The sequence below is a fragment of the Natronorubrum texcoconense genome, from assembly GCF_900100335.1.
GTDB classification, from domain to species: domain Archaea; phylum Halobacteriota; class Halobacteria; order Halobacteriales; family Natrialbaceae; genus Natronorubrum; species Natronorubrum texcoconense.
This window is the reverse complement of sequence record NZ_FNFE01000006.1, coordinates 111490-301715: the sequence shown is the minus strand read 5'-3', so window position 1 is coordinate 301715 and position 190226 is coordinate 111490. Positions and strand designations below refer to the sequence as shown.

At 63.6% G+C, this 190226-nt stretch carries 201 protein-coding genes, 1 tRNA gene, 1 rRNA gene and 2 pseudogenes (1 of these 205 running past the window's edge); 94 read left to right on the top strand and 111 right to left on the bottom strand.

The genetic code is table 11. From position 1 onward, the window contains the following. The first annotated feature begins 148 nt into the window (after positions 1 to 148). Both rrf and BLT08_RS18100 read left to right on the top strand, forming a co-directional pair. Positions 149 to 270, top strand: a 5S ribosomal RNA gene (gene rrf / locus BLT08_RS18105). Positions 271 to 467: 197 nt separating this feature from the next. Next, entirely contained in the window at positions 468 to 878 is a 411-nt protein-coding gene (locus BLT08_RS18100) for a DUF7344 domain-containing protein (RefSeq protein WP_245724271.1), read from the top strand. Between the two features lie 384 nt (positions 879 to 1262). Here the strand turns inward: BLT08_RS18100 and coxB are convergent, their stop codons facing one another. Further along, on the bottom strand, positions 1263 to 2042 hold the full coding sequence (gene coxB / locus BLT08_RS18095) for a cytochrome c oxidase subunit II (protein ID WP_090310756.1): 780 nt from the start codon (positions 2040 to 2042) through the stop codon (positions 1263 to 1265). Positions 2043 to 2266: 224 nt separating this feature from the next. Here coxB and BLT08_RS18090 point away from each other — a divergent pair, with 224 nt between their 5' ends. The 3 genes from BLT08_RS18090 to BLT08_RS18080 all read left to right on the top strand — a co-directional run bounded on the left by BLT08_RS18090 (position 2267) and on the right by BLT08_RS18080 (position 5544). Then, positions 2267 to 4549 carry a DUF6789 family protein gene (locus BLT08_RS18090; RefSeq protein WP_090310754.1) on the top strand — a complete coding sequence of 761 codons (2283 nt, stop codon included), beginning with the start codon at positions 2267 to 2269 and terminating at the stop codon, positions 4547 to 4549. Then, positions 4546 to 5166, top strand: coding sequence for a DUF7979 domain-containing protein (locus BLT08_RS18085; protein ID WP_245724270.1), 621 nt, complete (start codon positions 4546 to 4548; stop codon positions 5164 to 5166). Before BLT08_RS18090 ends, BLT08_RS18085 begins: the two co-directional genes overlap by 4 nt. Positions 5167 to 5352: 186 nt before the next feature. Continuing rightward, complete coding sequence (locus tag BLT08_RS18080) at positions 5353 to 5544, top strand: hypothetical protein (protein WP_090310752.1); 192 nt, start codon at positions 5353 to 5355, stop codon at positions 5542 to 5544. Between the two features lie 30 nt (positions 5545 to 5574). Here the strand turns inward: BLT08_RS18080 and BLT08_RS18075 are convergent, their stop codons facing one another. Then, a complete protein-coding gene (locus tag BLT08_RS18075; RefSeq protein WP_090310750.1) occupies positions 5575 to 6537 on the bottom strand; it encodes a cytochrome c oxidase subunit 3 in 963 nt (320 codons plus the stop codon). A gap of 204 nt (positions 6538 to 6741) precedes the next feature. On the opposite strand from BLT08_RS18075, the gene BLT08_RS18070 reads away from it, so the two are divergent. After that, positions 6742 to 7011 (top strand): DUF7571 family protein, encoded by a 270-nt coding sequence (locus tag BLT08_RS18070; protein ID WP_090310748.1) that lies wholly within the window; start codon positions 6742 to 6744, stop codon positions 7009 to 7011. Between the two features lie 191 nt (positions 7012 to 7202). Here the strand turns inward: BLT08_RS18070 and BLT08_RS18065 are convergent, their stop codons facing one another. Beyond that, a complete protein-coding gene (locus BLT08_RS18065) occupies positions 7203 to 8594 on the bottom strand; it encodes an NAD(P)/FAD-dependent oxidoreductase (RefSeq protein ID WP_090310747.1) in 1392 nt (463 codons plus the stop codon). 195 nt (positions 8595 to 8789) lie between these two features. Between BLT08_RS18065 and BLT08_RS18060 the strand changes: the two genes are divergently transcribed. Both BLT08_RS18060 and BLT08_RS18055 read left to right on the top strand, forming a co-directional pair. Next, a complete protein-coding gene (locus BLT08_RS18060) occupies positions 8790 to 9761 on the top strand; it encodes a D-2-hydroxyacid dehydrogenase (RefSeq protein ID WP_175529374.1) in 972 nt (323 codons plus the stop codon). A 138-nt stretch (positions 9762 to 9899) separates the two neighbouring features. Next, on the top strand, positions 9900 to 10331 hold the full coding sequence (locus BLT08_RS18055; protein ID WP_090310743.1) for a universal stress protein: 432 nt from the start codon (positions 9900 to 9902) through the stop codon (positions 10329 to 10331). 37 nt (positions 10332 to 10368) lie between these two features. Here the strand turns inward: BLT08_RS18055 and BLT08_RS18050 are convergent, their stop codons facing one another. The 13 genes from BLT08_RS18050 to cofD form a co-directional block, all read right to left on the bottom strand. After that, entirely contained in the window at positions 10369 to 11166 is a 798-nt protein-coding gene (locus BLT08_RS18050) for a TrmB family transcriptional regulator (protein WP_090310742.1), read from the bottom strand. Between the two features lie 53 nt (positions 11167 to 11219). After that, positions 11220 to 11618, bottom strand: coding sequence for a DUF7344 domain-containing protein (locus tag BLT08_RS18045; RefSeq protein WP_090310740.1), 399 nt, complete (start codon positions 11616 to 11618; stop codon positions 11220 to 11222). Between the two features lie 91 nt (positions 11619 to 11709). Beyond that, on the bottom strand, positions 11710 to 12744 hold the full coding sequence (gene asd / locus BLT08_RS18040) for an aspartate-semialdehyde dehydrogenase (protein WP_090310737.1): 1035 nt from the start codon (positions 12742 to 12744) through the stop codon (positions 11710 to 11712). Positions 12745 to 13006: 262 nt separating this feature from the next. Then, the gene (locus BLT08_RS18035; RefSeq protein WP_090310733.1) at positions 13007 to 13201 is read right to left on the bottom strand and encodes a 30S ribosomal protein S17e; all 195 of its coding nucleotides are present in this window, start codon (positions 13199 to 13201) and stop codon (positions 13007 to 13009) included. A 166-nt stretch (positions 13202 to 13367) separates the two neighbouring features. Further along, positions 13368 to 14351, bottom strand: a complete 984-nt coding sequence (locus BLT08_RS18030; protein WP_090310731.1) for a hypothetical protein — start codon at positions 14349 to 14351, stop codon at positions 13368 to 13370. A 77-nt stretch (positions 14352 to 14428) separates the two neighbouring features. Next, on the bottom strand, positions 14429 to 15052 hold the full coding sequence (locus BLT08_RS18025; RefSeq protein WP_090310729.1) for a DUF447 domain-containing protein: 624 nt from the start codon (positions 15050 to 15052) through the stop codon (positions 14429 to 14431). Further along, a complete protein-coding gene (locus BLT08_RS18020; RefSeq protein WP_090310727.1) occupies positions 15049 to 15900 on the bottom strand; it encodes a triphosphoribosyl-dephospho-CoA synthase in 852 nt (283 codons plus the stop codon). The genes BLT08_RS18025 and BLT08_RS18020 overlap by 4 nt, the downstream gene beginning before the upstream one ends. Before the next feature lie 88 nt (positions 15901 to 15988). Continuing rightward, the gene (locus tag BLT08_RS18015; RefSeq protein ID WP_090310726.1) at positions 15989 to 16210 is read right to left on the bottom strand and encodes a hypothetical protein; all 222 of its coding nucleotides are present in this window, start codon (positions 16208 to 16210) and stop codon (positions 15989 to 15991) included. A gap of 179 nt (positions 16211 to 16389) precedes the next feature. Then, positions 16390 to 16815: a nitrile hydratase accessory protein gene (locus BLT08_RS18010; protein ID WP_090310724.1), complete on the bottom strand. Its 426-nt coding sequence runs from the start codon at positions 16813 to 16815 to the stop codon at positions 16390 to 16392. Next, positions 16808 to 17467, bottom strand: a complete 660-nt coding sequence (nthA, locus tag BLT08_RS18005; RefSeq protein ID WP_090310722.1) for a nitrile hydratase subunit alpha — start codon at positions 17465 to 17467, stop codon at positions 16808 to 16810. The genes BLT08_RS18010 and nthA overlap by 8 nt, the downstream gene beginning before the upstream one ends. Next, a complete protein-coding gene (nthB, locus tag BLT08_RS18000; protein WP_090310720.1) occupies positions 17460 to 18146 on the bottom strand; it encodes a nitrile hydratase subunit beta in 687 nt (228 codons plus the stop codon). Before nthB ends, nthA begins: the two co-directional genes overlap by 8 nt. Before the next feature lie 105 nt (positions 18147 to 18251). Then, complete coding sequence (locus BLT08_RS17995) at positions 18252 to 19013, bottom strand: beta/alpha barrel domain-containing protein (RefSeq protein ID WP_090310718.1); 762 nt, start codon at positions 19011 to 19013, stop codon at positions 18252 to 18254. Between the two features lie 2 nt (positions 19014 to 19015). Next, positions 19016 to 20008, bottom strand: a complete 993-nt coding sequence (gene cofD, locus BLT08_RS17990) for a 2-phospho-L-lactate transferase (RefSeq protein ID WP_090310716.1) — start codon at positions 20006 to 20008, stop codon at positions 19016 to 19018. A 313-nt stretch (positions 20009 to 20321) separates the two neighbouring features. On the opposite strand from cofD, the gene BLT08_RS17985 reads away from it, so the two are divergent. Together BLT08_RS17985 and BLT08_RS17980 are read left to right on the top strand one after the other, a co-directional pair. Further along, positions 20322 to 21089, top strand: a complete 768-nt coding sequence (locus tag BLT08_RS17985) for a methyltransferase domain-containing protein (RefSeq protein WP_090310714.1) — start codon at positions 20322 to 20324, stop codon at positions 21087 to 21089. A 14-nt stretch (positions 21090 to 21103) separates the two neighbouring features. Next, complete coding sequence (locus tag BLT08_RS17980; protein WP_090310712.1) at positions 21104 to 21778, top strand: cupin domain-containing protein; 675 nt, start codon at positions 21104 to 21106, stop codon at positions 21776 to 21778. A 156-nt stretch (positions 21779 to 21934) separates the two neighbouring features. Here BLT08_RS17980 and BLT08_RS17975 read toward each other — a convergent pair whose 3' ends face one another. Then, a complete protein-coding gene (locus BLT08_RS17975) occupies positions 21935 to 23488 on the bottom strand; it encodes a glutamate-cysteine ligase family protein (protein ID WP_090310710.1) in 1554 nt (517 codons plus the stop codon). 147 nt (positions 23489 to 23635) lie between these two features. Between BLT08_RS17975 and ligA the strand changes: the two genes are divergently transcribed. The 4 genes from ligA (at position 23636) to BLT08_RS17955 (ending at position 28225) form a co-directional block, all read left to right on the top strand. Next, complete coding sequence (gene ligA, locus BLT08_RS17970; protein ID WP_090310708.1) at positions 23636 to 25411, top strand: ATP-dependent DNA ligase LigA; 1776 nt, start codon at positions 23636 to 23638, stop codon at positions 25409 to 25411. Positions 25412 to 25461: 50 nt separating this feature from the next. Further along, on the top strand, positions 25462 to 25692 hold the full coding sequence (locus BLT08_RS17965) for a hypothetical protein (protein ID WP_090310706.1): 231 nt from the start codon (positions 25462 to 25464) through the stop codon (positions 25690 to 25692). A 543-nt stretch (positions 25693 to 26235) separates the two neighbouring features. Continuing rightward, positions 26236 to 27408, top strand: coding sequence for a hypothetical protein (locus BLT08_RS17960; RefSeq protein WP_090310704.1), 1173 nt, complete (start codon positions 26236 to 26238; stop codon positions 27406 to 27408). Between the two features lie 70 nt (positions 27409 to 27478). Then, positions 27479 to 28225 (top strand): competence/damage-inducible protein A, encoded by a 747-nt coding sequence (locus BLT08_RS17955; RefSeq protein ID WP_090310702.1) that lies wholly within the window; start codon positions 27479 to 27481, stop codon positions 28223 to 28225. Positions 28226 to 28243: 18 nt separating this feature from the next. Here BLT08_RS17955 and BLT08_RS17950 read toward each other — a convergent pair whose 3' ends face one another. After that, positions 28244 to 28516, bottom strand: coding sequence for a DUF7521 family protein (locus tag BLT08_RS17950; protein WP_090310700.1), 273 nt, complete (start codon positions 28514 to 28516; stop codon positions 28244 to 28246). A 73-nt stretch (positions 28517 to 28589) separates the two neighbouring features. Continuing rightward, positions 28590 to 28940: an ArsR/SmtB family transcription factor gene (locus BLT08_RS17945; protein ID WP_090310698.1), complete on the bottom strand. Its 351-nt coding sequence runs from the start codon at positions 28938 to 28940 to the stop codon at positions 28590 to 28592. Between the two features lie 294 nt (positions 28941 to 29234). Here BLT08_RS17945 and BLT08_RS17940 point away from each other — a divergent pair, with 294 nt between their 5' ends. The 3 genes from BLT08_RS17940 (at position 29235) to BLT08_RS17930 (ending at position 30564) form a co-directional block, all read left to right on the top strand. Further along, entirely contained in the window at positions 29235 to 29435 is a 201-nt protein-coding gene (locus BLT08_RS17940; RefSeq protein WP_090310696.1) for a DUF7835 family putative zinc beta-ribbon protein, read from the top strand. A gap of 215 nt (positions 29436 to 29650) precedes the next feature. Beyond that, positions 29651 to 30361 carry a helix-turn-helix domain-containing protein gene (locus tag BLT08_RS17935; protein WP_090310694.1) on the top strand — a complete coding sequence of 237 codons (711 nt, stop codon included), beginning with the start codon at positions 29651 to 29653 and terminating at the stop codon, positions 30359 to 30361. Between the two features lie 5 nt (positions 30362 to 30366). Continuing rightward, on the top strand, positions 30367 to 30564 hold the full coding sequence (locus tag BLT08_RS17930) for a hypothetical protein (protein WP_245724269.1): 198 nt from the start codon (positions 30367 to 30369) through the stop codon (positions 30562 to 30564). Positions 30565 to 30573: 9 nt separating this feature from the next. On the opposite strand, the gene BLT08_RS17925 is transcribed toward BLT08_RS17930, so the two are convergent. From BLT08_RS17925 to BLT08_RS17910, 4 genes are all read right to left on the bottom strand, one after another. Beyond that, positions 30574 to 31722 (bottom strand): GIDE domain-containing protein, encoded by a 1149-nt coding sequence (locus tag BLT08_RS17925; RefSeq protein WP_090310690.1) that lies wholly within the window; start codon positions 31720 to 31722, stop codon positions 30574 to 30576. Positions 31723 to 31812: 90 nt separating this feature from the next. Beyond that, positions 31813 to 32196: a glycine cleavage system protein GcvH gene (gene gcvH / locus BLT08_RS17920; protein WP_090310687.1), complete on the bottom strand. Its 384-nt coding sequence runs from the start codon at positions 32194 to 32196 to the stop codon at positions 31813 to 31815. Positions 32197 to 32198: 2 nt separating this feature from the next. Beyond that, on the bottom strand, positions 32199 to 33305 hold the full coding sequence (gene gcvT / locus BLT08_RS17915; RefSeq protein WP_090310685.1) for a glycine cleavage system aminomethyltransferase GcvT: 1107 nt from the start codon (positions 33303 to 33305) through the stop codon (positions 32199 to 32201). 397 nt (positions 33306 to 33702) lie between these two features. Then, positions 33703 to 35853 (bottom strand): S8 family peptidase, encoded by a 2151-nt coding sequence (locus tag BLT08_RS17910; protein WP_090310683.1) that lies wholly within the window; start codon positions 35851 to 35853, stop codon positions 33703 to 33705. Positions 35854 to 36171: 318 nt separating this feature from the next. Here BLT08_RS17910 and BLT08_RS17905 point away from each other — a divergent pair, with 318 nt between their 5' ends. The 5 genes from BLT08_RS17905 to BLT08_RS17885 all read left to right on the top strand — a co-directional run bounded on the left by BLT08_RS17905 (position 36172) and on the right by BLT08_RS17885 (position 42546). Further along, positions 36172 to 36648 (top strand): NYN domain-containing protein, encoded by a 477-nt coding sequence (locus BLT08_RS17905; protein ID WP_090310681.1) that lies wholly within the window; start codon positions 36172 to 36174, stop codon positions 36646 to 36648. A 122-nt stretch (positions 36649 to 36770) separates the two neighbouring features. Next, on the top strand, positions 36771 to 39503 hold the full coding sequence (locus BLT08_RS17900; protein ID WP_090310679.1) for a PAS domain-containing protein: 2733 nt from the start codon (positions 36771 to 36773) through the stop codon (positions 39501 to 39503). Between the two features lie 72 nt (positions 39504 to 39575). Beyond that, the gene (locus BLT08_RS17895; RefSeq protein WP_090310677.1) at positions 39576 to 40418 is read left to right on the top strand and encodes a TatD family hydrolase; all 843 of its coding nucleotides are present in this window, start codon (positions 39576 to 39578) and stop codon (positions 40416 to 40418) included. An 83-nt stretch (positions 40419 to 40501) separates the two neighbouring features. Beyond that, positions 40502 to 41080, top strand: a complete 579-nt coding sequence (locus BLT08_RS17890; RefSeq protein WP_090310675.1) for a DUF2150 family protein — start codon at positions 40502 to 40504, stop codon at positions 41078 to 41080. A gap of 494 nt (positions 41081 to 41574) precedes the next feature. Beyond that, positions 41575 to 42546, top strand: coding sequence for a phosphoadenosine phosphosulfate reductase family protein (locus tag BLT08_RS17885; RefSeq protein WP_090310673.1), 972 nt, complete (start codon positions 41575 to 41577; stop codon positions 42544 to 42546). 115 nt (positions 42547 to 42661) lie between these two features. Here the strand turns inward: BLT08_RS17885 and BLT08_RS17880 are convergent, their stop codons facing one another. The 3 genes from BLT08_RS17880 to BLT08_RS17870 all read right to left on the bottom strand — a co-directional run bounded on the left by BLT08_RS17880 (position 42662) and on the right by BLT08_RS17870 (position 44666). Then, positions 42662 to 42853, bottom strand: coding sequence for a DUF7333 family protein (locus BLT08_RS17880; protein WP_090310671.1), 192 nt, complete (start codon positions 42851 to 42853; stop codon positions 42662 to 42664). Positions 42854 to 42938: 85 nt separating this feature from the next. Continuing rightward, on the bottom strand, positions 42939 to 43709 hold the full coding sequence (locus BLT08_RS17875) for a hypothetical protein (protein WP_090310669.1): 771 nt from the start codon (positions 43707 to 43709) through the stop codon (positions 42939 to 42941). Positions 43710 to 43823: 114 nt separating this feature from the next. Further along, on the bottom strand, positions 43824 to 44666 hold the full coding sequence (locus tag BLT08_RS17870; RefSeq protein ID WP_090310667.1) for an aldo/keto reductase: 843 nt from the start codon (positions 44664 to 44666) through the stop codon (positions 43824 to 43826). A 207-nt stretch (positions 44667 to 44873) separates the two neighbouring features. Here BLT08_RS17870 and BLT08_RS17865 point away from each other — a divergent pair, with 207 nt between their 5' ends. Continuing rightward, a complete protein-coding gene (locus BLT08_RS17865; RefSeq protein ID WP_090310795.1) occupies positions 44874 to 45500 on the top strand; it encodes a trimeric intracellular cation channel family protein in 627 nt (208 codons plus the stop codon). A gap of 21 nt (positions 45501 to 45521) precedes the next feature. Here the strand turns inward: BLT08_RS17865 and BLT08_RS17860 are convergent, their stop codons facing one another. The 3 genes from BLT08_RS17860 to BLT08_RS17845 all read right to left on the bottom strand — a co-directional run bounded on the left by BLT08_RS17860 (position 45522) and on the right by BLT08_RS17845 (position 49183). Further along, positions 45522 to 46949, bottom strand: a complete 1428-nt coding sequence (locus BLT08_RS17860) for an amidase (RefSeq protein WP_090310664.1) — start codon at positions 46947 to 46949, stop codon at positions 45522 to 45524. 95 nt (positions 46950 to 47044) lie between these two features. Then, entirely contained in the window at positions 47045 to 48421 is a 1377-nt protein-coding gene (locus BLT08_RS17855; protein WP_090310662.1) for a geranylgeranyl reductase family protein, read from the bottom strand. 300 nt (positions 48422 to 48721) lie between these two features. Further along, positions 48722 to 49183: a DUF2267 domain-containing protein gene (locus BLT08_RS17845; RefSeq protein WP_090310658.1), complete on the bottom strand. Its 462-nt coding sequence runs from the start codon at positions 49181 to 49183 to the stop codon at positions 48722 to 48724. 236 nt (positions 49184 to 49419) lie between these two features. Between BLT08_RS17845 and BLT08_RS17835 the strand changes: the two genes are divergently transcribed. Then, positions 49420 to 49608, top strand: coding sequence for a hypothetical protein (locus tag BLT08_RS17835; protein WP_090310654.1), 189 nt, complete (start codon positions 49420 to 49422; stop codon positions 49606 to 49608). A 134-nt stretch (positions 49609 to 49742) separates the two neighbouring features. Next, positions 49743 to 50219 (top strand): cupredoxin domain-containing protein, encoded by a 477-nt coding sequence (locus BLT08_RS17830; RefSeq protein ID WP_090310652.1) that lies wholly within the window; start codon positions 49743 to 49745, stop codon positions 50217 to 50219. A 36-nt stretch (positions 50220 to 50255) separates the two neighbouring features. Here the strand turns inward: BLT08_RS17830 and BLT08_RS17825 are convergent, their stop codons facing one another. Further along, positions 50256 to 50699, bottom strand: a complete 444-nt coding sequence (locus tag BLT08_RS17825) for a pyridoxamine 5'-phosphate oxidase family protein (RefSeq protein WP_090310650.1) — start codon at positions 50697 to 50699, stop codon at positions 50256 to 50258. Between the two features lie 214 nt (positions 50700 to 50913). Between BLT08_RS17825 and BLT08_RS17820 the strand changes: the two genes are divergently transcribed. Then, positions 50914 to 51789, top strand: coding sequence for a universal stress protein (locus tag BLT08_RS17820; protein ID WP_175529372.1), 876 nt, complete (start codon positions 50914 to 50916; stop codon positions 51787 to 51789). Positions 51790 to 51806: 17 nt separating this feature from the next. Here the strand turns inward: BLT08_RS17820 and BLT08_RS17815 are convergent, their stop codons facing one another. Together BLT08_RS17815 and BLT08_RS17810 are read right to left on the bottom strand one after the other, a co-directional pair. Beyond that, positions 51807 to 52223 carry a universal stress protein gene (locus BLT08_RS17815; protein WP_090310648.1) on the bottom strand — a complete coding sequence of 139 codons (417 nt, stop codon included), beginning with the start codon at positions 52221 to 52223 and terminating at the stop codon, positions 51807 to 51809. Positions 52224 to 52391: 168 nt separating this feature from the next. Then, the gene (locus tag BLT08_RS17810) at positions 52392 to 53132 is read right to left on the bottom strand and encodes a proteasome assembly chaperone family protein (RefSeq protein WP_090310646.1); all 741 of its coding nucleotides are present in this window, start codon (positions 53130 to 53132) and stop codon (positions 52392 to 52394) included. Between the two features lie 104 nt (positions 53133 to 53236). Here BLT08_RS17810 and BLT08_RS17805 point away from each other — a divergent pair, with 104 nt between their 5' ends. The 3 genes from BLT08_RS17805 to BLT08_RS17795 all read left to right on the top strand — a co-directional run bounded on the left by BLT08_RS17805 (position 53237) and on the right by BLT08_RS17795 (position 55801). Further along, positions 53237 to 54148 carry an RsmB/NOP family class I SAM-dependent RNA methyltransferase gene (locus BLT08_RS17805; protein ID WP_090310645.1) on the top strand — a complete coding sequence of 304 codons (912 nt, stop codon included), beginning with the start codon at positions 53237 to 53239 and terminating at the stop codon, positions 54146 to 54148. Next, positions 54145 to 54654, top strand: coding sequence for a DUF7122 family protein (locus BLT08_RS17800; RefSeq protein ID WP_090310643.1), 510 nt, complete (start codon positions 54145 to 54147; stop codon positions 54652 to 54654). Before BLT08_RS17805 ends, BLT08_RS17800 begins: the two co-directional genes overlap by 4 nt. Before the next feature lie 88 nt (positions 54655 to 54742). Further along, positions 54743 to 55801, top strand: coding sequence for a DUF7972 family membrane protein (locus BLT08_RS17795; protein ID WP_090310641.1), 1059 nt, complete (start codon positions 54743 to 54745; stop codon positions 55799 to 55801). A 131-nt stretch (positions 55802 to 55932) separates the two neighbouring features. Here the strand turns inward: BLT08_RS17795 and BLT08_RS17790 are convergent, their stop codons facing one another. The 3 genes from BLT08_RS17790 to BLT08_RS17780 form a co-directional block, all read right to left on the bottom strand. Next, positions 55933 to 56859, bottom strand: coding sequence for a ring-cleaving dioxygenase (locus BLT08_RS17790; protein WP_090310640.1), 927 nt, complete (start codon positions 56857 to 56859; stop codon positions 55933 to 55935). A gap of 87 nt (positions 56860 to 56946) precedes the next feature. Beyond that, positions 56947 to 57372 (bottom strand): response regulator, encoded by a 426-nt coding sequence (locus tag BLT08_RS17785; RefSeq protein WP_090310638.1) that lies wholly within the window; start codon positions 57370 to 57372, stop codon positions 56947 to 56949. Between the two features lie 185 nt (positions 57373 to 57557). Further along, a complete protein-coding gene (locus BLT08_RS17780) occupies positions 57558 to 59102 on the bottom strand; it encodes a DUF790 family protein (protein WP_090310636.1) in 1545 nt (514 codons plus the stop codon). A gap of 140 nt (positions 59103 to 59242) precedes the next feature. Between BLT08_RS17780 and BLT08_RS17775 the strand changes: the two genes are divergently transcribed. The 3 genes from BLT08_RS17775 (at position 59243) to BLT08_RS17765 (ending at position 63270) form a co-directional block, all read left to right on the top strand. Next, positions 59243 to 59815 carry a diadenylate cyclase gene (locus tag BLT08_RS17775; RefSeq protein WP_090310635.1) on the top strand — a complete coding sequence of 191 codons (573 nt, stop codon included), beginning with the start codon at positions 59243 to 59245 and terminating at the stop codon, positions 59813 to 59815. 180 nt (positions 59816 to 59995) lie between these two features. After that, positions 59996 to 62014: a glycoside hydrolase family 15 protein gene (locus tag BLT08_RS17770; RefSeq protein WP_090310633.1), complete on the top strand. Its 2019-nt coding sequence runs from the start codon at positions 59996 to 59998 to the stop codon at positions 62012 to 62014. 296 nt (positions 62015 to 62310) lie between these two features. Beyond that, complete coding sequence (locus BLT08_RS17765) at positions 62311 to 63270, top strand: TIGR03885 family FMN-dependent LLM class oxidoreductase (protein ID WP_090310631.1); 960 nt, start codon at positions 62311 to 62313, stop codon at positions 63268 to 63270. Between the two features lie 32 nt (positions 63271 to 63302). Here the strand turns inward: BLT08_RS17765 and BLT08_RS17760 are convergent, their stop codons facing one another. Beyond that, entirely contained in the window at positions 63303 to 64226 is a 924-nt protein-coding gene (locus tag BLT08_RS17760) for a manganese-dependent inorganic pyrophosphatase (protein WP_090310629.1), read from the bottom strand. 178 nt (positions 64227 to 64404) lie between these two features. Then, positions 64405 to 65868 (bottom strand): DEAD/DEAH box helicase, encoded by a 1464-nt coding sequence (locus BLT08_RS17755; RefSeq protein ID WP_175529371.1) that lies wholly within the window; start codon positions 65866 to 65868, stop codon positions 64405 to 64407. A 181-nt stretch (positions 65869 to 66049) separates the two neighbouring features. Between BLT08_RS17755 and BLT08_RS17750 the strand changes: the two genes are divergently transcribed. The 11 genes from BLT08_RS17750 to BLT08_RS17700 all read left to right on the top strand — a co-directional run bounded on the left by BLT08_RS17750 (position 66050) and on the right by BLT08_RS17700 (position 77464). Continuing rightward, positions 66050 to 67186, top strand: coding sequence for a nucleotide exchange factor GrpE (locus BLT08_RS17750; protein ID WP_090310626.1), 1137 nt, complete (start codon positions 66050 to 66052; stop codon positions 67184 to 67186). 190 nt (positions 67187 to 67376) lie between these two features. Next, positions 67377 to 69296 (top strand): molecular chaperone DnaK, encoded by a 1920-nt coding sequence (dnaK, locus tag BLT08_RS17745; RefSeq protein ID WP_090310624.1) that lies wholly within the window; start codon positions 67377 to 67379, stop codon positions 69294 to 69296. Between the two features lie 94 nt (positions 69297 to 69390). Beyond that, positions 69391 to 69978 (top strand): hypothetical protein, encoded by a 588-nt coding sequence (locus BLT08_RS23145; RefSeq protein ID WP_090310623.1) that lies wholly within the window; start codon positions 69391 to 69393, stop codon positions 69976 to 69978. A gap of 192 nt (positions 69979 to 70170) precedes the next feature. Continuing rightward, positions 70171 to 71337, top strand: coding sequence for a molecular chaperone DnaJ (gene dnaJ, locus BLT08_RS17735; protein ID WP_090310620.1), 1167 nt, complete (start codon positions 70171 to 70173; stop codon positions 71335 to 71337). A gap of 123 nt (positions 71338 to 71460) precedes the next feature. Beyond that, entirely contained in the window at positions 71461 to 71841 is a 381-nt protein-coding gene (locus tag BLT08_RS17730; protein ID WP_090310618.1) for a hypothetical protein, read from the top strand. 140 nt (positions 71842 to 71981) lie between these two features. Then, on the top strand, positions 71982 to 72578 hold the full coding sequence (locus tag BLT08_RS17725; protein ID WP_090310616.1) for a DJ-1/PfpI family protein: 597 nt from the start codon (positions 71982 to 71984) through the stop codon (positions 72576 to 72578). 187 nt (positions 72579 to 72765) lie between these two features. After that, complete coding sequence (locus tag BLT08_RS17720) at positions 72766 to 73512, top strand: hypothetical protein (protein WP_090310613.1); 747 nt, start codon at positions 72766 to 72768, stop codon at positions 73510 to 73512. Between the two features lie 103 nt (positions 73513 to 73615). Beyond that, entirely contained in the window at positions 73616 to 74161 is a 546-nt protein-coding gene (hpt, locus tag BLT08_RS17715) for a hypoxanthine/guanine phosphoribosyltransferase (RefSeq protein ID WP_090310791.1), read from the top strand. A gap of 163 nt (positions 74162 to 74324) precedes the next feature. Continuing rightward, positions 74325 to 75704: a uracil-xanthine permease family protein gene (locus BLT08_RS17710; RefSeq protein ID WP_090310611.1), complete on the top strand. Its 1380-nt coding sequence runs from the start codon at positions 74325 to 74327 to the stop codon at positions 75702 to 75704. 108 nt (positions 75705 to 75812) lie between these two features. After that, positions 75813 to 76094 (top strand): MoaD family protein, encoded by a 282-nt coding sequence (locus tag BLT08_RS17705; protein ID WP_090310609.1) that lies wholly within the window; start codon positions 75813 to 75815, stop codon positions 76092 to 76094. Between the two features lie 149 nt (positions 76095 to 76243). Further along, complete coding sequence (locus tag BLT08_RS17700) at positions 76244 to 77464, top strand: MFS transporter (protein WP_090310607.1); 1221 nt, start codon at positions 76244 to 76246, stop codon at positions 77462 to 77464. A gap of 274 nt (positions 77465 to 77738) precedes the next feature. Here BLT08_RS17700 and BLT08_RS17695 read toward each other — a convergent pair whose 3' ends face one another. Both BLT08_RS17695 and BLT08_RS17690 read right to left on the bottom strand, forming a co-directional pair. Beyond that, positions 77739 to 79649, bottom strand: coding sequence for a S9 family peptidase (locus BLT08_RS17695; RefSeq protein ID WP_090310605.1), 1911 nt, complete (start codon positions 79647 to 79649; stop codon positions 77739 to 77741). A gap of 66 nt (positions 79650 to 79715) precedes the next feature. Beyond that, the gene (locus BLT08_RS17690) at positions 79716 to 81392 is read right to left on the bottom strand and encodes an aldehyde ferredoxin oxidoreductase C-terminal domain-containing protein (RefSeq protein WP_090310603.1); all 1677 of its coding nucleotides are present in this window, start codon (positions 81390 to 81392) and stop codon (positions 79716 to 79718) included. A gap of 114 nt (positions 81393 to 81506) precedes the next feature. Here BLT08_RS17690 and BLT08_RS17685 point away from each other — a divergent pair, with 114 nt between their 5' ends. The 4 genes from BLT08_RS17685 to BLT08_RS17670 all read left to right on the top strand — a co-directional run bounded on the left by BLT08_RS17685 (position 81507) and on the right by BLT08_RS17670 (position 85218). Continuing rightward, positions 81507 to 82172, top strand: a complete 666-nt coding sequence (locus BLT08_RS17685; RefSeq protein WP_090310601.1) for an HAD family hydrolase — start codon at positions 81507 to 81509, stop codon at positions 82170 to 82172. Positions 82173 to 82411: 239 nt separating this feature from the next. Next, positions 82412 to 83347: a DUF7983 family protein gene (locus BLT08_RS17680; protein ID WP_090310600.1), complete on the top strand. Its 936-nt coding sequence runs from the start codon at positions 82412 to 82414 to the stop codon at positions 83345 to 83347. A 156-nt stretch (positions 83348 to 83503) separates the two neighbouring features. Beyond that, positions 83504 to 84460, top strand: coding sequence for a phosphatase PAP2 family protein (locus BLT08_RS17675; protein WP_090310598.1), 957 nt, complete (start codon positions 83504 to 83506; stop codon positions 84458 to 84460). Positions 84461 to 84591: 131 nt separating this feature from the next. Beyond that, positions 84592 to 85218 carry a GNAT family N-acetyltransferase gene (locus tag BLT08_RS17670; protein WP_090310596.1) on the top strand — a complete coding sequence of 209 codons (627 nt, stop codon included), beginning with the start codon at positions 84592 to 84594 and terminating at the stop codon, positions 85216 to 85218. Between the two features lie 60 nt (positions 85219 to 85278). On the opposite strand, the gene BLT08_RS17665 is transcribed toward BLT08_RS17670, so the two are convergent. Next, on the bottom strand, positions 85279 to 85518 hold the full coding sequence (locus BLT08_RS17665) for a DUF8142 family protein (protein WP_090310594.1): 240 nt from the start codon (positions 85516 to 85518) through the stop codon (positions 85279 to 85281). A gap of 177 nt (positions 85519 to 85695) precedes the next feature. On the opposite strand from BLT08_RS17665, the gene BLT08_RS17660 reads away from it, so the two are divergent. Continuing rightward, complete coding sequence (locus tag BLT08_RS17660) at positions 85696 to 87378, top strand: acyl-CoA mutase large subunit family protein (RefSeq protein WP_090310592.1); 1683 nt, start codon at positions 85696 to 85698, stop codon at positions 87376 to 87378. A gap of 83 nt (positions 87379 to 87461) precedes the next feature. Here the strand turns inward: BLT08_RS17660 and BLT08_RS17655 are convergent, their stop codons facing one another. Next, complete coding sequence (locus tag BLT08_RS17655) at positions 87462 to 87809, bottom strand: hypothetical protein (protein ID WP_090310590.1); 348 nt, start codon at positions 87807 to 87809, stop codon at positions 87462 to 87464. A 226-nt stretch (positions 87810 to 88035) separates the two neighbouring features. Beyond that, positions 88036 to 88989, bottom strand: a complete 954-nt coding sequence (locus tag BLT08_RS17650; protein WP_090310588.1) for an NAD-dependent epimerase/dehydratase family protein — start codon at positions 88987 to 88989, stop codon at positions 88036 to 88038. Positions 88990 to 89250: 261 nt separating this feature from the next. On the opposite strand from BLT08_RS17650, the gene BLT08_RS17645 reads away from it, so the two are divergent. Next, positions 89251 to 90231, top strand: a complete 981-nt coding sequence (locus tag BLT08_RS17645; protein WP_090310586.1) for a DUF1616 domain-containing protein — start codon at positions 89251 to 89253, stop codon at positions 90229 to 90231. A gap of 42 nt (positions 90232 to 90273) precedes the next feature. Here the strand turns inward: BLT08_RS17645 and BLT08_RS17640 are convergent, their stop codons facing one another. Continuing rightward, positions 90274 to 91659 carry a glycosyl hydrolase family 28-related protein gene (locus tag BLT08_RS17640; protein WP_090310584.1) on the bottom strand — a complete coding sequence of 462 codons (1386 nt, stop codon included), beginning with the start codon at positions 91657 to 91659 and terminating at the stop codon, positions 90274 to 90276. Between the two features lie 14 nt (positions 91660 to 91673). Next, entirely contained in the window at positions 91674 to 91892 is a 219-nt protein-coding gene (locus BLT08_RS17635) for a hypothetical protein (RefSeq protein ID WP_090310583.1), read from the bottom strand. Positions 91893 to 92069: 177 nt separating this feature from the next. On the opposite strand from BLT08_RS17635, the gene BLT08_RS17630 reads away from it, so the two are divergent. Next, the gene (locus BLT08_RS17630; protein ID WP_090310580.1) at positions 92070 to 93503 is read left to right on the top strand and encodes an oligosaccharide flippase family protein; all 1434 of its coding nucleotides are present in this window, start codon (positions 92070 to 92072) and stop codon (positions 93501 to 93503) included. 69 nt (positions 93504 to 93572) lie between these two features. Here BLT08_RS17630 and BLT08_RS17625 read toward each other — a convergent pair whose 3' ends face one another. The 3 genes from BLT08_RS17625 to BLT08_RS17615 form a co-directional block, all read right to left on the bottom strand. After that, a complete protein-coding gene (locus BLT08_RS17625; protein ID WP_090310578.1) occupies positions 93573 to 95768 on the bottom strand; it encodes a DUF2206 domain-containing protein in 2196 nt (731 codons plus the stop codon). 156 nt (positions 95769 to 95924) lie between these two features. Further along, entirely contained in the window at positions 95925 to 96773 is an 849-nt protein-coding gene (locus BLT08_RS17620) for a glycosyltransferase family 2 protein (protein WP_090310576.1), read from the bottom strand. Between the two features lie 296 nt (positions 96774 to 97069). Beyond that, positions 97070 to 97894 carry a glycosyltransferase gene (locus BLT08_RS17615; RefSeq protein WP_090310573.1) on the bottom strand — a complete coding sequence of 275 codons (825 nt, stop codon included), beginning with the start codon at positions 97892 to 97894 and terminating at the stop codon, positions 97070 to 97072. Positions 97895 to 98358: 464 nt separating this feature from the next. Between BLT08_RS17615 and BLT08_RS23140 the strand changes: the two genes are divergently transcribed. Continuing rightward, positions 98359 to 99045, top strand: a complete 687-nt coding sequence (locus tag BLT08_RS23140) for a polysaccharide deacetylase family protein (RefSeq protein ID WP_175529370.1) — start codon at positions 98359 to 98361, stop codon at positions 99043 to 99045. 24 nt (positions 99046 to 99069) lie between these two features. Here BLT08_RS23140 and BLT08_RS17605 read toward each other — a convergent pair whose 3' ends face one another. Continuing rightward, on the bottom strand, positions 99070 to 100572 hold the full coding sequence (locus BLT08_RS17605; RefSeq protein ID WP_090310566.1) for a glycosyltransferase family 2 protein: 1503 nt from the start codon (positions 100570 to 100572) through the stop codon (positions 99070 to 99072). Positions 100573 to 100790: 218 nt separating this feature from the next. Beyond that, positions 100791 to 101105, bottom strand: a complete 315-nt coding sequence (locus BLT08_RS17600; RefSeq protein ID WP_090310563.1) for a YbjQ family protein — start codon at positions 101103 to 101105, stop codon at positions 100791 to 100793. Positions 101106 to 101265: 160 nt separating this feature from the next. Here BLT08_RS17600 and mce point away from each other — a divergent pair, with 160 nt between their 5' ends. Then, the gene (gene mce / locus BLT08_RS17595) at positions 101266 to 101649 is read left to right on the top strand and encodes a methylmalonyl-CoA epimerase (protein WP_090310789.1); all 384 of its coding nucleotides are present in this window, start codon (positions 101266 to 101268) and stop codon (positions 101647 to 101649) included. Between the two features lie 36 nt (positions 101650 to 101685). Here the strand turns inward: mce and BLT08_RS17590 are convergent, their stop codons facing one another. Both BLT08_RS17590 and BLT08_RS17585 read right to left on the bottom strand, forming a co-directional pair. Then, the gene (locus tag BLT08_RS17590) at positions 101686 to 102081 is read right to left on the bottom strand and encodes a hypothetical protein (RefSeq protein WP_090310560.1); all 396 of its coding nucleotides are present in this window, start codon (positions 102079 to 102081) and stop codon (positions 101686 to 101688) included. A gap of 215 nt (positions 102082 to 102296) precedes the next feature. Further along, positions 102297 to 102974: an FAD-dependent oxidoreductase gene (locus BLT08_RS17585; protein WP_090310558.1), complete on the bottom strand. Its 678-nt coding sequence runs from the start codon at positions 102972 to 102974 to the stop codon at positions 102297 to 102299. A gap of 318 nt (positions 102975 to 103292) precedes the next feature. On the opposite strand from BLT08_RS17585, the gene BLT08_RS17580 reads away from it, so the two are divergent. Together BLT08_RS17580 and BLT08_RS17575 are read left to right on the top strand one after the other, a co-directional pair. Then, entirely contained in the window at positions 103293 to 105050 is a 1758-nt protein-coding gene (locus tag BLT08_RS17580; protein ID WP_090310556.1) for a 2-oxoacid:acceptor oxidoreductase subunit alpha, read from the top strand. Next, positions 105047 to 105910 carry a 2-oxoacid:ferredoxin oxidoreductase subunit beta gene (locus BLT08_RS17575; protein WP_090310553.1) on the top strand — a complete coding sequence of 288 codons (864 nt, stop codon included), beginning with the start codon at positions 105047 to 105049 and terminating at the stop codon, positions 105908 to 105910. The genes BLT08_RS17580 and BLT08_RS17575 overlap by 4 nt, the downstream gene beginning before the upstream one ends. Before the next feature lie 239 nt (positions 105911 to 106149). On the opposite strand, the gene BLT08_RS17570 is transcribed toward BLT08_RS17575, so the two are convergent. Further along, the gene (locus BLT08_RS17570) at positions 106150 to 106806 is read right to left on the bottom strand and encodes a DUF6517 family protein (RefSeq protein WP_090310551.1); all 657 of its coding nucleotides are present in this window, start codon (positions 106804 to 106806) and stop codon (positions 106150 to 106152) included. Positions 106807 to 106956: 150 nt separating this feature from the next. On the opposite strand from BLT08_RS17570, the gene BLT08_RS17565 reads away from it, so the two are divergent. The 4 genes from BLT08_RS17565 (at position 106957) to BLT08_RS17550 (ending at position 110223) form a co-directional block, all read left to right on the top strand. After that, entirely contained in the window at positions 106957 to 108078 is a 1122-nt protein-coding gene (locus tag BLT08_RS17565; RefSeq protein WP_090310549.1) for a pyridoxal phosphate-dependent aminotransferase, read from the top strand. A gap of 137 nt (positions 108079 to 108215) precedes the next feature. Further along, the gene (locus BLT08_RS17560; RefSeq protein WP_090310547.1) at positions 108216 to 108701 is read left to right on the top strand and encodes a cupin domain-containing protein; all 486 of its coding nucleotides are present in this window, start codon (positions 108216 to 108218) and stop codon (positions 108699 to 108701) included. A gap of 140 nt (positions 108702 to 108841) precedes the next feature. Continuing rightward, positions 108842 to 109807 (top strand): NADPH:quinone reductase, encoded by a 966-nt coding sequence (locus BLT08_RS17555; protein ID WP_090310545.1) that lies wholly within the window; start codon positions 108842 to 108844, stop codon positions 109805 to 109807. A gap of 158 nt (positions 109808 to 109965) precedes the next feature. Continuing rightward, positions 109966 to 110223 (top strand): DUF5789 family protein, encoded by a 258-nt coding sequence (locus BLT08_RS17550; protein WP_175529369.1) that lies wholly within the window; start codon positions 109966 to 109968, stop codon positions 110221 to 110223. A 90-nt stretch (positions 110224 to 110313) separates the two neighbouring features. Here the strand turns inward: BLT08_RS17550 and BLT08_RS17545 are convergent, their stop codons facing one another. Then, on the bottom strand, positions 110314 to 111321 hold the full coding sequence (locus tag BLT08_RS17545) for a TIGR04024 family LLM class F420-dependent oxidoreductase (protein WP_090310541.1): 1008 nt from the start codon (positions 111319 to 111321) through the stop codon (positions 110314 to 110316). A gap of 97 nt (positions 111322 to 111418) precedes the next feature. Continuing rightward, positions 111419 to 111799, bottom strand: a complete 381-nt coding sequence (locus BLT08_RS17540; protein WP_245724268.1) for a DUF8152 family protein — start codon at positions 111797 to 111799, stop codon at positions 111419 to 111421. Between the two features lie 134 nt (positions 111800 to 111933). Between BLT08_RS17540 and BLT08_RS17535 the strand changes: the two genes are divergently transcribed. The 3 genes from BLT08_RS17535 (at position 111934) to BLT08_RS17525 (ending at position 114285) form a co-directional block, all read left to right on the top strand. Continuing rightward, positions 111934 to 113331 carry an FAD-binding oxidoreductase gene (locus tag BLT08_RS17535; RefSeq protein WP_090310539.1) on the top strand — a complete coding sequence of 466 codons (1398 nt, stop codon included), beginning with the start codon at positions 111934 to 111936 and terminating at the stop codon, positions 113329 to 113331. A gap of 79 nt (positions 113332 to 113410) precedes the next feature. Further along, the gene (locus BLT08_RS17530) at positions 113411 to 113764 is read left to right on the top strand and encodes a hypothetical protein (RefSeq protein ID WP_175529368.1); all 354 of its coding nucleotides are present in this window, start codon (positions 113411 to 113413) and stop codon (positions 113762 to 113764) included. 89 nt (positions 113765 to 113853) lie between these two features. Continuing rightward, the gene (locus tag BLT08_RS17525; RefSeq protein ID WP_245724267.1) at positions 113854 to 114285 is read left to right on the top strand and encodes a hypothetical protein; all 432 of its coding nucleotides are present in this window, start codon (positions 113854 to 113856) and stop codon (positions 114283 to 114285) included. Between the two features lie 48 nt (positions 114286 to 114333). Here BLT08_RS17525 and BLT08_RS17520 read toward each other — a convergent pair whose 3' ends face one another. Then, complete coding sequence (locus BLT08_RS17520) at positions 114334 to 116025, bottom strand: thiamine pyrophosphate-binding protein (protein WP_090310785.1); 1692 nt, start codon at positions 116023 to 116025, stop codon at positions 114334 to 114336. A gap of 142 nt (positions 116026 to 116167) precedes the next feature. On the opposite strand from BLT08_RS17520, the gene BLT08_RS17515 reads away from it, so the two are divergent. Then, positions 116168 to 117028 (top strand): UbiA family prenyltransferase, encoded by an 861-nt coding sequence (locus BLT08_RS17515; protein ID WP_175529367.1) that lies wholly within the window; start codon positions 116168 to 116170, stop codon positions 117026 to 117028. Positions 117029 to 117173: 145 nt separating this feature from the next. Continuing rightward, positions 117174 to 117476: a HalOD1 output domain-containing protein gene (locus tag BLT08_RS17510; protein ID WP_090310535.1), complete on the top strand. Its 303-nt coding sequence runs from the start codon at positions 117174 to 117176 to the stop codon at positions 117474 to 117476. 109 nt (positions 117477 to 117585) lie between these two features. Here the strand turns inward: BLT08_RS17510 and BLT08_RS17505 are convergent, their stop codons facing one another. Continuing rightward, positions 117586 to 117840 carry a hypothetical protein gene (locus BLT08_RS17505; RefSeq protein WP_245724266.1) on the bottom strand — a complete coding sequence of 85 codons (255 nt, stop codon included), beginning with the start codon at positions 117838 to 117840 and terminating at the stop codon, positions 117586 to 117588. Positions 117841 to 118143: 303 nt separating this feature from the next. Between BLT08_RS17505 and BLT08_RS17500 the strand changes: the two genes are divergently transcribed. After that, positions 118144 to 118788: a LysE family translocator gene (locus tag BLT08_RS17500; protein WP_090310533.1), complete on the top strand. Its 645-nt coding sequence runs from the start codon at positions 118144 to 118146 to the stop codon at positions 118786 to 118788. A gap of 129 nt (positions 118789 to 118917) precedes the next feature. Here the strand turns inward: BLT08_RS17500 and BLT08_RS17495 are convergent, their stop codons facing one another. Beyond that, positions 118918 to 119820: a hypothetical protein gene (locus BLT08_RS17495; protein ID WP_090310530.1), complete on the bottom strand. Its 903-nt coding sequence runs from the start codon at positions 119818 to 119820 to the stop codon at positions 118918 to 118920. Between the two features lie 395 nt (positions 119821 to 120215). After that, complete coding sequence (locus BLT08_RS17490) at positions 120216 to 120476, bottom strand: amphi-Trp domain-containing protein (protein ID WP_090310528.1); 261 nt, start codon at positions 120474 to 120476, stop codon at positions 120216 to 120218. 201 nt (positions 120477 to 120677) lie between these two features. On the opposite strand from BLT08_RS17490, the gene BLT08_RS17485 reads away from it, so the two are divergent. Both BLT08_RS17485 and BLT08_RS23500 read left to right on the top strand, forming a co-directional pair. Further along, positions 120678 to 121025 carry an avidin-fold protein gene (locus tag BLT08_RS17485; RefSeq protein WP_090310525.1) on the top strand — a complete coding sequence of 116 codons (348 nt, stop codon included), beginning with the start codon at positions 120678 to 120680 and terminating at the stop codon, positions 121023 to 121025. Positions 121026 to 121412: 387 nt separating this feature from the next. Next, positions 121413 to 121679 (top strand): hypothetical protein, encoded by a 267-nt coding sequence (locus tag BLT08_RS23500; RefSeq protein WP_245724265.1) that lies wholly within the window; start codon positions 121413 to 121415, stop codon positions 121677 to 121679. A gap of 191 nt (positions 121680 to 121870) precedes the next feature. On the opposite strand, the gene BLT08_RS17475 is transcribed toward BLT08_RS23500, so the two are convergent. Both BLT08_RS17475 and BLT08_RS17470 read right to left on the bottom strand, forming a co-directional pair. Further along, on the bottom strand, positions 121871 to 122650 hold the full coding sequence (locus BLT08_RS17475) for an alpha/beta hydrolase (RefSeq protein ID WP_090310521.1): 780 nt from the start codon (positions 122648 to 122650) through the stop codon (positions 121871 to 121873). Positions 122651 to 122809: 159 nt separating this feature from the next. Then, complete coding sequence (locus BLT08_RS17470; protein WP_090310519.1) at positions 122810 to 123988, bottom strand: redox-regulated ATPase YchF; 1179 nt, start codon at positions 123986 to 123988, stop codon at positions 122810 to 122812. 142 nt (positions 123989 to 124130) lie between these two features. On the opposite strand from BLT08_RS17470, the gene BLT08_RS17465 reads away from it, so the two are divergent. Continuing rightward, positions 124131 to 124541: a DUF2267 domain-containing protein gene (locus BLT08_RS17465; RefSeq protein ID WP_090310517.1), complete on the top strand. Its 411-nt coding sequence runs from the start codon at positions 124131 to 124133 to the stop codon at positions 124539 to 124541. A gap of 15 nt (positions 124542 to 124556) precedes the next feature. Here the strand turns inward: BLT08_RS17465 and BLT08_RS17460 are convergent, their stop codons facing one another. Both BLT08_RS17460 and BLT08_RS17455 read right to left on the bottom strand, forming a co-directional pair. Then, a complete protein-coding gene (locus tag BLT08_RS17460; protein ID WP_090310515.1) occupies positions 124557 to 125588 on the bottom strand; it encodes a DUF7344 domain-containing protein in 1032 nt (343 codons plus the stop codon). A gap of 265 nt (positions 125589 to 125853) precedes the next feature. Next, entirely contained in the window at positions 125854 to 126585 is a 732-nt protein-coding gene (locus BLT08_RS17455; protein ID WP_090310512.1) for a GNAT family N-acetyltransferase, read from the bottom strand. Positions 126586 to 126892: 307 nt separating this feature from the next. On the opposite strand from BLT08_RS17455, the gene BLT08_RS17450 reads away from it, so the two are divergent. After that, positions 126893 to 127345: a hypothetical protein gene (locus tag BLT08_RS17450; protein ID WP_090310509.1), complete on the top strand. Its 453-nt coding sequence runs from the start codon at positions 126893 to 126895 to the stop codon at positions 127343 to 127345. Positions 127346 to 127412: 67 nt separating this feature from the next. Here BLT08_RS17450 and BLT08_RS17445 read toward each other — a convergent pair whose 3' ends face one another. The 6 genes from BLT08_RS17445 to BLT08_RS17420 form a co-directional block, all read right to left on the bottom strand. After that, positions 127413 to 127982 (bottom strand): DUF7344 domain-containing protein, encoded by a 570-nt coding sequence (locus BLT08_RS17445; RefSeq protein WP_090310506.1) that lies wholly within the window; start codon positions 127980 to 127982, stop codon positions 127413 to 127415. A gap of 538 nt (positions 127983 to 128520) precedes the next feature. Beyond that, entirely contained in the window at positions 128521 to 129213 is a 693-nt protein-coding gene (locus BLT08_RS17440) for a helix-turn-helix domain-containing protein (RefSeq protein ID WP_090310504.1), read from the bottom strand. A gap of 345 nt (positions 129214 to 129558) precedes the next feature. After that, complete coding sequence (locus BLT08_RS17435; RefSeq protein ID WP_090310501.1) at positions 129559 to 131856, bottom strand: catalase; 2298 nt, start codon at positions 131854 to 131856, stop codon at positions 129559 to 129561. 245 nt (positions 131857 to 132101) lie between these two features. After that, positions 132102 to 135530, bottom strand: coding sequence for a PAS domain S-box protein (locus tag BLT08_RS17430; RefSeq protein ID WP_090310498.1), 3429 nt, complete (start codon positions 135528 to 135530; stop codon positions 132102 to 132104). 156 nt (positions 135531 to 135686) lie between these two features. Beyond that, positions 135687 to 135986, bottom strand: coding sequence for a hypothetical protein (locus tag BLT08_RS17425; protein WP_245724264.1), 300 nt, complete (start codon positions 135984 to 135986; stop codon positions 135687 to 135689). A 125-nt stretch (positions 135987 to 136111) separates the two neighbouring features. Continuing rightward, positions 136112 to 136507 carry an SPW repeat domain-containing protein gene (locus BLT08_RS17420; protein WP_090310491.1) on the bottom strand — a complete coding sequence of 132 codons (396 nt, stop codon included), beginning with the start codon at positions 136505 to 136507 and terminating at the stop codon, positions 136112 to 136114. A gap of 283 nt (positions 136508 to 136790) precedes the next feature. Here BLT08_RS17420 and BLT08_RS17415 point away from each other — a divergent pair, with 283 nt between their 5' ends. From BLT08_RS17415 to BLT08_RS17400, 4 genes are all read left to right on the top strand, one after another. Next, positions 136791 to 137249, top strand: a complete 459-nt coding sequence (locus BLT08_RS17415; RefSeq protein WP_175529366.1) for a response regulator — start codon at positions 136791 to 136793, stop codon at positions 137247 to 137249. Positions 137250 to 137343: 94 nt separating this feature from the next. Further along, a complete protein-coding gene (locus tag BLT08_RS17410; RefSeq protein WP_090310486.1) occupies positions 137344 to 137568 on the top strand; it encodes a DUF8106 domain-containing protein in 225 nt (74 codons plus the stop codon). A 200-nt stretch (positions 137569 to 137768) separates the two neighbouring features. Continuing rightward, the gene (locus BLT08_RS17405) at positions 137769 to 138236 is read left to right on the top strand and encodes a response regulator (RefSeq protein WP_090310484.1); all 468 of its coding nucleotides are present in this window, start codon (positions 137769 to 137771) and stop codon (positions 138234 to 138236) included. A gap of 277 nt (positions 138237 to 138513) precedes the next feature. After that, positions 138514 to 138720: a DUF8066 domain-containing protein gene (locus tag BLT08_RS17400; protein ID WP_090310481.1), complete on the top strand. Its 207-nt coding sequence runs from the start codon at positions 138514 to 138516 to the stop codon at positions 138718 to 138720. A gap of 373 nt (positions 138721 to 139093) precedes the next feature. Here BLT08_RS17400 and BLT08_RS22655 read toward each other — a convergent pair whose 3' ends face one another. From BLT08_RS22655 to BLT08_RS23135, 3 genes are all read right to left on the bottom strand, one after another. Further along, positions 139094 to 139528 (bottom strand): hypothetical protein, encoded by a 435-nt coding sequence (locus tag BLT08_RS22655; protein WP_139171327.1) that lies wholly within the window; start codon positions 139526 to 139528, stop codon positions 139094 to 139096. A 425-nt stretch (positions 139529 to 139953) separates the two neighbouring features. Continuing rightward, positions 139954 to 140976 carry a tyrosine-type recombinase/integrase gene (locus tag BLT08_RS17395; RefSeq protein ID WP_090310479.1) on the bottom strand — a complete coding sequence of 341 codons (1023 nt, stop codon included), beginning with the start codon at positions 140974 to 140976 and terminating at the stop codon, positions 139954 to 139956. Next, complete coding sequence (locus tag BLT08_RS23135) at positions 140973 to 141131, bottom strand: hypothetical protein (protein WP_175529365.1); 159 nt, start codon at positions 141129 to 141131, stop codon at positions 140973 to 140975. Before BLT08_RS23135 ends, BLT08_RS17395 begins: the two co-directional genes overlap by 4 nt. A gap of 606 nt (positions 141132 to 141737) precedes the next feature. Here BLT08_RS23135 and BLT08_RS23495 point away from each other — a divergent pair. Next, on the top strand, positions 141738 to 142022 hold the full coding sequence (locus BLT08_RS23495) for a phenylalanine--tRNA ligase subunit alpha (protein ID WP_394328202.1): 285 nt from the start codon (positions 141738 to 141740) through the stop codon (positions 142020 to 142022). Between the two features lies 1 nt (position 142023). Here BLT08_RS23495 and BLT08_RS17385 read toward each other — a convergent pair whose 3' ends face one another. Continuing rightward, positions 142024 to 142818, bottom strand: coding sequence for a hypothetical protein (locus BLT08_RS17385; protein ID WP_090310476.1), 795 nt, complete (start codon positions 142816 to 142818; stop codon positions 142024 to 142026). A gap of 330 nt (positions 142819 to 143148) precedes the next feature. On the opposite strand from BLT08_RS17385, the gene BLT08_RS17380 reads away from it, so the two are divergent. Beyond that, positions 143149 to 143700 carry a type IV pilin domain-containing protein gene (locus BLT08_RS17380; protein ID WP_090310474.1) on the top strand — a complete coding sequence of 184 codons (552 nt, stop codon included), beginning with the start codon at positions 143149 to 143151 and terminating at the stop codon, positions 143698 to 143700. Between the two features lie 45 nt (positions 143701 to 143745). Here the strand turns inward: BLT08_RS17380 and BLT08_RS17375 are convergent, their stop codons facing one another. After that, the gene (locus BLT08_RS17375) at positions 143746 to 143931 is read right to left on the bottom strand and encodes a DUF8053 family protein (RefSeq protein WP_090310472.1); all 186 of its coding nucleotides are present in this window, start codon (positions 143929 to 143931) and stop codon (positions 143746 to 143748) included. Between the two features lie 110 nt (positions 143932 to 144041). Between BLT08_RS17375 and BLT08_RS17370 the strand changes: the two genes are divergently transcribed. From BLT08_RS17370 to BLT08_RS17335, 9 genes are all read left to right on the top strand, one after another. Next, on the top strand, positions 144042 to 144473 hold the full coding sequence (locus tag BLT08_RS17370; protein WP_090310469.1) for a DUF8023 family protein: 432 nt from the start codon (positions 144042 to 144044) through the stop codon (positions 144471 to 144473). A gap of 16 nt (positions 144474 to 144489) precedes the next feature. Further along, positions 144490 to 144615 carry a hypothetical protein gene (locus BLT08_RS23655; protein ID WP_281245274.1) on the top strand — a complete coding sequence of 42 codons (126 nt, stop codon included), beginning with the start codon at positions 144490 to 144492 and terminating at the stop codon, positions 144613 to 144615. Next, complete coding sequence (locus BLT08_RS17365; RefSeq protein ID WP_090310467.1) at positions 144616 to 146271, top strand: Env/VP5 family phage fusion protein; 1656 nt, start codon at positions 144616 to 144618, stop codon at positions 146269 to 146271. 2 nt (positions 146272 to 146273) lie between these two features. Continuing rightward, the gene (locus tag BLT08_RS17360; protein WP_090310464.1) at positions 146274 to 146822 is read left to right on the top strand and encodes a DUF8063 family protein; all 549 of its coding nucleotides are present in this window, start codon (positions 146274 to 146276) and stop codon (positions 146820 to 146822) included. After that, a complete protein-coding gene (locus BLT08_RS17355) occupies positions 146819 to 147634 on the top strand; it encodes a hypothetical protein (protein WP_090310462.1) in 816 nt (271 codons plus the stop codon). Before BLT08_RS17360 ends, BLT08_RS17355 begins: the two co-directional genes overlap by 4 nt. Further along, positions 147631 to 147912, top strand: a complete 282-nt coding sequence (locus BLT08_RS17350) for a hypothetical protein (protein WP_090310460.1) — start codon at positions 147631 to 147633, stop codon at positions 147910 to 147912. Before BLT08_RS17355 ends, BLT08_RS17350 begins: the two co-directional genes overlap by 4 nt. Continuing rightward, entirely contained in the window at positions 147909 to 149084 is a 1176-nt protein-coding gene (locus BLT08_RS17345; RefSeq protein ID WP_090310458.1) for a hypothetical protein, read from the top strand. The genes BLT08_RS17350 and BLT08_RS17345 overlap by 4 nt, the downstream gene beginning before the upstream one ends. Positions 149085 to 149319: 235 nt before the next feature. Further along, positions 149320 to 149586, top strand: coding sequence for a hypothetical protein (locus BLT08_RS17340; protein WP_090310456.1), 267 nt, complete (start codon positions 149320 to 149322; stop codon positions 149584 to 149586). Beyond that, entirely contained in the window at positions 149583 to 149966 is a 384-nt protein-coding gene (locus BLT08_RS17335) for a PD-(D/E)XK family putative nuclease (RefSeq protein WP_090310453.1), read from the top strand. Before BLT08_RS17340 ends, BLT08_RS17335 begins: the two co-directional genes overlap by 4 nt. On the opposite strand, the gene BLT08_RS17330 is transcribed toward BLT08_RS17335, so the two are convergent. The 11 genes from BLT08_RS17330 to BLT08_RS17280 all read right to left on the bottom strand — a co-directional run bounded on the left by BLT08_RS17330 (position 149952) and on the right by BLT08_RS17280 (position 158857). Next, positions 149952 to 150263, bottom strand: coding sequence for a hypothetical protein (locus BLT08_RS17330; protein ID WP_090310450.1), 312 nt, complete (start codon positions 150261 to 150263; stop codon positions 149952 to 149954). The genes BLT08_RS17335 and BLT08_RS17330 overlap by 15 nt on opposite strands. A gap of 345 nt (positions 150264 to 150608) precedes the next feature. Next, a complete protein-coding gene (locus BLT08_RS17325) occupies positions 150609 to 150872 on the bottom strand; it encodes a hypothetical protein (RefSeq protein WP_090310447.1) in 264 nt (87 codons plus the stop codon). A 2-nt stretch (positions 150873 to 150874) separates the two neighbouring features. Continuing rightward, on the bottom strand, positions 150875 to 151165 hold the full coding sequence (locus BLT08_RS17320; RefSeq protein WP_090310444.1) for a DUF7692 domain-containing protein: 291 nt from the start codon (positions 151163 to 151165) through the stop codon (positions 150875 to 150877). A gap of 272 nt (positions 151166 to 151437) precedes the next feature. Next, positions 151438 to 152433 (bottom strand): hypothetical protein, encoded by a 996-nt coding sequence (locus BLT08_RS22645; RefSeq protein ID WP_139171325.1) that lies wholly within the window; start codon positions 152431 to 152433, stop codon positions 151438 to 151440. A gap of 462 nt (positions 152434 to 152895) precedes the next feature. Further along, a complete protein-coding gene (locus BLT08_RS17310) occupies positions 152896 to 153201 on the bottom strand; it encodes a DUF8156 family protein (protein ID WP_090310439.1) in 306 nt (101 codons plus the stop codon). A 182-nt stretch (positions 153202 to 153383) separates the two neighbouring features. After that, on the bottom strand, positions 153384 to 154682 hold the full coding sequence (locus BLT08_RS22640; RefSeq protein ID WP_139171324.1) for a hypothetical protein: 1299 nt from the start codon (positions 154680 to 154682) through the stop codon (positions 153384 to 153386). 393 nt (positions 154683 to 155075) lie between these two features. Then, complete coding sequence (locus tag BLT08_RS17305; RefSeq protein WP_090310438.1) at positions 155076 to 156695, bottom strand: DUF7845 domain-containing protein; 1620 nt, start codon at positions 156693 to 156695, stop codon at positions 155076 to 155078. 2 nt (positions 156696 to 156697) lie between these two features. Further along, on the bottom strand, positions 156698 to 156979 hold the full coding sequence (locus BLT08_RS17300; protein WP_090310435.1) for a hypothetical protein: 282 nt from the start codon (positions 156977 to 156979) through the stop codon (positions 156698 to 156700). 447 nt (positions 156980 to 157426) lie between these two features. Continuing rightward, positions 157427 to 157666, bottom strand: a complete 240-nt coding sequence (locus BLT08_RS23490; RefSeq protein WP_090310431.1) for a DUF7563 family protein — start codon at positions 157664 to 157666, stop codon at positions 157427 to 157429. Positions 157667 to 157725: 59 nt separating this feature from the next. Continuing rightward, positions 157726 to 157901: transfer RNA gene (locus BLT08_RS17285), tRNA-Trp, on the bottom strand. 53 nt (positions 157902 to 157954) lie between these two features. Continuing rightward, positions 157955 to 158857, bottom strand: coding sequence for a DUF5794 domain-containing protein (locus BLT08_RS17280; RefSeq protein ID WP_090310429.1), 903 nt, complete (start codon positions 158855 to 158857; stop codon positions 157955 to 157957). Between the two features lie 585 nt (positions 158858 to 159442). On the opposite strand from BLT08_RS17280, the gene guaB reads away from it, so the two are divergent. Then, positions 159443 to 160945: an IMP dehydrogenase gene (gene guaB / locus BLT08_RS17275; protein ID WP_090310427.1), complete on the top strand. Its 1503-nt coding sequence runs from the start codon at positions 159443 to 159445 to the stop codon at positions 160943 to 160945. Positions 160946 to 161061: 116 nt separating this feature from the next. Further along, positions 161062 to 161766, top strand: coding sequence for an SDR family oxidoreductase (locus BLT08_RS17270; protein WP_090310425.1), 705 nt, complete (start codon positions 161062 to 161064; stop codon positions 161764 to 161766). 30 nt (positions 161767 to 161796) lie between these two features. Here BLT08_RS17270 and BLT08_RS17265 read toward each other — a convergent pair whose 3' ends face one another. From BLT08_RS17265 to BLT08_RS17240, 6 genes are all read right to left on the bottom strand, one after another. Beyond that, a complete protein-coding gene (locus BLT08_RS17265; protein WP_090310421.1) occupies positions 161797 to 163461 on the bottom strand; it encodes an AMP-binding protein in 1665 nt (554 codons plus the stop codon). 99 nt (positions 163462 to 163560) lie between these two features. Further along, positions 163561 to 164172 (bottom strand): (d)CMP kinase, encoded by a 612-nt coding sequence (gene cmk, locus BLT08_RS17260; RefSeq protein ID WP_090310419.1) that lies wholly within the window; start codon positions 164170 to 164172, stop codon positions 163561 to 163563. A 47-nt stretch (positions 164173 to 164219) separates the two neighbouring features. Further along, a complete protein-coding gene (locus tag BLT08_RS17255; RefSeq protein ID WP_090310417.1) occupies positions 164220 to 164693 on the bottom strand; it encodes a hypothetical protein in 474 nt (157 codons plus the stop codon). Further along, positions 164690 to 166294: a sodium:solute symporter family transporter gene (locus BLT08_RS17250; protein WP_090310415.1), complete on the bottom strand. Its 1605-nt coding sequence runs from the start codon at positions 166292 to 166294 to the stop codon at positions 164690 to 164692. The genes BLT08_RS17255 and BLT08_RS17250 overlap by 4 nt, the downstream gene beginning before the upstream one ends. After that, positions 166287 to 166802, bottom strand: coding sequence for a hypothetical protein (locus BLT08_RS17245; RefSeq protein WP_090310413.1), 516 nt, complete (start codon positions 166800 to 166802; stop codon positions 166287 to 166289). The genes BLT08_RS17250 and BLT08_RS17245 overlap by 8 nt, the downstream gene beginning before the upstream one ends. Positions 166803 to 167110: 308 nt before the next feature. Continuing rightward, on the bottom strand, positions 167111 to 167590 hold the full coding sequence (locus BLT08_RS17240) for a cupin domain-containing protein (RefSeq protein ID WP_090310410.1): 480 nt from the start codon (positions 167588 to 167590) through the stop codon (positions 167111 to 167113). Positions 167591 to 167711: 121 nt separating this feature from the next. Here BLT08_RS17240 and BLT08_RS17235 point away from each other — a divergent pair, with 121 nt between their 5' ends. Further along, on the top strand, positions 167712 to 168209 hold the full coding sequence (locus tag BLT08_RS17235; RefSeq protein ID WP_245724263.1) for a hypothetical protein: 498 nt from the start codon (positions 167712 to 167714) through the stop codon (positions 168207 to 168209). Between the two features lie 83 nt (positions 168210 to 168292). On the opposite strand, the gene BLT08_RS17230 is transcribed toward BLT08_RS17235, so the two are convergent. Then, on the bottom strand, positions 168293 to 170056 hold the full coding sequence (locus BLT08_RS17230) for a YcaO-like family protein (protein ID WP_090310406.1): 1764 nt from the start codon (positions 170054 to 170056) through the stop codon (positions 168293 to 168295). A 169-nt stretch (positions 170057 to 170225) separates the two neighbouring features. On the opposite strand from BLT08_RS17230, the gene BLT08_RS17225 reads away from it, so the two are divergent. After that, positions 170226 to 170435: a hypothetical protein gene (locus BLT08_RS17225; protein ID WP_090310404.1), complete on the top strand. Its 210-nt coding sequence runs from the start codon at positions 170226 to 170228 to the stop codon at positions 170433 to 170435. Positions 170436 to 170490: 55 nt separating this feature from the next. Here BLT08_RS17225 and BLT08_RS17220 read toward each other — a convergent pair whose 3' ends face one another. From BLT08_RS17220 to BLT08_RS17200, 6 genes are all read right to left on the bottom strand, one after another. Further along, positions 170491 to 170928, bottom strand: coding sequence for an RNA-binding protein (locus BLT08_RS17220; protein WP_090310402.1), 438 nt, complete (start codon positions 170926 to 170928; stop codon positions 170491 to 170493). 58 nt (positions 170929 to 170986) lie between these two features. Then, positions 170987 to 171193 carry a DUF1918 domain-containing protein gene (locus BLT08_RS17215; RefSeq protein WP_090310400.1) on the bottom strand — a complete coding sequence of 69 codons (207 nt, stop codon included), beginning with the start codon at positions 171191 to 171193 and terminating at the stop codon, positions 170987 to 170989. A 76-nt stretch (positions 171194 to 171269) separates the two neighbouring features. Next, the gene (locus tag BLT08_RS17210) at positions 171270 to 171620 is read right to left on the bottom strand and encodes a hypothetical protein (protein WP_090310398.1); all 351 of its coding nucleotides are present in this window, start codon (positions 171618 to 171620) and stop codon (positions 171270 to 171272) included. Then, positions 171617 to 172429, bottom strand: coding sequence for a succinylglutamate desuccinylase/aspartoacylase family protein (locus BLT08_RS17205; protein WP_090310397.1), 813 nt, complete (start codon positions 172427 to 172429; stop codon positions 171617 to 171619). The genes BLT08_RS17210 and BLT08_RS17205 overlap by 4 nt, the downstream gene beginning before the upstream one ends. A gap of 134 nt (positions 172430 to 172563) precedes the next feature. Further along, complete coding sequence (locus tag BLT08_RS23130) at positions 172564 to 172740, bottom strand: hypothetical protein (protein WP_175529364.1); 177 nt, start codon at positions 172738 to 172740, stop codon at positions 172564 to 172566. A gap of 143 nt (positions 172741 to 172883) precedes the next feature. Further along, complete coding sequence (locus tag BLT08_RS17200) at positions 172884 to 173567, bottom strand: type 1 glutamine amidotransferase domain-containing protein (RefSeq protein ID WP_090310394.1); 684 nt, start codon at positions 173565 to 173567, stop codon at positions 172884 to 172886. A 148-nt stretch (positions 173568 to 173715) separates the two neighbouring features. Between BLT08_RS17200 and BLT08_RS17195 the strand changes: the two genes are divergently transcribed. Then, positions 173716 to 174228, top strand: coding sequence for an Hsp20/alpha crystallin family protein (locus tag BLT08_RS17195; RefSeq protein ID WP_090310392.1), 513 nt, complete (start codon positions 173716 to 173718; stop codon positions 174226 to 174228). A 79-nt stretch (positions 174229 to 174307) separates the two neighbouring features. Here the strand turns inward: BLT08_RS17195 and BLT08_RS17190 are convergent, their stop codons facing one another. Continuing rightward, positions 174308 to 175312, bottom strand: coding sequence for a DHH family phosphoesterase (locus BLT08_RS17190; RefSeq protein WP_090310390.1), 1005 nt, complete (start codon positions 175310 to 175312; stop codon positions 174308 to 174310). A gap of 198 nt (positions 175313 to 175510) precedes the next feature. On the opposite strand from BLT08_RS17190, the gene BLT08_RS17185 reads away from it, so the two are divergent. Together BLT08_RS17185 and BLT08_RS17180 are read left to right on the top strand one after the other, a co-directional pair. Next, the gene (locus BLT08_RS17185) at positions 175511 to 176689 is read left to right on the top strand and encodes a thiolase domain-containing protein (protein ID WP_090310777.1); all 1179 of its coding nucleotides are present in this window, start codon (positions 175511 to 175513) and stop codon (positions 176687 to 176689) included. Continuing rightward, on the top strand, positions 176689 to 178113 hold the full coding sequence (locus tag BLT08_RS17180) for a zinc ribbon domain-containing protein (RefSeq protein WP_090310388.1): 1425 nt from the start codon (positions 176689 to 176691) through the stop codon (positions 178111 to 178113). Before BLT08_RS17185 ends, BLT08_RS17180 begins: the two co-directional genes overlap by 1 nt. Before the next feature lie 233 nt (positions 178114 to 178346). Here the strand turns inward: BLT08_RS17180 and BLT08_RS23780 are convergent. The 3 genes and pseudogenes from BLT08_RS23780 to BLT08_RS17170 all read right to left on the bottom strand — a co-directional run. After that, positions 178347 to 178471: pseudogene (locus tag BLT08_RS23780) on the bottom strand (ornithine cyclodeaminase family protein); the annotation flags it as partial. A 197-nt stretch (positions 178472 to 178668) separates the two neighbouring features. Beyond that, on the bottom strand, positions 178669 to 178884 hold the full coding sequence (locus tag BLT08_RS17175; RefSeq protein ID WP_090310386.1) for a DUF8015 family protein: 216 nt from the start codon (positions 178882 to 178884) through the stop codon (positions 178669 to 178671). 414 nt (positions 178885 to 179298) lie between these two features. Continuing rightward, on the bottom strand, positions 179299 to 179721 hold the full coding sequence (locus BLT08_RS17170) for a DUF3054 domain-containing protein (protein ID WP_090310385.1): 423 nt from the start codon (positions 179719 to 179721) through the stop codon (positions 179299 to 179301). Positions 179722 to 179928: 207 nt separating this feature from the next. On the opposite strand from BLT08_RS17170, the gene BLT08_RS17165 reads away from it, so the two are divergent. Next, positions 179929 to 180630 carry a J domain-containing protein gene (locus BLT08_RS17165; RefSeq protein WP_090310383.1) on the top strand — a complete coding sequence of 234 codons (702 nt, stop codon included), beginning with the start codon at positions 179929 to 179931 and terminating at the stop codon, positions 180628 to 180630. Position 180631: 1 nt separating this feature from the next. Here BLT08_RS17165 and BLT08_RS17160 read toward each other — a convergent pair whose 3' ends face one another. The 7 genes from BLT08_RS17160 to hisC form a co-directional block, all read right to left on the bottom strand. After that, the gene (locus BLT08_RS17160; RefSeq protein ID WP_090310381.1) at positions 180632 to 181243 is read right to left on the bottom strand and encodes a toll/interleukin-1 receptor domain-containing protein; all 612 of its coding nucleotides are present in this window, start codon (positions 181241 to 181243) and stop codon (positions 180632 to 180634) included. 160 nt (positions 181244 to 181403) lie between these two features. Then, positions 181404 to 181823, bottom strand: coding sequence for a DUF8159 domain-containing protein (locus BLT08_RS17155; RefSeq protein ID WP_175529363.1), 420 nt, complete (start codon positions 181821 to 181823; stop codon positions 181404 to 181406). A gap of 77 nt (positions 181824 to 181900) precedes the next feature. Next, the gene (gene tpiA / locus BLT08_RS17150) at positions 181901 to 182545 is read right to left on the bottom strand and encodes a triose-phosphate isomerase (protein ID WP_090310379.1); all 645 of its coding nucleotides are present in this window, start codon (positions 182543 to 182545) and stop codon (positions 181901 to 181903) included. 197 nt (positions 182546 to 182742) lie between these two features. Then, entirely contained in the window at positions 182743 to 183291 is a 549-nt protein-coding gene (locus BLT08_RS17145; RefSeq protein WP_090310377.1) for a multiprotein bridging factor aMBF1, read from the bottom strand. A gap of 65 nt (positions 183292 to 183356) precedes the next feature. After that, positions 183357 to 183968 (bottom strand): CDP-alcohol phosphatidyltransferase family protein, encoded by a 612-nt coding sequence (locus BLT08_RS17140; protein WP_090310375.1) that lies wholly within the window; start codon positions 183966 to 183968, stop codon positions 183357 to 183359. Then, positions 183965 to 184507, bottom strand: coding sequence for an adenylate kinase family protein (locus BLT08_RS17135; RefSeq protein ID WP_090310372.1), 543 nt, complete (start codon positions 184505 to 184507; stop codon positions 183965 to 183967). Before BLT08_RS17135 ends, BLT08_RS17140 begins: the two co-directional genes overlap by 4 nt. Continuing rightward, on the bottom strand, positions 184504 to 185670 hold the full coding sequence (gene hisC / locus BLT08_RS17130) for a histidinol-phosphate transaminase (RefSeq protein WP_090310370.1): 1167 nt from the start codon (positions 185668 to 185670) through the stop codon (positions 184504 to 184506). Before hisC ends, BLT08_RS17135 begins: the two co-directional genes overlap by 4 nt. Positions 185671 to 185801: 131 nt before the next feature. Between hisC and BLT08_RS17125 the strand changes: the two are divergent. From BLT08_RS17125 to BLT08_RS17115, 3 genes and pseudogenes are all read left to right on the top strand, one after another. Next, a pseudogene (locus BLT08_RS17125) lies at positions 185802 to 186051 on the top strand (hypothetical protein); the annotation flags it as partial. A gap of 43 nt (positions 186052 to 186094) precedes the next feature. Further along, positions 186095 to 187624, top strand: coding sequence for a replication factor C large subunit (locus tag BLT08_RS17120; RefSeq protein WP_090310368.1), 1530 nt, complete (start codon positions 186095 to 186097; stop codon positions 187622 to 187624). A 104-nt stretch (positions 187625 to 187728) separates the two neighbouring features. Further along, complete coding sequence (locus tag BLT08_RS17115) at positions 187729 to 187917, top strand: hypothetical protein (protein WP_175529362.1); 189 nt, start codon at positions 187729 to 187731, stop codon at positions 187915 to 187917. A gap of 16 nt (positions 187918 to 187933) precedes the next feature. On the opposite strand, the gene bioD is transcribed toward BLT08_RS17115, so the two are convergent. From bioD to BLT08_RS17100, 3 genes are all read right to left on the bottom strand, one after another. After that, positions 187934 to 188626 carry a dethiobiotin synthase gene (bioD, locus tag BLT08_RS17110; RefSeq protein WP_090310364.1) on the bottom strand — a complete coding sequence of 231 codons (693 nt, stop codon included), beginning with the start codon at positions 188624 to 188626 and terminating at the stop codon, positions 187934 to 187936. A gap of 9 nt (positions 188627 to 188635) precedes the next feature. Next, on the bottom strand, positions 188636 to 189844 hold the full coding sequence (locus BLT08_RS17105; RefSeq protein ID WP_090310773.1) for an aminotransferase class I/II-fold pyridoxal phosphate-dependent enzyme: 1209 nt from the start codon (positions 189842 to 189844) through the stop codon (positions 188636 to 188638). Positions 189845 to 190045: 201 nt separating this feature from the next. Beyond that, a protein-coding gene (locus BLT08_RS17100) for a (S)-8-amino-7-oxononanoate synthase BioU (RefSeq protein WP_090310361.1) crosses the window boundary here: on the bottom strand, positions 190046 to 190226 show its end. 884 nt of this gene lie beyond the right edge of the window; the window shows 181 of its 1065 coding nt (coding positions 885–1065); its start codon lies off the right edge, out of view; its stop codon occupies positions 190046 to 190048.

Sequence of the window (190226 nt, the reverse complement as noted above, 5' to 3'; positions counted from 1 at the left end):
CCGTGACGCGGCGAACGGGTCCGGACGCAAACTGGACTACACATACATTACGGTCAGTAACCACCGATTACGGTAGCTCGGGCGGACGTCCGAGGGCCGGAAGACACTAGTCTTCCGGGTACAACGGTTCGAATCCGTTGGTCGGCGTTACGGCGGCCAGAGCGGTGAGGTTCCTCCCGTACCCATCCCGAACACGGAAGATAAGCTCATCTGCGTATCGCGGAGTACTGGAGTGCGCGAGCCTCTGGGAAATGTGATTCGCCGCCTTCACTCATACTCGGCGATCCCTCGGGATCGCCACGCACATTACCCACGGAGCCACAGCGCTGGCTCTGTGGGTTTTTTGCATGTTGAACACACGAGCGCACGAGCAGCATCGCAGCCATCATGGCTGCATAACGAGCGATTTAGTGGTACCAAATATTTTTGGAGCGGGACTTATTCAGGTATGGCAGAAAGCCCGTGGTATGACAGTATCAGCGCTCTCCCTGGATACGATATACGGGATGCTATCGGAGTCTCGCCGTCGTTACGTTCTGTACTACTTCCTGGAGAACGACCACGCGAATATCGAATCACTCTCTTTGCAAATCGCTGCCTGGAGTCAGGACGTAGCTGTCGATGCGATCACGGAGGAGCAGAAGCAATCAGTGACGACGTCGCTGATTCACAGTCATCTCCCGAAACTCGAGGACCACGGCCTCATCGAGTACGATGGACGAACTGGTGACGTGATCGTCGCCGATGGGTTCGACGAGATTCGGACGACGATCGGCCGTGCACGAGCAGCAGAAGAGGAAGTCGAAGTGACCGGCTCCTCTATCGAATCGTTCCTGTACAGTGAGCCGCTCACGCAGCCCTCGAACGCGGATAACTGACTGTATTCTCGCCAGGGATCGTTCCTAGGAGGGCTAGCGCTCACAGCGATCCGACCGGAGACGGGAAGCGCCGCCTCCTTGATCGGTAGTCCAACCGCTAGTGATGTTGCTCTCGTATCGAAACGGTGTCACCCGGAACACTAACGTCCAGCCTCATCCCGTGGCGGCATGCCGCGTCGGCTGGCTAACCCTCGTGCCGGGCGGAAGAGCTTCGCGCTCTTCGGTCGGGTGGGCGACGCCCACCGAATCACTGTCGCGTGCCCGGGTTCGCCGTGCTGTCATCGCACCCGAATGGGTTTGCTCGGACGGGGACTGAAGGCACGCACCCGAAGTAGGTGCGTCCGTGGTTTAACCCTTTCAGTGCTCGGCAGCGTCGACCGTCACTCACGAAGGATCGGGTGCCGTTGCTCGCTCGCCTTCGTTGTCTTCGAGCCACTCGTCGTACACTTCGGGGTCGACGACGACAATGTCGGCGTCCATTCGGGAGTGACCGGCCCCACAGAACTCCGTACAGACCGCATCGTAGAGACCGGTCTCGTAGGCGACAGTTCTAACACGCGTAAATTCGCTCGGGAACGCATCCTGTTTGATACCGAGCTCGGGGATGAACAGCGCGTGAATAACTTCGTCGGCGGTCAGCCACATCGTCACGTCCTCGTCGGCCGGTATCACGATCTCGTCTCGAGTCGTCACATTATTCTCGGAATACGTCGCTTCCCACCCCCACTGGTAGCCCCGGACGACAACCTCTTCGTCGTCGGTTTCGGGGAGGTCATCGAGTGATTCGATCTCCTCGTCGACGATGTCGCCGTCGCCGGTGAGATCACCGGGCTGTGAGGGTGAGACGTAGGGGCTGACGAGGACGCTGTAGCCGGCGATGCCGACGAACAGCAGGATGATCGCCGTCGCGGCGGTCCAGGTAATCTCGAGGGCGGGGTCCTCCGCGGTCGGTTTGGGATCGTCGTTGTCGTGGAACTTGACCGCCGCGTAGACGAGGATCATGAGGACGAACAGCGTCAGCGGCAGGGCGACGTAGAGGAGTTGGGCCTCGAGTCCGTCGATGAGCTCGCGGTTTTCGGACTGTGCGGCGACCGTTCCCGAGAGCGCCAACACTCCGGCGACTCCACCCGCCGCGAGCGCGAGACCGCTTCGTCGACGACCCATTGCAGTGGCGTTCTACGACGGCCGTGTTATACGGCCTGCATCGATGACTGGAGTGTCTCGAGTTCGTGACGTTCTTCGAGCCGGTACGCCGGCGGATCGCGACTGTTAGTCTCCGTGAGAGTCGTCGAATCGTGGAGTGGCCTTATTGGAGTCGATGATGAGAAGTCGGCTATGCAGGCCGGCGACCATGGCGGTCAGAGCGTTACTGGGGGAGGCGAGCGACGATGAGTCGCGCGCTCGTGCAGGTATCGCTGTTCGCGTTCGTGGCCGTCGGCTGTCTCCTCACGCTGTTGGCGGCGCGACGGCTCAGAGCCGATCCCTCGCCCGACGGAGGCTACGGTGTGATCACCGAGCGCGAGTTCACAGTGGGGGAAGCGAAAGCGGCGATCGTCCATTGGACGACGACGACGAATCATCGCGAGATCGGATTGCTCTACATCGCATTCGGGACCGTCGCAGCGGTGTGGGGTGGGATCGACGCGATGATGCTGCGAACGCATCTCTTGACCCCGGCGGCGGACATCTGGACGGAGCAGACGTACAACGAACTGTTCACGATGCACGGGCTGACGATGCTCATCTTCTTCGTCGCCCCCGTCTTCTTCGGGCTCGGAAACTACTTCCTGCCGCTGTTGCTCGGCGCCGACGATATGGCGTTCCCGCGGCTCAACGCCGTCGGCTTCTGGCTGTTGCCGCCGGCGCTCTTGCTGTCTCGACTGGGGATCATCGCGGAGGTAACGGGGAAGTCGCTCGCGCTGGTCGTGCCCGAGTCGTGGCTCTCGTTCCTGTTTGCGTTACGCGAACCGGCGATCGGGTGGACCATGTACGCGCCCCTGTCGTCCACGTCGCCCGATCCGCAGATCAACTTCCTCCTGTTAGGCCTCCATTTGAGTGGCATCGCTACCACGATTGCGGCGATCAACTTCATCACGACGGTCGTCTACGAGCGCGACGAGGCGATCGGCTGGGCGAACCTCGACATCTTTTCCTGGACCATGCTCGTCACGAGCGCGATCGCGCTCTTTGCGTTCCCGCTGCTGGGGACGGCCCTCCTGATGCTCCTGTTGGATCGGAACTTCGGAACGACGTTCTTCGCGACCGAAGGGGGCGGGCCGATCCTCTGGCAACATCTGTTTTGGTTCTGGGGCCATCCCGAGGTGTACATCATCTTCCTGCCCGCGACGGGGTTGATGAGCCTCATCCTGCCCAAATTCGTCGGCCGAAAGCTGTTCGGCTTCAAGTTCATCGTCTACTCGACGATCGCGATCGGGGTCCTCTCCTTCGGCGTCTGGGCCCACCACATGTTCACGACCGGGATCGATCCCCGCATTCGGGCGAGTTTTATGGCGACCTCCATCGCCATCGCCGTTCCGAGCGCGATCAAGGTGTTCAACTGGATCACGACGATGTGGAACGGGAACGTCAAACTCGCGGCCCCCACCATCCTCTGTGTCGGCTCGATCGGCCTCTTCATCGTCGGCGGCGTCACCGGTATCTTCCTCGCCGTGATCCCCGTCGACATCATCTACCACGGCACCTACTACGTCGTCGGTCACTTCCACCTCATCGTGATGGGGATCATTCCTCTCATGATGTTCGCCGCGAGCTACTACTGGTATCCGTTACTGACGGGACGACTCTACGACCGCAGGCTGGCGCTGTTCCAGTCCTCGCTGCTCGTCGCCGGCTCCGCGCTCACGTTCATGACGCTGATGGCGCTGGGTTTTCTCGAACTGCCGCGGCGGTACGCGACCTATCCGGCCGACTTCCAGTGGCTGCAGGTCGTCGCGACCGTCGGTTCGTATATCATCGGGCTGAGCGTCCTGCTCTGGTTCTACAACATGATCTGGTCGTACTTCCACGGCGAGCGCGTCGAGACCGCGGATCCGTGGGATCTGAAGTCGACCAACCAGTTTACCCCGGAGTGGCAGTGGTTCGAGCGAAAACTCGAGCGCGAGCGCGGAATCCCGCCGTCCGAACCCGAGGAGGTGCGCAGATCTTACGTCCCCGCCCAGGAGGGGAAGCCGCCGTCGCTGTACGGCCGGATCGAGCCGGTCGCGCGGACGGTGGCGAACGACGCGGGGACGGGTGCCGTCGGCGGGCTCGTCGGAACCCTCCTCATGTCGGCCGTGCTCGCGGTGGCGGTGGTCATCGGGGTGTTCGACCTCGAGTCCTTTGCGGGTCTCGCGGTGCTCGTCGGCCTCCCGGCGAGCGTCACGTTAGGCTACGGGGTGTTCCTCGCGGGCGGGATGCTCACCTGGCCGCTGCTCTTCCTCGCGCTCGGCGAGTATCTCCCGGGTGAGCTCTCGTTCGTCACGGGGCTGTGGTTCTCGACCGTCATCGCCTCGGGCTTCGCCATCGCGTTCCACACCGATCAGATCGGGCTCGAACTCGTCGGCTACCTCGTGTTCGTCCTGTTGGCCCACTGGATTTACGGGCTGGGGCTCGCGGGGACCGTCGAGTATCTGGGTGGTCGCCACCGGACGCCATCGGAGGGCCGACGATGAGCGGTGACGACGGCGGGCCGTCGGATCGACCGGAGGACGGCAGGCGGCGTGAGACGGAGACCGGCTCGGACACAGCGGAGGATCCGCCGGCGACCGGCGAGCCGACGGAGTCCGAGGAGTCGTACCTCCTAACGTACGCTGCTCCGTTCCTCGGCGTGCTCCTGATCGCCTCCGGTATCCCGATCGCGCTCGTCGGCGGCTACGTCGTCATGCAGGACACGCTCGGTCTCTGCGGCGATCCGGACATCGAGATTCGGACGCTCGAGGACGGCGAGCGACCCGCATCCACCGTCGGCGATCTCGAGTACGACGAACTGTCGGAGACCGAACAGCGAGCGCTTCGGGAGGCGATCGACAGCCCGCTCGAGGAGGCGACGGTCGACGGCGAGGGGCTGGAGAACGAAGCGGCGTTGCTCGAGGGCGTGGTCATCGAGGTCGACGGCCAGGAGTACTACGTGCGCATCGCGTCGTTGAACTCCTGTCTCGAGGCCGAGCCGTTGCTGTTCCCGATCGGCTCGGTAGCGATCTTGGTGGGGATCGCGGGCGTGTTGACGCCGCCGATCTACCGCAAGATGGCTGGTTTCGAGGAGCGAATCCAACGGGATCGGAGACGATAGCGGGTTCCGGACCGTTCGGGTGGTGCTATCCGGTTGACTCGCTGGCGTAGATGCAACCCCGAATGCGGCGAAGGACGCTACTCGCAGTGGAACTGATTGACACGCTTCCCAACCAATTCGTTCGCGTTCCCACCGGGGGTTTTACCCCCTGGCGCTGGTACGTCCCACTCGTCCGAGGTGAGTTCAGTGGGTGAATACGAGGACGGCGAGAAGCGACGGGCCGCGGCGAAGTGCGAGCGCTGCGGCGAGATCGGGATCGTTCAGATCTGGCCCGACGGCCAGCGTAAACCGCTCGGCCAGTCGGCGTTCTGTGACTGTTCGGACCCGCCGCTTCGCGTGCTCGAGGAGAATCTCGACGCCGGGGACGACCTGCCGTGAACCTGCGATAGTGCGCCGTTCAATGACTCATTAGAGCGTGCCCCCGACGTAGAGGACGATCACGAGGAACACCCAGACGAGGTCGACGAAGTGCCAGTACAGCGAGACGGTCGCGACGGAGGTGTCTCGCTCGGGCCCGTAGTGGCCTTGCAATCCGCGCCAGAACACCACGGCGATGCCGCCGACGCCGAGTGCGACGTGCAGGCCGTGGAGTCCCGTTAGTGCAAAGAAGCCGCTGCCGAAGACGCCGCTGCCGAGGGTAAAGCCCTCGTGAATAATGAACTCGTAGTACTCGAGGGCCTGACCGCCGAGGAAGATCACGCCGAGTGCGAGCGTCGCTCCGAGCAGCCCCAGAAACCGCCGTCGATTGTCGTCGTGCAAGGCCTCGTGGGCGTAGTGGATGGTGACGCTGCTGGCGATCAGGATCAGCGTGTTGACCAACACGAGCGACGTCAACAGCGGCGGGAGCGTCTCCGGCGGCCAGGCGCCTACCCGGATGAAAAAGTAGTAGACGAACAGCGCGCCGAACGTCGAGACGTCGGTCACGAGAAAGAGCACCGTCGTCGACACGTACGACTCTCGCGACTTCGTCTGCCCGGCGCGCTCTCGAGCGGGTGCCAGAAACGCCTCGTCGACCCAGCCCGCCACCCCGGCCAACAGGACGACGGTCCCTACGACGGCGAGTCCGATGCCGAGTCGCGGCGGGACGACGCCGGCCGCGGCTCCCAGCAGGTAGATTGCGACGCCGCCGTAGAGCCCCCCGGCACCAACTCCGGTGACGAGCGGCCAGCGACTGCGGTGTTCGTGCTCGTCGTGGTCGTCGTGATCGCTCGGCTCGTGTGGGCTGTCCGGGCCGATGGGACCGTCGGGACCGCCGGGATCGGTGAGTTCCCCCTGATCGTCTCGCGCGTGGCCGGCGCCGTCCGCTCGAGTCGCTGCCGTCTCGGACGGCTCGTCGTCCCGGCCGTCCGAGCCGTCGAACGGAGCGTTCATACGTTCGGTCTCTACCTCGAGCGGGAAAAAGGACCACCGCTTACACGACGGTAGGTCGTCAGTACAGCCTCGTATTGCTCGGATATACGGTCCGGTTCGGTTCCCTACAGCGTGTGTCTGTACGATTCACCCCACGGTGACGGCAGATTTGTATCGGGTCGTCAGACCTTTGTAGTACTGTGACATGGTACCGAGTGTACCGCTATGAAACCGTGCCAACACTGTCAGGCGGCCATCGACGAGTACATCTTGGATAAACAACTCGAACCCCTGCGCGGACTCACGGTCGACGACTTCAACATCTGTGCCGACTGCGCGACCATCGTTTCTGACGCGTGCGTGGGGTGTAGCGGCGCGGTCTACGTCCCTCGGGGCGACACTGCGACACCCGACTACTGTCCGGCCTGCCGAGCTGATCACATCGAGCGGACGGGGGAGGATCCCGGCTGGAACCTCGATACCGTGTCCTCCTAAGCGGCACGTATCCGTTCTCACCCGTCAACGGAATCGATTTTTTGTGATTGCGTCCGTCCACGAGTAGCCGTCGGACCACGAGAATCGTCGGCGTCGGACGGTTCGCACACAGTACCGACGGGTAGCTTAGAGAGAGCGTCGAATGGTACGTTCGTGTACGAACGGCGCGAACTCGAGTCGGAAACCGGAACTCAGTAGAAGTAGTCGTCTTCTTTCAACTGGACGTAGCCGCCGTTGCGGTAGGCGTACTTCCGTCGCTTGTAGGCGAGCATGATCTTCGAGGCACCGAGGCCGGCCGAGTAGCTCCGTCTGATCAGGTTGCCGCCGGAAGCCCCCTGTTGCATGTCGGTGATGGTATCGAACGCCCAATCCCAGTCGTCGGGCTCGTAGTCCTTCACGATGTCCGCGAAGGCGACGTTCCGGAGGATCTCGTCGCCGATCGCGCGCTTCCAGACCCCGTTGTAGCTCTCGAGCGAGTCCGTCGCGGCCAGTCGGCCGGCGATCTTCCCCGTTCGGACGGCGACGTGATAGCCGCCCTCGTGGAACGCCGAGGTCGTCCCCATCGCGCCGCCGGCGACGGCGATGTTCGCCCCGACGGGCGACTCGATCGGTCGGGTCGAGGAGATGGGGTACGTCTCGGTCCCCTTCGACTTCCCGCGGTCCTCGACGATCGGAATTTCCTCCTCGATATCGTACTCGTCGCCGTACTCCTGTTCGAGTAGCCGACGGATGTACTCCGAGCCGGACGGCAGTCGGTCGTCGTCCGGGCGCAGGAGTTTGTACGCGCCCGGGTTCGTCACGTCCTCGAGTTCCATCCCGATCGGCATCGTGAGACCGACGCGAGCCACCGTGCCGTCGTTGGGGAACACCCACGGGTAGGCGGTCTCGCCGGGCATGTAGCCCCACCAGAACTTGAGGGTGTCCTCGAACTCCTCGAACAGCTCGGGGGGAAACTCTCGATACTCCTGGTAGGCGATGTGGTTGGCTTTCGGCGGCGAGAGGTGGTCCGAGACGCTGCGGCCGGGGGCCGTGAACTGATCGAGCGCGTCGAGGGTGATCCGTCGCTGCGGGCCGTCGGCGAGGACGACGTACTGGGCCTCCAGCCGGTCGCCGTCGGCGAGGGTCAGCGTGTGGATTGGCCCCTTCGCGCTGTCGGCTCGCAGGTCCGTCTCGAGGTCTTTGACGCCCGTTCCGACCCGAAGGTCAGCACCGGCGTCTTCGGCGCGCTCGTAGAGCCAGTCGTCCATCCGTGCACGGTGGAAGGTGTAGCCGAACTTCGGGTAGCTGGCCTCCATCCCGGTCGTCCTCAATGTAACGTTGCTGTTCGGACCGACGAACTCGGTCGCCTCGAGCTCCCGGTGGATGACCTCGTCGGGAATCTCCCGGTAGTCGAAGTCCATGATGTCGATCCAGTAGTCGAGCATGCCGGCAGCGTCGGTCGAGTCGGGGCCGAGTCCGTCGCGGTCCTCCCGCGGGACGCCCTGTTCGAAGAGGACGGTCTCGGCACCGTGTGCCGCGGCCCGCTCGGCCGCGGATGCCCCAGCGGGGCCGCCACCGACGATCGCGACGTCTACGCGTTCCATACTCCGTTGGAACTCAGTGGCCCATTATTAAATTGCCTGAACGTCTCGGTGAGGGGAACCGATCTCGAGGGGCGACGATCGACTGTTCGGCGCGGGTCGGCGAACCGTGTGTACGGCCAGCGTCACTCGCGGTGGTCCCTCGAAACCCGTTCCGGGAGACGAACGCTTTTGCTCGCACCGGCCGACGCCACGGACATGAGCAACACCGACGAACCGGACGTCCTCGTCCTTCGGACCGGAACCCACGGTATGCCGGTCGAACAGTACGTCGCCGCGATCCGTGAGCGACTCCCGGAACAAACGGTCGAACTCGCGCGGACGCCCACCGAGGAGCGCGAGGCGATCGAAAATGCCCGGTTCGTCACCGGGATGACCCTCGACGAGGAGCTCCTCGAGGCCGCCGAGAACCTCGAGGTCTTCGCCTGTGCCTACGCGGGGACGGGCCACCTCCCGCTCGAGCAACTCGAAGAGCGCAACGTCGCGGTCACGAACGCCTCGGGCGTCCACGGTCCTAACATTGGCGAACACGTCCTCGGCGCGATCCTCCGATACACGCGCCGGTTCCACGTCGGCGCGCGCCGACAGGAGCGCCGGGAGTGGCGTCACTATCAGGCCTACGAGTTACGCGGATCGACGGTAACGATCGTGGGACTCGGCGCGATCGGGGAGGCCGTCGCGGAACGACTCGAGCCGTTCGGCGTCGAGACGATCGGCGTTCGCTACTCCCCCGAGAAGGGCGGGCCGACGGACGAAGTGATCGGCTTCGAGGACGACGGATTCGACGACGCGCTCGCGCGGACGGACTACCTCGTGCTCGCGTGTCCGCTCACCGATACCACTCGCGGGCTGATCGGCCGCGACGAGTTCGTGACGATGGACCCCGACGCGGTGCTCGTCAACGTCGCTCGCGGGCCGGTCGTCGACACCGACGCGCTCGTGGCGGCGCTGCGCTCGAGTTGGATCCGCGGCGCGTCGCTCGACGTCACTGACCCCGAACCGCTCCCCGAGGAACATCCGCTGTGGACGCTCGAGAACGTCCAGATCACGCCGCACAACGCGGGCCACACTCCCGAGTACTACGAGCGACTCGCCGATATCGTCGCGGAAAACGTCCGGAGATTCGGCGAGGATTCGGCAGCAGCGCTTCGGAATCAGGTGCGTCCCTGAGGCGGTTCCCGATCCGTTCCGCCGACTGCAGTTTTTTCAGTGGCCGGCCCGAATCTCGGGTATGGCGCTGTCACCGACTCCGACTGTCGATTCGACGATCGTTCGTAATCGAGCGACCCAAAGCGCGGAGGCGTCCCGATGACGCTCACCTTCGACGGCACGGTCGTCGTCCCGGCGGCGGATCCGGACGACGGCGAGCGGACGGCTGCGGCGCTCGCTCCGCATCTGACTCCGACCAGCACGGTCATCGCGGTCAACGTGATCGAAAAGTCGGGCGGCGGGATCGACAAGGCTCCCATGGAACAGCGAGAGGAGTACGCCGACGAAATCTTCGAGCGAATCCGACGGACGCTCGAGACGACCGATGCGACGGTCGAGACGGACGTGCTCTACGGGACCGATATCGTCGAACGGATCTTCGACGAAGCCCGGGACCGAGACGCCGACGCCGTCGTCTTCACGGCTCGAGAGGGGAACCGACTGGCGGAACTCCTTACCGGGGACGTTGCACGGCGGATGGTCAAGGAAGCGTCCGTCCCGGTCGTCGCGCTGCCACAGACGGACGCCTGAGTCCGCGGTGAGTGCTGTATCGGACCGAAAGATAGCTTCAGACGAAGACGTTCTGTGAGTCGATCCGCGCTCCGAGAACGTGTCGGAGACCCACGACCAGCCCGTGATCCGGTCCGCTGGCCCAGATCGCCGTCTCTTCGATCTGTCCCGGACGGGTTCGGTCTGCGACCGCAGCGAGCAGCACGGATCGACGATCGACCATGACGATCCGGCCGAGGCGCTTGACGTTCAGCGAGGCGGGGTCGTCCGCGAGATCCGTGACAACGACGGTAGTCTCCGGTGTCACATCCAGTACTCGTGCTTCGATCTCCTCGGAAGAGACTTCGACCCGCGTATCGACGCCGCGCTCGCTCGCCGCGGCGAGCTGCTCGAGAAACTGTCGATCGAGCGCGCTCTCGTCGGCGAGAAGCGCGTACACCTCCTCAGTCGCTTCCTCGAGAAAGCGCCCGACCCGATTGGTGACGTGGTCGTGGTCGGCTATCGCCCACGCTCCGCTCTCCTCCAAGTCGTCTCCACCCTTCGAACAACGGAGTTCCGAGAGGGCGTCGTCGGTCGCCTCGAGCGTCGTATCGTACCGTTCTTTCAGCGACTCGAGCGCGGCCGCCTTCGAAATCGCCCGGTACTCGCGCGGCTCGGACTGCTGGATGTCGACCAGTCCTCGCCGGTGAAGCCGGTCGACTGCGTCGTACACCCGCGAGCGCGGCACGTCCGAGAGGGTGGCGATCTCCGACGCCGTCGCCGTCGAGACGCGCGAAAGCGCGACGAAACAGCGAGCCTCGTATTCCGTGAGCCCCAGTTCGACTAGGAGCTGTACCGCCTGCTCCTCAGTAGGCATCGTTTCATGCATTTTTCGGCTGACTACTGGACGTGGTGCTTGCAGCCGCCACGCTACTCGGTAGCTGTCTCCAGTCGAGCGAGTAGATCGGTGCCCGTCTCCCGAACGGAGACGGTGTTCGCTTCGGGATCGAACTCGACGGCGTCGGCCGCCGCGAGCTTCGGCACGTGGTGGTGGCGAAGCGAGATCCGAACGCGTCGTCGCGTCCCGAGCAACGCGTCGCCACAGCCCGCGATCGTACCGCGGGTCTGACCCTGCTCCGCGAGGGTAACGTGGTCCGCCAGATCGCCCAGCGAGACCGGCTCGTCGCGGTCGGCGAGATACTCGAGGACGGCTCGGCGGCGCCGATCGGCGAGCAGGTCGAACGCTCGGCCCGTCTCGTCGGTGGATCCCGTCGACGCGTTCGCGGAAACCGGTGTCAGGGATTCTGGATCGGAGATCACGGGAAGCATACGCTCCGTTGGGTCCATCCCTACTTGTGGGCCCTGCCAAACCACGCAGGGTCTGTCGCGAAGAAATTACTAAAATCCGAGTGAAAACGACTTAGAGATAGCCGTTCTCGAGCAACAGTTCGCCGTTCAGTACGCTCGCCCCCGCCGCACCGCGGATGGTGTTGTGTGCGAGACAGTTGTACTGGAGTCCGAAGGCGGACTCGCGGAGCCCGCCCGCGGCGATGGCCATACCGTCGCCGAGCGTGCGGTCCATCCGTGGCTGTGGACGGTCGGGCTCCTCGAAGACGTGAATGAGCGGGTCGGGGGAGGAGCGAAGGTCGATCGACGGGTACTCCCGCATGGCCTCGGCGGCCGCGTCGGGGGTCAGCTCGTCTTCGGTCTCGACCCAGACGTTCTCGAGGTGGCCGTCGATCGTCGGGATGCGGTTACACGAGGCCGCGACTTCCACCTCGTTGTGGCTCAGCTCGGCGCCGTCGAAGCTGCCGAGGAGCTTTCGGGACTCGGTTTCGAGTTTGTCCTCCTCGCTGCCGATGTAGGGGATGGCGTTGTCGATGATCTCCATCGAGCTGACGCCGTCGTAGCCCGCGCCGGAGACGGCCTGGAGGGTCGCGACGTGGACCTTCTCGAGACCGAACTCGGCCAGCGCGGCGAGGGTGGGGACGAAGGTGATCGTCGAGCAGTTCGGGTTCTTGACCATCGCGCCGTCCCAGCCGCGGTCGTCGCGCTGGACCTCGAGTAGGTCGAGGTGGTCGGCGTTGACTTCGGGGATGACCAGCGGGATGTCGTCGTCCATCCGGCCGTTCGAGGAGTTCGACGAGACGACGTAGCCGGCCTCACAGAAGCCGGGCTCGACCTCCGCCCCGATGCTCGAGGGGAGCGACGAGAAGATGAGGTCGACGTCGTCCGGCACCTCGTTGGGGTCGGTTTCGACGACGGTCATCTCCGCGACGTCCGCTGGAATGGGGCTATCGACGCGCCACTTTGCGGCCTGCCGGTAGCTCTTTCCGGCGCTGGATTCGCTCGCGGTCAATGCGGCGATCTCGAACTCCGGGTGGGGGTCGAGAAGCTGAATCAGACGCTGTCCGACGGCACCGGTCGCACCGAGGAGGCCAACTCGTACTGCCATTTTCCCGGACTCGGAGTTGTGTGCGCAAAACCGTTTGGGTTTCCGTCGCACAGAGACCTGTCAGCGAACGACTAGTACTGTTCATCGAAGCAGTTTCAGTACCGACTGTATCGCGCTGAGAGCAATGTCAGACGGCCCGTGAGACTGGAGCTGCGAACCGCTACGGAAGTCGGCTACCAGGATTCGACGCTGCGGACAATCTCCCGGAACGGTGGCGAGTGCCGTCGCTCACGACGGTCGGAACTCGAGGACAAAAGCGGGCTTATGCGGTGGCTGTCTGGGCGCTTTTCTTGTGGGTAACGTAGCCGGCGATGCGGTTACGGACGCCCTTGGACTCGACGTTGGTGAGCTTCGTGACGCTGTCTTTGTTCTGTTCGAAGTCGGTCGTGAACGCCTCCGGATACCGCTCCAGGAGGAGGTTCCCGGTCTTCTTGACATAGGCCGGTTTGATTGCCATGGAGGAAGGTTCCGTCCAGAGGCTCTTAATCCCTTTCTCTTTGGCGCTACGGAAACCCCCACCCCCGTCGCCACTGACGAGCGGCGACGCGTCCGCTCGAGACCGTTCGAGTCGCGATCGATTACGAGACGAAGATTCGACGATGCGAAGGCAGATCGACCGAGCGTTAGGCCCCGCTGCCCGCGACGGGCCGCTCTTCGGACTGTGGCGGCCGTTCGGCCGGCGCGTCGTCGTCGGCCTTGCTCACGAGTTCCTGGAACCGGTCGGATCGTGCGGCGATCCGGTCCATCGTCTCGCTGTCCGGCGTCTCGTCTCGAGACTCGACGAGGAACGTGGTGATCACGACGGTCTTCACCCACGGTTTGAGGAAGCCGGTGTAGAGGGTCAGAAAGAGCCCACCGACGACGATCCAGCCGGCGACTTCGACCGTTGCCGAGAGCCCGCTCAGGACGCTCGCGATCGGCGTCAGGGCGAGCAAGAGCGCGAACGCGGCGGCGTACAGTCCGAGCACGATAAGCATGGTCGAGCCGAGCACCGGCTTCCAATTTTTCCCGTAGAGGACGACGCCGTCGCGGGCGGATCGCCACGGGTTCTCCTCGTCGCTGACGAACATGTGGGCGATGATCGCTTCGTCGATGTAGGAGGCCGCGATCGCGATCGCTTTGCCGACGAGTCGGATCAGTTTCTTCAGCGCCGGAACGAAACTGAACAGCTTCGAGAAGGAGACCACGCCGCTGTTGAACTGCTTGACGACGGCTTTGATCACCTGATCGACGGCGAACAGCGCGCTCGCTTCGGTGAACCGTTCGGTCACCTGTCCCTTGCCGTACTGGATCTGGTTGTCGGGCACCTCGCCGGTCTCGACGATGTGGGCGATGACGGCGATGTGGCCCGCTTTGATTAGGTAGAGCACGTACCTGCTGAACAGTCGCCAGAGCCAGGCGAACAACCCGATCGCTACGAGGAGGCCGGCTATCGCGATCCAGCCGGAGATCGTTCCCGCCCCGAGCAGCCTGTAGCCGACGTAAAGAATCACGCCGAAGTAGAGGATGCTGAGCACACCGAGTAACACGCCGATCCCCAGTCTGAGCAGCACGAACGGCATGGTTTTCGCGAAGATACTCGTCGCCTGTCTGAAGTGGAGCACCATGTGGCCGCGCTTGGCCTCGGCTTCCTATTTAAATTTAGCTTCGGTAATAGCGAATACACGGCCGCGATCGTCCCGATTCACCACGCGGAGTGCTCGCGCACGCGCTCGAGCGCCTCGCGCTCGCGCAAGCTCCCGGCGCGGTCGACGACGGTGGCAAAGTACGCGAGTCGCTGGCGCAGTTCGTCCTCGTCGTAGCCCGCGACGTCGAGGCGGGAGGCGGCGACGGTTGCCTCGACGACGGCCGCGAAGCCGCGGTCGATCGTCGGCACCGTCTCGGTCTCGACGGCGGATTCGGCGGGCCGAAGCGCCCACTCCTCCCAGTCGGTCCCGTCGTCAGTTCCCGAATCGATTCGCTCGACTGAGACGCGGGCCCACGCGTGCGCGGACTCGAGTACGGGCTCCTCGCGCTCGACGATCGAGAGCGCGGCGTCGGCGAAGACGACGGGGTCGTCGACGAACAGGACGTAGCCCTCGCCCTGACGGTGGAAGTTGCGCCGGGTCCGGGTGTTTCCCCACGTTCGCGCGGTAATCGAATCGTCTCCGGAATCCGCGGCGAAGAGACCGAGCGCGGCCAGGTTCCACAGGCCGTTCGGACCGAGCGTCGCGACGACGGATTCGGTGACGCCCGACAGGGAGACGGGCCACTCGGCGATCGGCTCGGCATCGAAATCATCGTTCCCCGACAACCCGTCGCCAGTCATACGGTGATCGCCCCGCGCTCGAGCGCGATGAACAACCCCGCCGCCGTGATATCAGCCGTCGTTCCCGGGTTGACGCCGCGCTCGACGAGTTCGTCGGCGAATCGCTCGACGATCTTCCGGTCGGTCTCGAGGGCGTTTCGTTCGACCAGTTCGGCCGCACGTTCGGTCACCTCCTGCGCGACGGCCTCACCGCTGCGGGTCGCGACGAGCGTGTCGGGGCGCTCGGCGAGCAAGGAGAGGAAGACGGCTGCGGCGCGCTCCGTCAGCGGGCCGTCGGCCTCGGCGAGCCGTTCGGCGGCGACAAAGGAGCGCTCGAAGCCCCGAACCCACTCGCGGGCGACGTCGTCCCCGGGAACGCTCTGCTCCATTATATCGAGCAGCGTCAGTCCGCGCTCCTCGAGGGCGGGCACCGCGTCGCTCCCCCGGCGGACGTCGAGCGGTTCCATCTCCGCGGGCGGCTCGCCGACGAAGACGTCGACGTGGTCGAACGCGCGGTAGAAGCCGGCGGCGTCCGCGACGGTGGTATCCTCACAAATCGCCTCGACGACGGGCTGGGAGAGGTCGTCGGCAGCGGCTCGAACGAGCGGAACGAGCAACAGGAGCGCCCCGAACTGGGTGTTGCCGCCGCCCTGTGCGGCCATCCCTTCGACGCTGCGCTCGAACGCGGGACCGACCGCGCCGCCGTTGGCCGCCTGCTCGAGTCCCCGCTGAGCCCCCACCGCGCCCGCGAGGAAGTGTTCGAACCGCAGGTCCTCGAGGTCGCGATGTCGGTCGACGTTGCCCGGTTTGGGCGTCCCCGCAACCTCGAGGAGGAGTGCCAGATGTGCGTTCTGCGCCGGCGTTCGCATGCCGATAGCTACGATTCGGGCGGGTTAATGACTGTGGATCCGAGTGTCCGTTCGGCGTGTGGTGCTCGAGGCGATCCGCCGAACGAGATCAGCGGTAGATGTTCCGATACGCCTCGCGGTACTCCCGGAGTGCGATCCGGGCCCGGCGCCGCGATTTGAACCCGAACCCGACCGACGGACAGTCGTCGGTCGGACACGCCCAGAGAAACGTCTCCGAACCGCCGTCTCTGTGTACTGGGACGTCCGCGTTACAGCGAGGACAGGTCCAGCCCCAGCGCATATCGCCTGCGTGTTCGTCCGAACTCGTCATACTTTACGTTCGGATTGTCCACACCACTGAAAGCCCTCCGCACACACATAGCGACGCTTTAGGATCGCTGGCAACGAGGGGCGTCACGACGTCGCCCTCGTTCACCGTTGGCTCCTGTGACAGCCCCTCCGACTCGGCGAGTACTCGATCGCCGAGCGCGCGCTCGATACTGGCGATCGTTACCGAGAGTGGTCGTGACCGTGGTCGTGCGCATCGGAACCCGCAGCACCGTGATCGTGGTCGTGTTCGCCCTCGACCCACTCGGACGCGTCTCGATCACCGACGGCGAACTCCCGCGTCCGTTCGGTTAGCGTTCCCGACTCGAGAACCCCGTCGGAAACGAGCAGTCGCTCGAGGGCGGCGAGCCACCGACGGTAGTAGTCCGCCTCGGAGGCCGTTCGGTCGGCCGGAACTGCAGAGTCGTCGGCCTGCTCGATCTCGGCGGCCAGTCGATCCTGAAACGCGTCCCACTCGTAGGCACCGTCGGCAGAGAGCGCGACCGCGATGGCGAACGCGCGGGCTTGCCACGGCGCGTCGAACGTGGGGGTCTCCTCGCCCTCGAGTGCCGCGAGTCCGGGGCTCGGGCGTTCGTCGCGGTCAGCCATTCTGTCCCCCGGCGAGTCGATCGATGCCGATCATGGCGTCTCTGGTCACGTGGTCGACCAGTTCGTCTTCGGTCATTCCTTCGGTTTCGGGTGGCTGTTGCGGGAGCACCATGTATCGGAGTTCGGACGTGCTGTCGTGGACGCGGATCTCGAGGTCGTCGGACAAGTCGGTCCCGAACTCCTCGCGGAGCAGCCCTCGCGGATCTTTCACGGCTCGGGAGCGGTACTCGGGGGTCTTGTACCACGTCGGCGGCAGCCCGAGCAGCGCCCACGGGTAACAGGAACAGAGGGTACAGACGACGAGGTGGTGCTCGTCAGGCGCGTTCGCGACGACTTCGATATCGACGACGTCCTCGTCGACGTCCGCGACCTCGGCTGCGGCCGACATCCCCTCCGCGAGCAATCGATCCCGGTAGTCGGGGTCGGTCCACGCGCGAGCGACGACTCGAGCCCCGTTCTTCGGGCCGATCTCGTGTTCGTAGGTCGCGATGATGTCGTCGACGGCGTCGCTCGAGAGCAGTTCCTGTTCGATCAACAACGACTGGAGCGCGCGAACCCGCGCTTCGGGGTCGTGTTCGCGGGCGTGTTCGTCGACGTCGAACTCGTCCGGCTCGGATTCCGTATCGGTCGTGGCCGGTGAGTCGTCAGTCATCGGTGGCCTCCTCGGCTGGATCGAGATACGATTCCCAGAGGTCGATCGTCACCTCGAGGTCGCCGTCGGCGTCCGAACCCCACAGCTCTCGGCCGTCGAACGCAACCTGGTAGAGCGGTTCGGCCGCGGACTCGCCGTGGGCGCGGGCGTCAGGAAGGACGTGCGCGCCGCGATCGGCGACGATTTCTCCCCGGGCGCGGCGAGCGTATCGCGGACAGCGGGTGTGGCCGTCGGGATGGTCGTTGCGGACGACGACGGCGTCGCCGACTGCGAACGTCGACGACTCGGCGGGCGCGTCGGATTCGTACGATGCTGCGACTCCCGCTGCGAGTTCCGAAAGCAAACCGGGAACCTCGCGCTCCGGCACGGTCGCCTCGCCGGCCTCGAGTGCCGCCGTCCGTTCGACGAACGTCTCGGGATCGATCACGTCGTTCTCGAGCAGGAGTCGCGTGATCGCCGTCGTCCAGCGATCGTAGTACGACGAGTCGAGGTACTGCGCCGGCGGCATGCGTTCGATACTGTGACGAAACTCGTCGATCGAGGCGATTTCGTTGCCGAGCGTCGCGACGAACGCGGCGTACGCCTCACCCTCCCACCGGTGATCGAAGGTGTCGGGGGTATCGGGGTAGGCCACCGAGCCGAACCCGTCCATCCCGCCGAGGTCGTGGATTCCGTTCATGGACGTGTTCTCCACGGGAACCCGAATAAGCGCTAGGGCCGCCAAAACCTGTTAGAACGCCGAGTATACGGCGATCGTGAACGGACCACCACGTGGGCAGCCCGCTCACTGTGACGATGCGCTAACCTCGCTCTCGACGCCGAGGTGTCTGTCGACGGCGCCACGCACTCGCTCGAGGACGACCGGGTTGTCGCTGGATCGCCCGACGCTGACCGCGTCGGCGCCGTAGTCGGCGTACTCGCGGACGGTCGCCTCGTCTCGGACGCCGTTGTTAGCGATCACGAACAGGTCGGTCGCCTCGACGACCTCGCGGACGACCGACTCGGTGTCCATCGCGTCGACGTGGACGAACGACGCGCCAGCGGTCTCGAGGACCCGCGAGAGCGCCGGCAGGTCGACGCCGGGAACCTCCGCCCGGACCTTTGCGCCGACGATTGCCCCGGTCTCGGCTGCTCGCTCGACGTACGTGCGGAGCCGTTCGCGATCCCGAAGGAGCGTCTCGCCGCAGCCGACCGCACACAGTTCGTCCTGCCGGCAGTGGGCGTTGATCTCGAGGAAGGCGTCGTGTCTCCGGCAGATCCGCGCCGCGTCCGGGATCGGACCCGGAGTCGCGCTCCGGACGTTGAACGCGGGCTGGATCGGGACGTCCTCGAGCGCGGCGAGTTGCTCGTCGACGAACGCGAGGGGGTCCTCCGGCAGGAACTCGTTGCGGTCCCGGGCGACGAGGTCGCGGGCCGCGGCTCTCGAGTCGTCGTCGAGGGCGATGCCGCCGAGAAACGCCGCGCCCGCGTAGTCGGCACCCGCACGGGCCCACTGGGCGTCCGCTTCACCGCTGAGACTCGCGAGTGCGAGCGGTGGGGCGAACATGATCAGTCGACGATATCGATCGCGCTCTCGACTGCGCGGGTGACCCGTGCGGCGTCCTCGGGCGAGTCGATTCGGATGTCGGTCTGGATCGTCGGCCGGTCGAACTCCGCGTCGTCGCTGTCGTCGACGACGAAGGCGTCGGCGAAGGGGTAGGCCGTCGCCAGCCCTTCGGTGTTGGGATCGGCGTTGACCGCCGCCATGAGATCACCCGCCGGCCCCGAGAACGCGTCGTCGCCGAGAAACGGCGAGACCGCGACGACCGTCGACTGAGCGAGGGTGTCGGCCACGCCCGGCAGCGTCAGCATCGGGCCGATGCTCGTGACGGGGTTCGAGGGGCCGATCACGACGGTATCCTCGAGGGCGTCGATGACGCCCGGCGCGGGATCGGCGTTCGAGGACCCACGAAACTCGACGGTTTCGACGGTCGGCTCGCCGCGATGGGCGACCCAGTACTCCTGGAAGTGCATCAGCCCCTCGTCGGTGTGGATGAGACTCGCGATAGGGTCGTCGCTCATCGGCAACAGATCGATCGTCAGGCCGAAGGCGCCGGCCAGCCGCTGGGTCGCCTCGCTCAGCGTCAGCCCCTCGTCCAGCAGACTCGTTCGCGTGATGTGGACGGCCCGATCGCGGTCGCCGATCGTCATGAACTCGCCGGTCCCCGAAAACCGGCGCCAGTTGGCGATCTCGCGTCCCGCGGTCTGTTTCTCGTCGGGCAGATACTGCGGGCCGTCGGGCAGCCCCGCGGCCGAGGCGATGTCCGACAGCGCCGCGTTGGTTCGATGCGTGTCGCCGTCGATTCCCCACCACGTCTCGCGGTCGAGCACCCCACCACCCTGAAACAACAGCGTATCGACGTCCGGCGAGACGAACAGTCCGCCGAGTTCGACGTCGTCGCCCGTGTTCGCGACGACGGTGGTTTCCTCCGGCGAGAACGCGGCGGCAGCACCGTCCAACAGCTTCGGCGTCCCGGTGCCCCCGGAGAGGAAGGTTACCATAGTCGACACTCTCGAGCGTGGGTACTTAATCACTTGCGGCCGCCTCTGCGGGATCGACGGCGCTCCTCGTCGCCCGACGGGATCGGCCGTTCCACCGGCTGCGCTTCGGTCACCGGCTGCCCGAACGCCAGCAGTTGCCTACAAATCCCGCTGTCTCGTCGGCCTCTAGTGGGATCTCAGGCCACGCCCGTAGCGCGGTATTCGCACGGAGAGTGACGCATATCGAAGCCGAACTCCGATTCGGACGGACCATCGACACGATCGCGAGCGCCTCCGGGACCGGCTCGGTCGAGAGATCCGGAGGGACGAACCCATGTCACAATCACTCGACGTCGACAAACTCGAGCAGGAGGTAAAAGCGGTCTATCGAAACGTCGCGACGGAACCGGACGGCGAGTTCCACTTCGAGATGGGACGTCCGCTGGCGGCGCGACTCGGCTACCCGCCGGCGGATCTCGACCGGATTCCGGACGAGGCCCTCGAGTCCTTCGCGGGCGTCGGCTACCACTTCGATCTCGCCGATCTACAACCGGGCGAACGCGTGCTCGACCTCGGCAGCGGCTCCGGAACGGACGTCTTCGTCGCGGCGCTGCACGTCGGCGAGGCGGGGAGCGTTACGGGACTGGATATGACGGACGAACAACTGGCAAAAGCGCGCGAGCTACGAGATGCGGCGGGGATGGAACGGGTGTCCTTCGAGAAGGGCTACATCGAGAACCTCCCGTTCGAGGACGAGTCGTTCGACGTCGTGATCTCCAACGGCGTCATCAACCTCTCCGCCGAAAAGGACCGGGTCTTCGAGGAGGTGCGCCGCGTGCTCGAACCCGACGGTCGGCTGGCGATCTCGGACATCATCAGCGAGCAGCGATTGGCCGAGAGCATCAAGACTGACGCGGATCTCTGGGCGGCGTGTATCGGCGGCGCCGAGCAGGTCGACGACTACACGTCGCTGATCGAGATGCCGGGATTCGACGTGACCGAGGTTCGCGAAAACACGCAGTACGAGTTTACCTCGGAGCAGGCCCAGGGGGCGTGCCAGAAGTACGGCGTGAAGAGCGTCTCGCTGACCGCACACAAATAGGATCACGAGAAAACATGACTAGCGACACGGAACGGATCGACGGCCTCCTGCGTCGAACGGTACTGAAAGCGAGCGCGGTCGCGGCGACTACGCTCGGCTTGAGCGCGTCCGCAACTGCCGATGAACACGAACCCGACGCACACGACGACGAACACGAGGACGACGAACACGAGACCGATGCCGACGGTGCCGCCGACGAGGAACCCGCGGTCGACGAACCCGACGGCTTCGAAGTCGACGTGATCGCAGAACACGCGCCGTTCCCCGACGAACTGGCGGCCACGTTCGAACTGACGTTCGCCGGCGACGACGCCGATGCCGAAACCGCCGACGCGACCGACGATCCTGTAGCGGATGGCGACACCGATGGCGCCGTGGACGACGCCGTCGTCGTCGACCTGGAGGACGCATCGACGGTCATCGTCGCCGAAGTGACCTGGACGGAAGGCGGGACGTCCGGCTGGCACCGACACCCGGGCGTCTCCATCGTCAACATGGTCGAAGGCGAGGTCGAGGTCACGTGGGAGCACGACTGCATCCCCCGCACGTACGCGGCGGGCGAATCGTTCTTCGACCCCGGCGAGGTCCACACCGCGGACAGCGACGGTGGTGCGGCCGCCTACGTGACGTTCCTGGGCATTCCGGACGGGGAACCCGCGACGGAGTGGGTCGAACCGGTCGAGTGCTGACACCCTCGCGGGCCGGGTGTACCCGCAGGACCGGTGGCACCAGCGGAGCCACGACATCGGATTCGGCCGAACGACACGATTCCGACGGCGCCGCGATCCGACGGCGGCCCGAGCCTCACCGATGCGCGGCGGCGTCGACGAGCGAATACGAACCGGTCAATCACCGATCCAGTCCGCAAAACTCCCCTCGAGCAGCGTCTCCTCCTGTCGGCGCACGTAGCCGCGTTGCATCGTCGCGATCGCCTCCTCGAGCGACGCGCCGTCCTCGAGCGCGTCGCTCACTTGCTCGTGTTTCCAGCGGGCGGGCGTCACCCGCTGGCGGACGCGCCGCCGGAGCGGATAGAGGTACTTCGCGGCCTGTTCTTCGGTCAGTCCGCGATTCGTGAGGCCGTCCTCGGCGTGGGCGAGCAGATCCTCGTAGAGTTCGAGGCTGTCGGTCGTCTCCTTCCCGTCGTTGGTGATCCACGTCAGGTCGGCGCCGAGCCCGTCGCGCATCGCGCCGTAGAAGTTCTCGCGGGCGATCTGCCAGTCGAGTTCGACGACGGGGTGCTCGAGCCGGGTCAGGCTCTCGAGGACGCCGGCGAAGGCGGCCAGGAACGCGACCGAGTCGCGAACGGTCGGCTGGGACGGAATAGGGCGGAACTCGATGCGAGCGTTGGCGGCCGAACGGGTCGGCCCGCCGAAGACCGGGCGGACCCACCGCCAGTAGGTGCCGTGTTTGCGACGAAAGTGGGGGAACTGGTCGTCGAACCGCTCGCCCGGTTCGACGGGCATCGGAACGATGGTGTCGTCGTCGACGATCCGGTCGACGGCCTCGTCGACGCTTCCCAGGTCGCGCGGGAATCGAACTTTCCCCTCGGCCGCGGCGGGGTCGTTGAGCGAGGTTTCGAAGACGCTGATCCGGTGTTCCATCCAAGCGTCCGCGAGGATCTCCTCGGGAGTCGCGTCGTCGTCGTACAGATCGGCGGGAAAGAACGGGGAGTTGACGCCGAGGGCGAGGAGGGGGCCCGCAGCGCGCAGCGCGTAGTTGAAGTACAGCGGGAGATCGGGAGCGTGGGCCACCTGGTAGTGGGGCTGGATCGAGGTGATGAGGCTCTCGGGCATGACCGTGTCGGCCTGCAGCGAGACGTTCGGGGCCTCGATGCGCATGCCGGCAGATTCTGCCTGATCGGTGTTCGCCATCGCGTGATAGCGCGCCGAGTCGCTCATGTTGGTCGCGACGCGGATCGATCGCTCGTCGCCGTTCGCGTCGGTCATCGTCCGTTCGACGCTGTCTGTGAGGTAGGTCGCGGCGTCCTCGCCTTCCGGGGGAATCGTCCAGAGCGCGTCGCTGACCAGACGCATGCGTTCGGACTGCGTGACGTCGAGTGCGGTCTGCAGACGGGCTTTGATCTCCGACTCCTGGGCGAGGAGTCCGTGGCCGTTCAGCGGCTGTGGACTGGTCGTCATCTCCGCGTTGTGGAGCCCGAGTTCCTTCTCGAAGCCGATGAGTTCGAGGAGGCGACGCGGCACCCGCCGCAGCGCACAGTCGTCGTTCTTGATCGCGTAGAACTCGTACTCGAAGCCGATGATCGCCTGTGGGTTGTCGAAGACGCCGTCGTGGATGGCGTCCGTGATCACCTCGGCATCGGCCTCGGCCCGAGCGCGAAACTCCTCGGCGTCGACCGCCAACACGTCCGCGACCCGCGCGGCGAGTTCCTCCTCTGGCATACCTCCGAGTGCGGCCCGGCTGTTTTTAAAGTCTGCCCCTCGAGACGACGTCGTCGTGGGGACACACGGTTCGTTGTCACAGACCCTCGACACGACGCTTCGTCGATCTCAGAACCGTTTTACTCTCGCCGCCGATACACACCGCCGATGGAGTTCGCCACGTTCGCCGACCGCGCCGCCGCGATCGAAGCCGAGCCCGCAGATCTCGAGATCGTCGACCTCGTTAGAGCGGTGCTCGAGGACGCGGACGCTGATCTCGAGATCGTCGCCCGGTTCGTCCAGGGGCGTGTCTTCCCAGCCTGGCGGTCGCGAACGCTCGATATCGGTCCGAACAGCTGTTACGAGGCGATCGCCCGCGCGGCCGGGACGAACGTGGGGAGCGACGACGTCGAGGACCGACTCGCCGAGGTGGGCGAGATCGGCGAGGTGGCCGCGAGCTACGAGTTCGGCGGGCAACAGGGGTTGGGTGCGTTTACGGCCGGAAACGACGACTCGGGAAGTGCCGGCGGAGCCGGCGACGAGTTGACCGTTCGCGAGGTGTTCGAGACGCTTTCGGAGCTGGCCGCCGCCGAGGGCTCGGGCAGCCAGGATCGCAAGACCGACCTCCTCTTCGGACTGTTCAATCGCTGCTCGAGCGAGGAAGCCCGATATCTCGCTCGGCTCGTCCTCTCGGAGATGCGCATCGGCGTCGGCGAGGGGGCGGTCCGGGACGCCATCAGCGAGGCGTTCGACGTGCCCGTCGAGGGCGTCGAGCGCGCGCTACAGGTATCGAACGACTACGGCGAGGTCGCTCGGGTCGCCCGCGACGAAGGTCTCGATGGACTCGACGCGATGGAACTCGAGGTCGGTCGCCCCGTCCAGGCGATGCTCGCCCAGGCCGGGACGGTGACGGACGCGCTCGAGGAGTGGGAGGAGGCGGCCGTGGAGTGGAAGTACGACGGGGCTCGGATCCAACTGCACCATCGCCCTGCGGAGTCCGACGAGACGGCCCCGGAAACCGGCGTCTTCTCGCGCAACATGGAGGACGTCACCGACGCCCTCCCGGAGGTCGTCGAGTACGCCGACGAAACGCTCGAGGAGCCGGTTATTCTCGACGGCGAGGTCGTGGCGATCGACGACGACGGCGCGCCGCTGCCGTTCCAGGAGGTCCTCAAACGATTCCGGCGGAAACACGACGTCGAGAAAGTCCGCGAGGACGTGACCGTCCGGCCGGTCTTCTTCGACTGCCTGCACGCTGGGGGCGACGACCTGCTCGAAGAGCCGTTGACGACCCGGCACGACCGACTGCGAGCGGTGCTTTCCGATTCGGACGGCCCCGAAGTGAACGCGGCGAATATCGAGGGCCTTTCGCTGCTGTGGCGCACCGACGACCCCGAGGAGATCGAGTCGATCGACGCCGAGGCCCTCGAGGGCGGCCACGAGGGGATCATGCTCAAGAACCCCGAGTCGACGTACTCGCCGGGTCGGCGCGGGAAACACTGGCGAAAACGCAAGCCGGACGTCGAGACGCTCGATTGCGTCGTCACGGGCGCGGAGTGGGGCGAGGGCCGTCGAGCGACGTTCCTGGGGACGTTCGAGCTCTCCGTGCGCGCTGGTGACGACAGCGAGGAACGACGTTCCTCGGGCTCTGCGGTGAACTCGCAGACCCTCGAGACCGTCGGGAAGGTCGCGACCGGGATCACCGACGAGAAACTCGAGGAGCTGACCGAGTTACTCGAACCGTACATCGCGAGCGAGGACGGACAGGAGGTCGACCTCGAGCCCGAAGTCGTCTTCGAGGTCGGCTACGAGGAGATTCAGACCTCGCCGACGTACTCTTCAGGCTACGCGCTGCGCTTTCCCCGGTTCCAGGCCGTACGTCACGACAAGGATCCGGAGGGTGCCGACTCGCTCGAGCGACTCGAGCGACTCCGAGAGGCCTGACCGACTACAACCACGAAGAACTATGAGGGCGGCTTTCCCGTCTACTACCGATGAATCTCGGACGACTTCTGGAGCTCGTCGTCGCGATGGTTGCAGTCGCGATTGCGGTTTCGGTCGTGACCGCCGACCTGCTGGCGGCCGCCTGTCTCCTGCAGTTCGCGATGCTGATCGTCTTGGAGCACGATTCGGAGACGTTCCGCACCCTGATCGACGGCTACGAGCGTGAGCTGACGTTCCTCAAGTGGGCGCTGTTGCTCGTCGCGTTCGTGAGCCTCTGGTGATCACAGTTTTCGGGTGAATCGGCCGTGACCTCGGAGACGAAGGCATAGTAGCAGGGATCGAAGACGTGTTCTTCGAACTGAGTTTGCAGTTCGAAGAGCTTCAGCGCAATCTTTCGATGGTCACTATGTCTCTTGGCCGACGAGAAAGGCCGTTACGGGTGCGGCCGAAGCCTCGAGATGTGACTCCTCGCCGCCAACGGTTGTAGACGGAGCGTACCTCGTGAGTAGCGGTTCTTGAACGACAGCTACCGGACGTTTCGGTGGGAGTTCGGTGCCAGTGCGGATCGATCGACCGCTCGAACACACATGAACGGAAACCGACAACCGATCACGGGGACCGGCGTCACACCCGATGAGTGAACCCCCGTAGAAGCGATCAGAGCGCCCTGGATATATTTGTGGGAGTTGATGTATTCTGTGTGCGTGAATGTTGAATAACCGCGTTATACGCCGCTGTAGATAGGTCAAATAGGAGTTGATGAAAATAACCAGATGTGACAAATTAGACATGGTTTGATGTGTGGTGACCACGATACGTCGGCTATGGAACGGCGCACGTTTATCGCGACCACGGGAACCGGGATCGGAATCGGGGTCGCTGGCTGTCTGGACGCCGGGGGTACCGCGGACGAAGGGGACGAGACGACGGCGATCAACGACGGCGAAGAGCCCCGGGGATCGACGGTCCCTGCGACGTTCGAAGTGGCGTCGATGGCCACGAACTCCCCCGTCGGGGGCGGGGAGGTACTCGTCGTGAACGCGACGATCGAGAACGTTGGCGACGAGGAGGGAACGACCGACGTCGATCTCGTCGTCGGTCACGATCCGACCGTCGAGGATAGCGAGATGCTGACGCTCGGAGCTGGCGAGACCGCCGACCTCACGCTCGAGTTCCAGGCCGGCCACCCGGCGGGCGACACGGAGGAGTTCCCCGTCTGTGTCGACACGGGCGCCCACGAGGCCTGTGAGACGGTCGTCGTCGGGGAGGCGGAGAACGGGAACGGCGAACCGGACCCTGGACGGGACGTCACGTTCGAATCCTGCGGGCGAGCGACCGTGAGTGGGTCGTTCGAGGAGGGCGATATCGCCTATGCGAGTACGGGGTTCTACACGGAGGCGGGCTTCGGTAACACGATCATCGAGGACGGGGTCACGATCGGCGAGGACGTCGCGCCGTTTACCGGAACGATCACCTTCGAAATTTCGGACGGCGGGGCCGTCTCCGAGGGCGTCGACGGGGTTACGGTCACCGTCCCCGACTATGGGGAGTACGGCACGGCAATCACCGGGCTGACGACCGATCCGGACGACTACGCCGTGGCCGGCATCACCCACTCGAACCCGCGCGCGGCGGACTGCCTCGCGGAGTTCGAATCCGAGTGGGAGGACGAGACCGGCCAAAACGGGGAGCCGACGCCCGCGACGTTCGAGGTGGCGTCGATGGCCACGAACTCTCCCGTCGGAGGCGGGGGGTTGCTCACGGTGAACGCGACGATCGAGAACGTCGGGGACGAGGAGGGAACGACCGACGTCGATCTCGTGGTCGGCCACGATCCCACCATCGAGGACAGCGAGATGCTGACGCTCGAGGCCGGCGAGACGGCCGACCTCACGCTCGAGTTCCAGGCCGGCCAGCCGTCGGGCGACAGCGAGTCGTTCCCGGTTTGCGTCGATACTGGGGCCCACGAGAGCTGCCGGACGGTGACGGTCGAGTGATCCGGCCGCAGAGACGATTCGAAGGAGGGGCTAGCGCAGGCGCTAACTGTCGTGGCGCCGAACGGCCCGTATGAACGTCGCGATCGTCACCGTCGGCGACGAGTTGCTCGCCGGGACGACGACGAACACGAACGCCGCCTGGCTGGCGACCCAGATCACCGAGCGCGGGAGCACCGTCGAACGGATCCTGACGATTCCCGACGACCGAGCGCTCATCGCCGACTACGTCGCTCGCTGGGCCGACGCGTTCGACGCGGTCATCGTCACCGGCGGGATCGGCGGCACGCCCGACGACGTCACCGTCGAAGCCGTCGCGGACGGACTGGGACGCGACCTCGTCGTTCACGAACGAATCAGGGATCGACTGCTCGAGAAGGCGGCCGCGTTTCGCGACGAGAACCCGGATCTGGTCGACGAGTACGATCTGAACCTCGATCTGGATGCCGCAGCGTCGATCCCCGAAGGTGCGACGCCGCTCGTCACCGACGCGGGGTGGGCCCCGGGCTGTGTCGTCGAGAACGTCTACGTCCTCGCGGGCATCCCCGACGAGATGAAGGCCACGTTCGCCGACGTCGCCGACGAGTTTCAGGGCGACGCCGTTGCCCGGACGATCTACACGCCCGCACCCGAAGGATCGCTGCACGACGCGCTCGAGGGCGTGACCGACGAGTTCGACGTCACCGTCGGCAGCTATCCCCGCGGCGAGGATCGACCCGGCCGACTGCGCGTGCGGGGGACTGACGAGCGCGCGGTCGAGGCGGCGATAGCGTGGCTCCGAGAGCGCGTCGAAACGATGGAATCGCCCGCGTCCGAGTGACGGAAAACTGAGTCGGGATCAGCGATAGAGCGAGAGGTAGAGCATGCCGAACCCGACGATAAAGGGGACCGTTTCGGCGATGTAAAACAGCGTCGGGGCCGACGAGAGTTGCGAGTTGATCGTCGTGAGCCCGACGCCCATACTGAGGAAGGCAAAGCCGATGAACGCCGATTCCAGCCGCTTCGATTTGGTTTGCGTGTACGACTGAAAGCTGATGAGCGTCAGTCCGAGCGAGAGGGCGAAGACGGCCATCTGCATCAGCATGAGTACCGCGTCGACGATTTCGTTCATTCGTACTCACCGATCCGCGACTGGTGCGTGTGTCCGCGACGGGCGTGAACTGTACCGTGCATCTGTACGGGCGTTATTTCACACCGAGTTCGTCCCAGAGCTTCGTGAACCGGTCCGGCAGGTTCTCCTCCCGGAAGATTCGGACGTCGTACTCGTCGTCTTCCAGTGAGATCACGGTGCTGTTGAAGTTGCACGTGTACTCCTTGTAGTGGTTCCCGTCGTCAGCGACGAGGGTTCGATCCTCGATCAGTTCGTTCTCTTCGAGAAGTTCGAGGCGTCGGTAGATCGTCGGCTGAGAGAGTTCGAGGCGCTCGGCGAGTTCTTTCGCAGAGCCGGGTTCGCGGCTGATCGAGGCGAGGACGGTTCGAGCGTGCTCGTCCCCGATCGTATTCAGAATTTCCTCGATGGAGGACTCTTCATCCATATGCTATTGCGTTGGGGGACTCATAGCAAAAGGTTTTCCGAGTGCGGAGGACCTTCACTGTCGCCAACACTTTCGGATGGAGGATTGGCGATATCGACAGTCGGAGAGCGCCTTCCACGAGCAACCGGAGGGTCGAATTCGGTACCCGAACTCGCTGCAACTCGAGTAACTAATTCTTGATATGTACTCGATCAGAAAGGGCGTTTTCAGATCGCGAGAACACCTATTTATACCCCTTCTCTCGCTCCGAAGTCAGTGTCGGTGATATATCGTGGACGGCTCTAATGGACAGGTATGGCAACGACAGGTGGCGTATCAAACGGGATGACCGAACCGTGTGACGTCTGTGAAACCAGCACCCTGCACGAAGTCAGCATCCAGCTCGTGACAGAAAGCACGAACGAAGACAACGCGCAGTACTCTCGGGAACCCTACCGGGTCCGAGAGTGTACACGGTGTGGCAACCGCGACAGTCAGCGAATGAATAACGCGTAACCCAGTTCGTATTCCCTACTACTGGTTTTTCTCGGCGTTTCGCGTCGTCTCGAGGAGACGGAACGCGACCGACACATAACTATCGTAGCCACTGAAAGTCAATGCACACCCCGTTCGCAGGACGGCGTTGCGATCGGGTGTGCATCGTTTCAGTTGGTACTATAGCGGCGACTCGTCTTCAGTAGGTACTTGAGTCGACCGTCCGACCCTCGCATATGAGCGGCCGTGGGCCAAAACGAGAACTCGCGGAGAAGATAGCCGGCGAGATCACGCTGAGCGACGACCCCGGCGCCACCCTGCGCAAGTGGCGGACCGACTTCGATATCTCCCAGACCGATCTGGCGTCGGAGCTGGACATCTCCTCGTCGGTCATCTCCGATTACGAGAGTGGCCGGCGCGAAAGTCCCGGCATCGGCGTCGTGCGCCGACTCGTCAGGGGGCTGCTGGCGATCGACGAACGACGGGGCGGCGACCGCATTCGACAGTACGGCCGCGTCCTGTCGGCCGGCTTCGACAGCGACGTCGTCTACGACCTCCAGGAGTACGCGACCTCGATCCCGCTCGCGCGACTCCACGACGATCTCGACGCGACCGTGGTCTCCCCGGGCAACACCGACCACATCAGCGGCCACACGGTGATCGACAGCATCGAGGCGATCACCCGCCTCTCGAGCGAGGAGTTCTTCCGACTCTACGGCCAGAGCACGAACCGCGTGCTGGTGTTCACCAACGTCACGCGCGGCGAAGGCGTCGGCATCGCCCTGCGCGTGCTCAATCCGACGCCGAACGCCGTGATCCTTCACGGCCTCGAGGAGGACGAACTGTGGGACCACGCGGCGGAACTCGCCCGTATCGACGGCTATTCGCTCGCCGTGACGAACGCCGGGTTAGACGAGATGCTCGAACGACTCGCCAGCCTCGAGTGATCGACATGCTCGAACGACTCGACCGGGCCGAACGGCTGACGGTCGCGTTGACGGTTGTTTTCACCATCACCCTGATGCTGACGGTGCAAACGGAGAGCGCGATCGTCTGGGTCGTCTGGGGAACCGCGATGGTACTGCTGTCGGGAACGGCGTTGGTCTTGATGAACCGAGCCGACTCGCCGACGGACGAAGCCGCCGACTGAGCCGACCGATCAGCCGTGGCCGGCCAGGAGCCACAGGAGACTGATTCCCGTTCCAGTCAACGCGACCGCCGCGAGCGTACAACCGGCGATCGTTCGCCGAAACTGGCGGTCGACGCTGCGTTCGCACCCGCTGGCGACGACGAACTCGCCGAACGAGTCGCTGGCCGTAATCGTCGGGAGCGACGTCAGACGCGAATTGGCCTTCGACGTTGGTCCGGATTCGGCGTCCCTCTCGCTGCTGTCCCTCGACTCCCCTCGTGAGATTAGTTCCGCAGTGTCGATCGACTCGGTGGACGAGTCGGGACGAGCGACGCCAATAACCGACAGTTCGTCACCCGGTTCGATCCTCGTTTCTCGGTAGCGCTCTCGGCGCTCGGTCGCCTCGTACTCGGTCTCACGGACGAGATATCGGAGCAGCGAACCGGACGGGCGGTCACCGTTGGGGACGACCGCCGTCGTCTCGGTTTCGAGTCGGAGCGCGGCGTCCGTCGGGTCGACGGCGATCCGGCCGGTTTCGTCCTCCAGGACGAACGTCGTTCGGACGTCGTCGACGGGGATCGTTTCCCGAAACGCCGACGAGAGCAGGCCGGTCGAACCACCGGTATCGACGCCGTCGCCGTCCGACGTCGACTCGTCTTCGACGAGGTCTCGAGCGACGGTCAGGTCGTAACAGACCGCGTCGCGACCGGAGAGGGGAGCTTCGCGCGAGTCCGTCGATGTTCGAACCGTTCCCGAAACCTGGACACGCCCCGTCTCGACGGCGGCGGCGTCGACGACGGGCGTTCGTCGGACGGCGGCGTACGATCGGAGGGAGGTCACCGCGCCGCCCGCGTAGTAGAATCCAGCCCAGACCGCGGCGAAACTCCCGATCAACAGGACGATAGCGAGCCGTCGCTCACTTCGAGCGCCGCCGAGCGCGATTGGGTACGTGTCGCCGAGCGCGAACGGGAGCCAGGCGACGACCGTCGCGAGCAACGCGAGCAACGCGTACTGGCGGATACCGAGATCGATGCGTTGACTCCAGGGGAGCCCGGATCTTTCGCTGTAGGCCGCGAGGCCGACGCCGACGAGCCAGACGTGGAGAAGCAAGAGGAGTGCGAGGAGGTCCAATCCCGTGATCGACGAGTAGGCGAGGACGTCCGATGACGGGACCGGCATAGTGTGCTACTGCAAACAGTACTCGATGAGTGACAGTACATCTTTCGGATAAGGGATCGGACCTGGTTTGTCGGTCGAGCGCAGCGGCGCTCAGGCGATCTGATCTTCGTACTCCTCGGCGCTCAGCAGTGCCTCGAGTTCGTCGGTGTCGTCGGCGTCGATCTCGAGCATCCAGCCCTCGCCGAACGGATCCTCGTTGACGAGCTCGGGGGCGTCGAACAGGTCCTCGTTGACGGCCGTGACCTCGCCGCTGACCGGCGCGTAGAGGTCCGAGACGGCCTTGATGGACTCGATGACGCCGAACTCGTCTTCCTGCGTGAGGTCGTCGCCGGTCTCGGGGAGTTCGACGAAGACCACGTCGCCGAGTTCGTCCTGTGCGAAGTCGGAGATGCCGACTCGAACGGTGCCGTTTTCTTCGAGTGCCCACTCGTGCGATTCCAGATAGCGTCTGTCGTCGGGAATTTCGAAACTCATAGTTATACGGTATCGATGAAGGGTGTCGTTTCAACTCTTGCCTTTTTGGACTGGCCGCGAACGACGACCTGTAAGGTCGTTCCCGGCTCCGCGTACTCGGTCGGCACGTATCCGAGCCCGATCGCTTTCTCGAGCGACGGACTCATCGTCCCGCTCGTGACGGTGCCGACGACCCGGCCCTCGGTGTTCGTGATGTCGTAGCCGTGGCGGGGGACGCCGCGGTCGATCAGCTGGAAGCCGACGAGTCGCTCCTCGCTTCCCTCCTCGCTGACCTTTTCGAGGGCGTCCCGGCCGACGAACTCGGTGTCCAGCGCGACCGTGAAGCCGATGCCGGCTTCGTAGGGAGTTCGCGGGTTCGACTCGAGGTCGAAGTCCTGGCCGGCCAGCAGGAGTCCGGCTTCGATCCGCAGCGTGTCTCGAGCGCCGAGTCCGCAGGGCTGGCAGTCGAACAGCGACCAGGTTCGTTCGGCTTCCGACCACGGAACGATCAGTTCGAAGCCGTCCTCGCCGGTGTAGCCCGTCCGGGCGATCCAGCAGCTGACGTCGTCGATCGTCCCGTACCGGGCCTCGAAGCGGGAGAGGTCGGTGACCGACTCCTCGGTGACGTCCGCGACGAGGTCGGCCGCGTTCGGTCCCTGAACCGCGAACATGGCGTACTCGTCGGTTCGGTTGTCGACGGTCGCCTCGAGGTCCCACTCGTTGCGGTAGCTGATCCACCGTTCGTGAGTCGCCTCGTCGGTTCCGGCGTTGGGAACGAAGAGGTAGGTCGGCTCGCCGACGGCTTCGTCGTCGTCCGGCAGCCGGTAGACGACGGTGTCGTCGATGATGTGTCCCTCCTCGTCGGTGATCACGGCGTACTGGGAGTCACCGACCTCGAGTCGGCGGACGTCGTTCGAGGTGAGCCGTTGCATCAACTCGGTCGCGTCCGGTCCGGTGACGTGAATCTGGCCCATATGCGAGACGTCGAAGATGCCGACGTCCTCGCGGACGGCCTCGTGTTCCGTCCGGATCGAATCGAACTCGACCGGCATATCCCAGCCGCCAAACTCCGTGAACTTCGCGCCTCGCTCGGCGTGAACCCCACGTAACGGCGGCGTCTGAAGCGGCATATGCGGATCATCTCCCGCGGAGTAGTAATGTCTTTTCGTCGGGCGGCGGCGAAAACGGGGTTTTTGCAGGCCAACTGACGGTTCGGACTCGTACGAGCCGGTCAGTAGAGGTGAGCACACATCGCTAGAGCCGATCAATCCACCCTGCGGTGGCGCGCGCTGGGTCGCGGCGAACGAATAGTGAGGCGCGAGCCGAAATTGCGCGAGGGATGAGTGAGCGAACTCGTGAGCGAGCGAATCGGCTGGGGAGGATGTGGCAATCACCGTTGCCAGCGAGAGCAGAACACTCGTCTTCAGCTCCCGTTGTCTACACTCGAGAGTTCACTACGCCTAGCGAGTGAACGACGACGCCCCGACACGAGACCGAACCCGCCGTGCCGGTGTCGCTACGACACAGTTATCGCCCCCGCTCGTCGATTCGAAGCTCGTACTCGCCGCTGTCGCTGTCGGTGTATACCTGCATTCTGAGGTCTCCGTCGCCCGAGAGCTCGAGTGACAGTTCCTCGGAAGCGCCCGACCCCGTCGACGATTCGTCGTGGATCCATCTGCTCGGCGGCAGACCGCCGATAGTCACGTAGAGGTCGAAGTCGGCGTCCGACGGTCCCTCGAGCGTGAGCGTCGCCGAACACGGGTCGTCCGTCTGCAGCGAGTACGTGTGCCGGTTGCCGTCGCCGGTCCAGCCGGCGTCGAGTTCGCCGTCGAAGCGTTCGCTCGCGGTTTCGTTGCCACACCTGGATTCTTCGTCGTCTTCGTCGGGTTCGTCTTCGTCAGGTTCGTCACCGTCGGGTTCGTCTTCGTCAGGTTCGTCACCGTTGGGTTCGTCCTCGTCAGGTTCGTCTTCATCAGGCTCGTCCTCGTCAGGTTCGTCTTCATCAGGCTCGTCCTCGTCAGGGTCACCACCGGTTTCGTCGATGACCTCCTCAGGGGTCAGTTCCTCCCTGTCGAGTTCGACCCACATCACGTCGGGCTGGTCAATATCGATCGACGTCACGGGGCCGTCGACGTAGAACGCATCGCCGTATCCGCCGCCGGTGATTCCGCCGGCGCGGACCGTCTCACCCTCTTCGTCGATGAAATCTTCGGCCGTGTACGTTCCGCCCTCAATGTTCCTGCCGGACGGGCTGTCGTACGGCGCGTCGGCGAACTCGACGGTACCCTCGACCGTGAACTCGTAGCGCGCGGTGTCGGCGTCGGGCTCGGTGACGAACGCGAGCAGGCGACCCGCCGCGTCGTCCTGTTCGTCGTCGTCCGATTCGTCGTCTTCCTCGCCGTCGCGCTCGTCACCGTCGTAGCCGTCGGGAACGGTGGTTACCGCCTCGCCGGCGTCGACACGACCGTGACCCTGCGCGTTCGAGGAGAGGCCGACGTCGACGGCCGTCGACTGCAGGTGCTCGCGCAACTCGGTACCCGACAGCCCCGGATAAGCCGACAGCACCAGCCCGGCGACGCCGGCGACGACCGGTGCCGCCATCGACGTGCCCGACATTCGAGTGTAGCGGTTCCAGGGAATCGCCGAGATGAGACGGGTACCGGGCGCCGCGAGGTCGATCTGTGATCCTCTGTTTGAGAACGATGCGAGCGAATTGTTGGCCGTGAGCGCCGAGACGGCGACGACGTCGTCGTAGGCCGCCGGGTACGCGACGCCGTACGACCCCGAATTGCCGGCGGCCGCGACGACCAGCACGTCGTTGTCGACGGCGTACCGACAGGCCCGACGGAGCGTTCGATGGTTGCTCGAGGAGCCCAGCGAGAGGTTGACGATATCCGCGCCGACGTCGACCGACCACTGGACCGCGTCGGCGATGTCGGAGAGCGAGCCCCGACCCTGCCGATTGAGCGCTCGAGCGGAGAGCAACGAACAGTTGCTGATCCCGGCGTGGCCGGTGCCGTTGTTCGTTCCGCCGCCGGCGATGCCCCCGACGTGGGTCCCGTGTTGTTCGTCGCCGGCGATCGGGTACGGATCGCTGCCGCCGCTGACGAACTCGCGTCCGTAGTTCGAGACGCTATCGTCCATATTCTCCTCGAGCACCGGGTGATCGTACTGGATACCCTGGTCGACGATGGAGATCGTGACGTCGCCGCTCCCGTAGGTCGTCTCCCACGCCGTCTCGCAGTTGACCTGCTGGGGTGCGTGCTGGGAGCCGTAGTGGGGATCGTTGGGCGCGCTGAGCGCCTCGAGCGTCGCGTTCTCTTCTGCGTACTCGATCCGATCGATGTTCGTGAGCGTGTCGATGAGTGAGTCGCGAGTCGACTCCGGCGTTTCTTCCGGGAGAGAGATGATCGCGTAGTGGATCGTCTCGTTCGTGTGCTCGATCCACGCGTCGCCGGGGATCTGCGGTCCGATTTCGTTCTCGATGTCCGACACCGACGGCGAGATACCGATGATGAGTTCGTCCTTCTTCGGACCCGGGTTGCGACCCGGCGTCGCGCTCGCCAGCCCGCTCGAGCCGATCAGTCCGCCTGCGGCGACCGTCCCCGTTCCGGTTAAGAATCGCCGCCGATTGTACGTCGTATTCGAGCCGTCGTCCGCCGAATCGTCTTGTGTCATCCGCTGACAGTCATCAAACACTGAAATTAGTAAAATCTTACCGAACGGAAACTTTGTTTATTCAACATTGTATACGAGTGAACGTATCAGCACAGAAGATAATTGGTAGATAAACGATGAATGTATGCAGTTGGCCGTTTATGCGGCCGGAAGGCATCGAAACAACACATCTGGCGTTGTTTTCGAGCTGACACTGATGTCACGGATTCGGCCACGACAGCGGATCGGTAGCGGGAGCGTCTCACCCGTCGGTCGGAAGCGTTCGGAGCGCCGTCTCGTTCCGTCACACCTATTTCGTGGCCCCGGAAACGCTCGAGCATGTTCGACCGCGTTCGCGCCCGTCTTGCCCGCCTCGCGGGACCCGACCCCGAACTCGAGACCGAGCCGACGGTGGGCCTGCTCGTCGACGGGCCGAACGTCCTGCGGGACGAGTTCGACGTCGACCTGAACGATCTTCGCGACGTCGCCCGCGATCTCGGGCACGTCGGCGTAATCCGCCTCTATCTCGACGAGCACGCCACGCCGGGTCTCATTCAGGCCGCCGAGGCCCGCGGCTTCGAAGTGATCATCACCAGCGGCGACGTCGACGTCAAACTCGCCGTCGACGCGACCGCGTTGTGCAGCGAGGGAACCATCGACCGGCTAGCGATCGCCTCCCGAGATACGGACTTCAAACCCGCCCTCGAGTACGCGGGGACCGTCGGCGTCGAAACGATCGCCGTCGCACCCGGGTCACACGGCCGCTCGGACGCGCTGCAGAACGCGGCCGACGAGGCGATTACGCTCGGCAGCTGACGGCCGATTCGCTCGAGTTACCCGTCCGATCCGTGACGTGGATCGTCGGCGAAAGACGACGGTTTGCGGCGAGGGTGTTCAAGAGTAACGCTTACACTGATCCCATCACTATCGCTGGTAGCATGGATACGTCGGCGACCGATGAGGTGCTCCAAGTGCGGATCCACCAGCAGGAAGTCGTCGCTGACCTCGGACAGAAGGCGTTGGAACTCGACGACCTCGACGAACTGATGCACGCCGCGTCGGTCGCCGTCGCCAAGACGCTAGGCGTCGAGTACTGCAAGGTTCTCGAACTCTTCCCCGGCGGGGACGAGGTGCTCCTCCGAAACGGCGTCGGCTGGCGGGAGGGGCTCGTCGGATCGGCGACGGTTCCGACCGATCTGGACTCGCAGGCGGGCTACACGCTCATCTCGAGAGAGCCCGTCGTCGTCGACGACCTACGGACGGAGGAGCGCTTTTCGGGACCGGAGCTGTTACACGATCACGACGTCGTCAGCGGGATCAGCGTCGTCATCGGCTCCGTCGAGGAGCCGTGGGGTATCCTCGGGGCGCACACGACCGAGTCTCGGGAGTTCACCGAACACGACGCGAACTTCGTCCAGAGCGTCGCGAACGTCCTCGCGTCGGCCGTCGAAAACGAGCGCGCACAGAACGAACTCGAGGAGATGTACGGCCGAATCTCGGACGCCTTCTTTTCGCTCGACGAGGAGTGGAACTTCTCGTACCTGAACACGTCGGCACACGACCTCATCAATCCGAGCGGTCGCGAACTCGTCGGGACGAACATCTGGGAGGCGTTTCCAGACGCGGTCGGGCGGAAATTCGAATCGAAGTACCGGCACGCGATGGACCGACAGGAGACCGTCGCCTTCGAGGAGTACTATCCGGATCCCATCGACGCCTGGTTCGAGGTGCGAGCGTATCCGTCCGAAACCGGGCTCTCGGTGTACTTCCGAGACATCACCGATCGAAAGGTTCGGGAACGCAAACTCCGCCAGAGCGAACGGCGCTACCGCACCCTCGCCGAGCAGTTCCCGGACGGGATCGTCACGATGTTCGACGACGACCTCCGCTACACGCTGGCGGCGGGGAAGGCGTTCGAGGAGCTGCCCGTCGACCCCGACGACCTCGAGGGGAACCGCGTTCGAGCCGTTTGGGAGGGCGAGTTCGGCGACTCGGCGGAAACGATCTGTCGGGCCGCACTCGAGGGCGACGAACGGACGGCCGAACTCGAGTACGCCGGTCGAACGTGGCAGATTCACGTCGTTCCAGTCACCGACGGTCGGGGTGCGGTGTTCGCCGGCATCGCGATCGCACGGGACGTCACCGACCGGCGTGCGCGGGAACGGGATCTGCGCGAAACGAAAGCGCGGCTGGAGGCGGCGACGGAAGCCGGTGCGGTCGGGACCTGGGTGTGGGACCTCGCCGAGGACCGGATGGTCACGGACGCGACGTTCGCCGACCTGTTCGGCGTCGATCCCGAGGCGGCAGGCGATGGCGTCGACGACGAGGAGATCATGTCGTCGATCCACGCCGCCGACCGCGAGCGGATCGACGAGGCCGTCGAAGAGGCGATCGAGACCGGCGGCAGCTACGAGGCGGAGTACCGGGTCCGAAACGCCGACGGCGACGTTCGGTGGGTCGTCTCCCGCGGCCACGTCGAGTGCGACGCCGAGGACGACCCCGAGACGTTCCTCGGTGCCGTCACTGACATCACGGACCGAAAGCGAGCCGAGCGATCCCTACAGGACCACAGAGACCAGTTCGAGACGCTGTTCGAGGTGTTGCCCGTCGGCGTCGAGGTCGCGGACGCGGACGGTCGGCTCCTCGAGGTGAACGAAACGGCGATCGACATCTGGGGAGAGGGACCGCCCGAAACGGATGCCATCGAGGACTACGCCCGGCATTCGGGACGCTGGGCCGACACCGGCGAGCCGGTCGCCGACGACGAGTGGGCGATGTTCAGGGTCCTCGAGGGCGAGGAACTCACGGAGCCCCACGTTTACGAACTCGAGAATGGGAACGGCGATCAACGAATCGTGCTGGCCCACGGGATGCCGGTCAGAGACGAGTCGGGGTCGGTCCGTCGGGGCGTCGTCACGCTCACCGATGTCACCGAGCGACGCGAGTACCAGCGCCGACTTGAGGAGACGGTCGCCAAACTCGAGGACTCGAACCAGCGTCTCGAGCAGTTCGCCTACGCGGCCAGTCACGATCTCCAGGAGCCGTTACGGATGGTCTCGAGCTACCTCCAGTTGCTCGAAAAACGGTACAGTGACGAGTTCGATTCGGACGCCGAGGAGTTCCTCGCGTTCGCCGTCGACGGCGCGGACCGCATGCGGGAGATGATCCAGGGATTGTTGGCGTACTCGCGGGTCGAGACGCGGGGCGACCCGTTCGAGCCGGTCGACCTCGAGTCTGTCGTGACGTCGGCCCGCGAGCAACTCCGGCTCCAGATCGAGGAGGAAGGAGCGGCGATCGCCGTCGAATCGTTGCCCCAGGTTCAGGGCGACGCCGGACAGTTGCGACAGGTCTTCCAGAACCTGTTGAGTAACGCGCTGACCTACAGCGGGGACGAATCGCCGCGAGTGCACGTCTCGGCGGAACGGGCGGGTACGGAGTGGATCGTTTCGGTTCACGACGAGGGAATCGGCATCGAACCCGGCGAGCAGAATCGCATCTTCGAGGTGTTCGAGCGCCTCCACGCTCGCGACGAGTATCAGGGAACGGGGATCGGGCTCGCGCTGTGTCAGCGGATCGTCGAACGCCACGGCGGGACGATCTGGGTCGACTCCGAGCCCGGCGAGGGCTCGACGTTCTCGGTGACGCTTCCAGCGGCGCGCTCCGAGACGTAGTCGTCGGTTCCGGTCGCTTCGGTTCGAAGCGAAGCCGGAGATTTTTCCCGCGCGGGCCGCCCACCGTCGCCTATGATCGACGACGAGACGCCGGTACTGGACAACCACCTCCACCTCGATCCGGACAATCACCGCGGCATCGACGCCGTCCGGGACTTCGCTCACAAGGGCGGCACGCACCTGCTCGTAGTGAACAAGCCCTCCTGGCACCTCGGCGTCGAGGCCGAGACGGGCGAGGACTTTCGGGACGTCTTCGAGCGAACCATCGAGATCGTCGCGGCGGCGAGCGAGGAACTCGAGGGGCGAGCCTGGCCCGTGCTGGGGGTTCATCCCGGCCTCGTCTCGCGGCTGGTCGACGACCGCGGATTCGGTCCCGAAGAGGCGCGCGACCTGATGCAAGCGGGAATCGACGTCGCGGCCGAGTACGTTGAGGCCGGCGACGCGCTGGCGCTGAAGTCCGGTCGTCCGCACTACGACGTCGAGGACGCCGTCTGGGACGCCTCGAACGCGGTGATGCGGCGGGCGTTCGAGCGCGCCGCCGATCTCGAGTGTGCCGTCCAGCTTCACACCGAAGCCAGCGAGGATCTGACCGAGGTGGCGGAGTGGGCCGAGGAGGCGGGACTCCCGCGCCACAACGTCGTCAAACACTACGCAGGCGGCCGACTCGCGGGACCGATCCCGAGCGTGATGTGCGAGAAAGACGCACTCGAGACGGCCGCCGAACGGGGCGAGCCGTTCCTGATGGAGACCGACTACATCGACGATCCGGACCGGCCCGGGGCCGTTCTGGGACCGAAGACGGTCCCGCGACGCGTGCGGTGGTTGCTCGAGAACGGTCACGAGAGTGCAGTCAGAAACGCACACGTCGAGACACCGGAACTCGTGTACGGAATCGACACGGAAGGGACTCTCTAACCGGCATAGGCCGTCCGTACGGCTTCGTTCGGTTCGGCATACAGTAGAGAAAGGCATTTCAAGCGGCCGGTGTAGGTGTCTGTATGAGCAATCCCCCGACCGAGTTCTACTCGGAGGAACGCTGGCAGAACTGGATCGACCGAATCAAAGACGAAGAGATCGATCCGGAGGACGAAGACTCGGCCCGACTCCTGCTCAACCTGCAGGACGACACGGCGATCGCGATCGCGAAGATCGTCGCCGCCTACGACGACGGGGATATCGAACAGGAGGAAGCGCTCGAGGAGATCAACAAGGTCCGCGAAATCGTCCTCAGCGAGGTCGATATCGAAGACGAGGAGAAACTGATCCTCGTCGACGGCGTTCAGACGAGTCTCGTCTGCGTCTTCTTCGCCGCCGAGGAGTTCATCGCCGGCGGCCCACCGGAAGAGGGAAGCGTGGGCGACTATCTCGGCGCCGCGGCCGACGCCGAGGCCGACGAGGAACTCGACGCCGCGCTCGGCTACGCCGCACAGGCCGGGACCCTCATCATCGACGGCGAAGCGCTGGATATGGGCGTCGCGGAGGATCTCGAGTACGGACTCGTCACGGAGTGGATCAACGGACTCGACAGCCTCCAGAGCGCGATGAGCGATCCGGAAGTCGTCGAAGAAGACGAGTAGCGACGTCAGTCCCGTCGTTCGAGTGAGCAGTCGGCCTCCGACGACCGGGGCATTCCGAACTGGGGATTCGATCGCCGTTCGGCGACCGCGATTCTTCGGGCCGTTCGTTCCGTCCAGCGACTGATACGGCCTGGTTCTGGTTCGAGCGAGTGGGAGTTCCTCGAGCATCTCTCGGTACATTTTCGATTTTGGTACTGTCAATATTGGCCGCATATTGTCGCCGGAGATAGCTCCCTCCCCCGCCGCCGGACTGGCCGTATTGTGACCGATGCACACGGGGAGAGTGGCCGATTTCACCCCTTCGAGCGGCGACGTTTGGGGCACAGAAGTGGCAGTACAGGGTCCTTTGGTCCCGAATGCCGACGACTATCCCGACATCAGTCTATCCGAAACGCGCACGCGACTACCGGCGCCGGCCGCTCGTCTCAGGTCCCGTCAGACGTTTCCGGTCCCCCAAAGGGTTTAAATGTGGTAATTATATCTCATTACACGATATGACGTCAAACTTCCCCGACTACGTCGACGTCGATTACGAGGATGGTGAGGGCGAAGATCCCGAGGACTATCCACACGTTCAGGATCGAATCGAGAAGGCCATCGAGGTTACCCGGACGGGCCTCGAGGAGTACGAAAACCCCGCCGTGATGTGGACCGGCGGCAAGGACTCGACGCTCACGCTGTACTTCATCAAGGAGGTCGCGGAGCGCTTCGACCTCGAAGTCCCGCCCGCGGTCTTCATCGACCACTACCAGCACTTCGACGAGATCCACGACTTCGTCGACCACTGGGCCGACGAGTGGGACCTCGAAGTCATCTACGCGCGCAACGATAACGTCGGCGAGTACGTCGACGAACACGGCCTCGAGCCCGGCGACGAAATCGAAATCGCCGAACTCTCCGACCACAACCAGCACCACGTTCGCGAGATCCTCGAGTACGAGGAAGACGAGTTCCCGTTCCTGCTCGACACCTACGTCGGGAACCATCTGCTGAAGACGGTCGCGCTCAACGACGCCTTGGAGGAGTACGACATCGACGGCGTCATCAGCGGCGTCCGCTGGGACGAACAGGAGGCCCGCGCCGACGAGACGTTCTTCTCGCCGCGTCACGACCCCGACATCTACCCGCCCCACGACCGTATCCAACCCATCCTGCAGTTCGACGAGGCCGCGGTGTGGGAGGCGTTCTGGAACTTCGTGGTTCCGGACACGGTCGAGAACTTCCCGGACGACGGTTACGTCCCACAGAGCGACGACGACCTCCCCGAGGGCGTCGACCAGGAGGACATTCCGATCTCGCCGAAGTACTTCGCCGGCTTCCGCTCGCTGGGCAGCGAGATCTCGACGGAAAAGAGCGAAGAGGAGCCTGCCTGGCTGCAGGACCTCGAGGGGACGACCGAGCGCGCGGGCCGCGCCCAGGACAAAGAGGACCTGATGGAGCGCCTGCGCGACCTCGGTTACATGTGATCGCGGTCGACAGCCGCTAACCGCCGCCGTCTCGATTTCTTTCGTTTGCTCTCCGTTTCGGACCGACTCACGACTCGAGCGGTCGCGCTCCGCTCGACGGCGAAAAATCGTGACCTCAGTTCGTCGCGCGGTACTCGCCGAACTTGACGCCGATCCCGAGCATGATCGCGCCGAAGACGATCATCGACGGTGCGACCATCATCAGAATCGTTTCGGTCACCATCATATCCGAGGCGATCATGCCGCCGACCCCGATAGCGATCAGGCCGATGAACGCGACTGCTGTCGTGACTTCGTTGAACTCCATAGCCGATCGTTAGCAGTCCATCACCTAATCGTATCGGAAATCGGAAGTCCGTTTGCGGTCGTGGAAAACGAGCGTTCGACCGACGCTACTGCGAGGGCCGGACCAGATTCGCGAGCGCGACGAGGGTTCCGAGGAACCAGCCCAGCGGAATCGAGATGCCGAGCCACATCGCCGCGTAGGCAGCCCCCTCGAGTTGGTAGTTCCCGCGCAGATACTCGTTCAGCCCGCCGACGAAGAGAACGTTGTCGAGCGCCCACGCCGCGAACTCGTAGCTTGGGTCGAGGATGTAGGGATGGAGCGACGGCGTCACGAGGGCGGCGACGACGGGCGGGAGGAACAGCGCCGTCATCGCGAACGGGTACGCGAGGACGACCGTCACGATACGTCCGCCGACTTTCGAAAACGTCGCGGCGAGTGCGGTCGAGAGCGTCGCGACGCCGCTCGCGGCGGCGACGGCGAGCACGGCGTCGAGCGGAATGTCGGCCTGATCCATGTAGGACATTGCTCCCCAGACGGCCGTCAGCAGTCCCCAGCCGAGCAGCGCGACGCCAGTGACGCCGACGATGCCGAATCGGGTGCGCGTCGAGTCGAGTTTCGCCGCGTAGAAGCGGGTTGCGAGTCCGATAACGGTGAGCGGGTAGAGGAGCAGTAAGCCGAACAGTCCGAGAATGCTCCAGCTGTGGTAGCCGACCTTCTGGGGGAGCGTTTCGGGTTTCCACTTCCCCATGACGGAGTGGCCGCGGCCACGTTGCCGTGGAAAGACGAGCTCCATCCAGGCACCGTGTAACCGCTGTACGTCGGTCCGGATTGCACCGACGACCCCACCACCGCCACGTTGTCGTGAGCGGGTGGACATACGCGTGCCAAAAAGCCGGGCTACCGTAAACTTTCCTGCTTATTCCCGATCGAAGACAGGTCATAAATCGTACGTCGGTCGTACCCACAGCCCTCAGTTACCGGCGAGCGGCCGTTAGTTCCACGGCGCGAAGTCGGGATCGACCTCGCGACTCGTCTCGTCGATACTGTCGATTCGCTCGATATCTTCGCGATCCAACTCGAGCGTCAGCGACGCCCAGTTGTCGCGGATGTGCTCCTCGCCCGTCGCTTTCGGAATCGCCGTTACGCCCTTCTCGCGCAGCCAGGCCAGGCTGACCTGGGCCTCGCTGACGTCGTGTTTCTCGGCGACCGCCTGGATTTCGGGCTGATCGAACACCGCTCCGCGGGCGATGGGCGAGTAGGCGACGACCTCGACGCCGGCGTTCTCGCAGGCCTCCCGAAGCTCCGGCTGGGGGAGCATCGGGTGCAGTTCGACCTGATTCGCCAGAATCGGCGCGTCGCAGCTGTCGACGGCTTCCGCGACCTGCTCCGGCAGGAAGTTGCTGATACCGACGCTCTCGATGAGTCCCTCGTCGTAGAGTTCCGAGAACGCCGAGAGCGTCTCCTCGCCCTCGTACGCTCGAGCCGGCCAGTGGACGTACAGCAGGTCGACGTAGTCGACGCCGAGTCGATCGATGCTCTCGCGGGCGGTATCGAGGACGTCGTCGGGTGCGAGGTTCGACGCCCAGATCTTGGTCGCGAGGAAGACCTCCTCGCGATCGACGTCGGCCCGTGCGATCCCGTCGCCGACGGCCTCCTCGTTGTCGTAGATCTGTGCGGTGTCGATGTGGCGGTAGCCCATCTCCAGCGCCGTCCGGACGCTCTCAGCGCACTGTTCCGGGTCGTCGTTCTGCCAGGTCCCGAGTCCGAGCATCGGCATTCCGTTCGCGGTTGGACACGTTTCCGGCGCGACGGTGTCGGCGTCTTCTGTTCCCATGTGCGAGACGAGGGTCAGGACGCGAAAATGGGTTTGGATTGCGGTGAGCGGTTCGGGTTCCGACGCGACTCCCGCAGTCGTTCCGCTCGACTGCGCCGAACCGCCGATACGAACGGGGGTTCGTAGCGCTCAAGGCAGTCGCTCGAGTGAGTGTAACCAGTGGTTCAGGCACTCGAAACCGTCCTGTTCGCCGATCCGTTCGTCGTGATGAACGCGATCGGACTCGTCGCGTTCGCGCTCGTCGGTTCGAGCAAGGCGATCCGCGAGTCGTTCGACCTGTTCGGGATCGCCGTCGTCGGACTCGCCACGGCGTTCGCCGGCGGCGTCACCCGCGACCTCCTGGTCAACCGCGTCCCGCTCGCGCTCAGCGATCCGAACGAGATTGCCTTGGGCCTGTTCGGTGTCGGGCTGGCGATCGGCCTGTCGATCGCACTCGAGTCGCCGGACGATCACCCGATCACGCTCGTCTCGGACGCCGTCGGCCTCGCGGCCTTCGCGACGGCTGGCGCGATCGTAGCGACCGAGGCCGGCGTCTCGAGTTTCGGCGTCGTCGCCATCGCGACGATCAACGCGGTCGGCGGCGGGGCGATCGCGGATATCCTGCTGGATCGGACGCCGTTCATCCTCTTCGAAGATTTCTACGCGAGCTGTGCCGTGCTGGGCGGTGCGACCTACTGGCTCGTTCTGGCTATCGGCCTCTCCGGAAGCGTAGCCGCAGCGGCGTGCGCAGCCGTCACGGTCGGGACGCGACTCGCAGCGGTCACCTACGGCTGGACGCTCCCGACGGCACAGACGCTCCGGCCGGTGCGCGAGAAGTTCGACAGAGATCGGTGAGCGGCCGGAACGTCAGGCTGCTCACCAGTCGTACGGGGACTTCCAGGGCCGTTCGCGCTCGAGTGCGGCGCTCGCCGCCAGCACCCGATCGTCCTCGAATCGGGAACCGACCAGCTGTAGACCGACGGGGTGGCCCGCCTCCGTCAGCCCCGCCGGCGCGGCGGCGACCGGATGCCCCGTCCAGTTGAACGGCCAGGTCAGCGGCCAGTCCCACGCGCTCGACTCGAGGTCCTCCTCCAGCCCGACGTCGGCCCGCGAGAGCGTCGGCGTCACGATGAGGGCGTACGCCGCGAGGACGTCCTGCACGGCGTCGAAAAAGCCCGTGCGAACGACCCCCGAGCGGGCGAGCTCCTCGGGGCCGAAGTCCTCGCCGATGTGGATCATCGCGAGCAGGCTGTCGGTGACTTCGTCGGGGTGATCGCGGAAGTCGACCCCGTGTGCCTCCTCGACGATGGTCGCGGTCTCGAGGATCGAGGTCATGTACGTCGCCATCGTCGCCTCCTGTAGCTCGGCCATCGAGTAGCCGTGGTCGATCGAAACTTCGTCGACGGTCGCGCCCGCCGACTCGAGCGCGCCGACGGCGTCCTCGACGACCGCCTCGACTTCCTCGGCGACCGGAAACGCGTCCAGATCCGGGCTGTAGGCGATTCGATAGTCGTCGATCGGTTTCTCGACGGCGCTTCGGTAGTCGATATCGACGGGAACACTCGAGGGGTCCGCCGAGTGCGGGCCAGCCATCGCCTCGAGCATCGCCGCGGCGTCCTCGACGGTACGGGCCATGGGACCCTTCGTGACGTGCTGGGTCGTCCGGCCGAACGCGCTCGGCCGGCCGTCGTCGGGAACCAGCCCGAACGTCGGCTTGATCGCGTAGATACCACACGCTGCGGCCGGGATCCGCAGCGAGCCGCCCGCGTCGCTGCCCGTCGCGAGCGGGGCCATTCCCGCCGCGAGGGCCGCCGCGGAGCCGCCCGAGGAGCCGCCGGCGTTGAGATCGGTGTCGATCGGCGACGCCGTCGGTCCCGCGAGTTCGTTGGTCGTCGTCCCCTTGTGGCCGAACTCCGGCGTGTTCGTCTTGCCGATTACGATCGCACCCGCGTCCTCGAGTCGCTCGACGATCGCCGACGTCTCGTCTGCGACGTTGTCCGAAAAGAGTGCCGAGCCGTACGTGTGGCGAACACCTTCTTTGAGCGCACCGAGATCCTTCAGCGCCAGCGGGACGCCGTGGAGCGGCCCGACGTCCTCGTCGGATTCAACTGCGTGGTCGGCTTCTTCCGCGGCTGCCCGGGCTTCGTCCGGGCAGACGGTGACGAAGGCGTTGATCTCGTCGTCCAGTCGCTCGATTCGATCGAGGTGTACCTCGACGGCCTCCCTCGCGGTCACGTCGCCGTTTCGAATTCGGGTCGACAATTCGGTCGCGGAGAGCCGCGTGAGTTCCGACTCGAGTGACATACCGCTAGCAGCGGTCCGCGGCGTGATATAAGTTAACCTGGCTCCGATCAGTGGTCGGTTCGGCAGGCGTTGGCGAGCGGTCCACGAGTCGATTGCTAGTACTTCGGATCGGCACCCGTGATGTCGTAGACGCGATCCATCACCGAGTCCCGTTCCTTCTGCCAGGCCGCGAACTGGTCGGGGCCGTCGGGATAGCTGTCGTAGACGTCCTTGAGCGAGCCGGCCGCGTTCTGGACCTTGTAGAGATCGTAGAGGGTGTCCCAGTGGCCGAACGTCTTCACGAGGGTCTTGAGCTTGAGTCCGAGGCTCATGTTGGTGGTCCCCTTCTTGCCGATGGCGTCGACGAGTTGCTGGCCGGGGAGCGCCGTGACCATCGAGACCAGATCCTCCTGTTCGCGGGCGGTGCCGAAGATGTTGTACAGGTCCATCGCGGCGAAGCGCTTGCCGAAGTTTGTCTGGACGCGGCGGTTGTACTCCCAGAGCGCGGCTTCGCTCACGTCGCCGTCCTCGATGGCTTCGACGGCGATCTCCGCGGCCCAGTGACCCGCCTTCGCGGCCCCGGGGATCCCCCCGCCGGTACAGGGGTTGACGTGCGCCGCGGCGTCGCCGACGGCCACGTAGCCGGGGTGGACGGCCGAGTCGTAGGGTCGTCGCGTCGGCAGGGCCGCGCCGAGTTTGTTCTTCACCGTCGCGCCCGCGAACTCCGCGCGGTTCGCGATGTCGTCTTTGAGGACGTCGACGAGTTCCAGGGGCTGCTGGCTCATCTGGAAGCCCAGGCCCGCGTTGATCTCCGTCGGCGAGCGCGGGAAGTACCAGAGGTATCCCAGTTCCTCGGTCGGCTTGAAGACGAGCGCGTCGTCCCAGTCGACCGGTTCGGGCACCTCGAGCACCTCGCGATACGCCGAACAGAACTGCGAGTAGTTGACGTTCGTGTCGAACGTCGACCCCGAGAGATCGGTTTTGTCCTGCAAGACCGAAAGCGCGCCCGCCGCGTCGACGACGACGTCGGCCCGGTACTCGAGGTGGTCGCCGTCTCGAATCGCCGTCACGCCCTCGACCTGCCCGTTCGGCTGGATCACGTCGTTGACGACCGTATCGTAGTGCAACTCGACGCCGGCGCGATCGGTCTCCTCGAGCAACACCTGTCCGTACCGGAAGCGGTCGACGACCGCGCCCGTCTCGTCGAACGGAATTTCGAGCGAGTCGCCCGACTGGGGGTTCTCGAAGATGCCGCGCGTGATCCCTTCGTTGGTGAACGACTCCTCCCTGAGTCGGTCGCGGTCGACGACGTCGGGGAACGTGCTCTTGCCTTTGATCCCGTCCCCGCAGGCGATGTAGCCGCCCTCGTCCTCGCACTTTCGCTCGAGGAGAACGACGTCGAGTCCCGCTCGAGCGGCGGTCGCCGCGGCGAAACAGCCACCTGTCCCGCCACCGACGACGACCATGTCGTACGATACCGACTTCGTTGTCATTGTTATTCGCTCGAATGAGTTCGGGAATTAAAAATACGTGGGAAGTGTTTTGACGCCGTCACGAGGACGGAACCTGTCCGTCACATCCTGCCGTACCGCCGGCCGCTCGCGACGATCCTGCGTTACACGGCGAGAGACGAGGTCCAGCCAGTGCGAACGCTCGTCGAATTCGATCGTCCGGACGGTTCGTTCCTCGTCCGGAAGGAGTGTACGGTACCGAATATCACGCTTTTGTCGATCTCCGTCGAGCGATCGCTCGCCGCGACGTCGGGATCGAACCCAGCTGGTCCGAGTTCGCTCTCAGCCGCCTTCCGGTTGTGGTCCGCCGCCCGTCTGCGCTTCCTCGGCGTCACCCCAGCCGCCGGCGTCGACGACTTCGAACAGCTTTTGCCAGTTCTCGTCGCGACGGTCCTCCGGAAGCTGGTCGCGAAGTTGCTGGAAGTCGGACGGCGGCACCAGCGTGCGGACGAGATCGACGATGACTCGAGCGTGGTAGGCCGCGACCGGCGGGTCAGCACCCTCGATCTCGCTCACTCGAGAGACGAACTCGTTCCAGTCGAACCGCTGGCCGTGCTCGTGGACGGCGCCGGTCATGTACCAGCGGATCTCCATCGGAAGTGAGGCCGCGAGATCCTCGGCGGCTCCCTCCGGAATTCGTTGCCCCAGCGTCAGGAGCGTCGCTCGAATCGCTCGAACAGTTTCGCCCGTTCCGGGTAACTCGAGACGGTGTTGGACCTCTCCGGTGAATTCGTCGAAGTTCATGGCGGTCGAAAATCGCACGCCGCTCAACGATATAAAACCCCGACCTCGAACCGGCATCGTCCCGTTCGGCTGCTATCGGCTGTCGTTTCGGCGCTCGTCTGGTCTCGAACCGACTCGACGAACCGGAAGAAGCCACAGCCCGCTCGTCGACCACCGGTGTCGACCGTCCAGCGATCGATAGACGACCAGTGCGATACTGCTGTGGGTATTTATCCGGCCTCGTGGGAGGTGGCGGTATGGACCCAGTAGCAGAGCGACGGTGTCACGTCTTGATCGGCGTCTCACTGGTGTTACTGACGATCGGTATCGGGTACGACTTCGTCGTCGGAACGAAACTGGCGGATTTTCTGGTGATCGTTTCGGGGCTCTTCATCGGCTGGGTGGCCTTTTTCTACTGTCTCGGAAACACCTCGATGTGGGGCTAGTCGGTCCGACAGCGTATCCGCGCATCCAACGGCGTGATCGCGTCGATGTGTCGGGCCGGACGAAACGGTCGCGAGAGCGCGACATTCGCTTTGCTCGGTAACAGCCGTTTATAATCCGATCTGGTGTCGGTTCAATGATGAACGAACCAGTATTTCGTCGCACAGTGATACGCCTGAGCGGAGCGGTCGGTATCGCGGCTCTCGCGGGTTGTGGCGGACCGGGAGACGAAGAGGACGAAGCACAGCCAGAAGACGAAACCGAGGATGCAGGAGAGTGGGAAGGCGTGGACGAGTTCCGGTTCGAGGGACGTACACAGGCCTGGACCGGCGTCGAACCGGGGTTCCTCGCCGGCGAGGAGAACCCGACGATCACGCTAATCGACGGCAACGAGTACGACTTCACGTGGGAGAACGCGGACGGCGTCACGCACAACCTCGAGATCCGAGACGAGGACGACAACATCGTCGACGACTATCAGAGCGAAGACCTGAGCGACGAGGGGGAGGAGACGACCGTCGAGGGCGTAATCGCCTCGGAGGAGATGGTCGTCTACATTTGTGCGTACCACGAGGCGACGCAGGTCGGCGACATCGAAGTGCAGACGGAGTAGCGCCGCGTTTCGAACGCTAATCGTCGGTAATATCGCTCACTCGCTGACGCTCTTTCGTCCCGTCAGCGTCTCCGGAACGAGCCGGAAGTCTCGAAACGAGATCTCTTCGCGCGGACGGTCGAACACGTCGACCGTCGGGATTCGAACCGCCCACATTCCCTGAACGGCGGCCGACTCGTCCGGGGCGTCAGCCAACTCCTCGAGCGGACCGGTGGCGACGACGCTGCGCCAGCCGTCGTCGGTCTCGTCGAACACGACGAACGATACCGGCCTGTCGATCACGTCGCTCTTCGAACTGTTCGGCGGAAACGAGAGCCGGAAGTAAAAGTCCCCGGCGTCGGCGTAGTATCCATACGATACGGGGAGGGAAGCGGGCGGCGCGCCTTCGTCGGACCCGAACGAGATGACTCCGACACCGCCGGTGCCCAGAAACGCGTCTCGTTCGTCCGCCGTCAGTTGAACCCAGCGTAACCCTGTCATAGCGAGTCGCTACAACGCGGACGATAAAAAACCTCGAACGCGTCGGATCGACAGTCGTTCTCGATCCACTGAATCGAGTTCGACGACTGGAACTATCGAGCCCGGTCACCGGCATCTCGGCGCGCCTGACGACGAGTTCGGCGTCGCTCGAAACCGATCGAGTTCGGTGAACGTGTGAACGGTTTTGATAGGTGTCCGCGTCGAACGAGCGCGTATGTTCGCAAACGTGCTCGTTCCAACGGACGGCAGCGACGGTGCAGAAGCGACGATCGGTCACGCAATCGATCTCGCGAGGACGTACGAGGCGGCCGTTCACGCGCTCTACGTCGTCCCCACCGGCGCGGAGCCGCCCGGACTCGACTCAGACGACCGCGAGGAGTTCTACGCTCCGTCCGAGCGACGAGGACGCGAGGCGACGATTCGGGTCACCGATCGTGCCGAACAGGACGGGCTAACCGCTTCCAGAGCCGTCCACGAGGGCGTTCCCCACCGAACGATCCTCGAATACGTCGACGAGCACGACGTCGACATCGTCGTGATGGGTACCCACGGCCGAACCGGGGCCGACCGCGTTCGTCTCGGGAGTACCACCGAGCGCGTACTCACGCTCGCGGATGTTCCCATATTGTCGGTCCGCCTGACGGACGACGAGGCCCCTGCCTCGACTGGCGGCCAGTACGAACGGCTGGTGATCCCGACAGACGGAAGCGACGCCGCCGATCGCGCGGCGGAGACCGCCCTCGACCTTGCCGAAGCGTACGACGCGACCGTCGACGTCGTCTACGTCGTCGATTCCACGACGTACGACTTCGATGACGCGCCCCGGAGTATCGTCGGGCTACTCAAAGAGGGTGGTCGGAACGCGACGGAAGCAGTCGCCGACGCGGCGCGCGAGCGAGACCTCGACGTTCGGACCGTCGTCCGCCGCGGCGTCCCCGCCGAAGAGTTGCTCGAGTACGCCGCCGACGTCGAGGCCGATCTCGTCGCGATGGGGACGCGCGGCCGAACCGTCGGAACCGGTCGTCTACTGGGGAGTACTACGGCTCGCGTCGTTCGGCGCTCGTCGATACCGGTGTTGACGGTCAACTGAGTGCGACGACCGACCGATCATCGAACGACCGTCACGGGAACCGATGCGCGACGGACGACCCGCTCGGCGACGCTGCCCAACAGGACGCGCGAGACCCCCGACCGCCCGTGGCTGCCGAGGACGATCTGGTCGACGTCGTTCTCCGTCGCGAACTCGACGATACTGCGGACGGGCGTCCCGAGGAGGATCTCCGTCGTCACCGACGCGTCGCGCTCGTCGGCGAACTCTCGGGCCGCGTCGAGGAACGTTTCGGCGCGTTCCGTCTCGAGTTTGATAAGCCGCTGGTAGTCGTACGACATTTCGCCGCGGTACATCGTTAGTGCCGGATCGATCACGTGCAACAGCGTTACGTTGGCGTCCGGAAACGTCGTGATAGCGTGTTCGAGCGCCGCTCGCGCGGGTTCGGAGCCGTCGGTCGGAACCAGAACGTGCATACCTGTACCAACGACGAACGACGCTATATAACCAAACGCCGCCTCGAATCGGCGAGCAGCCGTCGGGCGTCTGTCCGAGGAAAACGATCGTGAACAGTGACACGAACGCCCCGACGACGGGTCCGGTGAGCGATAGTCCTCGCGGTATCGCCTAAGACGTGAGTGACGTCACTGGTACATCCGCAGCGGCTGGGCCTGCGAGCTCTCTTCCTGTCCGATCTGTTGCATCTGCTGGGCGAACTGCTCGCGTTTCTCCGTGATCTCTTCGGCGCGGTCGAGGAGGTCCTGGACGTCGATCTCGAGGTCGGCGATCGGCGCGATCCCCTCCTCGAGAAGGACGCTCGCCGCTTCGGGGTCGGGGAACTGCGGACTCGACTCGACGACCAGGCCGACGCTGTCGAGATCGCGGTGTGCGGCGCGGTTGATGAGCGCCCCCGTCGGCCCGGTGATGACGCCGTCTTCGGGCGGGACCGGAATATCGTGGGTCTCGAGCGTCTCGCCGGCGTCGCCGGTCGCGATACCGTAGATATCCGGCCGCTCCTCTCGCTCCGACGGCAGTCCGCTGAGATAGATCGGCGTCGCCTCCTGAGCGGCGATCCACTTCGTCACACAGTCGGCGACGGTGCCGACGGCCTCGGACCTGATCGGCGCGTCGCTCTGGAGTGCGAACAGATCGTGCTCTTCGCTGACGTAGATCCGTACCGGCGGGCGAGCCGTCCGGTCGCCGCCGCGATAGACGCCGATTCGTGGCAGTCCCTCGCAGTCGACGCCCGCGTAATAGCGCATGTCGAGTTCGCGGACGAGGTGGTCGGTCGCGATCTTACCGACGAGACCCAGCCCGGGAAACCCTTCGATCAGCGTCGGTTCTTCGAGATCGGCCGCGGAATCCTGTAAACAGATCTGTGCCATGTGTGAGTGCACTGCTGGCGGCGGCTTAAAATCGAGGGCGTCCGTCTCGACCGGCTCCGGGCGCTTCGAAACCCACAAACGCGGGGCGTCCGAATTCCGGGCTAATGGAGCCATTCGAGCGGTATCGACCCATCGTCGACGATTTCGAGGCGTTTCTCGCGGCCTGCGAGCGACCGCTCGGCAACGCCGTGCGCGTTAACACCATCAAGGCGTCCGTCGAGCGAACGCTCGAGACCCTAGACGAGGACGGCGTCGCGTACGAACAGGCGGACTGGAACCCGCGAGTGTTGCGGCTCGAGACCGATTCACCGGGGTCGACGTGGACCTCGTTCCACGGCTTTACCCACGGCCAGGAGGAGGTGTCGGCGGTGCCGCCGGTCGTCCTCGATCCCCAACCCGGCGAGCGGGTCTGGGACTGCTGTGCCGCGCCGGGCGGCAAGGCGACCCAGATCGCGGCGCTGATGGACGACCGCGGGACCGTCGTCGCGAACGACAACAACCTCGGTCGGATCTCGGCCCTGCGATTCAACGCGGAGCGACTCGGGGCGACGAATCTGGCCGTGACGGTCGACGACGCGCGCAACTACTCGCTGAAGCGGTTTCCATTCGACGAGTTCGATCGAACGCTGGTCGACGCGCCGTGTTCCTGCGAGGGGACGATCCGAAAGAATCCCGACGCGCTCGACAACTGGTCGGAGGGTCACATCTCCTCGATCGCGGGCATTCAGAAGGGCATCCTGCGACGAGCGATCCAGGCCACCCGCGAGGGCGGCACGGTCGTCTACTCGACGTGTACCTTCGCCCCCGAGGAGAACGAGGCCGTCGTTCAGCACGCCCTCGAGGCGGAATCCTGTCGCGTCGTCGATTTCGATATCGGACTCGAGCACTCGCCGGGACTCACGGAGTGGAAGGACGAAACCTTCGACGAGAGTCTCGAGCGAGCGATCAGGATCTACCCGCACCAGAACGACACGGGCGGCTTTTTCGTCGCGAAACTGGAGGTGACCGCAGAATGACCGAGCAGAACGACGGCCAGCGATTCGATCGACTCCCCGAAACGCCCGACGAACGGACCGTCGAGGGCCGAGCCAGTCGCGAGGAGGTCGTCGACTACTTCGCGGATCGGTTCGCCATTCCGCCGGAGACGTTCGACGACTACACGTTCTGGGAGAAAGGCGCCGGCAAGATCTGGATCTACGCCGGGGAGGCGGAGACGCCGCTCGAGATCGAGGCCATCGGGATGACCTGCCTGCGAACCCGGCAGGAACACTGGAAGCCGACGACGGACTTCGCCCAGCGGTTCGGCCGCGAGGCCACGGAGTGCGTGATCGAGTTGGACCGCGAGCAGGCGCGCGCGTTCGCGACGGGCGAGGATCAGGAACTCGAGTGGTGGGACGGCGATTGGGGCTACCTCATCGGAGCCCATCGAATAGCCGGCGAACTCGAGCCGCTCGGCGTCGGCCTCTACGTCCACGGCGAACTGCGTTCGATGGTGCCGAAGGGACGTCAACGGGAGTTGTAGCGGACCAACCGGTGATATGCCGGCAGCGTCGTTTTGCCGCTGGCTACGTAGTATCGAGAACACGTGCAACGTACCGCGAGTGATCACGATGGGCGGTGAGGACGTCGTCGACGATGCGGATCCGCCGTCCGCCTCGCTGGACGATACGTCCGTCTTCGCACGCCTCAACGCCGAGGAGTTCGTCCGCTGGACGTTCCTCTACGGTGACCGCCGCGTCATCTCCGGACTCCTACTGCTCGCGGTGTTCGCCGCCTCGCTGTTGCTCATTCGTGGCGGGCTGATCACGCCCGCCGAGGCCGGCGACATCACGGCCATCAGCGCGGCGCTCGTTGGCGGGATGCTCCCCTTTATCACCGTCGTCCTCGCGATCAACCAGCTCATTCTCTCCGAGGAGTTCGGCTCGACCGGCGCCTTCTTCGAGCGACTCGAGGAGACTCGCGAGTACCGAAAACGGATCGAAGACCACACCGGCTATCGCCCCACGCCGGCCGAGCCGTCGTCGTTTCTTCGCGTCCTGATCGAATCGAAGCGACGGACTGCGCGGGGGTTGCAGACCATCTGTCACGACGGGCCGGACGATCTCAAGTCGCGGGTCGACGCGTTCGTCTCGCAGACCGATCCGCGGGATCGGGACGCGATCGAGACGCTCGAGGGAGCCACGTTCGGCTCGTTCACCGTCATCTCCGTCATCTTGCACTACAACGATCCCTGGCAGCTACAGATCGTTCGCCAGCTTCGGGAGGGCCATCGCGACGACCTCTCGGAAGCCGCTGACGGACAACTCGAGCGGCTCGAGGAACTGCTCGGCGACATCCACATCGCTCGACAGTACTTCAAGACGGTGTACATGCAACAGGAGCTCGCCGACCTGTCGAAGATCCTGCTGTACGTCGGCTTTCCGACGCTGCTGGGCGGCGCGTTCGTCATCGTCTCCTACGGAAACCTGCTGGCGATGGGGCTTCACCCGTACGTCTACGTATTGGTCGTGAGCGCGACGGTGACGGCCCTGTTCAGCCCCTTCGCCGTCCTGCTCGTCTACGTCCTTCGGATCGCGACCATCGCCCGGCGGACGGCCGCGGACTTCGGTCCGTTCGTGCTGCAACAGGAGCTTCCACAGGAGGAGACCGAGATCATGGAGTCGTCGTGAGCCGGCGCTGACGAGCACGCGATCGGCCGGACGATCAGCTCCGACCGATCGGAAGTCGGGAAGTCGGAGGATCAGCTGTCGACAAATCGAGAGTCGGACATTCAGCCGTCGACAGGCCGAAAATCGGCCGATTAGGGGGACAGTGCCGGCAAGCCGGCTTCGATCTCCTCGCGTCTGTCCTCGAGCCACTCGGTGAGGACGAGCCGCTCACCTAACTCGTCGAGTTCTTCGTCGACCGTGTACCCCGGTTCGGCGGTCGCGAACTCGAAGAGTACGCCGCCGTGTTCGCGGGCGTAGACCGACTCGAACCACTTGCGATCGATGATCTCGGTCGGGCGGAGCCCTCGGTCCATCAGGAGCCGACGCCAGTCGGGTTGATCGTCGCTGGTGACTCGGAACGCGACGTGGTGGACGGTTCCCGCGCCAGGGATTCCGCGGGGCGCCTGCGGATCCTCGAGCACGTCGACGACGTATCCCAGTTCACCAGCGGATTCGTAGCGGTATCGGCTCCCGTCGCGGTCGGTCTGACGATACCCCATCTCTTTCAGAAGCTCGCCGGTGGCGTCGCCGCTGGTCAGGGAAAGCGTGACGCCGAAGAAGCCGCGAATCGCGTGGGCGTGAGGAACCGGGCTCTCGGGAAGGTTCGCCGACGGCGCGTCCTCGCGAGCGACCAGCTCCAGGGGAAGTCCGTCGGGATCGGTAAACGGCAGAACGGTGTCGCCGAATCGCTCGCGGGGTTCCTCGAGGTCGACGTCGGCGTCTGCGAGTCGGTCGCGCCAGTAGTCGATCGAGCCGGTGGGGACGAGAAACGAGACGGCGCTGGCCTGGCCTGAACCGACTTGCCCGGGTCGGGCATCGGTGTAGGGGAAGAAGGTCATACTCGTCCCCGGCGTTCCCTCGTGGTCCGCGTAGAACAGGTGGTAGACCGAGACGTCGTCCTGATTGACGCTCCGCTTGACGAGTCGCAAACCGAGCGTCTCCGTGTAGAACTCGTAATTCCCTCGCGGATCGCTCGCGATCGCGGTGACGTGGTGGATGCCGGGCGTGTCGTCGGGCATACTCGTCTCTACACCGCCTGCAGGGATAATGCTGGGGCCGACTGAGAGTTCGAACGGTCAGAACGTGTGATACCAGGAATCGCCAGATCAGGCCGGGGCCGGGGGCAGTGTCGCCTCCTCGAACCAGAACGCTTCGACCGCTTTTCCCAGTTTGGTGAACTCGTCGGGGTTGCTCGGCTTTGTGAGATACGCGTTCGCACAGAGTCTGTAGCTCCGGGCGATATCCTCTTCGGCCTTCGAACTCGTCAGGACGAGCACCGGCGGCGCGGTCAGCTCGTCGTCGTTCTTGATCTCCGCTAAGACCTCGAATCCGCTAATTCGCGGAAGATTCAGATCGAGCAGCGCGAGGTCGAGTTCGGTGGTCGAACCGGATCGCTGTCGCTCGCGAAGTAACTCGAGGGCCGCATCGCCGTCGTGAACCGTATGGAACGTCGTTTCGACGTCCGCCTCACGGAACGCCTCCTCTATGAGGCGGACGTCGCCGGGATTGTCCTCGACGAGCAGGATATGCATGGGTTCGGTTGAGCGAGAATCCTTCACAAGTCGTGCACATACGGACGTTGACACCTAAACAGGTTAAGGCTACCCACTAATATCGTTGGGACGACACCCGCTCTCACGAGCGGGAATCGGCGGGTGTGGGAAATCCGACTACTCTCTATCGATAGAATAACTGTTCGGCATCACGCCGGCTCACGCTACCGTTCGACCAGCGTCCCACCCGCCAGCCCCTCCCACTCGACGCGGTAGCCGAGCGCCGAGAGGAGCGCGCTCGAGTCGGTGATCCCGACGTCCTCGAGCGCGTCCTCGGCCTCCGCGAGATCCATTCCGCTCTCGAGATCGGCGGCGAGCGAGTCGAGGACCGCCGGGCGAACGAGCGTCCGGCCGACTCGCTGGTGCTCGGGCGTCGAAACGTCGACGAGCGCGTCCTCGCTCACGCCGTGGTCCCGAGCGAGGGTCTCGAGCGGGACGACATCCGCGTCGGGCCGCAGTTCGTCGGGCAGCGCGGCAGCGCTTTCGGCGACGAGTTGACGTTCGTACTCCCGGAGGACGTCGGCGACGTCCTTGACACGGACGGTGTTGCTGTAGGGGATCGCTCGAAAGTCCCGAGCAGCGATCTCTTCGCCGACGCCCAGCGATTCGTCGACCGCCACGAGCAGTTCGACGTCCTCGAGTTCCTCGAGTTGAGAGAGCTTCTTCGCGACGTACTCGGGCGTCCAGAAGCCCATGATCTCGAAGTAGACGCGGAAATCCCCGTGCTCGTAGTCGAAGGCAAAGTCCGGGATCATCACTCGAGTGCCGGTCGCGAGCGGTGCCGGTTCCCGTACGAGGTCCCACTCGAGACCCAGATTCGAGAACCGAGCGGCGAAGTCGGCCTCGACGCCGCTGTCGAAGGAGACCTCGGCGACCGGATCTGCGTCGGGGACGCGAACGGGATCCTCGTGAGACAGCGCGAGCGTACGTTCGGTCCTCCGATCGTCGACGGTCGCCTCGAGGTGCCACTCGTCGGCTTTCGCGACGGTTCGCAGGAGTCGCGCGAAACGGGTGCCGTACCGGCGAGTCGCTCGGAAGAGCCGTGTGGGTCCGGTGACGATCACCTCGCGTTCGACGATAGTTCCGGACCCGTCGTCGCCGTCGCTCGTCCCCTCGCTTTCGAGTCGCCGAATCTCGTACATCAGTCGCAGCCGTTTGATCGCCGAGATCAGTGCCTTCGGATCGCTCGAGCGCACGCGAATCTCGGTCGCATCGAACAGCGCCGTCTGGGCCAACGAGAGGTTGTACTGCGCGACGAGGCCGTCGGGATCCCACGGCGAATCGAGTTCGGTCAGAAGCTGTCGTTCCTCGAGGTCGGCATAGAGCGCCGACTCGAGGTCGTCCGCCGAGATTCCGAGCGACTCGCCGGCGCGAACGAGCGCCATCGCTCGCTCGTCTTCGGTGACGACGCCGACGGCTTCGGCGGCCTCGAACGCCGCCTTTCGGGCGCGTTCGGGTTCGAGTACTGCATGCGTCTCGAACGTCGCTTCGCGCTCGAGCAGCGCAGAAAAGCCGCGGACGAGTTTGAAGTCCTCGGCGTCGCGCTCGAGGTCGGTGAGCGAGTCCTCGAGCGCCGAGCGAGGTTCGCCGACGTGGCCCTGATAGGTCCCGATAACGCGGGCGGCCAGCGGTCGGTGCTCCCGGTCGGCGAACTGGGGGTGGTAGCCGCCGCCGGCCCGCGAGACGCGCAGCAGGTCCTTCGTCAGCATCCGTCTCGGTATCGGCGCGGCCCGCTCAAAAGTCGCTCGCTCGCCGGCGACCTGCGCCGCGCGGACGTTCGTCGGGTATCCGCGGCGGTCCGCCCCCGTTCAGGCAGCGACATTACGGGGACCCGGGACGTACGAACGGTATGGACGACGACCTCCGGATCGCCTACGAGGACCACGAGGGCGTCCAGGAGTTGATCGACTGTCTCACCCACACGCTCGAATCGATCAGCCTGAGCTTCGACCGCTGGGGCGAGCAGTACGTCAAGGGGCCCGGAATGTACGTCGCGGTCGTTACGGGTCCCTCGGTCGCGGAGTTCGCGGATCCGATGGGCCGTAACCGGTGGCCGACGGACCGCTGTCGTGACGTCTGTCTGGACCTCCAGAACTTCTTCGAGACGGCTCGAGAGATCGCGATGAACCGAGACGGAGCGCTCGTCGTCAGCGTCGACGGGGTCGTCCAGGAGCAGATGGTCCGGTTTACGGATCTCCTGCCGAGCGAACTCGAGACCGTCGACCAAGCCGGAGCCGAGTACGAGGACTGGATGGGATCGCGCCACATGAGCGCGCTGGATACCTCGCGGCGACAAAACGTGATTTCGACGCTGACGCTGAGCGAGGAGACCGGCCGCGTCACGAGTTTCGAAAGTGGGTCGTTCGAGACCAGCAAGCGGACGGAACTCGGTGGGGAGTGGAATCCACATGCGTACTCGTGACGCGGCGGGGCGATTCGAGCAGGCTACCGACGCTGCTGAATCGATCGGAACAGTGTTCGATACTGAACAGTGAATTCTGACTGGAATTACTCTTTTCTCGATCCGCGTCGAATGAGTAGTATCGCCCGATCGAACGGAGTCGACCAGTAGCAGATTGAATCTCAACAGGTTCTTTGACACATGGACGATGAATTTCTCCCGATCGACGACTACGGTGTTATCGGTAACGACGATCGATGTGCCTTGGTCGGTCGAAACGGCTCGATCGACTGGTACTGCGTTCCCCACATCGAATCCCCCAGCGTGTTCGCGGCGATCCTCGACGACGACGGTGGCGGCCGATTTGCCGTTCGGCCGGCAACGGAGTACGAGGCGAGCCACGAGTACGTCGAGCGGACGAACGTCCTCGAGACGACGTTCGAGACCGACGAGGGAACCGCGACGGTAACCGATTTCATGCCCCTGCCGGGACCCGATGCGGTGCGCGACGGAGATCCGGACGACGAGGGAGCGAACGGCGAAACTAGCGACGGCGCGACCGACGAACGGCTACAGCAGGCCATCTGTCGCAAGGTCGAGGCCGTGTCGGGGACCGTCGAGGTAGATGTTATCTTCGAACCGCGATTCGGCTACGCGCGGGTGCCGACCGTCCTCGAGCGAACCGATCGCGGCGACGTCATCGCGACCGAAGCGAGCGGCGATGACGATACGGCGACGGACGAGCGTCAGGAACCGGCTCCCGAGGACGACCGACTGCACGATCACGAGGCCGGAGAACTCTCCCTCCACGGCGACATCGACCTCGAGATCGACCCGGACGACTCGGTCGCGACGGCGACGGTGACGCTCGAGGCGGGCGAGACGCGGTGGCTCTCTCTCCAGTACGGAGACCCGAACCAGCGATCCGTCGAGGAGTACGAGGGACTCCTCGAGGGGACGATCGACTACTGGCGGACGTGGCTCGACGGCTGCGAGGAGTCGGCGACGGACATCTTCGAGTTCGAGGAGGAGTGGCGAGACGCCCTCGTTCGGTCCGCGCTGACCCTCAAGCTACTGATCCACGACGAGACCGGGTCGATCGTGGCCGCCCCGACGACGTCGCTCCCCGAGGAGATCGGCGGCGAACTCAACTGGGATTACCGGTACAACTGGATCCGGGACGCGAAGTTCACGATTCAGGCGCTCCAGAACGCGGGCCAGTCCACGGAGGCCCACCGCTACTTCGAGTGGTTCCGGGAGATCGGCCACGAGACGCCCGACGAGATCCAGCCGCTGTACGGACTCCACGGCGAGTCGGATCTCGAGGAGGAGTGTCTCGACCACCTCTCGGGCTACCGGGAGTCGACGCCGGTCCGAATCGGCAACGCCGCGGCGACCCAGGAACAACTGGACATTTACGGCACGATCATCCAAGGGATCTACGAGACGATCCGCTACGAGAACGGGCTCTCGGACTACGACTGGGAGTCGATCCGCGCCCTCGCCGGCTACGTCTGCGAGCACTGGGACGAAGAGGACAAGAGCCTCTGGGAGTTTCGCGACCTCGAGGCGCACTTCGTCCACTCGAAGCTGCTGTGCTGGGTCGCCCTCGACCGCGCGCTCCGACTGGCCGAGGAGTACGACCGCGACGGCCCCATCGAACGCTGGGAGCGCGAACGCGAGGCGATTCGGACGGCGATCGAGGAGCGCGGCTACGACGAGGAGCGCGGCAGCTTCGTCCAGTTCTTCGACGCCGACGACGCGCTGGACGCGACCGCGCTGCTCCTCCCGATCTACGATTTCCTGCCGGCCGACGACGAGCGCGTCCAGAACACGATCGATACGATCCTCGAGGAGTTGACCACCGACGACGGACTCGTCTACCGGTTCGCCGACAGCCCCGCGCGGCCGAAAGAACCCGGCGGATTCGTCATCTGCTCGTGCTGGCTCGTCGACGCACTCGTCCTCTCCGGACGACTCGAGGAGGCCAACGAGATCTTCGAACAGCTCCTCGAGCACACCTCCTCGCTCGGTCTCCTCTCGGAGATGATCCACGTCGAGGACGGAACCTTCCTCGGAAATTACCCGCAGGCGTTCAGCCACATCGGCCTCCTCAACAGCGCGATCTACCTCGCGAGCGCGAGCGATCTCGAGGACACTACGCCCGAGGAACGCGAGAGCAGCGCGGCGACGCCGCTGTTCCGACGGCATCAGACCTGAGCCTGTCCGCTCCACCGACGTCGATCGCCGAACGCTCCAGTCGGCCGCCGTACGCTCGGTCGGGCGACCGTGACTGACTGTCGACAGCGAGTCAGGCAGCACCACGCCGTGGAACTAAGTAGCGTTTTGTGGAGGTATCGACCGTGCAGGCTACGAACCCGACCTCTGCGGGTTCACGTACGGATAAGACGAGTTGCAACCGGGAAGCCGTACTCACCGCACCGAGCAACCGAAGTCGCGACGACGATCACGCACGGTCGCGATGAGACTCGTACTCCAGACGAGGGAGACAGATCATGACCGAGATCGGCTACCACGTTTCGCACGAACAGTTCGCGCCGAGTGACCTCCTCGAGTACGCCACGCTCGCGGACGAGCGGGGGTTCGACCACGCACTCGCGTCGGACCACTTCCACCCCTGGAGCGAACGCCAGGGCGAGTCGGGGTTCGTCTGGTCGTGGCTCGGCTCCGCGCTCGAGGCGACCGACCTGACCTTCGGGACGGTTAACGCGCCCGGCTACCGCTATCATCCCGCGATCATCGCCCAGGGCGCGGCGACGCTGCGCGAGATGTACCCCGAGCGGTTCTGGCTGGCCGTCGGCAGCGGCCAGTTGCTCAACGAGGGAATCACGGGGACCGACTGGCCCGTCAAGCGCGAACGGAACGCCCGTCTCCGGGAGTGTGCGGAGATCATGCGTCGGCTCTGGGACGGCGAGGAGGTAACCCACCACGGCCGCGTCGACGTCGAACAGGCCCAACTCTACTCGCGACCCGAGACGGCCCCGCCGCTGATCGGCCCCGCGCTCTCCGAAGAGACCGCCGAGTGGCTCGCCGAGTGGGCCGACGGGATGATCACCATCGCGACACCGGACCACGAGGACGACGCGGCTCGCGTCGAAGCGTTTCGGGAGAACGCCCCGGAGAAACCGGTCTTCCTCAAGGCCCAGCACTCCTACGCCGACAGCGACGACGCCGCACTCGAGGGCGCCTACGAGCAGTGGCACACCAACTGCGTTCCGGGGCCGGTGACCCAGGAGCTTCGGACCCCCGAGCAGTTCGACGACCTCTCGGAGACCGTCGACGAGGAGGTCGTCGCGGAGAACGTCCGCATCTCGTCGGACCTCGAGGACCATGTCGAGTGGCTCGAGGCTGATTTCGAACTCGACGTCGATCGGGTGTTCGTCCACAACGTCAACACGAATCAAAAGGCGTTCATCGAGGCGTTCGGCGACGAGGTACTGCCAGCGTTCGAGTGAAAGTGACGTGGAGCCGTGCGACTGACGGTCGACTACTGGAACGCGTCCTCGAGCGGCGGCACGACCTGCTTCTTGCGGGACATCACGCCGGGTAGGAACGCCTCTCGATCCGTCAGCGTAACGTCGAGTCCCGCTTCGACGGTCTCCGCGTGGTCGCCCGCGACGAGAGCGGTGGATTCCTCCTCGAGGAGGTCCGTGACGAGTAGGACGAGCACGGCGTACTCCCGTTCCGCGACGACCTCGTCCATCGCCTCGAGCACGGCCTCGCGCTGTTCCAACACGGTGTCCGGTTCGACAGTTTCGATCTGTCCGATGCCGACGTCGTGGGAGCCGAACTCGAACTCCTTGAAGTCGCCGAGGACCATCTCTCGAGGCTCCTTCTCACCGAGTTTGCTCTTCTGCTGGAGCAGTTCCTTTCCGTACGTTTCGTAGTCCACATCGGCGATATCGGCCAGTCGCTCGGCGACGGTTCGGTCCGTGTCGGTGGTCGTCGGCGACCGGAGGACGACCGTATCGCTGAGCAGGCCGCTGAGCAGCAGGCCCGCGGTCTGGGCGTCGATCTCTACGTCCGCTTCGTCGTACAGCCGCGTGAGAATCGTCGCCGTCGAGCCGACCGGTTCGTTCCGGAAGAAGATCGGGGAACTGGTCTCCACGTCGCCGATCCGGTGGTGGTCGACGATATCGGTGATCTCCGCTTCCCGTGCGCCGGAGACGGTCTGACTGTGCTCGTTGTGATCCACGAGGGCCAATCGTTCTCCCGCGGCATCCTCGAGGAGTGCCGGTTTCTCGACCTCCCACCGATCTAGGACGAACTGCGTCTCCGGGTTTATCGCTCCGGCTCGAGCCGGGGCGGCGTCCTCTCCCTGCGCCTGCTTCAATCGCGCGTAGGCGACCGCAGAGATGATGGTGTCCGTATCCGGCTGCTGGTGACCGATGACGTAACTGGGTTGTGACATGGTCGGATTTTGCTCTACTGCGGTAAGAAGATAGGCGATTTAGTGTCGAAACGGCATCCGAACGGGAATCGCCTTCGTGACCCGGAAACACCGGGTGGCTGTCGAATCGGATCCGCCGCCACTCCGGAAGATGGCGGAGTAGTGGACCGCATCCAGTACCGCTGTAGACGTCGAACAGCTATGTCCCATCCCGTCGACGACTCGAGACGCCTTCTTCGCTCGTATCCGCGGCGACCACCTCGTATAGCAGGGCACGGCTTCCGTCGGATTTCGGCCGCAGAATCCGCCCGAGGCGCTGGGTGAACTCGCGTTCGCTGCCGCTGCCCGAGAGGACGACCGCGACCGAAGCATCGGGGACGTCAACCCCCTCGTCCAGAACGTTTGAGGTCGCGATTCGGCTGTAGGTCCCCTCGCGGAATCGCTCGAGCATCTCGCGGCGCTCTGCCGCGCCCGTCTGGTGGGTAATCGTTGGGATCAGGAACCGCTCACTGACCTCGTAGGCGAGGTCGTTGTGGGCCGTAAAGACGATCGTTCGCTCGCCGCGATGATCGTCGAGAATCTCCTCGAGCGCCTCGAGTTTGGCTTCGCTGCCGTAGATGATCTCGCGGGCGCGTTGGCGGGCGAGCAGCGCCTCGCGCGCCTCGGGGTCGCTCCCGGAGCGTTTGACGAGTTCCTGGTAGTCCGAGCCGCTTTGCATGCTGATCCCCGTGCGTGCCAGATAGTTCGCGAAGGTCTCCTGTGCTCGCTCGTAGGCCTCGCGTTCGTCGGGCGTGAGCGCCACTTCGAGTCGCTTCAGGTCGTAGTTCGCGAGGTGGTCGCCCGCCAACTCGTCGACGTCGACGCGGTGGACGAGCGGGCCGGCGATCTCTTCGATGATTTCGTGGGCGTCGTCGGGGCGCTCGAACGTCGCCGTGAGCCCCAGCCGTGCGGGGGCGGCGAGCAGGCGCGCGATCTCGCGGTAGCCCTCCCCGCCGAGGTGGTGGACCTCGTCGAAGACGACCAGCCCGAAGCGGTCGCCCACCGAATCGGCTTTCAGGTACGCCGAGTCGTACGTCGAGACCGTGATCGGCTCGAGGCGCTGTTCGCCGCCGCCGAACCGCCCGATATCGCGGTCGAACTCGCGCTCGAGTTCGCGCTGCCACTGCTCGAGCAGGTCGATCGTCGGGACGACGACGAGCGTGGGAGTCGAGAGCCGTTCGATCGCCTTGAGGGCGATGACCGTTTTTCCGCTGCCCGTCGGAAGTTCGAGGACGCCCGCGGGCGCGGTGGTAACCCAACCGCCGTCCGCCGCGTCCGCACCCCAGCGATCCGTCTCGAGCCACGTTTCGAGCGCCTCCCGTTGATACGCGCGAAGTTCGTACGCCGACCGAAGCGATGGGAGCGAGTCGAGGGCGAGTACGCGGTCGTCGATTCGATTCGGTTCGGTCACGGCGTCCAGCAGGGCGGTGCGGAGCGGCGCGTACCGAAACGCCGGCACGCGCCAGCCGTCGGTCCGCGGGTCGCGCTCGAGGTCGGGAACCGACTCCCGAAGGGACGACGGGGAGACGGACGTCTCCTCGAGTCCGTCGATTCGGACGGTGCCGTTCTCGTAGCGGAGCGTGATCGGTTCCGGATCCGTCCGCTCCTCGCGTGGCCGCGTCACGGTGACTGATCCGAGCGGGGCGGACAAATACTGTCGGGAATTCGACGGGGTAGAGAGGACAACCAACGCAGTCGAAACGAGTCCGCGAATACGGTCGGAAGGCATCGACGGCCGATGGCAAATCGAGGGCCGTCGGCCCCCTACCTCAACCCTTTTATTACCGCTGTTCCTTGACTGGCACATGAGCGAAGACGAGGGCACGAACTCCACGGCCCAGGGTGTCCCGTCCGAGGAGCAATCCGACGACGGCGAGATGGCCAACGGCGAATCCGCCGCTTCAGCTACGGACGAGTCGGACGCCGAACCCGTCCCTGCTGGCGACGCCGAATCGGACGGAGACGACTCGAGCATCGGTGCGTCGAACGCCGACGACGAATCCGACGGCGAACCGTCCGCAGCGCCCCAGACGAGCGAGGACATTCAGGAGCTGCTCGACGACGTGACCGAGTACGACGACGACCTCGCCCACCAGGTCAGCGCCATCGTCGACGAGGCCCGCGACCTGAACGGCACCGTCGCCCACCAGCGCGAGGAGCTCGAGGACCTCTCCGAGCGCGTCGAGGAACAGGCCGAGACCATCGGCGAGTTACAGGACGAACTCGAGACGCGAGAGGAACAGGTCGAGGAGCGCGAGGAGACGGTCGAGGATCTGAAAAGTCGCCTCAAGCGTAAGCAGGCCGACTTCCAGAACTACAAGAAGCGAGCCAAGAAGCGCCAACAGCAGATCAAAGACCGGGCGACCGAGGACCTCGTCGAACGGCTGCTCGGCGTTCGCGACAACCTGAAACGCGCCCTCGAGGAGGACAGCGACGACGCGGAGAGCCTCCGGCAGGGCGTCGAGATGACTAAACGGGAGTTCGACCGCATCTTGGAGGACGAGAACGTCTCGGAGATCGATCCCGACCCCGGCACCGCGACCGACCCGCAGCGCCACGAGGTCATGATGCAGGTCGACAGCGCACAGCCGGAGGGGACCGTCGCCGACGTCTACACGCCCGGCTACGAGATGGGCGATAAGGTCATCCAGAACGCACAGGTGACGGTTTCGAACGGCGAACTCGAAGCCGAGGAAGGGACGACGGACGAGAGCGACGCCGACGGTGAGGACGACGGCGCCGAGGTGACCGACGAAGCGTCAGAAGCGTCGGACGCGGATGCGGACTCGAGCGGTGACGATGCGGCTGCCGACGACGCCGAAGAATCGGCGGATGAGGAGGACGAGGAGGCAGCGATCGAACTCGGTGGCGACGTCGCGAGCGACGAGTCCGCGGACGCCGACACGGACGGTGCCACCGAGTCCGACGGAACTGCAAACTGAGGAATCGATCGCTCACTCGTCGCCCCATCGTTCACGGTAATCGACACCATATTATCGCCGCCAAAGTCAATTCGACTCGAGCTGTTTCAGCCGCTGAGCGTGGCGCCTACGGCCATTTTGGCGAATTTTATTCGCCTCACGATACTGCCTAGTAACCTTTAAAACAAAGTGCGCACAATAGCCTGCCACGATGGCGAGCAACAAGATTCTCGGAATTGACCTTGGGACGACGAACAGCGCGTTCGCGGTGATGGAAGGTGGCGATCCGGAGATCATCGTCAACGCCGAAGGCGAACGGACGACACCCTCCGTCGTCGCCTTTACCGACGACGACGAGCGACTCGTCGGCAAGCCGGCGAAGAATCAGGCGATTCAGAACCCCGAAAAGACGATCGCCTCGATCAAACGCCACATCGGCGAGGAAGAGTATACCGTCGAGGTAGACGACGAGGAGTACACGCCGGAACAGATCTCGGCGATGATCCTCCAGAAGATCAAACGCGACGCCGAAGACTACCTCGGCGACGAAGTCGAGAAGGCCGTCATCACGGTCCCCGCGTACTTCTCGGACCGACAGCGCCAGGCGACCAAAGACGCCGGCGAGATCGCCGGTTTCGAGGTCGAGCGCATCATCAACGAGCCGACGGCCGCGTCGATGGCGTACGGCCTCGACGACGACTCCGACCAGACCGTGCTCGTCTACGACCTCGGTGGCGGGACGTTCGACGTTTCTATTCTCGATCTCGGCGGCGGCGTCTACGAAGTCGTCGCGACCAACGGTGACAACGACCTCGGTGGCGACGACTGGGACGGGGCCATCATCGACTGGCTCGCCGACGAGTTCGAGGCCGAACACGGCATCGACCTCCGCGACGACCGACAGGCGCTCCAGCGGCTCAAAGACGCCGCAGAGGAGGCCAAGATCGAGCTCTCGAGCCGGAAAGAGACCGAGATCAACCTGCCGTTCATCACGGCGACCGACGACGGCCCGATCCACTTAGAGGAGTCGATGACGCGAGCCAAGTTCGAGTCGCTCACGCAGGAGCTGATCGACCGCACCGTCGAGCCGACCGAGCAGGCACTCGAGGACGCGGGCTACGAGAAAGACGACATCGACGAGGTGCTCCTCGTCGGTGGCTCGACGCGAATGCCACAGGTCGCAGAGAAGGTCGAGGACCTGACCGGCAAGGAGCCCCAGAAAAACGTCAACCCCGACGAGGCCGTCTCGCTGGGCGCGGCGATTCAGGGCGGCGTCCTCGGCGGCGAGGTCGACGACATCGTCCTGCTCGACGTCACGCCGCTCTCGCTCGGTATCGAGGTCAAGGGCGGTCTCTTCGAACGCCTCATCGAGAAGAACACGACGATTCCGACGGAGGAGTCGAAAATCTTCACCACGGCGGCGGACAACCAGACCTCGGTGCAGGTTCGGGTCTTCCAGGGCGAGCGCGAACTGGCCGAGAAAAACGAGATGCTCGGCGAGTTCCACCTGACCGGTATCCCGCCGGCCCCCGCGGGCACGCCGCAGATCGAGGTCACGTTCTCCATCGACGAGAACGGGATCGTCAACGTGAGCGCGGAGGACAAGGGCACCGGCGAAAGCGAGGAGATCACCATCGAGGGCGGCGCCGGCCTCTCCGACACCGAGATCGAGAAGATGCAGGCCGAAGCCGAGAAACACGCCGAAGAGGACAAGGAGAAGCGCGAGCGAATCGAGGCCCGCAACACCGCCGAGGCCACGATCCAGCGCGCCGAGACCCTGCTCGAGGAGAACGAGGACGTCGACGACGACCTCCGCGGCGACATCGAGGCGGCCGTCGAGGATCTCGAGGAGACCATCGACGACGGCGACGCGGACGCCGACGATATCGAAGCCGCGACCGAAGACCTGAGCAAGGAGCTCCAAGAGATCGGCAAGCAGATCTATCAGGAAGCCGGCGCGGCGGGCGCTGGCGGTGCTGCGGGCGGCGCAGCTGGCGCAGGCCCAGGCGGCATGGGCGGCGGTCCGAACCCAGGTCCAGACGGTGCCGCAGCCGGCGGCGAAGGCGAGGAGTACGTGGACGCTGACTTCGAGGATATCGCCGACGAAGTCGAGGACGAGGACGAGGACTGAACGAGTCGGCGACGACGGTTGCTCTCGCCACCGCGGTAACAGCCGCGTTTGAGCTACCCGGACGTTTTTCACACGCTTTCTCGTCGCATCGAGTATGGACCGACGCAGCATGCTCGTCGGCACGGCTATCGCACTCGCAACACCGCTGGCCGGGTGTCTGAGCGAGGACGACGCCGGCGAGAGCGCTCCAGACGACGGAGCGGAAGACGGCGATCCGCCGGAGACGGCCGACGATACCCTCGAGTACGACGTGCATCAGGTCGGATTTTTTCGGGCGACCTACGACCCGCTCGAGGACGACGCGGTCGGTTCGCTCGAGGTGTTCGAATCGGCAGCCGACGCACACGACCGGGCGCCGCTGGAGGAGATCGACGCCACCGATCCGTCGGCGACCGAGGAGTTCGTCACGGAGACCGACTTCGAGCGGGACCTGCTGTGCTCAGTCGTCACCACGTGGCCGAACACGAGCGACGCGGCGGTCGAAGTGGAGACCCTCGAGCGACGGGACGATCGACTGGTCGCCACCGCGCGAGCGACCGGCAAACAGGCGGGCGACGACGCGCCGTCCTTTCCGGTTGCGCTCGTTCGCGTCACCGTCGAAGACGATCCACCGGTGGAACTCGAGATGACGGTCGTCGACGGTCGCGAGAACGAGGAGACGCTTCGCGCCGATGTGAGCTGACTCCGGCAACGGCGTCACGGCGCCGAGATCACCCGTTCGATACGGATCGTGTCGAGGCGCGAAACCGTTCGGACTACCGGGTCGAATCCACCCCGGCTGCTGCCCATCGACACCGGGTGGTATCGAATCCGACGCCGCGACGGACGGAACGTTCGTTTCAAGTGGCTCAACCGAGTATCGGTTCGACAACGAATGAGCGAGGACTTCTACGACGCACTCGGCGTGAGCCCCGATGCGTCGACCGAGGACATCAAACAGGCGTACCGGAAGAAAGCCACCGAGTACCATCCGGACGTCAGCGACGACCCCGACGCCGAGGAGAAGTTCAAGAGAATCCAGAAGGCGAAGCAGGTCCTCACGGACGAGGAAAAGCGCAAGGCGTACGATCGGATGGGCCACGACCGCTACGAACAGGCCGAAAAGCACGGTTTCGACGCCGGCGAAGCGGGCGCCGGCGGGATGGGTGGCGGACCGTTCGGCGGCATGGGCGGTGGCGGCGGTGGCATGGGCGGCGGGCTCGGCGATATCTTCGAACAGGTCTTCGGCGGCGGTGGCGGCGGCCGCGGTCGTCGTCGGCCGCGAAAGGGACGGGATCTGCGAACCGAACTCCGGATCGACCTCGAGGAAGCCTACGACGGCGTCGAAAAGCAGTTTACCGTCGAACGGCCGGAGGAGTGTGATACCTGCGACGGGGAGGGGCACCCGCCCGATGCGGACTCGCGAACCTGCCCCGAGTGTCAGGGTCGCGGCCAGGTGACGCAGGTCCAGCAGACGCCGCTGGGTCGCGTCCAGCAGACGACGGCCTGTCCCCGCTGTGAGGGCGACGGGACGCTGTACTCCGAGACCTGCGACGACTGTCGCGGCGAGGGCTACGTCCGGAACGAGGCCTCGCTGACCGTCGACGTACCCGAGGGGATTCAGGAGGGCCAGACGCTCCGGATGGAAGGCGAAGGTGCACCTAGCCCCGAAGGCGGGCGCCACGGTGACCTGCTCATCGACGTCTCGATCCGCGATCACGAGGAGTTCGAACGCGACGGCGACGATCTCCAGTATCGACTGCCCATCTCGTTCCCGCAAGCCACGTTCGGCGACACCGTCGAAGTGCCTACCCTCGACGGCGCTGCCGAGTTCGAAATTCCGAAAGGAACCCAGAGCGGCGAGACGTTCCGCCTCGAGGGCAAGGGCATGCCCCGCCTCCGCCGACGGGGACACGGCGATCTCTTCGTGCAGGTCCAGATCGTCACGCCCGACAGCCTGAACGAGGACCAGCGCGACGCGCTCGAGGCGTTCGCCGAGGCCGGCGGCGACGAGATCGAGGTCAAAGAAGGCTTCTTCGAGAAGATCAAGCGGGCGTTTTAGGCCGTGAATTCGTGAGTTCGCCGGATCTCATCTCCGTGATTTCGTGCCGCTGCTCGAGACGAGAGACTGATACTGGCCTGACTATTCCACAACAGTTATTCTGTTCGTCGGTACTGTTGGAGTATGATAGCCCGCGAGACGGCCGTCCACCTCGTCGCCGTCGGGTTGGCGTTCGGTAGCCTGCTCGCAGTTGATGCCGCCACCGAGGGTCCAGTCCCGTCGGTCCCGGCGTTTCTGCTGTTTTACGGAGTCGTACTCGGCGGGGCGCACTTCTATCTCGCCGTTCGCGGCGAAGACGGGATGGTGCCGGTCGCGTCACGGTGGCGGTACGTGACGCTGCTCGCGGTGCTCTTCACCACGGGGGCGGTGATTGCTTACTGGGGCGACCGAACCGTCGCCACCGTCGAACTCGAGTCGATCGGAACTGCGATCATCGGTCTCGTGCTCGTCGCCTACCTCCTCGCCGAGTCCATCGACGGTTACCGAGCGTCCCGAACGGAGTAAGCCTCGAGCATACCCGGCTTTGAGCGCCCTCTCGGCGAATCAAATGCAGAGAGATCGATCATAATCGACAGCATGAGTGTCGTGGTGTCATCCAACATAATCTATGACGGCTGTCGTCGAACCAACACGTGGGAATTCCCATGACACACCAGATCCTGCTCCTCGCTGGCGATTACGTCGAGGACTACGAAGTGATGGTCCCGTTCCAAGCGCTCGAAATGGTCGGCCACGAGGTTCACGCTGTCTGCCCCGAAAAGGAGGCCGGCGACAGTTGTCCGACGGCGATCCACGACTTCGAAGGCGATCAGACGTATACTGAAAAGCCGGGGCACAACTTCGAACTCAACCACGACTTCGACGCGGTCGACCCCGCCGAGTACGACGCGCTCGTGGTTCCCGGCGGCCGCGCGCCCGAGTACCTCCGGACGTACGACGAGGTGCTCGAGATCACGCGTCACTTCTTCGAGGAAGACAAACCCGTCGCCGCGCTGTGTCACGGCGTCCAGATCCTCGCCGCCGCGGACGTCCTCGAGGGCCGAACCTGTACCGGCTATCCCGCGCTCGAGGCCGACGTCCGAATCGCCGGCGGCGACTGGGCGGACGGCGTCACGCGCGAGGGGAACCTCGTGACGGGCCAGGCCTGGCCCGACCACCCCGAGTGGCTCGCCGAGTTCCTCGAGAGTCTCGGGACCGAGATCGATCACCAGGACGCCGCTCCCGCGGCGGCGGACGACTGATACGGTTTGCTGTGACGATTTACCGGTGCAACCGCGGGACGATCGTGGTTGCACCGGAAATGACGTACAGCAGACCGTATGATAACAGCGGCTATCAGACGAACGCCCCGTCGTATGGCGGCCACTGACCGCAACTGTGCCGCCTCGAGTCGGCGTCCTTTTTTCGACCGGGCCTCGAGTTACGCACATGACCGCCGAGACAGTGGACGATCTACTCACGCGGGAACTCCGGGACGACCGCACTGCGCTCGTGGACGCGACGGGTCGGGAGTTCGACAATCACTGGCTGTGTACGACGTCCTGGAAGGCCGGGAACTTCCTGCGGCACGCGGGCGTCCGCAGGGACGTCACCGTCGGCATCGTCGGCGAGGGACCGCTTCCCCTGCTCGCCTCTTTCGGCACGACGCTGCTCGAGGGGACGACGCGGTTCGAGCCGCCGATGGATCTCGCCGACGAGGAGAACTTCCGCGCGCTCGTCGCTCCCGTTGTGACCCTCGAGTCCGGCGAGTACACCCTCCCGCGGGGCGCCCAACGGGTCGGCTACGGGCAGAAACCCGACGAACCTGACATTCACCACTTCGACGCCGGCGTCTGGAGCGAGAACCCCGCCTTCCCGCCGCTGGACATCGATCCCGAGACGGTACTGCTGACCGACGGCGAACGGGACGTGAGCCACGGGGAGGCGCTCGAGGCGGCCAACGAGATCGTCGAATCGTACGGCCTCGAGGCCGGCGACCGCGTCGTCGTTCGAGAGTCGCTCGCGGACCCTCGAGCCGTGATCGGGGGCGTTCTCGCACCGATGCTCGCAGACGGCGTGATCGTCCTCACCGGCGAGGAGGACGAGACGACGGCCGAACGCGGCGAGTACGGGCTCTCGAGTGAGTCGGTGCCGGAGCCGACCCGGATCGAACTGCACGACGTTTCCCTCGAGTGAGCCGCCGCGGGCGGACGGGTCAGCCTCGAGGACGCGAGAGGTGATCGGTCTCGAACAGACGCGAGAACGAACCGTTTTTCCCCCGATTGCGCCAATCGGCCACATGGAGAAACTTCTCGCCTCGCTCGACGACGCGCCGATCATCGACAAAGACGGCTACGAGTACCTCGTTCACCCGATCAGTAACGGCGTGCCGATGCTCGATCCGGCCCTCCTGCGGGAGGTCGTCATCGAGGTCATGCAGACGGCCGATCTGGACGTCGACAAGATCGTCGCTCCGGAGGCGATGGGCATCCACCTCGCGACCGCGCTCTCGCTCCAGACCGACATTCCGCTGGTCGTGATCCGCAAACGACCGTACGGGCTCGAGGGCGAGGTCTCGTTGCACCAGCAGACCGGCTACTCGGAGTCGGAGATGTACATCAACGACGTCGAGGCGGGAGATCGCGTCCTCATCGTCGACGATATGCTCTCGACGGGCGGCACGCTAGCCGCCATCTGTACCGCACTGGACGATATCGGCGCTGAAATCGAGGATATCGTCGTCGTGATGCGAAAAGTCGGACCGTCCGCGCTGGACGAGACCGAGTTCGAAGCGACGAGCCTCATAGACATCACGGTCGAAGACGGAGAAGTCGTCGTTCACTAACCGATTGTGAGCGAGAACTGACGACGAAACCGAGTGCTTGTCGTGTGTCGCCACGGCGCATTCAGGTATACACGAATGTGGGTAAACACAGCGATCTGGAACACCAATATACACTCATATACGAATCTTTTTAGTGGGCGATCCGCAACGTGGCGGCCATAGCATGTCGAACGAAACGGACGGGAGTATTCAACTGGAGTACGGACTCGACGACAGGCCGCCGTGGCCGAAGTCGCTTTTACTCGGCCTTCAACACGTCGCGGTGATGATCGTTCCGGCGACGGCCGTCGCGTTCATCGTGGCGGGAGACGTCGGCCTCAGCGTCGCCGACACGGCGTACATCGTCCAGATGGTTCTCCTGTTTTCGGGGCTGGCGACGGTCGTACAGGCGTACACCGTCGGTCCCGTCGGGGCTCGCCTGCCGATCGTGATGGGCTCGAGTTTTACGTTCGTCGGCGCGGCGGTGACGATCGGGATCGACTACGGCATGGCCGCCGTTTTCGGGGCGATTCTCGTCACCGGCTTCGCCGTCGAGGGTCTCATCGGCTGGCAGTTCAAACGCATCAAACCCTTCTTCCCGCCGCTCGTCACCGGACTCGTCGTCGTCATCATCGGTCTCTACCTCATTCCCGTCGCCATGGACTACGCTGCCGGCGGCGTCGGAGCCGACGACTACGGCGCGCTTCATAACATCGGTCTGGCCGCGCTCGTTCTGGCTATCGCCGTCGGCCTCAACCTGTTCACTCGAGGCATCGCGCGACTGCTGAGCATCCTCGCGGGGATCGCTATCGGCTACGTCGTCGCCGTCGCGTTCGGGCTGGTCGACTTCTCGCCGATCGGCGACGCCGCCTGGGTCGCCGTCCCCTCGCCGACCAGGTTCGGCTTCGAGTTCGAACCGATCGCCATCGTCGTTTTCGCCTTCCTCTTTCTCGTCTCCGCGATGGAGACCGTCGGCGACATGTCCGGTGTTACGGCTGCGGAAGGGCGAAACCCGACGGACAGGGAGTTCCGCGGCGGGCTGTTCAACGACGGACTGCTGAGCTCGATCGGCGCCGTTTTCTCGGCGTTCCCGATCACGTCGTTCTCCCAGAACGTCGGCATCGTCAACTTTACGGGCGTGATGAGCCGTCACGTCGTCGGCATCAGCGGCGTGATCCTCGCGATTCTCGGACTCAGTCCCAAGGTGGGGGCGGCTGTCACGACGATTCCCAGCGCGGTTTTCGGGGGTGCCGTCTTGCTCATGGTCGGCATGGTCGCCGCCAGCGGCGTCCGACTGATCGTCCTGCATACCGAGTTCGACCGCCGGAATATGGTCATCGTCGCGGTCTCGCTGAGCCTCGGACTCGGCGTCGCGACGACCCCCGAAGCGCTCTCCGGGCTCCCGAACGCGGCCGAGACGTTCTTCGGCGAACCCGTCATCATGACCGCGCTGTCGGCCCTATTGCTCAACACGTTCGTGCCCGGCGAGCAGAGTCCGCTGTTCGACACCCCTGCAGATGAGTCCGCCGAACCGGAGCCAGCGGTCGGCCCGAGCGACGACTAACTCCCGTCTTATCTGCTGCCTCCGTCGATCCATCTCCGCCTCCGTCGATCGGTCACCTGCCGAACTCGACACCGTCGATTTAAGAGGAGCTACGCCGAACCTCGAGTCGTGCAACTCGAGTGCGTCTTCTTCGGCCCGTTTCGCGACGCCGTCGGCGAGAAGACCGTCCGCTACGAGACGGACGCCGAGAGTGTGGGAAAACTCCTCCTCGATCTCGAGTCGACGTACCCCGAGCTCGAGGGACGACTCGTGTCCGACGACGGGAACGAACCGGTGGGAAAAACGGTCGTCACGAAGAACAAACGAGACGTGACGCATATCGACGGTCTCGAGACGGAACTCGAGGAGACCGACGTGATTCGGCTGGTGCCGTCGGTGTACGGTGGCTAACCTGTCGACGGAACCGAAGCGCCGAACCGACATCGCGATCGAGCGCCGAATCGCCATCCGAACCGGTCAGCGAGGGCGTACTCGTCCTCGAGTACCCACCACCTCGTGCCGATCGGAACGACTAACCAGTACACCTGATTAGCCACGCTATGGACCGGAACGATCGCGCAATCGCTCGATTCACGATGATCGGGCACGCGACGTTCCACCTCTACGAGCTCACGATCCCGCTGTTCGTCGTCGTCTGGCTGGACACCTTCGACGTCTCGCCGGCCGTCCTCGGGACGGTGGTCGCGGTCGGCTACGGGCTCATCGGGCTCGGCGCGCTGCCGAGCGGCGCGCTGGCCGACAGATACGGCTCGAGACGGCTGGTCGTCCTCTCGATGGTCGGCATGGGCGCCGGGTTCGTGCTCGTCAGCCTCGCGCCGACCGTCTGGCTGCTCGGCGTCGCGCTCGTGCTCTGGGGTGCCGCGGCGAGCCTCTACCATCCTGCGGGACTCTCGCTGATTACTCGCGGCTCGGAACAGCAGGGAACCGTCCTCGCGTACCACGGCGTCGCGGGCAACGTCGGGACGGCGGTCGGCCCGCTCGCGGCGGCGATCGCACTAACCCTACTGGACTGGCGGCTCGTGGCCGCGCTGTTCGCCGTCCCCGCGCTCGTCGCCGTCTTCGCGGCTTCGGTCTTTCGTTTCGACGAACGGGCGGGTGTCGACGCCGAAGCCACGTCGACTACCGACTCGAGCGTCGGAATAACGGCCCTGTTCGAGCGGACGAAACTCCTCTTCGTCGGCAGCTTCGCCGTCGTGTTCGTCATCGCGATGCTCGCGGGGACGTACTACCGGGGCGTCTTTACGTTCCTCCCGGACGTCCTCGCGGAGCTCCCCGTCTTCGATCCCGTCATCGTCGCCGGCGAGACGTTCGAACCGAGTCAGTACGTCTACGCCGGCCTGCTGTTGATCGGTGCCGTCGGGCAGTACGTCGGCGGACGGGTGAGCGACTACCGCTCGCCCGAGTGGGCCATCGTCGGCGCGTTCGTCGCGTTGATCGTCGTCTCGTTGCTCTTTCCCGTCGCCACGAACGCCGGACTCGTCGCGACGCTGCTGATCTGTGCGGCGCTCGGCTTTTTCGTCTACGTGGAAGCCCCGATCCATCAAGCGCTGATCGGAAAATACGCCACTGCGGACGTTCACGGGCTGTCCTTCGGCGTTACGTATCTCGGCGTCTTCGGCATCGGCGCTGCGGGGGCGTCCATCGCCGGCATCGCCCTCACCTACGGCGGGACGTCCCTCCTCTTTCTCGTCCTCGCCCTCTTCCCGGCGCTCGGACTCCTGCTAGCCGGTTTCCTCGCGATGACGAAGCGGCACGACTGATTGACTGGCCGATCTGTTCGCTCGACTGTTCCGAAAATCCTCCAGTATGGTTCTGCGCGTGGTTCCGGCAACTCGAGGTCAATCCAGCCCCCACCACACCTTGCATGAGATTGACTGGCGTGATTTTATGTGGCTGAGGGGGCGACGTTTCCGTGCGGTCGGGCGATAGCAAGTCCGACGGTTGGCTGGTCGCGTCGTGTCCAAGCACGATAACGGGTCACGCACTGCACGCCGACAGTACCCGCGTGGCCCGGTTTTGCGTTTCGCTCGTAAGTCAGGCGTCCGCTCGTTCCCCGTCAGCCCGCCGCTCGAGGAAATCCGTCAGCAGCCGAAAGAGCCGGAGCTTCTGCGCTTGGTCGGAGGATGCGTGGCCCTCCTCGCCGAGTTCGTGGTACTCGAATGCGCCGTTCTCGCCCGCTTCGGCGGTTTTACCGTTCGCTTCATCGAGGCCGCGTTCCTCGAGCGCCTCGCGGAACAGCCGCGCCTGCGAGACGGGAACGCGTCGGTCGTTGACCCCGTGGACGATGCAGATGGGGGCGTCGAGATTCTCGATGTGCGTAAGCGGTGAGCGGTCCTCGTAGAGATCCGGATTCTCCGCGGGCGTGCCGAGGTACTTCTCCATCAGTTCGATACGGTAGTGGTCCATCGTGGTCTCGTACATCTCCTCGAGGTCGGTGAGACCGATCCAGGCGATTCCGGCCTCGTAGAGGTCGGGGTACTGGACGAGTTGCCAGTACGCCGAGTAGCCGCCGTAGGAGCCCCCGAAGACCACGACGCGGTCCTCGTCGAGCCAGTCGTAGCGCTCGAGGGCGTACTCGACGGCCGTCGCGACGTCTCCTTGTTCGGCGCCGCCCCAGTCCTCGAGCAGTTCCTCGACGAACTCGCGGCCGCGTCCAGTCGATCCCCGGTAGTTGACCTGTAGCACCGAGAACCCCTGCGAGACCAGCGTCTGCGCGTAGAGGTCGAAGGACGTGTCGTCGCGACTGCGCGGACCGCCGTGGGGGTTGACGATCAGCGGCGAGGGCCGCTCGCCGGAGTCGTAGAGGAGCGCGCCGATCTCGAACTCGTCGTACGGCTCGTGTTCGACGGCTCTCGCGGGTGTTTCGGGAATGCCGTCCGAGTCGAACGTCAGGTATTCCGCGTCGGCGAAGTCGTCGGGATCGAACGGCCCGTACTCGGCCTCGAGCAGGACTTCGTACTCGTCGCTCTCGAGATTGTAGACCAGCAGTTCCGGACGGCGCGTCGGGCTGGTGTGCTCGAGGAGAATCCGATCTTCGTCGACGCTGAGTCCGGTCGGTCCCATCCCGAACGAGGTGACGCCCTCGGGGAGCTCGAGTTCCCGGCCGGCGCCCGACTCCCGGTCGTAGACGACCGGAACGGCGTTCGCGTTCCGACTGCGACTGGCGAGGAGTCGGTCGCCGCCGGAGAGCACTGCGATCGGCTGCTCGTCGTACTCGTCGTCGCCGTACCAGGTCACGTCATCGGCACCGAAGTCGTAGACGCCGACGCGGCCGAGGTCGGTCGTGTTGTCGCCGACGAGCAGCCACTCGCCGTCCGGACCCCAGTCCGTCGGCATAGCTTCCGCACCGGTTTCGCCGATCTCGAGATTCCGGGGGTCCGAGCCGTCCGCGTTCGCGACGTAGACGTCCCGGTTGTCGAAATCCTCGGTCTCGTTGGTCGCGTACGCGATCCGCTCGCCGTCGGGTGAGAGGTGGGCGTCCCAGACGGCTCGCTCGTAGTCGGTGATTTTGGACGTCTCGCCGCTCGAGAGATCGTGCCGGTAGACGTTCAGTTGGCCGTCCCGGTTCGAGCCAACGAGGAGCGTCTCGCCGTCCTCGCCGACCTCCTGCAGGACGACCTGGCCGTCCATCTGGACGATCGGTTCCACCGAGCCGTCGCGGGACAGCGCGTAGAGATCGTTCTGCTCGTCCCCGGCGTCGTCGAGGTGGAAGAAGACGCGGTCGCCGTCGGCGCCCCACGCGACGAACCAGCGGGCGTTGCGCGGCACCTCGCCGTCGGACCAGCGCTCGACGTCGCCGTTCTCGACGTCGACGACGTGCAGTTCGTTTCGGCCGGTGACGTCGTAGTAGCACGCGACCCCGTCGCCGGACGGCGAGACGGTCGGATGGGCGATCGTCGGCAGCCCCGCGAGTTCCGCGAGGACGCTGTCGTCTGAGTCGTTCATTGGTCCACCGTGACAACGCACTGACTTAATACTTCGAGAAGTAGCAAGGGAAGAACTGGCCGGTCCCTAATCGTCCGAGAGCGCAGTCCCGGTCACGGACTCGAGTCTCGCGTCGGAGACGATTCCCTCTTCGGACCAACCGCGGGCGTCGTAGTACTCCGGGATCGCGTCCTCGATGTCCGGCAGGTCGTACGGGACGCCGTCGTCGTCGCGGTCGAAGCCGCGCTGATTGTTGAAGTGGCGCTCGAGTTCGACGGTCCGGGCACCGACGAGCATGAGGTCCTCGTAGTCGGTGTCGAACAGGCTCTCGAGGCGTTCTTCGGTGACGTAGTCGTCGCCGAAGGCGCAGACGATTCCGGTGTCGCGGAACGCGTTGTGATTCTCCCGGTCGACGAGCGTCTCGGCTTTGCCGAGGGTGCCTTCGGGATCGAGTTGGCCGGCGTACTCGAGGCTCAGCATGCTCGCGTACATGTGGTCGGCGCCGCGGTTCGCGACGGCGTAGGAGAGCCCCTGTCCGTGGAGGACGCGACCGTCGTGGGCAGCGAACTCCATCCCCTTGACCGTGTAGTTCTCGACACCGAGGTCGTCGTGACAGCGGGCGACGCCCTCCGCGAGCGTGTCGCCGACGCCCTCCCGACGGGCGATCTTTTCGGTAATCTCCTGGGCGAGTTCGGCGTTGCCGAACTCGTCCTCGCTCTCGAGGTAGGCTGCGACCGTCACGCCCGCCGAGATCGTATCCATCCCGAGCGTGTCACACAGTTCGTTGGCCCGCATGACGTCGACGATATCGTCGACGCCGTGCTGGGAGCCGAACGAGTAGACGGTCTCGAACTCCGGCCCTTCGGTTTCGACGCCGCTCGCTTCGTCCCGCGTCGGGAGTTTGCAGGCGTAGGCACAGGCCGAGCAAGCCCCCTTCTTGTACTTTTTCTCCTCGACGGCGTTGCCGCCGATGTCGGCCGCGCCCTCGAACTCGTACTCTCGGAAGTACCGGGTCGGCAGCGAGAAGTTGTCGTTGATGAACTCCGTCCCGCCCGTGGTTCCCTGACGGCGCATCCGGTCGTCCGAGGTGGCCGCTTCCCGGTGGATGTCTGACTTCGGCGGGTTCGGAATCTCGAGCGGCGGCTCCACGTCCCCGTCGAACGTGACGCACTTGACGTTCTTCGAGCCCAGCACGGCCCCGAGACCGCCGCGACCGAAGGCTCGCGAGTCGAACGTCATCACCGACGCGAACCGAACGCGGTTCTCGCCCGCGGGCCCGATCGCGATGCAGTGTTCGGGGCCGAGATCGTGCTGATTCTCGACGTAGTCGGAGGTCTCCGGCACCGTCGCGCCCTCGAGTTCCGGCACTTCCTCGAACTCGACGCCGTCGTCCGTGACGTGGACGGCGAGCAACTCGTCGCTCTGGCCCGCGATCTCGAGGACGCTGTAGCCCGTCGCGACGAAGTTTCGCGAGAGGTAGCCGCCGGCGTTCGTCGAGACCAGGCCGTCGGTCAGCGGCGAGAGCCCGGTCATGTTCATCCGTCCGGTAAAGGACATCTGGGACTGCTGGAGCGGTCCCGTCGAGAGGTACGCCCGGTTCTCGGGTCCGAACGGATCCGCGTCGAACGGAATCCGTTCGTGAGCGAGCGCGGTCGCGGTGGCTCGGCCGCCGATCGTCTTTTCGAGCACCTCGTCTATCGCCGTCTCGTCCGCAGTTCGTTTGCCGACGTCGACAGTGAGCAGTGGCCCTGTGGCGTGAAGCATGTCACGAAGTTGTATTCTGGGGGTCTTCAAGATATGGTACGCCAACACACGCGAGTAGCAGCGAGCGCGTCGCCTCAGTAGAGTTATCGTCCCGGAGCAGATACCCATCCAGCGATGCAGTACGACGCGGTTCTGTTCGACTTCGACGGGGTCGTCGTCGAGACGCCCTCGTCCCGACGGCTGTCCGATGCGCTCGACCGCACGTACGAGCAGTTCGATCGCTCGGGACCGGCAGCGGAGACGCTTCAGGAACTCGTCCGCGGCGACTTCGAGTCGATCGCCGACCGGTGTCGAACCCTCGAGATCGACACCGACGTCTTCTGCACGCGGGCCGCCCGCGAACTGATCCGTACCCAACTCGGCGAAATCGAGCGCGGACTGCGCTCCGTCTACGACGACGTGAGCGTCGTTCGATCGCTCGACCTGCCGTTGGGCATCGTCAGCGACAACCATCCGACCGTGGTCACGACCGTCCTCGACCGGATCCGGCTCCGACCGCTCTTCGAGACCGTCTACGGCTGTGCCCTGACGCCGGACGGCCTTGCCCGTCGGAAGCCCGACCCGGCGAACATCGAAGCCGCCATGGATACCCTCGAGGCCGAGTCTGCGCTCTACGTCGGCGATCGATCGGTCGACGTCCGGGCCGCCGACAACGCGGGTATCGACTCGGTGTTGCTCTCCCGCGAGTCCTCGAACGACGAGTCTGTCGACGACGCCCTCGACGTGGCACCCACGTATCACTGTACGTCGCTCACGCAGGTACCGCCGCTCCTCGAGTGATCCGACTCTCGATCAGCGAGGACGTTTCGACGATGTATAGTAGACACTGAAACGATTTACACACCGATCGCAACGCCGTCCTGCGATCGGGTGTGCATTGACTTTCAGCGTCTACTATAATACGACGGCCACTGGGGACCCCCCTCGCGTGTGTTACGTGCCCCGCACGATCCGGTAGCGGGGACGACCGGGCAGATTCCAGCCGTCGCTTTTTGCGGGAGACGGTGGGAGTGGATCGCATGAACGACGAGAACTGGACCGAACTTCGGTCGCGATGCGAGGACGTCCCGGCCGGCGCGCAACTGCTGACGCCGCTCTCCGAGCGGCCGTTCAGGCTCGAGGCGACCGCGGACGACCGGATCCTCGTCCGTTTTGCGGACAGCACCGAAGAACGACCCCTCTGGCGCGAGCAGTTCGGCGTCTTCGACGAGCAACTCGAGGGCGGTGCGATGGCCATCGACGACCTCCAGCCGGGCGTCGAACCCTACGCCGCGGTGATCACGCTCTCCGAGTCCTACACCGTCGACGATGGGGCGATCACCATCGCCCCCGAGGACGCCACCGGCGGCGAGAGTCCGTTCCTCGTCACCGCGGCCGACGCGCGGACGCCGCCCGAGCGCGTCCACGACGACGCCATCCTGTTGGCCCACCTCGTCGAGCGACTCGAAATTGACGACCTCGAATCCCTCGATTCGTTGGACACCGACTCGCTAACCGACTACTACGTCCTCGCCTCGGACGTCCAGCGCGGCGCCGACGGCGTGCGGTCGGCGGCGCGAGACGAACTGCTCGAGCGCCTCGGACCCGACCAGGAACTCCACGGTCGCTTCGGCACGGTTCGGCGAACGACCCGCGAGCGTCGCCGGCCGAAGGACGACGAGACCGTCCTCGCCGCGCTCGACGAACACGGCATCCCCCGCGAGTGGGTTCTGGGGGTCGATCGGGACAAACTGGACGTCGTCCTCTCCGTCACGGACCTCGCCGACGATGACGTCTACGACACCAGCGAGGACGTCTACGTCCAGAAAATCGGCGTCGACGAGGACGAGAAGTACTCGCGGTTGCAGGGGCTCGCCGACCGTATCGAGGACCTCGAGGACGCCCAGGGGGAGTCGCTACAGGACGAACTCGAGGCGATCGAGGATCGGCTCGAGGAGGCGCTTACGGCGAACTGAGTGTGTGGGTAAGAGACGACCTCGGTTTTCGGAAACGCGTCTCACGTCGGTCGGTTTGCCTCGATCGTCTGGTGCGAGCAGCACCGGTTTTGCGCTTTCGGTAGCGTTCGATCTCGATCGTAAGAAATACCTATTACTCATTTGAAGTTTCCGGCGATGTGGTTTGACCCCGCTGTCGTCGAAGCCGTCCGCGACGCCGTTCCGACGTGGCTCGGCGTCGTCATGGTCGTCCTCTCGTATCTCGGGAGCATCTACCTGATCGCCCCCTCCATGATCGCCGCCTACTGGGCCAATCGCGACCTCGTCGCGCCGTGGCTCGGGGGCGTCATCGGCTGTTACGGCCTGATGTCGATCACGAAATCGTATCACACTGCGAGTCGACCGATCGTCGGCCCGCCGGTCGACGGGAGCGCGTTCCCCGGCTGGTTCGTCCCCTGGTACGAACACGCCGCGCACATCTCCACGACGAGTTTTCCGAGCGGCCACGCGATGGCCGCGACGATCATCGTCGGCATGATCGTGGTCGACCTGCCGGTAGGCACGCTCTGGAAACGAGCCGTGGCCGGCGCAGCCGTGATCGGTTGGGTCGGCTTCACTCGAGTCGGACTCGCCGTCCACTTCCCCGGAGACGTCGTCGGCGGCATCGCTTACGCGCTGGGCTTTCTCGCCGTCTACTACCTGGGCCGTCGGTACGTTCCCCGGCGAACGTCGTACGGCGAGACGACGGCTGCCTTCACTGTCGGCTTCCTCTTCGCACTGGTCGCGGTCATCTACGTCGGGAGCCGAAACTCGCACATCGCCTTCGGCGGAGGGATCGGTGCACTGCTCGCCTGGCAGTTCGCACCAGCGATCGCGGACCGAATGCGAGACACCCTCTGGGAGACGGTGGCCCCCCTCGTCGGCGTCGTCATCGTCGTCGGAACGTGGTTCGTCACCGATCTGGGGATCGGCAACCGCGCGTTCATCGTGGCCTGGTCCGCGCTGTTCCTCGCGGCCGTCATCCTCGTTCCGTGGATCGCGCCGACGGGCGCGTTCTGGACGGCGACGAAACGTCGCAGCCGGCGACTGATCGGCTGGCGGATCGGTCGCGGCGATCACGATTCCCAGCCGTGACGACTCGAGCGCGTCGAACGTGAGTCGCGTCGAACCTCCATTCGAACGGCGACGACATCCCGGCCGAAGAACGGGCCCTCGAGTAGCTTGCCCCGCAAACGCTTTTGGAGATACACCCCCTACTTCGAATCATGTACGTGCGGGACGCGAAAAACAGAGAGGAGGTCTGGTTGCTCGACGCCATCGAAGCGATGGAACTCGACGAGACGGCGTTCCGCTCGCGCGATTACGTCGTCGCCGTCGACGAAACCTCCGGCGAGAAGGCGGGGTTCGGCCGCATTCGCGTACACAAGCGAGACGACGGCGCGTCGACCGATACCGACTCCGGTCGCGCCGGGGGGCGCGCAGACGACGTCTGCGAGCTAACCAGCGTCGGCGTCCTCGAGAGTTGGCGCGGCCAGGGCGTCGGTGCACACGTGGTCGAACGACTCGTCGAGTACGCCGGCGATCAGGGATTCGAGACCGTCTACAGCCTGACCGGCGAAGGGAGCTATCTCGCCCAGTTCGGCTTTCGCCGAATCGAGGAGTCGGCGCTGCCGGGGCCGTTACAGAAGCGACTCGAGGACAAACGCGAGGGAGTCGATCCCGACGCGGTCCCTCTCGAGATCGACGTCGACGAGTTCCAGCTGCCCGAACGGCTCCGAGAGGCGTTCAAGCGGGCGCCGGACGGTCGCGACGAGGCCTCGGACGACGACTCCCCCGAGGACTTCGGGATCGACCCCGAGTCGGCGACGTACAAGTACGATACGGGACGCTAACTCGAGTCGACCGAGGGACGGTCGTCGACGCGCGGGCCGGGCCGGCGCAGTCGACACCGACTACTCGCGACGCGCGTCCGGCTGGTGTGGCTGGCGGTCGAAGCCGTGACGGAACGCGACCCACGCGATGGCTGTGACGGCCAGAATCGGTGGCAGGATGGCGAACGCCCAGAGCGGATCGATCCCCCAGCGGAGCAGGATGGCGAGGTTGAAGAGTCCGATCAGCAGAAACGGGGCGACGTACAGCGCCGCTCGCCGTCGGTCGCGCGTCGCGTCGTCGTTCGGTACCGGCTGCTCCATATCGGCTCCACTACGGCTCGAGTGAAAAGCGGCCGTCCCGACTCGAGTGACTTTCGTATATCTGTACCAGTCCCGACCATCGACCGGTAAGCGACCCACTGGTACCGGTCGAAACTCGGGACGATACTGGCCGCCTTCATCAACCTTCAAGCCCCACCCCAACCTAGATAAACGATAATGTTCGATTCCGACGATCTCGAGGAGATCCGTGCCGGCCGGGAGGAGTGGCACGAGGAGGAAGTCGAGCCGGTGGTCGAACGGTTCGGCGAACGGAAGGAGACGTTCACGACGGATACGGGGGGTCAGGACGTCGATCGACTCTACACGCCCGAGGACGTCGCCGATCTGGACTATCGGGAGGATATCGGCTATCCGGGCGAGCCGCCGTACACGCGCGGGGTCTACTCGACGGGGTACCGCGGCCGGCTGTGGACGATGCGCCAGTACGCGGGGTTTTCGACGCCCGAAGACACCAACGAGCGCTACCACTACCTGATGGATCAGGGCCAGACCGGGCTGTCGATGGCGTTCGACCTGCCGACGCAGATGGGGTACGACTCCGACGCCAGCATGGCCGCCGGCGAGATCGGGAAAGCTGGGGTCGCCATCGACTCGTTGGACGACATGGAGACCGTCTTCGACGGCATTCCGTTGGACGAGGTCTCGACGTCGATGACGATCAACGCGCCCGCATCCGTCCTGCTCGCGATGTACATCGCCGTGGGCGACCAGCAAGGCGTCGACCGCGAGGAGCTTCGGGGGACGATTCAGAACGACATTCTCAAGGAGTACATCGCCCGCAACACCTACATCTACCCTCCCGAGCAGTCGATGCGGATCATCACCGACATCTTCGAGTTCTGCGCCGCGGAGACGCCGAAGTTCAACACCATCTCGATCTCGGGCTACCACATCCGCGAGGCCGGTTCGACGGCCGCCCAGGAGCTCGCCTTCACGCTCGGCGACGGCATCGAGTACGTCGAGACGGCGATCGAGGCCGGACTGGACGTCGACGAGTTCGCCCCGCAGCTCTCCTTTTTCTTCAACGGTCACAACAACATCTTCGAGGAGGTCGCGAAGTTCCGCGCCGCCCGCCGGATGTGGCACGACATCATCGACGAGCGCTTCGACGCGGACGACCCCAAATCCAAGCAACTGAAATTCCACACCCAGACCGCGGGTTCGATGCTCACCGCCCAGCAGATCGAGAACAACGTGGTTCGGGTGGCCTATCAGGCCCTCGCCGCGGTGATGGGGGGAACGCAAAGTCTCCACACCAACGGCAAGGACGAGGCGCTCGCGCTGCCGACCGAGCAGTCGGTCCGCACCGCCTTGCGCACCCAGCAGATCCTCGCCCACGAGTCCGGCGCGGCCGACACCATCGACCCCCTCGCGGGCAGCTACTACGTCGAGTCGCTGACCGACGAGGTCGAGGAAGACGCCTACGAGATCCTCGAGGAGGTCGACGAACGCGGCGGCATGCGCGAAGCGATCGAACAGCAGTGGGTCCAGCGTCAGATCCAGGACACCGCCTTCGACCGCCAGCGGGAGATCGAGGAGAAAGAGCGCATCATCGTCGGCGTCAACGAGTTCGAGGTCGACGAGGATCCCGAGATGGACGTCCAGGAGGTGACACCGGAAGACCAACAGCGCCAGGTCGACAGCCTCGAGTCGGTCCGCGAGGAGCGCGACGACGAAGCCGTCGAGGCGAAACTCGAGGCGCTGCGCGAGGCCGCACGGGGCGAGGAGAACCTGATGCCGTACATCATCGAGGCCGTGAAGGTGTACGCGACGGTCGGCGAGATCTGTAACGTCCTGCGCGACGAGTTCGGCGAGTATCAGCCCGGAAGCGCGGTGTGAGCGAGTCGACTTGCGTACTCGCCGACCGCCGGCGCGGGAGGGGCGATCCGGCCGCGTTCAGTTCACGGCGATTATCGATCCGCTCAGTCGCCATCGCCCCGTTCCCGAACGACCTCCGGAGCGCGATACGAGCGCCGCTCGAGGAGCGACGTCACGACGATAAAGATCACCAGCGCGACACTCGCGAGTCGCACGGAATCGCTCTCGTCGAGGTGATCGAGGGTCCGATGGAACCAGAAGATGTCGGCGACCGGACTGTCGTGAAGCGCCAACAGGGCCGGGTGCGATGCGAGTTTGGCTGCGTCGGGGATCATCGCCCATCCACCGCCGATCAGGACGAGCGTTCGCGGATACGGGACGTCCGGGACGAGAGCGATGAGGAGCGCAGTGAGCGTTCCGCCGACGGCGAAGTGGAGGATTGCCTGAGACATTGGGTGACTCGAGTGCGTGCGAGGCCGGTTCGCCCGACCGCTGATTAAGGATTGTGAGCGTCAGATCGTCGAAACGGCTGTTTTCCGTCGGTAAGTACCCGTTGTTCCCGCTACGGGTGTTCGGGTCACGTCGCTGGTCCGCTTACGGCCGCGCGGATCGCTCGAATCGAGGCGGGGCAGTCGACCGGCGCGTCGAGCCCGAACTGCGGACATCCCGACTCGTCGGTCACCGGAATTCCCCGCGCCGGTTCGACGCCACCACCCATTCGGCGGTCCGCTCGAGTCCCTCGCGGAGCGAGACCTCGGGCGCGTAGTCGAGGTCGGCCCGCGCCGCGTCGATATCGGCCCTGCTGTGGCGGATATCGCCGACTCGCTCGTCGGTGTGCACGATCCCGGCGTCGGAGTCGGTCACGTCGACGATCAGTTCCGCGAGTTCCCGAATCGTCACGGACCGTCCCGTGCCGACGTTGTACGCGCGGCCGACGTGACCCGTCGTGGCAGCCAGGAGGTTCGCTCGCACGACGTCCTCGACGAAGACGAAATCCCGTGTCTGGCTGCCGTCGCCGTGGATCGGAAGCGGCTCTCCGGCCAGCGCCCGGTCGATAAAGGCGGTGACGACGCCGCTGTAGTCGCTGTCGAACTGGCCTGGGCCGTAGACGTTGAAGTACCGAAGCGCCACGGTCTCGAGCCCGTAGAGGTCGTGATACTGGCGGGCGTAGTGGTCGACCGCGAGTTTCTCGAGTCCGTACGGCGAACTCGGAATCGTTCGGTCGGTCTCCGAGACGACCGACCGCTCCGGCTGCCCGTAGATCGCCGCGCTGGAGGCGAGCACGAACCGCGCGTCGAGTTCTCGAGCCCGCTCCAACAGCGCGAGGGTCGCCTCGACGTTGATCGAGTGACTCGCGATCGGATCCTCGACGGAGCGTTCGACGCTGACGAGGGCGGCCTCGTGAAAGATCAGGTCGACGCCCTCGGTCGCTCGAGCGAGCGCGTCGTCGTCTCGCACGTCGCCCTCGATGACCGTCGCGTCGTCGGGGACCCGTTCCCGCCGTCCCGTGGCGAACGAGTCGAGAACCCTGAGGTCGGTATCGTCGGCGAGTGCGGTCGCGAGGTGGCTGCCGATGAATCCGGCGCCGCCCGTGACGAGGACCGTTCGGTCTCGGAATTCCTGCGTCGACATAGCGAACGGACCACGGAGAAGCGTATGTTCCTTTGCCCCGCGAAGGCGGTCCGACCGTCCGCAGAGGGTGTTCGATCGGGCGAGACCGTCCGGCTTCGTCTCCCGGCGACCGCCGGTTGACCGGGTTTCGATCGCGGTTTCGGACCGCTTCGCGGCGAATCGACACGAGGGGGAGTCCGATCGTCGCCGCGTTCTCGAGGCCGTGAGAGTCAGCGTCTCCGTAATCCACTCTTTTAGGGCTGACCGTGGTGGTTACGATCGATGATCGACGACGAGTCGCGGGGATCGCCTCGCGCACGCGGCAGGCGATCCCTCCCGGTCGACCTCGTCGCGGTAGCCACGGCGACGGTTCTCGTCGCCGTCGTGGCTCTCGCCTCGCAGTACTCCGGCGCGGCAATTCTCGGCCCGCTCGCGGTCCCGTCGTTGCTCTTCGCGCCGGGATACGTCGCCGTCTCGGCCCTCTTCCCCGAACGCGACGGGCTTGGGGGACTCGAGCGCCTCGCGCTCTCGGTCGGACTGAGCCTGGCGATCGTGCCGGTGCTCGGCCTCGGGCTCGCCGCGACGCCGTGGGGTGTCCGTCTCGTTCCGCTCGTCCTCGTCGCGGCCGCCGTCACGCTCCTCGCGGCGGCAGTCGCGACCGTCAGGCGACGAACCGTCCCCGAAGACGAGCGGTTTCGCATCCCCGTCCGCAAGTGGATCGGGTCCGGACGACGCGACGCGTTTCGGTCCGGCACGCGAGGGGAGACGGCGCTGACCCTCCTCCTCGTGGTGTCGGCCCTGCTCGTCGTCGGCACCGTCGGTTACGCCGCCGTGACGTCGCCGGAAGACGAGTCGTACTCGGCGATCTACCTCCTGACCGAGGACGAGGACGGCGAACTGGTCGCCGACGAGTACCCGGCCGAGTTCGAACCCGGTGAGGAGCGCGAGGTGATCGTCGGTATCGACAACCACGAGCACCGACCGACGGAGTACACCGTCGTCGTCGCAGAACAGGCGGTCGACGTGAGCGACGGCGAGGTGACCGTCGACGAGCAGCGGGAACTCGAGCGGTTCGACACGCGCCTCGAGCACGGCGAGACGCGGATTCTGTCGAACGAATTCGAGCCGACGATGTCGGGATCGGACGTCCGTATCGTCTGGTTGCTGTACCTCGACGGAGACGTCCCGGACGACCCGTCCGTCGAGAGCGCGGACTACTACGTCTCGCTCTGGGGTGACGCGAGCGACGAAGCGGCGGACTGATGCGGGCAACGAAGCGGCGGACTGACGTGGCCGGCGGCGGCGTCAGTCGTTTGCCGGATCGGCGACGACCTCTCCGTCGTCGACGGTAATTCGGTAGGGCTCGCCGGTCGACCGGTCGCGGACGATCACCCCGTCGCCGTTCGCACCGCCGCAGTAGAGGTCGCCGTTGACGCGGTACTCCGCGAGCTGGGAGTCGTCCTCGAGTTCCAGTCCGTAGTAACTCAACACCCACCGGAGGTCGAGGTCGCCGCCCTCGATCGAGGCGAATCGGGAGTTCTCGACGTGGATTAGGTCCGGATACCGAGTGTGGGTTTCGCCGTTTGTGTTGACTGAGACGACTGGCGCGTTCGCGGGTTCGACGAACGAAACGAAGTTCGACACCGTGACCCGCGCGAACGCGTTGAACGAGAGCATCGGGTGATCGTCGCTCGGGTCGTGAACGTACGGCGCGACGATGTGGGCGTTGTCGACGCCCTCGAGGTAGTAGGCCTCTTCGGCCGGCCACTCGACGCCGCAGTGGTGAATCTCGAGCGCCATGCTCCGTCGGCCCTCCGTTCCGTGTAGAGAGTAGCCGCGTCGGGTTCTGTCGGCCGCGCAGTTGACGAGACCGGTGTAGTCCATGACGTCGATGTCGTAGCCGTGGCCGTCGTTGTCGAGCGAGTAGCAGGTGTGAAACTGCGTCGACGTCCCGTGACCGGTGACGAAGAAGCCGCTCCCACCGTTGTGCTGGGCGCGACAGGTAGCGATCCGCGAGACGATCGGCCGGTGAATCGCGAAGCCGTGGCTCCTCGCGCGGACGCCGTGAACGTTCGTCACGTCGAGCACGACGTTCACGTCGGCGCCCGCCTCGCTGATGCTGAGGGCGTGGTCGGCGACGCCGTTGGCGTCGAGGCTGAGGTCGCGGACGATCAGGTCGTGACCGGGCGTCCACTCGGTCCGCTCCGGCCTATTAAGGACACCCGCGCCGGCCGGCCACGATCCGTTCGGGTCCGCTCGAACGGTGACCGCGCCGCTCCCGCGGAGGTGGCGAGCGCGACCTCCGTCACCGAACTCGATGGGTTCGGAGACGAGATACGCGTCCTCGGGCTCGGGGAAGAAGACGGCGTAGCTTGCGTCGTCGATCGCGTTCTGAATGGCCCGCGTGTCGTCGGTGACGCCGTCTCCGACGGCGCCGTACGCGGTCACGGGGGCCGTCGTCTCCGCGACGTTACCTAAGTGAGTCCACGCCGACCCGGTGCCGACGTACACGTCGCCCGTGTCTCGAGCGATGAACACGGAATCGCCGTGGGGTGTGTATCCGTCGCGGTCGGTCTCGTCGTCGACGATCGGCACCCGCTCCTCGAGCGCCGCGAACTCGTCGTTGTAGTCCCACGTTTCGCCCGGTTCGTAGTCGAGGTCGAATCCGTGGTTGTCGGATGGTGTTGGCATGATCTACTCCGGAGTTATGACCCGTATCGACGGCCGTATTCGACTCCGAACCCGCACTCACTCGCGGGCTCGTCCGTCGCGTCCGTGGAATCTCGAGACGGTGGCCCCCGTCGTCCGTGATCGGGTCGGTGATGAGCGGCCGCCGAACCGGTGACGCCGGCGGCGACGAGCGACGTCGCGGTCGTCGCGGCGAGGATCGCTCGGCGGTGAATCGTTCGGTCGTCTTCGGTCATGGTGGAGAGGGAGCGCCCGATCGACTTAAGCGATCCACTGCACTCGTTCAGCGACGAGGCGGATAGAGGTATTAAGTCGATGAGCATGGTGAGACGCAATCGAGTGTCCACTACGCATCCGTCACCCGCAACGAGCCGTCGTCGAGCGCCTTCGTCACCGGTCACGGCTCCGGACCGATGAGAGAGTTCGGGTTCGTCAAATCGTCTCTCGGCGTGTTCTTCCTTCAGGTCGGAATCGCCGGACTCGAGTTCGCCGGCGTCCTCTACGTCGCTCGAGCGACCGACGCTGCGACGTTCGGGACCTACGCGCTGTTCGCCGCGACGGTGTTCTTCGCCGCCTTGCTGACCGACATGGGGTTCTCCGAGGCGACGCGAAAGCGGATCAGCGAGCGGTCTGCGGGCGGCGCCGGCACCCGCGATCGGTACTTTACGGCCTCGCTGTCGATTCGGCTCGGACTCTTCGTCGGCGTGCTCGCCGCGCTGTTCGCGTTTCGCGGTCCGGTCGCGACGTACATCGGGAGCGACGCCGTGTTCCCCTTCCTGGTGGCCGGGATCTTTCTGCACGTCGTCGTCGACACCCTCTCGTCGGTGCTGGCCGGGAAGAAACTCGTCGGCCGGTCAGTACTACTGCTGTTCACGGAGACGCTCGGTCGGGTCTCCCTGTGGTTCGTCCTGGTCGCTCTCGGGTACGGGCTGACCGGAATCTTAGTCGGCTTCATCGCCGGACAGGTGCTCGCGATCGTTCTGGCGCTGTACCTGCTCCCCGTCACGCCCGGCGCGCCCGCGAGAGGTCACTATGCGAGCCTCTACCGATTCGCGCGGTTCAGTTGGCTGGCATCCATCAAAGACACCTCCTGGGTGTGGACGGACACGCTCGTACTCGGGTTCTTCGTCGCATCCGCGCTGATCGGCATCTACGAGGTGAGCTGGCAGGTCTCCGGGATCTTCTTCTTCGTCGGTCTGGCGGTGAGTTCGACGCTGCTGCCGAACGTGAGCGAACTCTGGACCAACGGCGAGCGCGCCCGCGTCGAACGGCTCGTGGAATCGTCGCTGGTCTACGCGGGGATCATCGCGATCCCCGGCTTCGTCGGAGCGATCTTCGTCGGCGAAGAGCTCCTCTCGTACTTCGGCGAGGAGTTCACCGCCGGCTACGCCGTGTTGCTCGTGCTGATCTTCGCGCGCGTGATCCACAGCTACGAGATCATCCTCGAGAAGCTCGTTCACGCCCTCGATCGACCGGTGTTGATGTTCAAAGCCAACGTCGTGTTCATCGCGCTGGCGGTCGTGCTCAACGTGGCGTTGATCGCCTCGTTCGGCTGGCAGGGAGCGGCCGTCGCGACCTCGCTGGCGATGCTGACCAAGACCGCGCTCGTGTACGTCTACTCCTCGCGGCTGCTCGAGATCACCGTCCCGACGCGCGAGATCGGCATGCAGGTCGTCTCTGCGGGAATCATGGGACTCGCGCTGCTGTTTTCTCCGTTCAACGTCGACACACTCGTCGGTCTCGTGCTGGCGGTCGGGCTCGGAACCGTCGTCTACGTCGTCTCGCTACTGGCGCTGACGGAGCGCATCCGTCGGGACGTCATCGACGTCCTCTCGCCGTCCGACTGAGTCGCGACGCCGTGGTTTCGATCGGACGTCGCGCCGCGGATCGCGAATCATCTCTCGAAATCCGTCCTCTCAGCAGCCGTAAATCGTCGCGGAGCCGCTATCGTACACCCGGTTCGAGTCGACCACGACCGCCTCGTAAAAGGTCGTCTCCGCGAACTCGGTGTGCTCGAGCGTCTCGGTCTCGGTGTCGAAGTACGGCATCCGCCCGTCGTCGCTCATCTCGTTCCCGAGGTAGATGCACGTCCCCGGCGGAACCGAATCGGTGTCCCGTTCGAACCACACGAACTCCTCTTGCTCGTAGTAGCCGGAGAGTATCATGAAGTCCTTGTTGTGCCACCAGTGGTTCGGCGGGCCGGGAAGGGTCGCGATCTCGTCTGACTGGGAATGTGTGCTTACCCACTCCGCGGCGGCCAGTTCGGACGGATAGGCGACGTTCCACTCCTCCCAGTTATCGTCGTCCAAGTAGATCGCGTACGGCGGGGTTTCGTCGCCGGCGAGCGCGAACCCCGCGCCCGTGCTGAACAGCAGGTAGACGACGATGAAGACGCACGCCGCCTTGCGCGCGTTGCTCGCCGTCGCGATCCGCCTCGTGGACTCGAGCACGCTCGCGGTGGCGGTCGCCAGCGCGACGGCGCCGACGATCAGGTACGGAGCGAGAACGAACAGTGCCAACTGCAGGATGCGGTCGAATCCGATATCGAACGGGAGGACGATCGTGACGGCGATCAGCGCGTAACACCCCGCCGCGAAAACGTGGTAGGGGTGGATCACTCTCTCGACGAGAACCCGCCGCGCCGTCGCGAGGAGGCCCACGGAGACGAGCCCGAGGAGGACGACGTTCAACAGCCGGTACCACTCCCAGAGCGCGCCGCCCGGGAGGTCCCGCGTCGCGTAGTCCACACCGCTTCGGCTCTCGGGCGTCGCCATGAACGCCTCGACGTTCGTGAGCGTCTCGGCGGAGACGGCGAGGATCAACTCGAGGTTCGTTCCCTCGCTGACGGTGCCGTACCAGAGCACGTTGAAGAGGACGAAGTACACCCACAGCCCGACGCCGACGAAGATAGCGGTCCGCTCGACGTGTATTGCGTCAGATCTGTACCGCGAGACGACGTCGACGAACGCCACCGGCGCGAAGAGGCCGATCAGGATGAAACTCGTCGCGTAGTGCGACGTGACGATTCCGCCGAGAAACGCGACGGAGAGGACGAGCTTGACGCGCTGGGAGAGACGCGGGTCGGTTGCCGCGACGAGGAGAAAGCCGAGAAACAGGATGGCCATGTGCTGTTTGTCCGGCATGTCCTTGAAGAAACTGTAGTAGGCGACGAATACGAACGCGGCCAGGAAGCCGACGTCGCGACGGTCGAACACGTGAATCGTCGCGTGATACACACACAGCGGGGCCAGCGAGAAGAAAAACGGCACGACCGCTTTGAAAATCCACGCGACCTCGACGTTCGCGAGAATCGCGTACATCGCCGGGAGAACCGCGATCGACAGCAGAGAGTTCCCGATCGAGGTTACCTGCGGGTACCAGCGGGCCTGCTCCTGAACGGCGTTCGCGGTGTAGTACTCGTAGTGGATGTCGAACCCGACGACGTGCGTCGAGACCATCGTGAACTGAAAGAGGATCGCGAGCGACACCGTCCAGATCGCGAGCGGATACGCCGACGCGGGAAGATCGCTGACGTACGCGACCAACGGGACGAGACAGAGCACTACCAGAACGACGAGATTGATGCGGTACTCCCCGGTCGCGGACCCGTAGTGCGAGGCGACCGCGCTCAGTACCGGCAGCGTCAGCAGCGGGACGGCGTATCGAACCGTTCGCCAGGTCACGACGCCGTCCACTCGCGGGACGGACGGCACGGCGTCCCGCCGCAGCGCGGCGAGCACGTAGAGAGCGCTGACCGAGACGACGATCGTCAGGGCGAGCGTGAGCGGCGCCATCGGCCGAGCGATCCCGAACAGCGGATACGCGACGTTGACGATCGCACCGAGGGCCATCGAGAAGACGAGACTCGAGCCGACCGTGAGCACGAGCAGCGACGAGACGGACCGGACGTCGACGTTCAGCAGGCGAACGAGGACGAATCCGGGAACGAACGTGAGGTAGAGGAAAACGAACGCCGCGCGAACGATCGGGAGATCGAAGCCGAGCGCGGCCATCCCGATCCAGCCGAGGAACGCGACCTGGAGGCAACAAAAGAGGAGCGCCCCGGCGTACTCGCGGGGTGTCCCTCGGCGATCAGCGTGAGTTTCGTGCATTCGTCTGTCTCGTTACGCGACCGATCGGATCCTGCAGTCGAAGCTCCGGTCCGACCGCGGTCGGAGCACGACGCGATCTCGTTTCGCCGCTCCCGGTCGACCGGTGTGGCGTCCGTACGCACAACGGCGACGGCTCGGACGGCACCGTTCCGGGGCTCATCGGCCACATTCTTCCTCGAGCCAGATCTCCTTCCAGTCTTCCGGCCGTCGGTTTCGGAGCCGTTCGATGTCCCGGATCTTCGCGTACGTCGTCACGTAGTGATTGACGTCCGTAAACGCCATGTAGAAGCCGCGATAGCCGTCCAGTACGGCCCGCCCGACGACGAGTCGGTAGAGCGCCGCGCCGATTCCCTTCGCCAGGAGCACGGCGGCGCCGTCGCGCTTGTCCAGTTCCACGATCTGGAGGGCCTCAAGCGCGCTGTACTGCATCATCTTGGTCTCACGCTCGGAGACCCGATCGACCGTGTAGTTGTTGAGCGCGTGCTCGAGGTCTCTCGTCCGTTCGGCGTACTCGTCTCTGATCGCCGGGCGCTCCCACAGGTGTTCCTGCTGGTAGTACAACGCCTCTTTGCGCGCTAACACCGGCTGCTTGACGTGATACTGGTGGGACCAGGCGCCCAGGATGTGCTCGCGTTTTCGGATGTAGAAGCCGACGATCCCGGTCGAGCCGAACACGTCGAAAATCTCCCGCCGGAGAGCCGGTGGCACCTCTTCGTCCGAGTCGAGGATGAGCACCCAGTCGTTCGTCGCGTGAGCGATCGACTTCGTCTTGATGTCCCCGAACCCCTTGAACTCGTGCTGGTAGACGCTCGCGCCGTACTCCTCGCAGATTTCGATCGTTCCGTCCCGACTGTCGCTGTCCACGACGACGATCTCGTCCGTCCAGTCGTGGACGCTCTCGAGACATCGTCTGATGATATCGGCGTTGTCCTTCGTCGTGATACAAACGGATATCGGGAGGGTTTCGCGCTCGTCCATCCGTTCGTCGGTCGTCGCGGATCTCATGGCAGGACCCGCCGTCGACGGAGACGAATCGGCGTTCGTGCGGCGCACACGTCACGGCAATGATCCCAATGATCCGACGTCTGCTCGCGACGCCCGGAACGGAATAAATACACGGTGTCTGTCATTTTCGTTCGCTACTGCAGCTACCAGCGTTCGAGGTAAAACAGTATGGGGGAGCGGAAGCCGGTAAGACGCCGTTAGCGAACGGTTCACGTCCGTAGGCCGAAATTATCTCGAGCACGACGCTTCGTTTCGAACGGCGCTCTCGACCGCGTACTCCGAACCCGATCGACGCGTTACGGAGGCGTCCTCGTGTAGCGCGCGATCAGTCGGCCGCGGATTCGCCTGGGAAGCAGCCGAAGGGGAACTCGGGTAAGCAGGTTGTACAGGAGGATCGGCGCGTCGACGAACCCGGCTCGGTAGAACGTCCACTGGAGTCGGGCTTCGGCCCTCGCGACGGCGATTCCGCCGCGCTGGGTGTAGTGACGGTCGATTCGCGCCTTCGCGAGCACGGCCGGTACGTTGGCGAACGTCGAGCCGTTCGACAGCATTCGCACCCACAGGTCGTAGTCCTCCATGCCGAGGAAGTCCCGATAGTTACCGGCCTCGAGGATCGCCCCGCGACGGGCCATTACGGTGATGTGATTCATCGGGTTCCGAAACCGGGCTCGAGCGGCGATCGACGCGTGGTTCGTGGGGACGATCCGACGCGCGTAGAGATCGGCCGGATCGTCGTCGAACTCGGCGATGTACCCGCCGACGGCGTCGACGTCCGGACGACGGTCGAAGACGGCCAGTTGGCGCTCGAACCGGTTGGGGACGCTGATATCGTCGGCATCCATTCTGGCGACGAGTTCGTGTTCGCACCGCTGTACGCCAGCCCGAAGCGCGTTCCCGATACCGACGTTTTCGCGCAATCGGTAGCGCGAGATCAGCTCCCCGTACTCCCGCTGGAAGGCGTCGAGAACGGCGTCCAACGCTCGAGTGAGCGGCCCGTCCTCGACGATCACGATCTCGTCCGGACGAACCGACTGGTCGATGACGCTCCGAACGGCGACCGCTAGCTGCGACGGATCGTCGCCGTGGTACACCGGCATCAGTACCGAAAACGCGGGGCTCATGTTGTGAGATGGAAGGACCGATGGTCGGCGAATCGGCTCTCGTGGCCGCGAGTACGCCGTCGCCGGGTTTAGAGTGGGGGTACCGTTACCGCGTTAGTCCTCGCTTGTCACGAGGGAATTTCGGCGATACGGAAGCGGAAACGGCTGGGGCGGCCGGTGGAACTCTCGAGTGCGAAGCCGGGACGACTCGAGGGGCGAAACGATGCGCTCCATATTTGGATCGCGGCGGCGTTCGTACGGACACGCCGAATCTCTCGAACGCGCGGTTCCCCGATACCGCACCCCTCGAGTGCGAGCCGATCGAAATGGGACAAAATATCAATCTACGTGGCCACGAGAATCCGGACGCCCCGGAGCTGAGCCACAGGGTTCTGAAGAGCACGTGGATACGATTAGCCCGTCTCGATTACTACGCGAACGTCTCGTCGTGGGCGCCGGTTCCGGACTCCGGGAACCGAATTCTCATGTACCACTCCGTCGGAGGCGGGTTTTACGACGACATCTCTCCGGACCGGTTCCGGAGACAACTCGAACAGCTCACCCGGAAGTACGCCGTCGTCGACCTTCCCGACGTGACGGCGGAGACGGACGAAACCCGCGTCGCGCTGACGTTCGACGACGGAACCGTCGATTTCTACGAGAACGTGGTACCGATACTCCGCGAGTACGACGTCCCGGCGACGGTCTTCGTCATCACCGACAGCATCGGAGACGGAACGTTCCGGCAGAACGAGTTGTTCGACTACGAGTACATGACTGAGAACCAGCTCGTCGAACTCGCCGACGACGAGTTGGTCACCATCGGGAACCACTCGAAGTCCCACCGAAAACTCGACGCGGTGCCCGACGACGAGTTAGCAGAAGAGATCGCGGGATCGAAGGACGAACTCGAGGAGTTGCTGGGGATCGACGTGACGCGATTCTGTTACCCCGAAGGCGAGTACTCGCAGACGGCTGTAGACCTCGTTCGCGACACACACCGGTTCGCGGTGGCCGGACTGAACGAGATTCGAGTTGGCTCGGAATCGGATCCGTACCTTCTGGCGCGGATAAACGGGGCCGGTGAGCCGAAACAGCTCCGGTGGGAGTTCACCGATCTCGGCGCCTTCCTCGCGAAGACGGCGTTCAGATATCAGAACGGGTATCCCTGAGCGTCGGCCGTCGCAACCGTCCCCTCACGGTCGACGAACGACCGTGAGGTTCCCACTGTCGGGGACGGTCTCAGACGGTGGCTCGCGGTACTGGAGTGACGTCGAACGGTCCCGGTCCGGAGTCGTTCGGAAGGACGGATGCGTGTTGATCGTGTGAAGGAACATCGCGAGCAGGACCATCGTCGTCCCGACGAGCGCGAACGCGGCGGCCGCGGACACCGAGACCACCGACACCGGGGTGACGAACAGCTGTCCGATCGACCAGACGCCGAACGACACGGCGAGGACGGTGAGGAACAGTCCCGGAAGCCCGAGCGCGAGCAGGGGGTGACGTCGCTCGAAGAATCCCAGGATGTTCCGCACGAGACCGACCCCGTGAGAGAGCGCGCCCTGTGAACTGCCTTGCTCAACGTCGTAGCTGATCGTGGTTCCAACCTCTTCGAAGTCGAACCCCTCCCGGTGTGCGTGGTAGATGATATCCGTGCTCGCGCCCATTCCGCTCCCGAGGTCGGCGGTCGTCGCGAGGGATTCGACGGCGTCCCGCGTGTACGATCGGAGACCGCTCTGTGTGTCTCGCACCCACGTGTGCGGTCGGAACCGTCCCAGACTCGCGTTCGTGAGGAGGTTGACGGCGCCGAGTCCGAGCGACCGAACGCGGGGCATCCGCGTGGTCGAGTCGTCCGCGAATCGACTGCCGATGACGATCTCGGCGCCGCTCGATTCCTGCGCCGCGACGAGCGTCGTGATGGACGCGGGATCGTGCTGCCCGTCGGCATCGAGGGTCACAAGGTGGTCGGCGTCGAGCGTTCGTCCCACGTCGAAGATGGTCTGGAGCGCCCCGCCGTAGCCGCGGTTGCGCTCGTGGCGGACGACGAGTGCGCCGGCGCGTTCTGCGCGTTCGGCCGTCGCGTCGGCGCTCCCGTCGTCGACGACGAGGATCGTCTCCGCGTGATCGGCGGCTTCCCTGACGACCTGATCGATCGTTTCGGCCGCGTTGTACGCGGGAATCGCCGCGACGACGTGGGACTGGCGTTCGAACACGGAACGATCCTCCGGCACCGCGTAGACCTCGAACCGGTCCTCCTCGAACGACGCCAGGGTTCGCTCGTAGTCGATTCGCGGACAGCCCTCCAGCTGGAAGATGATTCCGTCGTGGCCGCCGATTCGTCCCGCCGCGAAGAGGGCTGATTCGAGTTCGAGTCGGCTCGCGGCCGGGCCGCGCGGTTCGACGACCGTGGCGCCGAGACCGACGGCGAGGCGACCGATTTCGGCGTCTGTATCGACTGCGGTGAGGTAGACTGCGAGCCGGCGGTCGGTCGCACGAAGGATCGTTCGGTAGATCGACTCGGCCTCCTCGCCCCGGGCGATGATACCGATCGCGGGACGATGCGGACCGAGCGGAGACGGCGAGCCGTCGACCTCCGTATCGGTCTCCGTGAAGCGGTAGTCGAGTCCGTCGCTCTCGTTCGGACCCGAACGGAGACGATCGTCGGGTATACCGGAACGGCGGTGATATGTGGCGCTCATACCCGTTTAGAGCACCGACGACCTCCAGTACTGATGGCGAGTTGAGAGTTACGCGGGACGGTAACCTCGAGGAAACCGGCGCTGAAACCGCCGGGTGCAGGAACTACCGCAGCTGTTCAGATCCGACGTCTCGGGGTAACACGTACTCGTCGCAACAGAGAACAGGCCGTGCCGAAAGGAGCAGTCGGAACGGTTCGCGGCGTACGATTCGCGATTCGTTACTCGAGTCGAACGGCCGTTCCGTAGGCCATCACTTCGGAGCCGCCGTCGGTGATCTGGGAGGTCTCGAGGCGGACGTTGACGACGGCGTCAGCACCCATCCGCTCGGCGTCGGCCTCCATGCGGGAGATGGCCTCGTCTCGAGCCTTCGAGAGGAGTTCCGAGTAGGCCTTGAGCTCCCCGCCGAAGACGTTGCGGATCCCTTGCGTGATGTCGCGGCCGGCGTTTCTGGCCTCGACGGTGTTGCCGCGGGCGATTCCGATGACTTCGACGACCTCGCCGTTCGGGACGGTCTCCGTGTTTGCGATCTGCATGGCCTCGGCTTCACAGAGCCGGATCAAATACTCGTCGGAGACGACACCGAGTTGAATAGTTCACTCTCGCGCCGATACCAGACGTCGAGCGAGACTCGATATGCAAGCCCACGATCGACGAACCGCATCAATATTTGTGTTCGATCCCGAACGGCGAACCATGCACTTCGATCACGCGGGAATCGCGACCGAGGACGCCGCCGAACTCGGGGCCCTGTACGCGGAGCTCTTCGGTCTCGAGGTCGTCCACGAAGAGGAGTTCGACGGCTTGCGAGTCGTCTTCCTCGACTGCGAAAACGGTTACTTCGAACTGCTCGAACCGCTCGAGGAGGGAACTATCGCGAAGTATCTCGAGGCAAACGGCGCGGGGATTCACCACCTCGCGCTCGCGACGGACGATCTCGAGGGCGCACTCGAGACGGTCCGCGACCACGGTGTGCAGTTGATCGACGAGGAGCCACGGCCCGGTGCGTGGGGACATTCGGTCGCTTTCTTGCATCCCAAAGACACCGGCGGAATCCTCGTCGAACTCGTCGAGCACTGAACCGAACGTCGCCACCGCTCGAGGCGAGCGACCGACTCAGTCCATTCGATTATCGCTCTCGTCGAACTCGCCCTGGTCGATGTCGATGCGGTGTGGTTCGGGGCGCTCGCCGCCGCTGGCGCCGCTGCTGCCCCCGACCGGCAGCTTGGTTCGGAGGTCGGCCGCGAACGACTGGACCTGATCGACCAGCGTCTTGACCTCCTCTTCGAACTGCTCGACGGAGCGCTCGACGTAGTGGACGCGCTGGGCCGGAATCCGTCGAACGATGTCGTGGCCCTCCTCGTCCTCGTCGGTCTTGATGATCCAGTGATCCTGAAAGTAGGCGATGTGTTCGTTCGGGACCGTCTTTCTGACGGTGTCCTCGTCGGGTTCTTCGTAGACGATCGTCGCGTGACCGATGTCTCGCTCGAGTTCGAGGTCTTCGTCAACCATGGGCTCCGATAGGGATCCGACACGCGTAGTGACTGTGCTTGCGAGCCTCGGTGCGCGACAGGCCCCGGGCCGGCCACGTATCTTGGCAGACCGTTCGCGGGGTGATTGGGTCATCAACTGTTCGGCCCTGCTGGGTGAGCAATCGGTCGAGCCGGGACGAACCTGTCTCGTCGGCGCACCACAGAAAAGCCGCAATTCAGCGTTTGAACGCCCTCTCAGCCGAAGTTCTCGATCAACGCCTCGTCGGAATCGCCGCCGTCCTCGTCGATCGTGTCGGCGACGAACCGAACGAAGTCCTCGAACCCGAAGGCGTAGAGCTGTCCGTCCGCGCGGTGGGACTCGATCGCTTCCGCCAGTCCGTCGCTATCGTCCTCGTCGAGAATAACGACGTTCGCGCCCGCGTCCTCCAGTGCCTCGAGTCGGTCGACGTGTGCGGGTTCGTCGTCCTGATAGACGACGACCGCCTCGTGACCCGACTCGTGGGCCGCTTCGGCGATCGAGACGGCTGGACCGACGCCGGGGCCGCCCGCGACGGCGACGACGTCCTCGTCACCCTCGTAGGTGATCGTCCCGAACGGGCCGTCGACGTGGACGGTTTCACCGCCCTCGAGATCGGCGAGCCACGGTGAGAGGTCGCCGTCGGGATCGATCCCGACCGTGATCTCGAACGTCTCGCCGGCCGCGGGCGAGGAGAGCGTGTAGTGGCGCATGACGATGTCGTCCTCGTCGTGACCGCCGCTCGTCTGGTCCTCGACCCCGGGGACGGCCCGAAGCAGGACGAACTGTCCGGGACGGGCATCGAACCCCTCGGGCGTCTCGAGTTCGAGTGCGACGGTACCCGGACCGACTTCGCGGACCGATTCGACGGCGACTGGTGTTCCTTCGATTGTCATGTCGAAACCGTTCGGGGGCCGCTGGAAAAGGCGTTCCGTTCCGCGTCGTCGTTACGCTCGCGATTCGATACATCCGCGGTCCGATACGCTCGATCCGGGCCCTCTCGGAAACGATCGTTCTCGAGAGATGGGCTTCCTGTTCGAGACAGTACCAACCGGTGTTCTCACAGCTTCCCGAGGGCGTAATTTCACCAGTGATTTATTCTGATTCGAGTAACGAACGCGGTGATCGAGAGCGGACATATCACGCACTGTTGCGGTGGTCCGGTTGGGTTTTCAGAAGCCTTTTCATTTACTGGGGGCAAGGCTCAGCATAACATGGCTGAGGATCTCAACTGGGCGGTCGGAGGCGAGGCCGGGGACGGTATCGACTCCACCGGAAAAATCTTCGCTCAGGCACTTTCCCGAGCCGGGCGGCACGTATTCACGTCGAAAGACTTCGCGTCCCGAATCCGCGGCGGCTACACGGCCTACAAGATTCGGACGTCGGTCGAGCAGGTCCAGAGCGTCGTGGACCGACTCGATATCCTGGTCGCCCTGACACAGCGCACCATCGACGAAAACCTCGACGAACTTCACGAGGGCAGTGCCGTCATCTACGACGGTGAGCGCTCCTGGGAGGCCGAGATTCCCGACGAGATCACCGCAGTCGACGTCCCCCTGAAATCGCTCGCCGAGGACGCCGGCGGCGCGATCATGCGCAACATCGTCGCGCTCGGCGCCGCGTGTAAGATCACCGGCTTCGACGTCGAGTACCTGGACGAGGCGCTCGAGAAGCGCTTCGGCGGTAAGGGCTCGAAGATCGTCGAGAACAACAAGGAAGCCGCCCGCCTCGGCCAGGAGTACGTCGAGGAGAACTACGATCTCGACCACCTCGGCTACAACGTCGACGTTACCGACAACGACTACGTCCTCCTGAACGGCAACGAAGCGATCGGGATGGGTGCCATCGCCGCCGGCTGTCGCTTCTACGCTGGCTACCCCATCACGCCCGCGACGTCCATCATGGAGTACCTGACTGGCCGTATCGAGGACTACGGCGGTCACGTCGTGCAGGCCGAAGACGAGCTTTCCGCAATCAACATGGCGCTTGGCGGCGCACGCGCAGGCGCTCGAGCCATGACAGCGACGTCGGGAGCCGGGATCGACCTCATGACCGAGACGTTCGGACTGGTCGCGACCAGCGAAACGCCGCTGGTCATCTGTGACGTCCAGCGATCCGGTCCCTCGACGGGGATGCCGACGAAACAGGAACAAGGTGACCTCAACATGGCGCTGTACGGCGGCCACGGCGAAGTGCCGCGGTTCGTCGTCGCCCCTACCTCGATCACCGAGTGTTTCTGGAAGACGGTCGAGGCGTTCAACCTCGCCGAGAAGTACAACACGCCGGTGTTCCTCGTCTCCGATCTGGCGATGTCGGTCACCGAACAGACGTTCCCCCCGGAGGCGTTCGACATGGATGCAGTCGAGATCGACCGCGGCAAACTCGTCGGCGACGACGAGGTCGACGAGTGGCTCGACGAGCAGGGACGGTTCCGCGCCCACGCCGACACCGACGACGGCGTCAGTCCGCGCGCCATCCCTGGCACGATCGACGGTGCACACATGAGCACCGGTCTCGAACACGACGAACTCGGCCGCCGAACCGAGGAACAGGACGAGCGCGTCCAGCAGGTCGACAAACGGTATCGGAAGGTCGAGACCGCACAGGAGCAAGAAGAGTGGGAGTGCCGCGAGTTCGGCGACGAGGACGCGGACAACCTCATTCTCACGTGGGGTTCCAACGAAGGGGCACTCGTCGAAGCCCTCGGCTACCTCGAGGACGAGGACGTCGACGTTCGCGTGATCTCGGTTCCGTACATCTTCCCGCGGCCGGACCTCACCGACGAGATCGAGGCGGCCGAACAGACGATCGTCGTCGAGTGTAACGCGACCGGCCAGTTCGCCGACCTCATCGAACACGACGCACTTACCCGCGTCAAGCGCATCAACAAGTACACCGGCGTCCGCTTCAAGGCGGACGAACTCGCCGAACAGATCACCGACAAACTCTCCGAGGAGGTGCCAGCACAATGAGCTCCGACGTACGATTCACCGACTTTAAATCCGACAAGCAGCCCACGTGGTGTCCCGGATGCGGCGACTTCGGGACGATGAACGGCATGATGAAAGCCCTGGCCGAAACTGGCAACGACCCCGACAACACGTTCGTGGTGGCCGGCATCGGCTGTTCCGGCAAGATCGGGACCTACATGCACAGCTACGCCCTTCACGGGGTTCACGGCCGTGCACTTCCCGTCGGCACCGGCGTCAAGATGGCCCGCCCCGACATCGAAGTGATGGTCTCCGGCGGCGACGGTGACGGCTACTCGATCGGTGCCGGTCACTTCGTCCACGCCGTCCGCCGAAACGTCGACATGTCCTACGTCGTCATGGACAACCGCATCTACGGCCTGACGAAGGGCCAGGCCTCGCCGACCTCGCGGTCGGACTTCGAGACCTCGACGACCCCCGAAGGACCGAAGCAGCCACCGGTCAACCCGCTCGCGCTCGCACTGGCCTCCGGCGCCTCGTTCATCGCCCAGTCGTTCGCCTCCGACGCGCTGCGCCACCAGGAGATCATCGAACAGGCGATCGAGCACGACGGCTTCGGCTTCGTCAACGTCTTCAGCCCGTGTGTCACGTTCAACGACGTCGACACGTACGACTACTTCCGCGAGAGCCTCGTCGACCTCAAAGAAGAGGGCCACGATCCGAACGACTACGAGGACGCCAAGAAAGTCATCCTCGACAGCGACAAGGAGTATCAGGGCGTCATGTACCAGGACGAAAACTCCGTCCCGTACCACGAGCAACACGGCGTCACCGAGGATATGTCCGATATTCCGGAGGGCGCGCCGGACGACGCGATGGACCTCGTCCGCGAGTTCTACTGACGACCGACGCACTCGACGCGACTCCGAGTACTCGTTTTCTCAGCACTGATCACCAGCCACTGTTGTCACCGTCGAGAGAGTGCCGTGTCTACAACCGCGCTCCGGACGGCGCTCGAGCGTTCCAAACGAGGCTCGAGTGATAACCACGGCGTCGGTCTCGCTCACGTGGTGCGGAACGCTCGCTCTGTCTCTCGGTTGCGGTTCGAAAATAGTGACCCGTCTCTCGAGTTTGCGAGCGTTCAGACCGGGTGTTCGACGGATTCCATCAGCTTCTCGGCGTTCGCCGATTCTTCGGCCAGCGCCGCGGGGTAGCTCCCGAGGAGGACGATGAGGTCGTCCTCGTGACCGAACGACGCCACCGGGATTTCGATGTCGACCGGCTCGCCCTCGAACTCGGATTCGCCCTCGAAGACGTCGACGGTTCGACCGTCGCCGAGAATATCGAGCGTGAACGAGTCGACCTTCGAGATGTCGTCGACATCGGTGTGGTCGCTATCGATTTCGGACAGGAATTCCTCGAGCAGTTCGTCGTTCGTCATCTCCGAAATCGGGTTGAACGACCGTCCGAGGACCGAAAAGTCGGGGATCGAGACGGCGACGAAGAACGCGCCCTCGTGTTCGATACCGCGGTGCTCGACGTCTTTCGAGTAGATCGACGACCACACCCTGGCCTCGACGTCGCGCTCGACGCCGACCTCGATCGTCTCCTCGATGGAGCGCTCCTCGATCTCGTACTCGTCGTAGCCGGCGGCTTCGAGGGCTGCGTCGGTGGGGGCGACGCGTTCTGCTGTGAGCTCCATCGGTCCGTTTCCGAGGACGAAGTCGAGACAGCCGGCCGTCAGTGCGAGCGTACCGGTCGCTCCTGTTGCGAGAATGGCACGTCGAGAGTAGGTCATTAGCGGTGTATTCGGCAGAAACCGTATATTTGTTGTGGAACAGTTACTCATGTAGACAAGATTGTAACGAGATAGAGGCTTTCGAATCGATCGTTGCAGCGGCGTCCCGGACACATCAAGAGTTATCGGGATCCGCACCAGCCTTTAGGCATGACCGAGTTCGCACGACGAGTCGAGCAGGTGTCGATCAGCGGCATTCGTGAAGTGTTCGAGGCCGCCGGTGACGACGCGATCAACCTCGGAATCGGCCAGCCGGACTTTCCGACGCCCGCCCACGCCCGCCGGGGCGCGATCGAGGCGATCGAGGCCGGCCAGACCGACGCTTACACGTCGAACAAGGGAACGCTGACGCTGCGCGAGGCGATCGCGGCGAAGTACGACCGCGACTACGACCTCGCGGTCGACCCCGAGCACGTCATCGCCACGTCCGGCGGCAGCGAGGCCCTCCACCTCGTCCTGCAGGCCCACGTCGATCCGGGCGAGGAAGTGATCTTCCCGGATCCGGGCTTCGTCTCCTACGACGCGCTGACTCACATCGCAGACGGCACGCCGAAGCCCGTCGGCCTCCGCGAGGATCTCACGCTCGATCCGGCGACCGTCGAGGAAGCCATCACCGACGACACTGCCGTCTTCGTCGTCAACAGCCCAGCCAACCCGACCGGCGCCGTCCAGAGCGAGGCCGACATGCGCGAGTTCGCCCGTATCGCCGACGAACACGACGTGCTCTGCGTCTCCGACGAGGTGTACGAACACATCGTCTTCGAGGGCGAGCACCGATCGCCGCTCGAGTTCGCCGAGACCGACAACGTGGTCGTCGTCAGCGCCTGCTCGAAGACCTACTCGATGACCGGCTGGCGACTCGGCTGGGTCACGGGCTCCAATCGCCGCATCGAGCGCATGCTGCGCGTCCATCAGTACGGCCAGGCCTGTGCCTCCGCACCCGCACAGTACGCCGCCGAGGCCGCGCTGACCGGTCCACAGGAGCCCGTCGCGGAGATGGTCGAGGCGTTCGAGGAGCGCCGCGACGTCGTCCTCGACGGACTCGCGGACGCCGGTCTCGAGGTTCCCAAACCCGAGGGCGCGTTTTACGTCATGCCGAAGGTACCAGCGGGCTGGTGTGACGAGGTGCTGGATCGCGGCGTGATCGTCGTCCCCGGCGACGCCTTCGGTGCGAACGGGGAGGGCTACGCGCGACTCTCGTACGCGACGGCGATGGAGGAGTTGAAGGAGGCTCTCGAGATTATCAACGACGCGACGCGAGCAGTACGATAGCGGTTTGACATCCATCGAAGCGGCCGAGACATCAGCCGAACTGCCGAGACGCCGATCCGACAGTCACCGGAATCGTCTTCGAAATCGCTAGAATCGCTTTATCTCCGACCAGAGCGTCTGTACGGTCGGTGATAGCAATGGCAGGAAAACAACTCACACCGCGATCGGACGGCGAACACCTCCACGTGCTCGGCTCGACGATGACCATCACGGCCGACGGTGACGACACGGACGGCGAGTTCACCGTCGTCGACATGCTCGCGCCGCCGGAGTTCGAAAACGGGCTTCACACGCACGCTCCGAGCGAGGTGTTTCACGTCCTCGAGGGATCGATGGCCCTCCACATCGACGGCGAGAACCACACCCTCGAGCCCCAAATGACCGGCTACGTCGCGGGAGGTCGTCCGCACGGGTTCCGCGTCGAGGGGGACGAACCGGTTCGCGTACTCGTCGCGCTCACGCCCGCCGGAACGGAGGACTTCTTCCGCGCGGTCGGTGAGCCGACCCAAACGCGGACACTACCGGAACCTCGCGAGGTAACCGACGCCGACCTCGAGGCGCTGTTCGCCGTCGGCGAGGAACACGGCTTCGCGTTTATGGGACCGCTCCCGGCCGACGACTGAGTCGGTCAGGAGGCTGGCCCAGCTCTGTTGACTCGAGAACGCCTCGAGGATCGTCTCTCAAACGGCCTCGAGATCGTATCCGCTCCCGATCAGCCGAGAACTGTACCCTTATACGGCTCTACGGCGTGTGCTCGAGTATCATGCGCGCTGTACGCCTACACGAGCACGGTGATGCGGACGTACTGCAGGTAGACGACGTGGACCGACCCGAGCCAGCCGAGGACGAGTTGCTAGTCGAGGTGGCCGCCGCGGGGATCAACCCCGTCGACACCTACTTCCGGGACGGCTCCTACGAGCCGGTCAGCGTGCCGTTCACGCCCGGCGTCGATTTCGCCGGCGTCGTCGCTGAGACCGGGTCGGCCGTCGAGGGCTTCGCCGAAGGCGACCGCGTCTTCGGAACCGGGATCGGCAACGGCGGGTTCCAGGGTTCGTACGCGGAGTACGCGACGGTACCCACCGACCGGGTCGTCCACCTCCCAGACGGTGCGGATCTGACCGAAGCGGGTGCGGCCGGCGTCGCCGCCGTCACGGCCTGGCGCGCGCTGATCGACCACGCCGACCTCGATCCCGCCGAGCACTGTCTCGTCCACGGCGGCTCCGGCGGCGTCGGTCATGCGGCCGTCCAGATCGGGGCTGCGGTCAGCGCTCGAGTCGTCACCACTGGATCGGAACAGTACCACGACGATCTCGAAGCCCTCGGCGCCGAGACGGTCCTCGATTACGGGCGCGAAGATCTGGCCGACGCGGTTCTCGAGGCCAGCGACGGCGGCGTCGACGCGATTCTGGACCACCGGCTGGACGACTACCTCCAGTTCGACGCGGACGTCGCCGCGACCGGCTGTCGCGTCGTCGGCATCGGCGAGAATAGCCCCGATCCCGCGTTCACGAACGACGGCGCGGCTCGATCGAAGGACGTCAACTACCAGTTCATGAGTATGTTCAACACGCCCGATCTGCGCGTGCCGCTCCGGGGCGTTGCGCATCTTATGGCGACCGACGCCCTCGAGATCGAGATCGCGGAGAGCTACGGTCTCGACGAAGCATCACAGGCCCAGGAGGACGTTATGAACGACAGCTTCCTCGGAAAGCTCGTCATCGAACCGTAACCGAACAGTTTCGGCCTGCGACCGGGTAACGAGTTCGAGCAGCGACCCGAAATCTGTTCTCAGAAACGGGTTACTTTAGCCGTCACTCGGCCGATTACGACCGTCCAGCGATCCGACGTATACATACGGCTATGCCGACGGCAACCGTGTTTGGCACCATGACACAAGATGTCAAACTCAACGGGCTCGTGAACGTGCTCGGCAACCTCGAGTATCCGATTTCACGGGACGAAGCCGCCGAGCAGTGCGACGACGTGACGCTGGTCCTCGCGGACGGAGAGGAGAACCTCGGCGAGATCGTCGCCGACTCGAGCGGCGAGACGTTCGCGTCGATGGACGACCTCGAGACGGAGGTGTTCAACCTCCTCCCCCGGCACGCCGTCGGCGAACCGTACCAGTCCGAAGGCGAGGGGTAACGGAACGCTCGGCGGTCGGACGATCGATCACCGGCCGATCCGAAGCGGAACGCGTGTTCGGCGGCCGACTCGAGCAGCGACCGATTGACTCTACATCAGGTCAGCGACCGCTTCCATCGTCGTCACCTTCTCGTCCTCGGTCGTCTCGTTGACGAAGCCGACGCGGACGGCGTCGACGCCGTCGATCTCGCCGTACGATTCGACCCACTCGCGAACCTCGTCGGGCGTTCCCGCGGGTGCGAGTTCGTCGAGCAATTCCTCGGGCAACTCGGCGGCCATTCGCTCCGTATCGCGGTCCTGCCACGCCGCGCGGATGTTCTCGACGACCTCGGGATAGCCCTGCTCGGCGACCGAGTCGCCGTAGTAGGGGCCGTAGGCACCCAGCATGAACGCGATCGTGCCGCGGGCCTTTCGCCGTGCCAGTTCGCGATCCTCGCTCGCGATACCGCGAACGATCGGCGCGACGCGCAGGTCGTCGACGGTCTTGTCGGCGAGTTCGGCACCGCGGGAGAGATCCTCGAGACGCTCCTCGAGACCCTCTTTCGTGAACATCTGTGGCGCCCAGCCGTCGCCGAAGCGGCCGGCCATTTCGGTGGCCTTCGGGCCGAGCGTCCCGAGGTCGATCGGCGGCGGGTTTTCGGGGACCTCGCGCTCGTAGTTGAGGCCGGCGATGTCGAAAATATCACCCTCGTAGGCCGGGTTGCCGTTCTCGTAGACCGATCGAATGACCTCGATGGTCTCGCGGGTCCGTCGGAGCGGGCGGTCGAACTCGAGGCCGTGCCAGCGCTCGGTGATCGCGGGCGAACTGGGCCCGAGACCGAGTCGGAACCGGCCCTCGGAGGCCTCGTGCAGCGTGAGCGCGGTCTGAGCGAGCATCGCGGGCGAGCGGCCGAACGGAGAGATGACGTCGTTCGTGATCCCCAGTTCGTCGGTGCGGTCGGCGGCGAGCGTGAGCACCGGGACGATGTTCCAGCCCGTCGTTTCGCCGACCGTAATTCGGTCGAAGCCCAGCTCCTCGGCTTGTACGGCCCGCTCGGCGACGTCCTGCGGTCGCTCGTAGTCGTTGAGCTGCACCAGCAGATCGAGATCGGCGTTCACGGTGCTCCCCTCCGGATCGGTCGGATCGCTCGGCTATCTACCATCAGCGGACAGTACGGTATCAGTTATCATAAAATCCATCGTTTCCGAGAGTTGATCATTTGTTGAACACTGGTTGTCGATGTGGGTGGAATATCTTCCAGTAGTAGATGTCGCGGGCGGCGCAGAAGTTGCGTCTCACACTCCGGCCCCCTGTCGGGGCCTCGAGGTGCTCGTCACCCGCTACGTGGCCGGTCTCGTCGACCTCCGAGAGCAGGTGCTGAATCTTCTCGACGCGTTCGACGACGACCTCCCGCTCGAGGTCGCTCGTCGCCACGTCACGGGCGATGGCGTCGGCCTCGCCGAGCCAGCGGTTGGCGTCTCGATCGATCGGTAGTTCGGCGGTGTGCTCGAGGTGACGGTGAAGCTGCTGGGTTTGGTCCTCGAGCGAGTCCTCGGCCCCGTTAGCTGTGCGGGCTGGGTGCGAATCGTCAGTCACGATTGGGACTACGGACTCGAGACTCGTGACGCTTGCTCGAAAAAACGACGGGAACGACCCCACAACATCCGAGCGCGAGGATCGAAGGGAACTACGTGGGAAACGTTGATACGGGACGTGAACGACGACCACGTATGACACACGACTGTTCGTTCCTCGAGGACCTCGACCTCGCGGACGACCAGCTATCGTTCGCGGAGGGGCGCCGGGAGACACACGCCGCCGACTGGGGCGCACAACAGGACGGACGCGGCGTGCTTCCGGACGCCGTCGTCTGGCCGGAGACGACGAAGGACGTTTCGACGGTTCTCGCCGCCGCGACCGACCACGGCGTGCCAGTCACGCCCTACGCGGCGGGAACGGGGCTCGAGGGCAACGCCGTTCCGGCCCAGGGCGGGATCAGCATGGACCTAACCCGAATGGACGACGTCGTCGACTACCGGCCGGACGACTTCCAGATCGACGTCGGACCCGGAATCATCGGCTCGGCGGTCGACGAGTACGTCGCCGACGACGGACTGTTCTTTCCGCCGCTGCCCTCCTCGGGCGACATCTCGACGATCGGCGGCATGATCGCCACCGACGCCAGTGGCATGCAGACCGTCAAGTACGGCGAGGTCGCCGACTGGGTGCTCGGCCTCGAGGCCGTGTTGGCCGACGGAACGGTCGTTCGGACGGGCTCGCGAGCGATCAAGACCTCGAGCGGCTACAACCTGACCGAACTGCTCGTCGGCAGCGAGGGCACGCTGGCCGTCGTCACCGAGGCCACCCTCCGACTGGCCGGCCGCCCCCAGCAGATCCGCGGCGGGCGAGCGATCTTCGAGACGCTCGACGACGCGACCGCAGCGGTCTTCGACGCCGTCCGAACCGACGTCGACGTCGCCCGGATCGAACTCGTCGACGGGCTGAGCGCCCGGATGGCAAACGAATACTTAGACTCCGGCCTGCCGGACGCCCCGATGGTCTTCCTCGAGTTCCACGCCAACCACGGCGTCGAGGAGGAGATAGAGCTCTGCCGGACCATCTTCGAGGACCACGACGTAGCCCGCTTCGAGATGAGCGACGACGACGCGGAGATGGAGTCGCTCTGGCAGGCCCGTCGGGAGTTGGCCTACGCCGTGCAGAGCTACGACCCAGACCTCCAGCCGCTCCACCCCGGCGACGTGACGGTCCCGATCAGCGCCTACCCGGAGATCGTCCACGAGGCCAAACGGCTCGAGGAGGAGTACGGACTGCTCGTCCCCTGCTTCGGTCACGCGGGCGACGGCAACCTCCACTACAGCGTGCTCGTCGATCCGGACGATCCCGAGCAACTCGAGCGCGGCGAAGCACTGTACAAGGAGATCGTCGAGCGGGCGATGGCGATCGGCGGCACCTCGACGGGCGAGCACGGGATCGGACAGGGAAAGCGCGAGTATCTCGAGGCCGAACACGGCGCGGGTGCGGTCGATGCGATGCGACGAGTCAAGCGGGCGCTGGATCCGACGGGAACGCTGAATCCCGGGAAGATCTTCCCGGACGAAGAGTGCTAAGGAAACCGATCCGAAGGAGATCCGAACACGCCGCTCCTCGAACCCTACCTTTTTTACGGCCCTTGAGTCAGTAGCTATCGTGACTCACGGGTTGGAGCCGACGGAGGAGTACGACGGCTCGATCACGGTTCGACTCCTCGACGACGACGCGGAAACGGAGACGATCGACTGTGCGTCGTACGAGCGAGCGATCGAACTCGTCAGAGAGCGACAGCACTCGGTTACGGTAGCGAAGATCGTGGATCGAGACGGAGCCGTCGTCTTCACTTCCGCAGAGATGGAGATCGACGACTGGGAGGGCGTCTGGCAACGGGAAAAGCGCAGCCTCTCCGTCCACGTCGAAGAGCACGACTGCCCCTACGACAGCATCTCCTGTTTCGCCGACGATCTCTGCGTAGAGTGTCAGATCGACACGGTGCGGGATCAGTACTGAACGGTGGTCGCCTGTTCGGCCCCTCGTTCGGTGCGAAAGTGATCGTGCGATAGCAAATTTATTCACTCCGAGTGACACTCCGTACAGTAATGAGTCGTATCACTCGCCGAACTGCCCTCCAACTACTCTCCGGCAGCGTACTCCTGACGACGAGTAGCTGCCTCGACCGAGTCCGCGAAACGGACGACGAGGCAGCGGACTCCGTCCGACTGTGTCAGGCGATGGTTTTCAACGACGACGAGACTGAGACCCACCACGTTCGACTGCGGCTTCACGAGGGTGACGACCGACTGTACGACGAGGAAGCAGACCTCGAGCCACACGAGTGGCTAACGGTCGAAGCGGCCGACGTGGAACCGACCGAGGGCGCGTTCACCTTCGAATTCCAACTGAACGGCGCAGGGTGGCACGAAATGGACATGACGAGCATTCGGTCCGATCCGGTGGCTGCGACCGCGCTCGTCACCGGTGACGATTCGTTCGTGTTCCTAGAATCGAGCAAGGGAAACATCGAGTGCTAACTGGGATTCGACGGTCGCCGGCCCTGAACCACCTCGAGCGACCCTGCCTCAGTCGTGCACCAACACGTCGAGCACGTCGGTCCCGTCGCGGGCCAGCGCCTCCTCGAGCGCCCCTTCAATTCCGTCCGGCGTCTCGACCTGTTCGGCGCGCGCGCCGTGGCTCTCGGCGTTCTTCACGAGGTCGACGGCCGGATCGAAGTCCATGGCGGTGAACTCGTAGTCGGTCTCCTCGCCGCCCATCAGCTTGAGCGTGTTGTCCTTCAGGATGCGGTAGTTGCGGTTGTCCGAGATGACGACCGTGAGGTCGACGTCGTGGCGGGCCGCGCTGTAGATGGAGTGGGGGTAGTAGAGGTAGGAGCCGTCGCCGATGAAGCCGATGACGTCCCGCGGGTCGTCGCGTTGGCTTTCGGCGATGGCCGCCCCCACGGAGGCAGGGAGCCCGTAGCCGAGTCCGCCGCCCTTGTTCGAGATGTACTGCTCGGGCGCGAGGTTCCAGCGGGTCAGCATGGCGTACTTCGAGGTCACGCCCTCGTCGACGATCGCGGCGTCTCCGGCCACCCGTTCCATCGCGTCGACGAGTTCGGCCTTCGAGGCCCGCGGGTCGTCCTCGGCGTCGCCCTCGCCCATGCCGGCCATCTTCGCGTCGACCATCTCCTTGATGGCGCCGACGTTCTCGAGTCGCTCCCCGACGGTTTCCTCGGAGAGCCGACCCTGCACGCGCTCGATGAGCCCCTGGAGGATCAGTCCGGGGTCGCCGATGACGGCCGCGTCAGCGGGCTGGTTCTTGCCGACCTGCCAGTCGTCGTCGCTAACGTGAATGCAGGTCGTTTCGGGATCGACCAGCGCTTCCTCGTGGCGGGTCAGCGTCGTGTTGGTCGAACAGCCGATGAAGGCGACCGTGTCGGTGTCCATCAGCATCGACGCGAGGTTCTCGTTCGGCGGGATGTAGGAGACCCACTGGTCGTGGTCGGTCGGGAAGTCCACCTCGGAGGAGAGGATTTCGCCGTGGACGCGAGCCCCGGTCGCCTCCGCGAGTTCGACCGCCGCGGCGACGGCGTCCGCACCGGAGCGCGCAATGTGGTCTCCGACGACCATCACCGGGTTGTCAGCGTCGACGAGCAGGTCGGCGGCGTGCTCGAGTTGGGCTGGATCGCCGCTGCCCGCGTTCGGAATCGCGCCGAGTCGTTCGGGCTCGGCGTCAGTTTCGGCCAGCATGACGTCCAGCGGGAGGCCGAGGAAGACTGGACCGGTCGGCGGCGTCATCGCGACGCGGAACGCGCGCCGGAGCATCGTCGGCAGCGCCTCGACGTCCAGTACCTCGTCGGACCACTTGCAGAATTGCTCGGCCATTTCGACCAGCCCGCCCGAGAGGATCGGCTCCTCGTGGCGGAAGTCCGTGCTGTGGTTTCCGGCGGTGACGACCACCGGCGCGCCGGTGATCTTGGCCGCATAGAGGTTCCCCAGCCCGTGGGCCAGCCCCGGCGCGATGTGGAGGTTCGCGACGCCGACCGGGTTGATCGACTCGTCGTGATGGGAGTGGTACCGCCGCGTCTGGGCGTAGCCCGAGGCCATCCCCACCGCGATGTCCTCGTGGAGCCCCAAGACGTACTCGAGGTCGCTCTGACCGATTGCGTCCACGATCGGAAGCTCCGTCGTGCCCGGATTCCCGAAGAGGTAGTCGACGCCGTAGGACTCGAGTGCGTCGGTGAAGAGATCTGCACCGGTGTAGCCGTCTGTCATGATCGTTCGTGGAACGGGACGATACATCAAACTGTGTGTTTCGGCGCTCGAGACGGGTTTTTGGGCTGTCACGTGTCTTTCCGTTTCCAGCGAGTTCCCTGCCGGGCGGGGTATTATACAGCAGTTCGTTGTCGCTCGAGACATGGCTCTCGCGAGAGATGGACCCGGCGTCGCAGCGACTGCACAGGCCTTCTGGTCGCAGGTCCATCCGGTGTTCATGCTGCCCCCGCTCGCGGCGTCGCTGTTCGGCGTCGTTCTCGCCGGCGATCTCGAGCCGACGCTCGCGGCGGTTCACGTCGTCGCGATCTTCGCGGCGGTCTACACCGCTCACCTCAAGGACGGCTACGTCGACTTCCACGTCCGCGGTGAGGACGACGACCACCCGCTGACCGAGCGCGGCTGTCGCGTCGGTCTCGTCCTCTCGACGGCGACGTTCGGCGTGTGCTGTCTCCTCCTCTGGCTCTCCGTCGGCTGGATCGCGGTCGCGCTGACGCTGCCGACGTGGGTGATCGCGTACCACCACGCCCCGCAGCTCGATATGAACCCCATCACGGCGACGACCGGCTACCCGCTCGGAATCGCGCTGTCGCTGCTCGGCGGGTTTTACGTGCAAACCGGGACGATCACCGCAGTCCCGCTCGGCTTCGCGCTGGTCTTCCTCGTCTTGCTATCGGGCATCAAGGTCGTCGACGACGCACAGGACTACGACTACGATCGATCGATCGAGAAGCGGACCGTCGCGGTTACGGTCGGCCCGCAACGAGCGCACGCCGTCGCGTACGGCCTGATGGTAACCGCGCTCTTCGTCGTGCTCGGCTTCGCCGTCGCTCGCGTGTTTCCACCGACGGCGATCCTCGCGGCACTCGCGTTCGCCGCCGTCGCCGCCATCGCATACCGGACCGGGCCGGATCTCGCGACCATGTTGCTGGTCCGTGGATCGTACGTCTTCCTAGCTGTGCTGGTCGCCGCGGTCTGGTTCGAGCCGCTAGCGGCGATCGGCTGACGAAGCGGAACGTCGGTATTCCGCGACCGAGACCGATACACGGTAAAATAGCCGATACGGTTCGAGGCGGTTCCGCCCGGAATAAGAGACCATTCATTACGTAATGCTACAACAAACTTTTCACACGCTTCGCCGAACGGGAGGTATGGGAGCATCCGATCGTGAGAGCCCGTCTGGGGACGAGACAATTCGATCACGCCACGACTGGGCGGCGACGTCACCGAGTCAGGCCATCGTCGAGGCAGTCGCAACGGTCGAGGAAACGACGCCGGTAGCGCTCGTACGGGAGACCGAAACGACACTGTATGAGTACGTCGATCCGGAGGCGCTCGATTCGCTCGTCGGTTCCGACCGGAGTGGATCCGTCGCGGTCGCGTTCGATATCGACTCCCTGCACGTCACGGTTTCGAGCGGCGGCCAGCTCGTGATCGATCTCGGCGAGCACTGACCCGTCGGAACGGGGCGCTCGCCTCGAGACGAGCGAGCGTGCGGCGGCGAGGGGACGGCCCGAAGCGTCGGAAGCCGCCGCTCGCAGCGCCGGTGTGCGCTCGGGGAGATCAGAACAGGTGCGGACCCCAGATCAACACCAGCCACGAAACGAGGCTCACGACGCCGAAGACGGCGAACAGCAGGCCGAACCACGACCGCTCCATGACCGTCGTCAGCCGGTAGCCGCTGTAGGCTGCGACGATCCCCGCGAGCGGAACCAGCAACGAGACGACCGCCGAGACGATCGCACCCAGCAGATGGGGCATGCTCTCCCGGCCCGCCTGCTCGAGGTCCTCCATCAGCGTCGGTCGTGATTCGCTCATCGCGTCGGTCCCGTGTAAGTTCTCGAGAGTATTAACGTATCAGGTCAGTCATCACCCCGCGGAGATCGATCGCGCTCTCGTCGCGCCGTGGGGAGTCACACGCCCACTCGAGAGCGAGTCGTCTCCAATCCGCCGAGAGTTTGCTCCGAGAAGCCGCGTCGCTTTTGTCGCCGACCGAGAAACTGGTCGACAGTGAACCGACAGCGAACCGACGCCGGGTATCGTCACACGGTCTCCCTCGTAGCCGCCAGTGGCGGCGGACCGTCCGAACCACGCGACAGCCCGCTCGAGAGGTGATACTCGATGCTCGAGTTCGTCGACGCCGCCCTGATCGAACCGACGCTCCTTGCGGTCTACCTGGTCGCAGCGGGTGCGATGATCCTCTCGCCCGGCCCCGATACGCTCTACGTGCTCACCAGGAGCGTCGGTGACGGTCGCGACGCCGGCATCGCCTCCGCCGCGGGGATCAGCGTCGGCGTGCTCGTCCACACCCTCGCGGCGGTCGTGGGACTATCCGCCGTCTTTCGGGCGTCCGAACACGCCTTCGCCACCGTCACCATCGTCGGCGCAGGCTACCTCGTCTACCTGGGCGTTCGGACGATCCGGGACGATGGGCTTCTGGTGGAAGATGACAACCCCTCGACTGCGAGTCCGTTTCGGGAAGCCGTGCTTGTCAACGTCCTGAATCCGCAGGTTGCACTGTTCTTTCTCGCGTTCCTGCCGCAGTTCGTCGATCGAGCCGGCCACGTCCCGTCGCAGCTGTCGATCCTCGGTGCGATCTACGCCATCGTGACCATGGGCTACCTCGTGACGGTGGCGGTCGGCTCGAGCGCCGTCCGACAGCTGCTGTTTACGCGACCGCGGGTCGCCGCCGGTGTGCGGTGGCTCTCGGGACTGATCCTGATCGGACTCGGACTCCGACTGCTGGTTGGGAGTGTATTCGGCTGAGGGCGAGTCGGACGGGCGACAAGGGGGCAAAAACTGAACGAGGACGGCCGTTCGACTCGAACAATGTTTACTGGATGTCGGTAGTCGAACGTCAATCGGCTGCGGGATGTCGAGAGTTGAATCCGACGATCAGTCTTCGACTGCGTCCATGACCGAGGTCGGACAGCCCGCTGGGACGGTATTTTGCGGATCGTTGCCGGTGCCGACGAAATGTACGGTCCCGCCGTAGTGATCCGTCCAACCGCCGCGGAACTCGTCGTCCCACTGCGTTCCGACGACGACCATGGTACTCCCTTCGTCCTCGGCGCCGGGAACGAACGAGTAGTGGTTCCCGTTCATCGCGAACTGGCTGTCTTTGACGAAGACGGGACCGGATGGCCACGCCCACACTCCTCGTCCCTGACGGTGTTGTCGGTCGTCGGTAACGGCGGCGACGCAATTATCGACTGTCCCGCGTGCGAGTCGGTAGTGAGCGATCCCGCAGTTTGCCGCATAACAGTTTCGGAAGGTTACCGTTCCGTCACCGTTTCCGCCCGGTGACGAACAGTAGAACGCGTTGTTCCCCATCTCCTGGACGTTCACCCGATCGATCGTGAGGTGGCCGTCGTGTTCGGGATCGAGCCAGATTCCGATTCCACCCTCCTCTTCGTAGACCGCGCCGTCGCCGATCCACACGTTCTCGATACGAGCGCTCCCGCCGTCGGTGACGGCCCCGCCGATTACGGTATTATCGTCCATATCGACCTGCCCGCGAACGCCGATGTTCCGGATCGTCCAACCCGATCCGTACGCGACGATCGTCACGCCGGCACCGCACGCCGTAACGTCGAATAGCACGTTCTCGAGCGTCTCGTCGTCGTTTACGTAGACGACCTCGCGCTTGCCTTCGGGGACGGTGACGGTTTCGTAGCCATCGTCCGTCGCGCTACCTGTACCCGTTCCGCCGATCATGCCCGCGACGGTTGCGCCGGTCAGGGTAAGGTACGATCGGCGGTTCAGAAATCCAACATCTTGGGTTCGTTTGAGGCTCATCTGTTACGACCCAATGGCCCACGCCGGAGTTTTAAGAAATAATTACCGTCCTCAAAAGTTGAAAATTCGGCATTCGGTAATGTAATCTACTAATTACTATTATCGATGGTTCGGCGGTATCGCGGAGAGTACTAGAACGGCTGATCGCCCTCGAAAACAGTTCCGTCCGATCGAAACGGCCTGTCCCCCGCGGTCAGCGCCAATGCAGTGATCCAACGGGATCGAACGGTCACCGCGCGGCCGTCAGTTAGTACTCACGGGCCTCGCGTTCGGTTGCGACTCGGTGCGTACGCACTGCTGCCACTGGCAAAGAACCACCGTCGGTACCGACACCAGAACCAAATTACTGTCGTGGTCGTGAGCCATCTCAGAGCAACGTTCCAGCGATAACGGTACTACTCGGCTTCCTCGGAAACGCCCGGCGGCTTCCATCCCATCTTCAGTGTCACCGTTTCGCGCTGTCCGCGCAGCAGCGAGGAGCGTTCGATAATGCCGACCTCGTACGCGATCGACTCCGGCGGCCGGAGATCGACCGTCTTGTTCCCGGTTCGGATCGTCGTTTGCTCGCCGTCCTCGAGTTCGTCCGCAACCGCTCGAAGGTGTTCGGCGGCTTCATCACGGGTGAGTTCGTCTGCGGAAAGCGTCTTTTCCACCATGGACCGGATATCCGGGACCGTCCGAAATAACCCGTGTGCCTAACAAATTGTGCGTTTCCGATGCTGACGAAACGGGTGACGTACTCCGGCTTGCGGGCTCGGGTGTTTTATACGATATCGAGCACGGTCCGATCCGACTTCGGGTCGCAGACTGACGTGGTTGACCACAAACACTATTCGCCCAGTTGACCCAGTCGAGCTATGGCAGCCGATATTTCGCTCGACGGACGGACGCTCGTTGGGGTCGCAAACGACGACGGCGGGGAAGTCGGCGCGGACACCGAGTTCCACTTCGAACAGAACGGTGAGCGGATCTACGCAAATTACTCCGGTGGGAAGATCGTCGACGGGCACCTGGTTGGGACGCTCGATGGTAACCAGTGGGACGTTCGATACGTCCAGATAAATGAGGACGATGAAACGGCTACCGGCCACTCCGTCGGCGTGGTCGAACGACTCGACGATGGGCGTATCAGAGTCGAAGACGAGTGGGAGTGGGAATCGAAACCCGGGGAGGGAGAGTCCGTTCACGAAGAAGTCAACCGATAGTATTCTGTTATTCTCGCCTGACTATTGTAGCTAACGTGGCTGCAGAAGCAGCTCTTCGCGTCTCGGGATTCCTCGTGGTTCGAGAAGCTGGGTTTCTCGTCAGCAAGCGAAGCCGTCAGCTTCGGTTGCTTGGGATACCGAGTGAGTACTGAACCAGAACGCCCAACCTTATTACATTCCTGTTAGATATGGCACAATATGATTCGGCGCTCGTATCTCGCACTCGGGATTGCTATCGGTGCCTCTGGCTGTCTCGAGTTCTCCGATCAAGACGTCTATCTCGGTGCGTTACGTCTCGAAAATACCGGGGAGACGAACCGAAGTGTCGATATCCGGGTTCAAAAAGATGGGGAGCAAGTCCACGAAACTACTGTGGACATCTCCGGTATGGAAGCCGACGGGAACGTGCTGAGCACGGAGTTCGTCGCGTGTGCCTGGCCGAACGACGAACCCGGCGAATTTGAAATTGCTGCGCGTCTGACCGATGACGACTCGTGGGAAGAAACGACAGCAGACGATGCGGACGGCGACGACTCCTGTCAGATGGTGTTTCTACGCATCGAAGAAACTGGAACACTCTGGTTCAACTGGGACGACTGCGAGCGCTACGAAGCGGAGCGTCCAGATACTGTCTGTGGCTACGGAACTGAATAAGGTCGGCCCTCCGAACGTTCGGCCCGACCCCAACCGACGATGGTCGACGGGTCGCTCTGATTTGAGTGCGGTGTGGTGATCAATTCGTACTCACGATCTGGATTGGTGTTCGTAAGTGCACATACTGTACACAACTTATAAACCATATCTTGGTCCTGCCTGATTTCTCGGTCACTACGGATGCGTATCCATTAGGACTGAATTCGCTCTATGAAGGTCACAGTTTGATTCACTGTTCGCTCGAACCACGGATTCTCGGTGAAAAAGAAGTGGTCTCCCGGTGGTGTACGCAGTTCGACATCCACACCCGCGATGTTGAGGACGTCGCGGTACGCACGCGTTTCACGCATCGTGAGCCACTCATCGTCTTCCGCGAGATACAGTAGTGTCGGCGGATGCGCGGACGTAACGCGCTCACGCGGTGACGCTTCCCGGTACCGCTCGGGAATCTCGGTCGGCGACCCACCCATGAACACTGCCGTTTCACCGTGTTCTTTCGCACCGAGTAGGTCGTAGGGCCCATCGAAACAGACGAGTCCGTCGACCGTCATCGCAGCGTTTTCGTATTCGTCATCGGGTGTCGGTTCGCTCGCCGCAGTTGCCCCCGTCAAAGCAGCGAGGTGAGCACCGGCTGAGTGTCCGCAGAGTACAATTTGGCGTGGCGTGATTCCGAACGGCTCTTCGTGTCGGATCCACCGAACCGCACTCTTCACATCCCGTACTGCGGCCGGATACGTCGCTTCGCCGGAAAGCCGGTAATCGGTCGTCAACGCAGGGATACGTTGCTCGGCGAATGCGCGACATCGGTCGTCAAAGAACGACCGGTCGCCGCGATTCCAAACGCCGCCGTGGAGACAGATGACGACCGTGTCTCTCCAATCCTCGGTAGACGGAAGAAACACGTTCGCAAGAAGGTCGCGTTCAGGGGTTTGTTTGAAACAGATATCTTGCCTTTCAACGACAGCACTCATGAAAACTAAACATCAATATTCCCATAAAAATGTTCGCAGAGAGTGGTCGGTTCCACTGGGGGGTGTACGATCTGTGCCACCCAATTTACTCCCCGCACTGATCGCCGCGTGAAACTACAGCACAGACAAAAAGCGAAAGCTGGGATTGTTCGACAATCGTCAGTTCGTACTCACGATCTTGATCACGTCTCCTTCCTCGAGTTCGTACCCGTCACTCACCTCCCGACTCGACTTCGCGTTGACGGCGTGGAGGTAGCCGTCGCCGATGTCTGAGTGGACGGCGTAGGCGAGGTCGACGGGGGTCGAGCCGTCGGGCAGGAGGAAGGCGTCGGGCAGGACGTTCCCGCTGCCGTCGGACCACTTCGCCGCGTCCTCGACCGGGTAGGCCGTGAGATACTCGAGCAACTCGTAGACCGCGTAGTTCAGCGCGGACTGCACGCCGGTGCCGTCCCACTCGTCCATCGTTCGGGCGAGTCCCTCGAGGGCCTCGCGCTGGGCGTCGTTGACGCCGTCACCGATCGCTACGCTCTCGTCGCCGGGATCGTAGTCGACGAGGCCGTTCTCCGCGGCGCGGCGAAGGGCGAGTTCGCCCTCCGCGGTGGTGGGGATGATCGGTTTATCCAACTCGAGTAACTTCTCGACGTTCTCCTGGGGCGCGACGTCGATCTTGTTCGCCGCGACGACGATCGGCTTGGTCCGTTCGCGGACCAGTCGAGCGAGTTCCTCGCGGTGGTCGTCTTCCCACTGGATGGGGTCGTCGGGATACTCCAGTTCCCGAAGCACCTTCGCGATCTGCGTCGGCGACGCGCCGAAGCCGGAGAGCATGTCGGCGAGCACCTCGTCGATGTCGAAATCGGGCGAGCGAGACTTGCGCTCGACTGATTCCCAGTTGTTCTCGACGATACCGGCCAGCCAGAGGTCCATCTCCTCCTCGACGAAGTCGATGTCCTCGAGCGGGTCGTGTTCACCGATATCGACGGGTTCGCCCTTCTCGTTGGTCCCGCCGGAGGCGTCGATGACGTTCACGATCACGTCCGCGTTCGTGAGTTCGTCGAGGAACTGGTTGCCGAGCCCCTTCCCTTCGTGGGCACCCGGTACCAGCCCCGCGACGTCGAGCAGTTCGATCGGAACGTAGCGCTTGCCGTCCTCGCAGTTGTCGGCGTTACAGCGCTCCTCGCGCTCGAGGCAGGGACACTTCGTCCGGACGTAGCTGACCCCGCGGTTGGCGTCGATGGTCGTAAAGGGATAGTTAGCGACGTCGACCTCCGCCATCGTCGCTGCGGTGTAGAACGTGGACTTGCCGGCGTTCGGTTTCCCGGCAAGCGCGATCGAAAGCATGCCTCTCAGTAGCATCGTCCCCTCAAACTGTCTTTCGATTCCCGTTACTGGCGTCGATGGTCGAGCACGCGGTCCCGCCGTTGTCCCAGCCCTTTCGACTGAAGGGTTCAAACTCACCAGTGACCGGCGTAGACGAACGACTATGCAGTACGATGCCTTCATCGGCGAGGTCCAACACCGCGCACAGCTCGACTCCCGAGAGGCCGCACTGAGCATCTCCCGGGCGACGCTGACGACGCTCTCCGAACGGATCCAACCCGGCGAGGCGGAAAACCTCGGCGCACAGCTCCCCGAAGAGCTCGGCCGGTTCCTCGAGGACGTCGACGACGTCGAACGGTTCGCGTTCGACGACTTCGTCGACCGCGTCGCCGAGCGCGAGGAGATCGGCGACGACGACCCGGCCGACGCCGCCTTCCACGCACAGGTCGTCGTCGACGTCGTCGCGGAGGGCGTTACCGAGGGCGCGCTCGACGATATCAGGGCGCAACTCCCCGACGACGACGGGTACAATGAACTGTTCGAGATCGCAGAACACGAAGGGAGTCCGGCGTAAGATCGATTTCGGCGACTATCGAGTCCCTGGCTCGAACGCCTCGAGCAGCGCGGACGCATCGCGAACTCCTTCTTCGAAGAGTGCGCGTTCCGGCGCGCTGGCACGATCAGCGTGCGGATCCCAGTCGATGGCGCGAATAGCAGCCAGCCGCGGGAGCGTCGCGTGCCGAAGCGAGACCGCTGCGGGAGCGGCGCGCTGGTCGGTGTGTGCGGCGACGACGCGCGCGAGATCGGCGAGCGACTGCGGGTCGTCGGCGTCGTGGTACAGCCGTGCGAGGACGATTCGCGACCGCTCGTCCCGCAGGACCTCGAGCACGGTCTCCGTCGTCCCCGGAACGGCCGCGACCCGTTCGACGCTCGGCTCGAGTTCGCCCGGTGACGGAGCCAACGGGTCGGTTTCGTCGGGGACGATCGGCACGGCTGAATCGGTGGCTTCGATACCTGCTTCCGGCTCGTTCGAGCCGAGCGAACGGTCCGTGGCCGGTTCCGGAACGGTCAGGCCAGGTGCGCTAGCTGACGTGCTCGCGGCTGACTCCGCGGTCGTCTCAGTTTCGGAGAGTGCCTCCCGCTCATCGCCGCAGTTTCGTTCCGGGTCGTCCGCCCGTGTGGTCTCGTGATCCGTATTGGACGCACTCTCTCCGGACGTCGCGCGAACGGCGGCGACGAATCCCGTCGCGCCGCCGACCGCCGCGAGCGTCGTCACGAGCGACAGCGGCTGGTGGATCGTCCCGCCCTCGAGGGAGACGTAGAGCACCAGCCAGCCACCGAGCCCGCAGGCGGCGACGATGCCGATCGAGACCCAGGTCGCGACCCGAGTGCGGACGGTTGGTGCGACGTTTCGACTGGCCAGCCAGTAGCCGCCGGTGGCGAGGCCCGTCGGGACGAGAAACGAAACGAACAATTCGAGCGCGACGACCGGCTGTGTAGTCGGCGCGGTAACCGACTGGACGATACCGGCGGTCGCGAGGGCGACCCCCATCGCGACGATCGCGGCGCTCGACTCCCCCCTCCCCTCCAACTCGAACTGCAGGGGGGTGTAAAAACGCATACTCGCGCCTTCTCCAGAGGATCACATAAAGTATCGTGTCGGCTCAGTCTTCGTTTCTCGAGTCGGAAACGCAAACGGTCCCGACTGGCTTACGTCGGGTCTGAACGTGACACGTCGTCACGAGAAGGATCAGTACGGTACCGTACACACCGCTCAGAACCGAGCGATCAACTATCGGTGGCGCGCACTGAACCGAAGCGAGCGAACAGCGAACACCGGCCCGAACGTGGCGAGGGATAACGATTCGAGAGAGCGAACAAAACGTCTACAGCACGAGCGCCATCATCACCTCGTCGACGTAGTGACCGTTGAGCTTGTAGTGGTCCTCGCGGACGGCCTCGGTCTCCCAGTCGTGGCCCTCGAGGAACGCGATGGCGTCCTCGTTGCTCGAGGGGACGCTCTGGTAGACGCGCTCGTAACCGTTGGAGCCGGCCCACTCGAGCCCACGCGAGAGGAGGTGCGAGCCGATGCCGTGGCCGCGGTACTCCTCCAGGACGCCGACGGTGAGTTCGGCGGTGTGGGAGAGCTTCTCTAGTTCCGGTGCGTGGAGGTGGACCCAGCCGACCACCTCGTCTTCGACCGTCGCGACGAAGAACATCCGTGACTCGATTTCGTTGTGCCGCAACAGGGCATCCTGATGGTCGATCTCGTCGGCGACGCTCTCTGCTTCGATATACGTCTTCTCCTCGGCGACCTGCCGAATCGCGCCGACGATCCCCGTGAGGTCCTCTTGTCTGGCCGGCCGAATGTGGAACTCGAGATCCTCGGAAACGTACTCCTCCTCGGCCCCCGCGTCGATCGTGACTCGGAGTTTGCCGTCCGCTTCCTCGAGTTGCCCGTCGCGTTTGAGGATCGCGACGTGGTGTCGGAACCCGCTGGGATCGATTCCGAGGCTCCCCTGTACGTCGTCCGGATCGACGGCCCCGTGGCGCTCGACGTGCTCGTAGATCCGTTTGCGGTCGTCGTGGCCGAACTCGAGGGGTTTATTGGATGCCATGACACAAGGTACCACCTCACAATACTTAACCCTTGGCCGGCGTAACGGGCCGTCGACACCGGTGCGTCACCGCTCCGCTCTATCGGGGAGATGGTGTGCCCCGACTGATCTGAGCGCACGACAGTTGCGGAGCGATGCGTCCGCGCCCGCCAGGCCGGACTTAATGAACCAACAGGTGAATCCGGAGAGCCTTTCGCAGCCGGTTCTTCCCACCGAGTACGTGAGATGACGATACGGATCGCTGTCCGTCGCTGAACGGAACTCGACTCGAGCGAGTCGATCGCAGGTGTCGATCTCACGTGTCCCCATGATCGAAACGGAGGTGGCGGTTGCTGGCGGTGCACTCGTCCTCGCGGTAGCCACCGGACTGGTGGCCCACGAGTGGCTGCACGCACTGACCCTTCGACTCGCTCGAATCGACTACACGGTGACCTACTTTCCGGATCGGACCGACGGGGTCGTCGGTCTGCTGGCGAGTTGTCCGTGGGCGGCCGTCCGACCGCATCCGACCGGTCGGGAACCTGCCTGGCAGCTTCGGGCTGCAGCCCTCTCCCCGTTCCTCCTGGCTGCGCCCGTCTTCGCACTCGGGATACGTGGCGTGCCGGTCGAGTCGCCGGTCGTGACGGCGATCGGTATCGGCTGGCTGGCCTGTTCGATCCCCAGCCCGCAGGACTTCTCGGTCGCCTTCTACGCCCACCGCGCCCTCGAGTCCGAGTCCGTCCGCGAACCGAACACGGCACCAGCTTCCTGCGCCGATTGACGGTCGTCGCTTCGTCGCCGTGTGCTCGCGGGCCGCTCGCTCGAGTTTGCTCTCGATCGGAGAACCATTACGCTTCAGCGAACGCCGAGTAGACGTGCACAGCCGTGACGACGGCAAACGCCAGCACGGTGAGGACCGAGACGGCGAGCCACGGAACCGAGACGAGGCCGCTCGCGGTCACGGCGAGAAGCAGTCCGGAACAGCCGACGGTCCCCGCGTATCGGTAGGGCCACGGATCGTCCGACGCCGACGACTCGACTCCCGCCAGATAGGGATCGAACTGCGGCGTCAGGTCGGTCGCGGTGATCGTCCCGCGGTCCTTGTCGTAGTTGATGATCCCACGGGTGTCCAGTTTCGGGAGGTGGGATTGGTACAACGAGATGTAGACGCGCTGGCGCTGGTCTGAGTGGAGGTTCTCGACCGTCGTGTCGTGCTCCCAGGCGGCGACCTGTTCGGCGAGGTCGCTCAACAGCACCGGATCGTCGTTCGTCCGAAGGTAGCGGAGCACGTCACGCCGTCGACGCGTCTGTAAGATGTGATAGATGTCGTCGGGATCCAGCGAGGAATCGTCGTCCGCCGTGGACGCTCGAGACGTTTCTTCACCGACGGATCGTGGTGAAGACGCAGATGGCGCCATTGTCGATACGCTAGCACCACAGAGCGTAGATAAGTATCTTCCCCGTCTCGAGGGACGACTCTCTCGATCTCGAACGTGCGGTGAAAAGGCGTGGGCCGAATGGTATGCAGTGGAGCGGCCCGTGGGATCTGAGACCGGCAGCCACACAGCCACGAGTGGCCGCCGTGATTGAGCACGAGTGAACCACCGGCGCTATAGAGCACTCGGTGATGTCGCGGAGTCGGCGTCTCGCCGACAGGAATTGTTTGTTTCCGTCCAATAATAAACCTGTCCGTTGCGGTAGATTCGACTATATGGTGAAATTATGCGAAGGCTCGGCCAATTATCCCGGAGAATATATCTCGGTGCGATATAATTCTCCCTTCAGGCGATGCAAATTAATCGTTTGTGAGACTCGCCGTTGGTAGCAGCGACTCATCAGGACGGTTCGTCACGGGTGGCGAGGTACCGATGGTCGCCGGTCCGAACGATATCGCCGATCGGAAAAACGGCGTCGAACCGATCCGTCGAACGGATCGAATCGATCCGCAACTCGCGCTCAGGGATCGATCGCCGTCGGCTGCATTCCGTCCGTCAGTTCGGCACTGACGAGCGTGGAGTGACAGCGCCGCAGTCGCTCCGAGAGCGCCTGATGAGAAACGTCGAGTTCGGCGGCGAGTTCCTTGAGCGTAATCTGACGGGGAATGTCGAAGTAGCCGAGTTCGTGAGCCTTGCAGATCGTCTCGTACTGGGTCTGCGTCAGCGGCGTCTGGGCGCTCTCGAAGTCGTCCATGCCGGTCAGACGCGTCACGTCGACGTTGTAATCGTACTGTTCGAACAGTGCGTAACACTCCGAGAGCGACCCTCGATCGTGGAAGAGCAGTTTCACCGACCACGTTCCGTTCTGTCCGCAGGCCGCCAGGATTGCACCGTCGTTCTCCGCGACGATCTGTTCGAACAGTTTGACGCTGTCTCCGAACTCGAGTCGGAACAACCAGCGCTCGCTGTCGTCGGATTCGTTTCCGGCTCGGAGGCTCCGTTCACCGCCTGTCAAACTCGCGATCACGTCGACCGACGGGTCGGCCTCGAGCGCGTCGTGGACGGTCCCTCGATCCGGACCGATGACCCAGACTAGCGGCGGCGAATCCCCGATCATCCCACCGATCTGGCACTCGAACGTCGGCACCCGATCGAACGTCCGGGCGATCCCGAATCGATCGGCCGGTATCTCGAGTTCGACGACTGTCGTCATGCTCGAAACCCACCACAGAGACGTATAGACGCGTTGGGTTTCCGGTAGCCTTTCCCGCCACCCAATTGCCGTGACTCTCGTTGTTCGCGGAGTGTTTTGAGCGGTGAATAGTTCACCGATACTAGCCGACCGTGTCGACTTTGTGGTAGCTCTCACGCGTTGCAGCCACCAGAAAAGTTATAGTACGAGTGTAGGATATATTCATTCAGCCGAGTGTGGAAACTTGGTCACAGGGAATGCAGATCGGCGGTATCACGTTTTCTCGTCTCCGCGACCCAGTAGCCACGCGACTCCCCGCAGGCTGCGCCACGCGGACCCCGAGCGGGAGTCGCGTCGCTCACCGCCCTACGCGGGCACTTCTTCCGGCTCTCGGTCCCAGTGGCGGTGCTCGGCGATGGCATCGCGGAACGCCTCGGCGAACGCCTCGAGATCGTCGCTACGACAGGTGACGACGCCGGCGTCCGACACGAGGTCGCCGTCGTCGGCGAGTTCGGTGTCCGGCAGGTCGACCGCCTCGAACAGTTTCGTGCCCTCGCCGACCGCGGCGATCGGTTTGTAGTGTTTGAACGCCTCGGCGACGAAGTGCTTCGGGTCCCCCTGCTGGACCATCGCGTCGACGCTTTCGCTGCCGCCGGGGACGACGACCGCGTCGAACGAGACCGAGGCCGCCGCGACGTGGTGTTTGTCGGCGTCGACCGTCTCGCCGTCGGCTCCCGACTTCTCGCCGAGGAGTTTCGAGACGACCTTGACTCGGGCGCCCTCCTCCTCGAGGGCCGACCGGAGCGTCGAGACGTGTTCGTCGTCGAATCCGTCGTCGACCAGCATCGCGATCTTGCGGGTCTCGATCGTGTCCGGGGTCCGGTTTTCCATGCTGAGCGACGGGTCCTCCCTGTCGTGAGTCGGCATCTCGTCGCCAGGTTCTTCGGGCGGTTCGATCCCGATCCCCTCGGCGACGCGCGTTGCGAACTCGTGGTCGACGTTGTTGAACAGGTCGTAGACCATCCGCTCGCGGATCTCCACGCGCTCGACCTTCCCGAGCTCGAAGTGAGCGGCGTCGACGATATTCTGCTTTTCGGGCCCGGACATGCTGTTCCAGAACAGCCGCGCCTGCGTGAAGTGGTCCTCGAAGCTGTCGCTCCGGTTTCGGATCTTTGTCCCGTCGATCTTCTCGGCGTAGTGCTCGTAGCCGCCCTCCTCTTCGGGGACTTCCTGCGGGTCGTCGTCGCCGATCGAGTTGGGCTTGTAGGAGACGTTGCCCTCGTTGATCTCCTGGCGCATGAAGCCGGCGCGCTGGTTGTTGTGCCGTTCGGCGACCGGTCGGTTGATCGGGATCTCGTCCCAGTTGGCGCTGCCGAATCGGTTGAGCTGGGTGTCCTGATACGAGAAGAGTCGTCCCTGCAGGAGCGGATCGTTCGAGAAGTCGATCCCCGGGACGACGTTTCCGGGGTGGAACGCGACCTGTTCCACTTCGGCGAAGAAGTTGTCCGGCGTCTCGTTCAGGACCATCTTGCCGATCGGCCGCACTGGGACTTCGGTCTCGGGGACGATCTTCGTCGGATCGAGGACGTCGAAGTCGAACTCCTCGGCCTGCTCCTCGTCGAAGAGCTGGACGCCGAGCTCCCACTCGGGATCGTATCCTTCCTCGATGACGTCGTAGAGCCCTTTTCGATTGAAGTCCGAATCCTTCCCCCAGAGCTTCGTGGTCTCGTCCCAGACGAGCTGGTGGGTGCCGAGTTTCGGCGTCCAGTGGAACTTGACGAACACCGACTCGCCGTCGTCGTTGACCAGTCGGAAGGTGTGGACGCCGAAGCCTTGCATCATCCGGTACGCGCGGGGAAGCGCGCGCCCCGAGAGGACCCACATGATCATGTGCGTGATCTCCGGTTTGAGCGAGGCGAAGTCCCAGAACGTGTCGTGGGCAGCCGACGCCTGCGGCATCCCGTCGTCGGGCTCGGGTTTGATCGCGTGTACCAGGTCCGGAAACTCCATCGCGTCCTGGATGAAGAAGGGCGGCATGTTGTTTCCGACGAGATCCCAGTTCCCCTCCTCGGTGTAGAACTTCGTCGCGAACCCGCGAACGTCTCGGACGGTGTCGGATGAGCCACGAGAGCCGACGACCGTCGAGAACCTAACGAAGACGGGCGTCTTCTGGTCGGGGTCGGTCAGCACCTTCGCTTTCGTCACCTCCTCGAGGTCGTCGTATTCGTCGCCTACATCCGGATCCTCGTAGGGCTGGAAGTAGCCGTGGGCGCCCGTGCCGCGAGCGTGGACGACCCGCTCCGGGATCGATTCGTGGTCGAACTGGGTCATCTTCTCCCGGAAGTGGAAGTCCTCCATGATCGTCGGCCCGCGCTCGCCGGCTTTCAGGGAGTTGTCCGTATCGCTGATCTTCACGCCGTGATCGGAGGTGAGGTCCTCTCCCACGGGATTCTCACGAACCTCGTCCAGTTGCTCCTGTTTGCTGCTCTCGTCCATCTCCCCGTCGTGGTCGTCGCCGGTTCCGGCCCGGCTCGACGACGATTCGGAGGCCTCTCCGGAGCCGTCGGCTCGAGGTGCTCCGCGGTCAGTATCCACGTCGTCGTCAGCCGACTCTTCGGATCGATTCTCCGTTCGGTCGTGCTCGGCAGGTTCGTCTGTAGTCATCGGTAGGTCGACGGTCAGGCGTCCCGGCAGAGAGACGGGCGAGAGCGCAGGGCGGCCGACGACCGTCGTGGCCCGATTTCGACAAACGGCAACGTAATGCTCATCCAGTCATGTGCTTGCAGCCGCGGGCCGAGCCAAAACGCGGGACGCGCTCCGTCGTCGACGCCATCGCGTCAAACGTCGAATACGCCGAGACATCGATCGGAAAACCCACGAAGAGTGACGGCGTACCGGTCTCGTCCGCCCTATCGATCGGTGTCGTCAGCCGCCGGCAGCGTGATCGTAAACGTCGAGCCCTCGCCGGGCTCGGAGTCGACCAGAATCTCGCCGCCGTGGCGTTCGACGATGCGCTGACAGAGCGCGAGCCCGATCCCCGTTCCCGGATGCTCGTCGCGGCTGTGCAGCCGCTGGAACACCTCGAAGATCCGTCCGGTCTCGTCCGGATCGATGCCGATGCCCTCGTCCGAGACATCGATCCGCCACTGCGGTCCCGCTCGCTCGGCGCTGATATCGATCGCGGGCGGTTCGTCGCCCGAGTACTCGATCGCGTTCGAGAGCAGGTTCTGGAACACCTGTCGGAGCTGGTCGCCGTCGCCTGTGACTCGCGGCAGATCGTCGACCGCAATCTCGGCGTCGGTCTCCTCGATCTGCAGGCGCAGATTCCCGAGCACGTCGTCGACCACGTCCTCGAGATCGATCGGCTCGAGCGGTTCTCCTTTCGTCTCGACGCGGGAGTACTCGAGCAAGCCCTCGATCATGTTCCGCATCCGATCGGCGCCGTCGACGGCGTACGCGAGGAACTCCTCGGCGTCGTCGTCGAACTCGTCGGCGTAGCGTCGCTCGATCAGCTGGAGGTAGCTCGAGACCATCCGGAGCGGTTCCTGCAGGTCGTGACTGGCGGCGTAGGCGAACTGCTCGAGGCGTTCGTTCGACGCCTCGAGGCGCTGCTGGTACTCCTTGCGTTCGGAGACGTCGGCGAACGTGATCACGGCTCCGGCGATCTCGCCGTCGTCGTACAGCGGCGTGCCGCTGACCGAGACCCAGATCCGCCGGCCGCCGGCCCGACGGACCCCCATCTCGAAGTCGTGGATCGTCTCCCCCTCGCGAAAGACGCGGTAGGGTGGGATCTCCGGCGTCGAGAGGGACTCACCGTCCGGCTCGACTGGGTCTAACCCCTCGAGATCGGCGACGACCTCTTCGAACTCGCCTTCGGGATAGCCCAGTATCTCCCGCGCACGGCGATTGACGCGGTCGAAGTCGCCGTCCGCGTCGAGCGTGACGATCCCGACGGGACTGGTGTCGACGATCCGTTCGACGAGGTTTCGTTCCTCTCGGAGCGCGCGCTCGTGCTGGTTTCGCTCGGTGACGTCCTGGGCCATCGTCATCCCCGCGAAGACGTCGCCGCGCTCGTCGGTGATCGGGACGGCTCGAACGACCCACTCCCGGTCGGCGTACGTAAGTTCGATCGATCGCTCCTCGCCCTCCTCGAGGACGGCCTCGAAGAGCGGTTCGAGCGCGTCGGCGGCGGCCTCCTCGTTCCACGCGTCGCGGAAGTGGCTCCCCTCGAGGTCGGAAGGGGTGGCCGGTATCCGTTCGAACCCTTTCCCCGCCGCCAGCGTGTATCGGCGGTCGTGATCGAACAGGGTGACGATTCCGTTGGGGAAGTACTCGATGAGGGTGCGGTAGCGCCGCTCCGACTCCGTGAGCTTTCGTTCTCGCTCCTTCCGGTCGGAGATGTCCCGGAAGTAGACCGAGAGCCCCGTCTCGGAGGGGTAGGCGTGAATCTCGAACCAGGTCTCGAGCGGGGCGGGGTAGTAGAGTTCGAACGAGGTCGGTTCCTGGGTTGTCATCGCCCGCTCGTACTCCTCGCGAAGTTTCGAGTCGGCCGCCCACTCGAACACCTCCCAGAGATTTCGGCCGAGCAAGCCCCGGTCCTCGACGTCGATCAACTCCTCCGCTCGATCGTTGACGTAGGTGAGCGTCCAGTCGTCGTCGAGGGCGTAGAAGGCGTCGGTGATCCGGTTGAGAATCGCCTCGAGTTCGCTCTCGAGTTCGCGTTCGCGCTCTTTGAGGGCGGTGACGTCCTCCGCGGTGGCGACGACGCGGTCGACGGTCCCGTCGTCGGCGAGAATCGGAACGGCGTTCGTCACGAACCACCGTCGGTCGTCCGCACCCGGCGTCTCGAGCTGGAGCACTCGATCCAACACCGGCTCGCCAGTCCGAAGCGCCCGTGTGAAGGGATGGGTCCCCTGTGAAACAGTCTCGCCGGTCGCATCGTGGATCGTCCCGCCCGCCTGCGTGTACGTCTCGAGACTCGACGCTGGTAGCTCGAGGATCTCCAGGTAGCGCTCGTTGGCCCGGGTCACTGCCCCGTCCTCGTCGAACACCACGATCCCGACGGGGCTGGTCTCGAAGACGCGATCGATGAGGTCGCGTTCGCGCTGGAGCTGTTGCTCCCGTTCTCGCTGATCGGTCATGTCGCGGGTGACCTTCACGTAGCCACGGTGCGTGCCGGTCTCGTCGACGACCGACGTGATCGTCACGTTCGCCCAGAACCGGCTGCCGTCCTTTCGCACGCGCCAGCCTTCCGTTTCGATCGAGCCTGCGTTTCGCGCTCGCTCGAGGGTTTCTGTGGGAACGTTCGTCCTGCAGTCGTCATCAGTGTAGAACGTGGAGACGTGTGAACCGAGTATCTCCTCGCGTTCGTACCCCTTGATCTGTCGGGCCCCTTCGTTCCAGCTGGCGACGTGGCCGTCCGAATCGAGTCGGAAGATGGCGTACTCCTCGACCGCGTCGACGAGCGACTGAAACCGCTCCTCGCTCTCCTGGAGTGCACCTTCCGACCGCTTCCGGTCGGTGATGTCGTAGTAGAGTTCGACACGGCCACCCGCGTACTGGCCCGAGCTGATCGGCTTGCTTCGGTGCTCGAGCCAGCGTTCCTCGCGTCCGGTCTCGGAATCCGCGGTGACTCGGCACTCGAAGCGTTCGACGTAGCTGTTGTCGTCGTACGTCGCCAGCACGTTCCGTGCGAACGAGTCGGGGTCGGCGAACCTCTCGGCGACCGACTCCTCGATTACGGTCCGTTTGTCTCGCCCGACGACCGACTCGCGGTCGAGTCCGAGATACTCCTCGATGGATTCGTCGATCCATCGCACCTTGAACGACTCGTCGAGGATGAAGACGCCGATGTCGGCCTCGTCGACGACGCTCGTGATCGAGTCGTAGGACGCTCGCGCCGACTCGAGCGTCTCCCGTTGTCGTTTTCTGTCGGAAATGTCGCGTGCGACGCCGATGGTGCCGGCGAACTCACCGTCGTCCAGCAGGACGTTGATCCGCAACTCACAGGGGATTCGGGAGCTATCAGCGGTGTGGATGGAGAGTTCGATCGGCGACAGCTTGCCGTCGCCCTCGAGCTGGGTGCGAATCCCGCGGTTGATGCGTTCGATATCCGCCTCGTCGACGACGAGCGAGACGTGCTCGCCGATGAGTTCGTCGCGGGAATACCCCGTCGTATCGACGATGTTCTCGTTGACCGCGATGAAGTGTCCGTCCGCATCGAGTTGATACACGCTGTCGTCGATCGTATCGACGAGCGTCCGGTAGCGCTGCAGCGCCACGTCGTCGTCGACGTCCCCCCAGAACGTCAATCCCGTGGCATCCGCTCGATTGCTCATACGTGCTGTCGTCGCTCTAGAGTCGGATAAAGTCCCCGCCGAGTCGAACCGGTTCGGAACGCCTGTAGTGGATCTGATCCGGAGAGACCGCAATCTACCGACTCGAGTCGCGAGCAGTCCGCGTTCTCGGTCCCGCCACGACCAGTAGGGATGGCGTCAGATCGACTGCCGGTAGCCACACGTCGGACACGTCATCATGCCGTCGGCGATCAGGAGATAGCTCCGCTCGCAGTGGCCACAGGGGCAGCCGATCGAAACGCCCGCCTGTCTGGCTACTGCACGGAGCGTGTTCTCCAGCAACGGGAGCCGCGTTTCGACCCGCTCCAGACGAGCGGTTACGTCCCGTAGCTCGGACGCCGTCCGCTCGAGGCGTGGCGTCGGGTCGGCAGGGGACGTTCGCCCGTGACGGTAGTCGCATCCACGGTCGTTCGTCCGTACGGGTATTCGAGGCGTCATCGAACAGTGTAGACCGCGGAAAAACATATATGTGTCTCGTGGTCGAGTCAAGCGCTAGCACCGTCGAAACGTCGTCCAGTCTCGGACGAACACCGGACCCGGGCCGGGAGCCGATGCGGACGCGGTCAGGCGCCGCTCGCTCTCGCCTGCGTCAGCTGCCAGCTCCCGTAGATGCTCCCGCCGGCCAGAATTGCCACGAGCGCGCCGGCGATCACGTTACTCCAGAGGAGCCGGTCTGCAGTTACCTCGAGGACGAACGGAGCGGCGAGCACCCACAGCCCGAGGAGCGCGGCGAGGGCCGGTGCGGCGACGCTCGGCAGCGGTCCGCCGTCCGGCCAGCCGGCGGTGTACGCTGCGAACGCGGCGATCGCCGCGCCAGCGAGGACGTTGTTCATGATGATCGGGCCGGAGCCCGTCAGGAACACCCCCGACCAGAGGATCCAGGCTCCGAGCGCGGCGGCGAATGCGGCCGTCCGCACCGGGATCGGTGATCGATCGGTCGTCGTGCGTGTCTCGCTCATACCGTCCGTACGCACCCTGCGATGCTAAATGTGGACCAAGCATTGTGCCGCTGACAGCTGTGTCGGTGATCGGATTTCGTTCCCGTCCCCAACGGCTTCGCTCGCGATACGGGTTCCGTCAACCAGTGAGCTTTCCTCGAGTGGTTTGGTATCTCACCTATTTGGTCGAGGGGGTCAGAAATGACCGTTCGACGAGTACAGCGGATAGACAGGCGTATTTCGCCGACGAGGGGTGTCGGAATCGGACCCTCGCAGTTTTATTCTCTCAGACGAATTAGTGCCTATGACTTCGGGGGACACGCGGATGGACGGGGTGATCGACATTCTGTTAGTCGAGCCGAACCCAGGCGATACACGACTCTTCACCGAGAACTTCAGGGACGCGAAGCTACTCAACACGATCCACTCCGTTTCCGACGGCGAATCCGCGCTCGCGTTCGTCCGCCAGCGCGGCGAGCACGCGGACGCCCCCCGACCGGACATCATCCTGCTCGAGCCACAACTCCCCGGAACCAGCGGGATGGACGTGCTCGCGGAACTCAACGGCGACTCGGTGCTTCGTGAGATTCCCGTCGTCATCCTCACGAGTTCGAAAGCCGGCGAGGATATCGTCAAAGATCACGATCTCGAGGCCGACTGCTACATCCGAAAACCGGTCGCTCCGGAGGAATTCGTCGATTTCGTGCAGTCGCTCGAGGAGTTCTGGTTCGCGATCGTTCGGAATCCGGCCGACAGCGACTGACGACACCGCCCATCGCTCCCCCGAACCGATCGAATCCCGTGTCGAACCCGATCTGCCCGACACCGTTTTCGGCGTTCGTCACTTATAAATACGTATGACGACTCCCCCATCCACAACCGACCGTACACCCTCCAACAAGACCGTTCTCTACTGTTTCGACTGCGGGCACGAGAGCCCGTCCGACGGCGACTGGACCGTTCGGCCGACGACCGACGGCGACAGATACGACTGCCCCGAGTGTGGGACGACCATCACCGTTCGGCCGACGGAGACGACTCGAGGCCCCGACCAACAGACCACGTCCTGTTACTGCACCTGAAGTCGAATCGTCGGTCCCGCCGTGCGCTCGGCCGCCACTCGCGGCGTCGTTACGGGCGACGTGTACAGTCACGAAAGCGCTTCCGTCAACGAACTCACTCCCTGATCTACGGGCCGTCGTCGGGCCAGACTGACCATATTTGAAGACTATATCGGGTCCGTTAGAGTTGCGCTTATACGCTTGCAGTGTCATGCACGGATATGGCGCCAGCAGACGACGAGAGCGATGGCGAGATCGGGGAGACGATCGACATCTTACTGATCGAGCCGAATCCCGGCGATACGCGGCTCTTCGAGGAGAACTTCAGAGACGCGAAGCTCATGAACGCCGTCCACGCCGTCACCGACGGCGAGGAGGCACTCGAGTTCGTCCACCAGCGCGGCGAGTACGCGGACGCCCCGCGACCGGATCTCATCTTGCTCGAGCCACAGCTTCCCGGCCAGAGCGGTATGGAGGTCCTCGCGGAACTGAACGGCGAGCCCCCGCTCCGTGAGATCCCCGTGATCGTGCTCACGAGTTCGGAGGTGGGCGAATCGATCGTCAAATCTCACGATCTCGAGGCGGACGCGTACATCCAGAAGCCGGTCGAGACCGACGAGTTCATCGAGTTCGTCCGGGAAGTCGAGGAGTTCTGGTTCGCGATCGTCAAAACCGAACCCGCCAACTGACTCTCCGATCGCTCTCTCGGTCGACCACACCAACTGGCTACGGCTCTCGTCGTCACGCATACTGGTTCGCTCTCTCGTCTGTACAAATTTGTCGCTCGCACTGCCGACGGCGACTGTCGCGTGAGTTATCCGTTATCGTCGTCCTCGAGCGGTCGGTTCGAGTTTTGCACAGCATGTACTGGCTTACATACTCGAGCCCTGTACGCCACAGTGATTGTACACCATTTGGAGAACCTGTCACCAGAACGTTTATTTTCGAACTACAAGTGGATGGTGTATGGCTGCCACAAGTCGCGATCGGTTCGACCGCGAACAACTAGCCCTGATCGTTGGTCTCCTCATCGGGTTCGGTCTGCTACATTCCACCGTCGGACCGGAGATACTCACCGTCCTCAGTCTTGTCGGCCTCGCCGCGGTCGTCTACGCGCTCTATCTGTTCTACCGATTGGTCGTGGCCGTCGAGCGTATCGCCGACAAACTGTAGCTGGACGGTACTGCGGTACTCACCCGATGTGTTCGTTACCGTTCCTTCGCGTTCTCATAGTCATTCGACGTTCTCCCGTCCGCTCTCGCATCGCTCACTGGGAGAGGAATAGCTGTGGCTCGGGAACCGCTCACGACAACAGTATCGACCGAACGCCTCCGAAATTGTGTCGTCGGAGGGAATGGATCTGTTGGCAGTATCGCTCGAAAGTCGCGATTTGAAATAGAGATTGGCCAAAGGAGAAAGTAAGCGAGCGAACGTTAGCGGAGAGATCCTTGAGGAATACTTCGATGCTCGAACTTCCGCAGAACGGAGGAACTCGAGGCAGCAATACTTAGATTCGCTTTAGAGTGGTCCCGTTATTTCCTCAGACTTATTTTTTCAGTTGATTTAGAACAGGGATTGAATCCATCGCCATACTTAGCCGCTGAAATTTCCTATCGCGAGCGTCTTCCAAAGCTTTATCAAAATTAATATGTACCTTACCCGCTACGCTTTGGATTTGCATTCGTTGATCTGATGACAATGAATCATACAATTCTACTTCTTTCCCAACCAATTCTTTGTACATGTCAACATCATCGGCAAATATAAAATCAGGACTGGCGAATCTCGAACGCATGTTTTCAAGATAGAAATTGTACTGCTGCCTCTGAGCATCTAATTCTTCAATTGAACATCCAGACAGACGCTCATATGAAAATCGATTCTCTATATGTAAGAGGCGTCGTTTCAGAAACTCATCGGCGCTTTCATTAGTTCCTCTTTCTATAAAGTGAAACTCTCCTGACTCTTGTTCAATACTCATTACCCATATTACTCTTACAGGCTACAAAAGTCTTATTCAATGATATTATTTCTGCAGTCAGCAGGAAGGGACTGATCCGTGCAGCTGACTATTTTCACTAAGCGCCTTTATTAGAATCATCAGACGGGACGGACCCGCGTGACCCAACTGAACGGGTTCCAAGTTTGGACGACTCTTGAGTATATAACAAACTCGAAAAATGGACCGTCCTCTGTGGGTCATGAATTGTTCGGTGAGGGAATGGGGTCGGAGGGATGTTGAACCACGGTCGCAGCAAGCTGCTCCCTGATTCAAATCCCACCTCTTGCATTACTCACCGCTCACGATGTTGTTCGCGGTGAGGAAATGGGGTCGGAGGGATGGATGCTAGTGTTGTTTGACGAACTGTCAGACGCTCTATCGATATTTTGCATCGGTTTCGTGGACTAATCATAGTTTTCAATGTCAAGTTTCAGAGTGTGCTCGGATCGCAGTTCTTCGAACTCGTCGCGCTCAGCGGCCCGGTAGTAGTGCCGTCGAATCGTTTTCGGCGTTGCGTTCACCCGAGCCGCAACGATGTCGATCGACAGCCCCTGAAGCAACTGCCAAGTGATCGAACCGGTCCGAATCGCATGCGGACTCCGCGAAGAAGGGCACTTGCTCGCGTGGTTTCGGCGCGTAAACTCACACGTCGCTCGTCGATTCCCGTGTGGGCACTGAACGACGTGACAAGGCTGCGTACCGAGGTACGACCACGCTCGAAACGTCGTATCTGACGGTCTCCCCTGACGACCTGCGAACAACGGTTCACGACCTTCGTCGTCGCGCTTTTCGAAGCGCTCTCGAGCGATGTACGTCCGCAACGCCTTCACCACCGGCTTCGAGATCCCGACAACGCGTTCCCCGTCCTCCTTGTTTTTCAACCGTGTCGGCGGCCGGTGCCGGAACTCGAGCGTCTGGCGGTCCGGATCAAAGTCGCCGAGATCGAGAGCCCGAATACCACTCATCCGAGCCCCGGTGTGCCACGTGACTTCCAGAAATGCGTGCTCCGGTCGACCGAACATCTCGCTCGAGGATCGATAATACGACAGCAACGCGTTCGCATCGTCGACATCGAGCTTCGTGTCGTTAGACTCCTCGGCCCTCGAAAGCGTCGGGATGGTCACCTTGTCCGGGAGATCGCCGTCCACGACATCGATAGACGCACAGTAGTCGAGCAGTTGCTTTACGGCCATCAGTTGCCCCTTCAACGTCGCAGGTGCGATGTCCGCGGCCTCGCGCGCTGCACGATACTCGTCGAGATCCCAGCCGGACAGGTCGGCCATCGAGTCGATCCCTTCATCCTCAGTCCACTGGACGAACCGAGTCAGCCGATTCTTGTAGCTCCGAACGGTCTTCTCTGTGTTCTCCTGCTTTCGACGGGACAGGAATCGGTCGCGAGCCTCTCGAGGCGACAGATCCCGACTCATCGTCTCTCCTGAAACTGCTCGACCATCCGCTCTTCGCGACGCATTCGGCAGCCGTTACAGACCGACGGTCGCGGCTGGTCGTCGAGCGCGACATCAGGCTTGTACCGAAGCGTCGCCTGCGCGCCGCAGTCGTAGCAGACGCCGTACAGGCTCATCGGCTCACCTCGAGCCCGTTGGTGTAGTTACAGTATCCGGTACTCTTACCGTGGATGCGTGCTATTTCGCTCATGGTCTCACTGTTGTGGGACCGCGGACGAACCGCACGCGCCATCACTTGGAACTGGGGGCGCGTGCGGTCGCTGTCCGTCGGCTGTTTATGACGACTGTACCCCGCCCTCTTAGTAATCGGAACCCAATTTCCGGAATTCCGATAAATCAGGATTTGGTGACTGAAGTCCTCTCGAGAACGAATTTTCGAGTATCGGCTATTTCCGAAACAATTCAACTCCGGCGTGGGCTGTGGGCGACAGTCCACGCGCTGCGGTCGACCGGGGACTTTTTCCCCCGTAGCGGTGTGCGAATACATGCTTCCGTACTCCAGTTACGGGAGCCAGGCGGGCCGGTGCTACTACACCGGGTCCGCGTTTCTGACGAGGACCCGACCGAGTAGCGGCGGGTCCGTCTGGCTTCCGTTGCCCTCACCCAGACACGGGGGTCACTTAGTTCTAGTGTATCGTACAATATGCTAGAATGCACCTCAGAAGTCATTCAGAACTCGATACCAATCAACCTAACATGGTGATAAGAGTCAAACAAACCGAATGCGACGGCCCCGGGTGGACTGGATGACACGAGCAGATGATGCAATTCTCGAGTTTCTACTGAACGAAGGAAATCGCCCAATCGTCTCAACTCCCGCAGTTATCGAAGCAAATATCGATTATAAAATCTCACACGTCAGAACTCGTCTGCGTGAGTTGGATTCTGCGGGGTTAGTCGAATACCACGACAAAGAGCGTGGACTTTACCAGATCACTGACCGCGGCCGCGCGTACCTCGAGGGCGAACTAGACGCAGCGGATCTAGAAGAAAACGACTCGACTTGAGCTATCGGACCGTCCCAAGGCGGCGTACTGCATCAGCCGAAACGATGATATCACGCTCTCCGAGTGTCACACCGTCACCTGCCACCGTCTCGATTAACTCAGCTAACGATTCGAGATAGTCTCGGTTGCGCTGTTCTCGAATGGTGAGTGTATCCTTTCCGGTTCGCTCGACGGCTCGATTCTCGAGATACGCAAAGACGAACTGTCCGCGAACGTCGGCCGGCGCGCTCGAAAGATAGTCTGGTAACGAGAGATGCTGCTCGGCTTTCGGTCCCACTGGTGCGCCGAGTACCGCGAGCACGCGACCGAGAACAGTTCCGTGTTCGGTCGGCCGTACTTCGTCAGCCCGGCCGTCGCGATCGTCGACCACCTGGTAGTCGATGTCGGCCAGCTCGAGGGCGTCGAAGACATGGCTGTCTTCGCCTCGATGGTTCAGTGCGAAGCTCGGTTCGTAATTCCGTTCGGCGATCGACCCACCTGAGAAGACGTTCGCGACGAGTGTGTTGAGAGCAGTGAGTTCCGGGTCTCCGAACGAACAGTCGAGCCATCCGTACTCGCGTGCCGCTTCAATCGCCCGAACTGGATCGGGTTTCGAGTTGTTGTCTACCCACGGTCGGATTCGGCCGCGGGGGAGTTCCAATTGAGACGAGATTGCGCTTGATCCTTTGTTCGGGTGCTTGCTCGCGTACTCCATCACTCGTTCGTAGTCTTCGACGGACTCGAATGGATCTGCGTAAGAGGGCGTGTTGTAGGTGCGCGCGAGAGCGCGCTCGGAGATCAACGCCGAAGTAGTCATACCGATGTAGTGTTGTCGAACCGGGATAACAATTGCTGGTTTCGCTCCGAAACTCCGAAATCGGCCGCCTCGAGCGTTTCAAGGACACACTGCAAGGATTCTATCAGACGCTGATTATCACTGATGAAACCGATATCAGACTCTGAGAGGTTCACTATCCTCTAGGTATATATGGGTACAGTGGGCTGGTTGCTATCAGCACCAAAACCGAACGGCAGGAAGGGATGACGCACGGGATGGTTGTGCAAACCCAATCCCCCTGAGCGTCACACGGTGGTATCATACCGCCGAGAATAAGCTTTCCGACCGTTCTCGCGGTGCGTGACAACAATGGATTTGACCAAATACAGACAGAAGCTGATCGGAAGCGAAGACGAACGGGCCGTGTCCCCAGTTATTGGGGTCATCCTGATGGTTGCCATCACAGTGATTCTGGCAGCCGTGATCGCCGCGTTCGTACTGGATATCGGTGACGATATGGGCGACTCATCCCCTAGTGCACAGATTGGTTACGATACGAATTCTGCTTTCAATGTGAGTCCGGATGCTGGCACTGAAGACGAAGATGATGTACTCGGGACGATCTCCCATGAGGGCGGAGATGCACTTGATGCAGACGAACTTGAAATCAGAGTTGACATAGAAGGAGACGATAGTGATGAATACGTCCTGGATGCAGTCAACGGCTTTGATCAGACTGTTGAGATAGACGGCTTGGACGGTGGCGATGAATTCGGAGTCGGTGATTCACATGATATTGTGATTAACGAAGAGAGTGAGGACTATTCTGGTGAAAGTTACCAAGTTCAACTAATTCACGAACCGAGTAATAGCCAGGTCTGGAGTAACGAGTTTGATATCCCAGACTACAGTGACGAATAGACCATAGACTTACTTTAATCGACTTTTGATTTTCTCTGAATTCGGTTATGAGTCAATTCCTTCGACGAGTTCCAACGTCCACTGCCCATCATTGACGCGCTGAATGTGAACGTGGTGCTCGTCGGCCAGTTCGCCGTTCTCGTCTATCAGTCCCTCGAGCCGGAGATCGTCTTTCGGCATCGTGACACCGGCAGAATTCCCGTCGAGCTGTCGCAGTTTGTTCAAGGCCATATCTCGGCCCGCAACCCGCCTTGGTATAAAATTTGGTGAACCTATAGACGGCCAATAGATCACCACTGAATTCCGGAGTTTTTCGGCACGAGGTGGAGACGCCGGAGCGTATGGCACTTAGCCTACCGCAGAAGTACGTTCCTGACTCGATTCGTCAGGAAGACGGTATCGACCTGACAGACAGCATCCTCGCGCCACTGTTCGTGCTCGCGTCGTTCTCGATCGGCGCGGTCGGCACCCTTGAGTTCAGCCAACCGCTGAACTTCGCGCTGACAGACGCGCTGTACGCGGCCCACGGCACCGAGATCACGTACGCGTTCATCCTCTCGATCGGCATCCTGCTGATCGGGTGGCTGACGAACGAAAGCACACCGGAGGACTGGACGGATGTCGAGACCATCGTCGTTCTCCTGGCGGTGATACTGAACATTCTCGGGGCGCTCGTTCCCGCGATGACGGTCACCCTCGAGAGCATGTGGTACGTCGGCTGGTTCACGGTCTTCCTGAACGGCGCGGCGTTCTACGTGATCGCCTACAAGTAACCCGGAGGTTCCAGATATGAGTTCCAACGTTTTCAGCGGCAAGTCGGCGGAGTGGTACAGTTCGGTGATGACGGGCTACATCGTCACGGCGTCGGTCGTATCGATCGGCCTGACCGCGGTGATGGCTACGGGGGCGGTCTGAATGGCGGCCTCCGGTGATGCTCCCGATCGGGGCGACGGCCCAAAGCCCACGGCCCAAGAAAACGAGGGGATGACTCGGCGCGGGCTGCTCGCTCGAGGCGGGACGATCGCGGGCGGGTCGGTGGCGACGATCGCATTCGGCGGTCGTGTTGTACCGCGCTTCTCTCCGGTCGGACGTGCAGCGGCCTGCCCGCCTTGTGCGGTCGCTGGCGCTGCACTCGTCGGCTACGTTGCCGGAGTGAGTCACGCGCGATACGCGACCGACAGTGAGGAGGTCGTTGATGCGCTCGAGTTCGAGGACCACTTGCGGCTCTACAACGAGGCTCGCGAAATCAATGAAGTCACAGACGAATCTTTGTTGGCTTCAATCGAGCGCGATGCGAGCGGATTGATAAGCAAAGCGATTGAGCAGGCCATTATTGACGTTTATCACGAGGTGATCTCTGGAGGTGATAGAGATGATGCCGAGGAGGCCGCAGAAAGTGCGATAGCGGAGATTTTCTCGGCGGTCGAAATGGACCTTGTAACACGGATGACTTCTCTGACGAATGGCGTTCTCACACAAGCAGAGAATGAGGGAGTGGCAGCATATTCTTACGATGACGACAACGAAATCAACGAATACTATGGAGGTGATGGCACAAGAACTGAAACGTATATCTTATTGAACGGTGACAATTATGACTATGAGTTGTTCTATCATGCCGAAAGCGGCGGTGCGGGCGTGAGTGACGAGATTTATGGTCATTTCGACCCGTTTGAAGTTGCAGAATATCAAGATGGCCGCACTGGGGCGTATATTGAGGAGCCAGACCCGGAAGATTACGACATAGAAAACCCCGAAGAATACGGAGATTATGACTATGTTGATGGTTACCAACAGATATTCGACAGTGATGAATATGCAGATGTGTACGAGGCGATCCACGACGGATACGACCAAGCACTGTCGGAAGTTGAGGCATTGCTGGAAACCCATTACGATGGTATAGAGGCGGGCGATTTGAGCATTCAAGATATGCTCTCGCCGAGTGCGATGGATGAAACTATCGCAGAAGCGGAATCTTGGGGCGAGTTGGCACTGTATTTCCGACAACTCGGCTTGGCAGAGGCAGAGGCTCCGGTTGTACTCGAGGTCGATACGTCGGGCGTGGACGAGGTTGAGGATGACGAGCAGGAACTTGAGGGGCTGCTCGGCTGGACCGTTCCGAGCGCAGTGGAAGACACTTACATCCCGATCGGGACGCAGATCAACCCCAGTACGTATCCCGGCGAGTTCAGAATGGCCGCAGAGTGGGAAGGCGAGGACGGCGAGACAGATGCAGATATGCTTTCTCTCGTCGGCCCCTTCACGGTAACGGAGGTCGATGAGTCGATCTCCGGGGCAGAGTATCTCCACTTCGATGAGCGCGAGGTTGTCCAATCAGATACAGACCCCGAGCGAGCGGCAGAGATTTACACGGAACATCAGGAAGCGGAGGCTCAGGCCCGAGAGCAGACGATTGAGGTAGTTGTCGATGACGGAGGCAGCGGGGTAGATATACCGAATCCGTTCGACGGCGATGCGGGTGGTCTGATGGGTCTCGGTTTGATCGGCGTCGTTCTCCTTGCGGTGATCGGAATCGTGACCGACCTCGTGCCGGGACTCGGTGAGTGACCATGCAGCGGATTTTTTTGCTGTTCGTCGTCGCAGCGGCGGCGCTGGCGATGGGTATGGGCGTGGGCAGCGCTATCGCGCAGGAGAACACAACCGAGGTAGCAAACGAGACGGTCGAACCGGATTATGAAATCGCGTTTAACGAGTACATTCGGATAGTCGAGTACGAGCTCAAGGATGGGACCGCGACGGTGACGATCGACTCAGAGCGGAACCACACGGTAACGATGGAGGACGCGATGGATGGAATCGGGGAAGACGGCATTGTTGAACCCTACAGCCGGGAATACTCGGTTTCAGAGGGAGAGACGACGATCACGATGGACGTGCGCGAGTTCCGCGGCGCGTCGACGGTCGGCGTGACGGTCGGCGGGACGACCGCCAGGCTCTCGACACAGATGCAGGAACCGAGCGACACCGAGGAGAACCCGTTCCACACGTTCGGCGGCGAGAGCGGGCTGTTCTTCGGCGTGTTCATGTCGGTCGGACTGGCCGGAGTCGGCACGGTCATCGTACTACGCCAGGAGGAAAGCGGGGTGATCGAAGCGTGAGCAACACCAGCGCGACGTTCAACAGCTGGGGCGATCGACTCACGTACCTGCTCGCCGAGGGCCAGCTGATCGTAGCGGGCGCGGCAGTCTCGCTCGGGGCGCTGTTGATCTGGTTCCGGCCGTCGATCCCCGGCATGCCGCCGGTCGCTCGAGGGATGTTCGCCGCGTCGCTCCTCCTGGGGCCGCCGTTGCTCGCGCTGTTCGTCACGGGTGCGCGGAAGCTCCGGCAGCGTCGAATGGAGGACGTCTACCACATAAACGGCGTGACCGATACTCGAAAGAAGTACTACGTCTCGCCGGAAGTGTGGGCCGAAAAGACCGTCGAGGGGCCATCTCCGTACCGCTGTAACGACGACGAGGCGTTCGAAGTCCGCGAGTTCACGTACCACGAGGATACCGGCGATCTCGTCGTTCGGGGCTGCTACTTCAGCCAGATGGCCGACTCCAAACTCGTCACGACGAAAGCCATGCTCGAGGATATCCACGGCGATCTCGTCGAGGCCTTCCTCGAGTTCAACCGACTCCGTGGACGGATCTCGAAGATGGGACTCCAGATCCAGGGCGACGTAATCAACGAGGAAGCGGAAGCCGACGAGCGCGGGCTGATGAACCCGCGTACGTCCGTGAAAGATCGGTTCGAATCGGCGAAAAGCGACGCCGAAGACGCCGATATAGACGAAATCAAGGACGTAACCGAGTACGTTGAGGACTACAGCGACGAGCACGGTATCAACACAGTCGGCGGACCGCCGCAGACTCGAGCACAGGCCGCAGAACAAGCCGCAGCAACCGACGGAGGGACTGATCGATGAACTTCTACGGACAGTCGGAACTGTACGAGCTGACGAACAGTGAACTCGAACGGTATCGAAAGAAGACGCAGGAACTCGAATACGACGCGGAACGGCCGGAAAAGCGGCTTCTCGCGAAAGAGTGCCGGAAGGCAGTGAACGAACTCGAGAAGCGTCGGAACCGGCTTCTCGTCGGTGCGATCCGGCACCGGCAGCGGGCGGAGGTAGAACACATGCTCGATGAAGCGGATATCGACGCACAGGAGATCATTCGAGAACTCGAGCGAGGCGCAGAATGAGCGACGAGCAAGACAACTACACGGTCGGCGGATTCACCGAGTACCAGCGCGGAAACCTCGCGAAAGAACCCGACAAGGTCCTCGAGCACACGGGGTTCGTCCGTGATGAGCAGATCGACCGGCAAATGACCGTGCGCGCGTTGCACCACGATCCTGACCGCTGGAACGGAAAGGCCGCAGCGACGTACATGGACGTCGGAAAGAATCGACGGATCGTACAGGGTGAAGGCAGTCACACGGCGCGTGACGCGCTCGACAACGGCGACACGCTGACGCTGAAACACTACATCGGCGACCCGTCGCAGGAGGCGAGCCTATCGGGTATCAAAGCGATCACCCGGCTTCGAGAGATCGTCGCCGGACCCGCGCCGGTGATCGTGATCCTGGGCGAGATGGGGGCCGGGAAAACGAACCTCGCATGCCTAATCGCGCAGCTGCGTGATCGGTGGGTCGACGGGAATCTCAAAGTCGCCTCGAATATCCGCACGCTGCCGCGAAACGACGACTGGGTGCGCGACAACGGCGACGTTGAAGACGGCTGGATTCCGCACTATCCGCTCCTCGAGGAGTGGGTCGAGAAGGACGGCGATCCAGTCGAGAATCCACAACAGCCGAAACTGTTCATCGGTGACGAGTTCTCGACGAACGCGAGCGGAACCGGCGAGGATGGCCAGAAGGTGCGGAAACTGATGGGTCCGCTGGTGTTCAAGATCCGCAAGTACAACGGCGCGCTGATCTACATCGGCCACGACGAGAGTTCGATTCATCCGCTGTTGTGGCGCGTCGGGACGATTCTTAAGAAGCCCGACCGGAACGACAAGGGCAAAGCGATCAAAGCGGAGCGGATCAGCGGCGGGAAGCTACAGGACGTCGATCCGCGCCCATTCACCGGGATTCCGCCGGCTGACTGGGAGCCGCACACGAATGACGAAGCGAATTGGTCGTGGAACGCTCCCTCGAGCGACGACGACGAGCCGGCGATCGGCGAGGACGAAGTGAAACAGGTCGCCGCCTGGACGATGGAAGCGTGCCGAGAACAGGGAATGTCGGCCCGCGAAACCTCCGAGTTCGTGCCGTATAGCCACGCTACCGTCTCAAACTGGTGGAAAGAGATCGATGAAGGCGGAACGAAGCGAGAATGGGTTGACACCGTAGAGAGCGTGATCGCATGACTGCGGCGGGTTGTAAACCTGTAAAGCGAAACCTGCCCCCCTTTAGAATAGGGGTTGCCCATAGCCCACCGCTCGCTCCCTGTCGGGAGCGAAGCGAGCGATGGGCGACGCGCTCTCAGACAGCGGAGGATTATATATTACCACGCGTGGGGCGTGCGTGTACCATAAGAAATACGACATTTTTTAGATGTCGATTTCGAAAAAATCGTGTCGCGCGTGATAGGGGTCGATCAGCGTGACGGCCACGCTCTGGAATCTGGTTGATGTCGCTCGGTTCGCCGCTGTCGACGTAGCCCACGAACTGCGGCGAGATTACGAGCGCGGCGTGTTCTCGAGACAGATACTCGCCGGGATCGGCATCGCGATCGCGGGCTCCGTGGTGGCGATCGCGACCGGCGGCTACGGGCTCGGAGTGCTGGGACTGCTCTTCGCCGGGTTCTTCGTTTGGTCGACGGCTCGATCCGACCGGCGCTGGCGTGACGAACGGAGGGACGACCCGTGAACCGCTCGAAGCGAGCGAACCACTTCGGCACGGCGTGCGAAAAACGGATGGCGAAGAAACGACGGTTCACGCTCGAGCGGTCCAGCTGGCACGACGCGAAGTTCCAGAACGAAACGCCGGTCGAGATCAAATCGACGATGATCGAACACAGCAACGGCCAGCCGGGGAATTTCAAGGTCTACCGAAAGTATCACGAAAAGCTCCGACGAGCGGACGGCTGGTACTGTTTCGTCGTCTACCGGCCGCACGGCTGCTCCGGCTGCACGATTATCAAGGACAAGATGGTCCAGGCGTCGAGTCTCCCGCTGCTCCGCTGGCATGGCGGCGGCGATCACCGTGGAACCGAACAGGGGAAAATAGCAATTTCAGACGTCTTCTGACGGACCGACGTATTTGAATCCGCGAGTGGTCGGCTCGGCAGGGTTCGGACGGTCATCGGGTTCGAGGTGATCTATCCAGAGACGATTTTCGGAGACGCCCACGATCTCGCCAGTCGCGACGACGCGATCGCCGTCTGAAAAGCTCACTGCCGCTCCCTCCCCGGTCTGTCTCGGCGTCCCGTGAACGACCCAGTACGCGATCTCGTCGGGCTCGAGGTTCTGCTCGAATTTGTGCCGCACGTCTTCGATACTCGGGACGTAGATCAAAACGTCCCGTACCGTCTCGCTATTCGCCATATTCCTTGTTCTCTCCGTCGTCGGTCTGCTCAGTAGCCGACTGTAGTGTGTAGTCTGTGAAAGATATGAGGCGACCTTCGAGAGATGAACTACCTCTATTGTTGGGGCCGGAATTAAAGCATGGTCGGTTACTTCTTTCAGAAGCTGTGATAAGTGCTCTCTGCCCTGAATGTGATGGATGGGGTGAAAAAATAGCAAAACACGTCTCTGGCGGAGAAACAACGGCTAGCTTCGAGTGTACAGGTTGCGGCCATGAATGGTCGCTTCCGTTATAACTCGACCACCGACAATTTTCGCACCGTCGCTTTTTAGAGTGCTCAGTATCGCTCGAGGAGTTGTCGGTCATCATTCCGGGCCCTCCGTGATTGCGGACTGCCTGACGGCCTGGGATACCCATGCGGCGCTGTAGCCGACTATTTCGCCTATCTCTCTATGTGTGAGTTCGCTACGTTCGGCAAGTTCGGCGGCGATCCGCTTTCGGTCCTTCGTGATCGCATTCTCGACGAGCTGCGGAAGTCGGGCGCGAAGTTCGATCGCCTTTCGCGCTTCTTGCTCAAGTTCGCGACGACTCTCTCGTTCGGCTTCTCTGAGTAGATCGTCGACCGTCATCGTCACATTTCCCCCTTCGTCGTGGCCGATACCGAGGTCTCGACGTCGAAGCTAACGGCTCGAGTGCTCAGCGTCTCGGCGATCTCCCGGCGCTGTTCGCGAGTGAGGTCGTCGCGCTCGAGGATGCGCGTGGCTGCGGCGACGAGCTGGTCGACGTCTTCGCAGGCAAACGCGACCGCGTTGCTCCGGTTGCAGTCGTAGAACCGGGCAGCTTTCTGGATAGCGTCGAAGCGCCATTCGTTATCGTCGTCAGTCCGGATTCGTACCGATCCGGGCGTCTCGTTGTGAGACATGGCCGTGAACACAACCCGCCTATCCTAGTTTTTTCGGTTCACTCGAGCGGTCTTAGTTTATAAAGAGGGGTTGACACCCGTCGTGATCGGCATGACGGCCGAGGCGATCTCGTGGGCTATGGGCCGAATATGAACACGGCCGGTGCTCGTCTCGTGTTCATATTGGGGAAACCGATCTTCGCGACGTCCAACCGCCAGCAAATAGGGCACAGAGACACATCGTTCTACAATCAACGCCTATGTAAATACAATATTTGGATCAATTCTGAAAATCACTCTGATCGCATAATGTGGTATTCCATCAATAACATTCGAATATATTTCCGCTCAACATCCATAAATGACACTACAACTGTATACAGATAGTATGGAATGTAAGCTAAAAAGAAGAGGAGTACGGAGACTAATTGTTGCTCAATTGTTCCAGAAATAACAAATATGAGTAGAATGATGGTGACGAATGCCATAGAAATTAATAAATTCTTGTTTAAATGATAGAATAATCTTAGATCATTGGTTGTCGGATTTGAAAAGTCGTTAAGGATCATATGAAGCCCGGAATATAGATCAACTGGATCATTCATGTTACTATCAAATCCGCAATCTTTTCGGACATTGATAAGTATGTCGTCTGCCTGACTGGTGTCAAAAAATGTTGTTGAGTGCGTGACTAAATACAAGTAAATTGGATGATTCTCTAGAGAAAGCTCATTCCAGATTTCTTTTCGGAAGAATAGAACATACCAACCAATTGCCTCTGAGAATACAAACAAATTAAAGGCACGTAGGGGATCGTTTGTATAGAACCAAAATATGAGTGAGGTATACAGAGTAATCGCAAAGTAGATGACTTGAACATTCGTGAAAAAGCTTCTTGACCTATCTGTTAGTGTCTTCTCACTTGTCTTTTTGAAAGAATTAGATAAATACTGCCAAAAAGATAAAACAGATGCCGCTTCCGAATTTTCACTCCGAAACATATATCTCCTAAATTCACTGGGTACTGGTATTACTGTCTTTCTAGTTAAGTTAATTATTTCGCCAGCCAGAATGGAACCTACAACAATTGGAACCCATAAGTGTAATTCAATCGCTGTTGAAAATATTTCATCCGTTGCAGAAGTTAACCAATAAAATCCGTCATCGCGATCTGCTACCTGGCCGATTGCTAAAATATATGATGTAACGCTAACAAAAATGAGACCGGGTATAACTCGAGTGAGAAGTTGATAAACACTAAAGCCTACTGGAGTTCGCTCCGAAACCATAATTCAGATACCCATTGATACCTTTCCTACTTATTTGATCCGGCCGTTCATTTTCGATTATATTTTGTAGGTGAATTTATTCGAGCTGGCAGATTGCGTCACTCACTGTAAGTCCGTGCTGGTCCGCGATCTCGGCTGCAAGGTTCAAGGCCCAGTCTTCTCTCTCCATCCCTCTGTACTCATATGCAAGCAGTGCCAGCGCGTGGACGATCAGTAAGTCATCTTGTGGATGTCGCATGACGCTCACGTCTGGCCGCGGCTTTATTGATAAACCCTCGTAGGCATATCCGACAATCACGGTTACCGAGGAACCACTACGTTCTATCAGTAGTTTAGCGCCGCTGTAACGTCCAACATCGGCCAGCCCAATTTTTCGCTAGCGCTGTGCCCGCTCTACGCGCTGCGCAATTACCCTGTCCCCTAGGGGTATGCAGTGGACCATTCGAGCAGCGTGGATTATACCTACTGGCAGTCATCGGACTCTCCGGAAAGGTCTTCGCTGGAATTATTGATACGCTCATTTACCGTTTCGAGTTGTTCCTCGAGATCGGCGATCCGGCACTCCTGAGCGAGCAGCATCGAAATGAGGTGTGTGGTCGTCGGATCGGTGTGGTTCTGAATCCCACCAGCGTCGGCGACGTTCCGCGCCTGGACGAATAGCCGCTCAAAGTGATCTTGATACTCAAGCCGAAGTGCTCTGCGGTACGGTGACCACTCGTTTTCGAATTCACGGAGCGTATCGCGATAGGTGGGGTTTGTCTTGCCCATGAAGCCCAAAGTGAGCGCACAACGGATAAGCAAAGGAGAGTAGTTTCCGGAATTCCGATACAGTTCACATTCGAAGCTGCGTCATCGTACACACGAGTATTTGATCTCGTGTGCAACTTTGGGAAACCGGATCGGATCTGTCAACATCCAATCCGGGGGGGAGATGTTGTGAATATAGATTACTACGATCCATATACAAAGAGGGAGTCGCTTCTTAACATTTCTTCAATATCTTCATTGGACAGATCCCCTTTCCTGAATTCGGAATACAGTTCAAACAGATTGTGTGTTAATAGAACTTTGTAACCTCTTTTAGAGAGAAAATTCTGGAGATGTGGTGGTAAATAATCATTTTCCGTTCTATTTGGAGGGTTTGTTTCTCTATCAGGATTGGCTACTAAGATTCCTGTATGGTCTCTATCCAACTCATCGATCTCTGCTTCATCAACCCATGTAGATAATTGACGGCACTTTTTATCGCTTATAGAGTTTTTAGTGCCTGTAATCTCTAGAACAATATTCAGATCGTCCAACCGAATCATTCCATCTCTTCCATGTGGAACCTCCCCTTCAACTTCGAAATCCATTTCACGAAACACAGTTGGGACCAATATTTCTAATTCTCCTTCATTACCCCACAACAATGCCTTGTACTCCTCATATTCATCTAGTTCTCCTTCTTTTTCTTTGATTTTAGACTCGATTTCCTTTTTCTTTATTCTAAGGTCCTCTAATTCACGCACAAGGCCATCTTCTTCTGGTAACCTCCAATCATTAACCCACTCAGGTGATTGGTCAGTTTTTATTCTTGTATCCATATCGGTGAAACTATCTAGTATTTCCCTAATTAATTCATTTGGGCTCCAGTTTTTTATAACAGGAATGAAAGATAGCTTACCCGGTAATTGGTTCATCTCTGGCTGATGTGTAGATACTTCAGGTTCAGTTATCTCATGAAAGAGAATATCAGTTGCCAAGAGTTCGCTGGAGTTGTTTTGCACAATGGTTGTGAATTCATAAACAAATCTTCTTCCGAATAGTTCAAACACAGCCGGTTCTTTTCTATCAATTCTAATATTCCAATCGAAATTGCTATCGAAATACCAAGTCCAATTTGGATTTATTGTATCATAATCAATAGAGCTACCAGACTCCTCAACTAAGTTCAGACCAACGGGTGTGAGATTGTAAAGCGATATAGAAGTTCGATCTGTTTTCGGTATAGTTCTCCTCTCTGGAAGGAATACGATGAAATTATTACCATTAGCTATTGATTTGAAAATATCATCTTCATCTGGGATATTCATCATCCCTTCTATTGAATCTGAAATAGTCGAATCACCTACTGATTTATCTAGAGAGTGAAAGTCTAAGAATACCCAGTCGAAATCCTTCACATTATAATCGTCAGTCCAAGCAACAGATTTCGTACCAAGATCGACATCAGTACCAACCGTAAGTACTCGAACTTCGTCTCGCATTTAACCAAAATAAGGGTGGATGTTAGTAAAGACTACTGTTACTCATTACTCCTGTCCCACACATTCTTTCACCTATACTAAACGCAAGAACATTCGATAGATTTCTCAAACTACTGTCCAATCAGACCACCGTTTCATGTGCTTCAACTGGAGATTTGCGTGCGGAGGCGGGGCGGGGCGCTGTAATTTTTTGGCTCAGTCCCCTTGGGGACACCCGCCAAGGGGGTTTTCGCGCGAAGCGCGAAACGACCCCGCAGGCCCTGCGGTGCGATCGCCGTGCCGACCCCACCCTCGAGGGTCCGAACACAACTGAAGTTGTGAAAAACAGCCGCTAATGAAGGTCTGGTTGTCTAAACGAAGGAAAGGGGTAGCGTTGCCACTACTCGTGCCGGTTCACCGATCGGCGACAGCGCCGACGAATCCGGTTTCGCTCCCGCCGCCGGGAGTCTTCCAGGTCAACTCGGCACCACGGAGAACCGTGGGATCGTTACCCGACTTCGACCACTTCTCGAGGGCTTCCGCGGCGATCGCCTCGACGGTCTCGAAGCTATCGAACTTCAGCCGCGAGAGAATCGTATCGATTCGCATCCGCCGCGGGTCGCCGTTGTCGTCGAACTCGAGGTCGGCACCGTTCTCTGCGAGCCACTTCTGGAACGGCGAGGACTCCGCAACGTGGTCGGCCAGTCCCATCAGGTGCTGCATCCGGTCGGCGTAGCTCTCGATCGCGTACTCAGCGGACTCGACGAGCGCACGCAACTCCTCGCGATACTTCCGGGCGCGAAACGACACGTCGCCCTGGTTGAGCTCGAGGACGTCGCCGAGATCCTGGATCGCTCGGTAGATCGTCGCGGGGTGCTTCCCCAGCTCGTCGGCGAGGTCGTCGACCGTCGATCCGCCGTCAGTCGCGACCCGCTCGGTGACGTTGCACGCGGTCTCGCCCATGTCCCGCAGCGTCGTCATCAACAGGTGATCCGTCTTCGCCTCGAGGCGCGGCGTGGGGTCTTCGTAGAGTTCCACCGGCTGATCACGGGCCACGGCGTCGAAATGGTCGTCAGGGATGTAGACACCGTTTCCATCGGGACTGAGCGGGATGTCTTCCCAGTGGAGCGCGTTCAACAGCGTCTCCTCTATTTGCTCGGTCACCTCGTGGCGATCGGCCCATGCCCATGCCTCGCCATCGTTCCTCGACTTGTTCACCAGCACTTCCACCTTCGGGTGGTAGGACGGGTGATCTTTCGAGACCGCATCCGGGTCTTTCAGCTGGTAGATCTCGAGCTTTCGGCCGTAGGTGTGTCCCGGCAACAGCTTTGCAGCCGACGCGGGGTTCAAAAACAGCCGATTCTGGTGGTTGATTACCTCCTCGTTGTCGATGTGGAGTTCCGCTTTCACGCCCTTGAGGTCGGACAGATAGAGCGCAACCTTCTGGAGTACACCGGCCGACGAGAGCTTTTCAGCCCACTCTCGTCGAATCCGAACGTACCGCTCGTACGCCCACATCCGACTCGCCTGGTGCGGTTCGTTTCGGAAATACTCGGGATGAACTCGCTCGTTCGCGTGTTCGAAGATCTCCGCGAAGAACTCCGGCAGCAACTCGAGACCGCGCTCAGATTCGATGTTGCTGAGGTGGTACTCGACGTCGACACCGTCGACTTCGCCGACCTGATTCTCCCACGGGAGCTGTATTGGGTCGCCGCTCTCCCAGTGGCGCATATTCGGAAACCGCGGTGAGATATTGAACGACGCCTTCCGTTCGCCGCGACCGCGGCCCTTGATATCCCATTCGTACAGGCGTTCGGCGTTGATCCCGTCGGACAGTCGCGGTGCAAACCCCGACTTACTGTAGTTCACCTCGAGGAGCCAGGGCTCGCCGTCGATCTCGACGTTCAACTCGAGATAGCCCTCGAAGGGCGGACCGAGCATCACCGACGACAGCGCGTCGTACGGACCGCGGCCCCAGTCGGGCCACTTCCAGCGGCCCTCGATCTCGTGCGGCGTCGTCTCGACTTGCGACACGACTATTCACCTCGCTCGGACTCGAGCAGGTCGGTCAGTACTGCGACCGGATTCCACCACGTCGCGCTCCCGCAAGGGTGACAGACGTGCTTGAACGACGTGAGGTCCGTCGCCTCGAGCGAAGTTGGATCAACCTGTGGGTGCTGATCCATCTCCTCGGGACGCGCGCGTTTGACGTGCGTCCGCCCACAGCCCGAACAGATCGCATCGATGGGAATACCGGCATGGCCGGCGGCCGCGCTCGCCAACTCCGCCTCAAGGTCGCGATCGGCGGTGGCGCTCACCGTGAATCACCCTCCTTGCGTTCAGTACCCGTGTGTACTGACCGAATAATCGGACAGTCTCGGGATTCTGACGGGCTGTTTATGCCCATTCGAGAACTACGGAGCAGAGTGAAAGCCGGGGACGATGCGGAAAAATTGGTGATTGCGTGTAGGTCGTGCAGTTCCGTATTCGCAGGGAAACGCGCTTCGGACGAGAAGCTGCTTCCTATAGGCAGGCCACAAGGTTGCCAATGCGGGTCGGACGTATTCGAACCCGTTACCGATTCTACCAACCAAGGATTTGGTGGCGTATCGGACTGATCAGTACCGCTCGAGGCGTGTCCACCATCAGCCCGGATATCTCGTTCTTCGAAAGCGCGACGAACATCAGCGTCGGTCGCCTGATGGGCTGGATGGGCTATGGGCGTCCGACTCTCGACGAGGTACAGCTGACTCGCTCGGACGAACTCAGACATCGGCCTCACCTCCGTGGTGACCGACGGCCGTCTCCGGATCGGGAATCCCGACGTCGACACCAGCTGCGGAACCCCGAGTCAGTCGGCGGTACGAATCGCACTCTCCACAGCGATGGGCGCGGTCGCTGTTATCGCCGTAGACGCGGCAGAACTGATCCGAAACGTACGCTCCGCAGTGTTTGCACGTCGAGTTGTCGACCGACGGCCACGGGGCGATCGTCACGCAGACCACCCGCTACTCAGAATGTATCGAGTTCGCGATAAAAGCCGTCCAGGGCTTTTTAATTCGAATGGGGTCGGAGGGATTTGAACCCCCGATCGACTGATATCTCCGGTGCGCCTCGGAACTCCAGAGGGTCATCACACGGACACTGATCAGGTGTCCGATCAGTATATCAGTCTGGAGTGTCGTCCCGGGCGCCGTAGCCTCTGGAGTCAGTCGCCATCCCTGGCTTGGCCACGACCCCTCGACTTTCAGTTGGGCGATCCTGCCTAAAGTGGTTTCGATTCGGAATCCGCCCTACAGCCACGGGGCCCGACCCTGCGTGTCGGTCGAGTCGTCGGCCGGATACGGTCCCGAGTCGGAGTCGTCGTCGCTCGAGTCCGCGTCGTCGGCGTCCGACCCGCCGCCGTCGGTCAGCGCGCCCAGGCTGTCCGTGGGCGAATCGTCGCCGGTTGCGCTGTCACTCGAGTCGCGCTCGAGGGGCAGATCGATCGCGAACACGCCGGCGACGAGCAGCGCCGCGAGGGGAGCCTGTCCGAAGGCCATCCCGAGCATCGACAGCGGGAGCAGCCCGAGGGCCACCGCGCTGCCGAAGCGGAAGCGATCGATGTCCATGCAGCCCCGGAGGTACGGCCCGCCGAGGGCGATGGCGAGCGCGAAGGCGACCCCGACCCCGGCGGCGAGTACGGCGTTTGCGACCAACGAGGGGTTGTCCATGACGACGAACTCGGCACCCGCGGGATCGATGCTCGCGACGAGTCCGAGACCGATGATGACGACGGGGTTCGGGAGGTAGTCGCCGATCGTCGCGCTGGCGGTCTTGGCCGCAATGGCGACGATCACCAGCGCCGCAAACCGTTCGAAGATAACGATATCGAGGACGCTGCCGATCGCCGGCGCGAGCGCGGCTTGCACTCCCGCAAGCAGTATCAGCGGAATCCCGACCAGCATGACTATCGTGGCCTGTTCCCGGGGCGTCCCGGACATCTCCGCGAGGATCACCGCGACCGTGGCGCTGCCACCGAAGATCAGCAGGCCGACCTGGACGGCACCGAGCGGGTCGTCCAACGCGCCCGCGAGAATCAGCGCTGGGAAGACGCCGTCGATCAGCGGCAGCATCATCACCAGCGCTAACAGACGGGTATCACCACCGACTATTCGCTCGAGACGGAGTGCGACCGGGTGTCGTGACGTACTCATGAGTCAGGCTCGATGGCCATGACCCGAGGCCGGTGGGCAATAGGGTGGACGGTCCCGTCGCGACTGGTGAAGCGCACACCAGGTCGTCCAGTTGCGGCCTCGCGCTGTGAATTTTTTTGTGAATTTCCCGAACTCGAGATTGGCGGCGTCACTGTCGACGCTCGTCCGGCCAACGGTTCGGGCAGCACTGAAATTCACAGCGTACATACCCGTATCGACAACCGGATTCTCAATAAGCGTTGTGTGGGACGCGGTCGCATAACTTGCCGCATTCGCACCACTGGCTGCCAGATGCGGTCGGGAATGTACACACCTGCGCTTGACAACCGTAGCTGAGAACGGGATTTGGTCGACGAACGTCCACTCGAGAAGAGCCACGATCGGGTCACGGGCCCTCGACACGGTCGTGGTCGGACGGCCGCTTTGAGTGTGCGGACTCGCGCGAACTGGGTTCGAAAAGCGTGTCGAGGTCGTCGACGGTCACCCATTCCACCGAACGCTGCGCTCTCATCGAAACCCCCGCCAACCGTTCGCACCCAGTTCGTATCTCGCAACGCTTTTTGCTCGCGGGTTCGGACGGTTTACATGGCGAACGATATCCCTGAGCAGGAGCCTTATTCTTCGAAATTACAGGTACCGGAAGCGCTAACGTTCGACGACGTCCTCTTGCGTCCGAAAGAGAGTCGTGTCGAACCCGACGACGCGGACCTCACCACGCACGTCTCGAAATCCGTCGAGGTGTCGGTACCGATCCTTTCGGCCGCGATGGACACCGTCACCGAGAGCGGGATGGCTATCGCGATGGCCCGCCACGGCGGCCTGGGCGTCCTCCATCGGAACATGAACATCGATGCGATGGTCGAGGAGATCGAACGGGTCAAAAGCGCCGACGAACTCATCATCCCGCTTGACTCGGTCGTCACCGCCGATCCCGAGATGAGCGTCCGCGAGGTCGACGAGCGCATGGCCCGCCAGGGCGTCGGCGGCGCACCGGTCGTCAACACCCGCGGCGAGGTGCTGGGCATCATCTCGAGTACCGACATCCGGCCCCACCTCGAGGTCAACGAGGACGATCCGGTCACCGAAGCGATGACCGACGAGGTCGTGACGGCCTCCGAAGATATCGATCCGCGCGACGCGTTCGACCTGATGTACGAGCACAAGATCGAGCGCGTGCCGGTCGTCGACGACGAGAATCTCCTCGTCGGGCTCGTGACGATGCAGGGCATCCTCCAGCGTCGCGAGTACCAGCAGGCCGTCCGCGACGAGGACGGACGCCTCCGCTGTGGCGTCGCCGTCAGCCCCTTCGAGCAGGAACGCGCCGAAGCCGCCGACGAGGCCGGCGCCGACGTGCTGTTCATCGACACCGCCCACGCGCACAACCTGAACGTCATCGACGGCGCTCGAGAGATCAAGGAGTCCGTCGAGGCCGACGTCGTCGTCGGTAACGTCGGGACGCGCGAGGCGGCCGCGGATCTGGTCGACTTCGCGGACGGGATCAAAGTCGGGATCGGTCCGGGTTCGATCTGTACGACTCGCGTCGTCTCCGGCGCTGGCATGCCCCAGATCACCGCGGTCGCACAGGTTGCAGACGTCGCGAACGAACACGACGTTCCCGTCATCGCCGACGGCGGGATTCGGTACTCCGGCGACGCGATCAAGGCGGTCGCCGCGGGTGCGGACGCCGTCATGCTCGGCTCCTACTTCGCCGGCACCGACGAGGCGCCCGGCCGCGTCGTCACGATGAACGGCAAGAAATACAAGCAGTATCGCGGCATGGGATCGGTCGGCGCGATGAAATCCGGCGACAGCGACCGGTACCTCAAGGAAGAGCCGGACGAGGACGACGAGTACGTGCCGGAAGGCGTCGAGGCCGCGACGCCGTACAAGGGCACGCTCAAGTCCGAACTCCACCAGCTCGCCGGCGGGATGCAGTCCGGAATGGGCTACGTCGGCGCCGAGACGATTCCCGAGTTCAAAGAGCGCAGCGAGTTCGTCCGCGTCTCCGCGGCCGGCCAGGCCGAGAGTCACGCCCACGACGTCGTCATCACCGACGAAGCGCCGAACTACTCGCCCGACAGCGAGTGATCCTCTCCGTTCGAAGCGTCGAACCCGCAGTCGATCAGCTTCCTCGGGTTCGACTGTGAACTCGCGGCGGGTGCGTACTGAGCGAACTTTTTGAACGCGGTCGTGGTACCCCTCGTATGACCGATGAGAAAGTGGCGGTCGTAACAGCGGCGGGAAGCGGTATCGGAGAGGCCTGTGCCCGGCGGCTGAACGAGGACGGCTACACGCCAGTTCTGATGTCGCGGTCGGGGAGCGCCGTTGAAGTCGCAAAAGACCTCGGTGGAGACGGGTTCGAGGGCTCGGTGACCGATCCCGACGACTTAGCGGCCCTCGTCGAAACGACGGCCGAACGCTACGGTCGCATCGACGCGGTGGTGAATAATACGGGTCACCCGCCGTCCGGCGACCTCCTCGAGATTTCCGACGAGGAGTGGCACGAGGGCCTGGACCTCGTGCTGTTGAACACCGTTCGTATGGCCCGACTCGTGACGCCCATCATGGAAAAGCAAGGACGCGGGTCGATCGTGAACATCTCCACGTTCTCGGCGTTCGAACCGTCGAACGAGTTCCCCGTGTCATCGGTGCTTCGAGCCGGACTCGGGAGTTTCACCAAACTCTACGCTGACCAGTACGCGGCGAACGGGATCCGGATGAACACGGTCCAGCCCGGATTCGTCGACAGCTACGACGTCGACGAGGAGACGAACGCGCAAATTCCGATGGGACGACCGGCACGAACCACAGAGATTGCAGATGCAGTCGCGTACCTGCTCTCTCCCGCGTCGAGCTACATCACCGGGCAGAATATCCGCGTCGATGGAGGGATCACGGCGTCCGTGTAGACGCCCGGGCGCTTCTAGCGGCGCATTCTGTTAGAGTTCCGTTCGCCGAATTTTCCCGGTCGTCGTGGTCGGCAGTTCGTCGCGGAACTCGAGTTCGCGCGGGTACTCGTACGCCGCTACCTTCTCCCGTACCAGATCCCGAATCTCGCTTCGCAGTTCGTCGCTCCCCGTGACGCCGTCTACGGGTTGGACGACCGCCCTGATGATCTCGCCCCGGGTCTCGTCGGGAACGCCGACGACACCGACCTGTGCGACGGCCTCGTGCTCGAGGATCGTCTCTTCGACCTCCCGCGGCGCAACGCGGTAGCCGCTCGTGATGATGAGATCGTCGTCTCGCGACGTGAACCAGAGGTAGCCGTCTTCGTCTCGCTCCGCCAGATCACCGGTAAGGTGCCACGTATCGCCATCGGGGCCGTCCTCCAGCGTCACCGCTGCCGTCTTCTCGGGAGCGTTCCAGTACGCTTCGAAGAGCACCGGATCGTCGCCGCGACGGACGGCAATCTCGCCGCTCTCGCCCGTTTCGACGCGCTCGCCGGTATCCGAATCCACCACGGCGACGTCGTGCCCCGGCACCGGCTTTCCCATGCTGCCCGGCTTCGCGGGGAACCACTCCCGGCAGTTGGTCACGAGCAGGTTCGCCTCCGTCTGCCCGTAGAGTTCGTTGACGACCACGCCCGCGAGCGCCTCGTCGGCCCACTCGAGGATCTCCCCAGTTAACGGTTCGCCGCCGGAACAGATCGCCTCGAGCGAGAGGTCGTACCGCCCGTCGGGGTCGTCGACGCCCATCAGCATCCGGATCGCCGTCGGCGGGAGGAAGGCGTCGGTGACGTCGAAGGCGGCCATGATCTCGTAGGCCCGCTCGGGGTCGAACGACCCCATCGGATACCCCACGACCGGCTGGCCGTAGTGCCAGGCGGGAAAGACGAGATCGCCGAGCGCGCCGATCCAGGCCCAGTCGGCGGGCGTCCAGTAGACGCCGTCGCGAACGTCGCGCTCGAAGTACATCCGGAACGCCGGACAGTGTCCGAGCCAGACGCCGTGCGTGTGGAGGACGCCCTTCGGCTCGCCGGTGCTGCCGCTCGTGTACATGATGATCGCGGGCGTCTCGACGTCGGTTTCGGCCAGTTCGAACGCCGTCCCCTCCCGGTCGACGGCGTCCGCGAAGCGCTCCACGGTCACGCCGTCGATGGCGTTCGCACCGATAGCACTCCCCGAATTTCCGACGACGAAGACGGACTCGAGCCGGGGACAGTCCGGCGCGATCTCTTGCACCGTCTCCAACTGACTCGCGTCGACGACGGCCACGCGGGCATCGCTGTCGGTGAGTCGGTAGCGGAGCGCGTCGTCGCCGAACAGCACCGACAGCGGAAGCGAGATTGCACCCAGCTTCCAGCAGGCGAGGTGGGTGAGGACGTTCGACGGCTTCTGCGGAACGACGACGGCGACGCGATCACCGTACTCGACGCCGCGGGACTCGAGTGCGTTCGCGACGGCGTTCGACTGCGCGTCGAGGTCGGCGAACGTGTACTCCTCGTGGCCACCTCCCGGTAGCAGCTGATAGAGCGCGACCTGTTCGCCGTCGTCGTGTTTGCCGACCAGATCCGCGGCCGCGTTGAAATCCGGCGGAACGTCCCACGAGAACGAGTCGCGGGCCTCCGCGTACGTCTCGCTGTCGACCGTGACGTAGTACGCCATACTGGTAGTTGTTCACACACGCCACAAAATACCCACCGACCGTGAGCAGAGATAATTCGACGAACTGCGCCGCGGGCTAACTCCGCTCGAAATGCGACGCTACGGATCGACGGCCGGCGTCGAGAACGCCCCCTCGTCGATTTCGGCGTCGTACTCCTCGAGTGCGGTACGAACCAGTTCGAACACGCCCCGTTTGCTCCAGCGGGCGGTGTTGATCGAGAGGTCGTAGAACTCCCGTTCGTCGATATCGATCTGGTAGTACGACTGATAGCGGCCGGCCTCGCTGACCTCGCGGACGCGCATTTCGGCTTCGGTTTCGACGCGGTCCTCGATCCGGTCCGCGCGAACGTCCTCGGGTGCGTCGAGCCAGATGCGGAGGTCGGCCCGCTCGCCGGCCAGCCAGCCGGCGAGGCGAGACTCGAGGATGAACGGCTTGTTCGCCGTCCCCCACTTCTCGGCGATTTGCTGGAGGCGCTGGTCGATTGCGCGGTCGATCTTCTCGGAGGAGTCCGCCTGCGCCGTCAGCTGGCTGAGCGCCATGTCCTGATCCTCGGCGATCTCGCGGAAGATGTCGCCGCCGGAGACGTACGGACAGCCCATCGCGTCGGCGAGTTGGTTACAGAGCGTCGTCGCGCCACAGCCCGGTGGCCCGGAGACCGTGATGAACAGTGTCGTGTCGATCTCGCCCACCGCCGTCGGGTCCGTTGACATACGTGCTTGCTCACGGTTCTGCGTGAAAAACGGTCCGACTGGTCGCGCTACAAGAGCGACCAGCGCGGCGTATCGAGTTCGATGTCGACGTGCTCGAGTCGCGAATCCTCCGCGAGGCCGGCGACGACGTCTTCCTGCGGATCGGCCTCGCTGGTGCTCACGAGCGTCATCTGGCCGCCGTACCGGGTCTCTTCGAGCTCCGCCTCGGACCACTCGAGTTCGAGTCTGGCGCGGCGAAATCGCGTCCCCTCGACGTGTCGAATCGACTCGAGGGCCTCGAGCGGGATGGCGAAATTCTCTTCCGCGAGATTGACCAGTTCCTCGAGGTGGCTATCCTCGACGACGGCCCGGTCGCGTTCACCCATATCGGCTCGGAGCAGCATGGAGCGGTACGATTGGCCGACGTAACACCAGACGAGGCGCTCGTTCGTCAGCACAAGTTCCCAGAACTCGATGGAGTTCGGGCGCTGGCGGAGCCACCGCGTGAGTCGCGTGATCGGTTCTTCGGTGGATGTCATCATCGTTCGAACAGGGCGTGGAGGTCACTCGGGAGTTCCTCGCCGTCCTGGGTCGCGATCGAGACGAAGATGAACACGATGATCGCGACCAGCAGTCCGATCGCTTCCGCCGGAACCTCCGCGGGGTAGGGATACGTCGCCATGACCGCCTCGTTGAGCGAGGCGGCCCAACCGGCGTCGGTAACCGCCGCCAGTTCGGGCGGAACGTTGTAGACGATGTTGAACACCATGCCGACGGCGAGCGAGGCGATCGCTCCCTGTTTCGTCGCGCCCTTCCAGTTGAGCCCCAACACCACCACCGGGACGAACGCGGCGGCGAAGAAGCCCCAGCTGATCGCGCCGAGAATGCCGACCAGCGCCTGCGAGTAGAAGACGACGATCGTCGAGAGCACCGTTAGCATGGCGAGCGCGGCTTGCGTCACGCGGAGTTCGGTTTTATCGTCAGTGATCGGTCGCCCCAGTGCGCGCGGAATGTCCCGCGAGATGGCCGCCGCCCCGATGTTGAGGAACGAGTCGCTCGTCGACATGATCGCCGCGAGCAGCGCAGCGAGGATCAGCCCCGCGATGACGCTCCCCGTGTGATCGAGGACGAACACCGGGCCGACCTCGGATGCGGAGAACGTTTCCGAGATCTCGCCGGCTTCGACCATCGCGCGCATCGAGAGCCCCGCCGAGAAGGCGATCAGACTCGAGATGGCGTAGGAGATGGCTGCGATGGGCGCACCCCACTTCAGGATCGTCATGTCGCGGCTCATGTAGAACTTCGTGATGAGGTGGGGCTGTCCGGCCGCACCGATGGAGAACAGCATCCACCACGAAATGCCGACGAGGACGGCGACGGCGGGGGTGCCCAGGGCGCCGAACGGCGAGATGAGGTTCGGGTCCGCGCTGGCGAGGTTCTGCGAGATGGTTCCCATCCCGCCGCCGAATGACATCGCGTAGGCGAAGACGAATCCCGCGCCGACGATCATCGTAATCGCCTGCAGGAAGTCGGTCCAGACGCCGGCGATCATCCCGCCGAGCATGCTGTACAGGAGGAGAATCAGGGCGCCACCGAGCAGGCCCCAGATGAGCGGAATGCCAAAGATGGCGCGCATGACGAACTGCAACGCGGCCAGGTTGACCGCGAGGTAGGCGACGACGCCCAGTGCGACGGCGACGCCGCCGAGTCCGCGCACCCACTCGCTCTCGTAGCGGACGTACATCGCGTCCGGCAGGGTCAACACGTTACGGATGTCCGCGAGGATTCGCATCCGCTTCGCGAGGACGATCCACGTGAGCAGGAAGCCGAGCGGCGCCGTAAAGAAGATCCAGAGCGCGGTCGTCCCGAACGTGTAGACCAGTTCGGGACCGCCGACGAATCCGAATCCGGACTGGATCACCGAGAACGCGGTCAGCGCGAGGACCCACGTCCCGATGCTCTTGCCCGTGATCAGGAAGTCGCTCGTCGATTCGGTCTGCATCCAGCCCCAGGCGCCGATCGCGATGACGATGAGCAGATAGGCCGCGCCGAAGCCGATAATGATCGGGTCGTCGGCCACCGGAATGCCCTCCTCCTGTAGCGGCATCGGAACCAACGAGAGCAGCGAGAGCGCGTTACTCATCGCTCTCACCTCCCGTCGTCACTTCCCCGCCGTCTGCTGCCTCGGCAGTTCGCGTCGGCTGCTCCGGCGCAAGCGGAAACGACTCCTGGCGCTGTCGTTCACGGGCCGATTCGATGATGCCGTCGACGATCTCGTCGCTCGCGATCCGATCGAAGATCAGCGAGTAGTAGATCGCCGCGGTCAGCGGTAACAGCCAGATGAACCCGAAGTAGATGAGCGTCGAGACCGGGACCCCGAGCACGTAGCTGTACTCCGCCGTGCCCGGTTCCCACGTCAACCAGATTCCGCCGAGACCGATCAGAAAGAACGTCGCCAGTGCACCGATCAGTCCGGTGTACGGGGCGAAATCCGGATCCCCGTCGCTCCGTTCGATCGTCGCGGACGCGATCACCGTGAGGATGACCGTCGCCCCGACGAAAGAAAACACCCTGTACAACCCGAGACTCGCCGTAATCAGTGCGATCAGTGAAAGTACACCGAGCGCACCCATCGTTCGATTTCGTGCCATTGTGTTGGTAACTCTTGTCGAAGTCGCTTCGCGTTCGATTCGGTCCTGCCCGCCGTACAACCCACTCCCGGGAGATCGTTCCCGATTCCAGTGATCGTCACTACAGCGGTGCGTCACACCCCGCTCGAGCGAACTCTCCGTTGGTGACCACCACGATACTACATGCCACGCTCTATACCCCCGAGAATGTGCTTGTTAACATGTCAATAGCCACCTCGAGACAGGACTCGAATCGATCCTCGAGCGGTCACTTTTGACGCGAGTGTATCGACGACAAAGCCGCAGAAACGCCGAAACGGGGTCCCAGGTTATCCGATCGTAAACGCGTTGTCGCAGTCGGTACAGGTCATTCGGAACGCACCCTCGTCGGTGAGTTCCAGACCGTGACCGACCTCTTCCTCGCAGTCCTGGCAGAAGATCATCGACTCGATCTGCTCCCAGTCGTGTTGGGCGCCGGGTGCACCGAAGGCGAAGCCGACGACTGGGTCGTCGCCGTCGTTGTATCCCTGCTGAAACTCCCCCGGAGCGAACCGAATGACTTCGTCTTCTGCGACGGTCACCTCCCCCTCCTCGGTGTCGAACGTCGCGGTCCCAGATTGCACGTAGAACACCTCCTCCTGGTCGTGGTGGGTGTGATAGCCGCCGGAGAACGACTCGCCGGACTCGAGTTCGAAGTAGTTCATCGCGAAGTCCGTGAATCCGAGCGCCTTCGAGACCGGTCGTCTGATCGAGTGGACGTCCATCGGGTTGGTCTCGATGTCGACGTCGTCGATTGCAGTTTTCTCCATACGTGCCTGTGTTTTCCGCTCGTCTCATAAAACCGCACGGTAGTGTATTCCAAGCACACTGAGACGGCCCGCGGAGCCGCGAAGAGTAACGCCTACGTTCGCTCGCTCCCGAGCACCGGGTGTGAACCGCCGTACGCTACTTCAGTCCGCCGGAGTGGCGGCCGCCGTCGGGCTCGCGGGCTGTGTCGACGGCGTCCGAGAGCACTTCGGGCTGCAGGGTATCATCCCGATCGAAATCCACAACGAGGGCGACACCGCTCGGAACCTTCGCCTTCAGGCTCGAGAGCGCAACGGAGGCCGCGAGAGCTACGAGCAGAGCTACTCCGTCGGTCCAGGCGAGACCGTCGGCCCGCCCCACCTCGACGAGACGGAACAGAGCTTCCGCGCCGCCATCGTCGAGAACGAGGAGGAGGCGACGGTCAGAGCGGTCTCGGTTACGCCCGACACCTCCCTCGTCGTGATCCGAATCTCCGAGGACAATCTCGTCGTGGAAGTCCAACGCAGCGAGGGCGAGGACGAAATCGCGGATGGGACGGAGGACGCAGACGACACGGACGACGAGAACGACGAGGAAAACGGGGACGATAGCGACGAGAACGAAACCGACTCCGACGACTAGGCGCGCGCTTGGTGCTGTGTTACGGATAGCTCCCCATCGATATCGTGACGGAAGCCGACGCAGACGCTCTCCACCGACGGCGCTCAGGGATATGGATGGTACGCCCGCTCGAGTCGCGACTCGAACCCGAGATCATCCGGCACCGTTCTCGCCCGCTCGCCGAAGAACGGCTCGCCGGTGAACAGCGGCTGTGCACCCGGCACTACGACGCGGACGGCCTCGAAGCCGACGCGTTCGACGTCTCGCGTCGTCAGTCGCGCCGCGTAGGGCGTGAGATCGACGTCGGTCGTCCGCGAGACGAGTTCCTCGAGGGCCTCCTGACCCGACGGAACGGCGTCCGGACCGACGCTCGCGGCCGGAATTGGTTGCTCGACGTCGACGAACGACCGAACGGATTCCGGGAACGCGGCGTACTCGCCGATCGAACCGGAGGCGTCGGCGGCCTCTTCGGGACCGAGGCCGCGCAGTTCCGTCCAGTTCTGCAGCGCCTCCTCGAGCGCCGAGCGCGCGGCGACGGTGGCGTCGAGCCCAGCCGCGGAGCCGACGGCAAAGGCCGGCCACTCGTCGTCGGTCGGCTCGAGGTCGTCCGCGAGCGATCCTGGATCTCGATGGACGGCGACGGCGACCACGGGGACGTCGATATCTTGCGTGACGAGCAGCGGCGTCACCGACAACCCTTCGCTCCGGGCCCGGCGCTCGAGCACATCGTACCCGTCGTCCTCGACGGACAGGCCGAGCGGCTCGAACGAGGAGTACCACGCGAGCATGGTCGCGTCGCGCTCGAGCACCTCCGTCAGCCCCGACAGCAGCGCATCGACGGTGGAAGAGCCGAGTCCAAGCCCGGTCGTGATCGCCGGGAGGAGTCGATCGCCGGGCTGGGGGAACTGGACCGCCGCGGCGGGTAGGTGGACCGATTCGCCGGTCGCGAGGTTCTCGCCGGGGACCCACCGGTGTTCGTCACTCGAGTCGTACGCCGGCGCGTCCTCGGGCCGCACGAGGTCGGTGGGGGAGACCGCGTTCTCGAGGTCGTCCTCGCTCGCGTGAACGAACTCGCTATCGCGATAGACGCCGGCGCAGTAGCGCTCGAGGCCCTCGCCGACGGCTTTCATCAGCGCCGCGTTCCAGTCGTCGGCGACGCCGGCGGCTTGGGTGGGCGCGCTCGCGTCGCTGAAGGTCGACGTGTCCGCCATCGTCGCGAGATAGTACGGGACCGGGAACGACTCGATCTCGCCGATGCTCGAGACGACGCCGACTCGGCCGTCGATCGCCGCCTCGGCGTGATCGACGGCCGCGTCGAGGCCGAGCGAGTCGTCGTCGCGCTCGAGCGTTCGATCCCGCTCGTCGTCCTGGCAGTCACAGCCCGGCACCGGCAGCACGCGCCGCCGCTGATGTGGAAGTTCGACGACGTGGCCGATCACCGACGCCTCGTCGCCAGAGAGGACTCGTACGCACTCCCGCCCGGCGACCGCGCCGGCTAATCGGGCCGCGCTGCGGTCTCCCGTCGGTTGTGCGGTCGTCGTTCCTTCCTCGAGGTTCGACGCGACGCGGTAACGGAGACAGTCGAAACAGCCGGTCGCGGCGGCGAATCCCGAGACGGCCGCGTCGACCGTCGCGAGCGACTGCCCGCCGACGCCGCCGATCTCGACGGCTATCCACGGGGTGCCGCCCGCTCGAGCGGCCTCGTTCGCCCGATCGAAGGTGGGCGAGCCCGCGACGTCGCTCACGATCGCGAACCGGGCGTCCGCGATCTCGTCGGCACTGGCGTTGACGACCGAAACGTCGACGTCTCCGAGCGCGGCGACGACGGCCGCGCGAACCGGATCGTCGCCGACGACGTGAATATCCATACGCGGACAGTCACGGGCCGGCATCAAAAGCGCCGCGCTCGGCGGCCGTCTCGCGGGCGACCTCGAGCCGTCGAATCGGGAGTTTTCGAGTCGTCGAACCGGGTGCCGTCGACCCGACATCTGCAGGCCGCCACGGTTTGTCGCTGGTCGACGTTGCTAGCGTAGATCCATGGCTTCCACACGAGCGCACGCCGACCGAACGGAACTGCTGAAGAACGCTGGCGTCGTCACCACGGCGATCGACGGCGTCATGGAGTTCTCGAAGGGGCACCGCAAGAGCGGGCTCCTGTTGCTCGGGGCCGCCGCCCTCTCGTCGCGAATTCCGGGACTCGGGACGGCGGCGTCCGTGCTCCTGCGAGCGTACCGACGGCTCCGATAACGGGTCTCGGTATCACGGCTGCCGAACGTAACGGCCGCCGGAGAATCGAACCGGGCTACTCGTCGTCTCGGAGTCGCTCGAGGACCTCTTCTGCGTTTTCGACGGCCTGCTCCTTTTTGGCGGGATAGGCCTCGACTTTCCCGCGGAAGGTGATTCCGGTACCCAGTCGGACGTCGCCCGCGAAGGCGCCCTGTTTGTCGAGTCGCAAGAAGAGCTCGGTGTTCTTGGTGACCCGCTCGTCGAGTTCGTCGATCAGGTCGTCGAACGACTCGAGGTCGGCCAGCCGCGAGAGCACGTGACGGACCTCGTCCGCCCGCTCGACGCGAGCCGAGAGGACGAGAATGCGGTCGCCGAAGTGGCCCTCGCTCTCGGCGCGCTCGATCTCGAACTCCTCGGGGAGGAAGGTTCTGAGCGCCTCCTCGACGCGTTTCTCGTCCTCCGTGGCGTAACAGAACGTGCGTAGGTCGACGTAGTGAAGCGGGATCTGTGGCATCTGGGTCCGTCCGTAATCTGGGTCGGTTCGAGCGGGTGGCTCGCTGCCGGTCGCTCGGTTACTCTTCGTCTTCGTCCGTGTCGTCCTCGTCGGCCTCCTCGAGGGCGTCCTCGGGAACGCCGGTCTCCTGGCCGTCCTCGAAGCTGATGGTGTAGGTGACGTCGCCGAACATCGACTCCATCGTCTGCGTGATGGTGCCGGTCTCTCCGTCGAACTCGCTGTGCTCGTCGTGCAGGACGACGCTGTCGTCTTCGTCGAAGCTCATAGGGCTGAGTTCCCCGCCATCGCGTAAAAAGGGACTGATTCGCGGCAACCTCGGTGGTGGCTGGCTCGGTCCCGCGTTACAGTCGCTCCATCGAGTCCCCAGTCCGTCGCTCGCGCCACCACTCGAATCCGAAACCGACGATGACGGCGATACCCGCGGACCCGCCGAGGAACGGCACCCAGTAGACCCACAAGTCGAACCGCGGCGCGACGGCGTTACCGATCGCCGTGCCGACGCCGTAGAGCAGGTAGCCGGGCAGCGCGAGCGGCGAGAAGAGCCGCGTCTCGAGCCACCCCAGTCCGAACGGGACGACGAGCAACGCGAAGGTTGCGAGCGTCGCCGGGCTCGTGACGATCCGACGCGGCGAGACCGGCAGGCGACGACGGATGTCACGGCGGACGGTCGCCCACTCATCGCTGGCGGTCATTCGTCACCTCCGGCCTCGAGCAGGCCGTGGAGCTCGAGGACGTGTGCGGTCGCCAGTCGCGTCATCTCGACTTTCGTCTGCCGATCGAGCATAAAATTCGTCGTCTCGAAGAGGTAGGCGCTGGCCTCGAGGTCTCGAGCCGCCTTCTGGAAGAGCAACGGTCCCGAACTCGCGCTTTCAGCGGCCGTAAACCGGTGGAACGGCAGGTACCACGGCACGGCGTCGTCGTCGAGCCGGGTGGCGAGTTCGCCGCCGTAGGCGTCCGGTGAGTGAAAGATCGCCTGGCCGACGTACTCCCGGTGGAACCCGTAGATCCCGAGCGACCGGTGGAGGTCGAGGACGACGTCGGGATCGTGGCGCTCGACGGCGTCCCAGATCCCGCGTGCGAGGTCGCTCGTCGGCTCGCCGTCGGCCGGGAACTGTCGGTTCAGATCGCCGTCGACACCCTCGCGTTCGTCGTTTTCGACGGCCACGCGGTCGGTCTCGGGGATCACGACGAGCGTTCCCGCGTCGGGGTGCCAGTCGGTGATCTCTCGGGCGACCTCGATCCCGCTTCGCTCGTCGCCGTGGACGCCGCCGAAGACCATCGCCGTCGGCCCCTCCGCCGGCGCGTCGATCTCGTACAGCGACGTCTCGTGGACGGTGTCAGAGAGAATCGTCTCGGTACTGGTACTGGCTTCGCCCGCGTCGGCGGGTCGACGGGCCGCCTCGAGCAGCGACTCGTTGCCCGACGGCCGGCTCACGGCTCCCGACGCGACGATAGCGGCGAGCGTCGTTCCAGCGCCAGCCACGAACGTCCGGCGTCTCATCGAACGCGGGTAAACCGTGCGGCCTCAAGCACTTTTTCATCGACGGCCGGTTCCACGGACTGATCGCTCTCGGACGGGTCGACGATCACGGGACGGTGGCCATCGAGCGACGCGGGGGCGATACCGGAAGGAGACTATCTGACGTTGTCCAGCGCGACGACGGTATCGGACATGAGCCACGCCTCCTCGCTGGTGGCGTCCTCGATGCTGAGCGCGTAGAACGACTCGCGCCCGTCGTCGACGGTGATGCGGTAGCTGTGACTCTCTAACGAATCGGTTCGGGCGGACGTGTTCGGTTCGGCGGGGACCACACACGTCCTCAGGAATCCGCGTGTATAACGGACTCGGTCCGCGCGTAGCGGGGCCGAACGCCACGATTAGCGCCAAAATCGCCGTACTCGATCGGGCTACGCTGACATCAAAACGGGCCGATCTATCAGTTCTTTCAGGTCTATCAGCCCTGGAGTTCCTCGAGCAGCGTCTCGCCCGCCGCGTGCGAGGAGCCGGGACCGCGAGCGGTGACGAGGTCGCCGTCGACGGTGACGCTCGTGTCTTCCTCGAGTTCGGCGTCCCAGTTACCACCGGCGGTTTTCACCTCGTCTTCGACCCAGTAGGGGAGTTTCCGACCGTTCGGCATGCAGTCGTTCTCGTCGACGATGTCCTCCTCCCACTCGTTGGGGAAGCCCGTCACGTCGCGGCCGTTGACGAGGAACGCGCCGTGGCTGTCTCGAGCGAATGCGAGGATTCCGACGGCGTGACAGACCACGAGCGCCTTCCCGCCGTCCTCGTCCTCGACGATGTCGCGCAGGAGTCGGCGAGCGTCGCTGTCCTGATTGACGTCCCACTCCGTCCCGTGGCCGCCGGGGAAGACGACGGCGTCGTAAGCCTCCGCGTCGGCCCGCGCGGTCGGGATCGGATCGTTGAGTCGCTCGTCGGACTCGTGGACCTCCCGGACGCGTTCGGCGGTCTCCTCGCCGACCTCCTCGGGATCGATCGACCGCTCGTCGATCTCCGGCGGGTTCCCCGAGGGCGTCGCGACCGTGATCTCGAGACCCGCGTCCGAGAGCGTCTCGAGCGGTTCGACGCACTCCTCTCCCCAGTAGCCTTCTTCGCTGACGACGAACAGTGCAGTGCTCATACGCGACCGTACGTGAAGGAGCCTAAAAACGGCCAGCCCACCCCTCGGTTCTGCCGCAATCTATCGCCCCGATACATTCGAAACGACGACCGTCCGTCGCGCTGAGACTGGTCTTTTTCGCCATCGACGACGAAAGGGACACAAGCCCATGTCAGATCGACCCAGTCCATTCGACGGTCTCGGAAACCTGTTCGAACGACTGCGAAGACACCTCGGGACGACCGCGAAGTCGTGGGAGTCGGAGTTCGACGCCGGAAGTCAGCTCGACCTCTCCACGGGCGGGTCGGCGACGCGACTCGACCTTACCGATCACGGCGACACGTTCGTGGTCACCGTCGACGTCCCGGGCTTCGACAGTGACGACCTCGAGAGCAGGCTTCAAGGAGACACCTTGGAGATCAGTGGCGAGCGTGAAGGGGCGTTCGAGGCGGATACCGTGACCGCCGCGACGGACGCCGCGACCGACGCGGGCGACGGCTCCGAATCGGCGGGAACCTACATCCGCCACGAACGCCAGACGCAGTCGTTCAGCCGACAGGTGAAACTTCCCGATCCGGTCGACGCGGACGCGGTAACGGCGTCGCTCAACAACGGTATCCTGACGATCTGGCTGCCCAAATACGGGTCGTCGGGCGAGACGTACGCGATCGATCTCGAGTGAGCGATGCCGCGGAGAGCACCCGTCGTCCGGTCGCGACGGCCTCGCCACCAGGCGAGCGAACGAATCGACTGGCGAGGGATCACCGGTCGTCGTCGAGATTCAGCGCGTCGAAGAAGCGGCGCGTGAGGCGGCCGCCGGCGAACTCGAGCAAGGCCTCGGCGTCCTCCGCGTCGTCGGCGAAGAGTCCGAGTTCGATCCGGCCGCCGGCCATGTCGTGGTGGCCCCCGACGGCACCCAGTTCGGAAAACCCGTTCTGGAGCGTCTCGCCGATGTGGATCCGCGGGTCGATCGAGCGGGCGCTCAGCCGGATCGAGTCGTCGACGATGCCGTAGGCGAGGACGGTATCGACGCCCTCGAGGTTCAACAGGTAGTCCGCAGCCTGCGGGAGGGCGTCGGTTTCGGAGGTCTTACCGACGCTAGCGACCAGCGATGAGCCGCGGCGTTCCCGAGTCGCGATCGCTCGACCGATCGCGTCGATCGTCCCCGGCGAGAACGCGCTGCCGTACAACTGTTCGAGCGTCTCGAGGTCCGCGTCGGGGTAGACCGCGAGCGCGGCCTCGTACTCCCGTCTGGTCGGTTCGCGGACGAAGTCCAGTCGCTCGCGGTGGAGGGCGAAGAGCAGCGCGGAGGCCAGCCGCGTCGTCAGTTCGATCTCGAGGTCACAGAGGTACTCGACGAAGATGGTCGCCGTCGCGCCGACCCTGGTTCGAATGTCCTCGAACGTCGCGTCGATCGGGTCGCCGGGGTGGTGGTCGACGACGATCTCGGGCGTGACGCTCGCCGGGAGTTCGGTGTTCGATCCGGGCTGGGAGTGATCGACGAAGCCGAGGCAATCGTAGTCCTCGATGGTCGTGTGTCCGACCGGTTCGAGCGAAATGTCGAGCATGTTGACGAACGACCGGTTCTGTTGATGCGAGATTTCGCCGCCGTAGGCGATCGTTACCTTCCCGACGTCGTGGTCGTTCGCGATCGCCTCGAGCGCGAGCGCGCTGGCGAGACAGTCCGGGTCCGGATTATCGTGGCAGACGATCACCAGCGACTCGGTCGTCTCGAGAACGGAGACGAGTTCCGCCGCACGGGTCATGAATCGCAGTACGGGAGCGAAACGCTTGAACCCCGTGTCGGGACGCAGGCTGAGAGACCGAGCCCCTGGCAGGCGGATGCCACTCGAGCGACTTCACTCGTCATTGTCGCTACCACCGTATGCGAGATCGGTCACACCAGGTTACAGTTTTCGCCACGAGTGTACAGCTATTTCACTTTGCAAATCTCACCCATGGGTATGCGAGACGCGTATCTCGTCGGCGCGGGGCAGTCGGACTACGGGGCTTTCCCGGAGGAGAGCTACCGGTCGTTGTTCCGAACGGCGTTCGAGGCGGCAACTGACAGTGTACCGAACGGACTCGAGGCGAGCGATGTCGACGAAGCGTTCGTCGGCAATCTCGGCGTCGGCGGGCGACAGCTCGGTCTCTCGGGACCGGCCGTCACCGAACACGTCGGACTCGGCGGCGTCCCCTGTACGCGCGTCGAGAACGCCTGTGCGGCCAGCGGCTACGCGACCAGGCAGGCCGTCCAGGCCGTCAAGTCGGGGATGGCCGACGTCGTCCTCGCGGGCGGCTTCGAGATCATGTCGGACATGAGTTCGGACGCGACGAAGTACTGGCTCGGCGTCTCCGGCGAGACGGAGTGGGAACGGCTTTCGGGCACCACCTTCTCCGGCGTCTACGCCCAGATGGCCTCGGTTCACATGGAAACGTACGGCACCACGCGCGAACAGCTCTCGAGAGTGGCCGTCAAGAACCACTCGAACGGCGCGAAGAACCCCCACGCCCAGTTAGGATTCGAGTGCTCGCTCGAGGACGCCCAGTCCGCCCCGGTCGTCGCGGACCCCCTCAACCTCTATCACTGCTGTCCGACCTCCGACGGCGCGGCCTGCGCGCTCATCGTCAGCGAGGACGTCGTGGACGAGTACACGGACGACCCGATCAGAGTCGCCGGCGTCGGCGCGGGCAGCGACAACGTCGGTCTCTTCCAGCGCGACAGTTACACCGGCGTACCGGCGAGCCAGCGCGCCGCCGAGACGGCCTACGAGATGGCCGGCGTCGAACCCGACGATCTGGACTTCGCGGAAGTCCACGACTGCTTCGCCATCGCCGAACTGCTGGCCTACGAGGACCTCGGATTCTGTGAGAAAGGCGAGGCCGGCCAGCTGATCGAGTCCGGCGAGACCGAGATCGGGGGCGACCTCCCCGTCAACACCTCCGGCGGTCTCAAGTCCAAGGGCCACCCCATCGGCGCGACGGGTGCCGGACAGGTCGTCGAGGCGTTCAAACAGCTCTCCGGGAACGCCGGCGAGCGACAGGTCGAGGACCCGACCCGCGGACTGACCCACAACGTCGGCGGCAGCGGTGGGGCATCGGTAATTCATATCTTTGAGAAGGAAACGGAGGTGAGCGCCTAATGACCGCGATCACCGGCGTCGGCGCGTACGCGCCGCGGTTCCGCATCAGCGCAGAGGCGTTCCAGGACGCCTGGGGACAGTTCCAGGCCGCCGGCGTCACCGAGAAGGCCGTCGCCGCGGCCGACGAGGACGCCCTGACGATGGCCTACGAGGCCGCGGGTCGAGCGCTCGAGGCCGCCGACGTCGACGCCGCGAGCGTCGACTGGCTCGCGTTCGCCTGCTCGCGTCCGCCGTTGGCCGAGGAGGATCTGACGGCCCGACTCGGCGCGATGCTCGAGATCGACGAAACGGCGACGCGACACGTCTTCGCGGGCAGCACTCGAGCCGGTACCCGCGCGCTCTGGGCCGGAACGGACGCCCTCGAATCGGATTCCACGACCGGTCTCGTCGTCGCGGCCGACGCGCCGCAGGGCGATCCGGACGACGGCGTCGATCACGCTGCCGGCGCCGGAGCGGCCGCGTTCGTCCTCGAGAGTGAGGGTTCTGCCGAAATCGTCGATCGCGCGGAGTACGCGACTCCCTATCCCGGCACCCGGTTCCGAACGACCGGCGAGGACGAGACGCAGGGGCTGGGTGTCACCCAGTACGACCGCGCAGCGTTCACCGAGACGATCGGCGGGGCGGTCTCCGGGCTCGAGACCGACCCCGACGTCGAGGCGGCCGCGATTCAGGCTCCCGACGGCAAACTTCCCTACCGTGCCGCAGGAGCGGCGGGCGTCGGCACCGACGAAATTCAGGCCGCGGCGACGGTCCACAGTCTGGGCGATCTCGGCGCGGCGAGCGTTCCGGTCTCGCTGGCCAGCGCACTCGCCGACGGCTTCGGCTCCGTCCTCGCAGTCTCCCACGGCAGCGGCGCGGGTGCGGACGCGCTCGTCGTCGAGACGGACGGCGATGTGCCCGCCGAAATGAGCCTCGAGAGCGACGACTCGCTCTCCTACGCCGAGTACCTGCGCCAGCGTGGCGTCGTCACGAGCGGCCCGCCGTCCGGCGGCGGCGCGTACGTCAGCGTCCCCTCCTGGCGTCGCTCGATTCCACAGCGATACAACCTCGAGGCCGGGCGCTGTCCCGAGTGCGGCGCGCTCTCGTTCCCGCCGGAGGGCGCGTGTTCCAGCTGTGGCGCACTCGAGGCGTACGAACCCGTCCAGCTTTCCGGCGAGGGGAGTATCGAGGCCGTCACGACCATCTCGCAGGGCGGCGCGCCGCCGGAGTTCGCCGAACAGCAGGCGCGGTCGGGTGACTACGCGGCGGCGATCGTGGCGCTCGAAACGGATGACGGCAGCGAGTCCGCCAGCATCGCGGCGATGGGAACCGACGCGGCACCCGACGACTTCGCCGTCGGCGATCGAATCGAGACGACGATCCGACGGATCTACACGCAGGAAAGTGTGACCCGGTACGGGTTCAAGATTCGGCCCGCAGAGTAGTCGGCTGGCGGCTCGAACGCGTTTTTCTCGTCTGATACTGTCTGCTGTAAGTCATTTCCGGTGGGACCGAGATCCGTCCTGCGGTCCCACCGGTAAATCGTTACAGCAAACCGTATGAACCCTCGTCGTCAGTACGGACGAGCCGACGAGACACTACTCGACCGCATCACGAGAATCGACAAACCGAGTTCGTTCGTTTATCCCGGGCAGTAGACGAGATCCAGGACAGATGTTCAATCGCCCGTCAACGCCTCGTTCGCCGGGGCGAACTCGATCGTCGTTCCACGACCCTCTCGATGACGCGCTCGTAGAGCATGTACGCCGCAACGACGGTTTCGATTCCCGCCCGGCTGCTGTCGGTGTCGAACAGCGACGTCATGAACCACGCGTCGCCGGCGCCGAAACCGCCGCTGTACATGTAGCCGTCCCTCGCGCCGGTATTGGGGACGACGGCGTCGACGTCGTCGCTCGAGCAAAATAGCGCTTCGATCAGCGGAAAAAGCGGAACGCGAACGGAGAGACGGAACAGGGAGACGGCAGTAGAGAGAGAACCGATCAGTCTGCGTTCATCGGCGGCCGCGCGGACTGGGGTTCGTCGGGAACGTCGGAGGGGGTGTTGACGAACATCGCGTGACCGATGATCGCCATCGCGACGACCGAGCCGATCGGGACCGCGGCTGTCAACGAGATACCCACGAAGGTCAGGGCTGCAGTGATTCCGAGCAGTGCGACTGGGATGAGGCCGAGAACAATGTCGTAATATCCAGTCATAACTATTCGATAGTATGAGAAATAGCCATATAAGCGTTTCCCATAATCGCTTCATAGTGGACTAGTTTCTAATTCGTATTGGTGGTGCTGGATTCTCATAACTTATGGAGACGTTATTGCCCGTCTTTGGTGATGAAAAATAACGTCGGCGAGCGACATTTCCAGTAATATTTTGTATAATAACTTCTCCCTTCGAATTGTTAACCACAAGACGGCGGTACGGTACTCTTCGTCCGGCGAAGCACTGATTCGTCCGGATCTATAATGATTGTATACACTTTTTATTCGGCTGTAGCTGTCGTGTATACGGATCGTGATAGGTCGATACACGAGGCGATCTCGTGATGGAACGGCGATGCTAGCAAGAATCAGACAGGAATCGTGAGATGCGACGATTCGAGGCGACGCGGATCGTCACAACCGGTCGACGATCAGCGCGACCGCGAGACGCCAGCCAACGAGCAAGAGGAGGCCGAAGCCCGTGATCACGAGGGGAAACGGCCACGCGGCGGTGTCGCCGAAGACGGTCTGACGGAGCAGCAAGCCGACGTTGGCCGCTGCGATCCAGGTTACGGTCGTCAGTCGAACGGACTGCGTCACCGACGATGCGACCGACCGCGTGTAAAGCCCCGCGAAGGCGGCGACGGCCAGCCAGCCGATCACGAACGGTGCGATCGCCTCGAGCGAGGCGACGGGCTGGTCGATCGGGTTCACGTTGTGACTCAACTGGCCGACGAGCACCAGGCCGGCGAGCAGGCCGATGTCGCCGGCGGCGACCAGGAGCGTCTTTCGGTCGACCGACTCCGAGCGGGACGCCGTTCGAACTGCGGTGTCCATACGTACGACTCGAGGCCGAGCCCCTATTGAGTTCCCGGTTCAGTCGACAGTCATCGACCGGGCGATTCAGACGGGAGCAGCGGCGTTCGACGGCGGTGTATCAGGCGATCTCCATCGGTTTTAGTGTCGTCGTAGCCGGCTCTGAGACACCCGCGTTGGGTATGTCAGAGGAAGAACTGATAAGGGATGAAGACAAACACGAAGTCAATGGCTGTGGCCGATGACCGTCACGGTGGCTGTGATGGATGTGGCCGAACGGTTCCGCTCGAGGAGCTGACGGCAGTCACGATGCCGGACGGCGAGCGAGTCGCCTGCTGCCCTCGCTGTGAGCCCCACGCTCGCGAGGCCGCCCGGAAGTGTTCCTCGCTCGACCAGCGTCGCGACAGCTGTGACGGCTGTACCGACACCTACCTGGAATCACAACTCGAGGATCTGGTGCTCGACGACGGCACCGTCGTCGCCTGCTGTCCCTCCTGTGCGGCCGAAGCGCCGGGACGTGGCGCCAGCACCGACCGGCGCGTCTCCGCATCGAACGACACCGTGAACGAGGCGGGTGTCGAACGGACGACCGGGACGGACGACGCGGCGGGCGACGAATCACTCTGCACCCAGTGTAACGAGTGGACCGCGGCGGAGCGGTTTCCGGTAACGACCATCGACGGCCGAAGCGAACGGCTCTGTCCCGCCTGCAAGGAAGCCGCGGAGCGAGACGGTATCGTCACGGACGTCGGCATGCGGCGCGCGGAGGCGAGGGAGGTCCTGCGCGTCGAGCGTGGGGCGACCGCCGACGAGATTCGCTCGGCGTTCCACCGGGAGGTCAAACGCGCCCATCCCGACCGAAAGAGCGGGAGCGCGTCGGCGTTCCAGCTCGTTACGGACGCCTACGAACGTCTCACAGAAACCGACTAACTCACTCGAGTCCGCCCTCGCGGCGAACGTAGCCGATCGTGGCCGCGTCGAAGTAGTACGTCGACTCACAGACGCCACACGACGTCGACAACAGTTTGCCGTGCTCGTATCGTTTCCAGAGCTTCGTCTGATCGCGCTCGATCTCGAGCGTGACCGGGTGGCCGCAGTCGGGAACGGTGCAGGGGAATCGGATGTACCAGTTCGGAACCGACAGCGCACCGAGCGGGGCGAGTTCGCTCCGCAGCCGACTGAGGAGATTGAAGATCGTGTACGAGGGGTTTCGCCGGTCGATCGTTACCCCGTCGACGTCGCCGACGAACCCACCCTGCCGGCGCTCGTCGTCGGAGAGCGGAATCACGGGAATTCCCTTCGCCAGCGCGTAGCCGATCTCCTGGTTGATCCACCGGCTGTCGGCCGATCCCCCCGTCAATACGGCGACCACGACGTCGCTGTTCGCGAGCCGTCCCTCGAGTCGCTTGCGAGATCGACCGGATCCAACCTCTTCTAAGGCGATGTGGACGCCAAAGGGGAAGTTCTTGACCGTCGAGAACAGCTCCTGGACGAGTTCGAGATCCGCCGGCGCGTGTGAGACGTAGATCTGCTCTCCGGTCATCTGCGGGTCTACAACGAGTAGGCGTGTGAGACACTATTAATCTACCTATCGTTTCGACTGAAACGAGAGAGACAGCGACCTTCGGCCGTCGCACGGTCGGATGTAGGTTCGCGGAATCGGTCGTAAGCCGACTGGCAGTGGCTTCGGATCTGTTCGACGGTCAGCGACTCCGAGACTCCGTGGCGACATCCGTGCGTCTCGTTTCGAGTACTCGCTGTGAGAACTCGAGATCGTCGTACTCGAGGCCCAGCGCGTCGAACCACTCGCGTTCGACGTGCCAGTGTCCGCGAACGTCGCCGTCTGTCGTCAGCGACGTCACCTCGAGCCGACCCGGCGTCCACTCGCGTTCGTTCGCGATATCGAGCAGCGTCCGCACGACGGCACCCACTTCGTCGCTGTCGATCCCCGGCGAATCGGAGACGGTCTCGTACTCGAGGGTAAAGCCCGTTCCGTCGGGCAGGTCGTCCGCTCCGTCCTCGCGGGCGCCCGAATCCGAGAGCCGCTGTACGTCGAGAACGTAGATTCCGTGGCTCATGAGTCGGTTCTCGAGCGCGACGCCGACGGGCCGATGATCGGTCATGATGGTAGATAGCACGGGCAGCGAGAAAAGTCGTCGGGCGAACACCGACCCTGCCGTCACCAGTCGTTCGGGTCGATTCAGAGCGGTTCGACGAGGTCCTCGAGCGCCGCCGTCGGATCGTCGGCCTTCGCGACGCCGCTGGCGAGGAGGACGCCCTCGGCCCCGAGGTCGCCGGCCGCGACGACGTCGTCGCCCGTGCTGATGCCGGCACCGCAGAGCACGGAGACGTCCGAGTCGACGTTTTGGGCCGCCTCGACGGCGTCCTCGACGACGTCGGGATCGGCCTGACTGACCGGCGTGCCGGTGCCGATCAGTTCCGGCGGTTCGACGGCGACCGCGTCGGGGCCGAGCGCCGCGGCGGCGCCGATCTGTGCGGGGTTGTTGGCACAGACGACGGTCTCGAGGTCCGCCCGCTGAGCGGCCTGGACGGACCCGTCGATATCGGCCAGTTTGAGCCGTTGTTCGGAGTGGTTGATCAGCGTCCCAACCGCGCCGGCGTCGGCGACGGACTCGGCCAGCGTGTGGCCGGTGTTGCTGCCGTAGTCGATCGGATCCACGTGCTGGGCCCACGTCTCCGCGCCCGTCTCGGCGACCTGCGCGATGGTGGCCGCTTGCGGGGCGACTGCGACGCGAGCGTCGGTGGACTCGTTGACGTCGCGGACGGCCTCCGCGACTTCGATCGGATCACACGGATACGTCTTCAGGTTGACGAGGACGAACATACCAGCACAGCCTTTCGCCCGAAAGAAATAGCTTGCGAGTCGGCGACCGGGGAACGGCGACCAGACGTTCGTGGATCGCTACCTCGATTCGGTTGGGACTATCGATGCGACGTACCCTCGTCTCGAGAACCGGCGGCGGCGCGACGGACACCGGTAGAACGGCATCGAACCGCGACTCGTACGGCACCGAACCGCGATCAGTCCTTGCGCTTGACGACGTCGCCGAGCGTGTAGCTCCCCGAGGAGGAGCCGCCCGACCACTCCGTATCGTCGCTGGAGCCACCCTGCGCGTTCAGGTTGATCTCGAGGAAGTCCTCGAGTTTCGACTGGACCTGATCGCTCGGCAGCGTGTCGCCGCGTTCGATCTTTCGAATCAGGCTCGCCTTCTCGTTGAGTTCGTTGGCGAGATCCGACTGACTGAGCCCCTTCCCCTCGCGTGCGTTCCGGACGAGATCGTCGTAATCCGTAGCGAGCTCGTCCATGTCGTCGAACATATCGTTGCGACGCTGGGAACTCGAACTCCCGCCGCTCGCGGTCGACCCGGAGCCCGATCCGCTCGAGCCACCGCTCGAACTCGAGGACGAACTCGAACTCGTCGAGTACTTGCTCGAGGAACTCGTGCTCGAGGGCTGCTTGACTTCGGTGCCGAAGTCGGTACAGTTCGAACACACGTCGAGTTTCGCACCCTCGACCTTGATTGTCTTCGGAGACGACGTCTCGGCGCCACACATCTCGCACTGAACCATGAGGGAACGTATATCGCGGCGAGTCATAAACCATGCGGCGCGATCCCGAACCGGGGGACGGAGGCTCACTCCAGGGCCGACCAGGAGTAGTAGAACCGCTGGACTGCGGTCAGGTGGCCGACGACGGCGAGGAAGACGAGGAGCCACCCGATCAGCGTGAGCCCGCCGTACTCGCCCGACAGCGGAAAGGCCAGAAAGCCGACGATGCCGATGATCGCCAGTCGATCGGCGCGGCCGACCAGCCCGCCGTAGACGCGGTCCAGTCCGACGGCCTGGGCCTGCGTCCCGAGATAAGAGGTCATCACGACACCCGTTACGGCCAAAAAGCCGAGGAAATAGTCCCCGACCCCGGCAGCCAGCCCGGCGATGACGACGATGTCGGCGTAGCGGTCGAGGACGTGATCGAGGAGGTCCCCGCCCGCCGAGGCGACGTTCTGCTCGCGGGCGAGCGCGCCGTCGATGATGTCGAGCCAGCCGTTGAGAAAGACCAGCGTCGCGGCCGCGACGTACCAGATCGGATCCGCGCGGCCGCCGAGCAGGAAGGCGACCGCCGCGAGGATCGCCATCCCGAAGGCGATGATACTCACGCCGTCTGGGGTCATTCCGACGCGATCGAATCCCTTGACGAACGGGTCGAGGAACCGCGAGATGTACGGACGGAACTTGTCGAGCGTCATGCGAGATACCCCACGAAGTTCACGTCGCCGGCACTCGGTTCGCGACTCCCGGTCACGACCGTCTCGAGCGCATCCGCGACGTCCTCGGGACTCCGGTCGGTCGTCTCGATCTCGTAGACCGACTCGAGCCCGTGTTCGTCGACGGCCTCCGAGAGGATGACGTCCAGCGCCTCGCTTTCGGCATTTTCCGTGGCCTTCGCCTCGGACTCGCCACGTTCGCGCAAGCGGGTCTCGAGTCGGTCGGGCCGACACCGAAGGACGGCGACTCGATCCGCCTCGAAGTGGTGAGCGAGGTGGGAGTCGATCACGACGTCGTCCCGTCCCTCGAGCCACTCGCGTATCGCGTCGAGATCGGCGATCTTGCTCTCGCGGTCGGCGTCGACGTCGGTGTAGAGTTCCTCGTCGTCGAGGACTCGATTGAGGTGGATCGTCTCGAGTTCGGGAAGCGAGTCGTCGTCCGCGCTCGACAGGCGCTCCTCGAGCAGCTCCGTCGCGGTTGTCTTCCCGGTACCCGGGGTCCCGGTGACGGCGACTCTCACGTGTCGGTCACCTCCGCGTCGATGTCGGTGTCGGTCGCGCCGTCGCCGTCCGCATCGCCGGCGGCGAGACCGAGATCCGCGAGCACCTCGTTGAGCGTCTCGACGGCGCGTTCGGTCTCGTCGTCGGTCCCGCAGGTGATACGAATACAGCCCGGCAGGCCGAAACTCGTACAGTCTCGGACGATGACGCCACGTCCCTGCATCGTCTCGGCGACGCTCGAGGCATCGCCGACGTCGACGAGGGCGAAGTTGCCCTCGCTCTCCCAGACGTGAGCGTCGATGTGTTCGCGCATGTACGCTCGCGAGTTCTCGGTCGTTTGGACGGTCCGGTTGACGTGCTCGTCGTCGTCGATAGCGGCTAACCCGGCCCGGCAGGCCAGTTCGCTGGCGGCGAACGGCGTGTTCACTCGAGTGTAGGCGTCGCCCCACTCGTCGGGGACGACGGCGTAGCCCAGTCGCACGCCGGCCAGTCCGTAGGCCTTCGAGAACGTCCGTACGACGGCGACGTCGTCCCGGGCGTCGAACCCGTCGTCGCCCTCGAGGAGGGCGACTGCGCTGTCGCGGTCGGCGAACTCGCCGTAGGCCTCGTCGACGACGGCGAGCGTCTCCTCGTCCGTTTCGTCGGCGATTCGCTCGACGTCCGCGAGGGGGATCGTCGATCCCGACGGGTTGTGCGGGCTCGTGAGGAAGACGATCCGCTCGTCGTCGTAGGCGTCGAGGACGGTCTCGGCCGTCTGCTCGAAGTCGTCCTCGCGCTCGAGGGCGTACTCCCGGACGTCACCGTGGTGAAATCGGGCGCTCATCCCGTAGTAGGCGAAGCCGGGGTTCGGGACGAGAACCGTGTCGTCGGGCTCGATCGTCGCCCGGTGGAGGTAATCGAGCGCGCCGTCGCCGCCGTTGGCCAGCCAGATTTGCTCGTCGGTGACCGACCAGCGGTCGGCGATGGCAGCGGTGAGGTCGGCGTGAGCGGCTTTCGGGTAGGAGCTCACGCTCGAGGCGGCCTCGCGAAGCGCCACGACGGCCGCGGGAGAGGGGCCGTGGGGGTTCTCGTTCGAGGCGAGTTTGACGAACTCCGAGGGGTCGCGCCCGAGCTCTCGGGCGACTTCCTCGATGCCTCGACCCGCCTCGTAAGCGACGTGATCGGACAGGTCGCGCGGTTGCATACGGACATGCTGTCGGCCGCGGGTCTTAAGAGTGCTCAACTATCTCCGCTCGCGGAGACCGTCCGCCCGACTGTCAGTCGGACCGAAGCCAGCAGCGTATTCTTCGACGGCGATCCTTTCGGGTCCCCTGACTATCGATGGTCGCCTACCGTAACGGAACGAGATACCGACCGCGTCGTCACGAACGCCGCCACCCTCGTCGAGGTACGCGGTGACGTCGATACCGTCGTCGCCGCGGCAACGTACGTCGAAGATCACGGATTCACGCCGTTCGACGCGCTCCACCTCGTCGAATTCGACGGCGACACGATCGTCTCGACTGACGACACGTACGACGGCGTTACGTCTCGTCTCGACCTGGAGACGGTCGACGAGCAGTGACGCTCCGCAACCACTAAACGCGGCTCACCCCAACCACAGCACAATGAGCGACTGGACCGAGAAGTACCGCCCGACCACGCTGTCGGAGGTACGCGGAAACAACAAGGCCCGCGACAGCCTCGAGGAGTGGGCGGAGACGTGGGACGACCACCGGAAGTCGGTGATCGTCCACGGCAGTCCGGGCATCGGGAAGACCTCGGCGGCTCACGCGCTGGCCAACGATATGGGCTGGCCCGTGATGGAACTCAACGCCAGTGATAGCCGCGGGGCCGACGTCATCGAACGGGTTGCGGGCGAGGCATCCAAGAGCGGGACGCTCACGGCGGGCGGCGCCGGTCGACGACTCGTGATCATGGACGAGGCGGACAACTTCCACGGAAACGCCGACTACGGCGGCTCTCGAGAGGTCACTCGCGTCGTCAAGGAGGCCAACCAGCCGGTCGTCCTCGTGGCCAACGAGTTCTACGACATGAGCCAGTCACTGCGCAACGCCTGCGAGACGATCGAGTTTCGGGACGTCTCGAAGCGCTCCATCGTGCCCGTCCTGCGAGACATCTGCCGACGCGAGGGCGTCGAGTTCGAGGAGAAAGCTCTGGAGAAGATCGCCGAGTCGACGAGCGGCGACCTGCGCTCGGCCGTCAACGACCTCCAGGCGGTCGCCGAGGAAGCCGATCGGCTGACCGTCGACGACGTCGTCACGAGCCAGCGCGACCGGACCGAAGGCATCTTCGACTTCCTCGATACGGTCATCAAGGAGGCGACGGCCGAGGAGGCGCTGCGGGCGTCCTACGACGTCGACGAGAACCCCGACGAGATGCTGAACTGGATCGAGGACAACATGCCGAAGGATTACGAGGGGGCGGAGCTGGCCGACGCCTACGGCTACCTGGCGAACGCCGACCGCTGGCTCGGCCGCGTTCGCGCCACCCAGAACTACTCCTACTGGCGCTACGCGACGGACAACATGACCGCCGGCGTCGCCGCCTCCCGCCGCGAACCGAAAGGCGGCTGGACCCGCTACGGTCCGCCGAGTTACTGGTCGAAACTCGGTCGGACGAAGGGAACACGGAACACCCGCGACGCCATCGCGGAACGCATCGCCGAACGGGAGGGGACGAGCGTCGCCACCGCGCGACGGGAGATCCTCCCGTTCCTCTCGGCGATGACCCACCACTGCACGAACCGCAACCTCGCCGTTCGGATGGCCGCGACCTACGACCTCGACGAGAAGGAGGTGTCGTTCATCACCGGCAGCGGGAAAGACACCAACAAGGTCCAGTCGGTCGTCGAGGACGCCGAAGAACTGCTCGAGAAAGAGACCGTCGAACACTCCGGCAGCGCGTTCTTCGACACCGGTGGCTCGAGCGACGATGATGCACCCGAAATCGACTCGGAGGGCGCTGCGGGGGCCGACGAGAGCGACGCTGCGTCGGGTAAGTCCGACGCAAACAGCCAGGGGACGCTGACTGCCGTCGCCGATTCGGGGGGCGACGATGCCGAGCCCGAATCCGACTCGCCAGCCGACGATTCCGAACCGGACGACGACCAGTCCGGACTGAGCGACTTCATGTGACTGCGCGGCGGCGGACTATCCGTCGATGTTGAAATTCCAGCGTGTGGAACGACCGACACTATTACTTTGGAGACCGTCGACAGGAGACACCAGTGATCGGGCGAATGATTAACAACCTACGCTGTCCCCTCTGTGCAGAAGCGCACGACGACCGAACGGACCTCCGCGTCCACCTCGAGGTCGAGCATCGGAAGTCGGAACTCGTCGCGACGGTCATCGAACTGTCCGATACCGCTCTCGAGGACAAAGGGACGGTTGTCGACGAAAACCGGCCGGCCCCGTCGGCTGATTGAGCGCTATTCGAAGCCATCAGCCGTCTACGGTTAGAAACCGTTCCAGAAACCTCGACGAGAGTGCGGTTTCGACACCGATAGCCATCGCCCGCGGTGTCTCCCCTTCGAGCGGTGGCACCGTTTCGACTGCGTAGCCTGTCATGCGCTCGAGTTCGGCGGGGTTGGTCCGCTCGGCGACCGTCGCGCCCGCGTACTCGTTGCAGACGATGCCGGCGATATCGATCCCGCGGCGCTCGAGCGCTTCGACCGAGAGCGCGGTGTGGTTGAGCGTGCCGAGTCCCGAACGGGTGACGACCACCGCAGTAGCATCCAGATCCGCGACGAGGTCGATCACCTCGCGGTCGTCGGCGAGGGGCACCCGCAGTCCGCCGATTCCCTCGACGATCGGGTGTGACGTGTCCGCGATCGCAGCGTTGCACGCCGACAGAATCGAGTCGTACGTGAGGGTCTCGCCGGCTTCGGCCGCGGCCACGCGCGGTGCGAGTGCGGGTTCGAGATAGCGGGGACAGGTCGCGGCCTCGTCCGCCTCGCACGCCTCGGCGACGAAGCCCGCATCGTCGTCCGGCGGATAGCCGGTCTGGGCGGGTTTGATCGCTCGCGCATCCGCGCCGTTCTCACGGAGCCAGCGAGTGATACCCGCGGTCACGACGGTTTTTCCGATACCGGTACCGGTCCCAACGATCGCGACCGTGGTGCTGGTGTCACTCATCGGTGGTCCTCAGAGAATCCCGACGTCTTCGCCCGCTGCTCGGAACGCTTCGAGGCAGGCAACGATGTCGCGCTGTTCGTGGGTCGCCATCGGAGCGACGCGAATTCGACTCGTTCCCTCGGGCACCGTCGGCGGACGGATCGCGGGTGCGACGATCTCTCGCGAGCGGAGTCCGTCGGCCAGCGCGAGCGCATCCCGTCGGTCGCCGACGAGGACGGGGAGGATCTGCGAGTCGCCGATCACTTCGAAGCCCATCGACTCGAGACCGTCTCGAAGGTGGGCGACGTTCTCCCAGAGCCGTTCTCGGACGTCGCTGTGGCGGGCGACGTGGAGCGCCTCGCTCGCGGCCGCCGCGGCCGGCGGCGCGAGCCCGGTGGAGAAGACGAACGAGCGAGCGTCGTTGCAGAGACACTCGATCAACTCGTTGCTCCCCGCAACGTAGCCGCCCTGGCTCGCCAGCGCCTTCGAGAGCGTCCCCATCTGGACGTGGACGCGATCCTCGAGTCCCTCCGACTGGACGACGCCGCCGCCGTTCGCGTAGAGCCCCGTCGCGTGGGCCTCGTCGACCATCACCCACGCGCCGAACTCCTCGGCGAGGTCGCAGAGCTCTGCGATCGGTGCGACGGTTCCATCCATGCTGAACACGGAGTCGGTGACGATCAGCCACGACTCGTCCGCGTCGCCGGCGGTTCTGGCTTGCTCCTCCAGTTTCGTCCGCAAACTCGTCGGATCGCAGTGGCTGTAGACGACCGAGTCAGCGTCCGTGAGCCGACAGCCGTCGATGATGCTCGCGTGGTTGTACTCGTCGGAGAAGATCACATCCGGCTCGAGGGCCGTGATCGTTCCGACGTTCGCCGCGTACCCAGACGGGAAGGCGAGCGCCCGCTCGGTTCCTTTCGTCTCGGCGAGCACGCGCTCTAAGTCCTGATGAACCAGCGTGTCGCCGGTGACGAGTCGGCTGGCACCGGCACCCGTGCCGACGGTCGCGGCGGCCTGCCGGGCTGCGTCCTGAACCCGCTGGTCGTCGGTCAGCCCCAGATAATTGTTCGAGGCGAACACCAGCGCTTCGGCCGAGTCGAGAACCGGTAGCTCGCCGCCACAGGGCGGTGCGAAGTAGCCTCGCTCCGCGACTCGATCGACGGGGGAGAGCGTTCGTTTCAGATCGGCTTCCTCGAGGACGTCGAGTCGAGTCTCGAGGTCGAACCCGCGGTCTTCCATTCGGGTGTACGGTGTCAGTGCCATGCTTTCACTTTCACGGTTCTGTGTTGCACGCATTACGAGGGTTATCACGATCGTACTCGTTACTGTGACGGCCGCTGGGCAGTAGGTTCGACCGATACGGCGCCTGGAACCGAGGATTGATACGGCCCCTGGTACCGCGAATCGGTACGCCGGAGAGACGGTACAGTCGCTCCCGTCTCAGAAGCTCGGCATCAGTTCGGCGGGACCGAAGACGCCGTACTCGCCAGCGCGATTTCGCCGCACGCCTGTCTTCAGGTAACCGAGTGCCGGTCCGTTGACGTTGGCCTCCATACTCGTCTCGTCGCCGAGCTGGAAGGTGTTCGTCGCCGTCTCGCCGTCGAAGGTCGTTCCCGTCACG

Excerpts from the sequence above, each read along its gene's own strand:
- BLT08_RS18100 (WP_245724271.1), top strand. The coding sequence starts at position 468 with ATGACAGTATCAGCGCTCTCCCTGGATACGATATACGGGATGCTATCG.
- coxB (WP_090310756.1), bottom strand. The coding sequence starts at position 2,042 with ATGGGTCGTCGACGAAGCGGTCTCGCGCTCGCGGCGGGTGGAGTCGCC.
- BLT08_RS18090 (WP_090310754.1), top strand. The coding sequence starts at position 2,267 with ATGAGTCGCGCGCTCGTGCAGGTATCGCTGTTCGCGTTCGTGGCCGTC.
- BLT08_RS18085 (WP_245724270.1), top strand. The coding sequence starts at position 4,546 with ATGAGCGGTGACGACGGCGGGCCGTCGGATCGACCGGAGGACGGCAGG.
- BLT08_RS18075 (WP_090310750.1), bottom strand. The coding sequence starts at position 6,537 with ATGAACGCTCCGTTCGACGGCTCGGACGGCCGGGACGACGAGCCGTCC.
- BLT08_RS18070 (WP_090310748.1), top strand. The coding sequence starts at position 6,742 with ATGAAACCGTGCCAACACTGTCAGGCGGCCATCGACGAGTACATCTTG.
- BLT08_RS18065 (WP_090310747.1), bottom strand. The coding sequence starts at position 8,594 with ATGGAACGCGTAGACGTCGCGATCGTCGGTGGCGGCCCCGCTGGGGCA.
- BLT08_RS18060 (WP_175529374.1), top strand. The coding sequence starts at position 8,790 with ATGAGCAACACCGACGAACCGGACGTCCTCGTCCTTCGGACCGGAACC.
- BLT08_RS18055 (WP_090310743.1), top strand. The coding sequence starts at position 9,900 with ATGACGCTCACCTTCGACGGCACGGTCGTCGTCCCGGCGGCGGATCCG.
- BLT08_RS18050 (WP_090310742.1), bottom strand. The coding sequence starts at position 11,166 with ATGCCTACTGAGGAGCAGGCGGTACAGCTCCTAGTCGAACTGGGGCTC.
- BLT08_RS18045 (WP_090310740.1), bottom strand. The coding sequence starts at position 11,618 with ATGCTTCCCGTGATCTCCGATCCAGAATCCCTGACACCGGTTTCCGCG.
- asd (WP_090310737.1), bottom strand. The coding sequence starts at position 12,744 with ATGGCAGTACGAGTTGGCCTCCTCGGTGCGACCGGTGCCGTCGGACAG.
- BLT08_RS18035 (WP_090310733.1), bottom strand. The coding sequence starts at position 13,201 with ATGGCAATCAAACCGGCCTATGTCAAGAAGACCGGGAACCTCCTCCTG.
- BLT08_RS18030 (WP_090310731.1), bottom strand. The coding sequence starts at position 14,351 with ATGGTGCTCCACTTCAGACAGGCGACGAGTATCTTCGCGAAAACCATG.
- BLT08_RS18025 (WP_090310729.1), bottom strand. The coding sequence starts at position 15,052 with ATGACTGGCGACGGGTTGTCGGGGAACGATGATTTCGATGCCGAGCCG.
- BLT08_RS18020 (WP_090310727.1), bottom strand. The coding sequence starts at position 15,900 with ATGCGAACGCCGGCGCAGAACGCACATCTGGCACTCCTCCTCGAGGTT.
- BLT08_RS18015 (WP_090310726.1), bottom strand. The coding sequence starts at position 16,210 with ATGACGAGTTCGGACGAACACGCAGGCGATATGCGCTGGGGCTGGACC.
- BLT08_RS18010 (WP_090310724.1), bottom strand. The coding sequence starts at position 16,815 with ATGGCTGACCGCGACGAACGCCCGAGCCCCGGACTCGCGGCACTCGAG.
- nthA (WP_090310722.1), bottom strand. The coding sequence starts at position 17,467 with ATGACTGACGACTCACCGGCCACGACCGATACGGAATCCGAGCCGGAC.
- nthB (WP_090310720.1), bottom strand. The coding sequence starts at position 18,146 with ATGAACGGAATCCACGACCTCGGCGGGATGGACGGGTTCGGCTCGGTG.
- BLT08_RS17995 (WP_090310718.1), bottom strand. The coding sequence starts at position 19,013 with ATGTTCGCCCCACCGCTCGCACTCGCGAGTCTCAGCGGTGAAGCGGAC.
- cofD (WP_090310716.1), bottom strand. The coding sequence starts at position 20,008 with ATGGTAACCTTCCTCTCCGGGGGCACCGGGACGCCGAAGCTGTTGGAC.
- BLT08_RS17985 (WP_090310714.1), top strand. The coding sequence starts at position 20,322 with ATGTCACAATCACTCGACGTCGACAAACTCGAGCAGGAGGTAAAAGCG.
- BLT08_RS17980 (WP_090310712.1), top strand. The coding sequence starts at position 21,104 with ATGACTAGCGACACGGAACGGATCGACGGCCTCCTGCGTCGAACGGTA.
- BLT08_RS17975 (WP_090310710.1), bottom strand. The coding sequence starts at position 23,488 with ATGCCAGAGGAGGAACTCGCCGCGCGGGTCGCGGACGTGTTGGCGGTC.
- ligA (WP_090310708.1), top strand. The coding sequence starts at position 23,636 with ATGGAGTTCGCCACGTTCGCCGACCGCGCCGCCGCGATCGAAGCCGAG.
- BLT08_RS17965 (WP_090310706.1), top strand. The coding sequence starts at position 25,462 with ATGAATCTCGGACGACTTCTGGAGCTCGTCGTCGCGATGGTTGCAGTC.
- BLT08_RS17960 (WP_090310704.1), top strand. The coding sequence starts at position 26,236 with ATGGAACGGCGCACGTTTATCGCGACCACGGGAACCGGGATCGGAATC.
- BLT08_RS17955 (WP_090310702.1), top strand. The coding sequence starts at position 27,479 with ATGAACGTCGCGATCGTCACCGTCGGCGACGAGTTGCTCGCCGGGACG.
- BLT08_RS17950 (WP_090310700.1), bottom strand. The coding sequence starts at position 28,516 with ATGAACGAAATCGTCGACGCGGTACTCATGCTGATGCAGATGGCCGTC.
- BLT08_RS17945 (WP_090310698.1), bottom strand. The coding sequence starts at position 28,940 with ATGGATGAAGAGTCCTCCATCGAGGAAATTCTGAATACGATCGGGGAC.
- BLT08_RS17940 (WP_090310696.1), top strand. The coding sequence starts at position 29,235 with ATGGCAACGACAGGTGGCGTATCAAACGGGATGACCGAACCGTGTGAC.
- BLT08_RS17935 (WP_090310694.1), top strand. The coding sequence starts at position 29,651 with ATGAGCGGCCGTGGGCCAAAACGAGAACTCGCGGAGAAGATAGCCGGC.
- BLT08_RS17930 (WP_245724269.1), top strand. The coding sequence starts at position 30,367 with ATGCTCGAACGACTCGACCGGGCCGAACGGCTGACGGTCGCGTTGACG.
- BLT08_RS17925 (WP_090310690.1), bottom strand. The coding sequence starts at position 31,722 with ATGCCGGTCCCGTCATCGGACGTCCTCGCCTACTCGTCGATCACGGGA.
- gcvH (WP_090310687.1), bottom strand. The coding sequence starts at position 32,196 with ATGAGTTTCGAAATTCCCGACGACAGACGCTATCTGGAATCGCACGAG.
- gcvT (WP_090310685.1), bottom strand. The coding sequence starts at position 33,305 with ATGCCGCTTCAGACGCCGCCGTTACGTGGGGTTCACGCCGAGCGAGGC.
- BLT08_RS17910 (WP_090310683.1), bottom strand. The coding sequence starts at position 35,853 with ATGACACAAGACGATTCGGCGGACGACGGCTCGAATACGACGTACAAT.
- BLT08_RS17905 (WP_090310681.1), top strand. The coding sequence starts at position 36,172 with ATGTTCGACCGCGTTCGCGCCCGTCTTGCCCGCCTCGCGGGACCCGAC.
- BLT08_RS17900 (WP_090310679.1), top strand. The coding sequence starts at position 36,771 with ATGGATACGTCGGCGACCGATGAGGTGCTCCAAGTGCGGATCCACCAG.
- BLT08_RS17895 (WP_090310677.1), top strand. The coding sequence starts at position 39,576 with ATGATCGACGACGAGACGCCGGTACTGGACAACCACCTCCACCTCGAT.
- BLT08_RS17890 (WP_090310675.1), top strand. The coding sequence starts at position 40,502 with ATGAGCAATCCCCCGACCGAGTTCTACTCGGAGGAACGCTGGCAGAAC.
- BLT08_RS17885 (WP_090310673.1), top strand. The coding sequence starts at position 41,575 with ATGACGTCAAACTTCCCCGACTACGTCGACGTCGATTACGAGGATGGT.
- BLT08_RS17880 (WP_090310671.1), bottom strand. The coding sequence starts at position 42,853 with ATGGAGTTCAACGAAGTCACGACAGCAGTCGCGTTCATCGGCCTGATC.
- BLT08_RS17875 (WP_090310669.1), bottom strand. The coding sequence starts at position 43,709 with ATGTCCACCCGCTCACGACAACGTGGCGGTGGTGGGGTCGTCGGTGCA.
- BLT08_RS17870 (WP_090310667.1), bottom strand. The coding sequence starts at position 44,666 with ATGGGAACAGAAGACGCCGACACCGTCGCGCCGGAAACGTGTCCAACC.
- BLT08_RS17865 (WP_090310795.1), top strand. The coding sequence starts at position 44,874 with ATGAACGCGATCGGACTCGTCGCGTTCGCGCTCGTCGGTTCGAGCAAG.
- BLT08_RS17860 (WP_090310664.1), bottom strand. The coding sequence starts at position 46,949 with ATGTCACTCGAGTCGGAACTCACGCGGCTCTCCGCGACCGAATTGTCG.
- BLT08_RS17855 (WP_090310662.1), bottom strand. The coding sequence starts at position 48,421 with ATGACAACGAAGTCGGTATCGTACGACATGGTCGTCGTCGGTGGCGGG.
- BLT08_RS17845 (WP_090310658.1), bottom strand. The coding sequence starts at position 49,183 with ATGAACTTCGACGAATTCACCGGAGAGGTCCAACACCGTCTCGAGTTA.
- BLT08_RS17835 (WP_090310654.1), top strand. The coding sequence starts at position 49,420 with ATGGACCCAGTAGCAGAGCGACGGTGTCACGTCTTGATCGGCGTCTCA.
- BLT08_RS17830 (WP_090310652.1), top strand. The coding sequence starts at position 49,743 with ATGATGAACGAACCAGTATTTCGTCGCACAGTGATACGCCTGAGCGGA.
- BLT08_RS17825 (WP_090310650.1), bottom strand. The coding sequence starts at position 50,699 with ATGACAGGGTTACGCTGGGTTCAACTGACGGCGGACGAACGAGACGCG.
- BLT08_RS17820 (WP_175529372.1), top strand. The coding sequence starts at position 50,914 with ATGTTCGCAAACGTGCTCGTTCCAACGGACGGCAGCGACGGTGCAGAA.
- BLT08_RS17815 (WP_090310648.1), bottom strand. The coding sequence starts at position 52,223 with ATGCACGTTCTGGTTCCGACCGACGGCTCCGAACCCGCGCGAGCGGCG.
- BLT08_RS17810 (WP_090310646.1), bottom strand. The coding sequence starts at position 53,132 with ATGGCACAGATCTGTTTACAGGATTCCGCGGCCGATCTCGAAGAACCG.
- BLT08_RS17805 (WP_090310645.1), top strand. The coding sequence starts at position 53,237 with ATGGAGCCATTCGAGCGGTATCGACCCATCGTCGACGATTTCGAGGCG.
- BLT08_RS17800 (WP_090310643.1), top strand. The coding sequence starts at position 54,145 with ATGACCGAGCAGAACGACGGCCAGCGATTCGATCGACTCCCCGAAACG.
- BLT08_RS17795 (WP_090310641.1), top strand. The coding sequence starts at position 54,743 with ATGGGCGGTGAGGACGTCGTCGACGATGCGGATCCGCCGTCCGCCTCG.
- BLT08_RS17790 (WP_090310640.1), bottom strand. The coding sequence starts at position 56,859 with ATGCCCGACGACACGCCCGGCATCCACCACGTCACCGCGATCGCGAGC.
- BLT08_RS17785 (WP_090310638.1), bottom strand. The coding sequence starts at position 57,372 with ATGCATATCCTGCTCGTCGAGGACAATCCCGGCGACGTCCGCCTCATA.
- BLT08_RS17780 (WP_090310636.1), bottom strand. The coding sequence starts at position 59,102 with ATGCTGACGAAGGACCTGCTGCGCGTCTCGCGGGCCGGCGGCGGCTAC.
- BLT08_RS17775 (WP_090310635.1), top strand. The coding sequence starts at position 59,243 with ATGGACGACGACCTCCGGATCGCCTACGAGGACCACGAGGGCGTCCAG.
- BLT08_RS17770 (WP_090310633.1), top strand. The coding sequence starts at position 59,996 with ATGGACGATGAATTTCTCCCGATCGACGACTACGGTGTTATCGGTAAC.
- BLT08_RS17765 (WP_090310631.1), top strand. The coding sequence starts at position 62,311 with ATGACCGAGATCGGCTACCACGTTTCGCACGAACAGTTCGCGCCGAGT.
- BLT08_RS17760 (WP_090310629.1), bottom strand. The coding sequence starts at position 64,226 with ATGTCACAACCCAGTTACGTCATCGGTCACCAGCAGCCGGATACGGAC.
- BLT08_RS17750 (WP_090310626.1), top strand. The coding sequence starts at position 66,050 with ATGAGCGAAGACGAGGGCACGAACTCCACGGCCCAGGGTGTCCCGTCC.
- dnaK (WP_090310624.1), top strand. The coding sequence starts at position 67,377 with ATGGCGAGCAACAAGATTCTCGGAATTGACCTTGGGACGACGAACAGC.
- BLT08_RS23145 (WP_090310623.1), top strand. The coding sequence starts at position 69,391 with ATGGACCGACGCAGCATGCTCGTCGGCACGGCTATCGCACTCGCAACA.
- dnaJ (WP_090310620.1), top strand. The coding sequence starts at position 70,171 with ATGAGCGAGGACTTCTACGACGCACTCGGCGTGAGCCCCGATGCGTCG.
- BLT08_RS17730 (WP_090310618.1), top strand. The coding sequence starts at position 71,461 with ATGATAGCCCGCGAGACGGCCGTCCACCTCGTCGCCGTCGGGTTGGCG.
- BLT08_RS17725 (WP_090310616.1), top strand. The coding sequence starts at position 71,982 with ATGACACACCAGATCCTGCTCCTCGCTGGCGATTACGTCGAGGACTAC.
- BLT08_RS17720 (WP_090310613.1), top strand. The coding sequence starts at position 72,766 with ATGACCGCCGAGACAGTGGACGATCTACTCACGCGGGAACTCCGGGAC.
- hpt (WP_090310791.1), top strand. The coding sequence starts at position 73,616 with ATGGAGAAACTTCTCGCCTCGCTCGACGACGCGCCGATCATCGACAAA.
- BLT08_RS17710 (WP_090310611.1), top strand. The coding sequence starts at position 74,325 with ATGTCGAACGAAACGGACGGGAGTATTCAACTGGAGTACGGACTCGAC.
- BLT08_RS17700 (WP_090310607.1), top strand. The coding sequence starts at position 76,244 with ATGGACCGGAACGATCGCGCAATCGCTCGATTCACGATGATCGGGCAC.
- BLT08_RS17695 (WP_090310605.1), bottom strand. The coding sequence starts at position 79,649 with ATGAACGACTCAGACGACAGCGTCCTCGCGGAACTCGCGGGGCTGCCG.
- BLT08_RS17690 (WP_090310603.1), bottom strand. The coding sequence starts at position 81,392 with ATGCTTCACGCCACAGGGCCACTGCTCACTGTCGACGTCGGCAAACGA.
- BLT08_RS17685 (WP_090310601.1), top strand. The coding sequence starts at position 81,507 with ATGCAGTACGACGCGGTTCTGTTCGACTTCGACGGGGTCGTCGTCGAG.
- BLT08_RS17680 (WP_090310600.1), top strand. The coding sequence starts at position 82,412 with ATGAACGACGAGAACTGGACCGAACTTCGGTCGCGATGCGAGGACGTC.
- BLT08_RS17675 (WP_090310598.1), top strand. The coding sequence starts at position 83,504 with ATGTGGTTTGACCCCGCTGTCGTCGAAGCCGTCCGCGACGCCGTTCCG.
- BLT08_RS17670 (WP_090310596.1), top strand. The coding sequence starts at position 84,592 with ATGTACGTGCGGGACGCGAAAAACAGAGAGGAGGTCTGGTTGCTCGAC.
- BLT08_RS17665 (WP_090310594.1), bottom strand. The coding sequence starts at position 85,518 with ATGGAGCAGCCGGTACCGAACGACGACGCGACGCGCGACCGACGGCGA.
- BLT08_RS17660 (WP_090310592.1), top strand. The coding sequence starts at position 85,696 with ATGTTCGATTCCGACGATCTCGAGGAGATCCGTGCCGGCCGGGAGGAG.
- BLT08_RS17655 (WP_090310590.1), bottom strand. The coding sequence starts at position 87,809 with ATGTCTCAGGCAATCCTCCACTTCGCCGTCGGCGGAACGCTCACTGCG.
- BLT08_RS17650 (WP_090310588.1), bottom strand. The coding sequence starts at position 88,989 with ATGTCGACGCAGGAATTCCGAGACCGAACGGTCCTCGTCACGGGCGGC.
- BLT08_RS17645 (WP_090310586.1), top strand. The coding sequence starts at position 89,251 with ATGATCGACGACGAGTCGCGGGGATCGCCTCGCGCACGCGGCAGGCGA.
- BLT08_RS17640 (WP_090310584.1), bottom strand. The coding sequence starts at position 91,659 with ATGCCAACACCATCCGACAACCACGGATTCGACCTCGACTACGAACCG.
- BLT08_RS17635 (WP_090310583.1), bottom strand. The coding sequence starts at position 91,892 with ATGACCGAAGACGACCGAACGATTCACCGCCGAGCGATCCTCGCCGCG.
- BLT08_RS17630 (WP_090310580.1), top strand. The coding sequence starts at position 92,070 with ATGAGAGAGTTCGGGTTCGTCAAATCGTCTCTCGGCGTGTTCTTCCTT.
- BLT08_RS17625 (WP_090310578.1), bottom strand. The coding sequence starts at position 95,768 with ATGCACGAAACTCACGCTGATCGCCGAGGGACACCCCGCGAGTACGCC.
- BLT08_RS17620 (WP_090310576.1), bottom strand. The coding sequence starts at position 96,773 with ATGAGATCCGCGACGACCGACGAACGGATGGACGAGCGCGAAACCCTC.
- BLT08_RS17615 (WP_090310573.1), bottom strand. The coding sequence starts at position 97,894 with ATGAGCCCCGCGTTTTCGGTACTGATGCCGGTGTACCACGGCGACGAT.
- BLT08_RS23140 (WP_175529370.1), top strand. The coding sequence starts at position 98,359 with ATGTACCACTCCGTCGGAGGCGGGTTTTACGACGACATCTCTCCGGAC.
- BLT08_RS17605 (WP_090310566.1), bottom strand. The coding sequence starts at position 100,572 with ATGAGCGCCACATATCACCGCCGTTCCGGTATACCCGACGATCGTCTC.
- BLT08_RS17600 (WP_090310563.1), bottom strand. The coding sequence starts at position 101,105 with ATGCAGATCGCAAACACGGAGACCGTCCCGAACGGCGAGGTCGTCGAA.
- mce (WP_090310789.1), top strand. The coding sequence starts at position 101,266 with ATGCACTTCGATCACGCGGGAATCGCGACCGAGGACGCCGCCGAACTC.
- BLT08_RS17590 (WP_090310560.1), bottom strand. The coding sequence starts at position 102,081 with ATGGTTGACGAAGACCTCGAACTCGAGCGAGACATCGGTCACGCGACG.
- BLT08_RS17585 (WP_090310558.1), bottom strand. The coding sequence starts at position 102,974 with ATGACAATCGAAGGAACACCAGTCGCCGTCGAATCGGTCCGCGAAGTC.
- BLT08_RS17580 (WP_090310556.1), top strand. The coding sequence starts at position 103,293 with ATGGCTGAGGATCTCAACTGGGCGGTCGGAGGCGAGGCCGGGGACGGT.
- BLT08_RS17575 (WP_090310553.1), top strand. The coding sequence starts at position 105,047 with ATGAGCTCCGACGTACGATTCACCGACTTTAAATCCGACAAGCAGCCC.
- BLT08_RS17570 (WP_090310551.1), bottom strand. The coding sequence starts at position 106,806 with ATGACCTACTCTCGACGTGCCATTCTCGCAACAGGAGCGACCGGTACG.
- BLT08_RS17565 (WP_090310549.1), top strand. The coding sequence starts at position 106,957 with ATGACCGAGTTCGCACGACGAGTCGAGCAGGTGTCGATCAGCGGCATT.
- BLT08_RS17560 (WP_090310547.1), top strand. The coding sequence starts at position 108,216 with ATGGCAGGAAAACAACTCACACCGCGATCGGACGGCGAACACCTCCAC.
- BLT08_RS17555 (WP_090310545.1), top strand. The coding sequence starts at position 108,842 with ATGCGCGCTGTACGCCTACACGAGCACGGTGATGCGGACGTACTGCAG.
- BLT08_RS17550 (WP_175529369.1), top strand. The coding sequence starts at position 109,966 with ATGACACAAGATGTCAAACTCAACGGGCTCGTGAACGTGCTCGGCAAC.
- BLT08_RS17535 (WP_090310539.1), top strand. The coding sequence starts at position 111,934 with ATGACACACGACTGTTCGTTCCTCGAGGACCTCGACCTCGCGGACGAC.
- BLT08_RS17525 (WP_245724267.1), top strand. The coding sequence starts at position 113,854 with ATGAGTCGTATCACTCGCCGAACTGCCCTCCAACTACTCTCCGGCAGC.
- BLT08_RS17520 (WP_090310785.1), bottom strand. The coding sequence starts at position 116,025 with ATGACAGACGGCTACACCGGTGCAGATCTCTTCACCGACGCACTCGAG.
- BLT08_RS17515 (WP_175529367.1), top strand. The coding sequence starts at position 116,168 with ATGGCTCTCGCGAGAGATGGACCCGGCGTCGCAGCGACTGCACAGGCC.
- BLT08_RS17510 (WP_090310535.1), top strand. The coding sequence starts at position 117,174 with ATGGGAGCATCCGATCGTGAGAGCCCGTCTGGGGACGAGACAATTCGA.
- BLT08_RS17505 (WP_245724266.1), bottom strand. The coding sequence starts at position 117,840 with ATGAGCGAATCACGACCGACGCTGATGGAGGACCTCGAGCAGGCGGGC.
- BLT08_RS17500 (WP_090310533.1), top strand. The coding sequence starts at position 118,144 with ATGCTCGAGTTCGTCGACGCCGCCCTGATCGAACCGACGCTCCTTGCG.
- BLT08_RS17495 (WP_090310530.1), bottom strand. The coding sequence starts at position 119,820 with ATGAGCCTCAAACGAACCCAAGATGTTGGATTTCTGAACCGCCGATCG.
- BLT08_RS17490 (WP_090310528.1), bottom strand. The coding sequence starts at position 120,476 with ATGGTGGAAAAGACGCTTTCCGCAGACGAACTCACCCGTGATGAAGCC.
- BLT08_RS17485 (WP_090310525.1), top strand. The coding sequence starts at position 120,678 with ATGGCAGCCGATATTTCGCTCGACGGACGGACGCTCGTTGGGGTCGCA.
- BLT08_RS23500 (WP_245724265.1), top strand. The coding sequence starts at position 121,413 with ATGGAAGCCGACGGGAACGTGCTGAGCACGGAGTTCGTCGCGTGTGCC.
- BLT08_RS17475 (WP_090310521.1), bottom strand. The coding sequence starts at position 122,650 with ATGAGTGCTGTCGTTGAAAGGCAAGATATCTGTTTCAAACAAACCCCT.
- BLT08_RS17470 (WP_090310519.1), bottom strand. The coding sequence starts at position 123,988 with ATGCTTTCGATCGCGCTTGCCGGGAAACCGAACGCCGGCAAGTCCACG.
- BLT08_RS17465 (WP_090310517.1), top strand. The coding sequence starts at position 124,131 with ATGCAGTACGATGCCTTCATCGGCGAGGTCCAACACCGCGCACAGCTC.
- BLT08_RS17460 (WP_090310515.1), bottom strand. The coding sequence starts at position 125,588 with ATGCGTTTTTACACCCCCCTGCAGTTCGAGTTGGAGGGGAGGGGGGAG.
- BLT08_RS17455 (WP_090310512.1), bottom strand. The coding sequence starts at position 126,585 with ATGGCATCCAATAAACCCCTCGAGTTCGGCCACGACGACCGCAAACGG.
- BLT08_RS17450 (WP_090310509.1), top strand. The coding sequence starts at position 126,893 with ATGATCGAAACGGAGGTGGCGGTTGCTGGCGGTGCACTCGTCCTCGCG.
- BLT08_RS17445 (WP_090310506.1), bottom strand. The coding sequence starts at position 127,982 with ATGGCGCCATCTGCGTCTTCACCACGATCCGTCGGTGAAGAAACGTCT.
- BLT08_RS17440 (WP_090310504.1), bottom strand. The coding sequence starts at position 129,213 with ATGACGACAGTCGTCGAACTCGAGATACCGGCCGATCGATTCGGGATC.
- BLT08_RS17435 (WP_090310501.1), bottom strand. The coding sequence starts at position 131,856 with ATGACTACAGACGAACCTGCCGAGCACGACCGAACGGAGAATCGATCC.
- BLT08_RS17430 (WP_090310498.1), bottom strand. The coding sequence starts at position 135,530 with ATGAGCAATCGAGCGGATGCCACGGGATTGACGTTCTGGGGGGACGTC.
- BLT08_RS17425 (WP_245724264.1), bottom strand. The coding sequence starts at position 135,986 with ATGACGCCTCGAATACCCGTACGGACGAACGACCGTGGATGCGACTAC.
- BLT08_RS17420 (WP_090310491.1), bottom strand. The coding sequence starts at position 136,507 with ATGAGCGAGACACGCACGACGACCGATCGATCACCGATCCCGGTGCGG.
- BLT08_RS17415 (WP_175529366.1), top strand. The coding sequence starts at position 136,791 with ATGACTTCGGGGGACACGCGGATGGACGGGGTGATCGACATTCTGTTA.
- BLT08_RS17410 (WP_090310486.1), top strand. The coding sequence starts at position 137,344 with ATGACGACTCCCCCATCCACAACCGACCGTACACCCTCCAACAAGACC.
- BLT08_RS17405 (WP_090310484.1), top strand. The coding sequence starts at position 137,769 with ATGGCGCCAGCAGACGACGAGAGCGATGGCGAGATCGGGGAGACGATC.
- BLT08_RS17400 (WP_090310481.1), top strand. The coding sequence starts at position 138,514 with ATGGCTGCCACAAGTCGCGATCGGTTCGACCGCGAACAACTAGCCCTG.
- BLT08_RS22655 (WP_139171327.1), bottom strand. The coding sequence starts at position 139,528 with ATGAGTATTGAACAAGAGTCAGGAGAGTTTCACTTTATAGAAAGAGGA.
- BLT08_RS17395 (WP_090310479.1), bottom strand. The coding sequence starts at position 140,976 with ATGAGTCGGGATCTGTCGCCTCGAGAGGCTCGCGACCGATTCCTGTCC.
- BLT08_RS23135 (WP_175529365.1), bottom strand. The coding sequence starts at position 141,131 with ATGAGCCTGTACGGCGTCTGCTACGACTGCGGCGCGCAGGCGACGCTT.
- BLT08_RS23495 (WP_394328202.1), top strand. The coding sequence starts at position 141,738 with ATGCGACGGCCCCGGGTGGACTGGATGACACGAGCAGATGATGCAATT.
- BLT08_RS17385 (WP_090310476.1), bottom strand. The coding sequence starts at position 142,818 with ATGACTACTTCGGCGTTGATCTCCGAGCGCGCTCTCGCGCGCACCTAC.
- BLT08_RS17380 (WP_090310474.1), top strand. The coding sequence starts at position 143,149 with ATGGATTTGACCAAATACAGACAGAAGCTGATCGGAAGCGAAGACGAA.
- BLT08_RS17375 (WP_090310472.1), bottom strand. The coding sequence starts at position 143,931 with ATGGCCTTGAACAAACTGCGACAGCTCGACGGGAATTCTGCCGGTGTC.
- BLT08_RS17370 (WP_090310469.1), top strand. The coding sequence starts at position 144,042 with ATGGCACTTAGCCTACCGCAGAAGTACGTTCCTGACTCGATTCGTCAG.
- BLT08_RS23655 (WP_281245274.1), top strand. The coding sequence starts at position 144,490 with ATGAGTTCCAACGTTTTCAGCGGCAAGTCGGCGGAGTGGTACAGTTCG.
- BLT08_RS17365 (WP_090310467.1), top strand. The coding sequence starts at position 144,616 with ATGGCGGCCTCCGGTGATGCTCCCGATCGGGGCGACGGCCCAAAGCCC.
- BLT08_RS17360 (WP_090310464.1), top strand. The coding sequence starts at position 146,274 with ATGCAGCGGATTTTTTTGCTGTTCGTCGTCGCAGCGGCGGCGCTGGCG.
- BLT08_RS17350 (WP_090310460.1), top strand. The coding sequence starts at position 147,631 with ATGAACTTCTACGGACAGTCGGAACTGTACGAGCTGACGAACAGTGAA.
- BLT08_RS17345 (WP_090310458.1), top strand. The coding sequence starts at position 147,909 with ATGAGCGACGAGCAAGACAACTACACGGTCGGCGGATTCACCGAGTAC.
- BLT08_RS17330 (WP_090310450.1), bottom strand. The coding sequence starts at position 150,263 with ATGGCGAATAGCGAGACGGTACGGGACGTTTTGATCTACGTCCCGAGT.
- BLT08_RS17325 (WP_090310447.1), bottom strand. The coding sequence starts at position 150,872 with ATGACGGTCGACGATCTACTCAGAGAAGCCGAACGAGAGAGTCGTCGC.
- BLT08_RS17320 (WP_090310444.1), bottom strand. The coding sequence starts at position 151,165 with ATGTCTCACAACGAGACGCCCGGATCGGTACGAATCCGGACTGACGAC.
- BLT08_RS22645 (WP_139171325.1), bottom strand. The coding sequence starts at position 152,433 with ATGGTTTCGGAGCGAACTCCAGTAGGCTTTAGTGTTTATCAACTTCTC.
- BLT08_RS17310 (WP_090310439.1), bottom strand. The coding sequence starts at position 153,201 with ATGGGCAAGACAAACCCCACCTATCGCGATACGCTCCGTGAATTCGAA.
- BLT08_RS22640 (WP_139171324.1), bottom strand. The coding sequence starts at position 154,682 with ATGCGAGACGAAGTTCGAGTACTTACGGTTGGTACTGATGTCGATCTT.
- BLT08_RS17280 (WP_090310429.1), bottom strand. The coding sequence starts at position 158,857 with ATGAGTACGTCACGACACCCGGTCGCACTCCGTCTCGAGCGAATAGTC.
- guaB (WP_090310427.1), top strand. The coding sequence starts at position 159,443 with ATGGCGAACGATATCCCTGAGCAGGAGCCTTATTCTTCGAAATTACAG.
- BLT08_RS17270 (WP_090310425.1), top strand. The coding sequence starts at position 161,062 with ATGACCGATGAGAAAGTGGCGGTCGTAACAGCGGCGGGAAGCGGTATC.
- BLT08_RS17265 (WP_090310421.1), bottom strand. The coding sequence starts at position 163,461 with ATGGCGTACTACGTCACGGTCGACAGCGAGACGTACGCGGAGGCCCGC.
- cmk (WP_090310419.1), bottom strand. The coding sequence starts at position 164,172 with ATGTCAACGGACCCGACGGCGGTGGGCGAGATCGACACGACACTGTTC.
- BLT08_RS17255 (WP_090310417.1), bottom strand. The coding sequence starts at position 164,693 with ATGATGACATCCACCGAAGAACCGATCACGCGACTCACGCGGTGGCTC.
- BLT08_RS17250 (WP_090310415.1), bottom strand. The coding sequence starts at position 166,294 with ATGAGTAACGCGCTCTCGCTGCTCTCGTTGGTTCCGATGCCGCTACAG.
- BLT08_RS17245 (WP_090310413.1), bottom strand. The coding sequence starts at position 166,802 with ATGGCACGAAATCGAACGATGGGTGCGCTCGGTGTACTTTCACTGATC.
- BLT08_RS17240 (WP_090310410.1), bottom strand. The coding sequence starts at position 167,590 with ATGGAGAAAACTGCAATCGACGACGTCGACATCGAGACCAACCCGATG.
- BLT08_RS17230 (WP_090310406.1), bottom strand. The coding sequence starts at position 170,056 with ATGGATATTCACGTCGTCGGCGACGATCCGGTTCGCGCGGCCGTCGTC.
- BLT08_RS17225 (WP_090310404.1), top strand. The coding sequence starts at position 170,226 with ATGGCTTCCACACGAGCGCACGCCGACCGAACGGAACTGCTGAAGAAC.
- BLT08_RS17220 (WP_090310402.1), bottom strand. The coding sequence starts at position 170,928 with ATGCCACAGATCCCGCTTCACTACGTCGACCTACGCACGTTCTGTTAC.
- BLT08_RS17215 (WP_090310400.1), bottom strand. The coding sequence starts at position 171,193 with ATGAGCTTCGACGAAGACGACAGCGTCGTCCTGCACGACGAGCACAGC.
- BLT08_RS17210 (WP_090310398.1), bottom strand. The coding sequence starts at position 171,620 with ATGACCGCCAGCGATGAGTGGGCGACCGTCCGCCGTGACATCCGTCGT.
- BLT08_RS17205 (WP_090310397.1), bottom strand. The coding sequence starts at position 172,429 with ATGAGACGCCGGACGTTCGTGGCTGGCGCTGGAACGACGCTCGCCGCT.
- BLT08_RS17200 (WP_090310394.1), bottom strand. The coding sequence starts at position 173,567 with ATGAGCACTGCACTGTTCGTCGTCAGCGAAGAAGGCTACTGGGGAGAG.
- BLT08_RS17195 (WP_090310392.1), top strand. The coding sequence starts at position 173,716 with ATGTCAGATCGACCCAGTCCATTCGACGGTCTCGGAAACCTGTTCGAA.
- BLT08_RS17190 (WP_090310390.1), bottom strand. The coding sequence starts at position 175,312 with ATGACCCGTGCGGCGGAACTCGTCTCCGTTCTCGAGACGACCGAGTCG.
- BLT08_RS17185 (WP_090310777.1), top strand. The coding sequence starts at position 175,511 with ATGCGAGACGCGTATCTCGTCGGCGCGGGGCAGTCGGACTACGGGGCT.
- BLT08_RS17180 (WP_090310388.1), top strand. The coding sequence starts at position 176,689 with ATGACCGCGATCACCGGCGTCGGCGCGTACGCGCCGCGGTTCCGCATC.
- BLT08_RS17175 (WP_090310386.1), bottom strand. The coding sequence starts at position 178,884 with ATGACTGGATATTACGACATTGTTCTCGGCCTCATCCCAGTCGCACTG.
- BLT08_RS17170 (WP_090310385.1), bottom strand. The coding sequence starts at position 179,721 with ATGGACACCGCAGTTCGAACGGCGTCCCGCTCGGAGTCGGTCGACCGA.
- BLT08_RS17165 (WP_090310383.1), top strand. The coding sequence starts at position 179,929 with ATGGCTGTGGCCGATGACCGTCACGGTGGCTGTGATGGATGTGGCCGA.
- BLT08_RS17160 (WP_090310381.1), bottom strand. The coding sequence starts at position 181,243 with ATGACCGGAGAGCAGATCTACGTCTCACACGCGCCGGCGGATCTCGAA.
- BLT08_RS17155 (WP_175529363.1), bottom strand. The coding sequence starts at position 181,823 with ATGACCGATCATCGGCCCGTCGGCGTCGCGCTCGAGAACCGACTCATG.
- tpiA (WP_090310379.1), bottom strand. The coding sequence starts at position 182,545 with ATGTTCGTCCTCGTCAACCTGAAGACGTATCCGTGTGATCCGATCGAA.
- BLT08_RS17145 (WP_090310377.1), bottom strand. The coding sequence starts at position 183,291 with ATGGTTCAGTGCGAGATGTGTGGCGCCGAGACGTCGTCTCCGAAGACA.
- BLT08_RS17140 (WP_090310375.1), bottom strand. The coding sequence starts at position 183,968 with ATGACGCTCGACAAGTTCCGTCCGTACATCTCGCGGTTCCTCGACCCG.
- hisC (WP_090310370.1), bottom strand. The coding sequence starts at position 185,670 with ATGCAACCGCGCGACCTGTCCGATCACGTCGCTTACGAGGCGGGTCGA.
- BLT08_RS17120 (WP_090310368.1), top strand. The coding sequence starts at position 186,095 with ATGAGCGACTGGACCGAGAAGTACCGCCCGACCACGCTGTCGGAGGTA.
- BLT08_RS17115 (WP_175529362.1), top strand. The coding sequence starts at position 187,729 with ATGATTAACAACCTACGCTGTCCCCTCTGTGCAGAAGCGCACGACGAC.
- bioD (WP_090310364.1), bottom strand. The coding sequence starts at position 188,626 with ATGAGTGACACCAGCACCACGGTCGCGATCGTTGGGACCGGTACCGGT.
- BLT08_RS17105 (WP_090310773.1), bottom strand. The coding sequence starts at position 189,844 with ATGGAAGACCGCGGGTTCGACCTCGAGACTCGACTCGACGTCCTCGAG.